The organism is Streptomyces viridiviolaceus (genome assembly GCF_014650995.1).
In the GTDB taxonomy this organism is placed as follows: domain Bacteria; phylum Actinomycetota; class Actinomycetes; order Streptomycetales; family Streptomycetaceae; genus Streptomyces; species Streptomyces viridiviolaceus.
On record NZ_BMWA01000003.1, the window covers coordinates 1 to 228916 of the forward strand.

The 228916-nt window shown below is 72.2% G+C and carries 197 protein-coding genes, 5 tRNA genes, 1 rRNA gene, 1 other RNA gene and 1 riboswitch (1 of these 205 cut by a window edge); of the genes, 114 read left to right on the forward strand and 90 right to left on the reverse strand.

Annotated elements, in window-relative coordinates:
- Positions 1-74 (forward strand): 5S ribosomal RNA (gene rrf, locus IE260_RS43350); the annotation flags it as partial.
- Positions 75-154: 80 nt separating this feature from the next.
- On the opposite strand, the gene IE260_RS04105 is transcribed toward rrf, so the two are convergent.
- From IE260_RS04105 to IE260_RS04125, 5 genes are read right to left on the reverse strand one after another with little or no spacing between them, the layout of a single operon-like run.
- Positions 155-1465 (reverse strand): DUF58 domain-containing protein, encoded by a 1311-nt coding sequence (locus IE260_RS04105; RefSeq protein WP_189869075.1) that lies wholly within the window; start codon positions 1463-1465, stop codon positions 155-157.
- Positions 1465-2454, reverse strand: coding sequence for an AAA family ATPase (locus tag IE260_RS04110; RefSeq protein WP_189869405.1), 990 nt, complete (start codon positions 2452-2454; stop codon positions 1465-1467). Before IE260_RS04110 ends, IE260_RS04105 begins: the two co-directional genes overlap by 1 nt.
- On the reverse strand, positions 2454-3665 hold the full coding sequence (locus IE260_RS04115) for a DUF4350 domain-containing protein (protein WP_189869076.1): 1212 nt from the start codon (positions 3663-3665) through the stop codon (positions 2454-2456). The genes IE260_RS04110 and IE260_RS04115 overlap by 1 nt, the downstream gene beginning before the upstream one ends.
- Positions 3662-4420 (reverse strand): DUF4129 domain-containing protein, encoded by a 759-nt coding sequence (locus IE260_RS04120; protein WP_189869077.1) that lies wholly within the window; start codon positions 4418-4420, stop codon positions 3662-3664. Before IE260_RS04120 ends, IE260_RS04115 begins: the two co-directional genes overlap by 4 nt.
- 4 nt (positions 4421-4424) lie before the next feature.
- Entirely contained in the window at positions 4425-5798 is a 1374-nt protein-coding gene (locus IE260_RS04125) for a proline-rich domain-containing protein (protein ID WP_189869078.1), read from the reverse strand.
- A 140-nt stretch (positions 5799-5938) separates the two neighbouring features.
- Between IE260_RS04125 and mtnA the strand changes: the two genes are divergently transcribed.
- From mtnA to IE260_RS04160, 7 genes are all read left to right on the forward strand, one after another.
- Complete coding sequence (mtnA, locus tag IE260_RS04130) at positions 5939-7081, forward strand: S-methyl-5-thioribose-1-phosphate isomerase (protein ID WP_189869079.1); 1143 nt, start codon at positions 5939-5941, stop codon at positions 7079-7081.
- A 4-nt stretch (positions 7082-7085) separates the two neighbouring features.
- Positions 7086-7775, forward strand: coding sequence for a two-component system response regulator MtrA (mtrA, locus tag IE260_RS04135; RefSeq protein WP_189869080.1), 690 nt, complete (start codon positions 7086-7088; stop codon positions 7773-7775).
- Between the two features lies 1 nt (position 7776).
- Positions 7777-9837, forward strand: coding sequence for an MtrAB system histidine kinase MtrB (gene mtrB, locus IE260_RS04140; protein ID WP_189869081.1), 2061 nt, complete (start codon positions 7777-7779; stop codon positions 9835-9837).
- Entirely contained in the window at positions 9827-11665 is a 1839-nt protein-coding gene (locus IE260_RS04145; protein ID WP_189869082.1) for an LpqB family beta-propeller domain-containing protein, read from the forward strand. Before mtrB ends, IE260_RS04145 begins: the two co-directional genes overlap by 11 nt.
- A 122-nt stretch (positions 11666-11787) precedes the next feature.
- Positions 11788-12738: a ComF family protein gene (locus tag IE260_RS04150; protein WP_189869083.1), complete on the forward strand. Its 951-nt coding sequence runs from the start codon at positions 11788-11790 to the stop codon at positions 12736-12738.
- A gap of 313 nt (positions 12739-13051) precedes the next feature.
- Complete coding sequence (gene hpf / locus IE260_RS04155) at positions 13052-13744, forward strand: ribosome hibernation-promoting factor, HPF/YfiA family (protein WP_189869084.1); 693 nt, start codon at positions 13052-13054, stop codon at positions 13742-13744.
- 215 nt (positions 13745-13959) lie between these two features.
- Positions 13960-14706 carry a response regulator gene (locus IE260_RS04160; protein WP_189869085.1) on the forward strand — a complete coding sequence of 249 codons (747 nt, stop codon included), beginning with the start codon at positions 13960-13962 and terminating at the stop codon, positions 14704-14706.
- A 12-nt stretch (positions 14707-14718) separates the two neighbouring features.
- On the opposite strand, the gene IE260_RS04165 is transcribed toward IE260_RS04160, so the two are convergent.
- Positions 14719-15894, reverse strand: a complete 1176-nt coding sequence (locus tag IE260_RS04165) for a winged helix-turn-helix domain-containing protein (protein ID WP_189869086.1) — start codon at positions 15892-15894, stop codon at positions 14719-14721.
- A 148-nt stretch (positions 15895-16042) separates the two neighbouring features.
- Positions 16043-16630, reverse strand: a complete 588-nt coding sequence (locus tag IE260_RS04170) for a GNAT family N-acetyltransferase (protein WP_189869087.1) — start codon at positions 16628-16630, stop codon at positions 16043-16045.
- A gap of 280 nt (positions 16631-16910) precedes the next feature.
- On the opposite strand from IE260_RS04170, the gene secA reads away from it, so the two are divergent.
- Positions 16911-19727, forward strand: a complete 2817-nt coding sequence (secA, locus tag IE260_RS04175) for a preprotein translocase subunit SecA (protein ID WP_189869088.1) — start codon at positions 16911-16913, stop codon at positions 19725-19727.
- A gap of 127 nt (positions 19728-19854) precedes the next feature.
- On the opposite strand, the gene IE260_RS04180 is transcribed toward secA, so the two are convergent.
- On the reverse strand, positions 19855-20532 hold the full coding sequence (locus tag IE260_RS04180; RefSeq protein WP_373303315.1) for an Rv3235 family protein: 678 nt from the start codon (positions 20530-20532) through the stop codon (positions 19855-19857).
- A gap of 711 nt (positions 20533-21243) precedes the next feature.
- Here IE260_RS04180 and IE260_RS04185 point away from each other — a divergent pair.
- The 4 genes from IE260_RS04185 to IE260_RS04200 all read left to right on the forward strand — a co-directional run bounded on the left by IE260_RS04185 (position 21244) and on the right by IE260_RS04200 (position 29494).
- Positions 21244-21759: a DUF6912 family protein gene (locus tag IE260_RS04185; protein ID WP_189869089.1), complete on the forward strand. Its 516-nt coding sequence runs from the start codon at positions 21244-21246 to the stop codon at positions 21757-21759.
- Between the two features lie 45 nt (positions 21760-21804).
- On the forward strand, positions 21805-22470 hold the full coding sequence (locus IE260_RS04190; RefSeq protein WP_189869090.1) for an HAD family hydrolase: 666 nt from the start codon (positions 21805-21807) through the stop codon (positions 22468-22470).
- A 449-nt stretch (positions 22471-22919) separates the two neighbouring features.
- Positions 22920-27860 (forward strand): NAD-glutamate dehydrogenase, encoded by a 4941-nt coding sequence (locus tag IE260_RS04195; protein WP_189869091.1) that lies wholly within the window; start codon positions 22920-22922, stop codon positions 27858-27860.
- Between the two features lie 128 nt (positions 27861-27988).
- Positions 27989-29494, forward strand: coding sequence for a putative glycosyltransferase family protein (locus IE260_RS04200; RefSeq protein WP_373303310.1), 1506 nt, complete (start codon positions 27989-27991; stop codon positions 29492-29494).
- A gap of 411 nt (positions 29495-29905) precedes the next feature.
- Here the strand turns inward: IE260_RS04200 and IE260_RS04205 are convergent, their stop codons facing one another.
- From IE260_RS04205 to IE260_RS04220, 4 genes are all read right to left on the reverse strand, one after another.
- Positions 29906-31570 carry a glycosyltransferase family 2 protein gene (locus tag IE260_RS04205; RefSeq protein ID WP_189869092.1) on the reverse strand — a complete coding sequence of 555 codons (1665 nt, stop codon included), beginning with the start codon at positions 31568-31570 and terminating at the stop codon, positions 29906-29908.
- Positions 31567-33774 (reverse strand): CDP-glycerol glycerophosphotransferase family protein, encoded by a 2208-nt coding sequence (locus IE260_RS04210; RefSeq protein WP_189869093.1) that lies wholly within the window; start codon positions 33772-33774, stop codon positions 31567-31569. The genes IE260_RS04205 and IE260_RS04210 overlap by 4 nt, the downstream gene beginning before the upstream one ends.
- Positions 33775-33863: 89 nt before the next feature.
- Positions 33864-34739: an ABC transporter ATP-binding protein gene (locus IE260_RS04215; protein ID WP_189869094.1), complete on the reverse strand. Its 876-nt coding sequence runs from the start codon at positions 34737-34739 to the stop codon at positions 33864-33866.
- Complete coding sequence (locus IE260_RS04220; protein WP_189869095.1) at positions 34732-35658, reverse strand: ABC transporter permease; 927 nt, start codon at positions 35656-35658, stop codon at positions 34732-34734. The genes IE260_RS04215 and IE260_RS04220 overlap by 8 nt, the downstream gene beginning before the upstream one ends.
- 187 nt (positions 35659-35845) lie before the next feature.
- On the opposite strand from IE260_RS04220, the gene IE260_RS04225 reads away from it, so the two are divergent.
- Positions 35846-36472: a TetR/AcrR family transcriptional regulator gene (locus IE260_RS04225; protein ID WP_189869096.1), complete on the forward strand. Its 627-nt coding sequence runs from the start codon at positions 35846-35848 to the stop codon at positions 36470-36472.
- A gap of 31 nt (positions 36473-36503) precedes the next feature.
- On the opposite strand, the gene IE260_RS04230 is transcribed toward IE260_RS04225, so the two are convergent.
- From IE260_RS04230 to IE260_RS04240, 3 genes are all read right to left on the reverse strand, one after another.
- A complete protein-coding gene (locus IE260_RS04230; RefSeq protein ID WP_189869097.1) occupies positions 36504-37457 on the reverse strand; it encodes an ADP-ribosylglycohydrolase family protein in 954 nt (317 codons plus the stop codon).
- Between the two features lie 241 nt (positions 37458-37698).
- The gene (gene galE / locus IE260_RS04235) at positions 37699-38679 is read right to left on the reverse strand and encodes a UDP-glucose 4-epimerase GalE (RefSeq protein ID WP_189869098.1); all 981 of its coding nucleotides are present in this window, start codon (positions 38677-38679) and stop codon (positions 37699-37701) included.
- A gap of 70 nt (positions 38680-38749) precedes the next feature.
- Entirely contained in the window at positions 38750-40363 is a 1614-nt protein-coding gene (locus IE260_RS04240) for a glycosyltransferase family A protein (protein WP_189869099.1), read from the reverse strand.
- Between the two features lie 160 nt (positions 40364-40523).
- Between IE260_RS04240 and IE260_RS04245 the strand changes: the two genes are divergently transcribed.
- Complete coding sequence (locus IE260_RS04245) at positions 40524-41990, forward strand: glycosyltransferase family 39 protein (RefSeq protein WP_189869407.1); 1467 nt, start codon at positions 40524-40526, stop codon at positions 41988-41990.
- Between the two features lie 376 nt (positions 41991-42366).
- On the opposite strand, the gene IE260_RS04250 is transcribed toward IE260_RS04245, so the two are convergent.
- Positions 42367-42837 carry a MarR family winged helix-turn-helix transcriptional regulator gene (locus IE260_RS04250; RefSeq protein WP_189869100.1) on the reverse strand — a complete coding sequence of 157 codons (471 nt, stop codon included), beginning with the start codon at positions 42835-42837 and terminating at the stop codon, positions 42367-42369.
- A gap of 120 nt (positions 42838-42957) precedes the next feature.
- Between IE260_RS04250 and IE260_RS04255 the strand changes: the two genes are divergently transcribed.
- Positions 42958-43371: an organic hydroperoxide resistance protein gene (locus tag IE260_RS04255; protein ID WP_189869101.1), complete on the forward strand. Its 414-nt coding sequence runs from the start codon at positions 42958-42960 to the stop codon at positions 43369-43371.
- A gap of 13 nt (positions 43372-43384) precedes the next feature.
- On the opposite strand, the gene IE260_RS04260 is transcribed toward IE260_RS04255, so the two are convergent.
- From IE260_RS04260 to IE260_RS04300, 9 genes are all read right to left on the reverse strand, one after another.
- Positions 43385-44938 carry a hypothetical protein gene (locus IE260_RS04260; RefSeq protein WP_189869102.1) on the reverse strand — a complete coding sequence of 518 codons (1554 nt, stop codon included), beginning with the start codon at positions 44936-44938 and terminating at the stop codon, positions 43385-43387.
- A gap of 94 nt (positions 44939-45032) precedes the next feature.
- Positions 45033-46307 carry a hypothetical protein gene (locus IE260_RS04265; protein WP_189869103.1) on the reverse strand — a complete coding sequence of 425 codons (1275 nt, stop codon included), beginning with the start codon at positions 46305-46307 and terminating at the stop codon, positions 45033-45035.
- Positions 46304-48532, reverse strand: coding sequence for a bifunctional glycosyltransferase/CDP-glycerol:glycerophosphate glycerophosphotransferase (locus IE260_RS04270; RefSeq protein WP_189869104.1), 2229 nt, complete (start codon positions 48530-48532; stop codon positions 46304-46306). Before IE260_RS04270 ends, IE260_RS04265 begins: the two co-directional genes overlap by 4 nt.
- A 7-nt stretch (positions 48533-48539) precedes the next feature.
- Positions 48540-50741: a bifunctional glycosyltransferase family 2 protein/CDP-glycerol:glycerophosphate glycerophosphotransferase gene (locus IE260_RS04275; RefSeq protein ID WP_189869105.1), complete on the reverse strand. Its 2202-nt coding sequence runs from the start codon at positions 50739-50741 to the stop codon at positions 48540-48542.
- Positions 50742-50894: 153 nt separating this feature from the next.
- Positions 50895-53153: a bifunctional glycosyltransferase/CDP-glycerol:glycerophosphate glycerophosphotransferase gene (locus IE260_RS04280; protein ID WP_189869106.1), complete on the reverse strand. Its 2259-nt coding sequence runs from the start codon at positions 53151-53153 to the stop codon at positions 50895-50897.
- Positions 53154-53307: 154 nt separating this feature from the next.
- Positions 53308-54225 carry a carbohydrate ABC transporter permease gene (locus tag IE260_RS04285; RefSeq protein WP_189869107.1) on the reverse strand — a complete coding sequence of 306 codons (918 nt, stop codon included), beginning with the start codon at positions 54223-54225 and terminating at the stop codon, positions 53308-53310.
- A complete protein-coding gene (locus tag IE260_RS04290) occupies positions 54222-55568 on the reverse strand; it encodes a carbohydrate ABC transporter permease (protein ID WP_189869108.1) in 1347 nt (448 codons plus the stop codon). Before IE260_RS04290 ends, IE260_RS04285 begins: the two co-directional genes overlap by 4 nt.
- A 3-nt stretch (positions 55569-55571) precedes the next feature.
- Complete coding sequence (locus IE260_RS04295; RefSeq protein ID WP_189869109.1) at positions 55572-56960, reverse strand: ABC transporter substrate-binding protein; 1389 nt, start codon at positions 56958-56960, stop codon at positions 55572-55574.
- Between the two features lie 416 nt (positions 56961-57376).
- Positions 57377-60946: an FHA domain-containing protein gene (locus IE260_RS04300; protein WP_189869408.1), complete on the reverse strand. Its 3570-nt coding sequence runs from the start codon at positions 60944-60946 to the stop codon at positions 57377-57379.
- A 442-nt stretch (positions 60947-61388) separates the two neighbouring features.
- On the opposite strand from IE260_RS04300, the gene IE260_RS04305 reads away from it, so the two are divergent.
- The 4 genes from IE260_RS04305 to IE260_RS04320 all read left to right on the forward strand — a co-directional run bounded on the left by IE260_RS04305 (position 61389) and on the right by IE260_RS04320 (position 66626).
- Complete coding sequence (locus IE260_RS04305; RefSeq protein WP_189869110.1) at positions 61389-63107, forward strand: serine/threonine-protein kinase; 1719 nt, start codon at positions 61389-61391, stop codon at positions 63105-63107.
- A gap of 131 nt (positions 63108-63238) precedes the next feature.
- On the forward strand, positions 63239-64483 hold the full coding sequence (locus tag IE260_RS04310) for a serine/threonine-protein kinase (protein ID WP_189869111.1): 1245 nt from the start codon (positions 63239-63241) through the stop codon (positions 64481-64483).
- 66 nt (positions 64484-64549) lie between these two features.
- The gene (gene prfB, locus IE260_RS04315; RefSeq protein ID WP_189869112.1) at positions 64550-65656 is read left to right on the forward strand and encodes a peptide chain release factor 2; all 1107 of its coding nucleotides are present in this window, start codon (positions 64550-64552) and stop codon (positions 65654-65656) included.
- A gap of 307 nt (positions 65657-65963) precedes the next feature.
- Positions 65964-66626, forward strand: a complete 663-nt coding sequence (locus tag IE260_RS04320; RefSeq protein ID WP_189869113.1) for a hypothetical protein — start codon at positions 65964-65966, stop codon at positions 66624-66626.
- 123 nt (positions 66627-66749) lie between these two features.
- Here the strand turns inward: IE260_RS04320 and IE260_RS04325 are convergent, their stop codons facing one another.
- Positions 66750-66941 (reverse strand): hypothetical protein, encoded by a 192-nt coding sequence (locus tag IE260_RS04325; RefSeq protein ID WP_067243640.1) that lies wholly within the window; start codon positions 66939-66941, stop codon positions 66750-66752.
- A gap of 235 nt (positions 66942-67176) precedes the next feature.
- Here IE260_RS04325 and ftsE point away from each other — a divergent pair, with 235 nt between their 5' ends.
- The 5 genes from ftsE (at position 67177) to ssrA (ending at position 71178) form a co-directional block, all read left to right on the forward strand.
- Positions 67177-67866 carry a cell division ATP-binding protein FtsE gene (gene ftsE / locus IE260_RS04330; RefSeq protein WP_188184166.1) on the forward strand — a complete coding sequence of 230 codons (690 nt, stop codon included), beginning with the start codon at positions 67177-67179 and terminating at the stop codon, positions 67864-67866.
- Between the two features lie 45 nt (positions 67867-67911).
- A complete protein-coding gene (gene ftsX, locus IE260_RS04335; protein WP_189869114.1) occupies positions 67912-68829 on the forward strand; it encodes a permease-like cell division protein FtsX in 918 nt (305 codons plus the stop codon).
- Between the two features lie 68 nt (positions 68830-68897).
- The gene (locus IE260_RS04340; protein ID WP_189869115.1) at positions 68898-70064 is read left to right on the forward strand and encodes a S41 family peptidase; all 1167 of its coding nucleotides are present in this window, start codon (positions 68898-68900) and stop codon (positions 70062-70064) included.
- A gap of 46 nt (positions 70065-70110) precedes the next feature.
- Entirely contained in the window at positions 70111-70590 is a 480-nt protein-coding gene (gene smpB / locus IE260_RS04345) for an SsrA-binding protein SmpB (protein WP_189869116.1), read from the forward strand.
- A 188-nt stretch (positions 70591-70778) separates the two neighbouring features.
- Positions 70779-71178, forward strand: a transfer-messenger RNA (tmRNA) gene (ssrA, locus tag IE260_RS04350).
- Between the two features lie 48 nt (positions 71179-71226).
- On the opposite strand, the gene IE260_RS04355 is transcribed toward ssrA, so the two are convergent.
- Positions 71227-72531, reverse strand: a complete 1305-nt coding sequence (locus tag IE260_RS04355; protein ID WP_189869117.1) for an MFS transporter — start codon at positions 72529-72531, stop codon at positions 71227-71229.
- Between the two features lie 83 nt (positions 72532-72614).
- Between IE260_RS04355 and IE260_RS04360 the strand changes: the two genes are divergently transcribed.
- The 13 genes from IE260_RS04360 (at position 72615) to IE260_RS04420 (ending at position 89867) form a co-directional block, all read left to right on the forward strand.
- On the forward strand, positions 72615-73583 hold the full coding sequence (locus IE260_RS04360; RefSeq protein ID WP_189869118.1) for a LysR family transcriptional regulator: 969 nt from the start codon (positions 72615-72617) through the stop codon (positions 73581-73583).
- Positions 73584-74062: 479 nt separating this feature from the next.
- A complete protein-coding gene (locus IE260_RS04365; protein WP_189869119.1) occupies positions 74063-75199 on the forward strand; it encodes a hypothetical protein in 1137 nt (378 codons plus the stop codon).
- Positions 75199-77394, forward strand: a complete 2196-nt coding sequence (locus tag IE260_RS04370) for a bifunctional polysaccharide deacetylase/glycosyltransferase family 2 protein (RefSeq protein WP_189869120.1) — start codon at positions 75199-75201, stop codon at positions 77392-77394. The genes IE260_RS04365 and IE260_RS04370 overlap by 1 nt, the downstream gene beginning before the upstream one ends.
- Positions 77391-78734 carry an acyltransferase family protein gene (locus IE260_RS04375; protein ID WP_189869121.1) on the forward strand — a complete coding sequence of 448 codons (1344 nt, stop codon included), beginning with the start codon at positions 77391-77393 and terminating at the stop codon, positions 78732-78734. Before IE260_RS04370 ends, IE260_RS04375 begins: the two co-directional genes overlap by 4 nt.
- A 114-nt stretch (positions 78735-78848) precedes the next feature.
- Entirely contained in the window at positions 78849-79760 is a 912-nt protein-coding gene (locus IE260_RS04380) for a hypothetical protein (RefSeq protein ID WP_189869122.1), read from the forward strand.
- A gap of 162 nt (positions 79761-79922) precedes the next feature.
- Positions 79923-81281: a nitrate/nitrite transporter gene (locus IE260_RS04385; RefSeq protein WP_189869123.1), complete on the forward strand. Its 1359-nt coding sequence runs from the start codon at positions 79923-79925 to the stop codon at positions 81279-81281.
- Positions 81282-81376: 95 nt separating this feature from the next.
- Entirely contained in the window at positions 81377-82528 is a 1152-nt protein-coding gene (locus IE260_RS04390; protein ID WP_189869124.1) for a uroporphyrinogen-III synthase, read from the forward strand.
- Between the two features lie 183 nt (positions 82529-82711).
- Positions 82712-83305, forward strand: coding sequence for a CGNR zinc finger domain-containing protein (locus tag IE260_RS04395; RefSeq protein WP_189869125.1), 594 nt, complete (start codon positions 82712-82714; stop codon positions 83303-83305).
- 170 nt (positions 83306-83475) lie between these two features.
- The gene (locus IE260_RS04400) at positions 83476-83997 is read left to right on the forward strand and encodes a sigma-70 family RNA polymerase sigma factor (RefSeq protein ID WP_037675339.1); all 522 of its coding nucleotides are present in this window, start codon (positions 83476-83478) and stop codon (positions 83995-83997) included.
- A gap of 71 nt (positions 83998-84068) precedes the next feature.
- On the forward strand, positions 84069-84842 hold the full coding sequence (locus tag IE260_RS04405) for a zf-HC2 domain-containing protein (protein ID WP_189869126.1): 774 nt from the start codon (positions 84069-84071) through the stop codon (positions 84840-84842).
- A gap of 250 nt (positions 84843-85092) precedes the next feature.
- Complete coding sequence (locus IE260_RS04410; RefSeq protein WP_189869127.1) at positions 85093-87414, forward strand: HelD family protein; 2322 nt, start codon at positions 85093-85095, stop codon at positions 87412-87414.
- A gap of 402 nt (positions 87415-87816) precedes the next feature.
- On the forward strand, positions 87817-89232 hold the full coding sequence (locus IE260_RS04415) for an NAD-dependent malic enzyme (protein WP_189869128.1): 1416 nt from the start codon (positions 87817-87819) through the stop codon (positions 89230-89232).
- Between the two features lie 353 nt (positions 89233-89585).
- Positions 89586-89867, forward strand: a complete 282-nt coding sequence (locus IE260_RS04420; RefSeq protein ID WP_003990598.1) for an HU family DNA-binding protein — start codon at positions 89586-89588, stop codon at positions 89865-89867.
- A 190-nt stretch (positions 89868-90057) separates the two neighbouring features.
- Here the strand turns inward: IE260_RS04420 and murA are convergent, their stop codons facing one another.
- Positions 90058-91404 carry a UDP-N-acetylglucosamine 1-carboxyvinyltransferase gene (murA, locus tag IE260_RS04425; protein ID WP_189869129.1) on the reverse strand — a complete coding sequence of 449 codons (1347 nt, stop codon included), beginning with the start codon at positions 91402-91404 and terminating at the stop codon, positions 90058-90060.
- A 233-nt stretch (positions 91405-91637) separates the two neighbouring features.
- On the opposite strand from murA, the gene IE260_RS04430 reads away from it, so the two are divergent.
- From IE260_RS04430 to IE260_RS04480, 11 genes are all read left to right on the forward strand, one after another.
- Complete coding sequence (locus IE260_RS04430; protein WP_189869130.1) at positions 91638-92210, forward strand: YqgE/AlgH family protein; 573 nt, start codon at positions 91638-91640, stop codon at positions 92208-92210.
- A 44-nt stretch (positions 92211-92254) separates the two neighbouring features.
- Positions 92255-92539, forward strand: coding sequence for a DUF3039 domain-containing protein (locus tag IE260_RS04435; RefSeq protein WP_188181815.1), 285 nt, complete (start codon positions 92255-92257; stop codon positions 92537-92539).
- A gap of 235 nt (positions 92540-92774) precedes the next feature.
- On the forward strand, positions 92775-94070 hold the full coding sequence (locus IE260_RS04440; protein ID WP_189869131.1) for an extracellular solute-binding protein: 1296 nt from the start codon (positions 92775-92777) through the stop codon (positions 94068-94070).
- On the forward strand, positions 94067-95053 hold the full coding sequence (locus IE260_RS04445) for a carbohydrate ABC transporter permease (protein WP_373303311.1): 987 nt from the start codon (positions 94067-94069) through the stop codon (positions 95051-95053). Before IE260_RS04440 ends, IE260_RS04445 begins: the two co-directional genes overlap by 4 nt.
- Entirely contained in the window at positions 95050-95895 is an 846-nt protein-coding gene (locus IE260_RS04450) for a carbohydrate ABC transporter permease (RefSeq protein ID WP_189869133.1), read from the forward strand. The genes IE260_RS04445 and IE260_RS04450 overlap by 4 nt, the downstream gene beginning before the upstream one ends.
- Positions 95896-95899: 4 nt before the next feature.
- Positions 95900-97510, forward strand: coding sequence for a beta-N-acetylhexosaminidase (locus IE260_RS04455; protein WP_189869134.1), 1611 nt, complete (start codon positions 95900-95902; stop codon positions 97508-97510).
- 233 nt (positions 97511-97743) lie between these two features.
- Positions 97744-98637 (forward strand): FAD binding domain-containing protein, encoded by an 894-nt coding sequence (locus IE260_RS04460; protein ID WP_189869135.1) that lies wholly within the window; start codon positions 97744-97746, stop codon positions 98635-98637.
- The gene (locus tag IE260_RS04465; protein WP_189869136.1) at positions 98634-100457 is read left to right on the forward strand and encodes a (2Fe-2S)-binding protein; all 1824 of its coding nucleotides are present in this window, start codon (positions 98634-98636) and stop codon (positions 100455-100457) included. The genes IE260_RS04460 and IE260_RS04465 overlap by 4 nt, the downstream gene beginning before the upstream one ends.
- Entirely contained in the window at positions 100454-102769 is a 2316-nt protein-coding gene (locus tag IE260_RS04470; protein ID WP_189869137.1) for a xanthine dehydrogenase family protein molybdopterin-binding subunit, read from the forward strand. Before IE260_RS04465 ends, IE260_RS04470 begins: the two co-directional genes overlap by 4 nt.
- Before the next feature lie 7 nt (positions 102770-102776).
- Complete coding sequence (locus tag IE260_RS04475) at positions 102777-103316, forward strand: AAA family ATPase (RefSeq protein WP_189869138.1); 540 nt, start codon at positions 102777-102779, stop codon at positions 103314-103316.
- A gap of 153 nt (positions 103317-103469) precedes the next feature.
- The gene (locus tag IE260_RS04480; RefSeq protein WP_189869139.1) at positions 103470-104654 is read left to right on the forward strand and encodes an SUKH-4 family immunity protein; all 1185 of its coding nucleotides are present in this window, start codon (positions 103470-103472) and stop codon (positions 104652-104654) included.
- 15 nt (positions 104655-104669) lie between these two features.
- On the opposite strand, the gene IE260_RS04485 is transcribed toward IE260_RS04480, so the two are convergent.
- Positions 104670-105047 carry a hypothetical protein gene (locus tag IE260_RS04485; protein WP_189869140.1) on the reverse strand — a complete coding sequence of 126 codons (378 nt, stop codon included), beginning with the start codon at positions 105045-105047 and terminating at the stop codon, positions 104670-104672.
- A gap of 104 nt (positions 105048-105151) precedes the next feature.
- Positions 105152-105226: transfer RNA gene (locus IE260_RS04490), tRNA-Cys, on the reverse strand.
- Between the two features lie 196 nt (positions 105227-105422).
- Here IE260_RS04490 and IE260_RS04495 point away from each other — a divergent pair.
- From IE260_RS04495 to IE260_RS04510, 4 genes are all read left to right on the forward strand, one after another.
- Positions 105423-106898 (forward strand): MFS transporter, encoded by a 1476-nt coding sequence (locus IE260_RS04495; RefSeq protein WP_189869141.1) that lies wholly within the window; start codon positions 105423-105425, stop codon positions 106896-106898.
- Between the two features lie 162 nt (positions 106899-107060).
- Positions 107061-108857, forward strand: a complete 1797-nt coding sequence (locus IE260_RS04500) for a DEAD/DEAH box helicase (RefSeq protein WP_189869142.1) — start codon at positions 107061-107063, stop codon at positions 108855-108857.
- Between the two features lie 301 nt (positions 108858-109158).
- Positions 109159-109800 carry an IclR family transcriptional regulator gene (locus IE260_RS04505; protein WP_189869143.1) on the forward strand — a complete coding sequence of 214 codons (642 nt, stop codon included), beginning with the start codon at positions 109159-109161 and terminating at the stop codon, positions 109798-109800.
- A 75-nt stretch (positions 109801-109875) separates the two neighbouring features.
- A complete protein-coding gene (locus IE260_RS04510; protein WP_189869409.1) occupies positions 109876-110667 on the forward strand; it encodes a S16 family serine protease in 792 nt (263 codons plus the stop codon).
- A gap of 19 nt (positions 110668-110686) precedes the next feature.
- Here IE260_RS04510 and IE260_RS04515 read toward each other — a convergent pair whose 3' ends face one another.
- From IE260_RS04515 to IE260_RS04535, 5 genes are read right to left on the reverse strand one after another with little or no spacing between them, the layout of a single operon-like run.
- A complete protein-coding gene (locus IE260_RS04515; RefSeq protein ID WP_189869144.1) occupies positions 110687-111652 on the reverse strand; it encodes a glycine betaine ABC transporter substrate-binding protein in 966 nt (321 codons plus the stop codon).
- Positions 111649-112509: an ABC transporter permease gene (locus IE260_RS04520; RefSeq protein ID WP_189869145.1), complete on the reverse strand. Its 861-nt coding sequence runs from the start codon at positions 112507-112509 to the stop codon at positions 111649-111651. Before IE260_RS04520 ends, IE260_RS04515 begins: the two co-directional genes overlap by 4 nt.
- Complete coding sequence (locus IE260_RS04525; protein ID WP_189869146.1) at positions 112506-113765, reverse strand: betaine/proline/choline family ABC transporter ATP-binding protein; 1260 nt, start codon at positions 113763-113765, stop codon at positions 112506-112508. Before IE260_RS04525 ends, IE260_RS04520 begins: the two co-directional genes overlap by 4 nt.
- A complete protein-coding gene (locus IE260_RS04530) occupies positions 113758-114405 on the reverse strand; it encodes an ABC transporter permease (protein ID WP_189869147.1) in 648 nt (215 codons plus the stop codon). Before IE260_RS04530 ends, IE260_RS04525 begins: the two co-directional genes overlap by 8 nt.
- A gap of 30 nt (positions 114406-114435) precedes the next feature.
- Positions 114436-114918 carry an Lrp/AsnC family transcriptional regulator gene (locus tag IE260_RS04535; protein ID WP_189869148.1) on the reverse strand — a complete coding sequence of 161 codons (483 nt, stop codon included), beginning with the start codon at positions 114916-114918 and terminating at the stop codon, positions 114436-114438.
- Between the two features lie 123 nt (positions 114919-115041).
- Here IE260_RS04535 and hppD point away from each other — a divergent pair, with 123 nt between their 5' ends.
- On the forward strand, positions 115042-116187 hold the full coding sequence (hppD, locus tag IE260_RS04540; RefSeq protein ID WP_189869149.1) for a 4-hydroxyphenylpyruvate dioxygenase: 1146 nt from the start codon (positions 115042-115044) through the stop codon (positions 116185-116187).
- Between the two features lie 12 nt (positions 116188-116199).
- Here hppD and IE260_RS04545 read toward each other — a convergent pair whose 3' ends face one another.
- On the reverse strand, positions 116200-117648 hold the full coding sequence (locus IE260_RS04545) for a tetratricopeptide repeat protein (protein WP_189869150.1): 1449 nt from the start codon (positions 117646-117648) through the stop codon (positions 116200-116202).
- 92 nt (positions 117649-117740) lie between these two features.
- Here IE260_RS04545 and IE260_RS04550 point away from each other — a divergent pair, with 92 nt between their 5' ends.
- Positions 117741-119180, forward strand: coding sequence for an FAD-binding oxidoreductase (locus tag IE260_RS04550; RefSeq protein WP_189869151.1), 1440 nt, complete (start codon positions 117741-117743; stop codon positions 119178-119180).
- A 13-nt stretch (positions 119181-119193) separates the two neighbouring features.
- Here the strand turns inward: IE260_RS04550 and IE260_RS04555 are convergent, their stop codons facing one another.
- Positions 119194-119607: an SsgA family sporulation/cell division regulator gene (locus IE260_RS04555; RefSeq protein ID WP_189869152.1), complete on the reverse strand. Its 414-nt coding sequence runs from the start codon at positions 119605-119607 to the stop codon at positions 119194-119196.
- A gap of 250 nt (positions 119608-119857) precedes the next feature.
- Here IE260_RS04555 and IE260_RS04560 point away from each other — a divergent pair, with 250 nt between their 5' ends.
- Entirely contained in the window at positions 119858-121513 is a 1656-nt protein-coding gene (locus tag IE260_RS04560) for an RDD family protein (protein ID WP_189869153.1), read from the forward strand.
- A 99-nt stretch (positions 121514-121612) separates the two neighbouring features.
- Positions 121613-122314, forward strand: coding sequence for an RDD family protein (locus IE260_RS04565; protein WP_189869154.1), 702 nt, complete (start codon positions 121613-121615; stop codon positions 122312-122314).
- A gap of 12 nt (positions 122315-122326) precedes the next feature.
- Here IE260_RS04565 and IE260_RS04570 read toward each other — a convergent pair whose 3' ends face one another.
- Positions 122327-122599: a hypothetical protein gene (locus IE260_RS04570; RefSeq protein ID WP_189869155.1), complete on the reverse strand. Its 273-nt coding sequence runs from the start codon at positions 122597-122599 to the stop codon at positions 122327-122329.
- Between the two features lie 405 nt (positions 122600-123004).
- On the opposite strand from IE260_RS04570, the gene IE260_RS04575 reads away from it, so the two are divergent.
- Positions 123005-125356 carry an immune inhibitor A domain-containing protein gene (locus IE260_RS04575; protein WP_189869156.1) on the forward strand — a complete coding sequence of 784 codons (2352 nt, stop codon included), beginning with the start codon at positions 123005-123007 and terminating at the stop codon, positions 125354-125356.
- A 122-nt stretch (positions 125357-125478) separates the two neighbouring features.
- Positions 125479-125820, forward strand: a complete 342-nt coding sequence (locus tag IE260_RS04580) for a hypothetical protein (protein ID WP_189869157.1) — start codon at positions 125479-125481, stop codon at positions 125818-125820.
- A gap of 16 nt (positions 125821-125836) precedes the next feature.
- Here IE260_RS04580 and IE260_RS04585 read toward each other — a convergent pair whose 3' ends face one another.
- Both IE260_RS04585 and IE260_RS04590 read right to left on the reverse strand, forming a co-directional pair.
- The gene (locus tag IE260_RS04585) at positions 125837-126424 is read right to left on the reverse strand and encodes an isochorismatase family protein (RefSeq protein WP_189869158.1); all 588 of its coding nucleotides are present in this window, start codon (positions 126422-126424) and stop codon (positions 125837-125839) included.
- A 313-nt stretch (positions 126425-126737) separates the two neighbouring features.
- A complete protein-coding gene (locus tag IE260_RS04590) occupies positions 126738-128084 on the reverse strand; it encodes a nicotinate phosphoribosyltransferase (RefSeq protein WP_189869159.1) in 1347 nt (448 codons plus the stop codon).
- 180 nt (positions 128085-128264) lie between these two features.
- Here IE260_RS04590 and clpS point away from each other — a divergent pair, with 180 nt between their 5' ends.
- From clpS to IE260_RS04620, 7 genes are all read left to right on the forward strand, one after another.
- Positions 128265-128582, forward strand: a complete 318-nt coding sequence (gene clpS, locus IE260_RS04595) for an ATP-dependent Clp protease adapter ClpS (RefSeq protein WP_188181785.1) — start codon at positions 128265-128267, stop codon at positions 128580-128582.
- Positions 128583-128623: 41 nt separating this feature from the next.
- On the forward strand, positions 128624-129232 hold the full coding sequence (locus IE260_RS04600) for a DUF2017 domain-containing protein (RefSeq protein WP_189869160.1): 609 nt from the start codon (positions 128624-128626) through the stop codon (positions 129230-129232).
- 358 nt (positions 129233-129590) lie between these two features.
- The gene (locus IE260_RS04605; protein ID WP_189869161.1) at positions 129591-131018 is read left to right on the forward strand and encodes an amino acid permease; all 1428 of its coding nucleotides are present in this window, start codon (positions 129591-129593) and stop codon (positions 131016-131018) included.
- Positions 131019-131164: 146 nt separating this feature from the next.
- On the forward strand, positions 131165-131587 hold the full coding sequence (locus IE260_RS04610; protein WP_189869162.1) for a M67 family metallopeptidase: 423 nt from the start codon (positions 131165-131167) through the stop codon (positions 131585-131587).
- 79 nt (positions 131588-131666) lie between these two features.
- Positions 131667-131762, forward strand: a complete 96-nt coding sequence (locus tag IE260_RS42995; protein ID WP_336298799.1) for a putative leader peptide — start codon at positions 131667-131669, stop codon at positions 131760-131762.
- A 98-nt stretch (positions 131763-131860) separates the two neighbouring features.
- Positions 131861-132139, forward strand: a complete 279-nt coding sequence (locus tag IE260_RS04615; RefSeq protein WP_189869163.1) for a MoaD/ThiS family protein — start codon at positions 131861-131863, stop codon at positions 132137-132139.
- A gap of 6 nt (positions 132140-132145) precedes the next feature.
- Positions 132146-133096: a PLP-dependent cysteine synthase family protein gene (locus tag IE260_RS04620; protein ID WP_189869164.1), complete on the forward strand. Its 951-nt coding sequence runs from the start codon at positions 132146-132148 to the stop codon at positions 133094-133096.
- Between the two features lie 10 nt (positions 133097-133106).
- Here the strand turns inward: IE260_RS04620 and IE260_RS04625 are convergent, their stop codons facing one another.
- Complete coding sequence (locus tag IE260_RS04625; protein ID WP_189869165.1) at positions 133107-133562, reverse strand: type II toxin-antitoxin system PemK/MazF family toxin; 456 nt, start codon at positions 133560-133562, stop codon at positions 133107-133109.
- A gap of 204 nt (positions 133563-133766) precedes the next feature.
- Here IE260_RS04625 and IE260_RS04630 point away from each other — a divergent pair, with 204 nt between their 5' ends.
- Positions 133767-134519 (forward strand): MBL fold metallo-hydrolase, encoded by a 753-nt coding sequence (locus IE260_RS04630; RefSeq protein WP_189869166.1) that lies wholly within the window; start codon positions 133767-133769, stop codon positions 134517-134519.
- Positions 134520-134588: 69 nt separating this feature from the next.
- Here the strand turns inward: IE260_RS04630 and IE260_RS04635 are convergent, their stop codons facing one another.
- Both IE260_RS04635 and IE260_RS04640 read right to left on the reverse strand, forming a co-directional pair.
- Positions 134589-135893, reverse strand: a complete 1305-nt coding sequence (locus tag IE260_RS04635; RefSeq protein ID WP_189869167.1) for a PTS transporter subunit EIIC — start codon at positions 135891-135893, stop codon at positions 134589-134591.
- Between the two features lie 190 nt (positions 135894-136083).
- Entirely contained in the window at positions 136084-137379 is a 1296-nt protein-coding gene (locus tag IE260_RS04640) for a PTS transporter subunit EIIC (protein ID WP_189869168.1), read from the reverse strand.
- Between the two features lie 186 nt (positions 137380-137565).
- Between IE260_RS04640 and IE260_RS04645 the strand changes: the two genes are divergently transcribed.
- From IE260_RS04645 to IE260_RS04655, 3 genes are all read left to right on the forward strand, one after another.
- Positions 137566-137799, forward strand: a complete 234-nt coding sequence (locus IE260_RS04645) for a PTS sugar transporter subunit IIB (RefSeq protein ID WP_189869169.1) — start codon at positions 137566-137568, stop codon at positions 137797-137799.
- Positions 137800-137877: 78 nt separating this feature from the next.
- Entirely contained in the window at positions 137878-138615 is a 738-nt protein-coding gene (gene rph / locus IE260_RS04650) for a ribonuclease PH (RefSeq protein ID WP_189869170.1), read from the forward strand.
- A gap of 152 nt (positions 138616-138767) precedes the next feature.
- A complete protein-coding gene (locus tag IE260_RS04655) occupies positions 138768-139178 on the forward strand; it encodes a hypothetical protein (protein ID WP_189869171.1) in 411 nt (136 codons plus the stop codon).
- Positions 139179-139232: 54 nt separating this feature from the next.
- Here IE260_RS04655 and IE260_RS04660 read toward each other — a convergent pair whose 3' ends face one another.
- The 4 genes from IE260_RS04660 to IE260_RS04675 are packed head-to-tail and all read right to left on the reverse strand — an operon-like array spanning position 139233 to position 142745.
- A complete protein-coding gene (locus tag IE260_RS04660; RefSeq protein ID WP_189869172.1) occupies positions 139233-140039 on the reverse strand; it encodes a DUF1707 SHOCT-like domain-containing protein in 807 nt (268 codons plus the stop codon).
- Positions 140040-140072: 33 nt separating this feature from the next.
- The gene (locus IE260_RS04665) at positions 140073-141068 is read right to left on the reverse strand and encodes an ABC transporter ATP-binding protein (protein ID WP_189869173.1); all 996 of its coding nucleotides are present in this window, start codon (positions 141066-141068) and stop codon (positions 140073-140075) included.
- Positions 141069-141073: 5 nt separating this feature from the next.
- The gene (locus IE260_RS04670) at positions 141074-141937 is read right to left on the reverse strand and encodes an ABC transporter permease (protein ID WP_229880441.1); all 864 of its coding nucleotides are present in this window, start codon (positions 141935-141937) and stop codon (positions 141074-141076) included.
- A gap of 1 nt (position 141938) precedes the next feature.
- The gene (locus tag IE260_RS04675; protein ID WP_189869174.1) at positions 141939-142745 is read right to left on the reverse strand and encodes an ABC transporter permease; all 807 of its coding nucleotides are present in this window, start codon (positions 142743-142745) and stop codon (positions 141939-141941) included.
- Positions 142746-142965: 220 nt separating this feature from the next.
- Here IE260_RS04675 and IE260_RS04680 point away from each other — a divergent pair, with 220 nt between their 5' ends.
- Complete coding sequence (locus IE260_RS04680) at positions 142966-145389, forward strand: transglycosylase domain-containing protein (protein WP_189869175.1); 2424 nt, start codon at positions 142966-142968, stop codon at positions 145387-145389.
- A 21-nt stretch (positions 145390-145410) separates the two neighbouring features.
- Here the strand turns inward: IE260_RS04680 and sugE are convergent, their stop codons facing one another.
- The 3 genes from sugE to IE260_RS04695 all read right to left on the reverse strand — a co-directional run bounded on the left by sugE (position 145411) and on the right by IE260_RS04695 (position 146591).
- The gene (sugE, locus tag IE260_RS04685) at positions 145411-145731 is read right to left on the reverse strand and encodes a quaternary ammonium compound efflux SMR transporter SugE (protein WP_189869176.1); all 321 of its coding nucleotides are present in this window, start codon (positions 145729-145731) and stop codon (positions 145411-145413) included.
- Positions 145732-145764: 33 nt separating this feature from the next.
- Positions 145765-145835: riboswitch (guanidine-III (ykkC-III) riboswitch) on the reverse strand.
- Positions 145836-145881: 46 nt separating this feature from the next.
- Positions 145882-146238, reverse strand: a complete 357-nt coding sequence (locus IE260_RS04690; RefSeq protein ID WP_189869177.1) for a GroES family chaperonin — start codon at positions 146236-146238, stop codon at positions 145882-145884.
- Between the two features lie 23 nt (positions 146239-146261).
- Positions 146262-146591 carry a DUF3618 domain-containing protein gene (locus IE260_RS04695; protein WP_189869178.1) on the reverse strand — a complete coding sequence of 110 codons (330 nt, stop codon included), beginning with the start codon at positions 146589-146591 and terminating at the stop codon, positions 146262-146264.
- Positions 146592-146685: 94 nt separating this feature from the next.
- Here IE260_RS04695 and bcp point away from each other — a divergent pair, with 94 nt between their 5' ends.
- Positions 146686-147153 (forward strand): thioredoxin-dependent thiol peroxidase, encoded by a 468-nt coding sequence (gene bcp / locus IE260_RS04700; protein ID WP_189869179.1) that lies wholly within the window; start codon positions 146686-146688, stop codon positions 147151-147153.
- A 42-nt stretch (positions 147154-147195) separates the two neighbouring features.
- Positions 147196-147282: transfer RNA gene (locus IE260_RS04705), tRNA-Leu, on the forward strand.
- A 17-nt stretch (positions 147283-147299) separates the two neighbouring features.
- Here IE260_RS04705 and rdgB read toward each other — a convergent pair.
- Together rdgB and IE260_RS04715 are read right to left on the reverse strand one after the other, a co-directional pair.
- Positions 147300-147902, reverse strand: a complete 603-nt coding sequence (rdgB, locus tag IE260_RS04710; protein ID WP_189869180.1) for an RdgB/HAM1 family non-canonical purine NTP pyrophosphatase — start codon at positions 147900-147902, stop codon at positions 147300-147302.
- Between the two features lie 53 nt (positions 147903-147955).
- Entirely contained in the window at positions 147956-149335 is a 1380-nt protein-coding gene (locus IE260_RS04715) for an SGNH/GDSL hydrolase family protein (RefSeq protein WP_189869181.1), read from the reverse strand.
- Positions 149336-149529: 194 nt separating this feature from the next.
- On the opposite strand from IE260_RS04715, the gene IE260_RS04720 reads away from it, so the two are divergent.
- The 3 genes from IE260_RS04720 to IE260_RS04730 all read left to right on the forward strand — a co-directional run bounded on the left by IE260_RS04720 (position 149530) and on the right by IE260_RS04730 (position 152930).
- The gene (locus IE260_RS04720; RefSeq protein ID WP_189869182.1) at positions 149530-150900 is read left to right on the forward strand and encodes a DUF445 domain-containing protein; all 1371 of its coding nucleotides are present in this window, start codon (positions 149530-149532) and stop codon (positions 150898-150900) included.
- Between the two features lie 73 nt (positions 150901-150973).
- On the forward strand, positions 150974-152521 hold the full coding sequence (locus IE260_RS04725; RefSeq protein WP_189869183.1) for an MFS transporter: 1548 nt from the start codon (positions 150974-150976) through the stop codon (positions 152519-152521).
- Positions 152522-152567: 46 nt separating this feature from the next.
- On the forward strand, positions 152568-152930 hold the full coding sequence (locus tag IE260_RS04730; protein ID WP_189869184.1) for a VOC family protein: 363 nt from the start codon (positions 152568-152570) through the stop codon (positions 152928-152930).
- Between the two features lie 158 nt (positions 152931-153088).
- Here the strand turns inward: IE260_RS04730 and IE260_RS04735 are convergent, their stop codons facing one another.
- Together IE260_RS04735 and IE260_RS04740 are read right to left on the reverse strand one after the other, a co-directional pair.
- A complete protein-coding gene (locus IE260_RS04735; RefSeq protein WP_189869185.1) occupies positions 153089-153391 on the reverse strand; it encodes a hypothetical protein in 303 nt (100 codons plus the stop codon).
- Positions 153392-153482: 91 nt separating this feature from the next.
- The gene (locus tag IE260_RS04740) at positions 153483-153932 is read right to left on the reverse strand and encodes a DNA-binding protein (protein WP_189869186.1); all 450 of its coding nucleotides are present in this window, start codon (positions 153930-153932) and stop codon (positions 153483-153485) included.
- A gap of 148 nt (positions 153933-154080) precedes the next feature.
- On the opposite strand from IE260_RS04740, the gene IE260_RS04745 reads away from it, so the two are divergent.
- The 4 genes from IE260_RS04745 (at position 154081) to IE260_RS04760 (ending at position 156864) form a co-directional block, all read left to right on the forward strand.
- On the forward strand, positions 154081-154965 hold the full coding sequence (locus IE260_RS04745) for an alpha/beta fold hydrolase (protein WP_189869187.1): 885 nt from the start codon (positions 154081-154083) through the stop codon (positions 154963-154965).
- Between the two features lie 119 nt (positions 154966-155084).
- Positions 155085-155558: a carboxymuconolactone decarboxylase family protein gene (locus IE260_RS04750; RefSeq protein WP_189869188.1), complete on the forward strand. Its 474-nt coding sequence runs from the start codon at positions 155085-155087 to the stop codon at positions 155556-155558.
- Positions 155559-155739: 181 nt separating this feature from the next.
- Positions 155740-155925 carry a DUF1272 domain-containing protein gene (locus tag IE260_RS04755; protein WP_189869189.1) on the forward strand — a complete coding sequence of 62 codons (186 nt, stop codon included), beginning with the start codon at positions 155740-155742 and terminating at the stop codon, positions 155923-155925.
- A 111-nt stretch (positions 155926-156036) separates the two neighbouring features.
- Entirely contained in the window at positions 156037-156864 is an 828-nt protein-coding gene (locus IE260_RS04760; RefSeq protein WP_189869190.1) for an SAM-dependent methyltransferase, read from the forward strand.
- Between the two features lie 60 nt (positions 156865-156924).
- On the opposite strand, the gene IE260_RS42530 is transcribed toward IE260_RS04760, so the two are convergent.
- The 3 genes from IE260_RS42530 to IE260_RS04775 form a co-directional block, all read right to left on the reverse strand.
- Entirely contained in the window at positions 156925-157056 is a 132-nt protein-coding gene (locus tag IE260_RS42530) for a hypothetical protein (protein ID WP_268254915.1), read from the reverse strand.
- Positions 157057-157244: 188 nt separating this feature from the next.
- Positions 157245-157445 (reverse strand): DUF397 domain-containing protein, encoded by a 201-nt coding sequence (locus IE260_RS04770; RefSeq protein WP_189869191.1) that lies wholly within the window; start codon positions 157443-157445, stop codon positions 157245-157247.
- A complete protein-coding gene (locus tag IE260_RS04775; protein WP_189869192.1) occupies positions 157445-158290 on the reverse strand; it encodes a helix-turn-helix domain-containing protein in 846 nt (281 codons plus the stop codon). Before IE260_RS04775 ends, IE260_RS04770 begins: the two co-directional genes overlap by 1 nt.
- A gap of 202 nt (positions 158291-158492) precedes the next feature.
- On the opposite strand from IE260_RS04775, the gene IE260_RS04780 reads away from it, so the two are divergent.
- Positions 158493-159155 carry an ATP-binding protein gene (locus IE260_RS04780; protein WP_229880416.1) on the forward strand — a complete coding sequence of 221 codons (663 nt, stop codon included), beginning with the start codon at positions 158493-158495 and terminating at the stop codon, positions 159153-159155.
- A 3-nt stretch (positions 159156-159158) separates the two neighbouring features.
- Here IE260_RS04780 and IE260_RS04785 read toward each other — a convergent pair whose 3' ends face one another.
- Positions 159159-162350: a DEAD/DEAH box helicase gene (locus IE260_RS04785; RefSeq protein ID WP_189869194.1), complete on the reverse strand. Its 3192-nt coding sequence runs from the start codon at positions 162348-162350 to the stop codon at positions 159159-159161.
- A 124-nt stretch (positions 162351-162474) separates the two neighbouring features.
- Here IE260_RS04785 and IE260_RS04790 point away from each other — a divergent pair, with 124 nt between their 5' ends.
- Positions 162475-163536: a YDG/SRA domain-containing protein gene (locus tag IE260_RS04790; protein ID WP_189869195.1), complete on the forward strand. Its 1062-nt coding sequence runs from the start codon at positions 162475-162477 to the stop codon at positions 163534-163536.
- A 30-nt stretch (positions 163537-163566) separates the two neighbouring features.
- Here the strand turns inward: IE260_RS04790 and IE260_RS04795 are convergent, their stop codons facing one another.
- The 3 genes from IE260_RS04795 to IE260_RS04805 form a co-directional block, all read right to left on the reverse strand.
- Positions 163567-164025 carry a DUF3592 domain-containing protein gene (locus tag IE260_RS04795; RefSeq protein ID WP_189869196.1) on the reverse strand — a complete coding sequence of 153 codons (459 nt, stop codon included), beginning with the start codon at positions 164023-164025 and terminating at the stop codon, positions 163567-163569.
- A gap of 50 nt (positions 164026-164075) precedes the next feature.
- Positions 164076-165101: an SEC-C domain-containing protein gene (locus tag IE260_RS04800; protein ID WP_189869197.1), complete on the reverse strand. Its 1026-nt coding sequence runs from the start codon at positions 165099-165101 to the stop codon at positions 164076-164078.
- A gap of 95 nt (positions 165102-165196) precedes the next feature.
- The gene (locus tag IE260_RS04805; protein WP_189869198.1) at positions 165197-166627 is read right to left on the reverse strand and encodes an MFS transporter; all 1431 of its coding nucleotides are present in this window, start codon (positions 166625-166627) and stop codon (positions 165197-165199) included.
- A gap of 115 nt (positions 166628-166742) precedes the next feature.
- Here IE260_RS04805 and IE260_RS04810 point away from each other — a divergent pair, with 115 nt between their 5' ends.
- The 4 genes from IE260_RS04810 to IE260_RS04825 all read left to right on the forward strand — a co-directional run bounded on the left by IE260_RS04810 (position 166743) and on the right by IE260_RS04825 (position 169508).
- Entirely contained in the window at positions 166743-167270 is a 528-nt protein-coding gene (locus tag IE260_RS04810) for a winged helix-turn-helix transcriptional regulator (protein ID WP_189869199.1), read from the forward strand.
- Positions 167271-167358: 88 nt separating this feature from the next.
- Positions 167359-167670 (forward strand): DUF6412 domain-containing protein, encoded by a 312-nt coding sequence (locus IE260_RS04815; protein ID WP_189869200.1) that lies wholly within the window; start codon positions 167359-167361, stop codon positions 167668-167670.
- Positions 167671-167772: 102 nt separating this feature from the next.
- On the forward strand, positions 167773-168486 hold the full coding sequence (locus IE260_RS04820; protein WP_189869201.1) for a YidC/Oxa1 family membrane protein insertase: 714 nt from the start codon (positions 167773-167775) through the stop codon (positions 168484-168486).
- A gap of 164 nt (positions 168487-168650) precedes the next feature.
- Positions 168651-169508 carry a fumarylacetoacetate hydrolase family protein gene (locus IE260_RS04825; protein ID WP_189869202.1) on the forward strand — a complete coding sequence of 286 codons (858 nt, stop codon included), beginning with the start codon at positions 168651-168653 and terminating at the stop codon, positions 169506-169508.
- Between the two features lie 226 nt (positions 169509-169734).
- On the opposite strand, the gene IE260_RS04830 is transcribed toward IE260_RS04825, so the two are convergent.
- From IE260_RS04830 to IE260_RS04840, 3 genes are all read right to left on the reverse strand, one after another.
- Entirely contained in the window at positions 169735-170610 is an 876-nt protein-coding gene (locus tag IE260_RS04830) for an LLM class F420-dependent oxidoreductase (protein WP_189869203.1), read from the reverse strand.
- A 108-nt stretch (positions 170611-170718) separates the two neighbouring features.
- The gene (locus IE260_RS04835; protein WP_189869204.1) at positions 170719-171222 is read right to left on the reverse strand and encodes a heme-degrading domain-containing protein; all 504 of its coding nucleotides are present in this window, start codon (positions 171220-171222) and stop codon (positions 170719-170721) included.
- Positions 171219-172298: a Gfo/Idh/MocA family protein gene (locus IE260_RS04840; RefSeq protein ID WP_189869205.1), complete on the reverse strand. Its 1080-nt coding sequence runs from the start codon at positions 172296-172298 to the stop codon at positions 171219-171221. Before IE260_RS04840 ends, IE260_RS04835 begins: the two co-directional genes overlap by 4 nt.
- Before the next feature lie 209 nt (positions 172299-172507).
- Between IE260_RS04840 and IE260_RS42765 the strand changes: the two genes are divergently transcribed.
- The 13 genes from IE260_RS42765 (at position 172508) to IE260_RS04905 (ending at position 185393) form a co-directional block, all read left to right on the forward strand.
- Positions 172508-173998 (forward strand): ROK family transcriptional regulator, encoded by a 1491-nt coding sequence (locus IE260_RS42765; RefSeq protein WP_189869412.1) that lies wholly within the window; start codon positions 172508-172510, stop codon positions 173996-173998.
- Between the two features lie 130 nt (positions 173999-174128).
- Positions 174129-175286, forward strand: a complete 1158-nt coding sequence (locus IE260_RS42770; protein WP_308434639.1) for a hypothetical protein — start codon at positions 174129-174131, stop codon at positions 175284-175286.
- A 59-nt stretch (positions 175287-175345) separates the two neighbouring features.
- Positions 175346-176101, forward strand: coding sequence for a GntR family transcriptional regulator (locus tag IE260_RS04855; protein WP_189869206.1), 756 nt, complete (start codon positions 175346-175348; stop codon positions 176099-176101).
- Positions 176102-176233: 132 nt separating this feature from the next.
- Positions 176234-177358, forward strand: coding sequence for a TIGR03364 family FAD-dependent oxidoreductase (locus tag IE260_RS04860; RefSeq protein WP_189869207.1), 1125 nt, complete (start codon positions 176234-176236; stop codon positions 177356-177358).
- Positions 177359-177363: 5 nt separating this feature from the next.
- A complete protein-coding gene (locus tag IE260_RS04865) occupies positions 177364-178077 on the forward strand; it encodes an HAD family hydrolase (protein WP_189869208.1) in 714 nt (237 codons plus the stop codon).
- Complete coding sequence (locus tag IE260_RS04870) at positions 178077-179123, forward strand: ABC transporter ATP-binding protein (protein ID WP_189869209.1); 1047 nt, start codon at positions 178077-178079, stop codon at positions 179121-179123. The genes IE260_RS04865 and IE260_RS04870 overlap by 1 nt, the downstream gene beginning before the upstream one ends.
- Positions 179116-180024, forward strand: a complete 909-nt coding sequence (locus IE260_RS04875; RefSeq protein WP_189869210.1) for a 2-aminoethylphosphonate ABC transporter permease subunit — start codon at positions 179116-179118, stop codon at positions 180022-180024. Before IE260_RS04870 ends, IE260_RS04875 begins: the two co-directional genes overlap by 8 nt.
- Positions 180011-180808: an ABC transporter permease gene (locus IE260_RS04880; protein WP_189869211.1), complete on the forward strand. Its 798-nt coding sequence runs from the start codon at positions 180011-180013 to the stop codon at positions 180806-180808. Before IE260_RS04875 ends, IE260_RS04880 begins: the two co-directional genes overlap by 14 nt.
- A gap of 36 nt (positions 180809-180844) precedes the next feature.
- On the forward strand, positions 180845-181897 hold the full coding sequence (locus tag IE260_RS04885; protein WP_189869212.1) for a 2-aminoethylphosphonate ABC transporter substrate-binding protein: 1053 nt from the start codon (positions 180845-180847) through the stop codon (positions 181895-181897).
- 83 nt (positions 181898-181980) lie between these two features.
- On the forward strand, positions 181981-182760 hold the full coding sequence (locus IE260_RS04890; protein WP_189869213.1) for an HAD-IIA family hydrolase: 780 nt from the start codon (positions 181981-181983) through the stop codon (positions 182758-182760).
- Between the two features lie 103 nt (positions 182761-182863).
- A complete protein-coding gene (locus IE260_RS04895) occupies positions 182864-183400 on the forward strand; it encodes a hypothetical protein (protein ID WP_189869214.1) in 537 nt (178 codons plus the stop codon).
- A gap of 2 nt (positions 183401-183402) precedes the next feature.
- The gene (locus IE260_RS04900) at positions 183403-184068 is read left to right on the forward strand and encodes a class F sortase (RefSeq protein ID WP_189869215.1); all 666 of its coding nucleotides are present in this window, start codon (positions 183403-183405) and stop codon (positions 184066-184068) included.
- Between the two features lie 290 nt (positions 184069-184358).
- Positions 184359-185393: a glycoside hydrolase family 6 protein gene (locus tag IE260_RS04905; RefSeq protein WP_189869216.1), complete on the forward strand. Its 1035-nt coding sequence runs from the start codon at positions 184359-184361 to the stop codon at positions 185391-185393.
- An 88-nt stretch (positions 185394-185481) separates the two neighbouring features.
- Here the strand turns inward: IE260_RS04905 and glxA are convergent, their stop codons facing one another.
- From glxA to IE260_RS04920, 3 genes are all read right to left on the reverse strand, one after another.
- Positions 185482-187419: a radical copper oxidase GlxA gene (gene glxA, locus IE260_RS04910; protein ID WP_189869217.1), complete on the reverse strand. Its 1938-nt coding sequence runs from the start codon at positions 187417-187419 to the stop codon at positions 185482-185484.
- Positions 187416-189437: a glycosyltransferase family 2 protein gene (locus tag IE260_RS04915; RefSeq protein ID WP_189869218.1), complete on the reverse strand. Its 2022-nt coding sequence runs from the start codon at positions 189435-189437 to the stop codon at positions 187416-187418. Before IE260_RS04915 ends, glxA begins: the two co-directional genes overlap by 4 nt.
- 394 nt (positions 189438-189831) lie before the next feature.
- Positions 189832-189905: transfer RNA gene (locus IE260_RS04920), tRNA-Lys, on the reverse strand.
- A 187-nt stretch (positions 189906-190092) separates the two neighbouring features.
- Between IE260_RS04920 and IE260_RS04925 the strand changes: the two genes are divergently transcribed.
- The 3 genes from IE260_RS04925 to IE260_RS04935 all read left to right on the forward strand — a co-directional run bounded on the left by IE260_RS04925 (position 190093) and on the right by IE260_RS04935 (position 193010).
- Positions 190093-191070, forward strand: a complete 978-nt coding sequence (locus IE260_RS04925) for a peptidoglycan-binding protein (RefSeq protein WP_189869219.1) — start codon at positions 190093-190095, stop codon at positions 191068-191070.
- A 59-nt stretch (positions 191071-191129) separates the two neighbouring features.
- The gene (locus tag IE260_RS04930; protein ID WP_189869220.1) at positions 191130-192263 is read left to right on the forward strand and encodes an SPFH domain-containing protein; all 1134 of its coding nucleotides are present in this window, start codon (positions 191130-191132) and stop codon (positions 192261-192263) included.
- Positions 192264-192404: 141 nt separating this feature from the next.
- Entirely contained in the window at positions 192405-193010 is a 606-nt protein-coding gene (locus IE260_RS04935) for a lytic polysaccharide monooxygenase auxiliary activity family 9 protein (RefSeq protein WP_189869221.1), read from the forward strand.
- Between the two features lie 56 nt (positions 193011-193066).
- Here the strand turns inward: IE260_RS04935 and IE260_RS04940 are convergent.
- From IE260_RS04940 to ehuB, 6 genes are all read right to left on the reverse strand, one after another.
- Positions 193067-193140 (reverse strand) — tRNA-Lys (locus IE260_RS04940).
- Positions 193141-193242: 102 nt separating this feature from the next.
- On the reverse strand, positions 193243-194001 hold the full coding sequence (locus IE260_RS04945) for an IclR family transcriptional regulator (protein ID WP_189869222.1): 759 nt from the start codon (positions 193999-194001) through the stop codon (positions 193243-193245).
- 198 nt (positions 194002-194199) lie between these two features.
- Complete coding sequence (gene ehuA / locus IE260_RS04950) at positions 194200-194985, reverse strand: ectoine/hydroxyectoine ABC transporter ATP-binding protein EhuA (RefSeq protein WP_189869223.1); 786 nt, start codon at positions 194983-194985, stop codon at positions 194200-194202.
- A complete protein-coding gene (gene ehuD / locus IE260_RS04955) occupies positions 194975-195625 on the reverse strand; it encodes an ectoine/hydroxyectoine ABC transporter permease subunit EhuD (RefSeq protein WP_189869224.1) in 651 nt (216 codons plus the stop codon). The genes ehuA and ehuD overlap by 11 nt, the downstream gene beginning before the upstream one ends.
- A complete protein-coding gene (ehuC, locus tag IE260_RS04960) occupies positions 195622-196326 on the reverse strand; it encodes an ectoine/hydroxyectoine ABC transporter permease subunit EhuC (RefSeq protein WP_189869225.1) in 705 nt (234 codons plus the stop codon). Before ehuC ends, ehuD begins: the two co-directional genes overlap by 4 nt.
- Positions 196323-197246 carry an ectoine/hydroxyectoine ABC transporter substrate-binding protein EhuB gene (gene ehuB / locus IE260_RS04965; RefSeq protein ID WP_189869226.1) on the reverse strand — a complete coding sequence of 308 codons (924 nt, stop codon included), beginning with the start codon at positions 197244-197246 and terminating at the stop codon, positions 196323-196325. Before ehuB ends, ehuC begins: the two co-directional genes overlap by 4 nt.
- A 107-nt stretch (positions 197247-197353) precedes the next feature.
- Between ehuB and IE260_RS04970 the strand changes: the two genes are divergently transcribed.
- Complete coding sequence (locus tag IE260_RS04970) at positions 197354-197848, forward strand: DUF3830 family protein (protein WP_189869227.1); 495 nt, start codon at positions 197354-197356, stop codon at positions 197846-197848.
- Here IE260_RS04970 and IE260_RS04975 read toward each other — a convergent pair.
- On the reverse strand, positions 197829-199226 hold the full coding sequence (locus IE260_RS04975; RefSeq protein WP_189869228.1) for an amidase: 1398 nt from the start codon (positions 199224-199226) through the stop codon (positions 197829-197831). The two genes, IE260_RS04970 and IE260_RS04975, sit on opposite strands and share 20 nt — an antisense overlap.
- A 17-nt stretch (positions 199227-199243) precedes the next feature.
- Positions 199244-200203, reverse strand: a complete 960-nt coding sequence (locus IE260_RS04980; protein ID WP_189869229.1) for a D-2-hydroxyacid dehydrogenase — start codon at positions 200201-200203, stop codon at positions 199244-199246.
- A 228-nt stretch (positions 200204-200431) separates the two neighbouring features.
- On the opposite strand from IE260_RS04980, the gene IE260_RS04985 reads away from it, so the two are divergent.
- Positions 200432-201271 (forward strand): maleate cis-trans isomerase family protein, encoded by an 840-nt coding sequence (locus IE260_RS04985; protein WP_189869230.1) that lies wholly within the window; start codon positions 200432-200434, stop codon positions 201269-201271.
- Positions 201268-201999 carry a maleate cis-trans isomerase family protein gene (locus IE260_RS04990; protein ID WP_189869231.1) on the forward strand — a complete coding sequence of 244 codons (732 nt, stop codon included), beginning with the start codon at positions 201268-201270 and terminating at the stop codon, positions 201997-201999. Before IE260_RS04985 ends, IE260_RS04990 begins: the two co-directional genes overlap by 4 nt.
- 238 nt (positions 202000-202237) lie before the next feature.
- Here IE260_RS04990 and IE260_RS04995 read toward each other — a convergent pair whose 3' ends face one another.
- Positions 202238-203104: a trypsin-like serine protease gene (locus IE260_RS04995; protein WP_229880419.1), complete on the reverse strand. Its 867-nt coding sequence runs from the start codon at positions 203102-203104 to the stop codon at positions 202238-202240.
- Between the two features lie 119 nt (positions 203105-203223).
- Here IE260_RS04995 and IE260_RS05000 point away from each other — a divergent pair, with 119 nt between their 5' ends.
- A complete protein-coding gene (locus IE260_RS05000; RefSeq protein ID WP_189869233.1) occupies positions 203224-204324 on the forward strand; it encodes an LLM class flavin-dependent oxidoreductase in 1101 nt (366 codons plus the stop codon).
- Here IE260_RS05000 and IE260_RS05005 read toward each other — a convergent pair.
- Positions 204300-206156 (reverse strand): putative bifunctional diguanylate cyclase/phosphodiesterase, encoded by a 1857-nt coding sequence (locus IE260_RS05005; protein ID WP_189869234.1) that lies wholly within the window; start codon positions 206154-206156, stop codon positions 204300-204302. The two genes, IE260_RS05000 and IE260_RS05005, sit on opposite strands and share 25 nt — an antisense overlap.
- A 434-nt stretch (positions 206157-206590) precedes the next feature.
- On the opposite strand from IE260_RS05005, the gene IE260_RS05010 reads away from it, so the two are divergent.
- The gene (locus IE260_RS05010; protein WP_373303317.1) at positions 206591-207796 is read left to right on the forward strand and encodes a M6 family metalloprotease domain-containing protein; all 1206 of its coding nucleotides are present in this window, start codon (positions 206591-206593) and stop codon (positions 207794-207796) included.
- A gap of 147 nt (positions 207797-207943) precedes the next feature.
- Here the strand turns inward: IE260_RS05010 and IE260_RS05015 are convergent.
- From IE260_RS05015 to IE260_RS05045, 7 genes are all read right to left on the reverse strand, one after another.
- Positions 207944-208017, reverse strand: a tRNA-Lys gene (locus tag IE260_RS05015).
- Complete coding sequence (locus IE260_RS05020) at positions 208008-208592, reverse strand: bifunctional DNA primase/polymerase (protein WP_189869236.1); 585 nt, start codon at positions 208590-208592, stop codon at positions 208008-208010. Before IE260_RS05020 ends, IE260_RS05015 begins: the two co-directional genes overlap by 10 nt.
- A gap of 111 nt (positions 208593-208703) precedes the next feature.
- Positions 208704-209069: a DUF8844 domain-containing protein gene (locus tag IE260_RS05025; RefSeq protein ID WP_189869237.1), complete on the reverse strand. Its 366-nt coding sequence runs from the start codon at positions 209067-209069 to the stop codon at positions 208704-208706.
- Positions 209070-209236: 167 nt separating this feature from the next.
- On the reverse strand, positions 209237-210616 hold the full coding sequence (locus IE260_RS05030) for an AAA domain-containing protein (RefSeq protein WP_373303312.1): 1380 nt from the start codon (positions 210614-210616) through the stop codon (positions 209237-209239).
- On the reverse strand, positions 210613-212208 hold the full coding sequence (locus IE260_RS05035; RefSeq protein WP_189869238.1) for an amino acid adenylation domain-containing protein: 1596 nt from the start codon (positions 212206-212208) through the stop codon (positions 210613-210615). The genes IE260_RS05030 and IE260_RS05035 overlap by 4 nt, the downstream gene beginning before the upstream one ends.
- Before the next feature lie 37 nt (positions 212209-212245).
- Positions 212246-213430, reverse strand: a complete 1185-nt coding sequence (locus IE260_RS05040; RefSeq protein WP_373303313.1) for a hypothetical protein — start codon at positions 213428-213430, stop codon at positions 212246-212248.
- On the reverse strand, positions 213327-214280 hold the full coding sequence (locus tag IE260_RS05045; protein WP_189869239.1) for a phosphatase PAP2 family protein: 954 nt from the start codon (positions 214278-214280) through the stop codon (positions 213327-213329). Before IE260_RS05045 ends, IE260_RS05040 begins: the two co-directional genes overlap by 104 nt.
- A gap of 191 nt (positions 214281-214471) precedes the next feature.
- On the opposite strand from IE260_RS05045, the gene IE260_RS05050 reads away from it, so the two are divergent.
- Positions 214472-215068 (forward strand): histidine phosphatase family protein, encoded by a 597-nt coding sequence (locus IE260_RS05050; RefSeq protein ID WP_189869240.1) that lies wholly within the window; start codon positions 214472-214474, stop codon positions 215066-215068.
- Positions 215069-215213: 145 nt separating this feature from the next.
- Here IE260_RS05050 and IE260_RS05055 read toward each other — a convergent pair whose 3' ends face one another.
- On the reverse strand, positions 215214-216680 hold the full coding sequence (locus IE260_RS05055) for an NsdA family TPR-like regulatory protein (RefSeq protein ID WP_189869241.1): 1467 nt from the start codon (positions 216678-216680) through the stop codon (positions 215214-215216).
- A gap of 295 nt (positions 216681-216975) precedes the next feature.
- Between IE260_RS05055 and IE260_RS05060 the strand changes: the two genes are divergently transcribed.
- Together IE260_RS05060 and IE260_RS05065 are read left to right on the forward strand one after the other, a co-directional pair.
- On the forward strand, positions 216976-217350 hold the full coding sequence (locus tag IE260_RS05060) for a hypothetical protein (RefSeq protein ID WP_189869416.1): 375 nt from the start codon (positions 216976-216978) through the stop codon (positions 217348-217350).
- A 61-nt stretch (positions 217351-217411) separates the two neighbouring features.
- On the forward strand, positions 217412-218281 hold the full coding sequence (locus tag IE260_RS05065) for a spermidine synthase (protein WP_189869242.1): 870 nt from the start codon (positions 217412-217414) through the stop codon (positions 218279-218281).
- Positions 218282-218290: 9 nt separating this feature from the next.
- On the opposite strand, the gene IE260_RS05070 is transcribed toward IE260_RS05065, so the two are convergent.
- Positions 218291-218821, reverse strand: a complete 531-nt coding sequence (locus tag IE260_RS05070) for a hypothetical protein (protein WP_189869243.1) — start codon at positions 218819-218821, stop codon at positions 218291-218293.
- 109 nt (positions 218822-218930) lie between these two features.
- Here IE260_RS05070 and IE260_RS05075 point away from each other — a divergent pair, with 109 nt between their 5' ends.
- From IE260_RS05075 to IE260_RS05085, 3 genes are all read left to right on the forward strand, one after another.
- Entirely contained in the window at positions 218931-219665 is a 735-nt protein-coding gene (locus tag IE260_RS05075) for a response regulator transcription factor (RefSeq protein ID WP_189869244.1), read from the forward strand.
- On the forward strand, positions 219662-221071 hold the full coding sequence (locus IE260_RS05080; RefSeq protein ID WP_189869245.1) for a sensor histidine kinase: 1410 nt from the start codon (positions 219662-219664) through the stop codon (positions 221069-221071). Before IE260_RS05075 ends, IE260_RS05080 begins: the two co-directional genes overlap by 4 nt.
- 122 nt (positions 221072-221193) lie before the next feature.
- Positions 221194-222663, forward strand: coding sequence for a glycoside hydrolase family 18 protein (locus IE260_RS05085; protein WP_189869417.1), 1470 nt, complete (start codon positions 221194-221196; stop codon positions 222661-222663).
- A gap of 87 nt (positions 222664-222750) precedes the next feature.
- Here IE260_RS05085 and IE260_RS05090 read toward each other — a convergent pair whose 3' ends face one another.
- From IE260_RS05090 to IE260_RS05105, 4 genes are all read right to left on the reverse strand, one after another.
- Complete coding sequence (locus IE260_RS05090; protein ID WP_189869246.1) at positions 222751-224181, reverse strand: GH1 family beta-glucosidase; 1431 nt, start codon at positions 224179-224181, stop codon at positions 222751-222753.
- 115 nt (positions 224182-224296) lie between these two features.
- Entirely contained in the window at positions 224297-225205 is a 909-nt protein-coding gene (locus IE260_RS05095; protein WP_189869247.1) for a carbohydrate ABC transporter permease, read from the reverse strand.
- 12 nt (positions 225206-225217) lie between these two features.
- The gene (locus IE260_RS05100; protein WP_189869418.1) at positions 225218-226231 is read right to left on the reverse strand and encodes a carbohydrate ABC transporter permease; all 1014 of its coding nucleotides are present in this window, start codon (positions 226229-226231) and stop codon (positions 225218-225220) included.
- Between the two features lie 5 nt (positions 226232-226236).
- Positions 226237-227562: an ABC transporter substrate-binding protein gene (locus IE260_RS05105; RefSeq protein ID WP_189869248.1), complete on the reverse strand. Its 1326-nt coding sequence runs from the start codon at positions 227560-227562 to the stop codon at positions 226237-226239.
- A gap of 361 nt (positions 227563-227923) precedes the next feature.
- On the opposite strand from IE260_RS05105, the gene IE260_RS05110 reads away from it, so the two are divergent.
- A protein-coding gene (locus tag IE260_RS05110; protein ID WP_189869249.1) for a LacI family DNA-binding transcriptional regulator crosses the window boundary here: on the forward strand, positions 227924-228916 show its 5' portion. It continues 63 nt past the right edge of the window; the window shows 993 of its 1056 coding nt (coding positions 1-993); its start codon is at positions 227924-227926; the stop codon falls past the right edge of the window.

Consider the following 228916-nt stretch of genomic DNA (forward strand, 5'->3'; position numbering starts at 1 on the left):
ACCCGGAAGCTAAGCCTTACAGCGCCGATGGTACTGCAGGGGGGACCCTGTGGGAGAGTAGGACGCCGCCGAACAATTTTTGGAGAAAACCCCGCACCTTTCGGTGCGGGGTTTTCTGCGTTTTCAGGGGCGGGGCCCCTGGTGGCCCCGCCTTTTACAGACGTCCTGCGGCCTTCAGTTCCAGGTATGCGTCGGACAGGGCGGGGGCCAGTTCGTCCGGTGTTGCGTCGACGACCGTGACGCCGTGCCGGCGGAGTTGTTCCGCGGTGCGGTGGCGTTCTGCTTGTGCCTGTGCGGCTGCGGCAGCGTCGTAGACGGCCTCGGTGGTTCCGCGGGCCTCCGCCATCCGGGACACGTGTGGGTCGGCCACCGATGCCAGCAGCACCGTGTGGCGCTGGGTCAGTTGCGGGAGAACGGGAAGCAGGCCTTCTTCGATCGGGGCTGCGTCGAGTGTCGTGAGCAGCACGATCAGGGAGCGGCGTGGGGCCGTTCGGAGTGCGGTGGCGGTCAGGCCGCGGGCGTCGGTTTCGAGGAGTTCGGGTTCGAGCGTCGCCATGGTGTTGACGAGGGCGGGGAGCATGTCCCCTGCCGTCCGGCCCTGGACGAGGGCGCGTACCCGGCGGTCGTACGCGAGGAGATCGACACGGTCGCCGGCGCGGGATGCCAGGGCGGCCAGGAGGAGGGCCGCGTCCATGGACGCGTCGAGGCGGGGGACGTCGCCGACGCGTCCGGCCGAGGTACGGCCGGTGTCGAGGACGAGCAGGATGTGGCGGTCGCGTTCGGGGCGCCAGGTGCGTACGGCGACGGTGGATTGGCGGGCTGTGGCGCGCCAGTCGATGGAGCGGGTGTCGTCGCCGGGGACGTACTCGCGCAGGCTGTCGAATTCGGTGCCTTCGCCGCGGGTCAGCACGCTGGTGCGGCCGTCCAGTTCGCGGAGACGGGCCAGTCTGGAGGGCAGGTGCTTGCGGCTGGCGAAGGGGGGCAGGACGCGTACCGTCCAGGGGACCTTGTGCGTGCCCTGGCGGGCGAACAGACCGAGGGGGCCGTAGGAGCGGATCGTGACGCGGTCGGCCTGCCGGTCGCCGCGTCGGGTGGGGCGTAGACGGGTCGTCACGCGGCGGCGTTCGCCGGGCGGCACCGTCAGGCGGTGGCGGGACGCCGTGGACTCCGTGCCGGGCTGCCAGCTGCTGGGCGGCCAGGCGTCGCGGAGATGGGCGCGGAGCGGCCGGCCGGACGGGTTGGTGACCGTGAGGGTGACGTCGGCGGTGTCGCCCAGGCGGGCGGAGGTGTCGCCGGAGCGGGACAGGCGCAGGCGGCGTACGGGAGCGGCCAGGGCGAAGTCGCAGGCGCAGGCCGCGGCCAGGGGTGCGTTGACCGCGAGGATGCCGGTCCAGCCGGGGTCCCAGATGCCGACGGGGAGGGAGCCGAGGGCCGCGAGGAGTGCGGCGCGTCCGGTGAGTGCCATCAGCGGGGGACCGGGACGTGGGCGAGGATCGCGTTGATCACGGAGTCGGCGGTCACGCCCTCCATCTCGGCCTCCGGGCGGAGCTGGACGCGGTGGCGGAGCGTGGGGAGGGCCAGGGCCTTCACGTCGTCGGGGGTGACGTAGTCGCGGCCCGTCAGCCAGGCCCAGGCGCGGGAGGTCGCCAGCAGGGCTGTGGCTCCGCGCGGGGAGACGCCGAGGGTGAGGGACGGCGATTCGCGGGTGGCTCGGCAGATGTCGACGACGTAGGCCGTGATCTCCGGGGAGACCGTGGTCTTGGCGACCGCGGCGCGGGCGGCGTCCAGGTCAGCTGCGTTCGCGACGGGGCGTACGCCGGCGGCGCGGAGGTCGCGCGGGTTGAAGCCGGAGGCGTGGCGGGTGAGGACGTCGATCTCGTCCTTGCGGGAGGGGAGGGGGACGGTGAGCTTGAGGAGGAAGCGGTCCAGTTGAGCTTCCGGGAGGGGGTAGGTGCCTTCGTACTCGACAGGGTTCTGGGTCGCCGCGACCAGGAACGGCTCGGGGAGCGGGCGGGGCGTGCCGTCGACCGTGACCTGGCGTTCCTCCATCGCTTCGAGGAGGGACGACTGGGTCTTCGGGGGCGTGCGGTTGATCTCGTCGGCGAGGAGGAGGTTGGTGAAGACCGGGCCGGGCTGGAAGGAGAACTCGGCGGTGCGGGCGTCGTAGACGAGCGAGCCCGTCACGTCGCTCGACATCAGGTCGGGGGTGAACTGGACGCGCTTGGTGTCGAGCTCCAGGGCGGCGGCGAGGGCGCGGACGAGGAGGGTTTTGGCGACTCCCGGGACGCCTTCGAGGAGGACGTGGCCGCGGCACAGGAGGGCGACGACGAGGCCGGTCACGGCGGGATCCTGGCCGACCACGGCCTTGGCGATCTCGGCGCGCAGGGCTTCGAGGGCGGCGCGGGCGTTGCCCGGGTCGCCGGTCTGCCCGGCGTTGTCAGTGGTCGGGTCCATCATGGACGGCGTACCTCTCTTTCGAGGGCGTCGAGTTGGTCGGCGAGGGCGATGAGTGCCGCGTCGTCGCTGGGCGGCGGGCCGAAGAGGAGGGTGTGCAGGGGCTGCCGGTCACCTCGGAGGTGGGCGGACAGCGCGGGGAGCAGGGCCTCGGGCGTGTGTGCCTGGGCCACGGGGACGCCTACGAGGGGGGCGAGGCGGGTGCGGGTGGTGGAGCGAAGAGCGGCGCCCGCGCGGTCGCGGGCGCCCGCCTTGCGGTAGAGGCGGGCGCGGCCTTCCACGGTTTCGGAGGCGCGGACCGCGACGGGGAGTTTTTCCGGCACCAGGGGGCCGAGTCGCCGTGCCCGCCACAGGGCGGCGAGGGCTGCGGCGACGAAGAGCTGCAGGGTGCCCCAGAGCCAGCCGGAGGGGAGCAGGTCGAAGAAGCTGCGTTCGTCGTCCGGGGCGGGGGCGTCGGAGAGCGAGGGGAGGTACCAGACCAGGTGGGGGCGGGAGCCGAGGAGTTGCAGGGCGAGCGAGGCGTTGCCGTGGTCGTCGAGGTGGTTGTTGTAGAGGATGTCGGGTGCGCCGAGGACGACGGTGTCCCCTGCGGGGGTCTCCTCGGCCGGTCCTGCGGAGGTGTCGGGCAGGCGCAGCAGTGTGGCCAGGCGCTGGCTGGGGTAGCAGGCGTCGGCACCGGGGTGGGTGCTGGTGTAGCGGATGCCGCCTGTGTCGGCGGTGCCCGCGCGGCGGGCGGCGGGCAGGTCGCAGTCGGGGGCCAGTGTCGACTCGATGCTGAGTGCGGGGTCGGCCGTGACGCCGGGGGCGAGCTGCTCGACGGAGGTGCTGCCGGGCGCCACGAGGACGGTACGGCCGCCGGAGCCGGCGGTCGCGGAGCGCAGTTCGGTCTGCTGGCGCTGCGTCAGGCGGTCGGGCACGGCGACGAGGAGTGTGGTGTCCTGTCCGGTCGCGGCGCGGGCGTCGGCCAGGGTGGTGACCACGCGCGTGGAGACGCCGCGGTCGGCGAGGAGCTCGGCGACGGCCCGGCTGCCGTAGGGGTCGGCGGAGCGCGGGTCGAGCTCGCCGTGCCGGGCGTCGGAGCGGACGACGGCGATCGCGACGGCTGCGGCGAGCAGCAGGACGAGCGCGAGGGCGATGCCTCGCGCGCGTGTCCACAGCCGGCGTCCTGTGGGCGAGGCCGAGGTGGTGGGGAGCGTGGCCTCGGTGGTCATCCGGCGGCTCCCTGGCGGGTGTTCCGGTCGGCCCTGTCGGCCAGGTGCGGCTTGCTGCGTTCCAGGTCGCTGTCGAGGTCGGCGAGGCGGCGGTACGCCTGCTCGGACCCCGCCCGGCCGCCGTACGTGACGTCGTCGAAGTCCCGGGCCGCGGCGCGCAGCCGGTCCCCGTGGTCGGGCAGGGAGCGGCCCGCCTCCGCGGCCGCCTCGTCGGCGGTGCGGCCGGGGCGGATGTCGAGGAGGGCGCGTTCCTCCAGCGCGCGAACGATGGCGCGCATGCGTTCCTGGACGGCCTGGCTCCAGTGGCCCTGGGCCGCGTGTGCCTCGGCGGCGGCGCGGTGGTCGGCGGCGCTGCGGGGGCGGTCGTCGAACAGGGCGGGGGAGGAGACGGGGCGGCGGCGCGGGGTGCCCAGTCGCCACCAGAGGGCGCCCAGGACCGCCAGTACGGCCACGACGATGACGACCAGGCCGAGGGTTCCTCCCGGCGTCGCGGTGGATGCGGCGCTGAACAGCTTGTCGACCCAGTCCCAGAAGGCGTTGAGGGCGCGCTGGAACCAGCTGGGGTCGTTCTCGTGGTACATGCGCTTGGACAGTTCGCGCCGTGCCGCTTCCCGGGCGGGGTCGCGCGGGATCGTCACCGGCGGTTCGTCGTCGGAGCGCGGAAGCGACAGTACGGAGGTGTCGCCGGCGCGCAGCAGCGTGCGTACGGCCGCGCGTGGCAGCACCTCTGTGAGAACTCCCCCCGCCGGGCTCACCGCATCAGCTCCCCGGGGTGGTGCCGGGGGCGCCGGAGGCGGGGCCCTGGACACCCGCGGCGCGGGCCAGTTCGAGGTCGAGGGCCTCGCGGCGGATGCGCTGGTCGATGTAGAGCAGCACGGTGACGCCCGCGGTGATCGGGAAGGTGATCATGGAGCCGATCACCGAGCCGATGCCGCTGACGACGAGGAACGTCCAGCCGAGGTCGCCGCTGCCGTCGAGGAAGCCGCTGACACCGTCGCCGCTGAGGGCAGCGGCGAGGAAGGTGAAGGGGATGATGATGATCGACGCGACGACGTTCGCGATGATCGTCGCGAGCAGCTGGATGCCGAAGACCCGCCACCAGGAGCCGCGCACCAGCTTGGTGGAGCGGCTCATGGCCTTCTTGATGCCCTGCTTCTCCAGCATCAGCGCGGGGGATGCCAGGGAGAGGCGCACCATGAGCCACACCGTGACGACGGCTGCGGCCATGAAGCCCAGGACGGTCAGGGCCACACCCGCCTCGCCGCCCGCCGTGGCGGAGACGGCGAAGCCGGGCAGCATGCCGACCGTGAGGATGCCGGCGACGATCAGCAGCAGCAGGAGGATCAGGCCGAACAGCTTCGCCACCTGGGGACGGGCGTCCCGCCACGCCTCGCCGGTGGTCACGGGCCTGCCGAGCACGGCACGACTGGTGACGGTGGTCAGCAGGGCGGTGGCCACCACGGTCCCGATCAGGGAGATCAGGAAGATGACGCCCGAGTTGATCGTGGTGTCGGCCAGGGCGTCGCCGAGTTCGCTGAGGGTGGCGTTGGGGTCGTCCAGGGCCTCGCTGCTGGTGTCGTCCAGGACGAAGCCCTGGAGCAGCACGACGACGATCTCCGTGACGACGGCGACGGTCAGCGCGATCCCGAGGACCGTGCGCCAGTAGGTGCGCATGGTGGAGACCGCGCCGTCGAGGATCTCGCCGACGCCGAGCGGGCGCAGTGGGATGACGCCCGGCTTGGCGGCGGGCGGGGGGCCGCCCCAGCCGCTGCCCCAGCCGCCGTATCCACCGGGGGTGCCGTGGCCGCCGTAGCCGCCGCCCTGACCGCCGTAGCCGCCCGGGGCGCCGGGGTGCCCGGGGGGAGGGGTGCCCCAGCCGGAACCGGGCGGTGCGGGAGGCGGGGCCTGGCCGGGGGCGGCAGGACCGGTGGGCGCCGACCACTGGCCGGGGGGCGGCTGCTCCTTGGACCACTTCGTGCCGGGGTTCGCCGGCTCCGCGCCCGGCTGGTCCGCGGGCTGCGCGGGCCGGTCGGTGCCGGGGCGGTCGGCGGGTTCGGTGGGGCCGGACGCGCCGGGCTCCCGCCCGTCGGACGGGGCGGATCCGGGCGAGGCCCAGCCCGGAGTGTCGTTCATCGTCGCTCCTTCACGGTGCCCGACCGCGGTCGCGGCGGCAGGTTGGCAGCCATCGTGCCATGGGGTGGTCGGCTGCGGACCGGGCGCGGTACGGGCTGCGCACCTTCAATTGTCCGTCGGATAGGGGGCAGACTGACCGCATGGCTGATCAGTACGCGCAATTCGGTGAGGACAAGCGGCTGTCAGAGATCCCGGCCCTGCGCTGGGAGGAACCCCCCGAAGGCCCGGTGCTGGTCCTGCTGGACCAGACGAGGCTTCCGGCCGAGGAGGTCGAGCTGGTCTGCACGGACGCGTCCGCGCTGGTGGAGGCGATCCGTTCGCTCGCCGTGCGCGGGGCGCCGCTGCTCGGCATCGCGGGCGCCTACGGTGTCGCGCTCGCGGCCGTGCGGGGCTTCGACGTGGAGGAGGCAGCGACCGCCCTGGCGGGCGCCCGGCCCACCGCGGTGAACCTCGCCGTCGGCGTGCGCCGGGCCCAGGCGGCCCACAGGGACGCACTGGCCAGGACCGGCGACGTCCGGCAGGCCGCGCAGGCCGCGCTGGCCGCCGCGCGGACGCTGCACCGGGAGGACGCCGAGGCCAGTGCCCGCATGGCCGGGCACGGCCTGGCGCTGCTGGACGAGCTGCTGCCCGGCGGAGGGCACCGCGTGCTCACGCACTGCAACTCCGGATCGCTGGTGTCGGGAGGTGAGGGAACGGCGTTCGCGGTGGCGCTCGCCGCGCACCGGGCCGGGCGGCTTCGGCGCCTGTGGGTGGACGAAACGCGTCCGTTGCTGCAAGGTGCTCGCCTGACGGCGTACGAGGCGGCCCGCAACGACATGGCGTACACCTTGCTCACCGACAACGCGGCCGGTTCGCTGTTCGCGGCCGGTGAGGTGGACGCGGTGCTGGTCGGGGCCGACCGCATCGCCGCCGACGGGTCGGTGGCGAACAAGGTGGGGAGCTATCCGCTCGCGGTGCTCGCGCGGTACCACCACGTGCCGTTCATCGTGGTGGCGCCGGTGACGACGGTGGACCCGGACACGCCCGACGGGGCGTCCATCGAGGTCGAACAGCGCCCCGGGTACGAAGTGACCGAGGTCACGGCACCTCAGGTGCCGGTGGCAGGAGCGGGAGGGGGGATTCCGGTGGCGCCCCTGGGGACCCAGGCGTACAACCCGGCGTTCGACGTGACACCGCCGGAGCTGGTGACGGCGATAGTCACCGAGGAGGGCGCGGTCTCGCCCGTGACGGCCGAGGCGCTTGCCGAGCTGTGTGCCAGGTCACGCCAGGTAACGATTAGCTAATGGGATGATGTCGTTTATGAAGGGACGAGTCCTTGTCGTCGACGACGACACCGCACTGGCCGAGATGCTCGGCATTGTGCTGCGTGGTGAGGGTTTTGAGCCGTCTTTCGTAGCCGACGGCGACAAGGCGCTGGCCGCCTTCCGGGAGACCAAGCCCGATCTGGTGCTGCTCGACCTCATGCTGCCCGGACGGGACGGCATCGAGGTCTGCCGCCTGATCAGGGCGGAGTCGGGTGTGCCGATCGTGATGCTGACGGCGAAGAGCGACACCGTCGACGTCGTGGTGGGTCTGGAGTCGGGTGCCGACGACTACATCGTGAAGCCGTTCAAGCCGAAGGAGCTGGTGGCCCGGATCCGGGCGCGGCTCAGGAGGTCCGAGGAGCCGGCTCCGGAGCAGCTCGCCATAGGTGACCTGGTCATCGACGTGGCCGGTCACTCCGTGAAGCGGGACGGGCAGGCGATCGCGCTGACGCCGCTGGAGTTCGACCTGCTGGTCGCACTGGCCCGCAAGCCGTGGCAGGTGTTCACGCGCGAGGTACTGCTGGAGCAGGTCTGGGGCTACCGGCACGCGGCCGACACCCGGCTGGTCAACGTGCACGTGCAGCGGCTGCGCTCCAAGGTCGAGAAGGACCCGGAGAAGCCGGAGATCGTGGTGACCGTTCGTGGTGTCGGATACAAGGCGGGGCCGAGCTGACATGAGCAGGGACAGTGCCGCTTCGGCGCCCGGCCGGTCCGGGGCCCGCGCCGGGCGGCCTGTCGGCCGGGGGCCCGGAGGATCACGCTGGGGGCGTCTGCTGGAGGGCGGGCTGCTGCACGGCGGGGTGCAGGGCAGCCCGGTGCTTCGGCTGTTCATGCGCTGGGTGCGCCGGCCGCTGCTGCCCGTCATGCGGCTGTGGCGGCGCAACATCCAGCTCAAGGTCGTCGTCACCACGCTGCTGATGTCGCTGGGTGTGGTGCTGCTGCTCGGCTTCGTGGTGATCGGGCAGGTGCGCAACGGCCTGCTGGACGCCAAGGTGAAGGCGTCGCAGAGCCAGGCCGTCGGCGGGTTCGCGGTGGCCAAGCAGAAGGCCGAGGAAGCGGCGAGCACGACCGGCGACGAGGGCACCCCGGTGGACGGACGTCCCTCGCAGAACGTCATCCAGTGGATGAGCGACCTGGTCAAGTCGCTCTCCAGCGGTGGCCAGGGAGCCTTCGACGTGGTCACGCTCCCCGTGGGCGGCGACAGCGGCAGCGGACGCGGCCCGCGCGCCTCCGGCCTGGTCGATCCGTCGGCCAGCGTGCCGGAGGACCTGCGGGAGCGGATCGACGGCAGCACGGCGGCGGCCCAGCGCTACACCCGCATCCACTACAACTCCGACAAGGACTCCCAGCCGGCCCTGGTCATCGGCAAGCAGATCAACGACCCGAACGGTGAGCCGTACCAGCTGTACTACCTCTTCCCGCTCACGCAGGAGGAGAAGTCCCTGAGCCTGGTGAAGGGCACGCTGGCGACGGCCGGGGTGTTCGTCGTGGTCCTTCTCGGGGCCATTGCCTGGCTCGTCGTGCGTCAGGTGGTCACGCCCGTGCGGATGGCTGCGAGCATCGCCGAGCGGTTGTCCGCGGGGCGCCTGCAGGAGCGGATGAAGGTCACCGGCGAGGACGACATCGCTCGGCTCGGGGAGGCCTTCAACAAGATGGCGCAGAACCTCCAGCTGAAGATCAACCAGCTGGAGGACCTGTCGCGCATGCAGCGGCGCTTCGTCTCCGACGTGTCGCACGAGCTGCGTACGCCGCTGACGACCGTGCGGATGGCCGCCGACGTCATCCACGACGCGCGCGTGGACTTCGATCCCGTCACCGCGAGGTCGGCGGAGCTGCTCGCCGACCAGCTGGACCGGTTCGAGACGCTGCTCGCGGACCTGCTGGAGATCAGCCGCTTCGACGCGGGCGCGGCGGCGCTGGAGGCGGAGCCGATAGACCTCAGGGAGGTCGTACGGCGGGTCGTCAGCGGCGCCGAGCCGCTCGCCGAGCGCAAGGGCACCCGGATACGCGTGGTGGGCGACCAGCAGCCGGTCGTCGCCGAGGCCGACGCCCGGCGGGTGGAGCGGGTCCTGCGCAATCTCGTCGTCAACGCCGTCGAGCACGGTGAGGGCAGGGACGTGGTCGTCAAGCTGGCCGCGGCCGGCGGCGCGGTCGCCGTGGCGGTGCGCGACTACGGCGTCGGCCTCAAGCCCGGCGAGGCGACCCGGGTCTTCAGCCGTTTCTGGCGGGCGGATCCGGCACGCGCGCGTACCACCGGTGGTACGGGCCTGGGACTGTCGATCGCCCTGGAGGACGCGCGGCTGCACGGCGGCTGGCTGCAGGCCTGGGGCGAGCCGGGCGGCGGCTCGCAGTTCCGGCTGACGCTGCCCAGGACGGCGGACGAGCCGCTGCGGGGCTCGCCGATACCGCTGGAGCCCACGGACTCGCGGCGCAATCGCGGACTCAACGACGCCGGTCTGCCGCACGGCGGGGACCGGGCGGTCACCGTCCCGGCGCAGTCGTCGGTGGGTCACGCACCCCCGGCGCCGGCCCGGGACCCGATTCCGCCGCGGCCGGCCGCCATGGTCCCCACGGCCGACCCGACGGCACTGCCCGGCAACGGCGCGCGCGTGGTGCCGCGGTCCGTTTCGGGCGCCCGGAGGCAGGACGACGCACCCGCGCCGGAGGCGGCGGGCCGCGAGGACGCCGTGACGGACGACTCGAGCAGGCAAGGGGAGGCATTTCGTGGGCGTTGACCGCGAGGGGGGCCGTCGGCGGCGACCGGCGCGCGCGGTGACGTACGCCGCCTGTGGCGTCGTACTGCTGACGGGGTGCGCGTCCATGCCCGACAGCGGGGATCTGCGGGGCGTGGAGTCCACGCCGCGGCAGGATCCGCAGGTGCGGGTGTTCGCGATGCCGCCGCGGGAGGACGCACCGCCCGCGGAGATCGTGCAGGGCTTCCTGGAGGCCCTGACCAGCGACGACCCGCATTATGAGACGGCGCGCAAGTACCTGACCGGCGAGGCCGCGAAGACCTGGCGGCCGGAGCTGTCCACGACCGTCCTCGCGGGCGGGCCGGGTACCGAGTCCGACCACTCGGGCGGCCGCGAGGAGGGCGACGACTACTCGGTGACGCTGACCGGCACCAGGGTCGCCACGGTGGACGCGCAGCAGTCGTACGCGCCCGCGGACGGGGACTACCGCAAGTCGGTGCACCTCTCGCGGGACGGCAAGAGCAGGCAGTGGCGCATCGATGTGCTGCCGCAGGGCGTCGTCATGGGCAAGTCGGACTTCCAGCGCAATTACATGTCCGTCAACAAGTACTACTTCGCCTCGAACACCGCGTCGAAGGCCGAGGCGGGGACGAGCGGGCAGCCGGCGGCCGTCGCCGATCCCGTCTACGTGCGCCGGCGGGTGGATCCGATGACACAGGTGGTGCGTTCCCTGATCAGCGGGCCGACGAGTCTGCTCCGGCCCGTGGTCAGGTCGAGTTTTCCCACCGGTACGGCGCTGGCCAAGGGTGCCTCGCTGACCCCCGACGACAGCAACAAGCTGACGGTGCCCTTGAACGACAGGGCCGCCCGGGTCGACGCCGACCAGTGCGACGAGATCGCAGCCCAGCTGCTGTTCACGCTGCAGAGCCTCTCCCCGGTGCTGGACGAGGTGGAGCTGAGGTCGGGCGGCAGGCAGTTGTGCTCGCTCACCGAGGGCCGGGCGGAGGCGGTCGCGGCGCGTGGCTCGGCGCAGCACCCCGACTACCTGTACTTCGTCGACGACGAGCACCGCCTGGTGCGGATCGCCGCGGGCAGCAACGCCACCAGGGCCGAGCCCGTGCCCGGGGCGCTGGGGGAGGGCGGTACGGCCCTGCGGTCGGTGGCGGTGTCCCGCGACGAGCACACGGCGGCCGGGGTCGGCCTCGACGGCAAGTCGCTGTACGTCGGGTCGCTGGTGTCGGGCGGTTCGCTCGGTGACCCGGTGCTGGTCAGCGGGGGCAAGACGGAGGAGGCCCGGCTGACGGCACCCAGTTGGGACGCGCAGGGCGACTTGTGGATCGCCGACCGCGACCCGGCCGACCCGCGGCTGCTGATGCTGAGCGAGGGCGCGGGCGAGCCGGTCGAGGTGCGGACACCGGGTCTGGACGGACGGGTCCAGGCCGTGCGGGTGGCCGCCGACGGGGTGCGGATCGCGCTGATCGTGGAGAAGGACGACAAGCGGTCGTTGCTCATCGGGCGGATCGAACGGGACGAGAAGGCCACGGAACGGCCGGCCGTCACCGTCGTCGAACTGCGCTCCGCGACCCCCGAGCTGGAGGAGGTCACGGCCATGTCGTGGGCCGGCGACAGCCGGCTCGTGGTGGTCGGACGCGAGCGAGGGGGCGTGCAGCAGATCGGGTACGTCCAGGTCGACGGCTCCACCCCGGAGGCGTCGGTGCCCGCCGCGCTCACCGGGGTGAAGGAGATCGCCGCGTCCGAGGACGACCGGCTGCCGCTGGTGGGGTATTCGGAGGACGCGATCGTGCGGCTGCCGTCCGGGATGCAGTGGCAGAAGGTGACGGAGGGGACGGCGCCGGTCTATCCGGGGTGAGGTGCGCGCCCACACGGGCGTTCACCCGTGTGGGGATGCGCGGTGACCGGCGCGTGGAGTTTTCCACAGGGCGTTGTCCACAGCCCTGGCGGGCCTGTGCGGGCGTTGGCACAGTGGTGGCCATGCGGGGCTGGTGGCAGGACCTCACCGACCTGGTGCTGCCGGCCGAGTGCGGGGGCTGCGGCAGGGCTCGCACGGTGCTCTGCCCGGAGTGCCGTACGGCTCTGAGCGGGGCCGCACCGCGCCGGGTGCGACCGGTGCCGGAGCCGCCCGGACTGCCGGTGGTGCATGCGGCGGCCCGGTACGCGGACGAGGTGCGGGCCGTGCTGCTGGCCCACAAGGAGCGGGGTGTACTGGCCCTCGCCGGGCCGCTCGGCACCGCCTTGGCGGGGGCGGTGCGGGCGGGGCTCCGGGAGGTGTGGACGGGAGGCGCTCGGGTGGGGAACGACGGTACGGGGCCCGCGGGCCGGCTCGGGCCCGTACTGCTCGTGCCCGTGCCCTCCTCGCGGCGGGCGGTGCGGGCGCGCGGCCACGATCCGGCGCGGCGGATCGCCCTCGCGGCGGCGGGTGAGCTGCGGCGGACCGGGACGCCCGCCCGGGTGCTCGCCGTCCTGCGGCAGCGGCACGCCGTGGCCGACCAGTCGGGGCTCGGCGCCCGGCAGCGCATGGACAACCTCACGGGCGCGCTGGCGGTCGCTCCCGGCGGCGCCTCGCTGCTCAGCCGCGGTGGTCCCGTCGTCCTGGTCGACGACCTCATGACGACCGGGGCGTCCCTCACGGAGGCGGCACGTGCCGTGCGGGCGGCGAGGACGGAGGCGATCGTGGACATGGCGCCCCCGTCTGAACCGCCGACGGGGCCGGGCACGTACAACTCGGCGAGAACGGCTGTGTATCCGTCGGCCGTCTGGGAAGGCAGAGAGGAACGGAAGGCAGGAGAAACGCCGGAGGCAGCGGCCCGGGAACCGGAAGGGCCGGGAATGGCGGGGCCCGGAGGCGGTGACGTGATCCGTGAAGTGATCTGCGCGGCCGTCGTCGCGGCATCACCGGACTCTTTCGAAATAAACCGGAACTGACCAAGAACTTATGACGTTGCAGACAATGAGAGGGCCAATTCACCGGAACGGAGGTACGCCGCAGTAGAGGGTGACGACATCCGTCCGGGCGAGATATGTTCGGTTGTGAGGCAAAGCCGCAGGCCACACCTCTCGTATCCGAATGCCGTGCTGCGGGTATTTCCGTCTTCACCCGCACCGGTGGAGTGGAGATCCCGCCCATGGGGGAGGAGGTGGAAGTCACCGAGTCCGGGGTTCCGGCGCTTACCGGAACCGGGTGCAAAAGGGAGATGCTCCGCCGACCGAGCGGAGCGATCCGGGAACGGAGTTCTGCGTGGACATCGTCGTCAAGGGCCGCAAGACCGAGGTGCCCGAGCGGTTCCGCAAGCACGTGGCCGAGAAGCTGAAGCTGGAGAAGATCCAGAGGCTCGATGCCAAGGTGATCAGCCTCGACGTCGAGGTGTCCAAGGAGCCCAACCCCCGACAGGCCGACCGCTGTGACCGAGTGGAGATCACGCTCCGCTCCCGCGGTCCGGTGATCCGGGCGGAGGCAGCGGCGAGCGATCCGTACGCGGCGCTCGACCTGGCGGCGGAAAAGCTCGACGCCCGGCTGCGCAAGCAGCACGACAAGCGCTTCTCGCGACGCGGCGCGCGCAGGATCTCGGCAGCTGAGGTCCCCCACCACGTCCCGGGCGCGGCTACGCTCAACGGGAACGGTGACGTCGCCTCGCAGGAGCAGCAGGCCGGTGTGCCCACCAAGAAGATCGGCTCGCTCGAGGTCCAGGGCGAAGGCCCCCTCGTCGTCCGCGAGAAGACCCACGTGGCGGCACCGATGACCCTCGACCAGGCGCTCTACGAGATGGAGCTGGTCGGGCACGACTTCTATCTGTTCGTCGACTCCGAGACCAAGGAGCCCAGTGTCGTCTACCGGCGGCACGCCTACGACTACGGCGTGATTCACCTCAGTACGGACACGATGGTCACCGATGCGCGCTCTCCCGAGGCGGGCGGTGCGCTCGGCGGCTGACGACGCCGGATGACAGCGGAACCGGTGCCCCTGGAGCGCGTGTGCGCCCCCAGGGGCACCGGTGTGCCACGGTGTGCGACCACTCGGCGGCCCGCTCTGTCACCCCGGTGCCGGCCGGGCATGAAATCATGGCGGCAACGACCCAACCGGTGGGTCGGCGCCTTGGGTTGGCGATGGCTCAGGACCACCGGCCACAGCCTTCAGGGGGAGGAACGATGGCGGACAGCTTCGGACCGATGCGGGACGAGGACGCCGACGGTGGCGTCGTCGGCATGGGCCCGGACGCGGGCTCTGCACGCAAGGAGCCGATCAGAGTCCTGGTCGTGGACGACCACGCCCTGTTCCGCCGTGGCCTGGAGATCGTGCTCGCGGCCGAGGAGGACATCCAGGTCGTGGGGGAGGCCGGTGACGGTGCCGAGGCCGTGGAGAAGGCCGCCGACCTGCTGCCGGACATCGTCCTGATGGATGTCCGGATGCCCAAACGGGGCGGCATCGAGGCGTGCACCTCCATCAAGGAGGTGGCTCCCAGCGCGAAGATCATCATGCTGACGATCAGCGACGAGGAGGCCGACCTCTACGACGCGATCAAGGCGGGCGCGACCGGATATCTCCTCAAGGAGATCTCGACCGACGAGGTGGCCACCGCCATCCGCGCGGTGGCCGACGGGCAGTCGCAGATCAGCCCTTCCATGGCGTCCAAGCTGCTCACCGAGTTCAAGTCGATGATCCAGCGGACCGACGAACGCCGGCTCGTCCCCGCCCCGCGGCTCACGGACCGCGAGCTGGAGGTCCTCAAACTCGTCGCCACGGGAATGAACAACCGGGACATCGCCAAGGAACTGTTCATTTCCGAGAACACCGTGAAGAACCACGTGCGCAACATCCTGGAGAAGCTGCAGCTGCACTCCAGGATGGAGGCCGTGGTGTACGCGATGCGGGAGAAGATCCTCGAAATCCGGTGACGGCCGCGAGGGTCAGCCGAGCAGCCGGGCCAGCTCCTTCGCGAGGGGCTCACGCAGCTCCGGCGCGTCGACCCGCTCCACGCGTACGTCCGTGCAGTCCACCCAGGTCGCCGCCTCGGTCAGGGCCTGGGCCACCGCCGGCACCGCCCTCGGGCCGTCCAGTGTGACCTGCTTGGCCACCAGGGTGCGTCCCTCGCGCGCCGGGTCGACCCGGCCGACCAGCCGGCCGCCGGCCAGGACCGGCATCGCGAAGTAGCCGTACACCCGCTTCTGCTTGGGGACGTAAGCCTCCAGGCGGTGGCTGAAGCCGAAGATCCGCTCAGTGCGCGCCCGCTCCCAGATGAGGGAGTCGAAGGGGGACAGCAGCGTCGTGCGGTGCCGTCCGCGCGGGGGCGTCCGAAGGGCCGCCGGGTCCGCCCAGGCCGGTCTGCCCCAGCCCTCCACCACCACCGGGACCAGGCCCGAATCGGCGATCACGGCGTCGACCTGCTCGCCCTTGAGCCGGTGGTAGTCGGCGATGTCCGCGCGCGTGCCGATGCCCAGGGACTGCCCGGCCAGGCGGACGAGGCGGCGCAGACACTCGGTGTCGTCCAGGTCGTCGTGCAGCAGTTCCTGAGGTACCGCGCGCTCGGCCAGGTCGTACACGCGCTTCCAGCCGCGGCGTTCGACGCACACCACCTCGCCGTACATCAGCGCCCGCTCGACGGCGATCTTCGTGCCCGACCAGTCCCACCACTCGCTGGTCTTCTTGGCGCCCCCCAGCTCCGTCGCCGTGAGGGGGCCTTCGGAGCGGAGCTGCTTGACGATCTGGTCGTACGTGCCGTCGGGGAGGGGGTGGTTCCAGTGCGGGCGGTTGCGGTAGGCGCGGCGGCGGAAGGCGAAGTGGGGCCACTCCTCGATCGGGAGGATGCAGGCGGCGTGCGACCAGTACTCGAAGGCGTGCGTGTCCTTCCAGTAGGCGTTCTCGATCGTCTTGCGGCCCACCGCGCCCAGACGGGCGTACGGGATGAGTTCGTGGGAGCGGGCGAGGACCGAGATGGTGTCGAGCTGCACCGCTCCCAGGTGGCGGAGGACGCCGCGGACGCCTGCGCGGCGGTCGGGGGCGCCGAGGAAGCCCTGGGCCCGCAGGGCTATGCGGCGGGCTTCGTCCGCCGAGAGTTCCGTCGCGTGGCGCGGGAGGGTCGTCATAGGTCCGCACGATAGGGGGTGGGTCTGACAGTCGGGGTGGGTGCGGTGTGGGTTCGCGGGGCCCGGCGCCGACGGGGTGGCGCCGCGCCCACCCGTGCCGGCCCCCGAGAGGGACCCTCACGCTCCGGGGAGGCCCGACTGCCCGCAGCTACGGCGTCGGCATGGGCCGGGAACGCGCCGGCAGGTACGGGGCCGTCGACGGGAGGGACAGGTCCGACGGGAGGAGGGAGCCGACCCAGCAGTCGCGGCGTACGCCCTTGTTGCTGATCGCGGAGCGCAAGGTGCCCTCCATGGTGAAGCCGGCGCGTTGCGCCACCGCGCGGGAGGCCGTGTTGCCGACCTCGGCGCGCCATTCCACGCGGTCGATCGCCAGGCGGGTGAAGGCCCAGCGGGACACGGCGACGGCGGCCTCGGTGATGTACCCGTGCCCGCGGTGCTCCCTGGTGCCCCAGAAACCGATCTCACCCACCCCCAGGGTGATCATCGTGATGCCGAGCATGCCCACCAGGTCGCCGGTGGGGAGGAAGAGTCCGAAGGTGAACGCCGAGTCGTTCGCCCAGCCGTCGGGGACCATCTGTCCGGTGAAGCTCCGCGCGTGTTCCGGCAGGTACGGCGAAGGGATCGTGGTCCAGCGCTGGATCTCGGGGTCCTGGCAGGCGGCGTGGACGGCTTCGGTGTCGCCGGGGCCGACCGCCCGCAGGACGAGCCGGTCGGTGGTGAGTGTGAGGGGGTCCATCGGCTGATTCTGCTGGGAGACGGGTGAAGGCCGCCAATCTTTTGCCGTGCGTGCACGGGTGATCACAATTCGCGAGAATCGTCGGCGGATGCGGCACCATCCACCGGCCTCGGACGTTGTCCTCAGTGAAAGCAGACCGGAAGCAGGAAGAAACGGCACGCGGTTCCCCGCCACGGCAGGCCTCCCGGGGCGGCGGGGTCCTCGCATACGATGGCCGTTGCTCAGTCAGTGAAACGGAAACCGACCGTCCCAGGCCCGACCGGCAAGGAGACCAACCCCCGTGTCCGTCCTCTCGAAGATCATGCGTGCAGGCGAAGGCAAGATCCTGCGCAAGCTGCACCGCATCGCGGACCAGGTCAACTCCATCGAAGAGGACTTCGTCGACCTCTCCGACGCCGAGCTGCGGGCCCTCACCGATGAGTACAAGCAGCGGTACGCCGACGGTGAGAGCCTGGACGACCTGCTGCCCGAGGCCTTCGCCACCGTGCGCGAGGCCGCCAAGCGCGTCCTCGGCCAGCGTCACTACGACGTGCAGCTGATGGGCGGCGCGGCGCTCCACCTGGGCTACGTGGCCGAGATGAAGACCGGTGAGGGCAAGACCCTCGTCGGCACCCTGCCCGCCTATCTGAACGCCCTCTCCGGCGACGGCGTCCACATCGTCACGGTCAACGACTACCTGGCCGAGCGCGACTCCGAGATGATGGGCCGCGTCCACAAGTTCCTGGGCCTGAGCGTCGGCTGCATCCTCGCCAACATGACGCCGGCCCAGCGCCGCGAGATGTACGGCTGCGACATCACCTACGGCACGAACAACGAGTTCGGCTTCGACTACCTGCGCGACAACATGGCGTGGTCCAAGGAGGAACTCGTCCAGCGCGGCCACAACTTCGCCATCGTCGACGAGGTCGACTCCATCCTCATCGACGAGGCCCGTACGCCGCTGATCATCTCGGGTCCGGCCGACCAGGCCACCAAGTGGTACGCCGACTTCGCCAAGCTGGTCACCCGCCTCAAGCGCGGCGAGCAGGGCAACCCGCTCAAGGGCATCGAGGAGACCGGCGACTACGACGTCGACGAGAAGAAGCGCACGGTCGCCATCCACGAGACGGGCGTCAGCAAGGTCGAGGACTGGCTGGGCATCGACAACCTCTACGAGTCGGTGAACACCCCGCTGGTCGGCTACCTGAACAACGCCATCAAGGCCAAGGAGCTCTTCAAGAAGGACAAGGACTACGTCGTCATCGACGGCGAAGTCATGATCGTCGACGAGCACACCGGCCGTATCCTCGCCGGCCGCCGCTACAACGAGGGCATGCACCAGGCGATCGAGGCGAAGGAAGGGGTGGACATCAAGGACGAGAACCAGACCCTCGCCACGATCACCCTGCAGAACTTCTTCCGCCTCTACAACAAGCTCTCCGGCATGACCGGTACGGCGATGACCGAGGCCGCCGAGTTCCACCAGATCTACAAGCTCGGCGTGGTCCCGATCCCGACCAACAAGCCGATGATCCGCAAGGACCAGTCGGACCTGATCTACCGCACCGAGGTCGCCAAGTTCGAGGCGGTCGTCGACGACATCGTCGAGAAGCACGAGAAGGGTCAGCCGATCCTGGTCGGCACCACCTCGGTCGAGAAGTCCGAGTACCTCTCGCAGCAGCTCAGCAAGCGCGGCGTCCAGCACGAGGTGCTGAACGCCAAGCAGCACGACCGTGAGGCGACGATCGTCGCCCAGGCCGGCCGCAAGGGCTCCGTGACGGTGGCCACGAACATGGCCGGCCGCGGTACGGACATCAAGCTCGGCGGCAACCCCGAGGACCTCGCCGAGGCGGAGTTGCGCCAGCGCGGCCTCGACCCCGAGGAGCACATCGAGGAGTGGGCCGCGGCCCTGCCCGCCGCCCTGGAGCGGGCCGAGCAGGCGGTCAAGGCGGAGAAGGACGAGGTCGAGAAGCTCGGCGGCCTCTACGTGCTGGGGACCGAGCGGCACGAGTCGCGGCGTATCGACAACCAGCTGCGCGGCCGCAGCGGCCGCCAGGGCGACCCGGGCGAGTCCCGCTTCTACCTGTCGCTGGGCGACGACCTGATGCGGCTGTTCAAGGCGCAGATGGTCGAGCGCGTGATGTCGATGGCGAACGTCCCGGACGACGTGCCGATCGAGAACAAGATGGTCACGCGCGCGATCGCGTCCGCCCAGTCGCAGGTCGAGACCCAGAACTTCGAGACCCGCAAGAACGTCCTGAAGTACGACGAGGTCCTCAACCGGCAGCGCGAGGTCATCTACGGCGAGCGGCGCCGGGTCCTGGAGGGCGAGGACCTGCACGAGCAGGTGCAGCACTTCATGGACGACACGATCGACGCCTATGTCCAGGCGGAGACCGGCGAGGGCTTCCCGGAGGACTGGGACCTCGACCGTCTGTGGGGTGCCTTCAAGCAGCTCTACCCGGTGAAGGTCACCATCGAGGAGCTGGAGGAGGCGGCCGGCGACCGGGCCGGCCTGACCGCGGAGTTCATCAGCGAGTCCATCAAGGACGACATCCACGAGCAGTACGCGGCGCGCGAGACGCAGCTCGGCTCCGAGATCATGCGGGAGCTGGAGCGCCGGGTCGTGCTGTCGGTCCTGGACCGCAAGTGGCGCGAGCACCTCTACGAGATGGACTACCTCCAGGAGGGCATCGGCCTGCGCGCGATGGCGCAGAAGGACCCGCTGGTCGAGTACCAGCGCGAGGGCTTCGACATGTTCCAGGCCATGATGGACGGCATCAAGGAGGAGTCCGTCGGCTACCTGTTCAACCTGGAGGTCCAGGTCGAGCAGCAGGTCGAGGAGGTCCCCGTCGAGGAGGCGGCGCCCTCGCTGGAGAAGGCGCCGCAGGACGCGGTGCCGGCGCAGGCGGGCGCGCGCCCGGAGATCCGTGCCAAGGGGCTCGACGCCCCGCAGCGCAGGGACCTGCACTTCTCCGCGCCGACCGTGGACGGTGAGGGTGGCGTCGTCGAGGGCGAATTCACCACCGACGGGGAGCCGGTGCGGTCCGAGACCGACGGCCTGACGCGCGCGGAGCGCCGCAAGCAGGCCAAGGGCGGGCGGCGTCGCAAGAAGTGACGGTGCCTGCGGCGCCGTGGCGGTAAAGGGGCCTGCGGCGCCGTGGTGGTGCAAGGGCCGGTCACCCTCGGGGTGCCCGGCCCTTCGTCATGCCCGTGGGCCGGTGATCCGTCCCTCGCCGTGGGGGTCAGTCGTCGTCCGCCGTGCGCGGCCTGCGGGGGCCGCCCAGCTCGACCGCCGTGCAGCGCCAGCGGAGGTCCTGGCCACGTTCCAGCCGGAAGGCCATGGCGCGCAGCTGGTCGCCCGCGCCGATGCGGGCGAAGACCTCCAGGGCACCCGGGCGGGGTTCGAAGTAGCCGATGTCGCGGACGACGGGGAGGGCGCCTCGGGTGCGCAGGGGGCCGCGTTCGGCGAGCCGGGCCAGTTCGTCGTAGGCGCGCCCCGCGGTGTGCCGGAGCATCGAGTGGACGGGACGCCGGCCGCTGAGCACTCCGAGGAGGCGCTCGGCGAAGAGGTCCGTGGGTCGGGGCTGGGGGACGGGCGGGACGGGGCGACGGGGCGTCTGGGCAGGCACGACGGGGGCGACTGCGGGCGCGGCCCGGCGCGTCGCCGGCGTGCCCGGCGCTGGCCGTGAGGCCGGCGCGGTCCTGCCCGGCCCGGTCGCCGGCGAGCGGGTGTCCGCGGGCCTCGTCGCGGCCCGGCGCGACCTGCCGGGTGAGCCTGGCGGGCGGCCACCGGGCGCACCGGTCCGGGAGGTGCTCCCACCGGGCCTACGGGGCGGAAGGCCGCCGGGGGCGTGGGACGGAGCCTCGGCCGGGGTGTGCGGCGGTACGGCCACCGGCGTGCGGGACACGGCGCCTTCCAGCGCACGTGGTGCCGTGGCGGACGGCGAGGGGGCCGTCTCGGAGGGTGTGCGCGGGGTCGGGCCATGTGGGGTGTGCGGTGGTGTGGCCGAGGGTGTGAGTGGCGTGGTGCTGGACGGTGTGCTGTGTGCGGTGTCGTACGGGCTGTGAGGGGCCGTCTCGGAGGGTGTGTGCGGGGTCGGGTCATGTGGGGTGTGCGGTGGTGCGGCCGAGGGTGTGAGGGGCGTGGTGCTGGACGGTGTGCCGTGTGCGGTGTCGTACGGGCTGTGAGGGGCCGTCTCCGACGGTGTGCGCGGTGACCTGGCGGACGGTGACGGTGTGGGGGTGTCCGGGGCCTGGTGGGGCTTCTGGGTGGGGTTCGGGTTGGGTGGGCGGGTGCTCGGGCGGAGCTGGGCCCTGGTCATGACCTTGTGCATGTGACTCCCCGTTCGGCGGCCCGGGAATACCGGGCAGTAACTTGTTGGTCGGGGATCTTGTACGGGGACCTCGCGGGCGGCGGCAAGGACGCGGGCGGGCGAGTCGCGGCGGTGGGGAGGTTCACCTATCCGAGTGAGGAAGGGGGCGCGGAAGCCCGGTACGGAGCGGGCGCACCGGGTGAGTTCCGGGGCCCGAGGTGGACGGGTCCGGCGTCATGGGCGGGAACCCGAAAGGGGACGCCCGCACGTATCCTGAAGGCTCTCCCAGCGGAGCCCCGACCACGAAAGCGGCCAGCCATGCGCGTCTACGTCCCCCTGACCCTCTCCGGTCTCGCCGAGGCGCACAGGACGGGAGAGCTGGGGGCCGGACCGCTCGTCGCGTACGCCGTGACGCCGGCGCTGCGCGAGTGGTACCTCTCGGACGACGTCGAGGAACTGGAGTACGCGGCCCTGGGCCGCGCCGCGCTGGCCTCACTGCGGCTGCTCGCGGCCGACGCCGGGGCGGCACGGCGCAGGGTCGTGGTCGCGGCCGACGTACCCGACGGCACGGCCTCGGCCGACCCCGACCGGGGACTCGACCCGGCCGCCCTCGGCGAGGTCCGGGTCACCGGGGCCGTGCCGCTGGCCAAGGCCGCCGCGGTGCATGTCGACGCCGCCGACGCGGAGGCGGACGTGGCCGCCGCGGCCGGGGCGCTCGCTGCGGCGGACGCCGGGGACGACGAGGCCCAGTTCGTGGTGGACGGGGCCGAGGACCACGAGCTGCTCTGGTACGCGACGCAGGAGATCCCGAACCTGGTGGGGCTCGGCGACTGACTCCGTCCGCCTTGACTGTCGGTGGCGGCGGGTACTTTTTCTGGCATGGGGATGCAGACTGACGCGCACATCGTCTGGGACTGGAACGGGACGCTGTTCCACGACAATGACGCGATCATCGGAGCGACGAACGCGGCCTTCGCCGAACTGGGACTGAAGCCGATCACGCTCGAGCAGTACCGGGCGCTGTACTGCGTCCCGGTGCCGAAGTTCTACGAGCGCCTGATGGGTCGGCTGCCCACCGACGCGGAGTGGGAGGTCATGGACGAGACCTTCCACCGCTACTACACCGAGCACCGTGTGCGGTGCGGGCTGACCGAGGGCGTGGCGGAGCTGCTCGCCGGGTGGAGCTCGGCCGGGCGCAGCCAGTCCATCCTCAGCATGTACGGCCACGAGGATCTGGTCCCTCTGGTCAGGGGCTTCGGCATCGAGGCGCACTTCATACGCGTCGACGGGCGCACCGGGCCCTCCGGCGGCAGCAAGGCCGAGCACATGGTCCGCCACCTCGCCGCGCTCGCCGGCGTGCAGCCCGCCCGTACGGTGGTGATCGGGGACGCCGCCGACGACGCGGTGGCCGCGCGGCACGTGGGGGCGCAGGCCGTGCTCTACACCGGGGGCTCCCACGGCCGGGCCAGCCTGGAGGGGGCCGGTGTGCCGGTGGTGGACACGTTGGCGGAAGCCGTCGCGGAGGCGGAGCGGCTGGCTGCCTGAGCGGATGGCCACCGCCGGCCGCGTCTCTGTGCAGAACGTCAAACTTCCACCCCCGGATTTGTACACATACGGCTCATGACGGGCCCCCCGCAAGGAGCGATAGCCTTGTGGCGTGATCAGCGCGATAGCTCGCGGGGGCATCGTCGCCCCTGCCCTGCGCCCGGTGTGCACGGACGACATCCGTGACCGGGCGGCGGTCGCTGGTCTTCGCGGGCGGGCCGGGTCACCGGAGGTGGCCGGGACGACGCGCACTCCCCGGACGGTGCTGCCGAGACCGGCATCACATGCGGCGGGCGCGTCGAGAATGGCTGATATGCCCCCGCTCCTCTCCCCTTGCGGCATAGCGTCGGACCAGACCGGACACCCCGCGTCTCGGCGTCACGTCGGAAGCCGGGAGACCGTACTTCCTTCTACGTCACGCAACGGCGCGCGACAGGAGCCAGAGGACAATGCAGACCAAGCTGGACGAAGCCAAGGCCGAGCTGCTCGAAAGGGCTGCCCGGGTAGCTGAGAACAGCCCGGTCGGGGGGCACCTACCGACTGGGACGACGGACGAGGGCACCCCGGGCACCCCGGACTACGCATCCGTGTTCGCGTTCCTCCGGCGTTACTACCGGCACACCGCCCCGGAGGACCTCACCGACCGCGACCCGGTCGACGTCTTCGGAGCGGCCGTCTCGCACTACCGGCTGGCGGAGAACCGCCCGCAGGGCACGGCCAACGTGCGGGTGCACACCCCGACGGTGGAGGAGAACGGCTGGACGTGCAGCCACTCCGTCGTCGAGGTCGTCACCGACGACATGCCCTTCCTCGTCGACTCCGTGACCAACGAGCTGACCCGGCAGGGACGCGGCATCCACGTCGTCGTCCACCCGCAGATCGTGGTGCGGCGCGATGTCGCCGGCAAGCTCGTCGAGGTGCTCGCCACCCCGCCCACCGACGACCTCCCGCACGACGCGCACATCGAGTCCTGGATCCACGTCGAGATCGACCGTGAGACCGACCGCGGTGACCTGAAGCAGATCACTGCCGACCTGCTGCGCGTGCTGTCCGACGTCCGCGAGACCGTCGAGGACTGGACCAAGATGCGGGAGGCGGCCGTCCGTATCGCGGAGGAGCTGCCCGCCGAGCCCGCCCCCGGCGACCTGCGCCCGCAGGAGGTCGAGGAGGCCCGCGAGCTGCTGCGCTGGCTGGCCGACGACCACTTCACCTTCCTCGGTTACCGGGAGTATCAGCTGCGTGGCGACGACTCGCTCGCCGCCGTCCCCGGCACCGGTCTCGGCATCCTGCGCGCCGACCCGCACCACGCCGGTGAGGACAGCCACCCCGTCAGCCCGTCCTTCGAGCGGCTGCCCGCCGATGCCCGTGCCAAGGCACGCGAGCACCGGCTGCTGGTGCTGACCAAGGCCAACAGCCGGGCGACCGTGCACCGGCCGTCGTACCTGGACTACATCGGCGTCAAGAAGTTCGACGAGAACGGCAACGTCGTCGGTGAGCGGCGCTTCCTCGGCCTGTTCTCCTCCGCCGCCTACACCGAGTCCGTCCGCCGGGTGCCGGTCATCCGGCGCAAGGTGGAGGAGGTGCTGGAGCAGGCCGGCTTCTCGCCCCACAGCCACGACGGGCGGGACCTGCTGCAGATCCTGGAGACGTACCCGCGCGACGAGCTGTTCCAGACGCCGGTGGACGAGCTGCAGGCCATCGTGACCTCCGTCCTCTACCTCCAGGAGCGGCGGCGGCTCCGTCTCTACCTGCGCCAGGACGAGTACGGGCGCTACTACTCGGCGCTCGTCTACCTCCCGCGGGACCGCTACACCACCGGTGTCCGGCTGCGGATCATCGACATCCTGAAGGAGGAGCTCGGCGGCACCAGCGTCGACTTCACGGCCTGGAACACCGAGTCGATCCTGTCCCGGCTGCACTTCGTCGTCCGGGTCCCGCAGGGCACCGAGCTGCCGCAGCTGTCCGACGCCGACAAGGAGCGCATCGAGGCCCGCCTGGTCGAGGCCGCCCGCTCCTGGTCCGACGGGTTCGCCGAGGCGCTCAACGCCGAGGTGGGCGAGGAGCGGTCCGCGGAGCTGCTGCGCCAGTACGGGGACGCCTTCCCCGAGGGCTACAAGGCCGACCACGGGCCGCGCTCCGCGGTCGCCGACCTCGGCCACCTCGAGCGGCTCGACGAGGACCGGACGTTCGCGCTGAGCCTGTACGAGCCGGTGGGCGCCGCGCCCGAGGAGCGCCGTTTCAAGATCTACCAGAAGGGCGGCTCGGTCTCCCTGTCCGCCGTGCTGCCGGTGCTCAGCCGGCTCGGCGTCGAGGTCACCGACGAGCGGCCGTACGAGCTGCGCTGCTCCGACCGTACGACGGCCTGGATCTACGACTTCGGCCTGCGCATGCCCAGGTCGGCCACCGGCAACGGCGACCACCTGGTCGGCGACGCCCGCGAGCGGTTCCAGGACGCCTTCGCCGCGACCTGGACCGGCAAGGCGGAGAACGACGGCTTCAACGCCCTCGTGCTCAGCGCCGGGCTGACCTGGCGGCAGGCGATGGTGCTGCGCGCGTACGCCAAGTACCTGCGGCAGGCGGGCTCGACGTTCAGCCAGGACTACATGGAGGACACCCTCCGCAACAACGTCCACACCACGCGCCTCCTCGTCTCCCTGTTCGAGGCGCGGATGTCGCCGGACCGGCAGCGCGCCGGACGGGAGATCGTCGACGCCCTGCTCGAAGAGGTCGACGCGGCTCTCGACCAGGTCGCGAGCCTCGACGAGGACCGCATCCTGCGTTCCTTCCTCACGGTCATCAAGGCGACGCTGCGGACCAACTTCTTCCAGGAGGCGAGCGGCGGCAGGCCGCACGACTACGTCTCCATGAAGTTCGACCCGCAGGCCATCCCCGACCTGCCGGCGCCGCGTCCGGCGTTCGAGATCTGGGTGTACTCGCCGCGCGTCGAAGGCGTGCACCTGCGCTTCGGCAAGGTCGCGCGCGGCGGCCTGCGCTGGTCGGACCGCCGGGAGGACTTCCGCACGGAGATCCTCGGCCTGGTCAAGGCGCAGATGGTGAAGAACACCGTCATCGTGCCGGTCGGCGCCAAGGGCGGCTTCGTCGCCAAGCAGCTCCCCGACCCGAGCGTCGACCGCGACGCCTGGATGGCCGAGGGCATCGCCAGCTACAAGACGTTCATCTCGGCGCTGCTCGACATCACCGACAACATGGTGGCCGGCGAGGTCGTGCCGCCGGCGGACGTCGTCCGGCACGACGAGGACGACACCTACCTCGTCGTCGCCGCCGACAAGGGCACCGCGACCTTCTCCGACATCGCCAACGAGGTCGCCCAGAAGTACAACTTCTGGCTCGGCGACGCCTTCGCCTCCGGCGGCTCGGCCGGTTACGACCACAAGGGCATGGGCATCACCGCCCGCGGTGCCTGGGAGTCCGTCAAGCGGCACTTCCGGGAGCTGGGCGTGGACACCCAGAGCCAGGACTTCACGGTCGTCGGCATCGGCGACATGTCCGGTGACGTGTTCGGCAACGGCATGCTGCTCAGCGAGCACATCCGCCTGGTCGCCGCCTTCGACCACCGGCACATCTTCATCGACCCGACCCCCGACGCGGCCACCTCCTACGCCGAGCGCCGCCGCCTGTTCGAGCTGCCGCGCTCCTCGTGGGCCGACTACGACACCGGGCTGCTGTCGGCCGGCGGCGGGGTCTTCCCGCGCACGGCCAAGGCGATCCCGGTCAACGCGCACATCCGGGAGGCCCTCGGCATCGAGGAGAAGGTCTCCAAGATGACCCCGGCCGACCTGATGAAGGCGATCCTGAAGTCGCCGGTGGACCTGCTGTGGAACGGCGGCATCGGCACGTACGTCAAGGCGTCCACCGAGTCCAACGCCGACGTCGGCGACAAGGCCAACGACGCCATCCGCGTCGACGGCGCCGACCTCCGGGTCAAGGTCGTCGGCGAGGGCGGCAACCTGGGTCTGACCCAGCTCGGCCGGATCGAGTTCGCCCGCCACGGCGGCAAGATCAACACGGACGCCATCGACAACAGCGCGGGCGTGGACACCTCCGACCACGAGGTGAACATCAAGATCCTGCTCAACGGTCTGGTCGCGGACGGCGACATGACCGTCAAGCAGCGCAACAAGCTGCTCGCGCAGATGACCGACGAGGTCGGCGCGCTGGTCCTGCGCAACAACTACGCGCAGAACACGGCGATCGCCAACGCGCTGGCCCAGTCCAAGGACATGCTCCACGCCCAGCAGCGCTTCATGCGCCACCTGGTCCGTGAGGGCCACCTCAACAGGGCCCTGGAGTTCCTGCCCACCGACCGCCAGATCCGCGAGCGGCTCGGCGCCGGCCACGGCCTGACCGGCCCGGAGACGGCCGTGCTGCTGGCCTACACGAAGATCACGGTCGCCGAGGAGCTGCTGCAGACGTCGCTGCCCGACGACCCGTACCTGCGCGGGCTGCTGCACGCCTACTTCCCGACGGCGCTGCGCGAGCAGTTCCTGGACCGGATCGACGGCCACCCGCTGCGCCGCGAGATCACCACGACGGTGCTGGTCAACGACACGGTCAACACGGGCGGTACGACGTACCTGCACCGCCTGCGCGAGGAGACCGGCGCGTCGCTGGAGGAGATCGTGCGGGCGCAGACCGCGGCCCGGGCGATCTTCCGCTCCTCTCCGGTGTGGGACGCGGTGGAGGCCCTGGACAACAAGGTCGACGCCGCCGTCCAGACCCGGATCCGGCTGCACTCGCGCCGCCTGGTCGAGCGCGGCACGCGCTGGCTGCTCAACAACCGGCCGCAGCCGCTCCAGCTGGCCGAGACGGTGGAGTTCTTCGCCGACCGGGTCGAGCAGGTGTGGTCGCAGCTGCCGAAGCTGCTGCGCGGCGCGGACGCGGAGTGGTACCAGCACATCCACGACGAGCTGACCGGTGCCGGGGTCCCGGAGGAGCTGGCCACCCGAGTGGCCGGGTTCTCCTCCGCCTTCCCGACGCTCGACATCGTCTCGGTGGCCGACCGCATGGGCAAGGAGCCGCTGGACGTCGCCGAGGTCTACTACGACCTCGCCGACCGGCTGACCATCACCCAGCTGATGGACCGCATCAGCGACCTGCCCCGCACCGACCGCTGGCAGTCCATGGCCCGCGCGGCGATCCGCGAGGACCTGTACGCGGCGCACGCGGCGCTCACGGCCGACGTCCTGGCGGCGGGCAACGGCAGCTCGACGCCGGAGCAGCGCTTCGAGGTCTGGGACCAGAAGAACGCGGCGATCCTCGGCCGGGCGCGTACGACGCTGGAGGAGATCCAGAGTTCGGAGTCCTTCGACCTCGCCAACCTGTCGGTGGCGATGCGGACGATGCGGACGCTGCTGCGGACGCACTCGTGACGTCGTGACGTTCCGAACGCCGTAGCCGCGTGAGGTGCCCCGGGTCGTGACGGCCCGGGGCACCTTGCTGTTCGGACATACCGGGCGATGGAGCGTCTTTAGTGGGACATTCCGGATAAAGTGACCGGGTGACTGGGCGTTCCGGAGCGACGCGCGACACGCTGCCGGGCGGGGCGGCCGTACCCCGGGCGGTCGCCGGACTCGTCCTCCTGCTGCTGCTCCTGGTGGTCGTCCGGCTGCCGTGGGCCGGTGACCTCGGCATACACGCGGCCACCGTCGAACGCCTGCGGCACAGCCTCCTCGACCCCGGCAACCCGCTGGTCGACGCGGACACGCCGAGCCCGTACTACTCGCCGTGGATGCTGCTGCTCGGCTGCGTCGCGCGGGTGACGGGCTTCTCGGTCTTCGTCGTGCTGAGGATCGGGGCGCTGGTGGCGCTGGGGCTGCTGGTGACCGGCGTGTGGCGGTACGTCCGCACGCTGAGCGCCCATCGGGCCGCGCCCGCGTCGGCCCTGCTCTGCCTGGTGCTGCTGTGGGGCACGGTCCCGTTCAACTGGAGCGGCCTCCTCGGCCTCAACTCGCTCGCGCTGACGGTGGCGTACCCGAGCGTGTTCGCCCTCGCTCTCGCCTTCCACCTCTGGGCGTGGCTGGCGCGTGCGGCGCGCGGCGGACCGGCCGGGTGGCGCACGTGGCTCGCGCTCGGGGGGCTGTGGGCGGCGATCCTGCTGTGCCACCAGTTCTCCGGGGTCGTCGCCTCGCTGGGCGCCCTCGCCACGGTGCTCGGGGCGCGGTGCGGACGGGCCGTGTGGGGACGGACGGCCGCGGGGGTCGCGCTCGGGGTGGTCGTGTTGTGGATCTGGCCGTACTACGACTTCTTCGCGCTGCTCGGTGCCCAGGACGGGCTGGAGTCCGTGCACCGGCCCCTGTACCGGGAGCTGCCCGGGCGGCTCTGGCTGGTGCTGCTGGGGGTCGCGGCGCTGGTGCCGCGGTGGCTGCGTGACCGGCGGGATCCGCTCGTGCTGTTCTTCGTGCTGGGGGCGCTGGTGTTCGCGGCGGGCGGGATGACCGGGCACTGGTCGTGGGGGCGGGTACTGCCCGCCGTGGTGATCCCGGCGCAGCTCGCGGTGGCGCTCGAGGTGGCGGGGGCGGTGGAGTCCCGGGGGCGGCGGGTGGTGCGGGCCGGCTGGGTGTGCGCGCTGGCCGGGGCGCTGGCGCTGGGGGCGTGGACGCAGGCGGGGACGCTGGGGTACGTCGTCGAGCGCGGGGTGCTGCCGCAGGCGGTCGCGGCCAGGTACCGGGCGCCTTGGGCGGGGTACCACTGGATCACGCCGTGGGTCGGGTACGGGGACGTCGTCATGGCGCGGAGGCTTCCGTCGCGGCAGATTCCGGCGTACGGGGCGTACACCGTGGCTCCCGGGTATCCCGACTTCTTCCTGGCGGACGAGGGGGCTCGCGAGGCGGCGGTGCGGCGGTTCTTCGCGGAGGGGACGAGGGCGGGGGAGCGGCAGGGGATCGTGCGGGAGTACGGGGTGCGGTGGGTGGTGGACCGGGGGGAGGAGCTGCGGGGGGCCGAGGGGTTGCGTGAGGTGGCTCGGGGGCCGGGTGGGCAGGTGTTGTACGCGGTGGTGGGGTGAGTGGGGGTGCTGCTGCGGCGAGTGGTCGCCGGTGGCACCGGCGCCGGGGTTGCGGCTGAGTGGGCGCGCGGCCCGGCGCTGCGGGGTGCCGCCTGCGCCCACCCGTGCCGCCCCAGCGGCACGACCGCCCGCAGGCTGCGGCGTGGGTGCCCACGGGCTGCGGTGTGGCTGCCCACGGGCTGCGGTGTGGCTGCCCACGCCCACGGGCTGCGTGCGGTGCGGGCAGCGCGGCACGACTGCCCGCAGGCTGCGGCGTGGCTGCCCACGGGCTGCGGTGTGGCTGCCCACGGGCTGCGGTGGCTGCCCACGCCCACGGGCTGCGTGCGGTGCGGGCAGCGCGGCACGACTGTCCGCAGGCTTCGCCCACCTGTGCCGCCCCAGCGGCACGGCTGCCCGCAGGCTGCGGCGTGGCTAGCGCAGGATGCCTGCTGCCAGGCGGGCCGCTCGCCTCACGCGGGGTGTGGCGAGGCGGCGGGCGAGGGGGCGCAGTACCCGGGCCGTCGCCCCCAGCGGTTGCCAGCGGATCTGGAGGCGGTCGGGGTTGTGGCCCTCCGGTTCGACGGTGACGCGGTGCGGGGCGGTGCCGGCGCGGTAGGGAACGCGGGCGGTGAGGCGAGGGAAGGACACGGGGGCCAGCAACAGGCCGGTGTGCGTCCGGCCCTGGTGACGGAGGCGGAGCACGGGATGGCGTACGCCCTCGAAGCCGTGGACGGGGAGGCGGGCGGCGGCCAGGTCCAGGTGGACGCGGCCCTCGAAGACGCCGGGCCGGACCGGGGACAGGCGGAAGGGCACGGTGAGACGGCGTCGGCCCGGGGTCAGGAGCAGGGTCGCCCGCTGGGGACCGACCGGGAGGCGCAGGGCCGGGTCGTAGGTGCGCACGGTCAGGTCGATCGAGGCGCCGGGGCCCGGCGTGATCTCGGTGATCTCGTGGCGGAGCAGGGCGCTGAAGAACGGACGGGTGTCCAGCTCCAGGTCGGTGACGTCGAGTTCGCCGCGGGCGGGACCGGCGGCGGGGATCCGGTCGCCCCAGTACGTGCGGGCCTCGGCGTCCGTCGTCACCTGACGCGGCGCCACACCGTGGCCGAGGCCGCGCGCCGCCGTGCGGACGTCGGACAGGCGGCGGTCGCGGACCAGCTGGATCACGACCCGCTCGTCGCGCGGCAGCCGGGCGAAGGCGCCCGGGGACAGCGTGTCGAGGTACGGGTTCACGATGTCCGCGAAGGAGGCGAGCCACTCGTCGTCACGGTGGGGCAGGTCGCCCGCGTACATGCGGAAGTCGTGCTTGAGGAACTTGTAGTCCTTGTCCTCGCGCAGCGACTCGTGCCCGCTCTCGGCCAGGAAGGCGTCGATGAGGCCCTGGACGTGGACACGGTCGCGGACGTTGGTCAGCTTGTGCCGCTGGTTGGAGATGGACGCCGTGTCCGAGGCGGCGTACGGCGCCACGTACCAGCGGTAGACCGGATCCGGGACGATGGTGAAGGTCTTCGCCAGGCAGTACGCCTGCGCCGAGAACAACTGGTCCTCGTAGTGGATGCCCTCGGGGAAGCGCAGGTCGTGCCGGTCGAGGAAGGCGCGGGCGTACATCTTGCTGGTCGCGAGGTGCTCGAAGAACAGCCGCGGGTCGGCCTCGACGCCGTCCAGGGTGCGGCGCTCGCGCACGAGGTGCGGCATCCACGTGGAGCGGCGTCCGCTGTCCACGCGTATCCGCTGCACCGCGCCCATCGCGAAGTCGATGTCGCGTTCGCGGTGGGCGGCGAGCAGCACCTCGACGGCGTTCTCGGGGAGTTCGTCGTCGCTGTCCAGGAACATCAGGTACGGGGCCCGCGCCACCTCCAGGGCCCGGTTGCGCGGTGCGCTGCAGCCGCCGCTGTTCTCGTCCAGGCGGAGGTACACGATCCGGGGGTCCTGTGCCGCCAGCAGCCGGGCGACGGCCGGGGTGTCGTCCGTGGAGTGGTCGTCGCTGATGACGATCTCGACGTCGGCGTGGGTCTGGCGGCGGACGGAGGCCACGGCGCGGGGGAGGCGCTCGGCGTCGTTGTAGACGATGACCGTGACGGTGACGTCGGGGGTGTTCATGACGAGGTGGCCTCCTCGGGGCTCGGGGCCGGCGTGCGCTCCTCGATCGGGAGCACCGGCGGCAGCGACTGCTCGTCCTCGCCGAGGAAGACCCGGCGTACGACGCGCTCGGCGGCGCGTCCGTCGTCGTACTCGCAGAACCGGCGCCGGAAGGCGGCCCGCGCCTTGGTCGCGCGCTCGTCGCGCCACGCGTCCGTGGTGAGGATCTCCGTCAGTTCCTGCTGGTCGCGGGCGACCGGGCCGGGTGCCTCGGCCATCAGGTCGAAGTAGACGCCGCGGGTGGTGCGGTAGGTCTCCCAGTCGTCGGCGTGGACGACGATGGGCCGGTCGAGGTTGGCGTAGTCGAACATGATCGACGAGTAGTCGGTGACCAGGGCGTCGGCGGCGAGGCACAGGTCCTCGACCGGGTCGTAGGCGGAGACGTCGAGGATCCGGCCGGTGCGGCGCAGGCCGGTCAGGGGAGAGACGGCGCCCTCGTAGAAGTAGTGGCCGCGCACCAGCAGGATCGTTTCCTCGCCGAGGTGGTCGGCGAGGGCGGCGAGGTCGAGGCGCGGGGTCCAGCCGGCCTCGTAGTCACGGTGGGTCGGTGCGTACAGGACGGCCCTGCGGTCCGGATCGATGCCGAGCCGGGCACGGGCGGCCCGGACGGCGTCGGCGCCGGCCGTGTAGTAGACGTCGTTGCGCGGATAACCGTGGTCGAGGGAGACGTAGTGGGAGGGGTACGCCCGCTGCCACATCCGGGTGGAGTGGCTGTTGGCGGAGACGCTGTAGTCCCACTTGTCGACGCGCTCCAGCAGGGCGCCGAAGTCCAGCCCCCGGGCGGCGGCCGGGTACGGCATCTGGTCCAGGCCCATGCGTTTGAGCGGGGTGCCGTGGTGGGTCTGGACGTGGACCGCGTCCGGGCGCTTGACCACCGCACCCGGGAAGTTGACGTTGTTGACCAGGTACGCGGCGCTCGCCAGCACCTCCCAGTAGCGGCGGGTGCCCGGGACGACGTGGTCGGTGCCGGGCGGCAGCAGGGCCGCGTTGTCCGCGGTCACCACCCACACCGGGCGGATCCACGGGGCGAGTTCCGCGAGCTTGGCGGCGATCGCGGCGGGGTTGCAGGCCACGCCCCGGTCCCAGTACGCCGAGAACACCGCGAGGCCGGGATCGACCGGCCGGCTCAGCGCCCGGCGGTAACGGTGGTCGCGGAGCTTGACGCCCACCCGCCGCCCCTGGGTCCTGACGGCCTTGCGCACCGTGCGGCGCGTGCGGTTGGCGGCCTGCAGGGCGCGGTACTTGGCGTAGGCCCCCTCCTCGAGCAGCGACCGGCGCACGCCTTCGAGGCCGGCCGGGTGCCGGTGGCCCTCGGGGCGCCGGCGCAGTGCGGCCAGGGAGGCCCGCCGGAAGAATTCCCGCGCGACCTCCTCCGGCATCCCGGCACGGGCGAAGGTGCGCAGGCAGTCGCGGACCATGAGGTCGTACAGCACGGCGTGGACCGCCGGCCGGTCGCGGGCGAGGCCGAGGAGGGTCTCCCAGCCGTCGACGAGGGCGTAGCGCTGTTCCGGGGTGGCCGGTGGCAGGCTCTCGGGGCGCAGCCGGCGGTCCTCGTGGGCCGGGTGGGGCAGACAGGCCACGCGGTCGGCGAGCAGCAGGGCCGCGCGGGCGGTGAACGGCTCGTCGTCCGCGCTGAGGTACCGCTCGTGGGACCGCCAGAAGTCGGTGCGCACGACGCGGTTGCCCAGCAGCGGCGTCAGTTTCAGCAGTGACGCGTGGTCGTCGAGCGCGAGGTCGGCGCTGCCCGCGCGGGCGAGGAGGGGGCCGTCGGCGGAGGGCAGGCCGGTGGCACGCCAGGTGCTGCGGACGTGGTCGAACAGCAGGACGTCCACCGTGTCGGGGAGGTCGGCGGTGTGCTCGGCGAGCGTGCGCGGGGCACCGGCCGGCAGCCCGTCCTTGGCGTGCACGAAGTGCAGCCAGCGGCCCTTTGCCCGTGCCGCCCCCGCCGCCCGTGCCGCGGCGTCGCCCGTGCCGTCCGGCAGCGACAGGACCTGGAACGCGGGGGTGTGCCGGGCGGCCGTCTCCCCGGCCCAGTCGCCGACCGCGGCGACGACCACCTCGGTGCCGGTGAGGGGGTGGGCGGCCAGGGAGTCGAGGAGTCCCGTCAGGTGGTCCTGGACGTTCGGACCGTGGACGACGACGCTGAGTTCCGGTGTCTCGGGCATCGCGGGACTCCTTCGCCTTCGTCGCTCTCGGCGCACCTTTCCGGTCATATTGGCACCAAAACGACAGGAGGGTTAACCGCAGTTGCGCCTCACGAGGGAAGGGGCGCCTTCGCCTTGGGCTCGGGCTTGGGCGCGGGCTTCGGCTTCGGTGCCGGCCGGGCGGCCTTGTCCGGACCGCCGGTGAACTTCTCGTACTCCCTGAGGACCTCCTCCGTCGGTCCGTCCATGCGCAGCTCGCCGCGCTCCAGCCACAGCACCCGGTCGCAGGTGTCGCGGATCGACTTGTTGCTGTGGCTGACCAGGAACACCGTGCCCGCGTGCTTGCGCAGCTCCCGGATGCGCTCCTCGGAGCGCTTCTGGAAGGAGCGGTCGCCGGTGGCCAGGGCCTCGTCGACGAGGAGGACGTCGTGGTCCTTGGCGGCGGCGATGGAGAAGCGCAGCCGGGCCGCCATGCCGGACGAGTACGTGCGCATCGGCAGCGTGATGAAGTCGCCCTTGTCGTTGATGCCGGAGAAGTCGACGATCTCCTGGTAGCGCGCCTTGATCTGCGCCCGGGACATGCCCATGGCCAGGCCGCCGAGGTGGACGTTGCGCTCGCCGGTGAGGTCGTTCATCAGGGCGGCGTTGACGCCGAGCAGGGAGGGCTGGCCGTCCGTGTAGATGTGGCCGTTCTCCACCGGGAGCAGGCCGGCGACCGCCTTGAGCAGGGTCGACTTGCCCGAGCCGTTGGTGCCGATCAGGCCGATGGCCTCGCCGCGGTACGCCACGAAGGACACGTTCTTCACGGCGTGCACCCGGCGTACGCCCGCCGCCTTCTCGGCCTTCTTCCCGCGCAGGATGCGGTTGAGGGCGGCGGTCGCCGAGCCGCGTCCGGCGCCGGTGCCGTTGACCCGGTAGACGATGTCGACGCCGTCGGCGACGACGGTGGGGACCCGCTCGTCCGTCGGGTTGGTGTTGTCAGCCACGGCCGTACGTCTCCTCAGCCTTCCAGAAGTAGATGAAGCCGCCGATCCCGGCGACCAGGGCCCAGCCCACGGCCATCGCCCACACGTGGTCCGGCAGCATGCCGCCGCCGAAGCTGTCGATCAGGGCGAAGCGCATCAGGTCGATGTAGACGACGGCCGGGTTGACCTGGAGGAGGGGACCGACCCACGACGGCAGGCCGCTGTCGGGCCCGGTCATGTGGTGGATGCTGAACATCACGCCCGAGCCGTACATCCAGGTGCGCAGCAGGAACGGCATCAGCTGCGCCATGTCGGGGATCTTGGAGCCCACCCGGGCCATGACCAGCGACACGCCGGCGTTGAACACGAACTGCAGGACGAGGGCCGGGACCGCCAGCACCCAGGACGCGGCGGGCGGCACGCCGAAGGCGAGCAGGATCACGACCAGGGCGGCCATCGAGAACATCAGCTGCTGCAGCTGCTGGAGGCAGAAGGAGACCGGCAGCGCGGCCCGCGGGAAGTGCAGGGCCCGCACGAGGCCGAGGTTGCCGGAGATGGCTCGGGTGCCCGCCATGATCGAGCTCTGCGTGAACGTCCACACGAACACGCCGGTGACCAGGAACGGGACGTAGTCCTCCACGCCCCGCTTGGTGTTCATCAGCACGCCGAAGATGAAGTAGTACACCGCCGCGTTCAGCAACGGCGTCATCACCTGCCACACCTGGCCCAGCTTGGCCTGGCTGTACTGGGCGGTGAGCTTGGCGGTGGCGAAGGCGCCGATGAAGTGCCGGCGCGCCCACAACTGGCGGACGTAGTCGGGCAGGGAGGGACGGGCGCCGCTGACCGAGAGGCCGTGGCGGGCGGCGAGGGCCGCGAGGTCGTCTTCGCCGGCGGCCGGGGCCGAAGTCGTCGGGGGCGGTGTGTGGAGGACCTGGCTCACATCCGCTGCTTTCGCTCGGGGGAGGGGGGTGGCGCCGGAGGGGTGGCGCCCGGACGCCCGGCGTTTCCCTGTGTGACTCCGCACGTTCACTTACGTCGGGACGGCACCGTATCGTCGCAACGTGAGACTAGGCCGTTCCGACGTCGGAACGCAACCGTTTCGTCGTGACGCCCTATGCTTGGCTCGCATGACGACCAACGCCGACGAGCCGCAGCCGCGCCCGCGCCGCCGGGCCCCCGCCGGGGCGGCCGTGCTCCGCGAGGACGTGACGGAAGCCATCCGTGCGGCCGTCTTCGAGGAACTCGCGGCCGTCGGCTACGCGCGGATGTCCATCGAGGGCATCGCGCGCCGTGCGGGCGTCGGCAAGACGGCCGTGTACCGGCGCTGGCGCTCCAAGCTGCACCTGGTGCTCGACATCGTCTCGGCGCTCGCCGTGCAGGGCCTGCCCGCGCCCGACACCGGCTCCCTTCAGGGCGACCTGCGGCTGCTGTACGAGGTGACCTCCCGCGCCCTGCGCCACCCCGTGGCCTCGCAGATCATCCCCGACCTGCAGGCGGAGGCCGCCCGCAATCCCGACATCGCCGAGGCCATGCAGAAGGCCCTGCGGGAGGGCCAGGACGGCGTCGCCAGCAGGATCCTGGCCGCGGCGGCGGAACGCGGCGAGGTCCGCGCCGGCCTCGACACCGACCTCGCCCTGGACCTGATCTCCGGCCCGCTCTACTGGCGCTCGGTGGTGATCCGCAGCCCGAAGCTGCCCAAGGGCTACCTGGACGCGCTGGCACGGGCCACGGCGGAGGGACTGAAGGCGCTGTGACGCCGGACCGACCTCACCGGGCGGCTGACGCTCAGCCGCACAGCCGCCCGGCGAGACCGGCCAGGTCACCGGCGCGCAGCACCCGCCCGCCGAATCCCGGCAGCGGTACGTGCAGCGGCCCGGTCCAGCGCTCGGGCACCGCCGCGATGCCGTACACGGCTCCGGCCAGCCCGCCGGTGACGGCGGCCACCGTGTCGGTGTCGCCGCCGAGGTCGATCGCGGCGCGCACGGCGTCCTCGTAGGAGGAGGTCGTGCGCAGTGCCCAGACGGCGGAGCCGAGGCAGGGCCAGACGGCCCCGTTGAACTCGGTCGCCAGGTCGGGGTGCCAGTCGGCGGCGAGGACGGCGGCGTAGCGCCCGCGGTGGTCCGGGTGGAGCGCGTCGAGGGTGCCGGGGACGGCGGCGAGGGGGTCGCCGCCGGACAGGGCGACGCGCACCAGCTCGTGGAAGACGGCCGTGCCCTCCCAGGCCGCCCGGTCGCCGTGGGTCAGCGCGGCGAGGCGTCGGGCGGCGTCCATGGTGGCGTCCCGGCCCCGGCTCGCGAAGTGGACGGCGGCCGGCGCCGCCCGCATCAGGGCGCCGTTGCCCGCACCCCGCCCGTTGACCTGGAAGTGCAGTGCGGCGGCCGTGTCCCAGGGGTCGCCGGAGCCGAGCACGGCCTCCGTCTGGAGACCGATGTCCTTCGGGCCGGCGGCGGCCCAGCGCCGGAACCGCCGGAAGACGTCCCGAGGGTCGAGCCGCCCGCACTCCAGCAGGGACTCCGCGATCAGGACCGCCATCTGCGTGTCGTCGGTGGCCTCGCCGGGGTCCCAGCCGCCGCCCCCGCACATCTCGCCGCCCCGCCCCGGCTCCGGGAAACGGGCGGAGAAGGCACCCTCCGGACCGAACTCGAAGGGCGCGCCCAGGGCGTCGCCGACGGCGGATCCCACGACGGCACCGAGGGCGCGCTCGGCACGGGACGGGGGCGTGGGGACGGGAGCGGTCATCCGCGCAGCGTACGGCGTCCCCGGCGGTCCGGGCCGGGGAACGGGCGGTGCTGTGAACGCAGGCGAGCGGGGCCGGGTGCGCCCGGCCGGCGGAGGCGGCGGGGCGCACCCTTCGGGGGAGGCGGCGACCGACGACGGCCGCCGCCGGGGCAACCTCACGCCGAGAGGATCCGCCGCGGAGGCCCGCGTCTGCCGTCACACGGTGCGGCGGACGCGGGGCCGGCCGCGGGCACGGCGCAGCTCAGTCGCGGGCCGCCCCCGGATGCAGTCGGACCCAGCCCGCCCACGCCGACGTGATCATGTCCTGGACGTCGTACTTGGCCTTCCAGCCCAGTTCGACGGCGGCGCGGTCCGCCGAGGCGACGACACGGGCCGGGTCGCCGGGGCGGCGCGGGGTGACCGTCGGCGGGCGGTCGTAACCGGTGAGGGCGTTGATGCGGTCGATCATCTCCCGGACGGAGACGCCCTCACCGCGGCCGATGTTCAGGGTGAGGTCGCGGCCCGGGGACGCCTGGAGCGCGCGGGCCGCCGCCACGTGGGCCTCCGCCAGGTCCACCACGTGGATGTAGTCGCGGACGCAGGTGCCGTCCGGGGTGTCGTAGTCGTCGCCGAAGATGCGCGGGGCCGCGTTCTCGGTCAGCTTCTCGAAGACCATCGGGACGAGGTTGTACACGCCGGTGTCCGCGAGCTCGGGGCTGCCCGCGCCCGCCACGTTGAAGTAGCGCAGCGACGCCGTGGACAGGCCCGAGGCCCGGCCGGTCGCCCTGACCAGCCACTCACCGGCGAGCTTGGTCTCGCCGTACGGCGACAGGGGCGCGCACGGCGTCTCCTCCGTCACCAGCTCGACGTCCGGCATGCCGTACACGGCCGCGGAGGACGAGAACACGAACGACGGCACCTCCTCCGCCGTCACCGCCTCCAGCAGGACGCGCAGGCCCTCGACGTTCTCCCGGTAGTAGTGCAGCGGCAGGTCCACGGACTCGCCGACCTGCTTCTTCGCCGCGAGGTGCACGACACCGGTGACGTCGTGGTCGGCGAGGGCACGTGCGACCCGTTCGCCGTCCAGGACCGAGCCCACCACCAGGGGCACGCCGTCGGGCACGCGCTCGGCGATGCCGGTGGACAGGTCGTCGTACACCACCGCCTGCTCGCCCGCCTCGGTCATCGCCCGTACGACATGCGATCCGATGTAGCCGGCGCCGCCGGTGATCAGCCAGGTCATGTGCGGCCGTCCCCTCGTCAGTGGCCCCTCGGTGCTTCGGAGCCCCGGTGACCATGGTCCCTCATCCGGCTCAGTGAATCAGGCGCCGGACCCTGCCGCGTACCACCGCCCATGCTCCTCGCGCGCCGGGCGCCAGCCGCAGCGCCAGTGCGCCGGAGTGCGTGGCGTACGGCTGCGCGAGCAGGACGCCGTGCCGGGCGCTCGGCAGAGCGCGGCGGCGCAGCAGTCCCGGGCCCGCGTACGCGTGCGCCGTGACCTCGCGGCTCGCGCCGTCCCGGAAGCGCACGCGCAGGTGCAGGTCCCAGGTGCCGGCGCCGAGTGCGGCCATGCCCGCCAGGTCCACGTCCGCCTCGGCCGACCAGGCCCCGCCGGTCGTCACCGGGACGAGCGCGGCGGTGCGGCACGCCTGCGCGCGCCCGTCCTCCCGCCGCCGCCACTCGGCCCGCACCGACTCCGGTCCGGCCTCGGCCAGCCGGCCGTACAACTCGTGCAGGCGCAGCCGCAGGCGGGTGCCGCGCGTGCGTGGCCGCAGCGCCGCGTCGACGGCCAGCGGAAGGGCGTGCACGGGCCGGGTCAGCAGCGGCTCCAGGGTGACCCCGGGCAGGTCGGCCGACCAGACGGGCGTGCCGTCGGCGGCGCGGGCGTACGGCGGGCCGAGACGCGCCGGGCGGGCCGCCAGCTCCCGCAGCCGGGGCAGGTCGCGCGGCTCCGGGGAGGCCAGCACGACCCTGCCGAGGAGCCGGCCCGGCGCGCCCGGGTCGCGGGCCCAGTCGGCGGCGTCGTACTCCGCGAGGTACGCCCGCGTGTGCGCCCACCACGCACGCCGGTAGTGCGCGTCCCGCAGCCCCAGCTCGCGCACGTACATCCGCAGCTCGTGGTCCAGGAACTTGTCCCGCGCCGCCCGCGCCGCCTCCTTCTGCCCGGCACCCAGCAGGGTGTCGTGGGCGAGCCGGCACGCCTCGGTGCGCGCCCGCCAGTTGTCGATGCCGGCCCGGTCCAGCGAGATCGACAGCCGCTCGGCGGACCGGCGCACGTGCCACACGTAGACCCGGTCCGGGACGAGGGCGATGCGCGGGCCGGCGGCCAGGACGCGCGCGGTGAAGACGATGTCCTCGTAGGGGAAGCGTCCCTCGGGGAACCGGATGCCGTGGTCGCGCAGGAAGCCGGTGCGGTAGAGCTTGCCGACGCACAGCGTGTCGTGGACCAGCCGGGGGAGCAGCGCGGGGTGCTCGACGGCCGTGCGCGTCGCGTGGAGCGACGCCTCCCACGGCACCTCGCGCCCCGAGGGCAGCTCACGGCGCACGCACAACCCGCTCGCGACCTGCGCGCCCTCCTCGGCCGCCGCCGTCAGCAGCGCCTGTGCCGCGCCCGGCGGCAGTACGTCGTCGCTGTCCAGGAACATCACGTACGGCGAGGTCACCGCGTCCAGGCCGGCGTTGCGCGGGGTGCCGCAGCCGCCGCTGTTGGCGGGGCGCCGGACCAGCGTCAGGCGCGGCTCCGACGCGGCCAGGCGGGCGAGCAGTTCCGCACTGCCGTCCGTCGAGCAGTCGTCGACGGCGACGACCTCGCGGACGGCCGGCCCCTGCGCCAGCGCCGAGCCGACGGCGTCCAAGACGTGTGCGGAGTCGTCGTACCCGATGACGACGATGCCGACCTGCGCGGCCTGGGGGAGGTGAGGACTCATCACGGCGGATCGTAAGCCGTACGAATGCCATATGGGTGCGGTTACGCGCAAATCAGCCCTTAAGGGATGCTGAACCCACAAAATCAGGGCCGTGGTGAGCGGGAACGCGGGGCAGAGCGGCCGGACGCACGCCGTGGCCGTGGCGGTTCCCACGGCCGTCATGCTCGCGATCGGGCTGTGGGGAGTGAACCGCGGCGGCATGTGGCGCGACGAGGCGGTCACCTTCCAGGTCGCGCGGCGCACGGTGCCGCAGATCTGGCGGCTGCTGCACGGCGTGGACGCGGTGCACGGCCTGTACTACCTGCTCATGCACGCCGTCCTCGCCGTCGACCCCGTGCCCGGCGAGGTCGTCCTCCGGCTGCCGTCGGTGTGCGGCGCCGCGGCGACCGCGGGTCTGGTCGCTGCGCTCGGCGCGCGGCTGGCCCGGCCGCGGGTCGGGCTGTGGGCCGGCCTGCTCTACGCGGTCACGCCGATGGCCGGTCACTACGCCCAGGAGGGCCGCTCCTACGCGCTGGTCGCGGCCGGTGCGGCGGGGGCGACGCTGCTGCTGGTGCGGCTGCTGGACGGGGCCGCCCGTGCCTGGTGGCCCTACGGCCTCGTGGTCGCCGTGACCTGTCTGCTGCACGAGCTGGCGGTGCTGGTGCTGTGCGCGCACGCGGTGACGCTGGCGCTGGCCCGGGCGGGGCGGGCGGTGTGGTGGCGCTGGTGCCGGGCGGTGGGCGCGGTGGGGGTGGTCCTGGCGCCGCTGGTGATCGTCTCGCAGGGTCAGGCGGCGCAGGTGGGGTGGCTGCCGGTGCCCGGCTGGGGGAGCGCCGAGCGGGTGCTGCGGAGCTTTGCGGCGGGGCCCACGGGGCCGGTGTTCTGGGGGTGCGTGGTGCTTGTGCTCCTCGGGCTGGGCCGCCGGCGGCTGTCCGTGGTCGCGGGGCCGTTGATGGTGGTGCCGCCCGCGGTGCTGATGGGCGTCTCGCAGGTGCGGCCGGTCTACGACGACCGGTATGTGCTGTACGCGCTGGCGGGGGCGCCGTTGCTGGTGGCGGTCGGCGGGGACCGGCTGGCGGGCGTGATGGGGCGCGGGCTCCGGTGGCCCGGTGGCCGGCGTGTGCCGCGCGTCCGCCCCGTCGCCCTCGCCGGGGTCGCCGCCGTCGCCGTGGCCTTCCTCCAGCACCTGCCCCTGCACCGCGTCGACCGCACGCCCGCGACTCGCGCCGACAACCTCGCCGGCGTCTCCGTCCTCGCCGCACGCGAGATCCGCGCCGGTGACCCGGTGCTGTTCCTGCCGTCCATCGCGCGGCGCGCGGCGCTGGCGTATCCGGCCGCCTTCGCGGGGGCGCGGGACCTGGCGCTGCGGGAGTCCGGACCCCGGTCCGGCACGCTGTACGGCCGCGAGGCCGGGCCGGTCGAGCTGCGGCGCAGGCTGGCGGGCGCGGACCGGGTGTGGGTCGTCGTGGAGCCGTACGCCCTGGGCGGGGGCGGGCGTCCGTCCGACGCGTCCGACCGGGTCAAGCTCGCGGTCGTGCAGGAGCACTTCGCCCTCCGCGAGGAGCACACACGCCCCGGCGCCAACGCCGGCGCCACCCTCCGGCTCTACGTCCGCGTCCGCGCGGCGGAGTCCGGGCCATGCCGCTGACGCGGGTGGGGGGTGCCCGGCGGCCGCGCGGTGTGGGACGTCGACTTTCTCAGTGCCGCCCGGGTGCCTCGCGATCGCACGCTCGGCCCCCGCTCGCGGCGTGGGCGAGCACCCGGGTCCGGCCAGGACGGCGTTCGCACTGGATGCCGTGGGACCCGCCCTCCGGCCGGGCCATGCCGTTGACGCGGGTGGGGGGTGCCCGGCGGCCGTGCGGTGTGGGACGTCGACTCTCCCGGTGCCGCCCGGGTGCCTCGCGATCGCACGCTCGGCCCCCGCTCGCGGCGTGGGCGAGCACCCGGGTCCGGCCAGGACGGCGTTCGCACTGGATGCCGTGGGACCCGCCCCCCGGCCGGACGGCGCGACGGCGCCGACGGCCCTAGTCCCGCCCGGCCGTCTCCGTCAGGTCCGCCCCGTCCAGCGCCGTGGTGAGCCGTTCGAGCCGGGAGCGCAGGTCCTGGAGCTCGGCGAGGTCGAAGCCGGTCGCGGTGGCTATCCGGCGCGGCACCTCGACGGCCCGCTCGCGCAGCGCGGTGCCCTCCTCGGTCAGCCGCACCTGCACCGACCGCTCGTCGCGCGCGCTGCGCTCCCGCCGGACCAGGCCGGCCGCCTCCAGCCGCTTGAGCAGCGGCGACAGGGTGCCGGAGTCGAGGCGCAGATGCTCGCCGAGCTTCTTCACGGGCAGCTCGCCGTGCTCCCAGAGCACCAGCATCACCAGGTACTGCGGGTAGGTGAGGCCGAGGTCCTTGAGGATCACGCGGTAGACACCGCCGAAGGCGCGGGAAGCGGCGTTGAGGGAGAAGCAGATCTGCTGGTCGAGGCGGAGCCAGTCCGCTGCGGGCAAGGTCATGCCCCCAGGGTAGCGTTTGTCCGCCATTTAGTTGTGCACAACTTAGTTGTGTGCTCTACTTGTGATCACAGGGCGGCCCCGGTCGCCACGACACGACCCTGATGAGAGGGATGGTCTTCCATGGACGCGCTCTACACCGCCGCCGCCACCGCCACCCACGGCCGCGACGGCCGTGCCGTCAGCTCCGACGGCAAGCTGGACCTCGCGCTCGCCGCCCCGGTGGAGATGGGCGGCAACGGGCAGGGCACCAACCCGGAGCAGCTCTTCGCCGCCGGGTACGCCGCCTGCTTCGGCAGCGCCCTCGGTCTCGTCGGCCGGCAGGCGAAGGTCGACGTCAGTGACGCCGCGGTGACCGCCGAGGTCGGCCTCGGCAAGCAGGGCGAGGGCTACGGGCTCGCCGTGACCCTCCGGGTCGAGCTGCCCGAGGGCGTGGACGAGGCGACCGGCCGCAAGCTGGTCGAGCAGGCCCACCAGGTCTGCCCCTACTCCAACGCCACCCGCGGCAACATCCCGGTCGAGCTGGTCGTCGAGTAACACCCCGTACCCCTCAGCCGACCCGCGCCAGCACCTCGCCCGTCCGCTCGCTCCACGCCACCACCACGGCCTCCTCGGGCACCGGATGCCAGCGCGTCAGCAGCAGCCAGCGCACGTGGTAGCGGCGGACGACGGCGGCGCGCTCGGCGCGGGTCGAGCCGGGGGCGAGGTAGGCCTCGACGTCGGCCACGCGCCGTCTGCGCTCCCGCTCGTCCAGGGACGGGTCCGGCCAGGCGGGCGCGGCGAGGTTCGGCCCGTAGCCGGCGATCGAGTGGCCGGCGTAGTAGCCGTCGCTGATCACCACCTCGCCGGGCCCGATGTGCCGCGCCGCCCATGCGTACGTCGGCCACCTCGGCGGCTGCTCGAAGCCGACCGGGTCCAGCGCCCGCGGCACGACCGCCCCGGCATGGACCGTGAGGAACCCCAGCAGGGCCCCCGCGGTCGCCGTCCGGCCCAGCGCCCGCCGCCACCGCCGCCACGGCCGGGGCGCCGCCAGCTCCACCGCCAGCGCGAACTGCAACGGCACCAGCGTGAGCCCCAGGATGCGGCCGTAGGTGTAGTGGCCGCTGACCCAGCCGTACGCCACCACCGCACAGTCCAGCGCGAACATCAGCACCAACGGGTCGCGCGCCGAGCGGCGCCGGCGCAGCCACAGCGCCGGCAGCCCGAGCAGCGCCAGCCAGAACTCCCCGGGCAGACGCAGGTACAGGACGCGGTGCATCCCGTCCACGCTGTCGTCCCCGACCAGCGCGAACACGTCGAAGTACGGCCACAGGGCCGCCGCCGCCAGTGCCGTCGTGGCGGTCAGTGCCCAGCGGCCGGCGACCGCCCGCCGCCACCCCCGCTGCCACCCGGCGACCAGCGCCACCGCCCCCAGCACCGCCGCCACCGACGTGATCGGATGGACCAGCAGGATCAGGCCGTAGAGGACGCCCAGCCCCGCGTACCCGGCGAATCCGCGCAGCCCGCTCGGGCCCACGTACCGCACCCGGCGGGTGTCCCGTGCCCGCGCCCCGGTCAGCGCCCAGGCCCAGAAGGTGAGCCCGATCGCGAACGCCGACGGGTAGCCGAGGTTGCCCGTCATCGACATCAGCCCGAGGTAACCACTCCACCAGGCCCGCTCGGTGCCCCACAGCAGGGTCATCGCGCCCAGGGCCAGTACCGGTGCCCACGGCCGGGGCGTCAGCACCCGCACGAAGGCGCCGAGGCCCGTCAGCAGCACCAGCAGGTTCAGCGGCCCGGAGAGCCGCACCACCTCCCAGCCGCCCAGCCCCGTCAGCCGGGCGGACACCCCCTGCGCCAGGGCGTACGGCGAGTAGTAGGCGCTGCCCGCGCCCGGCAGGTCGGCCATCGGATGGCGCGGACGGAGGAGGTCGTCCTTCAGGCGCTCGACGACCGCCGCGTGCTGACCCGCGTCGCAGCACAGGGGAACCGCCCAGTGCGCCAGGAGCATCAGCAGCCAGAACAGGAAGCCGAAGACCTGGAACGGGGTGGGGCGCCAGAAGCGGCCGCCGCGCAGCGCCGTCGCGCCGCGCACGGACCGCCGGACGAGGACTCCGGCGCTCACGGGAGGATCGAAGAGGGGGGCATTCGGGACATTTGCCGTATGTTCCCGTCGGGGTCAACGGCGTGACCTCATCTCACCTCATCGGGTGAGAACGTCACCTCACCGACTGCGCCCGATCGGCCTGTCCCTGCGCCGGCAGCGACACCCGGGCCCGCACCACCGGTTCCAGCAGCAGCGGCAGCCCGACCACCGGCAGCAGCCAGGCCAGCACGATCAGCCGCTCGCCCCAGATGTTGATGTCCGGGTGCCCGGCCTGGGTGAGGATCCCGGTGAACGCCGCGGCGACCAGGAACACACCGAACGCCGGCCGCCGCAGCGCGCCCCACGCACCGGCGGCCAGGGCGGCCAGGAACAGCGGCTCCCACAGCTGTCTGCGCAGCCACTCCACCCAGAAGTTGCCCTGCAGCTGCCAGAACTCCCGCCACGGACGCTCCCGGTCGGGCCGGGCGAAGTGGCCCGTGAGCAGGTCCTGCAGGCTGTCGGACTCGGACGGGTAGTGCAGCAGCCGGGCGAGCAGCATCGTGCCGAGCGCGGCGGCCAGCCCCACCCCGGTGAGCGCCAGGGCGTCCCGGCCCGGCGGCCGGCCGCGCCGGTGCCGCGCCAGCACGGTCACCGCGCCCGCCCCCGCCAGACACAGCCCGAGGAACAGCGCCTGGGAGTGCTTGACGGCGAACAGCGCGACCAGCGCCCCCGCGACCAGCGCCAGGCCCGTCCGCTCACGCCGCCCCCGCAGCACCAGCGCACAGCCCCACACCGCCGCCAGGGTCAGCGCCATCAGCAGTCCCTCGGTCATCGGACGCATGGCGGTCGTGCCGCACGGCAGCACGTAGTACAGCGCCTGCCCGGTCAGCGCGAGCGGCACCGGCACGGACAGCGTGCGCAGGACCAGGAACGCGAGGACACCGCCCGCGACCGTCACGACGACACCCGCCGCCCACAGCCCCCACGTGACGCCGAACAGGGAGATGAACGGCACCAGGAACGCCGGATACCCGGGCCGCGCCTCGAAGATCCGCATGAAGCGTTCCGTCATGTACGGCACGGTGTGCCCGCCGGTCTGCCCGGCCTCCAGCCGCGGTTCCACCTGCCGCCACTCCGCCACCCGGCATGCGTCCGTCACCCGCTCGGTGGGGTCGGGCCGGTGGAAGCGCACCACGTCCACGCTCTGGTCGCGCCGCGCTTTCGACGCGGCGCTCAGGCACACGTAGTCGATCGTGGCCGCCGCCGCATCCCGCTTGCTCTCACCCCGCAGGCTCAGGGCGTACGACAGGTAGTTCTTCGTGTCGGGGGTGTCCCGGCCGGTGACGTTCGCCAGCTGGAGCACGGCGAACACCGCGGCCAGGACCAGCACCCAGGTACGCGGCCTCACGAGGACGTGAGCAGGTCGCGGTCGGCCGGTGCGGGGCGGCGGCGCGGAACCGGCACGGGCGTGGGCATCGGCTCGCCCAGCATCAGCGTCCGCACCACCCGCTCGGCGGCCCGGCCGTCGTCGAACTCGCAGAACCGGTCCCGGAAGGCGGACCGCAGCCGCGCCGCCTCCTCGTCCCGCCACGCCCCGGACGCCAGCAGCCAGGCCAGCTCCCGGTAGGAGCGCGCCACATGGCCGGGCGCCTCGGCGGTGATGTCGAAGTAGGCGCCGCGGCTCGCCGCGTACGCGCCCCAGTCGTCGGCGTGGATCAGGATCGGCCGGTCCAGGTTGGCGTAGTCGAACATCAGGGCGGAGTAGTCGGTGATCAGCAGGTCGGAGGCGAGCATCACCTCCTCGACGTGCGGCTCGTCCGTCGCGTCGACCACCACGCCCCGCCGGTGCAGCTCGGCCAGGCCCATGCCGCGCGCCGGGCCGGTGGCCAGCGAGGGGTGCAGGCGGACCACCAGGGTGTGCCCGTCGCCGAGGTCCGCGGCGAGGCGGGCCGGGTCGATCCGCTCGACGTGCCCGCCCCGCCGGTAGTCGCGGCGGGTCGGCGCGTACAGCACGACCCGGTGGTCGTCCGGGATGCCGTGCCGGTGCCGGAAGCCGGCCCCGTCCTCCGGCCGCGCGCCGACCAGGACGTCGTTGCGGGGGCTGCCGGTCCTCAGCGAGGTGAAGTGGCAGGGATAGGCCCGCTCCCACACCAGCTCCGAGTACCGGTTGGCGACCAGGCTGTAGTCCCAGCGGTCGGCACGGCGCAGCATCTGCGGCACGTCGAGGCCGAGCCGGGCACCGGGCTTGTCCAGCAGATCGGCGCCCATGTACTTGAGCGGTGTGCCCTGATGGGTGTGGATGTGGACGCTGCCGGGGCGCTTGGCCACCGCACCCGGCCAGTTGACGTTGTTGACGAAGTAGGTGGCCCGCTCGGTCACCCGGCGGTAGCGGGAGCTGCCGAGGACCACATGGTCCGTCCCCGGCGGCAGCAGGGCCGTGTCCGCCGCGTACTCCTCGTCGCGCACCACCCACACCCCGCGCAGCCGCGGGGCGATCTCCTGCGCCTTGCGGTAGACCGCCGCGGGGTCGCCGAGCACACCGCGGTGCGAGAACGCCGAGTACACGACGAGGTCCGGGTCCAGCGGGCGGCGGGTGTGCACCGCGGTCCGGACGCGCCCCAGGCGCCCGGCGACCGCCCCGCGCGCCCGCTGGGCCCGCCGCCCCAGCTCGCGGCCGGCCCGCCCGGTCTGCCGCCGCAGCTGGTAGGCCGCGTAGCCGTGCTCCAGCACCCGCAGTCCGGCCGGGACCTGGGCACCCTCCGGCCGCCGCGCGCGGAACATCTCGGCGGTGCGCCGGAAGAACTCGGCCTTGTCGGACGGGGGCAGCCGGTCCGGCTTGGCGAGGATGTCCAGGCAGTGCTCGCCCATCTTGGCGTGCAGGAACGGACGCCACCGGGCCAGCTCCGGGCGGGCGTCGAGATACGCGAAGACCCGCTCGTACTGCTGGTGGATGTCGAAGTGCTTGCGGCTGGTGGTGGACAGGATGTTGCCCTGGCGGCGCTGCCGGTAGTTCAGGCAGATGCGGTCCAGTGTGGCGATCCGTCCGGCGCTGAACATCACCGGGAACGTCCACGGCGTGTCCTCGTAGTAGCCCGGCGGGAAGGTGAAGCCCTCGCGCTCGACGAAGTCGCGCCGGTAGACCTTGTTCCAGACCACCATCAGCAGGTCGAGGATCTCCGGGTGCTCGGCGGCGGTGAACGTGCCGTCGCCGGCCTCGGCGAGCACTCGCGCCAGGACGTTGCGGCGGGTCCCGCCCCACCAGTAGGTGCGCGCGTAGTCGAAGACCAGCACGTCCGGGTCGCCGGTCTCCGCGAGCCGGTCGGTCATCGCGCGCAGGGCGCCCGGTGTGAGGGTGTCGTCGCTGTCGAGGAAGAACAGGTAGTCGCCGGTGGCGTGCGGCATCCCGGCGTTGCGGGCCCGTCCGAGGCCGACGTTCTCCTCCAGGTGCAGCACGCGCACCCGCTCGTCACGGGCCGCGTACTCGTCGAGGATCGCGCCGCAGCCGTCCGGGGAGCAGTCGTCGACGGCGATGACCTCGATGTCCCGGTAGGACTGGTCCAGGACCGAGTCCAGGCACTCGCGCAGGAAGCCCTGCACCTTGAAACAGGGGATGATGACGGAGAAGCGGGGCACTTCGGGTTCAGCTCCTTACGAGGGTGGCGGCGGGGGCCGGGACGCGCTCCGCGAGCGGGGTCACGGGTGGGATCGCCTCCGGCGGCTCGCCGAGCAGCACCCGGCGCACCACGCGCTCGGCGGCCCGGCCGTCGTCGAACTCGCAGAAGCGCTCCCGGAAGGCCGCCCGCAGCGCCGCGGACTCGGCGCCCGCGTAACTGCCGTCCCGGAAGACGCGCGCCAGTTCCTCCGGCGTCCGCGCCACCGGGCCGGGCGGCGCCGCCATCAGGTCGAAGTAGACGCCGCGCGTCTCCCGGTAGACCTCCCAGTCGTCGGCGTACACCACGATCGGCCGGTCGAGGTTGGCGTAGTCGAACATGATCGAGGAGTAGTCGGTGACCAGCGCGTCGGCGGCCAGGCACACGTCCTCCGAGGAGCGGTGCGCGGTGACGTCGATGATCCGTCCGCTGCTCCTCGCGCCGCCCCGGTCGTAGAAGTAGTGGGCGCGCAGCAGCACCACCACGTCCTCGCCGGCCGCCTCGCAGAACGCCTCCAGGTCCAGGGCGCCGGTGTCGAAGCCGGTCTCGTGGTCCCGGTGGGTGGGCGCGTACAGCACGGCCGTCTTCCCCTCCGGAACGCCCAGTTCACGCCTCACGCGGGCGACGTCGTCGGCGGTCGCCGTGTAGTAGACGTCGTTGCGCGGATAGCCGTACTCCAGGTGCTCGTAGGAGCCGGGGAAGGCGCGCTCCCACATCTGCGTGGAGTGGCGGTTGGAGGAGAGGTTGTAGTCCCAGCGGTCCACGCGGCCCAGCAGCTTGGCGAAGCTGCCGCTCGCCGCGGCCACCACCGGGTACGTCGACTGGTCCACGCCCATCGTCTTCAGCGGCGTGCCGTGCTGGGTCTGCAGGTGCACGCTGCCCGGCCGCTTGACCACGCCCTCGGCGAAGTTGGCGTTGTTGACCAGGTACGTGGCGCGGGCCAGCACCTCCCAGTAGCGCCGGCTGCCGATGACGGCGTGGTCGACGTCCTTCGGCACGGTGTGTGCCTGGCCCGGCTCGACCAGGAACACCGCGCGCAGATGCGGGGCGAGTTCGTGGGCCTTGGCGTGGATCGCGGCCGGGTTGCAGGCGTAGCCGCGGCCCCAGTACGCGCAGTAGACGGCCAGGTCGGGGTCCAGCGGCCGGCGCAGGTGACGCCGGTAGAGCAGGCGGGTGCGCAGCCCGTGGGGGCGGGGCAGGGACTGGAGCGTCCTGGCCGCCGTCCGGTTGGCGGCGCGCAGCGCGCGGAACCCCGCGTACGACCCGGACGCCAGCAGCCGGTGCTGCACGCCCAGCCGGCCGCCCGGCGGACGGAAACCGGCCGGGCGGTGGTGCCGGTAGAGGCTGCTCGCCCGGCGGAAGAAGGCACGGCGGCCTCCGGTCAGCCGCCGCGGATGGGTGGCCGTCTTCAGGATCGCCGCGAACAGCTGCTCGAACAGCGGCCCGCGTCGCTCGGCCGGCAGCTCCCGCTCGGCGGCGTGCTCGAGCGCCCGCTCGGCCTGGTCCAGCAGTTCCGCGTGGTGATCGCCCGGCAGGTTCAGCCGGTTGCCCTGCCGCCGCACCAGATGCCGTACGACGACGGAGCGCAGCACCGCCATGCGCTCGGCGCCCGCCGCGGCCATGGCACCGAAACCGACGTCCGTGAAGTGGCCCTCGGGGAAGGCGAGTCGCCGCTCGGCGAGGAAGGAACGCCGGTAGGCCGCACTCCACGCCGGCAGCTGCACGCCCGTGAGGTGCACGGCCCGGTCGGGCGAGAAGGCGCCGTCCGGGGCCTTGGCCAGCAGCGGCGCGGGCGGGTTGGTCGGCTCGCCCTCCCACCAGGGGGCGCGTTCGTGCTCGAAGTACAGCACGTCCACGTCGCCGGTCCGGGCGAGCCGCGCGTCCAGGGCCGCCAGCGCGCCCGGGACGAGTACGTCGTCACCGTCGAGGAACAGCAGGTATGCGCCGGTCGCCGCCCGCACCCCGGTGTTGCGTGCCCCGGCCAGCCCGGCCGACGGCGGCGAGTGCACGGGCGCCACCCGGGAGTCCCGGTCGGCGCGGGCGGCGGCGACCTCGGCCGCCGCGCAGTCCGGTGCGTCGCAGACCGGGATCAGCTCGAAGTCGCCGAAGGACTGCGTGAGGACCGAGTCCAGCGCCTGGGACAGCCGGCCCGCGACCCCGTGGGACGGAACGATGATGCTGAAGCGGGGCATACTGCTCTTTCTCTTGTTCTCCTGGTCCGACGGGAGACCCCCGTGTTCAGGCCGGCCGGCCCGGCCGCCCGGTCGGCCGCCAGGTGGACGGCCGGGTCGGGGTGGGCCGCGACGAGCTGCGGGGCATGCGAACTCCCAGTGGGCAAACGGCGATCAGAGGCTGTCGGTGACGGTGCGGGGACCGGCGGGTTGCGGAACGGTGGCGAGCGGAGTGCGCGCGAGGGACGCGGCGGCGGACGGCGCGGGACGCCGTTCGGAGAGGGGCACGACCGGCGGGAGGTCCCTCTCGCCGAGGACGACGCGGCGGACGACGCGCTCGGCGGCGCGTCCGTCGTCGTACGGGCAGAACCGTTCCCGGAACGCCGCCCGCAGCTGGGCGGAGCGTGAGCCGCGCCAGTGACCGGAGGCGAAGATGTCGATCAGCTCGTCCTCGCTGTACGCCGTCGCGCCCGGCGGGAACGAACGCAGGTCGAAGTAGGTCCCGCGGACCGCCTCGAACACCTCCTGGTCCTCGGCGTGGATCACGATCGGCCGGTCGAGGCCCGCGTAGTCGAACATCAGCGAGGAGTAGTCGGTGATCAGGGCGTCCGAGGCCAGGCACAGCGACTCGACGCTCGTGTGGTCGCTGACGTCGAGGACGCGGCCCCGGGACTCGGCGAGCGGGCCGCCGTGCCGGTGGTGGGCGCGGGCGAGCACCATGAAACGGGGGCCCAGGCGGGTGACGACGCGCTCCAGGTCCAGGAGGGCGCGCTGGGTGCGGCGGTGGTCGCGGTGGGTGGGCGCGTACAGGATCGCGACCGTGCCCTCGGGGATGCCGAGCGTCTCGCGCAGCCGGGCCACGTCGGTGGCCGTCGCCCGCTGGAAGACGTCGGTGCGCGGCTGGCCGTACTCCAGCGTGGTGTAGGACCCCGGGTGGACGCGCTCCCAGGTCAGCGTGGAGTGCTGGTTGGCGGACAGGACGTAGTCCCAGGCTGCGACGTCGCGCAGGAGCCGGGCGAAGTCGGTGCCGCGGGCGGCGGCCGGGCGCTCCTGGAGGTCCAGGCCCATGTGCTTGAGCGGGGTGCCCGCCTGCGTCTGGACCAGGATCTGGCCGCGGCGCTTGACCAGCCGGCCGTCGATGGCGCCGCTCGCGACCAGGTACCGGGAGCGGGCCAGCGCGGTCCAGTACGCGGCCGTGCCCGGGGTCAGCCGGCGCGGCCCGGGCGGCACCGTGTGGTGGTGCTGGGGATCGGCGACCCACGCCGTGCGCACATGCGGGGCGAAGGAGCGGAACGCCTGCTCCAGCGCCCCCGGGTTGCCGCCGTGGCCCAGGCCACCGTGCTCGGCGAAGACGGCACGGTCGGCGCGCACGGGCAGGCTGCGCTGGATCCGGTAGTGCAGCCGGAGCACGGCCGTCCGCACGCCGCGCAGCACCCGCGCGGTGCGCTTGGCGCCCCTGCGGCGCAGGGCCGACGCCAGCCGCAGGGCCTCGTAGGTGCGGCGCAGGCCCAGGCGGATCAGGGCGTGGCGCAGCCGGACGGGCAGCGGGGCGGGGGCGCCGGGGACGCGGTAGCGGCGGCAGTGGACGCGGGCCCGGCGCAGGAACTCGGCGCGCAGGTGCCGCGGGAGGCGGTCGGGCCGGCCGAACACCGTCGCCAGGTGGTCGGCCATGCGGCGGAACAGCACCGGCCGCCAGCGGTCCAGCTCCGGGTCCGACTCCAGGTGGGCGAAGACCCGGTCGTACTGCGCGAAGACGTCGAGGTGCCGCTCGCTCGGCGTGCCCAGGATGCTGCCCCGCCGCTGCCGGTAGTGCACGCAGACCCGGTCCAGGGTCGCGATCGACTCCGCCGCCATCAGCACCGGGTACGTCCACGGCGTGTCCTCGTAGTAGCCGGGCGGAAAGACGAAGCCCGCGCGCTCGACGAACTCGCGCCGGCAGGTCTTGTTCCAGGCCACCATCAGCAGTTCCAGCAGCTCCGGACGGTCGGTCAGCCGGAACGGTGCCGGGCCCCGCTCGGTGAGGTGCGCGGCGGCCCGGTTGCGGACCGCCTCGCCCGTCCAGTGGGTGCGCGCGTAGTCGTAGACCAGGACGTCGGGCTCGCCGGTCTCCTTCAGCCGGTCGGCGACGGCCTGCAGCGCGCCCGGGGTGAGAGTGTCGTCGCCGTCGAGGAACACGAGGTAGTCGCCGGTGGCCCGCTCCATCCCGGCGTTGCGGGCCGGGCCCAGGCCCTGGTTCTCGGGCAGGTGCACGGGCCGTACGCGCGGATCGCGTGCGGCGAACTCGTCGATGACCGTGCCGCAGGCGTCCGGCGAGCAGTCGTCGACGGCGATCAGTTCGAGATCGGCGTACGACTGGGACAGCACCGATTCCAGGCACTCGTGCAGATACGCCTGAACCTGGTACGCGGGGACGATGACACTGAACCTGGGCACGGGGACATCCATGGGTCGGCGCGGGCGTTCTGCCCGGCAACGGCCGATGGAGTGACTTGGTTACGTTCGCTACGGCATTCGGGGGACCGGGCGGACGGACGCGCGAAGGGGCGGGCCGGCACCGGCCCGCCCCTCAACCGCGTTCTGTGGACGACTACTTGACGGCGCCCGCCATCACTCCGGAGACGAACTGCCGCTGGAACGCGAAGAACACGGCCAGCGGGATCACCATGGAGATGAACGCGCCGGGCGCCAGCACGTCGATGTTGTTGCCGAACTGGCGCACCTGCGTCTGCAGCGCGACCGTGATCGGCTGGCTCCCGGAGTCCGAGAAGATCAGCGCGACCAGCATGTCGTTCCACACCCACAGGAACTGGAAGATGCCGAGGCTCGCGATCGCGGGACCGCCGAGAGGCATCACGACCCGGGCGAACAGCCGCAGTTCACCTGCTCCGTCGAGCCTGGCCGCCTCCAGCAGCTCCCGCGGGATCTCCGCGAAGAAGTTCCGCAGCAGGAACACCGCGAACGGCAGGCCGAAGCCGACGTGGAAGAGGATCACGCCCAGGAACGAACCGAACAGGCCGATCTCGCCGAAGAGTTCGGCGATCGGGATCAGCGCCACCTGCACCGGCACCACCAGCAGCCCGACCACACCCAGGAACCACCAGTCCCGCCCCGGGAACTCCATCCACGCGAACGCGTACCCGGCGAGGGAGCCGATCACGACGACGAGGACCGTCGCCGGGACCGTGATCAGTACGGTGTTGACCAGGGAGGAGGTGATGTCACCGTTCTTCAGCAGCTCCTCGTAGGCGTCGAAGGTGAGCTGGGAGGGCTGGGTGAAGACCTCCCACCAGCCGCTCGCCGCCAGGTCCCGGGGCGTGCGCAGCGAGGACAGCAGCAGACCGATCGTGGGAACGAGCCAGAACAGGCCCACGACGATCAGGAACACCCTGACCAGGCCGCCGCTGACGCCCTCGGCGAGCCGCGAGCCCAGCGACCGCTTGCCCTTGGCGGTGCCGGCGGGGGGCCGCCGAGCCGCCCCGGTGGGGGAACCCGCGTCCGCGGTCATCGCCGCACCTCCCGCCTGAGCCTGCGGATGTTGAACCACATCACCGGGATGACCAGCAGGAGCAGGAACACCGAGATGGCGCTGGCGACGCCCGGCTGGTCCTCGGAGAAGCCCTTGCGGTACAGCTCCAGGGCGAGCACGTTCGCGTCGTCCTGGGAGGAGCCGGGGGCGATGATGAAGACCAGGTCGAAGATCTTCAGAACGTTGATCATCAGGGTGACGGTGACCACCGCGAGGACCGGGGCGAGGAGGGGGACCGTGACCCTTCTGAACACCTGCCACTCGTTGGCGCCGTCGACGCGCGCCGCCTCCAGCAGCTCCCGTGGGACGCCCGCCAGACCGGCCGCGATCAGCACCATGGCGAAGCCCGCCCACATCCACACGTACGAGCCGATGATCGCCGGCGTGACGAGCGACGGGCCGAGCCAGTCCAGGCCGTTGTACGGCTCCTTGAAGTTGTCGGCGGGGAGTCTGAGCTGTGCCCCGTCGGCCGCGGCGGGCAGCGTGAACGTGCCGTCGCCGGCGGCCGTGGTGGACGCCACGACCTTGCCGTCCTTGACCGCCTCGATCTTCATGCCGGCGTAGCCCAGTTCGGAGGCGTCGACACCGCCGAGCTTCCCGACGCCCTTGCCGCGGGTGAAATCCTGCCAGGCGGTACCGGTGATCCGGCCGTCCTCCGGCCGCGCGGCCACCGCGTTCTTCGCGTCGTCCGGCATCTGGTCGGGGGCCACGCCGACCAGGGGCAGGGTGACGACCTGGCCGGTACGGACGGGCTCCTTGGTGATGAACGCGCCCCCTCCGGCGGGCCGGAGCGGCGACTCGCGCCCCGGATGCGCCTTCGGGAACGCCGAGGACTGCGCGAAGGTGTCGTGGACACCGACCCACACCGCGTTCGCGACGCCCTTGTCCGGGTCCTGGTCGTACACCAGGCGGAAGATGATGCCGGCGGCCAGCATCGAGATCGCCATCGGCATGAAGACGACCAGCTTGAACGCCGTGCCCCAGCGCACCCGTTCGGTCAGCACCGCGAAGACCAGCCCGAGCGCGGTGGCGACCGTCGGCGCGAACACCACCCAGATGACGTTGTTCTTCAGGGCGGTGCGGATGCCGTCGTCCGTGAACAGGGCCTGGTAGTTGTCGAATCCGGCGAAGCCGTCGCCGGACTGGTCGTAGAAGCTGCGGACGAGCGAGTACCCGATCGGGTAGACCACGAGCGCGCCGAGCAGCACGAAGGCGGGCAGCAGGAACAGGGCCGCCACGGTCCTGCGGGTGCCGGTCACGCTCTTGCGCGACTTGGGTGCGGCGGGGGCCGGCGAGGCCCCCGTCGCGCTGGCCGACGTCATCCGTCAGCCCCCGTAGGCGGCGGCCGCGTCCGCCTCCAGCTTCGCCTGCGTGCCCGCGATGTCCTTCGGGTTCTTCAGGAAGTCCTGCAGGGCCTTCCACTCGCCCTTGCCGGGCGTGCCGCCGAACGCCTGCGGGGCCTGGTCGGACATGTCGAAGCGGAAGTCGTCGCCGGCCGCGAGCAGTGCCTCGGCCATCTTGCGCTGCACGTCGTTCGGGTACGCCGACGCGTCCACGTTCTTGTTCGGCGAGAGGTAACCGCCCAGCTTCGCGTGGACCGTCGCCGCGTCCGGCGAGGCCAGGAAGGTGGCCAGGGCCTGCGCCGCCTTCGAGTCCTCCAGGATGACGGCCGCGTCGCCGCCGGAGACCACCGGCGCGGTGCCGCCCACGGCCGGGAACGGGAACACCTTGGCGTCCGTGCCGACCTTCGCCTTGGTCTCACCGATGTTGACCTGCACGAAGTCGCCCTCGTAGACCATGCCGGCCTTGGGCTGGTCGCCGCCGGTGAAGGTCTGCGTCACCGAGGCCGGGAACTCCGTCTGGAGCGCGCCCTTCGCGCCGCCCGCGATGTAGTCCTTCTTGCCCCAGATCTCCGCGAGCGTGGTCAGGGCCTCCTTCACGGACGGGTCCGTCCACTTGATCTCGTGCTTGGCCAGCTGGTCGTACTTCTCCGGGCCCGCCTGCGAGAGGTAGATGTTCTCGAACCAGTCGGTGAGGGTCCAGCCGTCCGCGCCGCCGACGGAGAACGGCGTGACCCCGGAGTCGTAGACGGTCTGCGCGGTGGTCAGCAGTTCGTCCCAGGTCTTCGGCTCCGAGGCGCCCGCGTTCTCGAAGACCTGCGCGTTGTACCAGATCAGCGACTTGTTGGCGGCCTTGTAGTAGACGCCGTAACTCTTGCCGTCGACCTTGCCGATGTCCTGCCAGCCCTGCGAGTAGTTCTCGGCCAGCTCCTTGGTGGCCTCGGCGCCCAGCGGCTTGGCCCAGCCCTTGTCGACGGCCTGCTTGATGGCGCCGGGCTGCGGGAGCATCGCCACGTCCGGCGGCTGCCCGCCCGCGATCTTGGAACCGAGGAAGTTGATGATCGGGTCCTGCGCGGGCACGAAGGTCACCTTGGCGCCGGTGCGCTTCTCGAACTCGGCGAGGACCTGCTTGAAGTTCTTCTGCTCGGCGCCGGTCCAGACGGCGGCGACCTCCAGGGTCTCGCCGTCCAGCTTCGGGAGGGTGACGGAGGCCGCCGTCTCCTTGTCGCCGCTGCCCCGGCTGCCGCTGTCGTCCTTGTCGTCGTCGCCACCGCACGCGGTGAGCGAGAGCGCGAGCGCTCCCGCCGCGACGGCGGCCGCGACCCTGAGCGACGCGGCCCTGCGTGTCCGGATGGTGCTGATCGTGCTGCGCATCACTGCCCCGTTCTTCGTTCCTCGTCGAACGTTCGGCGCTGTCCCGTGCGGTCTGGTGTACGCCAGGGGGGTGGGGGCGGCAAGAGCGCGTCCCGTGTAAAGCTGAAGATCGTGACCGCGTCGTGACTCGTCGGAGCCTGCGGGCGTGTCGCGGGCCGCGCGGAGCCTGCGGGCGGTCGCGTGCCGCGCCGCGTGACCGCGGGCGGTCGTGCCTCCCCCCGTGCCTGAACGGCCTGGGAGTACCCCCAGGGCGGCACGGGTGGGCGACGGGGGTCCCCCCGGCTCGAGCGAAGCCGAGAGCGGGGGAGGCATCCCGGTGGCGCCGGGCTGCGCGACTCATTTCCGGCCCGCACCGACGCCGGGCAACCCGTCGGCGCCGACCAGGCAACCGACCCTGCCCGAACCCACGCCGCGCACTACAGCAGCGACGGCACCTCCGCCGCCGCGACCTCCCGCGCCGCCCGGTCCAACGCGCTGGCCAGCAACGCCAGATCGGTCGGCCCGTTCCCCAACTCCCGCACGGGCCGCCGGGCCGGCGGGTCCCCCATCCGGTGCCACTCCAGCGGCACCACCGTGGGCCGCAGGGTCGCCGTCCGCGGGATGCGCCCCGTGACCCGGCCCGCCTGGAACACCACGGACCGGCCCTCCGCGCCGGCCAGCCGCCCCCGGCCGGGCGCCGGTTCGTCCGGACCCGGCGCCGGCGCGTCGAGCGTGACCCGCAGCGCGGCCCGGCGGGCCGGTTCAGTCTGGGCCGTGCGGCCCCCGGGGCCGGTGGCGGCCACCAGGTGCACGCCGAGCCGCTCGCCCTCCCGCGCGACGGCCTCCAGTGCCCGCATCACCGAACCCGCGGCGGGCCGTCCGGGTGATCCCAGCGGGGGAGTGACGAGCGCGTCCAGGTCGTCCACGACCACGACCAGCCGGGGCAGCGGCGGCGCGGCCTCGGCCCGGCGCCGGGCCGCTCCCGGCCGCAGCCGCAGGGTGGAACTCGGCGGGGCCTCGAGGTCCCCGGCGTCGGGCCCGGAGGCCTCCGCCGCCGGGGCCGACGTACCGCGTGAGACCGCCGTGCGCTGGGGGACCAGCCGGCCGGAGACCTCGCGCCCGGTGTGCCACTCGGCGAAGTCCGACCGGCCGACCAGCTCGGCGCGCCGCTTCAGCTCGGCGCTCAGCGACTGCGCGAACTCCCGCATGCGCACCGGATCGTTGGCGGTCAGGTGGGTGGTGACGTGCGGCACGTCCGTGCACACGCGCAGGCCCTCGCCGTGGCCGCCGCCCGCGCCCACGCTGTCCCGGCCGTCCATCAGGACGATGCCGAGGCGGTCGGGGCGCTCGGCGGAGGCGAGCGAGGCGACGACCGCGCGCAGCAGCTCCGTACGGCCGCTGCCGGGCGGCCCCTCGATCAACAGGTGCGGTCCCTCGGCGGCGAGGTCCACCGCGACCGGGCCGCGGGGCCCGGCGCCCAGCACGGCGTGCGCGCGTCCGCCGAGCGCCTCGGCGTCGTCGGCCGCGTCCGCCCAGCGGGCCATCAGGGACGCCGGTGTGGCGCGGGCCAGGCCCAGTTCGTCGAGGAGCCGGGCCGCCTGGGGCAGCGGCGCCGACACGCGTGCGTGCCGCTCGCCCGCCTGGCCGTCCGTGCGCAGCGGCGCCATCGCGCGGGCGAACCGCTCCGCCCACGCCGGTGAGACGGCGTCCACGGTGCCGAGGGTGCCGTGGCCGACCGGGCCGGGGGACCCTCCCGAGCGCGCGACGCGCAGCAGCCGCAGGGCCGTCGCCACGTCCCCGCTGAGCAGCGCGACGGCACCGCACTCGCCGAACACCGGCGACACCGCGCAGGCCGCCTCGTACGTCTCCGCCACCGGTGACACCGGGGAGGCGGCCGGTGTCTCGGCGAGGCACACCACGTGGATGCCGGCGCGTGGGCCCTCCAGGGCCAGCCTCGCCACCGCCTCGCGCACGTCGGCTCCGCCGGGGTCCCCGTCGACGACGAGGACGGTGTACGGCCCCGCGAAGGCGTCGGCCGGGTCGGCCCCGTCGTCCGCCCGTGCCCAGGAGGGCCGCCGAGCCTCCCGGTCCGTCGTCTCCCGGCCGGACGCGCCCCGCCCGTCCGGGCCGGGCGGCATCTCGTGGGCCGAGGCCGTGGGCTGCGCCGGTATCGCGCGGGCGGGCGCCGGCGGGTGTGCCCCGGCCCTCGCGTCGGCCAGGTGGTCCTCCAGCCTGCGCAGGAGTTCGTGGGTGCGGGCGCCGGCCTGCTCCCGGTCGTAGGCGAGCAGCAGCCGGCAGTCCTGGCCGTGCCCCGGACGCACGTGCGGCAGCCAGCCCAGCCAGGACCATTCGGCGGTCCGCTCGGCGAGCGGGCGGGAGCGGTCCGCGCTGAGCAGGACGATCTCCAGCGCCGCGGGGGAGTGCAGCGCGGCGAGCTGGGCCAGCACAGCGCGGGCCAGGCCGGACAGCCGCGCGCGGGGGCCGGCCAGGCCGAGCGCCCCGACCTCGCGCAGCCCGGCGGTCACCGGTACCGCGGGCAGTGGGGCCGAGCCGCCGGGCGCCACCCGGTCGGCCGTGCCCAGCCGCACGGTGAGCGCCTCGGGGTGTCCCGGCGCGCGCTCCCACAGCCGGGCGCCGGGGCCCAGCGCCGTCAGCAGCAGGGCGGCGGGGTCCGGCCAGGTCTCCGGCGCCGGGGAGCCGCCGGCCGGGGCGGGTGCCGCGGCGTCGGCCGTCTCCTCGTCGTACGCCCCGGACCCGGCTGTGTCCTGTGCTGCGCGCCCGCTCGCCAGCCGCCGGGCCCATGCGCCGAGCCCTCCGCGCCTGCGCACGCCCTGCGGCACGTCGGTGCCCCGCAGCGGGGTGCCCTTGCGCGTGGTGCCGCCGGGGGCACCGGCCTGCGTGGCCCCGCCGAACGTGCCCGTGCCGCTGTGGGTGGCGTCCGTGCCGGGGGCCGGCCGGGGTGCTCCTTCGAGGGACGTCGCGCGCCGCGCGTCCGCCGGGGGGACCGCGCCACCGCTCTCGATGCGCGGTGCTCCGCTCTGACCGGGCACCAGGGGCCGTCCGGTCGCCGGGTTCCGGGGGGCTGCCGGGACCTGCGGGGCCAGTGGGCCCTGTGCCGTCCAGGGGCCCTGTCCGGCCCCCGGGCCCTGACCGGGCACCCGTTCCTGATCGCGCGCAGGAGCCCGGCCCGGTGCCGGGGGCGGCGCCGTCTGCCCCGGGGCTTCCGGCGCCGGGCCGACGCCGTGGCCCGCCGTGCCGTACGCGCGGTGCGTGCGCTCGGCGGGATGCTCCGCCCCGTCGGCCACGCGCGCGTGGGTGACCTCGTCGCCGTCGGAGTCCGCGGCGCTCAGGCGCACGTGCCCCTCCCCGTCCGGCGTCGTCTCCAGCCGCGCCCCCGCCCCCTGGGCCGGGACCAGCCGCAGCGCCGACTCCCCGATGCGCAGCAGCGCCCCCGGCACGAAGCGGACCGGGCGCGTGCCCACGGGGGCGCCGTCCAGCATGGTGCCGTTGGTGGAGCCGAGGTCGGCGACCGAGACGCGGCCGTCGGCGCCGACGGTCACGGCGCAGTGGATCCGGGAGACGTCCGGGTCGTCGAGCGCGACGTCGGCGTCGGCGGAGCGGCCGAGCTGGATCTGCCCGCCGTGCAGCAGGTGGACCCCGCCCGCGTCGGGCCCGGCGACCACGTGGAGCTGGGCGGTGGCGTCGGCCGGCTCGGTGTGCGGGTCGGGCTCGCCGGGGGCGCCCAGGCAGAGCACGGCGCCGTCGATCAGCGGGGGCTCGCCCAGGGTGCAGCGCTGGGCGTCCAGCCGCTGCGCGCCGGCGTAGAGCACGACCGGGCCGGTGCCCTGGGCGTCGGCGCCGGGGACCGCCGCGGCCAGCGCGGAGGCGACCGCGGCCAGGGCCGTGCCGGCGGGCGCCGTGACCAGCACGTCGCAGCTCGCGGCCCGGGCCCGCGCCGGCACGGCGAACGGGCCCAGCGGGTCTACGACGGTCAGCCGGATCTGCATCGCCGTCAGCGGTCCCTTCGCGCGGGCGCCCGCGCATCGGGGACGAAGCCACTCTCCGCGGTCCCCCACCGCGGACTTCCCCCACCGCCACACGAGCACGTCGGCCAGTACTGGAGGCATCCTCGCACCTGCCACCGACAACGTGCCCGCCGCCCGCCGCCGAATGATCTTGATTGGTCGCCTCTGCCCGCAAAAGTGCCTGGCCGGTGCCCCCTGAATGATCGAATGGCGCCCGCTTGAGATCGGTCACGTTCGGGCCCGGCAACCAACGGACCGGGTCGAGCGTCTTTCCTTCGAACATGTACCGGAACCGGACGTAAGACGCACCGGTGGACCAACGGGAACCACAGGAAGAGGACAGCCGGTGCCGCGCCCGGCGGCACTACAGTGGGTCGGAAACAGTGGGTCGGAACAAGCCAGCAAGCAACAGGGAGCGCATGACGTGCGGCCGGTAGGCAGCAAGTACCTCCTCGAGGAGCCGCTCGGTCGCGGCGCCACGGGGACCGTCTGGCGAGCCCGCCAGCGGGAGACCGCGGGGGCCGAGGCGGCCGTGCCCGGACAGCCAGGCGAGACCGTCGCGATCAAGGTCCTCAAGGAGGAGCTCGCGAACGACGCCGACGTCGTGATGCGCTTCCTGCGGGAGCGTTCCGTCCTGCTCCGGCTGACCCACCCCAACATCGTCCGGGTCCGCGACCTGGTCGTCGAAGGTGATCTGCTGGCGCTGGTCATGGACCTCGTCGACGGCCCCGACCTGCACCGCTACCTGCGCGAGAACGGTCCCTTCAGCCCCGTCGCCGCCGCGCTGCTCACCGCCCAGATCGCCGACGCGCTGGCCGCCAGCCACGCCGACGGCGTCGTCCACCGCGACCTGAAGCCGGCCAACGTCCTGCTCAAGCAGGACGGCGGCGAGATGCACCCGATGCTCACCGACTTCGGCATCGCCCGCCTCGCCGACTCACCCGGCCTCACCCGCACCCACGAGTTCGTCGGCACGCCCGCGTACGTGGCGCCGGAGTCCGCCGAGGGCCGCCCGCAGACCTCCGCCGTCGACATCTACGGCGCCGGCATCCTGCTCTACGAGCTGGTCACCGGCCGTCCGCCGTTCTCCGGCGGCTCCGCGCTGGAGGTCCTGCACCAGCACCTGAGCGCCGAACCGCGCCGGCCCTCCACCGTCCCCGACCCGCTGTGGACGGTCATAGAGCGCTGCCTGCGCAAGAACCCCGACGAGCGGCCCAGCGCCGAGAACCTGGCGCGCGGCCTGCGCGTCGTCGCCGAGGGCATCGGCGTGCACGCGAACAGCGCGCAGATCGGCGCCGCCGAGAACGTCGGAGCGCTCCTCGCCCCCGACCCGGCCCCCGCCCCGGTGCCGGGCGCCCCCGGTGCCGCCGACCCGACGCAGGTCCTGCCGCAGAACCCGGGCGGCGCCTACGACCCCAACGCCGCGACCAGCGTCATGCCGCAGACCGGCAACCCCGCGGGCGCCGCCGACCCCACCGCCGTCCTGCCGAACCGCGGCGCCGCCGACCCGACCGCCGTCATGCCGCCGGTGCCCCCGGGGCAGCCGGGCGGGCCGGGGCAGGGCGGGCAGCCCGGCGGCCCCGAGGACCCGCACCCCTGGCAGAACCAGCTGCGCGCCGCCCGCGACCGCAACGAGCAGACGCAGGTCCAGTACCTCGACCCGAACGAGGACCCGCTGCGCCGCCGCCCCCAGCGCCAGGTCGCCCGGCCGCAGCGGCAGCCCGGGCCCGCGCCGCGCGCCCCCCAGCAGCCGCCGCAGGGCTACGGCTATCCGCAGCAGCCCCAGCCGCAGCGGTACGCCAATCCGCAGCCCCAGCAGCCCCAGCAGCCCCAGCAGCCCCAGCAACCCCAGCGGTACGCCCCGCCGCCCGCGCCCGAGCCCCAGCGGCCCAGGCGCGAGCCCCGGCCGCCCCGCCAGCGCAGCGCCAACCCGATGCGCATCCCCGGCCTCGGCTGCCTCAAGGGATGCCTCTTCACGATCGTCATCCTGTTCGTGGCCGGCTGGCTGATCTGGGAGCTGAGCCCGCTGCAGGACTGGATCGGCACCGGCAAGGGTTACTGGGACCAGCTCAGCGACTGGTTCGACACCGTGACCGGATGGATCGGGGACCTGGGCGGCGGCGGGAGCTCGGGCGGCAACTGACCCCCGACGGGCCGCGCTCCCCCCGAGTCTGGAGATTTGTCGACAACTGGCGGGGGATTTCCGCCTCCACGGTGAAGGTCGGCTCCGCGGACGCGTAGTTTTGTCGGCAACACGCGTCGGTAGGAGCAGTCTTGGCACGGAAGATCGGCAGCCGGTACACCGCCCACCAGATCCTCGGACGGGGCAGCGCCGGCACGGTGTGGCTGGGCGAGGGGCCCGAGGGCCCCGTCGCGATCAAGCTGCTGCGCGAGGACCTGGCGTCCGACCAGGAGCTCGTCGGCCGCTTCGTGCAGGAGCGGACCGCCCTGCTCGGCCTCGAACACCCGCACGTCGTCTCCGTGCGCGACCTCGTGGTCGACGGGAACGACCTGGCTCTGGTCATGGACCTGGTGCGCGGCACGGACCTGCGCACCCGCCTGGACCGGGAGCGCCGCCTCGCGCCCGAGGCCGCGGTGGCCGTCGTCGCCGACATCGCGGACGGGCTGGCCGCCGCGCATGCCGCCGGAGTGGTGCACCGCGACGTCAAGCCGGAGAACGTGCTGCTGGACATGCAGGGCCCGCTCGGCCCCGGCGGCTCGCACCGCGCCCTGCTGACGGACTTCGGTGTGGCCAAACTCATCGACACCCCGCGGCGCACCCGCACGACGAAGATCATCGGCACCCCCGACTACCTCGCCCCGGAGATCGTCGAGGGCCTGCCGCCCCGGGCCGCGGTCGACATCTACGCGCTGGCCACGGTCCTGTACGAGCTGCTGGCCGGCTTCACGCCGTTCGGCGGCGGCCACCCGGGCGCCGTGCTGCGCCGCCATGTGACCGAGACGGTCGTCCCCCTCCCCGGCATCCCGGACGAGCTGTGGCAGCTGATCGTGCAGTGCCTGGCCAAGGCGCCGGCCTCGCGGCTGCGCGCCTCGGAGCTGGGCGCCCGGCTGCGCGAGCTGCTGCCGATGCTGGCGGGCATGCCGCCGCTGGACGTGGACGAGCCCGACGCGGAGCAGGCGGAGGACACCACCGAGGAGCCGGCCGCCTCACCCGCGCCCGCCGGGGAGCCGGTACGGCGCCGCGGGGCGGTCCCCCTGGTGCCGGGCGCCAAGCCGGCCGACTCCAACCGCGACACGCACACCTCCATGCGGGTACCGGCCCCCGACGAGCTGGCGGGCGGTGCCCGCGGCACCGCCCGCGCCCCCCGCGCCTCCGGCGCGCCACGCCCGGGCTCGGCCAGGAACCGGGCCGCCGCGCGGCGCCGCCGGCTGGCCCTCGGCGCGGGCGCGGTCGCCCTCGTGGCGGCGATCGGCGTCGGTACCTGGCTGGCCACGGGCGGTGACGAAGCCGGCGCGGATCCGCAGGACACCAGGAACTCGGCACCGGCGTCGCCGTGAGGTGCGGCACCCCTCCGACGCCGTGACCCGGCGTGGAGCGCTTGGCAGAGCCGTTACGCTGGATGCGTGGCAGTCGTCGATGTATCCGAAGAGCTGAAGTCCCTCTCCTCGACCATGGAGTCGATCGAGGCCGTTCTGGACCTCGACAGGATGAGGGCAGACATCGCCGTGCTCGAGGAGCAGGCGGCCGCGCCGTCCCTGTGGGACAACCCGGACGAGGCGCAGAAGATCACCAGCAAGCTCTCCCACCTCCAGGCGGAGGTGCGGAAGGCCGAGGGCCTGCGCGGCCGGATCGACGATCTCGCCGTGCTCTTCGAGATGGCCGAGGAGGAGGACGACCCGGACACCCGTGCCGAGGCCGAGTCCGAGCTCGAGTCCGTCAAGAAGGCGCTGGACGAGATGGAGGTCCGCACGCTGCTCTCGGGTGAGTACGACGCCCGTGAGGCGCTCGTCAACATCCGCGCCGAGGCGGGTGGCGTGGACGCCGCCGACTTCGCCGAGAAGCTCCAGCGCATGTACCTGCGCTGGGCCGAGCAGCGCGGCTACAAGACCGAGGTCTACGAGACGTCGTACGCCGAAGAGGCCGGCATCAAGTCGACCACCTTCGCCGTCCAGGTGCCCTACGCCTACGGCACCCTCTCCGTCGAGCAGGGCACGCACCGGCTCGTGCGCATCTCGCCCTTCGACAACCAGGGCCGCCGCCAGACGTCCTTCGCGGGCGTCGAGGTGCTGCCCGTCGTCGAGCAGTCCGACCACGTCGACATCGACGAGTCCGACCTGCGGATCGACGTCTACCGGTCCTCCGGCCCGGGCGGCCAGGGCGTGAACACCACCGACTCCGCGGTGCGCATCACGCACATCCCCACCGGCATCGTCGTCTCCTGCCAGAACGAGCGGTCCCAGATCCAGAACAAGGCCACCGCGATGAACGTTCTGCAGGCCAAGCTGCTGGAGCGGCGCCGCCAGGAGGAGCAGGCCAAGATGGACGCCCTCAAGGGCGACGGCGGCAACTCCTGGGGCAACCAGATGCGTTCCTACGTGCTGCACCCGTACCAGATGGTCAAGGACCTGCGCACGGAGCACGAAGTGGGCAACCCCGAGGCCGTGTTCAACGGCGAGATCGACGGTTTCCTGGAGGCCGGAATTCGCTGGCGCAAGCAGCAGGCGAAGTAACGTCGGGCGGAAACGCCGCTTTGTCGACAAGGCAACTGCCGCCTCCGGGGCGGCAGTTGCCTTTCGTCTGCCGGTGATGTCCGGCTTCTACAGCACACTCACACCCATTGTGTCCGGCATACCCCCCTGTACTCGGACATCGCGTACGCAATGACCTTGACGTTGCTTTGAAAAATGGGAAGGGTGAGGCGCGGCATGCGTATTTCTGGGGCGCATGTGAACCGGGGGGCTTCACTGCAGCTACCTCCGTCGATCACGGCCCCGAGCGCCGCCTCACTGACGAACAGCTACTGGGGGTAGCAACCATATGACCAAGAAGACGCGGATCCGTGTCGCCCGCATAGCGGCCGGTGCCGTGATCGCGGCCGGAGCCTCGCTGACCGCCGCGGGCGCCGCCTCGGCCCTCGACCTGGGCGTGAGCGCCGAGGTCGGCGGCGTCGGCGTGGGCGTCGGCGTGGGCCTCGACGGCGACGACCCGGAGACCCCGCCGACGACCATCCCCAGCGAGGAGCCGCCCACCGAGGAGCCTCCCACGGAGGAGCCGCCCACCGAGGAGCCCCCGACCGAGGAGCCTCCGACGGAGGAGCCGCCCACCGAGGAGCCCCCCACCGAGGAGCCGCCCACCGAGCAGCCCACCGAGCCGACGGACCCCACCGAGGAGCCGACCGAGCCGGCCGACCCCACGGAGGCCCCGGGCAACGGCAACGGCGGCGGCAACGGCGGCAACAACGCCGACCCCGACGGCGGCTCCAACCCCTCCACCCAGGAGCAGGGCTCCTCGGCCCTGACCGACACCGGTGAGGAGGCCCCGGCCTCCGACGCGGCCGCCCAGGGCGGCGGCGAGGAGCTCGCCGAGACCGGTGCCGCGGAGACCACGTTCCTGCTGGTCGGCGCCGCCACGATGATCGCCGGCGGCATCGGCTTCCGCATGCTGCCCCGCATGATGAACGGCCGCGGCGCCGCCGCCTGACGGTAGCCGCCCGCGTACGGGGCGTACGTGACGTACGCCCGACGCATGCGGAGGGGCCCGGAGCCGGCACGCTCCGGGCCCCTCCCGCGTCTCTGACGCCCCTGTCGGGGCTTCCCGCGAGGTCTAGGCGGTCTGGTGGGCCAGCAGCGCCACCGCCGCGACCAGGACCGCCAGCAGCGCGATCAGCGCCATCGGGTTCAGGCCCGAGAGGAAGTTCTCCTGTTGCAGTCGCTCGCGGTTCGCCCGGCACACGGGGCACCGGCCCTCACTGACGGGCGCCGCGCAGTTCGCGCACACCAACCGGTCGTACGTCATGCGCTCGCCCTCCTTGCAACCGGTTCTCGTCGTACAACGCTCGCGCCACCGCGAACGTTCCCCTTCCACTGTGCCAGGTTCCGTGGGCCGCTGCGCGCCCTCCCGAGGGGACCGGGGTCCGCCCCGGTGGGGACAAAACGCGCAAGTATCACGCAACCCCGACCGGTGACTGCGGGCCGCTCCCCGCTTCGCGTATGGTCACGCTCATCTACCCCCGGCGACCCGTGGTGCATCCGTGATCCGATTCGACAACGTCTCCAAGGTCTACCCCAAGCAGAACCGTCCAGCCCTCAGGGATGTCTCCCTGGAGGTCGAGAAGGGCGAGTTCGTCTTCCTCGTGGGGTCCTCCGGCTCCGGAAAGTCCACTTTCCTGCGGCTGATCCTCCGCGAGGAGCGGTGCAGCCACGGCCAGGTGCACGTCCTGGGCAAGGACCTCGCCCGCCTGTCCAACTGGAAGGTGCCGCAGATGCGCCGCCAGTTGGGGACCGTATTCCAGGACTTCCGGCTCCTGCCGAACAAGACGGTGGCGGAGAACGTCGCCTTCGCGCAGGAGGTCATCGGCAAGTCCCGCGGCGAGATCCGCAAGTCCGTGCCGCAGGTGCTCGACCTCGTCGGGCTCGGCGGCAAGGAGGACCGCATGCCGGGCGAGCTGTCCGGCGGTGAGCAGCAGCGCGTCGCCATCGCGCGCGCCTTCGTCAACCGGCCCAAGCTGCTGATCGCCGACGAGCCCACGGGCAACCTCGACCCGCAGACCTCCGTCGGCATCATGAAGCTGCTCGACCGCATCAACCGCACGGGCACCACCGTGGTGATGGCCACGCACGACCAGAACATCGTGGACCAGATGCGCAAGCGCGTCATCGAGCTGGAGCAGGGCCGTCTCGTCCGCGACCAGGCACGCGGCGTCTACGGCTACCAGCACTGAGACCGCAGATCGCACGGTAACCACGGAAAGGCTTAATCAGACGCCATGCGCGCCCAGTTCGTGCTTTCGGAGATCGGTGTCGGTCTTCGCCGCAACCTGACGATGACCTTCGCGGTCATCGTCTCCGTCGCCCTGTCCCTGGCCCTGTTCGGCGGTTCGCTGCTGATGAGCGACCAGGTGAACACCATGAAGGGCTACTGGTACGACAAGGTCAACGTCTCCGTCTTCCTCTGCAACAAGAGCGACGCCGAGTCCGACCCCAACTGCGCCAAGGGCGCGGTGACCGAGGACCAGAAGAAGCAGATCCTCGCGGACCTCGAGGAGATGTCGGTCGTCGAGAAGGTGACGCACGAGTCGCAGGACGAGGCGTACAAGCACTACAAGGAGCAGTTCGGCGACTCCCCGCTGGCCAGCTCCCTCACGCCGGACCAGATGCAGGAGTCGTACCGGATCAAGCTGAAGGACCCGGAGAAGTACCAGGTCATCGCGACCGCCTTCGACGGCCGGGACGGCGTGCAGTCCGTACAGGACCAGAAGGGCATCCTCGACAACCTCTTCGGCCTGCTCAACGGCATGAACTGGGCCGCGCGCGCGATCATGGCGCTGATGCTGGTCGTCGCGCTGATGCTGATCGTCAACACCGTGCGCGTCTCGGCGTTCAGCCGTCGGCGCGAGACCGGCATCATGCGCCTGGTCGGCGCCTCCGGCTTCTACATCCAGGCACCGTTCATCATGGAGGCGGCCGTCGCCGGGCTCATCGGCGGTGGTGTCGCCTGCGCCTTCCTGGTCATCGCGCGGTACTTCATCATCGATCACGGACTGGCCCTGTCCGAGAAGCTGAATCTGATCAACTTCATCGGCTGGGACGCCGTACTGACGAAGCTGCCGCTCATCCTGGCCACCAGCCTGCTGATGCCCGCGTTGGCGGCGTTCTTCGCGTTGCGCAAGTACTTGAAGGTGTGACGCACGCCAAGAGGGCCGAACGGTCAAGCGACCGTTCGGCCCTCTTGCGTTGTCCTACACTCACCGTCATGTCAGGTCGTGACCCGTTCTGTCAGCCCCGCCGCGTCCGCCACGGTGCCGCCCTGACCTTGGTGTTCGCGAGCGTGCTCGTCACCGGCGCCGCCACCGGCTCGTTCCCCGAGGCCGAGCGGAAGTCCGCGCCGGACACGGCCCGTTCGGCCGCACCCGCCGGTCACCACCAGGAGGTGGCCCGGGCGGCCGCCGAGGCGATGGCCGCCGGCAAGTCCCCCGTGGAGGCCGCGGAACGGGCCGTCAGCCGCAGCGGAGACCGGTGGGGCGCCGTCTACTCCCCCGGGGAGTACGAGGAGTTGGAGGAGTCCCTCGACGGCCAGTACACCGGCGTCGGACTGTCGGCGCGCCGCGAGCGCGACGGCGGCATCGAGATCACCAAGGTGCGGTCCGGGTCGCCCGCGGCCGACGCCGGGATCCGCGCGGGCGACCGGCTGCGTGCCGTCGACGGCCGGCAGGTCGACGGGCGTCCCGTCACCGAGGTCGTCTCCTTGCTGCGAGGCGACGCCATGGACCGGCCCGCCGGCACCACCGTCCGGCTCGGCCTGGAGCGCGGCACGCGCGCCTGGACCGAGACCGTGCGCCGGGCCCGGCTGACCACGGACCCGGTGAGCGTGCGCGGCACGGCCGCCGGCGACACCGTCATCAAGGTCGCCTCCTTCACCAAGGGCGTCGGCGACCAGGTCCGCACCGCCGTGGGCCGGGTCCCGGCCGACGCCGGGGTCGTGCTCGACCTGCGCGGCAACTCCGGGGGCCTGGTCACCGAGGCCGTCACCGCCGCCTCCGCCTTCCTCGACGGCGGCCTGGTCGCCACGTACGACGTCGACGGCGACCAGCGGGCCCTGCACGCCGAACCCGGCGGCGACACCACCAGACCCCTGGTCGCGCTCGTCGACGGCGGCACGATGAGCGCGGCCGAGCTCCTCACCGGCGCCCTGCAGGACCGCGGACGGGCGGTCGTCGTGGGCTCCCGCACCTTCGGCAAGGGCTCCGTCCAGATGCCGAGCCCGCTGCCCGACGGCTCGGTCGCCGAACTGACCGTCGGCCACTACCGCACCCCCTCCGGCCGCGGCGTCGACGGCACGGGCATCGCACCCGACCTGGAGGTCGACCCCGCGGACCCGGCCGCCCTGGAGCGGGCGGAGACGGTGCTGAGCGGGTTGTAAACGGCTTTCCGCCAACCCCCTCCGTAGTGCGAAAATGGTCGGCACTATGGCTAAGGAAAAAGGGCGCAAGCTGATCGCGCAGAACAAGAAGGCGCGGCACGACTACCAGATCCTCGACACCTACGAGGCCGGCCTGGTCCTCACCGGGACCGAGGTGAAGTCGCTGCGCCAGGGCCGGGCCTCGCTGGCCGACGGCTTCATCCAGATGGACGGGCACGAGGCGTGGCTCTACAACGTGCACGTGCCGGAGTACAGCCAGGGCACCTGGACCAACCACAGCGCGCGCCGCAAGCGGAAGCTGCTGCTGCACCGCGTGGAGATCGACAAGCTGGAGTCGAAGTCCCAGGAGACCGGTCACACGATCGTGCCCCTCGCGCTGTACTTCAAGGACGGCCGGGCCAAGGTCGAGATCGCGCTGGCGCGCGGCAAGAAGGAGTACGACAAGCGCCAGACCCTGCGCGAGAAGCAGGACCGGCGCGAGGCGGAGCGGGCGATCTCGGCGATCCGGCGCAAGCAGCGGGCGTGACGGCGGTCCGTTCCCGCGGCCGGGAATGTCCGGGCGCCGGACCGCGTTGAAACCCCTGGCCGGCCGGCGGGCCACCCCCGGGTGACCCCTGGGAATACGCTGGCACGGACGTGCGTTGGTCACGTACGATGGCATCTGCACCGCACAGCAGGTGCGCTCCCTCTCCGGAGGGCTTGAAAAATCAACATGGGGATGATCGGTTTCGACAGCGGATGTCGAAGCAGGGGAAGCGTGTCGAGGAAGCGGCCATGATCTCGTAAACCACAGGCCGAAAAAAATAATCGCCAACACCAAGCGCGATTCCTCCCAGCAGGCCTTCGCCCTCGCTGCCTGATCTCAGGTAGCAGAGCGAGCCTCCTACTAAGGGAGTGTCAGCCCGGGGCTGTTCCCGACCCGGATCCTGGCATCAGCTAGGGGACTAAACCTTGATCCCGGTCACGGGGTGAAGAGGGAAACCAAACAGTGACTGAGCCCGTCGGAGACTTGTCCGCGTGATCTCCGGGGCCGAGAAAAGCGAAGCGGACTGCACACGGAGAAGCCCTGGTTCCACACCGTTGGACGCGGGTTCGATTCCCGCCATCTCCACAATTCCCATGTGGGCGAAGGCCCCGTCGCTCCAGCGCGACGGGGCCTTCGTCATGCCCTGTCCTGCCCTGCCCGGTCGCCGGTGAGGGGCAGCAGGGCGAGCAGCAGCGCCGCCGCCGCGGCCGTGACCGGCACTCCGTAACCGGCCGTGGCCGACACATGCTCCACCGTCCAGCCCCCGGCCGCGCTGCCGCAGGCGATGCCGCCGAGCAGGCCCGTCACCGCGAGGGTCATGCCCTCGTTCAGGCGCCCCGCGGGGGTGCGCCGCTGGACCAGCGTCATGGTGGTGACCATGGTCGGGGCGGTCGCCATCCCGGCGACCAGCAGCGTGACCGCCAGGAGCGGCAGCGAGCCGGTGAGCGAGGCCGCCAGCAGCGGCAGCGTCAGCAGGGCCGTCATCGCGGCTACGCACCACGGCAGGCGGTCCTCGGCGGATCCGGCGGGCTTCAGCGCGCCGTACAGCAGCCCCGCCGCGCACGAACCGGCCGCCTGCAGGGCGAGCACCACACCGGCTGCCGTGCGGTGGCCCTGTGCGTCCGCGAATGCGATGGTGACCACTTCCATGGCCCCGAACACCCCGCCCATCGCCAGGCACACGGCCAGCAGCGGCGGGATGCCGGGGGCACGGAAGGGGGCCTTCGCGGGCGGGCGCGGCTGCGCGGGCGGCTCGGTGGAACGCTGGGCGGTGAACAGCAGCATGCCGGTCACCAGCAGCACCACGCCGACGAGTGTGCCCGCCTCCGGGAAGAACGTCGCGCTCAGGAAGGCCGCCAGCACCGGCCCGAGCATGAAGCACAGTTCGTCCGCGGCCTGCTCGAACGAGTTCGCCGTGTGCAGCGCGTCGGCGTCGCCCTTCAGCAGGTGGGCCCAGCGGGCGCGGGCCATCCCGCCGGTGTTGGGCGTGGTGGCGGTGGCGGCGTACGCGGCGAACAGGGTCCAGTCGGGGGCGCCGTGGCGCACGCACAGCAGCAGGGCGAGCGAGCCGAGGGCGGCGACCAGCGCGGCGGGCAGGGCCACCCTGGCCTGGCCGTGGCGGTCGACGAGCCGCGCGGTCCACGGGGCGACCAGCGCGGTCGCCGCCAGGCCCGTCGCGGTGACGGCGCCGGCGAGGGCGTAGGAGTCGCGTGTGCCGGCGATCATCACGACGGCGCTCACGCTGAACATGCCCATGGGCAGACGGGCGGTGAGATTGCCGATCGTGAACGCACGGGCGCCCGGGACGGAGAGAAGGCGGCGGTACGGGCCGGGTGGCCGGCGCCGGGTGCGCGGGCGGAAGTCGGCCATGACGAGCGAGTCGGCGGTGACGGTGGGCAACGGGGCCTGCCCGGGCGGGCGGCGCGGGGTCGTCGGCGGCATGCGTCCACCGTCGCCCGCGGTCTGTCAAGGGGTCCAACACCTTCTCCGCACCCATTCACGCACCCCTGTTGTAAATTCCCCGGATGCCCGCACCGAGCCACCTCGACCCACGCCTCCTGCGCGCCTTCGTCACCGTCGCCGAGGAGCTGCACTTCACGCGCGCCGCGGCCCGCCTGTACGTCGCCCAGCAGGCGCTCAGCCGGGACGTGCGGCGCCTGGAACGGGAGCTGGGTGCCGAGCTGTTCGTCCGCACCACCCGGCAGGTCACGCCGACGGCCGACGCCGAGCGGCTGCTGCCGTACGCGCGCCGGGTGCTGCAGGCGCAGGACGACCTGCTCGCCGCCTTCGGACAGTCCCGTCCGCTGCTGGTGGACCTCAACTCCTCGGGACTGGCCACCGGGCGCCGGGTCCTGGAACTGGCCCGCCGGCTGGCCCCCGACCAGGAACTGATGGCCCGCTACGAGAGCGGCCTGACGGGAGCCGCCGCCGAACTGCTCGCGGGCCGCCTCGACGCCTCGTTCGGCCGGTTCGCGGGCCTGGCCCCGGCGCTGCGGGCAGGGCTCGGCCACCAGCCGGTCCGCTACGAACGCATGGCCGTCGTCCTGCCCGAGGACCACCCGCTGGCCGGCCTGGCGGAAGTGCCGCTCGCCGCGCTGGCGGGCGAGACCGTGTACGCCGGGGCCGGCAATCCGCGGACACCGGAGTGGACCGACCTCGCGCATCGCCTGTTCGAGGGACGGGGCATCGAAGTGGCGCCACCCGCTCCGCTGGCCGTGGGGCACGAGGAGTTCCGGCGGATCATGGACAAGACCCGCAACCCGATCCTCGCAGTGGTGGACTTTCCGGCCATGCCGTCGACCGTGTTGCGCCCGCTGGTCGATCCCGTCCCGCTGTCGCCCGTGTCACTGGTCTGGCGAAAGGGGCTGGTGCACCCCGCATTTGACGCACTTCGCCGGGCCGCGGCCCGACTCGCGGTCGAGGAAGGGTGGCTGGTGAGACCCGCCGACGGATGGATTCCGGCCACTGACGCCGCTGTGATGTCGGTCCGTTAACCGACACCCGGGAACCACACATCCTCCGCGTGCGCTACATTCTTGGCCTGAGCACGGTGTGGTACAGGGGGCGCTCGAACCTGGTGGGGGCCGGTTCGGCCGACGGGTGCTCGGAGTCGTATGCGCACCCGGAACTGTCCCGTGGGGGGAAGTGCGTGCGCGTGGATAAATGGCAGAAAGACGCCCAACCGGAGTGGCCCGTGAGCGGATCCGGGACTCGTGGTCTCCCCGAGCCGAACCAGGACGAGGACGCCACGCAGGCGATTCCGGGGCCCAGGGCGTTCCCCGGGCCGACCGGGCCCCCTGCGGCCGGCCCGTCCGCGCAGCCCGGTGCGTTCCCGGGGCGCGGCACGTTCCCCGGCCCCCGGGCGTTTCCGGACACTCGCGCAGCGGACGTCCGCCGGCCTGCCGCGGATGCCGCGCAGACGGAGATGCTGCGGAACGGCCCGCGGCCTGCCGCGGATGCCGCGCAGACGGAGATGCTGCGGAACGGTCCCTGGCCTTCCCCGGATGTCGCGCAGACGGAGATCCTGCGGAACGGTCGCCGGCCTTCACCTGACGCCGCCGAGACCCAGGTCCTGCCCGCCCGCGGGCGCCCCGACGCCGGTGCGCCCGACGTCCTCGGCGCGCGAATACGCCGGCAGCGCATAGCGCAGGACCAGGACCGGACGGGCCGGGGCCGTACGGACCGCGCCGGAGCGGACCCGGTCCCCGACCCGACGGACGTGCTCCCCTCGGCGGCCCGGACCCGCGCCTTCCCGACGCCCGGCCCCGCCACCACCGTCCTGAGCGACCCCTGGCAGGAGGCCCAGGACGCGCCGGACGCCCCGCACGCGCGGGGCACCGGCGGGTCCGACCACACCCACGACCCGCACGAGGTCACCGTCCAGCTCGACGCCGTCCAGCTCGGCGACGGGATGCTGCGGCAGGCCAAGAGCGGCCCGGGCAACGGCCCGGAGGGCTCCGACGGGCCGGTCTTCGTCGACGCGTCGGGCCGCCGCAGCCGCCGCTTCCGCCGTCTCGGCATCGCCGTCGGCATCGTCTGCGCCATCTACGCCGTCGTCATGGTCTCCACGCTCCTGTCCGGCAACTCCAACGCACCCTGGCTCCCCGTACCGGGCCAACAGGAGGGCAAGCCGGCCGGCCAGGTCGACACCACGCCGCTGCCCACACAGTCGGCACAGCCCTCCACCAGCGGCAGCGCCGCCCCGCGGACGTCCCCCTCGGCCGACGGCGGCGTGACCTCGGCGCCCGGCGTCGACGCCCCCGCACCCGGCGCCTCCGACGCCGCCGGGCAGCCGGGCACCGGCACCGGCCCGGCGCCGTCCGCGTCCCAGACCGCACCCGAGCCGGGAGGCGGCGCGACCGACCCCGACCCGACGCAGTCGGCGCCCACGTCGCCGGACCCCGGCACCGTCGCCCCGAGCACCCCGTCGGGCGGGGGCGAGCCCTCGACCGATCCGACCGGCACCACCGACCCGGGCGGCGGTGACACCGGCGAGCCCGGTGGCACGGCCGTCAACGGCGCCGGCGCGCAGTCCCCCGTGGCCGCGGGACCGCTCACCGACCCGGCCGCGCCCACCTCCCCTTCCCTGTCCCCGGAGTACACCCTCTGATGGCATCCCGCACCCGCCGTCACGGGGCCGCGAACGGAGCCCGTGACGGCTCCCGGCGGCGCCGCCTGCCTCTGCGCCTGCTGCTGCCGGTGCTCGTCCTCGTCGCCCTGATGGCGATGCTCATGCTGCGCGGGTACGTGCACAGCGAGATCCTCGCCGACCACCGCGTCCAGCCGCCCGCCGCCACCGACCGGGTGCCGCAGAAGATCCTGGAGGGCGGCCCGGTCATCGACACGCGCGGCGGCCGCACCGAGGGCCTGAGCGTGCCCGACCACCGCCTCGTCCTGACCTTCGACGACGGCCCGGACCCGACCTGGACCCCGAGGGTGCTGGACGTGCTGAAGAAGCACGACGCCCACGCGGTCTTCTTCGTCACCGGCACCATGGCCTCCCGCTACCCGGACCTCGTCAAGCGCATGGTCGACGAGGGCCACGAGGTCGGTCTGCACACCTTCAACCACCCCGACCTCTCCTTCCAGTCCAAGAAGCGCATCGACTGGGAGCTGTCGCAGAACCAGCTGGCGATCACCGGCGCGGCCGGCATCCGCACCTCGCTGTTCCGCCCGCCGTACTCCTCCTTCTCCGACGCCATGGACAACAAGTCCTGGCCGGTCACCGAGTACATCGGCAGCCGCGGCTACATCACCGTCGTCAACAACACCGACAGCGAGGACTGGAAGAAGCCCGGCGTCGACGAGATCATCCGCCGCGCCACGCCCGAGGGCGGCAAGGGCGCCATCGTCCTGATGCACGACTCCGGCGGCGACCGCCACCAGACCGTGCAGGCGCTGGACAGGTTCCTGCCCGACCTGAAGCAGAAGGGCTACGAGTTCGACAACCTCACCGAGGCCCTGGACGCGCCCAGCGCGCACAGCGAGGTGACCGGCGCCGAACTGTGGAAGGGCAAGGCGTGGATCTTCCTGGTCCAGGCCAGCGAGAAGATCACCGACGGCCTGGTGGTGGGTCTCGCGGTCATCGGCACCCTGGTCATCGGCCGCTTCGTCCTGATGCTGCTGCTCTCGGGGATCCACGCCCGCCGGGTCCGCCGCAAGGGCTTCCGCTGGGGCCCGCCGGTCACCGAACCGGTGACGGTGCTGGTCCCGGCGTACAACGAGGCCAAGTGCATCGAGAACACCGTCCGTTCCCTGATGGCCAGCGACCACCCGGTCGAGGTCATCGTGATCGACGACGGCTCCAGCGACGGCACCGCCCGGATCGTCGAGGCCATGGGCCTGCCCAACGTGAGGGTGATCCGCCAGCTCAACGCGGGCAAGCCGGCGGCGCTCAACCGGGGCCTCGCGAACGCCCGCCACGACATCGTCGTCATGATGGACGGCGACACCGTCTTCGAACCCTCCACCGTCCGCGAACTCGTCCAGCCCTTCGGCGACCCGAAGGTCGGCGCCGTGGCGGGCAACGCGAAGGTCGGCAACAAGGACAGCCTCATCGGCGCCTGGCAGCACATCGAGTACGTGATGGGCTTCAACCTGGACCGCCGCATGTACGACGTCCTGCGCTGCATGCCGACCATCCCGGGCGCGGTGGGCGCCTTCCGCCGCTCCGCCCTCGCACCCATCGGCGGCATGAGCGACGACACCCTCGCCGAGGACACCGACGTCACCATGGCGCTGCACCGCGCCGGCTGGCGCGTGGTCTACGCCGAGAACGCCCGCGCCTGGACCGAGGCCCCCGAGTCCGTCCAGCAGCTGTGGTCCCAGCGCTACCGCTGGTCCTACGGCACCATGCAGGCCATCTGGAAGCACCGCCGCGCCGTCATCGAACGCGGCCCCTCCGGCCGCTTCGGCCGCGTCGGCCTGCCCTTCGTCTCCCTGTTCATGGTCGTGGCCCCGCTGCTGGCCCCGCTGATCGACGTCTTCCTGCTCTACGGCATCGTGTTCGGGCCGACGGAGAAGACGATCGTGGCGTGGCTGGGCGTCCTGGCGATCCAGGCGTTCTGCGCGGCGTACGCCTTCCGCCTCGACCGCGAACGCATGACCCACCTGATCTCGCTGCCCCTGCAGCAGATCCTCTACCGCCAGCTCATGTACGTCGTGCTGCTCCAGTCCTGGATCACCGCGCTCACCGGCGGCCGCCTGCGCTGGCAGAAACTGCGGCGCACCGGTGTCGTCGAGGCGCCGGGCGGCGGCTCGGTGCCGAGCCAGCGGAGCAGCGATGATCGGAGGCCCGTGGCATGACCCACGGATACCCGACCGGAACGGGGGCCGGCCCGGAGCCGGCTCCCAGCCCCTACGGAATCACCCCGCAGCAGCCGAACGGCATCCCCGGGATGCCCTACGGCGTCCCGCAGCAGCGCACGGCGGAGCCCGCGCCCGCGGCCGAGCCCGTCACCGCCCCCGCCCCCGCCCCCGGGAAGCCGGGCCGCGACCGGTACCTCGACCTGCTGCGCTCGCTGGCCCTGGTCCGCGTGGTCGTCTACCACCTCTTCGGCTGGGCCTGGCTGACGGTGCTGTTCCCGTCCATGGGCGTGATGTTCGCGCTGGCGGGCTCACTGATGGCGCGGTCCCTGAACCGTTCGGCGATGAGCGTGATCCGCGGCCGGGTCCGCAGGCTGCTGCCGCCCCTGTGGGCGTTCAGCGCGGTCGTGCTGGCGCTGATGTTCGCGAACGGCTGGAACCCGCTGAAGGACCCGAACCTGGACGGCACCTGGGGCCTGGCCTCGCTGTTCAACTACATCGTCCCGATCGGCGCCCCGCCCTTCCCCTGGCACATCGGCTCCAAGTCGGGACTGCTGGAGGACACCTGGGCGGTGCAGGCGGCGGGTGTGCTGTGGTACCTGCGCGCCTACCTGTGGTTCGTCGTCGCCTCCCCGCTGCTGCTGTGGGCGTTCCGCCGGGCACCCTGGCCGACGCTCCTCGCTCCGCTGGGCCTGACGGCGATCGTCGGCACGGGCCTGGTGACCATCCCCGGCGAGACGGGCAACGCCGTCACCGACTTCGCGGTCTACGGCAGCTGCTGGGTCCTGGGCTTCGCCCACAACGACGGCATGCTGAAGAAGATCCCCCGGTACGTCGCCGTCTCCGGCGCGTCGCTGGTGATGGCCTTCGGCCTGTGGTGGGCCTCGAACCATCTGGGCCCCGACGGCTGGGACCTGAACGACATTCCGCTGGCCCAGGCCACCTGGTCGTTCGGCTTCGTCGTCATCCTCCTCCAGTACTCGCCGTCGTGGCAGGAACTCCCCGGCCGCCTGGCCAAGTGGGACAGGCTGGTGACCCTGTCCAACAACCGGGCGGTCACCATCTACCTGTGGCACAACCTGCTGATCATGGCGACGGTCCCGATCATCGACCTGGCCTACAAGCTTCCGTTCATGCAGAGCGAGCGCGCGGTCGGTGCCCTCGACAGCGCGTACACGATCTGGATGTTCGCCCTGGTCTGGCCGCTGATCGGCCTGATGGTGATGGCCGTCGGCTGGGTCGAGGACCTGGCCGCGAAGCGCAAGCCCAGACTGTGGCCGAACGGCGTGAAACGCTCCGCCGGCACGCAGCCCAGGTCCCGGGCGGCCCACCGGGGCTGACAGGTCAAGTGGCGGTCGAGCGGGACCGGGTGCGATGCCCGCTCGGCCGTACGCCCGTGCGAGACTGCCCCGGTTGCGCAGGTGAACAGGGCGGCCCGTGGGGAGCAGGTGCGGATGAGCAAGCGGCAGATGCAGAAGATGCTGCGGCTGATGGCGAGCGGTGAGCCGGTCGAGCTGACCAGTCCGATGGCGTCCGTGAAGAAGCTGGCCCGACTCGCCTTCGTGGCCCAGCAGTTCGGGTACGAGTACGCCGACGTCCGGCAGGGCGGCGGGACCAACGGCTCGCTCACGATGCTGATCGTGCCCGACACCGGCCCGCAGGCACGCGCCCGGGCCGCGCAGAACTGGGCGCAGTACCCGAACGCCGCCGACGGTGTCTCGCTGCCGCCGCTCGTGCCGGACGCCTTCGAACTCCTCAAGGCCCGGATCAACTTCGACCTCACCGGCAAGCACGCCGAGAAGCGGATGGGGTACGCGGCGCTCGGCGTCACCGTCGGGTGCGTGATCCTCGCCTACCGCGCGGGCGGCCGGTCCGAGGATTTCGTCATGGCGGCGATCGTCTGGCTGGTGGTCATGGCGCTCCTCGGCGTGGGATTCCTCGTCACGCGCAAGCGCAACGCCAAGTTCGCCGCCCGGCTGCAGGCCGCCGGGTACACGCCCGTGGCGGACGAGACGGGACGGGTGCGGTACCTGGCGCCCGGGGCGCAGCTGCCCGGGCACGGGAATCCGTTCGGGGGCGGGGGTGCCGTGGCCGGACCGCCGTACGGCCATCCGGCGCCGGGCGTGCCCGGGGGACCCGGTGTCCCCGCCGGTTACGGACAGCCCGCCCCCGGCCCGTACGCCCAGCAGCCGTATCCGCCGCAGCAACCGGTCCAGCCCCAGCAGCCGTACCCGCCGCAGGCCCCCGGCCCCTACGCCCAGCAGCCGTACACCCAGCCGCAGCCCCAGTCGCCGTACCCGCCGCAGGCGCCCGGCCCCTACGCCCAGCAGAACCCGCACTGGCACCCCCAGCCCCCGCAGGGCTGACCCCGGCGGCCGGCGGCGACCTCTCACCCCGCCCCCGCGCGGGGTGAGAGCAACGTTCCCTTCCGGTCATCCACAACCCAACAGACCGGAAACGCGCCCTTCCTACCTTCGGTGCTCGACCACTCACAGCAACAGCCGAGCCCGGAGCACCGTGGAGGCGTCATGACAGTCCCTGGCGGCCGCTGGATCCAGCACTGGGATCCGGAGGACGAGACCTTCTGGAAGAAGACGGGGGAGCGGGTCGCCCGCCGGAACCTGTTCTTCTCCGTGCTATCCGAGCACATCGGTTTCTCGGTCTGGACGATGTGGTCCGTGCTGGTGCTGTTCATGGGCCCGGAGTACGGGCTGACACCGGCCGACAAGTTCCTGCTGACGTCCGTGGTCACCCTGGTCGGGGCCGTCGTGCGGGTGCCCTACACCTTCGCGGTCGCGATCTTCGGTGGGCGGAACTGGACGATCGTCTCCGCAGGGCTGCTCCTCGTCCCGACCGTCGCGGCCTTCGTGGTCATGGAGCCGGGGACGTCCTACTCGACCTTCCTCCTCGTCGGCCTGCTGGCCGGCATCGGCGGCGGCAACTTCGCCTCCTCCATGACCAACATCAACGCCTTCTTCCCGCTGCGGAAGAAGGGCTGGGCGCTCGGACTCAACGCCGGCGGCGGCAACATCGGCGTGCCGGTCATCCAGCTCGTCGCGCTCGCGATCATCGGCGCGAGCGGCGGTCCGCGGGTGCTGCTGGGCATCTACGTCCCGCTCATCCTGGTGGCCGCCGTGCTCGCCGCCTGCTTCATGGACAACCTCACGTCCGTGAGGAACGACACCGGGGCCGCCAAGGACGCCGCCAGGGACGCCCACACCTGGATCATGTCCGTGCTCTACATCGGCACGTTCGGCTCGTTCATCGGCTACAGCTTCGCCTTCGGGCAGGTGCTGCAGACCCAGTTCGGGCGGACCCCGCTGCAGGCGGCCTACCTCACCTTCATCGGCCCGCTGCTCGGCTCGCTGATCCGGCCGCTGGGCGGGCGGCTCGCCGACCGGTACGGCGGCGCGCGGATCACGCTGTGGAACTTCGTCGCCATGGCGGCGGCAACCGCCGTACTCGTCGCGGCGAGCATGGCGAAGTCGCTCGCCCTGTTCGTGGCCGTCTTCGTCGTCCTGTTCGTGCTCAGCGGGCTCGGCAACGGTTCGACGTTCAAGATGATCCCCGGCATCTTCCAGAACAAGGCCCTCGCGCGGGGACTGACGGGCGAGGAGGCCGTGGCGTACGGGCGTCGTCTCTCCGGCGCCTCCATGGGCCTGATCGGCGCGGTCGGCGCGCTGGGCGGCGTCGCCATCAACCTCGCCTTCCGGCAGTCCTTCCTCTCCGTCGGCTCGGGCACCGGCGCGTTCGTCGCCTTCCTCGCCTATTACGCCGTCTGCTTCGGGGTCACCTGGGCGGTATACCTTCGCCGCCCGGCCGCCCCGGCCGTCCGCGCGCAGGCCGACACGGAGAAGAAGTCCGAGCCCAGCTACGCCGAGGTGTGACGTAACACTGGTGACATGAAGCCGAACCGAGCCCGTCACGCACCGTTGACAGGCTCCTGGGCAGGTACGGGACAGCCGAGCGCGGGACGAGAGCCATGGACGACGAACGACAGCCACCGGAACACGGCCCTCTCGCCGGATTCACCGTGGGGGTGACCGCCGCACGCCGGGCGGACGAGCTGGGCGCGCTGCTCCAGCGGCGCGGCGCCGCAGTCCTGCACGCCCCGGCGCTGCGGATCGTGCCGCTCGCCGACGACAGCGAACTGCTGGCGGCGACCAAGCAGCTGATCGATCAGGCGCCGGACGTCGTGGTGGCCACCACCGCCATCGGCTTCCGGGGCTGGGTCGAGGCCGCCGAGGGCTGGGGGCTGGGCCAGGCCCTGCTCGAGCGGCTCGGTGAGGTGGAGCTGCTGGCCCGCGGCCCCAAGGTCAAGGGTGCCGTCCGGGCGGCCGGGCTGACGGAGCAGTGGTCGCCGTCGTCGGAGTCCATGGCCGAGGTGCTGGACCGGCTCCTGGAGCAGGGCGTCGACGGCCGCCGGGTCGCCGTACAGCTGCACGGCGAGCCGCTGCCGGGCTTCGTGGAGGCGCTGCGGGCGGGCGGGGCGGAGGTCGTCGGGGTTCCCGTGTACCGGTGGCTGCCGCCGGAGGACATCGGCCCGGTCGACCGGCTGCTGGACGCCACGGTCGCCCGCGGCGTGGACGCCCTGACCTTCACCAGCGCCCCGGCCGCCGCGTCCCTGCTGTCCCGGGCCGAGGAGCGGGGCCAACTGCCCGAGCTGCTCGCCGCGCTCGCCCACGACGTGCTGCCGGCCTGCGTCGGCCCGGTCACCGCGGTGCCGCTCCAGGCACACGGCGTCGACACGGTCCAGCCCGAGCGGTTCCGGCTCGGCCCGCTCGTGCAACTGCTGTGCCAGGAGCTTCCGGCGCGGGCGCGGGCGCTGCCGCTCGCGGGACACCAGGTGGAGATCCGCGGGCACGCGGTGCTGGTCGACGGCGAGCTCAAGCCGGTGCCGCCCACCGGGATGGCCCTGCTGCGGACGCTGGCCCGGAGGCCGGGCTGGGTCGTGCCCCGCGCGGAGCTGCTGCGGGCGCTGCCGGGAGCCGGGCGCGACGAGCACGCCGTGGAGACGGCGATGGCACGGCTGCGCACCGCCCTCGGCACGCCCAAGCTGATCCAGACGGTGGTGAAGCGGGGGTACCGCCTGGCCCTGGACCCGGCCGCGGACAGCAAGTACGCGGACGCGTGACCCTCCGGCACACCGCCGAACCTTCCGCCGAGCGCGGGGGCCGTTCGAGGGGTTACGGGGGCGGAAGCGGGCAGGCACTGTAGAGGGAGTTCTTCCGAAGCGCTCCAGGAGCGCCGCGGAGGCGCTCCACCTGCTCCCCTCCCGGCCCGCCCCACCGGGCAACCCCTAGGCGGTGACAGGCACATGGCACTGGGCACGGCCACGGCCCCGTACGAGCTGCGGTTCGACACCGGACGGGTCTGTCTGGACCTCCTCGCCACCACCCACCCCGTGGAACGGCTCGGCTCCGTCGAGGTGCTGCGGGCCTGGATCACCGGATCCGGGCTCGTCCCACCGGGCACCCCGCTGGCCCACGCCGACCTCTCCTGGCTGGTCGGCTTCCGCGAACTGCGCCTGCAGACCGCGAGGTTGGTGCGTGCCCGGCCGGCCCCCGGCGCCCCGCCGTACGACCGCGCGCTCGCCCGCGTCAACGACCTCGCCCGCGGCGCGCCCCCGGCCCCGCGCGCGGTGCGCGGCGAGGACGGCGTCCTGGTACGGGAGTTGACCGGACCGCCCCTGTGCGTGGAACTGCTCGGCGCGGTCGCCCGGGACGCCGTGGACCTGCTCACCGATCCCGAGGCACGGGCGAGCCTGCGCCAGTGCGAGGGCGACAACTGCCCCATCGTGTACGTGGACACGTCCCGGGGACGCCGCAGGCGCTGGTGTTCCAGTGAGATCTGCGGGAACCGCGAGCGGGTCGCCCGGCACCGCCGCCGCGCCGCCGTGTCCCGCGCGTAGGCCCTTTCGGCGCCGCCGAAGAAATCTGTCCCCTTGCTTTGAACGCCCCGCGCCCCGCATCCGTACCGGATGGGCGAGCGACCGACTGGGGGAACCCCCGGACATCGGAGGTGGGCGTGCGCAAGGATCCCGTCGTGGCCAGTGAAGGTGGAGCGAGGGCCCGACATCGCATGTCCCAGCCCTCGGAGCCCGACGAGGAGCTGATGCGTGCCCTGTACCGCGAGCACGCCGGACCTCTGCTGGCGTACGTGCTGCGGCTGGTCGCGGGGGACCGGCAACGCGCCGAGGACGTCGTCCAGGAGACGCTCATCCGTGCCTGGAAGAACGCCGGTCAGCTCAATCGTGCGACCGGATCGGTACGCCCCTGGCTGGTGACGGTCGCCCGGCGCATCGTCATCGACGGCCACCGCAGCCGGCAGGCCCGGCCGCAGGAGGTCGATCCGTCGCCGCTGGAGGTCATCCCCGCGGAGGACGAGATCGACAAGGCGCTGTGGCTGATGACGCTGTCGGACGCGCTCGACGACCTGACCCCGGCCCACCGGGAGGTACTCGTCGAGACGTACTTCAAAGGGCGTACCGTCAATGAGGCGGCGCAGACCCTGGGCATACCGAGCGGCACCGTCCGCTCGCGGGTGTTCTACGCCCTGCGTTCGATGAAGCTGGCACTGGAGGAGCGGGGGGTGACGGCGTGATGAGCGGGTACGGGGGATTTCAGGGATTCGGCGAGGGATTCGGCTCGGGTGGTTCGGGTAATTCTGCCCCCATGCAGGGATCATCGGTGCCGAACGAACACGAGACCGTCGGCGCCTACGCCCTCGGGATTCTCGACGACGCCGAAGCAACCGCTTTCGAGGCGCACCTCGCGGGCTGCGAGTGGTGTGCCCAGCAGCTCGACGAGCTGGCCGGGATGGAGCCGATGCTGGCCGCGCTCGCGGACCTGCCGGGCGCCGGCACGCCCGCGATCGCCGAGTCGCTGACCGTGAAGCCCAGCCCGCGGCTGGCGGAGAAGCTCGTCGACGAGGTCGCCGAGCGTCGCGCCCGCAAACGGCGCCGCAACTTCTACCTGGTGGGCACCGCGGCGGCCCTGATCATCGGCGGCCCGTTCGCCGCGGTGGCGACGACCGGCGGCGGTGACGACGGCGGCGGCCGGAAGACCGAGGCGCAGCAGACCGCCGGCCCCGCCGAGTCCGCGTTCGCGGCCATGCCCGACCGGGTCACGGCGACCGACCCGGCCACCAAGGTCAGCGCGACCGTGGCCCTGGAGAAGAAGGCCTGGGGCACCCACGCGGTCCTGGAGCTGAAGAACGTCAAGGGCCCGGAGAAGTGCTCGCTGATCGCCGTCGGCAAGAACGGCGAACGCGAGACGGTCACCTCCTGGGCGGTCCCGGACTGGGGGTACGGCATTCCGGGAGCCACCACCGACCGGGCCAAGGAACCGCTCTACGTGCACGGCGGTGCCGCCTTCGAGCCCAACCAGATCGACCACTTCGAGGTCATGACCTTCGACGGGAAGCGTCTGGTGGAGGTCGACGCGTAGGCCGGGCGATCCCGCCCGACCCCGCGGACACGGTCTCCCGCGGGGTCGGGTCCGCCCCCGCACGGGTGGCGACCATGCCTGCCGGGGCGTCGCGCGCGGCGGCGGAAACCGGGCGTGCGGTGCCCGGTGGGCCCCGGCGACCCGGGGGACGCCCCTGCGGCTGGGGCGGGTCCCGCCGGACGGCCCCGTAGCCTCTCGGGCCCCCTTGGCGTACGGTTGACGGCTGCCCAGCACGTCAGAAGGGGGCCCGGTGGCCGCACAGGCTCAACAGGATTCAGCGGTCGACTCGGTTCACGGCGCCGCGACGGATGCCGTACACGACTCCGTACGGGACCGAGAGATCAGCGTGGAACAGGCACACCTGGACCGGGTGTACCGCCGGCTGGAGGAGAAGATCCACGAGGCCGAGTTCCTCATGAACGACGCGGCCCAGCGCGGCCAGGTCGGCACGCCCGGCGCGCTGGCCGAGCGCGACGCGCAGGTCTTCCGCGCCGGCGTCCACCTCAACCGCCTGAACAACGAGTTCGAGGACTTCCTCTTCGGCCGCATCGACCTGCTCCTCGGCAAGGACGGCAAGAAGGGCCCCGACGGCGCCTACACCGCCGTGGAGCCGGCCGAGGGCGCCGTACGGGCCGACAACACCGCCGACATCGCCGAGACCCTGCACATCGGCCGCATCGGCGTCCTGGACGAGGACTACGCCCCGCTGGTCATCGACTGGCGGGCCCCCGCCGCCGCCCCCTTCTACCGCTCCACCCCGGTCGAGCCGGGCCGGGTCGTCCGCCGCCGGGTCATCCGCTCCAAGGGCCGGCGCGTCCTCGGCGTCGAGGACGACCTGATGCGGCCCGAGATCTCGGCGTACCTGGACGGTGCCGAGCTGCCCGTCATCGGCGACGGAGCCCTGATGGCGGCCCTCGGCCAGGCCCGCACCCACACCATGCGGGACATCGTGGCCTCCATCCAGGCCGAGCAGGACCTGGTGATCCGCGCCCCCGCCGCCTCCGTGACGTACGTGGAGGGCGGCCCGGGCACCGGCAAGACGGCCGTCGCCCTGCACCGGGCGGCGTACCTGCTCTACCAGGACCGGCGCCGGTACGCGGGCGGCATCCTCATCGTCTCCCCGACCCCGCTGCTGGTGGCGTACACCGAGGGCGTGCTGCCCTCCCTCGGCGAGGAGGGCCAGGTCGCCATCCGCGCCATCGGCTCACTGGTCGACGGCGCCGAGGCGACGCTGTACGACTCCCCGTCCACCGCCCGCGCCAAGGGCTCGTCCCGCATGCTCAAGGTGCTGCGCAAGGCCGCGCGCGGAGCGCTGGAGTCGAACGGTTCGCCGCAGCGGCTGCGGGTCGTCGCCTTCGGCCGCCGCCTCGAACTGGAGGCCGAGGAGCTGGAGGCCGTCCGGCGCGCCGCCCTCGGCGGGACGGCCCCGGTGAACCTGCTGCGTCCGCGCGCCCGCAAGCTGCTCCTGGACGCCCTGTGGGAGAAGTCGGGCGCCGCCGGCCGCCACACCGACCCGGAGCTGGCCGCCGAGCTGCGCTCCTCCTTCGACGAGGACGTCAGCTCCGAGGACTCCTTCACCGGCTTCCTCGACGCCTGGTGGCCCGAGCTGACCCCGCGGGGGGTGCTGGCGGCCATGGCGGACGAGCGGCGGCTGGGCCGCTGGGCGCGGCGGGTCCTCAATCCCGGCGAGGTCCGCAAGGTGGCCCGTTCGCTCCGGCGCGACGGCCACTCGGTGCACGACATCGCCCTGCTCGACGAGCTCCAGGCCGTCCTCGGCGCCCCGGCCCGCCCCCGCAGGAAGCGTGAGCTCGATCCGCTGGAGCAGCTCACGGGCCTCGAGGAGCTGATGCCGCAGCGCGAGGAGACCCAGCGGGAGCGGGCCGAGCGGCTGGCCCAGGAGCGCACCGAGTACGCCCACGTCATCGTCGACGAGGCGCAGGACCTGACGCCCATGCAGTGGCGGATGGTCGGCCGTCGCGGCCGGCACGCCACCTGGACGGTCGTCGGCGACCCCGCCCAGTCCTCCTGGTCCGACCCGGACGAGGCGGCGGCGGCCCGCGACGAGGCCCTGGGCACCCGCCCGCGCCGCCGCTTCGAGCTCACGGTGAACTACCGCAACCCGGCCGAGATCGCCGAGCTGGCGGCCCGGGTGCTCGCGCTCGCCATGCCGGGTTCGCAGTCGCCGACGGCCGTGCGCTCCACCGGCGTGGAGCCCCGCTTCACCGTCGTACGGGACTCCCTGGCCGACACCGTCAGGGCCGAGGCCGCCCGGCTGCTGGACCTCGTCGACGGCACGGTCGGCGTCGTCGTCGCGATGAACCGCCGCGAGGAGGCCCGGCGCTGGCTCGCCGGGCTCGGAGACCGGGTGGTGGCGCTGGGCAGCCTGGAGGCGAAGGGCCTGGAGTACGACGCCACGGTCGTGGTCTCCCCGGCCGAGATCGCGGACGAGTCGCCCGCCGGGCTCCGCGTGCTGTACGTCGCGCTGACCCGCGCCACCCAGCAGCTGACGGTCGTCTCCAGCGAGCGGGACGAGCCGGACGCCGCCGGGGTGCCGGACCTGTTGCGCGACTGACGCCACCGGGACACACGTGAGGCCCGCGCCGTCTCCGGCGCGGGCCTCACGCGATGTTCAAGTGGCACCGACCCGCCATGCTCGCCTCGCGGCAAGTGGTCGCTCGTAGCGACGAAGGTTGGGCCCGGGGGCTTGGATCGGGCCGGTGCCACATCCAAGGTAACAAACGATCCCCGCAAGACAATTCCCGTCCCGAGGGTTCCTTCTCCGGGTGAGGTTCACCTCTTCCGTCCGCCCCCAACTTCTCGTATGGTGGAAGTCGTTTTCCGAAATCGATGGCTTCCGGTTGTACGGGCCGCGAACAAAACGTTCGCAACCCGGGGCGGCTACCGCGTACTCGGCGGTAGGTGCGACGATCGGACGGCACGACCAGCGACACGGTGAAAGCAGAGGAAGTCGGCCATGGCAACGGCGCCCAGCGTCTCCTACTCGATGACCATCAGGTTGGAGGTGCCCGCGAGCGGAACGGCCGTCTCGCAGCTCACCACCGCCGTGGAGTCCTCCGGAGGCTCGGTGACCGGCCTCGACGTCACGGCGTCCGGCCACGAGAAACTCCGTATCGACGTCACCATCGCGGCCAGCTCCACCGCCCACGCCGACGAGATCGTGGAGCAGCTGCGCGGCATCGAGGGCGTCACGCTGGGCAAGGTCTCCGACCGTACCTTCCTCATGCACCTCGGCGGCAAGATCGAGATGGCGTCGAAGCACCCCATCCGCAACCGTGACGACCTGTCGATGGTCTACACGCCGGGCGTGGCCCGCGTCTGCATGGCGATCGCGGAGAACCCCGAGGACGCCCGCCGCCTGACCATCAAGCGCAACTCCGTTGCGGTCGTGACGGACGGCTCGGCGGTGCTGGGCCTGGGCAACATCGGCCCGAAGGCCGCGCTGCCCGTCATGGAGGGCAAGGCGGCCCTGTTCAAGCGCTTCGCCGGCATCGACGCCTGGCCGATCTGCCTCGACACCCAGGACACCGACGCGATCGTCGAGATCGTCAAGGCCATCGCCCCGGGCTTCGCCGGCATCAACCTGGAGGACATCTCCGCCCCCCGCTGCTTCGAGATCGAGGCGCGGCTGCGCGAGGCCCTCGACATCCCCGTCTTCCACGACGACCAGCACGGCACGGCGATCGTCGTCCTCGCCTCCCTGACCAACGCCCTGCGGGTGGTCGGCAAGGGCATCGAGAACGTCCGCGTCGTCATGTCCGGCGCCGGCGCGGCCGGTACGGCCATCCTCAAGCTGCTGCTCGCCGCGGGCGTGAAGAACGCCGTCGTCGCCGACATCCACGGCGTGGTGCACGCCGGCCGCGCGGACCTGGTCGACGCCGCCCCCGGGTCGGCGCTGCGCTGGATCGCCGACAACACCAACCCCGAGGGCCTGACCGGCACGCTGAAGGAGGCGGTGCAGGGCGCCGACGTCTTCATCGGCGTCTCCGCCCCCAACGTCCTGGACGGCCAGGACGTCGCCGCCATGGCCGAGGGCGCGATCGTGTTCGCGCTTGCGAACCCGGACCCCGAGGTGGACCCGGCGATCGCCCGTCAGACGGCGGCCGTCGTGGCCACCGGCCGCTCCGACTTCCCGAACCAGATCAACAACGTGCTGGTGTTCCCGGGTGTGTTCCGCGGCCTGCTGGACGCCCAGTCCCGTACGGTCAACACCGAGATGATGCTGGCCGCCGCGCAGGCGCTCGCGGACGTGGTGACCGAGGACGAGCTGAACCCGAACTACATCATCCCCAGCGTCTTCAACGACAAGGTCGCCGGTGCCGTCGCCGGCGCCGTGCGGGAGGCCGCGAAGGCGGCCGGGGCGGATTCGTAGACGTCCCACCCGAGTGGTGGCGGCCCGCCGCCGTGGCTGTGAGGATCGCCACGGCGGGCCGCCGTACCGGCGCGTCGCGGGACAACGGGCTCCGGGTCGCCCTCTAGGGTTGCGCCAGGCCCACGCCCTCTCATCGTGTGACTCCCAAGGGTGTTCTCACGACTCCTGCGGGTGCCGGATTGGCTTTACCGCCGCAGGTGGAGGCAGGATGCCTCCCTGGGCGCGAGGGTCCGGCGACGGACCCGGGTCCGGGGACTGTCCGAGGACCCTGGCAGCATCGGCTTCGCTGTGCCCATCATGCGGCTCCGCCGCGTGGCACGCCTCAACGGCAAGAAGAACACGGGAGTAACAAAATGAACCGCAGTGAGCTGGTGGCCGCGCTGGCCGACCGCGCCGAGGTGACCCGCAAGGACGCCGACGCCGTGCTGGCCGCGTTCGCCGACGTCGTCGGCGACATCGTCTCCAAGGGCGACGAGAAGGTCACCATCCCCGGCTTCCTGACCTTCGAGCGCACCCACCGTGCCGCTCGCACCGCCCGCAACCCGCAGACCGGCGAGCCGATCCAGATCCCGGCCGGCTACAGCGTGAAGGTCTCCGCGGGCTCCAAGCTCAAGGAAGCGGCCAAGGGCAAGTAAGCGCGCCCGAGCGCCGTCAGGGCCCCGCGCCGTGGGTGGCTGCGGGGCCCCCCTCGTGGCCGGCCGCGCCCATGCGGCGGAGCCGCAGATCGACACGGCCCGCGCCCCTCGGGGGCGCTGCACCGAACGCCGATGGGGCGGTCACCCGGGTCAGGGTGACCGCCCCATCGGCGTGCGGGCAAGCCGCTGTCTAGCCCAGCGCCTTGCCCGGCAGCTCCACCTTCGCCCCGAGCTGCACGAGCTTCTCCATGAAGTTCTCGTAGCCCCGGTTGATCAGGTCGATGCCGTGCACCCGGGACGTGCCCTGGGCGGCGAGGGCGGCGATGAGGTAGGAGAAGCCGCCGCGCAGGTCGGGGATGACCAGGTCGGCGCCCTCCAGCTTGGTCGGGCCGGAGACGACCGCCGAGTGGAGGAAGTTGCGCTGGCCGAAGCGGCAGTCGGAGCCGCCGAGGCACTCGCGGTAGAGCTGGATGTGAGCGCCCATCTGGTTGAGCGCCGAGGTGAAGCCGAGGCGGGACTCGTAGACCGTCTCGTGGACGATGGACAGGCCCGTGGCCTGCGTCAGGGCGACCACCAGGGGCTGCTGCCAGTCCGTCTGGAAGCCGGGGTGGACGTCCGTCTCCAGGGCGATGGACTTGAGCTGACCGCCCGGGTGCCAGAAGCGGATGCCCTCGTCGTCGATCTCGAAGGCGCCGCCCACCTTCCGGTAGGTGTTCAGGAACGTCATCATCGAGCGCTGCTGGGCGCCGCGGACGTAGATGTTCCCCTCGGTCGCCAGCGCCGCGGACGCCCAGGAGGCGGCCTCCAGGCGGTCGGAGAGGGCGCGGTGGGTGTAGCCGCCGAGCTGGTCGACGCCGGTGATGCGGATCGTGCGGTCGGTGTCCATCGCGATGATCGCGCCCATTTTCTGCAGAACGCAGATCAGGTCCTCGATCTCGGGCTCGACGGCCGCGTTGGACAGCTCCGTGACGCCCTCGGCCAGCACGGCCGTCAGCAGCACCTGCTCGGTCGCGCCGACGGACGGGTACGGCAGCCGGATCTTCGTGCCGCGCAGCCGTTGCGGCGCCTCCAGGTACTGGCCGTCCGCCCGCTTCTCGATGCGCGCGCCGAACTGCCGCAGCACGTCGAAGTGGAAGTCGATGGGCCGGCCGCCGATGTCGCAGCCGCCCAGGCCCGGGATGAAGGCGTGCCCGAGGCGGTGCAGCAGCGGGCCGCAGAACAGGATCGGGATGCGCGACGAGCCCGCGTGGGCATCGATGTCAGCGACGTTCGCGCTCTCCACGTGGGTCGGGTCGAGCACCAGCTCGCCAGGCTCCTCGCCCGGACGGACCGTCACCCCGTGCAGTTGCAGCAGTCCGCGTACGACCCGCACGTCGCGGATGTCCGGCACGTTGCGCAGCCGGCTCGGCGCACTGCCCAGCAGAGCGGCGACCATGGCCTTCGGCACGAGGTTCTTCGCACCGCGGACCCGGATCTCGCCCTCCAGCGGGGTTCCGCCGTGGACAAGCAGTACGTCATCAGCGCCGTTGACGGTCATGAATCTCGCGTTCCGTGGGGTGGGGCAGGGGCCAGAAGGGACAGGGTAATCGCCCTCCACCCCGGTTCTGTAAGCCGTAGGAGGGCCCAGCGGTGTCATAGGTGTGTCACAACACGAACGGTTCCCCGGTGGGCACATGCGGTCACGACGGCGGGCGCGCGTGGTGCCCGTGTTCACCCCCATGCCCCCGATTGCCTCCCCATGGAAAGGGAAGATGCGGGATCATGTCTGGCATGACCGAGGTGTCCTCGCTCACAGGGCGGCTGCTCGTGGCAACGCCCGCCCTGGCGGACCCGAACTTCGACCGTGCGGTGGTGCTCCTTCTCGACCACGACGAGGAGGGCTCCCTCGGTGTCGTCCTCAACCGCCCGACGCCGGTCGGCGTGGGCGACATCCTGGAGGGCTGGGCGGACCTCGCCGGCGAACCCGGCGTCGTCTTCCAGGGCGGTCCCGTGTCGCTGGACTCGGCCCTCGGCGTCGCCGTCGTCCCGGGTGAGGCGGACGGCGAAGCCGCGCCGCTGGGCTGGCGCCGGGTGCACGGCGCGATCGGTCTGGTGGACCTGGAGGCCCCTCCCGAGCTGCTGGCCTCCGCGGTGGGCTCCCTGCGGATCTTCGCCGGGTACGCGGGCTGGGGCCCCGGCCAGCTGGAGGACGAGCTGGTGGAGGGCGCCTGGTACGTGGTCGAGTCCGAACCCGGCGACGTCTCCTCGCCGGCCCCCGAGAGACTCTGGCGGGAAGTGCTGCGCCGTCAGCGCAGCGAGCTGGCGATGGTGGCGACCTACCCGGACGACCCGTCGCTCAACTGACGGGTGTGAGCTTCAGTACTCCGGCTTTCAGTACCCTGGCAGGCATGAGCACTCTCGAGCCCGAGCGCGGGACTGGTACGGGGACCCTCGTAGAGCCGACGCCGCAGGTGTCCCACGGCGACGGCGACCACGAGCGCTTCGCCCACTACGTCCAGAAGGACAAGATCATGGCGAGCGCCCTCGACGGCACCCCCGTCGTGGCGCTGTGCGGCAAGGTCTGGGTACCGGGCCGCGACCCGAAGAAGTACCCCGTGTGTCCCATGTGCAAGGAGATCTACGAGTCCATGGGCGCCGGCGGCGACCAGGGCAAGGGCGGCGACAAGAAGTAACGGCCCTTCCCCCACGAGGTGTGTGAGGCCTCCGGGCGTGTTTCGGCGCGCTCGGGGGCCTTTGTGCTGTCCGGGGTGGTTTCGCGACGTCCGGCGTTGCACAGGGTGCGTCGCGCGGTCACAGAGTGGTTGAGACCTCTTGTCGACGTGTTCCTGTTGTCCCTAGCCTCCGACGTGTTGTGCAGAGCAAAACCGTCATTGCGTATGTTGCAACACTCCCTCGGAGGACCGCTCCATGAAGCTCCCCGTCCGACTGGCCGTGCTGTTCACCGCCATGGCCGCCGCCACCGCCTGCGCCCCCCAGACGTCCGGCAACTCCTCCTCCGGCAAGGACGAGAAGACCGGCACCCTGAGGGTCTGGCTCTTCCAGGAGGTCAACAACAAGCCGAAGGAACAGGTCGTCGACGCCGTCCTGGCCGACTTCAGGAAGGCCCACGCGGACACCAGGGTCACCGTCGAGTACATCCCCGTCGAGACCCGCGCCCAGCGGATCAAGGCGGCCTTCAACGACCCCGCAAGCGCCCCCGACGTGATCGAGTACGGCAACACCGACACCGCCGGCTACGTGAAGGACGGCGGCCTGGAGGACGTCACCGAGGAGTTCGGCGCCTGGGACGAGGCCAAGGACGCCGACCCGACCGCCCGGCAGTCGGTCACCGTGGACGGCAAGGTCTACGGGGCGCCGTACTTCGTCGGCGTGCGGGCCCTGTACTACCGGACGGACGTCTTCGAGGAGCTGGACCTCGAAGTGCCCAGGAGCATGGACGAGCTGGCGTCCACCGCGAAGAAGGTGCGGGCCGCGAGGCCCGACCTGTACGGCATCGCGGTCGGCGGTGCCTACACCTACGGCGCCATGCCGTTCATCTGGGCCAACGGCGGCGCACTGGCCACCGGCAAGTCGGGCTCGTACGCCTCCGCGATCGACAGCGCGGCGGCCCAGAAGGGCATCAAGGCGTACACCTCGCTCTTCGGCGACGACAACTGCCCCGCCGCCAAGTGCGCCGGCATGGGCGGCAACGACACCGTCACCGCCTTCGCCTCGGGCAAGGCGGCCATGGCGATCGGCGGCGACTTCAGCCACCAGGCCGTGGAGGCCGGGAAGGCCAAGGGCAAGTACGCCGTCGTGCCCCTGCCGGGGGTGAAACCCGGCTCGATCGCACCGGCCTTCGCGGGCGGCAACAACATCGGCGTCCTGAAGAGCACCTCGCACCGCACCCTCGCCGTCGACCTGATGAAGCGGCTGGCGTCGAAGGAGACCCAGGGGGAGCTGTTCGACGCGATGGGCTTCCTGCCGACCTTCACCGACGTGCGCCGGCAGGCCGCCGCGAAGGAGCCGTTCGTGAAGCCCTTCGTCGACACCCTTGCCGCGGGCACCGAGTTCGTGCCGGCCTCCCCCGCCTGGGCGCAGATCGACTCCTCGCTGGTACTGCCGACCATGTTCCAGGAGGTCGTCAGCGGCAAGAAGGACGTGGGCGCCGCCGCCGGGGACGCGGCGCGGAAGATGAACGAGGCGTTCGGCTCCGCCGGATGACCGCGCCTGCCCGCTCGGTGAGTGTGGGCCGTTCGCGGCCGGGGGCGGGGCCTGGCCGGTCGCGCCCACGCGGCGGTGGCCGCATGCCCGGCACGGCCCCGCGCCCCGGGGGTCGCTCCGGTGCCCCATGGCTGTATCTCGCCCCCGCTCTGGTCGTCCTCGGCGGACTGCTCGTCTACCCGATCTACCAGCTCGGCCTGATCTCCTTCCTGGAGTACACCCAGGCGCAGGTCAGCGGTGGGGAGCCCACCACCTTCCAGGGGTTCGGCAACTACGCCGAGCTGTTCGGGGACGGGGAGTTCTGGCGGGTGCTGCTGGCCACCGTCGTCTTCGCCGCGGCCTGTGTCGTCTCCACGCTGGCCGTCGGGTGCGCGCTCGCCGTGCTGCTCACGCGGGTGCGGGCCGTGCCGCGGCTCGCGCTGATGCTCGCCGCGCTCGGCGCGTGGGCGACCCCGGCGGTCACCGGGTCGACGGTCTGGCTGCTGCTGTTCGACCCGGACTTCGGGCCCGTGAACCGGATGCTGGGGCTCGGCGACCACTCCTGGACGTACGGGCGCTACAGCGCCTTCCTCCTCGTCCTGCTCGAAGTGGTCTGGTGCTCCTTCCCGTTCGTGATGGTGACGGTCTACGCCGGCATCCGCGCCGTCCCCGCCGAGGTCCTGGAGGCCGCGGCCCTGGACGGTGCCTCGCAGTGGCGGATCTGGCGCTCGGTGCTCGCGCCGATGCTCCGGCCGATCCTGGTCGTCGTCACCATCCAGTCGGTCATCTGGGACTTCAAGGTCTTCACCCAGATCTACGTCATGACGAACGGCGGCGGCATCGCCGGCCAGAACCTCGTCCTGAACGTCTACGCCTACCAGAAGGCGTTCGCGTCCTCGCAGTACAGCCTCGGCTCGGCGATCGGCGTCGTGATGCTGCTGATCCTGCTCGCCGTGACCCTGGTGTACCTGCGGCTGCTGCGCCGCCAGGGGGAGGAACTGTGAATCTTCCGCGCGCGCGTGTGCGGCGTCCGTGGCGATCTGCGGCCGAGATCTCGGCACTGCTGATCGCGGTGGTGGTGGCCTTCCCGCTGTACTGGATGGTGCTGAGCGCCTTCAGGCCGGCCGGGGAGATCGAGTCGTCCGAGCCGCGGCCGTGGACGCTGTCGCCGTCGCTGGATTCCTTCCGGAGGGTCTTCGAACAGCAGGAATTCGGCCGCTACTTTCTCAACAGCCTGCTCGTGGCGAGCGCCGTCGTGGTCGCCTCCGCGCTGATCGCGTTTCTCGCGGCGACCGCCGTGACGCGATTCCGGTTCCGCTTCCGGACCACCCTGCTGATCATGTTCCTGGTGGCCCAGATGGTGCCGGTGGAAGCTCTCACGATCCCGTTGTTCTTCCTCATGCGGGACTTCGGCCAGCTGAACACGCTGGGTTCGCTGATCCTGCCCCACATCGCCTTCTCGCTGCCGTTCGCGATCTGGATGCTGCGGGGCTTCGTGAAAGCCGTTCCCGAGGCCCTGGAGGAGGCCGCGTACATCGACGGGGCGAGCCGTGCGCGATTCCTCTGGCGGATCCTTTTCCCGCTGGTCTTCCCGGGCCTCGTGGCCACCAGCGTGTTTTCCTTCATCTCGGCCTGGAACGACTTCCTGTTCGCCAAGTCGTTCATCATCAGCGACACCTCCCAGTCGACCCTGCCGATGGCCCTGCTGGTCTTCTACAAGCCGGACGACCCCGACTGGGGCGGGGTGATGGCGGCGTCCACGGTGATGACGATTCCCGTGCTGATCTTCTTCGTGCTCGTACAACGACGACTCGTCTCCGGCCTCGGCGGAGCGGTTAAGGACTGACGTGATGGACCTGATTCCCCGGCCCGGTCGGGCGACGACCCGCGAGGGCGGTTTCTTCGAACTGGGCCCGGACACCAAGGTGCTGGCGGGCGAGGGCACGGAGGCGGCCGACCGCTGGCTGCGTGCCACGCTGGGCGCGGCCACCGGCCTGCCGCTCGCGCCCGGGTCGGGGGAGGACGACGTCCTCCGCCTGTCCCTCGACGGCGAACTGGACGCCGAGGGCTACCGCCTCGCCGTCGTGCCGAGCGGCGTGCACCTCGCCGGCGGCGGACCGGCCGGCCTCTTCTGGGGGGCCCAGACCCTTCGGCAACTGCTCGGCCCGGACGCCTTCCGGCGGGCGCCGATCCCCGGCCGCCAGTGGCGGTTGCCGCTCACCGAGGTCGAGGACGCGCCCCGGTTCCGCTGGCGCGGCCTGATGCTCGACGTCGCCCGGCACTTCATGCCCAAGGACGGCGTGCTGCGTTACCTGGACCTGATGGCCGCGCACAAACTCAACGTCCTGCACTTCCACCTGACCGACGACCAGGGCTGGCGCGTCGAGATCGAGCGGTACCCGAAGCTGACCGGGACCGGCTCATGGCGCGCGCGCACCAAATTCGGTCACCGTGCCTCGCCGCTGTGGGAGGAGAAGCCGCACGGCGGTCACTACACCCAGGACGACATCCGGGAGATCGTCGCCTACGCCGCCGAACGGCACATCACCGTCGTCCCCGAAATCGACCTGCCCGGACACTCGCAGGCCGCCATCGCCGCGTATCCGGAACTCGGCAACACCGATGTCGTGGACACCGCCGGGCTCACCGTCTGGGACACCTGGGGCATCTCCCCGAACGTCCTCGCGCCCACCGACCGCACCCTGCGCTTCTACGAGGGCGTGTTCGAGGAACTCCTCGGTCTTTTCCCCTCGGAGTTCATCCACGTCGGCGGCGACGAATGCCCCAAGGAACAGTGGCGGCAGTCACCCGCGGCGCAGGCGCGCATCAAGGAACTCGGACTCGCCGACGAGGACGAACTCCAGTCCTGGTTCATCAAGCACTTCGACCGGTGGCTGACCGCGCGCGGTCGCAGGCTCATCGGCTGGGACGAGATCCTGGAGGGTGGCCTGGCCGCGGGCGCCGCCGTGTCCTCCTGGCGCGGCTACGCGGGCGGGGTCGCCGCCGCGCGGGCGGGACACGACGTGGTCATGTGCCCCGAGCAGCAGGTGTACCTGGACCACCGTCAGGACGCGGGCCCGGACGAGCCCGTGCCGATCGGGTACGTGCGCACCCTTGAGGACGTCTACCGGTTCGAGCCGGTTCCGCCGGAGTTGACGCCGGAGGAGGCCGGGCACGTCCTGGGCCCGCAGGCCAACGTGTGGACCGAGGTGATGGAGAGCCCGGCGCGCGTCGACTACCAGGTCTTCCCCAGGCTCGCCGCCTTCGCCGAGGTCGCGTGGAGCGACCTTCCCGCCCCTGCGGAACGGGACTTCGCCGGCTTCGAGCGCCGGATGGCGGCCCACTACCGGCGCCTTGACGCCCTGGGCGTCGCCTACCGGCCGCCCGGCGGCCCGCTGCCCTGGCAGAGGCGGCCCGGAGTGCTCGGCCGGCCGATCGACGGCCGGCCGCCGAACAAGTAAGAAAAACGCCTCGAAGTGTCACGGAAGAGTGGCAATTCGTGCGCACCGTCGATCATCGGAGATCCCGTGCGAAAACGGGCCATCTCGCTGATGAGGTGGGCGAACGCCTCCTAGCGGACCCCCGCGTTCGGGCCCTGCGAAGATGTGCCAGAGTTGCCACGTCCGGCCTGTCAGCACGTACCGTACGGCAACACAGGTGGGACCAGGTGGGACAGCGGGAAGGGGCAGTCGGTTTGACCACGCACGCACCGCAGGCGGCGCAGGCCGTCACGCTGCCCACGACACTGGACGAGGCCGTGGCGGCCCTCACCGCCATGCCGGCCGCCGTTCCCGTGGCCGGCGGGACCGACCTGATGGCCGCCGTCAACTCCGGACAGCTCAGGCCCGCCGCGCTGGTCGGCCTCGGCAGGATCAGCGAGATCCGCGGCTGGCAGTACCAGGACGGCCACGCCCTGCTCGGTGCCGGACTCACGCACGCGCGCATGGGCCGTCCCGACTTCGCCGCCCTGATCCCGGCGCTCGCCGCCTCCGCGCGCGCCGCGGGTCCGCCGCAGATCCGCAACGCCGGCACCCTGGGCGGCAACATCGCCTCGGCCGCCCCCACGGGGGACGCGCTGCCCGTACTGGCCGCCCTGGAGGCGACGCTGATCATCGCGGGCCCGGGCGGGGCCCGCCGCGAGATGCCCGTGTCGCACCTGCTGGCCGGTATGGAGATGCTCCGTGCGGGCGAACTCATCGGCTACGTGCGCGTGCCGCTGCTGCACGCGCCGCAGGTCTTCCTGAAGGCGACCGGACGCACCGGGCCGGGCCGTGCCATGGCATCGGTGGCCCTGGTCCTCGACCCCGCCCGGCGCGGGGTGCGGTGCGCCGTCGGCGCCATCGCGCCGATGCCGCTCAGGCCCCTGGAGGCCGAGCAGTGGGTCGGCCGGCTCATCGACTGGGACAACAACCGTGCGATCGTGCCCGAGGCCCTGAGCGCCTTCGGGGAGTACGTCGCCGCGGCCTGCATCCCCGACGCGGCGCCGGCCGAGGACGGCTCCGTACCGCAGCTCCCGCCCGCCGTACTGCACCTGCGGCGCACCGTCGCCGCGCTGGCCCGACGAGCACTGGGGAGGGCGCTGTCGTGACCGACGACCAGCACGGACAGGGCATGCCCCAGGGCGGCGGACGCTGGGACCCGCTGCCCCAGGGCGACTACGACGACGGCGCCACCGCCTTCGTGCAGCTCCCCGAGGGGGGCGTCGACGCGCTGCTGGACGCCTACGAGAGCCCGCTCGCCGCGCCCGGCCACGGCTATGTGCCGCCGCAGATAACGGTCACGCCCGCCACGACCGCCGGCACCGACCCGGCGGCCACCGGCAGCTGGGTGATGCCCTCCGCACCCGTCGACGGCACGCAGTGGCAGAGCGCCCCGGACGCGGGAGACCAGTACGCCGGCCAGCACTACACCGGGCACCAGCAGGAGGACCCGTACGGTGCGGCCGCGCAGCACGAGGCGGACGCCGGGCACGGCGACCGCTTCGCGTACCACCCGCAGCCGACCGGGCAGTGGGACTTCGGCGAGGCGACGACCGCGGAGGACGCGGCGCCCGCGCCCGGCCACGACGTGACCGGACAGTGGTCCATCCCCGTCGCCGGTGGGGATCTCCCGGACGAATCGGGCGAGTTCACCACGTCGTCCCTGGTCGAGCAGTGGGGCGGCACCCCGCCGGCCACCCTCCCCGGCGGCGCTCCCGCGCCCTGGGCGACCCAGGTGGCGGGACAGCCGTGGGGGGAGCGGACGCCGGAACCCGCCGAGCAGGACGGTGACCGGCCGGCCGGGCCGGCGGCCGTACCCGGCTCCGAGCCCGTGCCCGGTTCGTCCGACACCCCGTACGCGGAATCCGTCGTGGAAGCCCCGGCCCCGGCCCCGGTGTCCGGCGAGACGGTGACCCACGACGCGCACGAGGCCGTAGAGGCCCCTGAGGGCCCCGCTGAGCCCCCCGCGGACCCGGCCCCCGACACGGCGACGGAATCCGCACCACAGGCCGCCGAAGGCCCCGTGACGGCCCCGGCCCCCGAGCCCGGACCGGCACCGGACGCGCCGGCCGGGCCGACCCCGGACCCGGAAAACGAACCGGAACCGGCGCCCGCCCACGGATCCGCATCCGCCACTGTGCGCGAGCCCGCCCCGGCGACCGAGCACGGGCCCGAGGCCGCCACGTCCGACGAACCGGCCGCCCCCGAGGCCGCCGAGCCGGCGGAGCCCGCCGGGCCCCCCGCCCCCGACGAGCCGGCGCCCGCCGGCCCGCACGAGGAGCACCCCCTCGCCTCGTACGTGCTCCGCGTCAACGGCGCCGACCGGCCCGTCACCGAAGCCTGGATCGGCGAGTCGCTGCTGTACGTGCTGCGTGAGCGGCTCGGCCTCGCGGGCGCCAAGGACGGCTGCTCGCAGGGCGAGTGCGGCGCCTGCAACGTGCAGGTCGACGGACGGCTCGTCGCCTCCTGCCTGGTCCCGGCCGTCACCGCGGCCGGCAGCGAGGTCCGCACCGTCGAGGGCCTGGCCGTCGACGGGCAGCCCTCCGACGTGCAGCGGGCGCTCGCCCGGTGCGGGGCGGTGCAGTGCGGGTTCTGCGTGCCCGGCATGGCGATGACCGTGCACAACCTCCTGGAGGGCAACCCGGCGCCGACCGAGCTGGAGGCCCGCCAGGCCCTGTGCGGCAACCTGTGCCGGTGCTCCGGCTACCGGGGCGTCCTGGAGGCGGTCCAGGAGGTCGTCGCCGAGCGCGAGGCGCAGGCCGCCGCGGAGTCGCCCCAGGCGGACGCCGAGGAGCCCCGCATCCCGCACCAGGCGGGACCCGGCGCCGGCGGCGTCAACCCGGCGGCGTTCGACACGCCCGGACCGCCCGGACCGCAGTCCCCGGGACCGCACGACCGGCCCTACGGCCAGGACGGAGGCCACGCGTGAGCAACGAAGCAGCCACCGCGGAGGCCGCAGGGACCGCGGAGGCGCCCCCCGCCCCCGAACAGATCCCGCACGGCCTCGGCGCGTCCCTGCCGCCCGCCGACGCCCGCGCCAAGACGGAGGGCACCTTCCCGTACGCCGCCGACCTGTGGGCCGAGGGCCTGCTGTGGGCGGCGGTGCTGCGCTCGCCGCACCCGCACGCGCGCATCGTGTCCATCGACACCTCCCACGCGCGCGAGATGCCCGGCGTACGCGCCGTCGTCACCCACGAGGACGTGACCGGAGCGCCGCTGCACGGACGCGGCAGGGCCGACCGGCCGGTGTTCGCCTCCGAGGTCGTGCGCCATCACGGCGAGCCCATCGCCGCCGTCGCCGCCGACCACCCGGACACGGCCCGGATGGCCGCCGCCGCCGTCATCGTCGAGTACGAGGTGCTCGACCCGGTGCTCGACCCGGAGCAGGCGTTCGAGGCCGAGCCGCTGCACCCGGACGGCAACCTGATCCGGCACATCCCGCTCCGGCACGGCGACCCGGAGGCGGCCGGCGAGATCGTCGTCGAGGGCCTGTACCGCATCGGCCGTCAGGACCCGGCCCCCATCGGCGCCGAGGCGGGCCTCGCGGTGCCGCGGCCCGACGGCGGCGTGGAGCTGTACCTCGCCTCCACCGACCCGCACACCGACCGAGACGCGGCAGCCGCCTGCTACGGCCTGGAACCCGAACGGGTGAAGATCGTCGTCACCGGCGTGCCCGGCGCCACCGCCGACCGCGAGGACCAGGGCTTCCAGCTCCCGCTCGGCCTGCTCGCGCTGAAGACCGGCTGCCCGGTGAAGCTGACCGCCACGCGCGAGGAGTCCTTCCTCGGCCACGCCCACCGCCACCCCACCCTCCTGCGCTACCGCCACCACGCGGACGCCGAGGGCCGCCTGGTCAAGGTCGAGGCGCAGATCCTGCTCGACGCGGGCGCGTACGCCGACACCTCCTCCGACGCGCTGGCCGCGGCCGTGTCCTTCGCCTGCGGCCCGTACGTCGTCCCGAACGCCTTCATCGAGGGCTGGGCCGTCCGCACCAACAACCCGCCCTCCGGCCACGTGCGCGGCGAGGGCGCCATGCAGGTCTGCGCCGCCTACGAGGCGCAGATGGACAAGATCGCCAAGAAGCTCGGCCTGGACCCGGCCGAGGTGCGGCTGCGCAACGTGATGGCCACCGGGGACGTGCTGCCCACCGGCCAGACGGTCACCTGCCCGGCCCCGGTCGCCGAACTCCTCCAGGCCGTACGCGACTTCCCGCTGCCCGCGCTGCCCAAGGACACGCCCGAGGACGAGTGGCTGCTGCCCGGCGGCCCCGAGGGCGCGGGCGAACCGGGCGCGGTGCGCCGGGGCGTGGGCTACGGCCTGGGCATGGTGCACATGCTCGGCGCGGAGGGCGCGGACGAGGTGTCCACGGCCACCGTGAAGGTCCAGGACGGCGTGGCGACGGTGCTGTGCGCGGCCGTCGAGACCGGCCAGGGCTTCACCACGCTCGCGCGGCAGATCGTGCAGGAGACGCTCGGCATCGACGAGGTGCACGTGGCGCCGGTCGACACCGACCAGCCCCCGGCGGGCGCGGGCTGCCGCGGCCGCCACACCTGGGTGTCGGGCGGAGCGGTGGAACGCGCGGCCAAGATGGTCCGCACCCAGCTCCTGCAGCCCCTGGCGCACAAGTTCGGCATGTCCACGGAGCTCCTCCAGATCACCGACGGCAAGATCACCTCCTACGACGGGGTGCTGTCGACCACGGTCACCGAGGCGATGGACGGCAAGGAGCTGTGGGCCACCGCCCAGTGCCGCCCGCACCCGACCGAACCGCTCGACGCCTCCGGCCAGGGCGACGCCTTCGTCGGCATGTCCTTCTGCGCGATCCGCGCGGTGGTGGACGTCGACATCGAGATCGGTTCCGTACGGGTCGTGGAACTGGCCGTCGCCCAGGACGTGGGCCGGGTGCTGAACCCCGCCCAGCTGGCCGCCCGGATCGAGGCGGGCGTCACCCAGGGCGTGGGTATCGCGCTCACCGAGAACCTCCGCACCCCGCGCGGCCTGGTCCGCCACCCGGACCTGACCGGCTACGCCCTGCCGACGGCCCTCGACGCGCCGGACATCCGGATCGTCAAACTGGTCGAGGAACGCGACGTGGTCGCCCCCTTCGGCGCGAAGGCGGTCAGCGCGGTGCCGGTGGTGGCCTCCCCGGCGGCCGTCGCCTCCGCCGTACGCGCCGCGACGGGACGCGCCGTGAACCGCCTTCCGATCCGCCCGCAGGCCGCGGTGGTCACCGGCCAGTGAGCCGCTGATGGAGGGCGTCGTCCTGGTCACCGGAGTGATGGCGGCCGGGAAGTCGACGGTCGCACAGGCCCTGGCCGAGCGGCTGCCGAGGGCCGCGCACGTCCGCGGCGACGTGTTCCGGCGGATGATCGTGTCCGGGCGCCAGGAGTACGTCCCCGGCGCCGGCGGCGAGAGCGAGGCGCAACTGCGGCTGCGGTACCGGCTGTCGGCGTCGACGGCGGACGCGTACGCGGAGGCCGGGTTCACGGCCGTGGTGCAGGACGTGGTGCTCGGCCCGGACCTGGCCGCGTACGTACGGCTGGTCCGCACGCGCCCGCTGCACGTGGTCGTCCTGGCCCCGGCCCCCGAGGCGGTGGCCGCACGCGAGGCGCGGCGCGCCAAGACCGGCTACGGGGCCGGCTGGACGGTCGGAGCGCTGGACCGCGCCCTGCGCGAGTCGACGCCGCGCCTCGGCCTGTGGCTGGACACCTCGGAACTGACGGTGGCGCAGACGGTGGAGGCGATCCTCGCGGAGGCGCAACGCGCGAGGGTGCGCCGACGTCCTTGAGGACGGGGCGTTGTCAGTGGCGGGCCGTAGTGTGGTGGGCAGTGGGACGGCTGCGGACGACGGCGGGGCCACGGGCGGACGACACCTCGCCCCGGGACCGGCACGACCGCCGGATCCTGCCCAGGGGGACGGAACTTCATGCACGGGGGAACCATGAGCGCGACCGGCACCGCGGACACCGCGGTGATCACGCTGACCGAGGAGGAACTGGGCCCGTACGTCACGCACGCGTCGTCGCGTCGCCGGCTGACGGGCCCCGGACTGCCCGCGACGGCCGGCCTGCTGACCTGCGCGTCACTGCGCCGGGACGGCCTGCGCCGGCTGGCGGACGCCACCGGGGACTCCGACGGCCGGCTGGCCGGCCACCTGCGCGACCAGCTGGTCATCGGGGAGCTGCTGGCCCACGACGGCGCGGTGACGGAGCCGGTGCTGCTGGACGGCGCGACGGGCGAGGTCTCGACGACGTGCGTCTTCGAGGACCGGCCCGAGCTCATGGACCGCGACCCGCTCGCCCCCTCGCTGGACGCGCTGGTGCGCTTCGCGACCGCGGTGGACGAACTGGCGGGGCTGCGCGGCCGGTTCGCCTCCTACGCCGGCCGGCGCGGGCCGCGGGCGGCGGCGGAGGCGTCGCGTCAGCTGCTCGCGGTCTTCGAAGAGGGCGTGGCGGGCGGTGAGATGGCGCCGCTGTGGCGGATGTCGGCCCTGATCCGCCCGCTGGCCCTGGTGGCGGGCCCCGGCAGCCGCTCCGGCCTGACCCTGGACCTTCCCGCCCGCCTCCTCGACGAGGAGTTCGGCGCCGGGGAGATCGTGCGCTTCGAGGACGTCGACTTCCCGGCCGCGCTCACGCACGAGCCGACCCGCCGCTTCCTGCGGGAGGTGGGGCTGCCGGAGGACGGCTGGTGGTTCACCCTCGACACGGACGTGCCGCTGCCGACCCTGGCGGAGCACTGGGCGGACGACGCCCGGTCCAGGCACCTCCCGGCCGAGAGGGACCGCCTGATCCGCCTCGGGTACCTCATGGAGGACACCAGCCTGGTCGTCGACGGCGGCACGGGCGCGGTCCTGTGCTGGAGCGAGGCCGATACCGCCCTGCGTCCGCTCAACGCCGACCTGTCCACGCTGGCGTTCACGCTCTGGCTGATCCACCGGGAGAAGTCCCTCGACGCGGAGCACGAGCTGTCCGACGCGTACGAGCAGCTGGCCGACACCATGATCCGCACCCTGGCCGCCGTGGACCCGATCGCCTGCGACCCGTCCCGCACGACCCCGACGGACGACGGCTGGCGCTACTGGCCGGGGATGTTCGAGGACTACGCGGGCGGCGGGCTGTACGCCTAGAGGGGACGCCGAACATCAGTTCGGCATCGTGATGCACGCGGGTTCGGACCAGTCGCTGGAGCCGTTCTGGACCTCGGTGTCGATCGACACCCGGAAGCATTTCCGCTCACCCGGCGAGATGTCTTCCCACACGAACGTGTTGCTGGAAGCGGGAACGAACTCTTCGGTGACGCCGTCGCTGACCCCGTAGTTGTGAAGAAGGTACGCGTCGGAGTGCGGCCACGTGATTTCCACGCCGGTCATGGGGACGACCCTGACACCGACGGGGTCAGGGGGAGGTGGAGGAGGAGGCAGTGGGGCCGCGCCGGCCTGCGGCGCTGCTGCCGCACGACCGACACCAGCCAGAGCGATCACCGCGCCGAGGGCGGCCAGTCGTCGCTTCACCTGATTCATGGGGCCTCCTGTACCTCATAGGCAACCCCACTGACATCGTCCTCCTCGTCGCCTTCCTGCGCATGTGGAGGATTCCGCCCCGATGCTGTGCGTGTTCAGTTCTCTGGAGGCCGTGGCGGGATTCGAACCCACGTAACTCGCTTTGCAGGCGAGCCCCTCAACCACTCGGGCACACGGCCGTGTTCCGGACTTCCTGGCTCGACCGTAGGGCGGGCCGGGGGACGGGATCAAGGAATGCGGGGCTGCTGCAACGGGACTGCCACACGCCGTTCATGAACCGGAGGGACCGCGGCGGCGGTCGTACGACCAAGGTCCCGGTCCCGCACCGCCTCCGGACAGGGGCCAAACAGGTCAGTGGCCCTTACCCTGGCGACCATGACCGCCCCTGAACCGCGCGACACCGACGTCGCCGACACCGCCGACCCCCGCCCGACCGCCGGCCCCGACGGGACGGTCGCGCCCGCCGAGACCGTGCTGAGCCGCACCTACCGGGCGCTGAGCGTCGGCATCGTCTCCGTCGTCGTGCTGATCGCCTTCGAGGCGACGGCGGTGGGGACGGCGATGCCGGTCGCGGCGCGGGAGCTGGACGGGGTGTCGCTGTACGCGTTCGCGTTCTCGGGGTACTTCACGACGAGCCTGTTCGGGATGGTGCTCTCCGGCCAGTGGTCCGACCGGCGGGGTCCGCTGGCGCCGCTGACCTCGGGGATCGCCGCCTTCGCGGCCGGGCTGGTGCTGTCCGGGACGGCCGGGGCGATGTGGCTGTTCATCCTCGGGCGGGCGGTGCAGGGACTCGGCGGCGGGCTGGTGATCGTCGCGCTGTACGTCGTCGTCGGCCGGGCCTACCCCGAGCGGCTGCGCCCGGCGATCATGGCGGCGTTCGCGGCCGGCTGGATCGTCCCCTCGGTCGTCGGCCCGCTGGCCTCCGGCGCGGTGACCGAGCACCTCGGCTGGCGCTGGGTCTTCCTCGGCATCCCGGTGCTGGTCGCCCTGCCGCTCGCGCTCGCGCTGCCGCAGATACGCAGCCGCGCCGCCGGCCCGGTGCAGGGGACGGACGCCCAGGAGGAGCCGGCCTCCTTCGACCGGCGCCGCATCCGTCTCGCCCTCGCCATCTCCCTGGGCGCCGGACTGCTCCAGTACGCCGCGCAGGACCTGCGCTGGATGTCCCTGCTGCCCGGCGCGGCGGGCCTGGCGCTGCTCGTCCCGGCCGTCCTCGGCCTGCTTCCGCGCGGCACCTACCGGGCGGCGCGCGGCCTGCCCTCCGTCGTGCTGCTGCGCGGTGTCGCGGCGGGGTCCTTCATCGCCGCCGAGTCCTTCGTCCCGCTGATGCTGGTCACCCAGCGGGGGCTGAGCCCCACGCTCGCCGGGTTCTCGCTGGCGGCGGGCGGGGCGACCTGGGCGCTGGGTTCGTGGGTGCAGTCCCGGCCGCGCACGGAGCCGTACCGGGACCGCCTGATGACCCTCGGGATGATCCTGGTGGCGGCGGCCATCGCCGCCGCGCCGAGCGTGCTGATCGAGGCCGTGCCCGCCTGGACGGTGGCCGTCGCCTGGGGCTTCGGCTGCTTCGGGATGGGCCTGGTGATCTCCTCCACCAGCGTGCTGCTGCTCCGCCTCTCCGCCCCGGAGGAGGCCGGCACCAACTCCGCCGCGCTCCAGATCTCCGACGGCCTGTCCAACGTCCTGCTGCTGGCGGCCGGGGGAGCCGCCTTCGCCGCGCTCGGCGGCGGCACGGTGAGCCACGCGGCCACCGAGGCGACCGGTTCCCACCCGGCGGCCTTCGCGGCGGTGTTCCTGCCGATGGCGGGGGTGGCGCTGGCGGGCGCCTGGGTCACGACGCGGCTGCGGGAGCGGTGAGCCGGGAGGCCGCACTGATGGCCGCGGGGCCGCCGCGGCGGTTGTGACGTCGGTCCCACCCGGGCGTGACGCGGCCCGGTCCCGGCGCCGGTCGCGTCGGGCCGCCGGTAGGGTGGCCCGGTTGTCATACGTGGCCGAGCCGTTCTACCCCCTTCGGAGACCGTGACTACCACCGCCAGCTCCAGCACCTCGCACCACCTGTCCCCGGCCTTCCCCGGCCGCGCCCCGTGGGGTACCGCCAGCAAGCTGCGGGCCTGGCAGCAGGGCGCGATGGAGAAGTACATCCAGGAGCAGCCCCGGGACTTCCTGGCGGTCGCCACCCCCGGCGCCGGAAAGACGACCTTCGCCCTGACGCTCGCCTCCTGGCTGCTGCACCACCACGTCGTGCAGCAGGTCACCGTGGTGGCCCCGACCGAGCACCTGAAGAAGCAGTGGGCGGAGGCGGCGGCCCGGATAGGCATCAAGCTGGACCCGGAGTACAGCGCGGGCCCGCTGAGCCGCGAGTACCACGGTGTCGCCGTCACCTACGCGGGCGTCGGCGTGCGCCCCATGCTGCACCGCAACCGCGTCGAGCAGCGCAAGACCCTCGTCATCCTCGACGAGATCCACCACGCCGGCGACAGCAAGTCCTGGGGCGAGGCGTGCCTCGAGGCGTTCGAGCCGGCGACGCGACGGCTGGCGCTGACCGGTACGCCGTTCCGCTCCGACACCAATCCCATCCCCTTCGTCACGTACGAGGAGGGCAACGACGGCATCCGGCGCTCCGCCGCCGACTACACGTACGGGTACGGCTCCGCGCTCGCCGACAACGTCGTCCGGCCGGTCATCTTCCTCTCCTACAGCGGCAACATGCGCTGGCGCACCAAGGCCGGCGACGAGATCGCGGCCCGGCTCGGCGAGCCGATGACGAAGGACGCGATCAGCCAGGCGTGGCGCACCGCCCTCGACCCGCGCGGCGAGTGGATGCCCTCGGTGCTGCGCGCCGCCGACCAGCGGCTCACCGAGGTCCGCAAGGCCATCCCGGACGCCGGTGCCCTGGTCATCGCCTCCGACCAGGACTCGGCCCGCGCCTATGCCAAGCTGATCCGTGAGATCACCGGCAGCAAGGCCACCGTCGTCCTCTCCGACGACACCGGCGCGTCGAAGCGGATCGACGACTTCAGCGCCGGCGACGACCGCTGGATGGTCGCCGTCCGCATGGTGTCCGAGGGCGTCGACGTGCCCCGCCTCGCGGTCGGGGTGTATGCCACGACCATCTCCACGCCGCTGTTCTTCGCCCAGGCCGTCGGGCGCTTCGTACGGTCCCGGCGGCGCGGCGAGACCGCCTCCGTCTTCCTGCCGACCGTGCCCGACCTGCTCACCTTCGCCCACGAGATGGAGCGCGAGCGCGACCACGTCCTCGACAAGCCCAAGAAGGAGGGCGAGGAGGATCCGTACGCCGAGTCCGAGAAGGAGATGGAGGAGGCGAACCGGGAGCAGGACGAGGACACCGGCGAGCAGGACATGCTGCCCTTCGAGGCGCTGGAGTCCGACGCCGTCTTCGACCGGGTCATGTACAACGGCGCCGAGTTCGGCATGCAGGCCCACCCGGGCAGCGAGGAGGAGCAGGACTACCTCGGCATTCCGGGGCTGCTGGAACCCGATCAGGTGCAGCTCCTGCTGCAGAAGCGGCAGGCCCGGCAGATCGCGCACAGCCGCAAGAAGCCCGACGAGCAGGCCGACCTGCTCGAACTGCCCGCCGAGCGGCGCCCGGTCGTCTCGCACAAGGAGCTGATGGAGCTGCGCCGGCAGCTCAACACCATGGTCGGCGCCTACGTCCACCAGAGCGGCAAGCCGCACGGCGTCATCCACACCGAGCTGCGCCGCGTGTGCGGCGGCCCGCCCAGCGCCGAGGCCACCGCCGGGCAGCTGCGCCAGCGCATCGCCAAGGTGCAGGAGTGGGCGACGCGCATGAAGTGACGCGCAGCCAGGAGGGGGCTGTGCGTGTGCCTTACGTATCGGGACAAACACAGGTAGTTCATACCGGCCATTGACCGGATTCTGGACGGAGCCTTCCGCTGAGCGAACCGGCTCGCTACTGTCCCGCTACGCACACGCCCCGTGGCAGCGCCGCCGCGGAGCGCAGCCGTGAAGCGACTGGGCCCGGGCACAAGGCCGGGCCGTCAGCCGATCGGCGGCCTCTGAAGCGCGTCACTGACGGGACTCGGTGACGCATCCGCCGCGAGGGGGCCGCCGACCTCACCACTAAGGAGTGGGCGTCGTGACCGCGGAGACCTCCCAGACGCTCGACCGGGGACTGCGCGTCCTCAAGCTGCTGGCCGATACGGACCACGGGCTGACCGTCACCGAGCTTTCCCACAAACTGGGCGTGAACCGGACCGTCGTGTACCGGTTGCTGGCGACCCTGGAGCAGCACGCACTCGTACGCCGTGACCTGGGCGGACGCGCCCGCGTCGGACTCGGTGTGCTGGGCCTGGGCCGCCAGGTGCATCCGCTGGTCCGCGAGGCGGCGATGCCGGCCCTGCGATCGCTGGCCGAGGACATAGGGGCGACGGCCCACCTGACCCTGGTGGACGGCGCCGAGGCACTGGCCGTGGCCGTGGTCGAGCCGACGTGGACCGACTACCACGTGGCCTACCGGGCCGGGTTCCGGCATCCGCTGGACCGGGGGGCCGCGGGCAAGGCCATCCTCTCCGCCCGGCAGCAGCCCTCCGCCGACCCGGGCTACACCCTCACCCACAGCGAGCTGGAGGCCGGGGCCAGCGGGGCGGCCGCTCCGCTGCTCGGGGTGACGGGCGTCGAGGGCAGCGTGGGCGTGGTGATGCTGGCCGACGTGGTGCCGGAGCGGGTGGGGGCGCGGGTGGTCGACGCGGCCCGGGAGGTGGCGGAGGCGTTGCGGTGACGCCGGCCGCCCGCGCGCACGGCGCCGGTGCTGGGCGCCGCCCGCGGCCGGCGGCCACGTTAGATTGACCCCGTGCTGCTCTCTCGTCTCACACGTCCCCAGTCCCTGGCCGTCTGCGCCCTCCCCGTCGTGGCCCTGCTCGCCACCGCGGTGTTCGCGCCGCTGCCGTTCTCCGTGGCGCAGCCCGGCGGTACGGCGAACGTGCTCGGGGAGTACCGGGGCACCCCGGTGATCACGATCTCGGGCGCGCCGACCCGCGAGACCGAGGGGCAACTGCGTATGACGACGATCGTGGCGACCGGCCCCGAGGCGCACGTCTCGCTCGGCGACGTGCTCGACGGCTGGTTCGACACCGACCGGGCGGTCATGCCGCGCGACGCGGTCTACCCGCGCGGCGACGACGTCCAGGAGATCGAGCGGTACAACGAGGAGCAGATGAAGGAGTCGCAGGACGCGGCGACCACGGCCGCGCTGGACCATCTGCGACTCGACGAGGCGGACGTCGACGTGAAGCTGCGCCTCGCCGACGTCGGCGGGCCGAGCGCCGGGCTGCTGTTCTCCCTCGGCATCATCGACAAGCTCCAGGGCGACGGCAGCGGCGGCGACCTCACCGGCGGCCGGGTCGTCGCCGGCACGGGCACCATCTCCACCGGCGGCAAGGTCGGCGCGGTCGGGGGCGTGCCGCTGAAGACGCAGGCCGCCCGACGGGACGGGGCGAGCGTCTTCCTCGTGCCGGAGGCGGAGTGCTCGCAGGCGCAGGCGGAACTGCCGAAGGGGCTCCGGCTCGTCCCGGTCACCACTTTGGACGGGGCGGTCGACGCGCTCCGGGCGCTGGCGAGCGGCAAGGGCGAGGTCCCCAGCTGCTGACGCCGGGGCCCCGGCGGCCTCAGCCCTCCGTCACGAACCCCTTCTCCGTCATCCAGTCCAGCGCCACCTGGTGCGGATCCTCCCCGTCGACGTCGACCCGCGCGTTCAGGTCCTGTGCCACGGTGTTGTTCAGCGCCTTGGTGACGGGAGCGAGGACGGAGGCGATCGCGGGCCACTTCTTCAGGGTGGCGGTCCTGATCATGGGCGCCGCGTTGTAGTTCGGGAAGAACTTCCTGTCGTCCTCCATCACCACCAGGTTCATCGACTTGATCCGCCCGTCGGTGGTGAACACCTCGCCGTAGGTGCAGGCGCCCTTCGCCGTCTGGGTGTAGATGATCCCGGTGTCCATCTGCGTGATGTTCCGGGCCGGCAGGTCCATGCCGTACGCCTTCTCCATGCCCGGCAGTCCGTCCGCCCGGTTGGCGAACTCGCCCTCGACGCAGAGCGTCACCGCGCCCGGGTCGGTCTTGGCCAGCCGGGCGACCTCGGACAGGGTCTTCGTGCCGTACTTGTTGAAGTTCGCCTGGTTCATGGCCAGGGCGTAGGTGTTGTTCAGCGTCGACGGCGGCAGCCAGGAGATGCCCTTCTTCAGGTCCGCGTCCCGCACCGCCTGCCACTGCCGCTGCGGGTCGGGGATGGGCCTGCTGTTGCCCTGGTAGGTGATCCAGGCGGTGCCGGTGTACTCGTACGTGGCGTCGGCGTCGCCGTTCTCGATGGCCGCCCGGGTGCCGACGGAGCCCTGGATGCCGGTGCGGTCGAGGACCTCGGCGCCGGCCGCCTCGAAGGCGATGCCCATGATCGCGCCGAGGATCAGCTGCTCGGTGAACTCCTTGGAGACGACCGTGAGATCGGCGCCCGCGAGCGGCTCGCCCCGGCCGATCGTGCCCGGTGCCACATCGTCGGCCATCGGGGAGCCGCTGGTCAGGCCGCAGCCGGAGGCCGCGATCAGTGCCGCCGCCAGGAGCAGGCAGGTGCGCCGGCTCACGTGCCCACCTCCAGGCCCCGCGGACGCAGCAGCACCTCGGCGAGCGAGGCCAGCCAGTCCACCAGCAGGGCGAGGGCGACGGTGAGGATGGAGCCGAGCAGCAGCACCGGCATCCGCTGGCTGGTGATGCCGGTGGTGATCAGCACGCCCAGGCCGCCGCCTCCGCCGAAGGTCGCCAGGGTCGCCGTACCGACGTTCAGGACGAGGGCCGTGCGCACGCCGGCCAGGATGAGGGGGACGGCCAGGGGCAGTTCCACGCGGGTGAGCACGCCGAGCGGGGACATGCCGATGCCGCGGGCCGCCTCCAGCAGCGACGGGTCGTTCGCCCTCAGGCCGGCGATGGTGTTGGAGAGCACCGGCAGGATGGCGTAGACGATGATGCCGATCAGGGCGGACCTGCGGCCGATGCCCAGCCAGATCACCAGCAGCGCCAGCAGGCCGATCGCCGGGGTCGCCTGGCCCATGTTGGCGAAGGCCATCGCCACCGGGGTGGCCTTACGGAACGCCCTGCGGGTGAGCAGGATGCCCAGCGGGATGGCGATGATCAGCACGAAGAACGTGGAGATCACCGTCAGCTGGACGTGCTGCCACAACGCCTTGGTGACCTGGCCGCCCGACAGGGCGTTCTCGCTGAGCGCGTCCAGGTCGGCCTGCCGGAACCACAGCCAGGTGGCCAGCAGCAGGGCCACGACCAGGGCGGGCAGGACGGTCAGCTTCTGCCAGGTGATCCGCCGTCTCGGTGCGGCCGGCGTCGGCGGGCGCGGCTCGGGCTCGGGTTCTGCCTCGCCGTCGTCCCGGAAGGGGAGACCCCTGACCTCGTGCTCGCCCTCTGGCCGCCGGCCGGAAGAGGTGCTCACGCCTTCGTTCCCTCCTCTCCGAAGCCGCCGGAGCCCTCCTGCTCGGACTGCGTCCGGTCGGCGCGTGCCTCCTCCAGGTCGTGCCGGTGCTCCAGAGCGTCGAGCCGGTCGGCCTCCAGCAGCTCGTGCACCGAGTTCATCAGCGTCTCCATGTCGACGACGCCCTCGTACCGTCCGTGCCGGCCGGTGACGGCGACCCGGCCCGCGTTGTCGGTCAGCACCGCCTCCAGCGCGTCCCGCAGCGTCCCGTCCCGGGTCACGGTGTCGTGCACCAGCGTCCCGGCGCGGGCGAGGGACCCCTTGGCCCGCATCAGGTCGCCGCGCCTGAGCCACTTGTACGGCCGTCCGCGCCTGTCCAGCAGCAGGATCTCGTTGCCGCCGGCGGCCCGCAGCCGGTCGATGATGTGCTGGAGCGGGTCGTCGACGGTGACCGTCGGCCAGTCGGTGATCTCCACGTCCCCCACGCGGGTGAGGTTGAGCCGCTTCAGCGCCGCCCCGGCGCCGACGAAGCCGGAGACGAAGTCGTCCGCCGGGTTGGTGAGGATGGCCTCCGGGGTGTCGAACTGCGCGATGTGGGAGCGTTCGCGCAGCACGGCGATCCGGTCGCCCAGCTTGATCGCCTCGTCGAAGTCGTGGGTGACGAAGACGATCGTCTTGTGCAGCTCGTGCTGCAGCCGGATCAGCTCGTCCTGGAGGTGGTCCCGGGTGATCGGGTCCACCGCGCCGAACGGCTCGTCCATCAGCAGCACCGGCGGATCGGCCGCCAGCGCCCGCGCCACGCCCACCCGCTGCTGCTGGCCGCCGGAGAGCTGGCGCGGATAGCGGTCGCGGAACTCCCCGGGGTCGAGACCCACCAGGTCGAGCATCTCCTCCACCCGCGACCGGATCCGCGGCTTCGGCCAGCCGACCATCTTCGGTACCAGGCCGATGTTCTGGGCGACCGTCATGTGCGGGAACAGGCCGGAGGACTGGATGGCGTAGCCGACCTTGCGGCGCAGCCTCACCGGGTCGATGTCGGTGACGTCCTCGCCGCCGATGCGGATGCGTCCGCCGGTCGGCTCGATCAACCGGTTGATCATCTTCAGTGTGGTGGACTTCCCGCAGCCGGAGGGGCCGACGAAGACGACCGTCTCGCCCGCCCCGATCTCCATGGAGACGCCGTCGACGGCCGGCTGCGGGTTCCCGGGGTAGCGCTTGGTCAGGTTCTCCAGCTCGATCGTCGCCCCCGTCGCGGCGGCGGAGGTCGACTCAGGCACGGATCCCCCTGGGGATGGTGAGCCGTCCGAGCAGGACGTACGCGGCGTCGAACAGCAGCGCCAGGACGATGATCCCGAGCGTGCCGGCCAGCACCTGGTTGAGGGCGTTCTTGCTGCCCAGCGAGGCGATCCCGCGGAAGATCTCGTTGCCGAGGCCCGGCCCGGAGGCGTAGGCGGCGATGGCGGCGATGCCCATCAGCATCTGCGTCGAGACCCGGATGCCGGTGAGGATCGGCGGCCACGCGAGCGGCAGTTCGACCCTCAGCAGCCGGGCCGGGCGCGACATGCCGATGCCCTTGGCCGCGTCGACCAGGGCCGGATCGACGCCGCGCAGCCCGACGATCGCGTTGCGTACGACGGGCAGCAGCCCGTACAGGGTCAGGGCGGTCACCGTCGGCGGCACGCCCAGCCCGACGATCGGGATGAGCAGGCCGATCATGGCCAGCGACGGGATGGTGAGGATGGTGGACGTGGTGACGGTCGCCAGGTTGCCGGCCCACTCGCTGCGGTAGGTGACGACGCCGATCAGCACCCCGAGCGCGGTCGCCACGACCATGCACTGGAACACGGCGCTCGCGTGCTGGTAGGCGTCCGTGAGCAACTGCTGGTGACGGCTGCTCAGGAACTCCCAGAAGTTCACCGCCGCTCACCTCCGGGTCGGGGGCCGGTCTCACTCACGTCCGTCGCGGTTGTCGGCCGCCTGTTCCACCAGCGGGATGATCCGCAGCGGAACGGGGTTCTCCATGACGATCGCCGTGGCGGCCCGGACGATTCCATCAAAGCCGACAACCCGGTCGATCACCCGCTGAAGATCGGCATTCGAGCGAGCCACCAGCCGGCACAGCATGTCCCCGGTGCCGGTGGTGGTGTGCAGCTCCAGCACCTCCGGGACCGTCGCCAAGTGCGCCCGTACGTCGGCTCCTTGACCCTGCCGGATCTGCAGCGTCGCGAACGCCGTGACGGGGTAGCCGAGCGCCGCCGGATCCACCTGCGGTCCGAAGCCGCGGATGACGCCGTTCGACTGAAGCCGGTCCAGACGCGCCTGCACGGTGCCGCGCGCCACCCCCAGCCGCCGGGACATCTCCAGCACCCCGATCCGCGGCTCCCGCGCCAGCAGCACGATGATCCGCCCGTCCAGATGATCGATCGCCATGCCCGCCCTCCCGGCTGGTCATCCTGTACAGATCGCCCGCCCCCACCGGCGTCACACTGGGCAGATTGCCCAGTGAACACGCAAACTATTGCGCACCTTGCAGGCGCGGGAGACGCTGCGGCTATGACGCAGACCACACACCACGCTCCCGACACCGCCCGGCAGGCCGACCCCTTCCCGGTCAAGGGAATGGACGCGGTCGTCTTCGCCGTGGGCAACGCCAAGCAGGCGGCGCACTACTACTCCACCGCCTTCGGCATGCGGCTGGTCGCCTACTCCGGACCGGAGAACGGCAGCCGCGAGACCGCGAGCTACGTCCTGGAGAACGGCTCCGCCCGCTTCGTCCTCACCTCGGTGATCAAGCCCTCCACCGACTGGGGCCGCTTCCTCGCCCAGCACGTGGCCGAGCACGGCGACGGCGTCATCGACCTCGCCATCGAGGTCCCCGACGCGCGGGCCGCGTACGCCTACGCCGTCGAGCACGGCGCGACCTCCGTCGCCGAGCCGTACGAGGTCAAGGACGAGCACGGCACGGTCGTCCTCGCCGCGATCGCCACCTACGGCGAGACCCGCCACACCCTGGTCGAGCGCACCGGCTACGACGGCCCCTACCTGCCCGGCTACGTCGCCGCCGCCCCGATGGTCGAGCCCCCCGCCCAGCGCACCTTCCAGGCCGTCGACCACTGCGTCGGCAACGTGGAACTCGGCCGCATGAACGAGTGGGTCGGCTTCTACAACAAGGTCATGGGCTTCACGAACATGAAGGAGTTCGTGGGCGACGACATCGCCACCGAGTACAGCGCGCTGATGTCCAAGGTCGTCGCCGACGGCACGCTCAAGGTCAAGTTCCCGATCAACGAGCCGGCCGTCGCCAAGAAGAAGTCCCAGATCGACGAGTACCTGGAGTTCTACGGCGGCGCGGGCGTCCAGCACATCGCCCTGAACACGAACGACATCGTGCAGACCGTCCGCACGATGAAGGCGGCCGGCGTCCAGTTCCTGGACACGCCCGACTCCTACTACGACACCCTCGGCGAGTGGGTCGGCGACACCCGCGTGCCCGTGGAGACCCTGCGCGAACTGAAGATCCTCGCCGACCGCGACGAGGACGGCTACCTGCTGCAGATCTTCACCAAGCCGGTCCAGGACCGCCCGACCGTCTTCTTCGAGATCATCGAACGGCACGGCTCGATGGGCTTCGGCAAGGGCAACTTCAAGGCCCTGTTCGAGGCGATCGAGCGGGAGCAGGCCAAGCGCGGCAACCTCTGAGGTTCTGCCCGGCTACCACACGGGCGGGCCCTCCACCGAGGGCTCGCCCAGCTGCGCCAGCGCCCGCTGCGCGGCCGGCGCCTGCAGCGGCGAGAAGTACGGATTGATCCGCAGCGCCTCCCCGATGTGCCGCCGCGCGCGCCCGTGATGCCCCAGCTCCCGCTCGATCATGCCCCGGTGGAAGACGTACTCCGCGCTGCGCACACCGCCTCCGTGCTTGGCGTCGGTGGCGATCTCCGCGTACCGCATCGCCTCCTCGGGCTCCCCGGCCCGGTACAGCGCCCAGCCCAGCGCGTCGGCCACCGCGATCCCCGGCTGCCGCTCCCACTCGGCCCGCAGCCGCCGCACCGCCGCCCGCGCTTCTCCGTGGTCCGCCTCGAACCGGCCGAGCACCAGCTCCTCGTCCGCCCCGGCCGCCGTCGCCCTGCGCACCCGCTCCCGGAGCAGGCCGTACTGCTCCCGCGCCTGCCGCTCCTCGCCCATCGACTCGTACAGCTCGCCCAGCTCCAGCGCGTACTCGGGCCGGGGCGCCTTGGCGAGCGCCGTCCGGTACGCCTCCACCGCCCGGCCCGTCCGGCCCAGCGCCGCCAGCGCCCGCCCCAGCCCGGCCTGCGCGGCCCGCTGGTCGGGATCGGTGCGCAGCGCCTCCTGGAAGTGCCGCAGCGCCCCCTCCCGGTCCCCGCGCTCGAACGCCAGCCGCCCGGCCTGCTCCAGATAGGCGGCCCGCTCCGCCGGGGCCTCGGCGCCCGCCACCGCGTCGGAGATCTGGGCCGCCGCGTCCTCCCGCCAGCCCCGGTCCCGGTAGACGGCCGCGGCCCGCGCCCGCACCGCCGGCTGCCCGGTACGCAGCTTCGTCAGCTCGTCCAGCGTCTGCGTCACGGCCTCCTGATCGCCGAGCCCGGAATAGGCGTCGAGCAGCACCGCGTGCGTCGTCCACCGCCTCGGCTCCAGTTCACGCGCGTTCTCCGCCCACTCCTGTGCCGCGGGGAAGTCCCGCCGTGCGACCGCCAGCGCCGCCAGCCCCTCCAGCGCGGCGGCGCTGGGTTCGTCCCCCACCTTCAGCGACGTGTTCAGCGCCTTCTCGGCCTTCGGGTAGTACGCGGGATCGGCCGTGCGCCGTGCCCGTTCCGCATAGGCCGTCCCCAGCACCGCCCACGCCGGAGCGTCCAGCGGATGCTCCCGCAGGTGCCTCTCCCGCTCGCCGATCAGCGCCGCCAGGTCGGGCAGCGCGGCCGGCACCCCGGCGGTGACCGTGCCGCGCGCCTGCGCCTTGGGCCCCGGAGCGGGTGCGGGCGGGCGCGCGGGGGCGGGCGGGACAGCCCCGTCCCGCTCCCGCGGCAGCAGCACCAGCACCCCGCCGAGCACGGCGCAACCCGTGACCGAGGCGATCACCAGCCGGCGCCTGCGACGGGCGCGTCGCTTCTGCGGGGGCTCCGGGGCGCTCGACCTGTGGTTCTCCATGGCGCCAACTGTGCGTCAGTATGATGACCACACCCGGGTAGGTGAAGGGTGCCGTCCGCGGGGTTCACACCGATGGCCCCGGGTGCGAGCCTGTGATCATGAGCCGTATCGAAGCGCCTCGCGACGAAGACGACGAAGCCACCGCGACGGCAGGCGGCCCCGCCGACCGGCTGCTCGTCGACCGACTGCTCGGCGGCCTGCCCGCCGAAGCCGTCCTCACCGACCCCGACGTCACGGCCTCCTACGCCAACGACATGGCGAGCTTCTGCCCGGCCGGCGCCCCCGCGGTGGTCGTCCTGCCGCGCACCGTGGAAGAAGTCCAGCACGTCATGCGCACCGCCACCGAGCTGCGCGTCCCGGTCGTCCCGCAGGGCGCCCGCACCGGCCTGTCCGGCGCGGCCAACGCCTCCGACGGCTGCATCGTGCTGTCCCTGACCAAGATGGACCGCATCCTGGAGATCAACCCGGTCGACCGCGTCGCCGTCGTCGAACCGGGCGTCGTCAACGCCGCGCTCTCCCGCGCGGTGGGCGAGCACGGCCTGTACTACCCTCCCGACCCCTCCAGCTGGGAGATGTGCACCATCGGCGGCAACATCGGCACCGCCTCCGGCGGGCTGTGCTGCGTGAAGTACGGGGTGACCGCCGAGTACGTCCTCGGCCTCGACGTCGTCCTGGCCGACGGCCGCCTGATGTCCACCGGCCGCCGCACGGCGAAGGGCGTCGCCGGGTACGACCTCACCCGCCTGTTCGTCGGCTCCGAGGGCTCCCTCGGCATCGTCGTGCGCGCCGTCCTGGCCCTGCGGCCCAAGCCGCCCGAGCAGCTCGTGCTGGCCGCCGAGTTCGCCTCCGCGGCCGCCGCCTGCGACGCCGTGTGCCGGATCATGGAGGGCGGACACGTCCCGTCCCTCCTCGAACTGATGGACCGTACGACGGTCAAGGCGGTCAACGACCTGGCCCGCATGGGCCTGCCGGAGACCACCGAGGCCCTCCTGCTCGCCGCCTTCGACACTCCAGCCCCGGCCGCCGACCTCGCCGCCGTCGGTGCGCTGTGCGAGGCCGCCGGCGCCACCCAGGTCGTCCCCGCCGACGACGCGGCCGAGTCCGAACTGCTCCTCCAGGCCCGGCGCCTGTCGCTCACCGCCCTCGAAGCCGTCAAGGGCACCACGATGATCGACGACGTGTGCGTGCCCCGCTCCCGGCTCGGCGACATGCTGGAGGGCATCGAGCGCATCGCCGAGAAGTACCGCCTCACCATCGGCGTCTGCGCCCACGCGGGCGACGGCAACACCCACCCGACGGTCTGCTTCGACGCCTCGGACCCCGACGAGTCCCGGCGCGCCCGCGAGTCCTTCGACGAGATCATGGGCCTCGGCCTGGAACTGGGCGGCACGATCACGGGCGAGCACGGCGTGGGCGTGCTGAAGAAGGAGTGGCTGGCGCGGGAGATCGGCCCCGTGGGCCTGGAGATGCAGCGGGCCGTCAAGCAGGTCTTCGACCCGCTCGGCATCCTCAACCCGGGCAAGCTGTTCTGACCCGCCCCGCGCCTCACCGGGCGAGCAGCTCGGCCAGCCCGTCGTCGATGCCCAGCTGCCCGCCCTCGGTCCCCGGCGGGACCGCCCGCAGCGTCCGCTCCAGCCAGGCCGACACCTGCGCCGTCGGCGCCTGGAGCAGGGCGTCCCCGTCGGGGCTGCTCAGCGCCATCAGCACGACGCTGCGCCCGTCCGCCTTCGACGGCCACACCCGCACGTCGCCGTGCCCGCACGCCCGGAACACCCCCTCCACCAGCAGATCACGGGCGAACGTCCAGTACACGGGGTGGACGGAGTCGATGTGGAAGGTGACGTGGACCGCGTAGGGGTCGTCGGTGAGGTAGCCGAGCCGGGCCGGGACGGGAACGCTGCGCTCGGGCGACAGGATGAGCTCCAGCTCCAGCTCGCGCTCCACGACGGTGTGCTGCATGGCGTGTGTCCTCTCTCGTACGGATCCGCTCGGGCCGCCGGAAGCGGGCCCGCACGAGTGAGAGCGGCTGGAGCCGGAAGCGTTACGCGGGTTCGCGGAACTTTTCTCCCTACCTCCCGCGGGTGTGAAGGTCCGGGCACGAGGATGCCCGGAAAGGGGCGGGTACGGCGGGACTGGCGGTGCGGGTTGCGCGGGTCTGATAGATGTGGAGGCCCCCATAAGACCCCCGAGCAGATACGGGACGACGGACATGAGCGCCCCAACCCCGGCCCCCGGTGACGACAGGCCCCGCGAAGGGTATTACCCGGACCCGTCCATTCCTGGATATGTCCGGTACTGGAACGGAGCCTCCTGGGTACCGGGCACCAGCCGGCCGGCGCCCAAGGACGGCGAGCCGCTCGCCCCGCCCCCGGGCGTCCGCCCCGCGCAGCCCTCCGTCGAGGAGACCGGCCCGCACTTCTTCGACGAGGACCCGGTCGACGCGCCCGCCGCCCCGTCCCAGCACGGCAGCCGTCCGGAACCCGCCTCGGCCTGGGGTGCGGACCGCTCCCGCCAGTCCGGCTTCGCCGACGACCGCAACCACCGCGTCTCCTGGCCGGCCCCCCAGGGCACGGACCCGAGGGTCCCGCACGCGCCGGGTGCCGGCACCGCGGGTGCTCCCGGTGGCGCCACCGACGCCGGGCCCGCTCACGCCGGTGGTGGCGCCGCCCACGCGGGGTCCGGCGGCGAGGCCGCGGACGGCGGTTCCGCCGGTGCGGGTTCCGCTGCCCCGGGGACCGCGGTCGGACGGCCCGCCGATGCCGGCGGCCGTTCGGACGGAACCTGGCCCGAGGCCGCCGGGTCCGCCGACGCCCCGCCCGCCGACGGCCGTTCGGACGGATCGGCGGAGGCCGACGCCGGCGGCACCTTCGTGTTCCGCCGTCCGACCGCCCCGTCCCGGCCGGCGCCCGCCCCCGACGAGGGCACCATGACCTTCCGCGCGGTCTCCCCGCGCGCCGCTCAGCCCGGCAAGTCCGCCTCGCCCGCCGCCGGCGGCCCCGGTTTCGGCGCCGGAAAGGCCGCCGCCGCCCGGGCCACCGCCGCGCAGGCGGGGAGCGGAGCGCAGGCGGCACCCCCGGCCGCCGCGGCCCCCGTGCCCCCCGCTGCCTCCACCGCGCCCGCGACCTCCCCCTCCGCACCGGCCTCGCCCTCCGGCCCGCAGCAGCCGCAGCAGCAGGCCCCCGTCGGCCCCACCGTCCCCCACCAGGCCGCCGCTGCGCAGCCCGCCGCCTCCGCCCCGCTCACCAGCGGCCCCGGCGGCGGCCAGTCCTCGTGGGCCCAGCAGGTGCACCGGCTCGCCGGGGCCGGCGGGGACGAGCAGCCCGTGGCGCCGTGGAAACCGCCGGTCGAGGACCCGTTCCAGGCCGCCGCCAGACGGCAGGCCGCCGCCCGCCCCGCGGGGCTCGGCAAGCGGTTGGCCGCCCGGCTGATCGACACCGTCGTCCTCGCGGCCGTCACCTCGGTCGCCGCCGTGCCCCTCGGCACCAAGGCGATCGACCACGTCAACGACAAGATCGACGCGGCCGAACTCTCCGGCGAGACCGTCACCGTCTGGCTGCTCGACGGCACGACGGCCACCTGCCTCGGTATCGTCCTGGCCGTCCTGCTGCTCTTCGGCGTCGCCTACGAGGCGCTGCCCACCGCCAAGTGGGGCCGCACCCTCGGCAAGCGGCTGCTCGGCCTGGAGGTGCGGGACATCGAGGCCCACGAGCCCCCGGGCTTCGGCGCGGCCCTGCGCCGCTGGCTGGTCTACAGCGTCCCCGGACTCCTCGTCGTCGGGGTCGTCGGCGTCCTGTGGTGCCTGTTCGACCGGCCGTGGCGCCAGTGCTGGCACGACAAGGCCGCACGTACGTTCGTGGCGGGCTGACCCAAGCCGGCGCCTTTCCGCGTACGGGCGAGCCGATGCCGTACTCCGGACGGCCGCTCGCCGGATGCGTCGTAGGGGGGTTCGCGGTCGACTCGGGCCATGAGCAGCGAACCGCCCCCCGGCTCCGGTCAGCAGCCGCCGGAAGACGACCCGTTCAGGAAGCAGCCCCCGCCGCCCGGAACCGGCCCGGGCGCGGGCGGCGCGGGCTCGCCGTACGACACTCCGCCCCCCTACGGCGGCGGAGAGCCCCCGCCCGGCGGACAGCCCCCGCCCGGTGGCGGCCCGTACGGCGGCGGTCCCTACGGCGGTGACCCGTACGGCGGCGGCTCCTACCCCACCGACCCGCTGGCCGGCATGCCCCCGCTGGCCGACAGCGGCCGACGCACCCTGGCGCGGATCATCGACATGATCCTCGTGGGCATCGTGGTCTGGTTGCTCAGCTGGGCCTTCAACGTCCAGTACTACGACGTGGACGGCGAACAGGTCGAGGTCGGCAAGTCGTTCGGGCAGTCCGTGATCGCCGCCGTGCTCTACATCGCCTACGACACCTTCTTCACGGCCAGGACCGGGCAGACCCTCGGCAAGAAGTGGCTGGGCATGCGGGTGGCCGACCTGGACAACGGCGCCACGCCCTCCGTGCAGACCTCGCTCATCCGCGCGGCGGTGCTGTGGATCCCGTTCGCGTTCTGCTGCGCCTGCGTGTGGACGGTGATCTCGGGCGGCTGGAGCTTCTTCGACAAGCCCTACAAGCAGGGCCTGCACGACAAGGCCGCCAAGACGGTGGTGGTCAGCACGCGTTGACGTGACGAGCGGTCAGGCCGCTCGTCCGCGCACCGGCTCGCCGGCGCCCGCGGAGACCGGGGTCGGCGCCGGCTCCTCGGCGGTGGCGGGGCGGCCGGCCGCGACCGTGCGCGCGCGGGACTGCGGGGCCGTCATGGCGACCAGCAGACCGAGGGCGAGCGCCACGACGGCGACGACGGCGATCCCCGCCCCCGAACTCGTACGTGACAGCAGCAGCATGGCGAGTGTCGAGAAGATCACGGTGCACGAACCGTAGGCGAACTGGGCGGCAGTCGGACGGGGCATGGCAATCGTGTCCTCGGAAGGCAATCTGGGGGTGAGGCGGGCTGTCGGCCTGGCTTTCCGCCGGCTTCCGGGCGTTCTGCCAGTCGACTCTAATCGGCTCTGTGCCCTGGTGGAACAAATAGTAAGCGTGAGCTAACCAACAGTGCCGATGCACGGGGGGCGCACGGAGTCATGCCGTCCCCGAAGTGGACGGTCTCACGCGCCTGCGGCCGTCGGGCCGAGTGTCCGCAAAGCGAACTGCCGCTCCGCATAGTGCCATTGACCTGTTCAAGTCAAGGTCTGTCTTTTCTCCCGAACCTCTAGTCAAATGACGTCACTTGACTACACGCGTTGATCACGGGTGCGCGGACCTTGCACGACCTTGACCCCTCCTTCCGCGCGCGTGGACGCGGGGGAGGAACTCAAGTGACCAGCAGATCCTGGACGTTCAGGACGGCGGCGACGGCGGTCGCGCTCGCCGCCGCCACCGCCACGCTCTCCGCCGCCACCGTGGCGCAGGCCGACTCGCCGGCCCGTCCGGCCGCCGCCGAGGGGCACGACCCCCACCCGGCCAAGGGCATGGACTCGCACGACCTCGAAGGGCCGCTCAGCAAGACCCGGGAGGCGCAGCGTCAAGAGGCGCTGAACCAGGTCATATCCGGCCAGGCCACGGTCAAGGACCGCGAGGGTTCGAAGGTCGTCCAGCTCAAGAGCAAGAAGGGCGACAGCAAGTACGTCGAACTGGGCCGGGAGAAGACCGACAAGATCTTCACCATCCTGGTCGAGTTCGGCGACCGGATCGACAGCCGCTACGGCGGCACCCCCGGCCCGCTGCACAACCGGATAGCCGAGCCGGACCGCACGAAGGACAACTCCACCGCCTGGCAGGCGGACTACGACCGGAAGCACTACGAGGACCTCTACTTCGGCACCGGCGAGAACACCGAGTCGGTCAAGAAGTACTACGAGAAGCAGTCCTCGGGCCGCTACTCCGTCGACGGCGAGGTCTCCGACTGGGTCAAGGTCCCCTACAACGAGGCCCGTTACGGCAACAACGCCTGCGGCTCCACCAACTGCCCGAGCGTGTGGAACGTCGTCAGCGACGGCCTGAACGCCTGGGTCGCCGACCAGAAGGCGGCCGGCCGAACCGACGCCGAGATCCAGGCGGACGTCGCGAAGTTCGACGAGTGGGACCGCTACGACTTCGACGGCGACGGCGACTTCAACGAGCCCGACGGCTACATCGACCACTTCCAGATCGTGCACGCCGGCGAGGACGAGTCCGCGGGCGGCGGCGCCGAGGGCACCGACGCGATCTGGGCCCACCGCTGGTACGCCTTCGGCACCGACGCCGGCGCCACCGGCCCCGAGCAGAACAAGCTGGGCGGCGCGCAGATCGGCTCCACCGGCATCTGGGTCGGCGACTACACCATCCAGCCGGAGAACGGCGGCCTCGGCGTCTTCGCCCACGAGTACGGCCACGACCTCGGCCTGCCGGACCACTACGACACGGCCGGCGGCGACAACTCCACCGGCTTCTGGACGCTGATGTCCTCCGGCTCCTGGCTCGGCACCGGCCGCAACGAGATCGGCGACCTGCCGGGCGACATGAACGCCTGGGACAAGCTCCAGCTCGGCTGGCTGAACTACGACACGGCCAAGGCCGGGGTCAACTCCTGGCACAAGCTCGGTCTCGCCGAGTACAACACCAAGCACAAGCAGGGGCTGGTCGTCCAGCTCCCGGAGAAGGCGGTCACCACCGAGATCGTCACTCCCGCCCAGGGGCAGACCCAGTGGTGGAGCGGCAGCGGTGACAACCTCAAGAACACGCTGACCCGCAGCGTCGACCTCACCGGCAAGCAGTCGGCCGCCCTCACGCTCGACGGCTGGTACGACATCGAGGCCAACTACGACTACCTCTACGCCGAGGTGTCCACCGACGGCGGCGCCAACTGGACCGCCCTGGACGGCACGTTCGACGGGCAGCCGATCCCGCGCGACGGCAGCGACAAGCCGGCTCTGACCGGCACGGTCGAGTCCTACGGCAAGCTCGCGTACCCGCTCGACGCCTACGCCGGCCGGAAGATCGACCTGCGCTTCCGCTACCAGACGGACGGCGGCGTGGCCCAGAAGGGCTTCGCGGCCGACGGGATCACGGTGACGGCGGACGGCGCGGCGCTCTTCTCCGACGACGCCGAGACCGCGGACGCCGCCTGGACGGCCACCGGCTTCTCCCGCGTCGGCGCCTCCTTCACCAAGGACTACGCGCAGTACTACATCGCCGAGAACCGGCAGTACGTGTCGTACGACAAGACGCTGAAGACCGGCCCGTACAACTTCGGCTTCGCGTCCCGCCCGGACTGGGTGGAGCACTACCCGTACCAGAACGGCCTGCTGATCTGGAAGTGGGACACCTCCCAGGCGGACAACAACACCAGCCAGCACCCGGGCACCGGTCTGGTCCTGCCCGTCGACTCGCACCCCACCGCGCTGAAGTGGTCCGACGGCACGCTGATGCGCAACCGCATCCAGGCCTACGACTCGCCGTTCAGCCTCTACCGGACGGACGGCATCACGCTGCACAAGGCGGACGCGGCGACCCGTATCCCGTCCTCACGGGGCGTGTCGGTCTTCAACGACCACACCAGCGACTACTACGACGAGTCCAACCCCACCGGCGGCGTCGAGGTCACTGACACCAACACCAAGATCGAGATCGACAAGGAGGCCCGCGACGGCTCCACGATCGAGCTCGAGGTCGGCCCCGCGGTGAAGTAAACCCGGTTTCACCTGGTCAGAGCATGATCGGCGGTGACCCTCTGGCGGGTCGCCGCCGATCCGTGTTTAGGTGCGTCCTGTGGCTCTCTTATTGACACCGGCTGACACGGGGGTGTGACCGCATGGCCGCAGGAGGTTTCTGCAAGCTGCCGAACGGCACGGTGGTCGTGGCGCTGAACCTGCCCAGCCCCGCCGCCGACGGCCCCGGCAGTGTGCGTGTGCTCGTCCACGCCCGGAACCGCGCGCGTGCCCTGACCAGGCTGCGCAATCTGGGGCTGCGAGCGGTCTACCTGCGGGGCAACACGGCCCCGCCGACCCCGGACGAGATCACGGCCGTCCTGCACCATCCCGACGGCCTGATATGGCGCACGGCGCCGGCCGGCGGGGTCCTGGGCCAGGACCTCGTGCAGGAGCTGTGGCACCCGATCCGGGCGCTGCTCGGGCGCCCGGCGGCGCAGACCTGAGCGGCGGCGGGGAGGGCTACTGGACGACCGGCTTGCCGGACAGCTCCACGCCCGCCTGCCGCAGCTCCTCCAGCGCCCGCTCGGTGGTCTGGGCGGCCACCCCGGCGGTCAGGTCGAGCAGGACGTGCGTGCGGAAGCCCTCCTTGGCGGCGTCCAGGGCGGTGGCCCGCACACAGTGGTCCGTGGCGATGCCGACGACGTCGACCTCGTCGACCTCCCGGGCCCGCAGCCAGTCGGCGAGCTTCGTCCCGTTCTCGTCGGTGCCCTCGAAGCCGCTGTAGGCCGCCGCGTACGCCCCCTTGTCGAAGACGGCGTCTATCGCGCCGGAGGCGACGGCGGGCGCGAAGTTCGGGTGGAAGCCCACGCCCTCGGTTCCGGCGACGCAGTGCGCGGGCCAGGAGTGGACGTAGTCGGGGTTGTCGGCGAAGTGGCCGCCGGGCGCGATGTGGTGGTCGCGGGTGGCCACGACGTGGCGGTAGCCGGCGGGCGCCTGGCCGATCAGCTCGGTGATGGCGGCGGCCACGTCGGCACCGCCGGCCACCGCGAGGCTGCCCCCCTCGCAGAAGTCGTTCTGCACGTCTACGACGATCAAGGCGCGGCGCATGGTCGGAGTCCTTCGACTGGGTCGACTACGGGGCTGGGAAGAGGGTGGGGAGCAAGGGGCACGGGACCGGGCGGTGAACCTCCGAGCCCATGGACGTCGGGGGCGGATCGGGAGGGCCCACCGCGGGCCGTGTCGCGTCGCACCAGCTGCGGGGACTGTCTCGGGTCTCCCCGTGGCGTCGCGACGCCCGGCACGCACTCTCGCCGCACCGGACAGCCTCCGACGTGGCTCCGCCACGACGGAGGCCGCCCGGCACACCGAGAGCACGCACCGAACGCCGCTCCTTCCTCCACGGGGAAACCCCGGACAGTCCCTAGCTACCCGACCCCCCGTGCACGTACTCCGTCGGAATGACAGGTTCCCCTCGGGAGAGCTGCGTGGCGGACAGCGGCAGGCCGGCCCGGGCGGCGGAGTGCCGGTCGCGGGCGACGTCCAGCGGCTCGCGGGCGACGACCTCGCCGCCCTTGACCAGCTCGACCAGCAGCTGCCGGTCGGCGAGGTCGCGGGGCACCGGTCCGGTGCCGACCACCTCGGCCTCGGCGACGCCGTACTCGTCCAGCCGGCGGGCGGCCCACTTGCGGCCGCCGATCGAGGTCTTGCCGCCGGTGGACTTCTTGGCGACCGGCACCAGCGGCGCCTCGGGGCCGGCGGACTCGGCGCGGGCGACCAGCTTGTAGACCATCGAGGCCGTCGGGTGACCGGACCCGGTCACCAGCTGGGTCCCCACGCCGTACGCGTCCACGGGCGCCGCCGCGAGGGAGGCGATGGCGTACTCGTCCAGGTCCGAGGTCACGACGATCTTCGTGTCGGTGGCGCCCAGCTCGTCCAGCTGCTGCCGCACCCGGTGGGCGACCAGCAGCAGGTCGCCGGAGTCGATGCGCACGGCGCCCAGCTCGGGACCGGCGATGTCCACGGCCGTACGGACGGCCTCGGCGACGTCGTAGGTGTCCACGAGCAGCGTGGTGCCCCGGCCGAGGGAGTGCACCTGGGCGCGGAAGGCGTCCCGCTCGCTGTCGTGCAGCAGGGTGAAGGCGTGGGCGGAGGTGCCCACGGTGGGGATGTTGTAGCGGAAGCCGGCGGCCAGGTCGGAGGTGGTCGCGAAGCCGCCGACGTACGCGGCGCGGGCGGCGGCCACCGCGGCCAGCTCGTGGGTGCGGCGTGCGCCCATCTCGATCAGCGGCCGGTCCCCGGCGGCGGAGGCCATGCGGGAGGCGGCGGCCGCGATCGCCGAGTCGTGGTTGAGGATCGACAGGATCACGGTCTCCAGCAGCACGCACTCGCCGAAGGACCCCTCGACCCGCATGATCGGCGAGCCCGGGAAGTACACCTCGCCCTCGGGGTAGCCCCAGATGTCACCGCGGAAGCGGTAGTCGGCGAGCCACTGCAGGGTGTCCTCGTCGACGATGCCCCTCTCGCGCAGGAAGCGCAGGACGCCCGCGTCGAAGCGGAAGTTCTCCACGGCGTCGAGCACGCGCCCGGTGCCCGCCACGACGCCGTAGCGGCGCCCGTCGGGCAGTCGCCTGGTGAAGACCTCGAACACGCTCCGCCGCCCGGCCGTGCCCGCCTCGAGAGCCGCCCGGAGCATGGTCAGCTCGTACTGGTCCGTGAAGAGCGCCGTCGAGGGAACGTCCACCGGCAGCCCAAGGTCCGCTACGTCCACCAAACTCTCCTAGTCGTGACTCTCCGGGTGCCCCCGTGTCGGCCGGGGGCCCGGGGGGCGTCCCCCGGTGTGTGCAGCATGACTAGGGATGGTACCCCCATTTCGTCAGTCTGACGATTTATGGGCCGCTTCCCTTGGAGGGCGGGCCGGTTTGTGCGACCGCCCCCCTCCGGTGGCAGCATGGGTGGTGTGACGTCACCCGCGCCCCTAGAGATCGAACGCACCGAGTCGGCGGAGGAGACCTTCGCCGTCCCCGAGCCCGACGTCCCGTGGGTCACGATCGTCCACAACGACCCGGTCAACCTCATGAGCTACGTGACGTACGTCTTCCAGACGTACTTCGGCTACTCCAAGGACAAGGCCACCAAGCTCATGCTCGACGTCCACCACAAGGGCCGGGCGGTCGTCTCCAGCGGCAGCCGCGAGGAGATGGAACGCGACGTGCAGGCCATGCACGGCTACGGCCTGTGGGCCACCCTCCAGCAGGACCGGAAATGACCCACGCCCGCCCGCAGGACGGAAGTAGCTGAATCGCCTCCATGCCAGGACACTTCGAACCGCTCCCCGGCGGCGGCGCGGCCGTCGCCCTCGACGACGTCGAGATCTCCATCATCCGGTCGCTGGCCGTGCAGCTCCTGGAGCTGATCGGCCCCGGCCCCGCCGAGGACGCGCAGGGCGACCCGCTCGCCGAGCTCTTCGCCGAGGGCCCGAGCGAGCCGCCCTCCGACCCGGTGCTCCGGCGCCTGTTCCCGGACGCCTACGGCGATCCGCAGAAGGCCCCGGAGGTGGGGGAGGCGGAGGAGCAGCGGGCGTACTCCGCCGAGTTCCGCCGCTACACCGAGAACGACCTGCGGGCCGGCAAGCGCGAGAACGCGCTCGCGGTGATCCGCGCCCTGGACGCCCTGGCCTCGGCGGCGTCGGGCGAGGGCGGGGCGGTGCTGAAGCTGTCGACGGAGGAGTCCCGGCGGTGGCTGGGCGCCCTCAACGACCTGCGCCTGGCGATCGGCTCCCGGCTGGACATCGTCGCCGAGGAGGACACCGACCTGCTCTACCGGCTCCCGGACGAGGATCCGCGCAAGCCGATGGTGATGGCGTACCTGTGGCTGGGCGGGCTCCAGGAGACGCTTGTATCCACCCTCATGCCCTGACGCTCCTTACGGTCTGACCGGCGCAGTTTGGGTGTCCGCTCAGCGGACCCTCAAATCCGGATAACGATCCCGTCAAAGTGGCGCCCCTCTTTGTACCCCTATGTGCTCTTTGTCCGCTTCTGCCTGTGTGGTACGTCACAGTGCACTCCTGTGATCAGTGCTGTGACCGTGGTAAATCTTCACGACCGCCCGGCGAACACCACCCGAATGTTCGGCCGGGTGCGCCACCGAGCCGGCGGACCGCCGGCCAGGCACGAGCGGGGCGCGAGGCCCGCTCAGCTCCATCATCCGGGGGGATCGAGACCCGATCCGCGGCCGACGAAAGGCCCGGGTCGGCATGGAGAAAGGCGCACCACACATGACCTCTGCGCAGGTCGACACGGAGAAAGCCCCCGAGGAGGGGTACGAGCGAGGGCTCGGCAGCCGCCAGGTCCAGATGATCGCGATCGGCGGCGCCATCGGCGTCGGCCTCTTCCTGGGCGCCGGAGCCAACATCGCCAAGGCCGGCCCCAGCATCATCCTCATGTACGCCCTCGCCGGCGTGATCATCTTCTTCATCATGCGGGCGCTCGGCGAGCTCCTGCTCTACCGCCCGGTGTCCGGCTCCTTCGCCGAGTACTCGCGCGAGTTCCTCGGCCCCTTCTTCGGTTACTTCACCGGCTGGACGTACTGGCTGATGTGGGTGGTCACCGGCATGGCGGAGCTCACCGCCGCCGCCATCTACATCCACTACTGGTTCCCGGAGATCCCGCAGTGGGTCTCGGCCCTGGTCTTCCTGATCGTGCTGTTCCTGGCCAACCTGATCTCGGTGAAGCTGTTCGGCGAGATCGAGTTCTGGTTCTCGATGGTCAAGGTCACCGCCATCATCGGCATGATCGTCATCGGCCTCGGCGTGCTCACCCTCGGCTTCAGCCAGGCCGGCGACACCGCCACCGTCTCCAACCTGTGGGCCTTCGACGGCTTCTTCCCCAAGGGCATCGGCTCCTCCCTGATGACCCTCCAGGGCGTGATGTTCGCCTACCTCGCCGTCGAGCTGGTCGGCGTCACCGCCGGCGAGTCGGAGAACCCGGAGAAGACCCTCCCCAAGGCGATCAACACCCTGCCCTGGCGCATCGCCCTGTTCTACGTCGGTGCCCTCACCGTCATCCTGGCCGTGGTCAAGTGGACCGAGTTCGCCGAGGGCGTCAGCCCCTTCGTGAAGGCCTTCACGGTCATCGGCATCCCGGCCGGCGCCGGCATCGTCAACTTCGTCGTGCTCACCGCCGCCCTGTCGTCCTGCAACTCCGGCATGTACTCCACGGGCCGCATGCTGCGCACCCTCGCGGACAACGGCGAGGCCCCCAAGGTCTTCAACCGGCTGTCGTCGACGAAGACCCCGGCCATCGGCATCGGCGTCTCGGTCGTCTTCATGGGCATCGGCGTGGTCCTGAACTACATCGTCCCGGAGAAGGCCTTCGGCTACGTCACCTCGGTCGCCACCGCGGCCGGCATCTGGACCTGGCTGATGATCCTGATCAGCCACGTCCTCTACCGCCGCCAGGTCGTCGCGGGCCGGCTGCCCTCCTCCTCCTTCCCGGCGCCGGGCGGCTCGGTGTGCTCCTACATCGCCATCGCCTTCCTGCTGTTCGTCACCGGCCTGATCGCGTACGACGCCGACTCCCGCGTCTGTCTGTACGTCATGGCCGGCTGGGCCGTCGCCCTGGGCATCGGCTGGGCCGTGCTCAAGAACCGCAACCCGCAGATCGCCGAGCGCCACGGCGAGCCCGAGTTCGAGAAGGTCGGCTGACCAGCGCGTTCGCGCGCACGACGGACGTCCCGTCGCAAGGGGTGCTCGTGGCGCCCCGATGCGGCTGCCGCTCAGGATGTCCGGCATGTGGGCCGTTCCGTACCGCTCATCGGTACGGAACGGCCCGTCTGCTTATGCTGGCCGACATGCTGACCATCACCCAGGCCCTGTACGACCAGATCGTCGCCCACGCGCGCGAGGACCACCCCGACGAGGCGTGCGGCGTGGTCGCCGGCCCCGTGGGGGAGGGCCGCCCCGAGCGGTTCATCCCGATGCTGAACGCCGCCCGCTCGCCCACCTTCTACGAGTTCGACTCGCAGGACCTGCTCAAGCTCTACCGCGAGATGGACGACCGCGACGAGGAGCCGGTGATCATCTACCACTCCCACACGGCGACCGAGGCCTACCCCTCCCGCACCGACATCTCCTACGCCAACGAGCCCGGCGCCCACTACGTCCTGGTCTCCACGGCGGACACCGACGGCGCCGGAGACTTCCAGTTCCGCTCGTTCCGCATCGTGGAGGGCGAGGTGACGGAGGAGGAGGTCAAGGTGGTCGAGGCGTACTGATCTCACAGCACGGATGAAATGCGTCCGAAGGGTGAGATCACATTCCGGAAGCGGGACCGGGAATCGATACGATGAGCCCATGGTTCTTCTCGACGTGAGCGACAGGGCGCCGGGCACGCTGCTCGTGGCGCGTCTGCACGTCGACCTGTGCAGGCTGAACAGCGCCATCTGTTGATATCCGCTGCCGCCGTACGGCCGTGAGCCGCGGCGGGCCGCAGCGTGCCGCCGCGCGCCCCTCGAACCTACGACACCTTCCGACAGGAGCCCTGAGCCATGGCCATCGAGGTCCGCATCCCGACCATCCTCCGCCAGTACACCGACGGCCAGAAGGCGGTGGAGGGCACCGGGGACACCCTCGCCGAGCTCTTCGCCGACCTCGAGACCCGGCACACGGGCATCCAGGCCCGCATCGTGGACGGAGAGCAGCTGCGCCGCTTCGTCAACGTCTATCTGAACGACGAGGACGTCCGCTTCCTCGACGGCATCGAGACCAAGCTGACCGACGGCGACAGCATCACGATCCTGCCGGCCGTCGCCGGCGGTATGGCCTGATCGGCGATGCGCTACGACTCCCCGCTGGCCGCGGTGGGCAACACCCCCCTGGTGCGCCTGCCGCGGCTGTCGCCGTCCGACGACGTCCGCATCTGGGCCAAGCTGGAGGACCGCAACCCGACCGGCTCGATCAAGGACCGCCCGGCCCTGCACATGATCGAGCAGGCGGAGAAGGACGGCCGCCTCACCCCGGGCTGCACCATCCTCGAGCCGACCAGCGGCAACACCGGCATCTCGCTCGCCATGGCCGCCAAGCTCAAGGGCTACCGCATGGTGTGCGTCATGCCCGAGAACACCTCGCAGGAGCGCCGCGACCTGCTCGGCATGTGGGGCGCGGAGATCATCTCCTCCCCGGCCGCGGGCGGCTCCAACACCGCCGTACGGGTCGCGAAGGAACTCTCCGCCGAGCACCCGGACTGGGTGATGCTCTACCAGTACGGCAACCCGGACAACGCGGGCGCCCACTACGCGACCACCGGCCCGGAGATCCTCGCCGACCTGCCGTCGGTCACCCACTTCGTGGCCGGCCTCGGCACCACGGGCACCCTGATGGGCGTCGGCCGCTACCTGCGCGAGCACAAGCCGGACGTGAGGATCGTGGCCGCCGAACCGCGCTACGACGACCTCGTCTACGGCCTGCGCAACCTCGACGAGGGCTTCGTGCCCGAGCTGTACGACGCCTCCGTCCTCACCACCCGCTTCTCGGTCGGCTCCGCCGACGCGGTCACCCGCACCCGGGAACTGCTCCAGCAGGAGGGGATCTTCGCGGGCGTCTCCACCGGCGCCGCCCTGCACGCCGCGATCGGCGTCGGCAAGAAGGCGGTCAAGGCGGGCGAGAGCGCGGACATCGTCTTCGTCGTGGCCGACGGCGGCTGGAAGTACCTCTCCACCGGCGTCTACACCGCGGCCACCACCGAAGAGGCCATCGAGACCCTCCACGGTCAGCTCTGGGCCTGAGCCCCAGGAATCACGTCGCCAGGTGACGGACCTGGTCCCACAGGGCCGGGTCCACCACACCCACCCGGCGCCGGAAGTCCCGCACCGGTACCTCGCGCAGCTCGTCCGTCTCCAGGAAGCTCGTGCGCCCCCGCGCGTCCCCGACGGATCCCGGCGGCAGCGGGATCACCCCGGCCCGTTCGTCCCGGTAGCGGCTGGTGATCTTCGCGACCGTCACGCGTCGCCGCCGCACCGCGATCACCAGGCACGGCCGGTCCTTCGCGCCCCGGGCGTCCTCGTACGGCACGTTCGCCCACCAGATCTCCGCCGGCCGCGGCCGGGCCGCCCGCCCGCCGGGCCCCGCCGGACGCCCCGGCGGCCTCAGCCGGCCCCCCGGCCGCGCCCCGCGGCCCCAGCCGTCGACCACCACGGCGACGAGCGCGAGCAGTACCACCGCCGCGAGCGCGAGCCACCAGGACGTGTCCATACCCACGACGTTACCGGCGCGTGCCGCCTCCGCGCGCCCCCACAGCGGCCCCGAGCGCCCCACTTCCAGCCGAACCGGTGACACCACAGGTGAGTTCGCCCACAACGGCCCCTGGCGGAGGAGCGACCAAAGGTTTTGCGCCTTACGCTCGACGAACCGCACGACCCTCGTCTCTCCACACCCGCCAGCGGAGGTTTCTGCTTCATGAAGCTCACCGTCGTCGGCTGCTCGGGGTCGTTCCCGTCCGCGGAATCGGCCTGCTCGAGCTACCTCGTCGAGGCCGACGGCTTCCGGCTGCTTCTCGACATGGGCAACGGAGCCCTGGGCGAGCTGCAGCGCCACTGCGGTCTCTACGACCTCGACGCGATCTTCCTCAGCCATCTGCACGCCGACCACTGCATCGACATGCTCGGCTACTTCGTGGCCCGCTACTACCGCCACGAGGGCGGCCGCTGCGCCCCCCTCCCGGTCTTCGGGCCCGAGGGCACCGAGCACCGGCTCACCACCGCCTACGCGGACACCCCCTCCGCCTCGTCCATGAGCGAGGTCTTCGACTTCCACACGGTCAAGCCGGGCACCTTCGAGATCGGCCCGTTCACCGTGCACACCGAGCGCGTCGCCCACCCCGTGGAGGCCTACGCCATCCGCGTCGAGCACGGCGGCAGGTCGCTGACGTACTCCGGCGACACCGGTGTCACCGCCACGCTGGACGAACTCGCCCGGGACACCGACCTGTTCCTGTGCGAGGCGGCCTTCACGCACGGCAAGGAGAACATCCCGGACCTGCATCTCAACGGCCGCGAGGCGGGCGAGTCCGCCGCCCGCGCCGCCGCCCGCCGCCTGATCCTCACCCACATCCCCCCGTGGACCGACCCCCGGGTCAACCTGACCGACGCGCAGGCGGTCTACGACGGGCCGGTGGAGCTGGCGGCGCCAGGAGTGTCGTACGAGATCTGACCCGTACGTGCGCGAAGGCCCCGGAACCTCGACGGTTCCGGGGCCTTCGTCATGCCGTGCGACGGGGACTCACGCCTTCGTGAGGTCCTCGACCTCCTCCTCGGGCTCGCGGCCCGGGGTCGGCAGGTTGAACTTGGTGATCGCGAAGCGGAAGACCACGTAGTAGATCACCGCGAACACCAGGCCGATCGGGATGATCAGCCATGGCTTGGTGGCCAGGTTCCAGTTCAGCGCGTAGTCGATGAAGCCCGCGGAGAACGTGAATCCCGCGTGGACGCCGAACGCCCAGGTGATGGCCAGCGACAGGGCGGTCAGGACGGCGTGGATCGCGTACAGCACCGGCGCGATGAACATGAACGCGAACTCGATGGGCTCGGTCACACCGGTGACGAAGGAGGTCAGTGCCAGCGAGACCATCATGCCCAGCACGGCCTTGCGGCGCTCGGGACGGGCGGCGTGCGCGATGGCGATCGCGGCGGCCGGCAGACCGAACATCATGATCGGGAAGAAGCCCGACATGAACTGGCCGGCGTCCGGGTCGCCGGCGAAGAACCGGTTCAGGTCGCCGTGGACGACCTCGCCCGCGGCGTTGGTGAAGTCGCCGATCTGGAACCACGAGACGGTGTTGACGAACTGGTGCATGCCGATGGGGATCAGCGCGCGGTTGATCAGGCCGAACAGGCCGGCACCGAGGGAACCGAGGCCGGTGATCCACTCGCCGAGGTCGGTGATGACGTCGCCGATGGGCTGCCAGCCCACCACGACCAGCACACCGAGGGCGGTGCCCACGAACGCCATGATGATCGGGACCAGGCGGCGGCCGTTGAAGAAGCCCAGCCAGTCGACGAGCCTGGTGCGGTGGAACCGCTGCCAGATCACGGCCGAGAGCAGGCCGAGGACGATGCCGCCCAGCACGCCCGGGTTCTGGTAGGAGGCCGCGGTGACCTCGGAGCCGTTCTGCCACACACCGCTGAGGCCGGTCCCGATGAACTTGGCGCCCTCCGGCACACCGTCCTCGATCGGGAACTGGTGGATCACCGAGTAGTAGGTGAGGAAGCCGACCACGGCGGCGAGCGCGGTGGAGCCGTCCGCCTTCTTGGCGAAGCCGATGGCCACGCCTATGCAGAACAGCAGGGGCAGGCCAAGCGAGGCGTCCAGCAGTGCGCCGCCGGCGCCGGCGAACACCTTGGCCACCTTGTCCCAGCCCAGGCCGTCCGCGCCGAACACGTCGGGCTGGCCGAGGCGGAGCAGGATGCCCGCCGCAGGCAGGACGGCGATCGGGAGCTGGAGGCTGCGGCCGACCTTCTGCAGGCCCTGGAACAGGCCCGATCCCCGCTTCTTCGCGGGGGCCGCCTTGTCGGTGGCGGTGCTCATAAGTCCTCCATCGGTGATGGTCTACACCACTAGTGGTGTAGACCTGTTGTAGCACGATGAAGGCTGCGTAAGGAACCCGTGATTCCGCGACCGGGGCGCTACGCGCCGTGCCGGTCGGCGGCGTGCCGAAGGCCCCCGGACCGGGCGTCCGGGGGCCTTCGCGAGACCACCCTCAAAGGGTACGTGAGGGCTACACCTTGGTGACGTCCTCGACCTCGTCCTCCGGCTCCCGTCCCGGCGTCTTCAGGTCGAACTTCGTGATCGCGAACCGGAACACGGCGTAGTACACGGCCGCGAAGCACAGGCCGATCGGAATGATCAGCCACGGCTTGGTCGCCAGGTTCCAGTTGATGACGTAGTCGATCAGGCCCGCGGAGAAGCTGAAGCCGTCCTTGACGCCCAGCCCCCACGTCACCGCCATCGACGCACCCGTCAGCACCGCGTGCACCGCGTACAGCGCCGGCGCGATGAAGAGGAACGAGTACTCCAGCGGCTCGGTGATCCCCGTCACGAACGACGTCAGCGCCACCGACAGCATCAGGCCGCCGACCTCCTTGCGGCGGTGCGGCTTCGCGCAGTGCGTGATGGCCAGCGCCGCCGCCGGCAGCGCGAACATCATGATCGGGAAGAAGCCCGAGGTGAACTGGCCCGCGTCCGGGTCGCCCTGCAGGAACATGTTGATGTCGCCGTGCACCACCGTGCCGTCCGGCTTGGTGTAGCTGCCGAACTGGAACCAGATCGGCACGTTCAGGAACTGGTGCAGCCCGATCACCAGCAGCGCACGGTTCGTCAGGCCGAACACGCCCGCACCCCAGGCGCCCAGCCCCGTCAGCCAGTCGCTGAAGCTCTCCAGCGCGTCCCCGACCGGCGGCCAGACCCACAGGCACAGCGCCGCGAACAGGATCGCCACGAACGCCATGATGATCGGCACCAGCCGGCGGCCGTTGAAGAAGCCGAGCCAGTCCACCAGCCTGGTCCGGTGGAACCGCCGCCAGAAGTAGGCCGCCATCAGCCCCATCACGATGCCGCCGAAGACACCCGGGTTCTGATAGGTGAAGGCCGTCACCGTCTGCGAACCGTCGGTCAGTTGGCACCCGACCTTCGGCACCGCCTTCGAACCCTCCGGGCAGTCCTCCGGGAACTGCCGCAGCACGTTGAAGTAGACAAGGAAGCCCGCCACCGCCGCCAGCGCCGTCGAACCGTCGGCCTTCTTGGCCATCCCGATGGCCACACCCACGCAGAACAGCAGCGGCAGCCCCAGCGAACTGTCGAGCAGCGCCCCGCCCGCACCCGCCATCACCTTGGAGACGTTCGTCCAGCCCAGTCCGTCGTCCCCGAACATGTCGGGCTGGCCCAGCCGGTTGAGGATGCCCGCGGCGGGCAGGACCGCGATGGGCAGCTGGAGGCTCCGGCCCATCTTCTGCAGACCCTGGAAGAGGTTGTTCCAGCGGGCACGAGCGGGGCTGACCGCACTGTCGGCACTCATCCGGTCTCCATCCGGTCCCCTGGCGCGGGAGGCGGTTTGGCGACCGTCCGCACGGTGGTGTAGACCAGTTGGCGGACGGTTCCGCTGTCGTGACGCCATCATTCGGTACGTACCGCATGACCGCTCGCGAAGATGGGCCAACTGTGGGTTACTGCGACAAAGCGGTTCGGATCAGGGAGAAGGAACATGGCCAGCAAGGCTGAGAAGATCGTCGCCGGGCTCGGCGGCATCGACAACATCGACGAGATCGAGGGCTGCATCACCCGCCTCCGCACCGAGGTCAACGACCCCGCACTGGTCGACGAGACCGCCCTGAAGGCCGCTGGCGCCCACGGCGTCGTCAAGATGGGCACCGCCATCCAGGTCGTCATCGGCACCGACGCCGACCCGATCGCCGCGGAAATCGAAGACATGATGTGAACCACCGGTTCACCGCCGAGGGGCCCCTCACCCACCGCGGGAGGGGCCCCTTCCGCATGGACGGCTAGGCTCACACGCATGTCACGAATCGACGGCCGCACCCCCCAGCAGCTCCGCCCCGTCACCATCGAACGCGGCTGGAGCAAGCACGCCGAAGGCTCCGTCCTCGTCTCCTTCGGCGACACCAAGGTCCTGTGCACCGCCTCCGTCACCGAAGGCGTCCCCCGCTGGCGCAAGGGAAGCGGCGAAGGCTGGGTCACCGCCGAGTACGCCATGCTGCCCCGCGCCACCAACACCCGCGGCGACCGCGAGTCCGTCAAGGGCAGGATCGGCGGCCGCACCCACGAGATCAGCCGCCTCATCGGCCGCTCCCTGCGCGCGGTCATCGACTACAAGGCGCTCGGCGAGAACACCGTCGTCCTCGACTGCGACGTCCTCCAGGCCGACGGCGGCACCCGCACCGCGGCGATCACGGGCGCCTACGTGGCGCTGGCCGACGCCATCGCCTGGGCCCAGGGCAAGAAGCTGATCAAGCCCGGCCGCAAGCCCCTCACCGGCACCGTCTCCGCCGTCTCCGTCGGCATCATCGGCGGCACACCGATGCTGGACCTGCGCTACGAGGAGGACGTGCGCGCCGACACCGACATGAACGTCGTCTGCACCGGCGACGGACGCTTCGTCGAGGTCCAGGGCACCGCCGAGGCCGAACCGTTCGCCCGCGACGAGCTCAACGCCCTGCTCGACCTCGCCGCCGCAGGCTGCACCGAACTGGCGGCCCTGCAGCGCAAGGCGCTTGATACGGTCCTCGAAAAGTAAAGACCACACCAAGAGAACCCGGCCCGGGCACGCAACTCCACCGCCCGTGACCGCGTCACTAGCAGTACGGGCGTACGGCCTCACCACCGTACGCCCGGCGCCGCCACACACACGGGCCGCCCGGCCCGGTCATTAGGGGAGGACCGAGACCCATGGCCGCGACCCGCCGCCGCAGCACCCGTCGCCGCACCGCCATAGCCGCCGCAGCCCTGGCGACCGTCGCGCTGACGGCCGGCCTGACCACCGGCTGCGACGCCGTGGACAAGGCACTGGACTGCGTCCAGACCGCCGACGCCATCGCCGACAGCGTCACCGAACTCCAGCAGGCCGTGGAAGCCGCGTCCAACGACCCGACGCAGCTCGAGGAGTCCCTCGACTCCATCGACAAGAACCTCGACAAGATCGGCGACCAGACCGACGACACCGACGTCGGCAAGGCCGTCGACGACCTCGGCACGGCCGTCGACAACATCCGCACGGCCGTCGACAACGGCGACACCACCCCGGACCTCAGCCCCCTCACCGACGCGGCGGGCGAACTGACCAAGGTCTGCACGCCGTAGGCAGGCGGCGCAGCGCCCGGACCGGCCGTCCACCGTGCCGGTCCCGGCCTCCGCTCAGTCCTCGCCCCGCCTGCGCCGCTCCCGCTCCTCGCGGCGTTCCTCGCGGCGTTCGTGCATCAGGTCCCGGTGCCCGTCCAGCATCCTGCGGTGGGCCTCCTCCACATCGTCCCGGAACGAGGTGTGCAGCTCCTTCAGCGCCGCCTTGCGGTCCAGCTTCTCCTGCCGGCGCTCCTCCTTGACCCGCAGCTTCTCCGCCCGCGTCAGCTTGCGGACCACACCGACCCCGCCCCAGAACGCGAAGCCCGTGATGATCACGCGCGGGGCGCCCGGCTCGCCGATGACGCCCTCCTCGCGCTGGTCGAAGCCGCCCATGACGCCGATGCCGCGCACCACCACCTCGACACCGGGCGGCACGATCACGTTCATCCCGCCCATGATGGCCACGCAGTTGATCACGACCTCGCGGTCCGCGAAGCGCGCCTCGCGCAGATCGATGTCCCCGCCGCCCCAGAAGGCGAAGGAGTTGAACCGCTTCGGCACCGTCCAGCGCCCCTTGCGCTGGAACCCGGACATCACGGCGACCGCCCACGACGACGAGCCCTCGCCACCGGTGATCCGGTCCGCCCAAGCCCCGGTCACCTCCGGCTCCTTGGTCATCGACACCCGGGGCGCCGCGCCGACCGGCAGATCCCGGGTGATCGGCGCCAGCTCACCGTACGTACGGGCCCGGTACGTGGCGTCCAGCCGTTCCTCGAACTCGGACATGTCCAGGCGCCCTTCGGCAAGGGCGTCCCGCAGGACCTCGGCGACTCGTTCACGGTCGGCGTCGGATGCGCGGAGTTCCGGGGCGTCGTCGGTCATGCACAGCAGCCTACGAGTTCGCGGCGCCGGGCACTACGCGCTCGCGCGTTCCGCGTAGATCTTGGCGATGACCGCCTCGATGTCGGGCTCCCGCACCGACAGGTCGACCAGCGGATACCGGGCCGCGATCCCCGCCACCAGCCCCGCCGCCGACGCCGACGCGGGGAACGCCAGCCACTGCCGCGGCCCCTCCACCCGCACCACGCGCGCCGGTTCGGGCGCCTCGATCGGCGGCAGCTCCCGCTCCAGGTCCACCACCAGCGTCCGCTCGCTCTCGCCCGCCTCGTGCAGCCCGGCGAGCGGGCCGTCGTACATCAGCCGCCCGTGGTCGATGACCATCACGCGGGAGCACAACTGCTCGATGTCCTGCAGGTCGTGCGTGGTCAGCAGCACCGTGGTGCCCCGCTCGGCGTTCAACTCCCGCAGAAATCCCCGCACCTTGGCCTTCGAGACCACGTCCAGGCCGATCGTCGGCTCGTCCAGGTACAGCACGTCCGGGTCGTGCAGCAGCGCCGCCGCGATGTCGCCGCGCATCCGCTGCCCCAGCGACAACTGCCGCACCGGCACGTCCAGAAGCGCCTCCAGTTGCAGCAGTTCCACACACCGGTCGAGGTTCTCCCGGTAACGGGCGTCCGGGATGCGGTACATGCGGTGCATCAGCCGGTAGGAGTCGATCAGCGGCAGGTCCCACCACAGCGTCGTACGCTGCCCGAACACCACCCCGATGCGGTGCGCGAGCCGGGTCCGCTCCCGGGCCGGATCGATCCCGGCGACGCGCAGCCGGCCGCCGCTCGGGGTCAGGATGCCGGTGAGCATCTTGATCGTCGTCGACTTGCCGGCCCCGTTCGGACCGATGTAACCGACCATCTCGCCGCGCGCCACCGTGAACGACAACCCGTCCACGGCCCGCACCCGCCGCCGCTCCCGCTTGAGGAAGCCCGTCCTCCTGCGCACCTCGAAGACCTTCTCGACCCCGTCGAGTTCGATGAAGCCCCCGGCCCCGCCCGGCTCCGCACGATCGTTGTCCACCTCGGCTAACTCCCTGTACTCCGGTACGAACGAAGCCCCGCCCGCCACGCCAGACCGGCGAGCGCGCAGCACGCCACCGCGACCGCCGGCGGCGCGAACGCCACCCACGCCGGCAGGTCCAGCGGATAGGGCCGCTCCAGCACATGACTCGCCGGCAGCCAGTTCACGAAGGCCAGCGGCACCACGAACGTCACCCCCCGCACCAGCTCCCGCGCGAACACCGTCGGCGGGTACTGCAGCAGCGTCGTACCGCCGTAGGTGAAGGCGTTGGACACCTCCGAGGCGTCCTGCGCCACGAACTGGAAGGCCGCCGCCGCCACGAACACCGCGCCGAAGATCCCGGCGCCGCTGACCAGCATCACCGGCATCAACAGCAGCTTCGCCGGCGTCCAGTCGATGTCCACGGTGGCCAGCGCGTAGCCGAGGACCAGCGCTCCCTGCGTGACCCGGCCCAGCCTGCGCAGCCCGAAACGGTCCGCGGCCACCTGCGCCAGCACCGGCGCCGGACGCACCAGCAGTGTGTCCAGCGTGCCGTCGCGCACCCGGCGCCCCAGCCGGTCCATCGAACCGATCGCCAGGTCGGCCAGCCCGAACGAGACGCTGGTCAGCCCGTACAGGAACGCGACCTCGCCCAGCGCGTAGCCGCCGAGCGCGTCGACACGCGAGAACATCAGCAAAATCGCCACGAAGTCCAGCGCGGTCGTCGCGAAGTTCCCGAGCGTGGTCAGCACGAACGAGGTCCGGTAGGCCATCGTCGACCGGATCCACATCGCGACGATCAGCCGGTAGGCACGCAGCCCCTCGGCGACCCGGCCACCCCGCTCCACCCTCCCCGCGGTCACCTCGGCCGCATCGGCGGCATCGACCACCTCAGCCACCCTGCACCACCACCCGCCGCGTCGCCGCCGACTGCACCAGCCGCCCGACCGCCAGCAGCACCAGCGCCCAGCCCGCCTGGAACACGAACGTGCCCAGCGGATCGGCCTCGCCCAGCAGCACGTCCGCGGGCGCCTGCAGCATCGACGACCACGGCAGGGCCCGCACGACCTCACCGAGCGCCCCCGGGAAGACGTTCAGCGGCAGCAGCATCCCCGAACAGAAGAACCCCGCGAGCCACGCCATCTGCGTCACCCCCGTGCCGTCCATCAGCCAGAACGCCGAGAGCGCCACCAGGTACCGCAGCCCGAAGCTCACCATCGCCGCCAGCAGCACCGCGACCAGGAACGCCGCCCACGCGGACGCCTCCCGCGGCAGCGCCACCGGGAAGAAAACCGCCCCGAACGCGAACGGCACCAGACCCCGGCCCAGCACCTGGAACAGCGCCCGGCCCAGATCCGCCGCCAGCCACCACAGCTGCAGATCCGCCGGCCGGTACAGGTCGACCGCGATGTCACCCGTACGGATGCGCTCCATCAGCTCGTCCTCGAAACCACCGCCCCCGATCGCCAGCGCCGCGAGCAGCGCCTGCCCCAGCCACACATAGGTGACGGCCTGCGCCTGGTCGTACCCGCCGAGCTGCGGTTTCGCGTCCCACAGAGCCAGATAGGTGTAGACGAGGATCAGCCCGAAGACCGTGTTCGTGAACACCCCGGCCGCCGTCGCCGCCCGATACGTCGCGTACCGTCTGAATCCCCCCGCCGCGACGGCCGCGTACAACCGTCCCGAGCCCACACCCACGGCCCTCCTCGTCCGCCCGGCACCGAAGCGCAGGAGCCTAGTGCGCCCGAGACGCGCCATGCCACGGAATTTCACGGCGCGATGCGGAATTTCACGGGTGTGCCGCTGACCGGGAACGGAACGCGTGATGCGAGAGTCTTCATCTGGGGGCGCAGAAGCGCACAAGGCAGTACAGGCCGTACGAGTCCCGTACGACGCGAAACAGGAGTCCGTGCACGACATGAGCGACGAGCCGCAGCCGCAGCAGCCGAACCGGGGCTGGGCGCCGGGAGAGCCACAGGCGGCAGGCACCCCGGGGGACGGGCGGCCGAAGAAGCCCAAGCGGCCCAGGCGCACCGGATGGCGCCGGCTGATCCCGACCTGGCGCGTGGTGCTGAGCACCTGCGTCCTCGCCGTCCTGCTGCTGGTCGGCGGCTTCTTCCTCGGCTACTCGCTGGTCCACATCCCGCCGGCCAACGCGCTCGCCACCAAGGAGAGCAACGTCTACCTGTACGCCGACGGCAGCGTCCTCGCCCGCGACGGCGAGGTCAACCGGGAGAGCGTCGACCTCGCCCGGATCTCCAAGGACGCCCAGCACGCCGTCCTGGCCGCCGAGGACCGCGACTTCTACACCGAGTCCGCCATCGACCCGGGGGCGATGGTCCGGGCCGCCTGGAACACCGCGACCGGCAAGGGCAAGCAGTCCGGCTCCACGATCACCCAGCAGTACGTCAAGAACTACTACCTGGCCCAGGAGCAGACCGTCACCCGCAAGGTGAAGGAGTTCTTCATCTCGATCAAGCTCGACCGGGAGAAGAGCAAGGACGAGATCCTGGAGGGCTACCTCAACACCAGCTTCTTCGGCCGCAACGCCTACGGCATCCAGGCCGCCGCCCAGGCCTACTACGGCGTCGACGCCACCGAGCTCACCGCCGCCCAGGGCGCGTACCTCGCCTCCCTGCTGAACGCGCCCAGCGAGTACGACGTCGTCGCCCACCCCGAGAACAAGCCCGCCGCCCAGGCCCGCTGGAACTACGTCCTGGACGGCATGGTCAAGAAGGGCTGGCTCGCCCAGTCCGAACGGGCCGGCCTGACGTTCCCCATGCCGAAGGAGACCACCGTCTCCACCGGCATGTCCGGACAGCGCGGCTACGTCGTCCGCATCGTCAAGGACTACCTGATCAAGAACAAGATCGTCGCCGAGGACGAGCTCGACCGGGGCGGCTACCGCATCACCACCACCCTGCAGAAGGACAAGCAGGACGCCTTCGTCAAGGCCGTCGACGACAAGCTCATGTCCCAGCTGGACCAGAAGAACCGCAAGGTCGACACCTACGTCCGCGCCGGCGGCGCCTCCGTCGACCCCAAGACCGGCAAGGTCGTCGCGATGTACAACGGCATCGACTACGTCAAGCAGTACACGCCCAACGCCACCCGCCGCGACTTCCAGGTCGGCTCGACCTTCAAGCCGTTCGTGTTCACCTCGGCCGTGGAGAACCACTCCCAGACCCAGGACGGCCGCATGATCAACCCGAACACGATCTACGACGGCACCAGCGAACGCCCCGTCCAGGGCTGGACCGGCACCGTCTACGCCCCGGAGAACGAGGACCACCACGACTACGGCGACATCCCCGTCCGCGAGGCCACCGACAAGTCCGTGAACGCCGTGTACGCGCAGATGGCCGTCGACGTCGGCCCCGACCGGGTCAAGCAGACCGCCATCGACCTCGGACTGCCCGCCGACACCCCCGAGATGCCGGAAGGCCCCGCCATCGCCCTCGGCACGGCCACGGCCAGCGCCCTGGACATGGCCGAGGCCTACGCCACGCTCGCCAACCACGGCAGGCACGGCACGTACACGCTGGTGGAGAAGGTCACCAAGGACGGCAACGAGGTCGTGGAGCTGCCGGAACGGCAGGAGCGGCAGGCCGTCAGCCGCGAGGCCGCCGACACCACCACCGCCGTCCTGCGCGGCGTCGTCCAGAACGGCACCGCCACCGCCGCCCAGGCCGCCGGCCGCCCGGCCGCCGGCAAGACCGGCACCGCCGAGGAGGACACCGCCGCCTGGTTCGCCGGCTACACCCCCGACCTCGCCACGGTCGTCGCCGTCATGGGCCAGGACCCCGTCACCGCCGCCCACAAGTCGCTGTACGGCGCGATGGGCCTGTCCCGCATCAACGGCGGCGGCGCGCCCGCCGAGATCTGGGCGCAGTACACCCGGGACGCCCTCGAGGGCGAACCCGTCACCGACTTCGACCTCCAGCTCCAGGCCGGCGCCAACGCCTCCCAGGCCCCGTCCGCCGGCGCCTCCGACGACACGGGCACCGGCGACAACCGCGACGAGGACGACACCGACCGGGACGGCACCACCGGCGGCGAGGACACAGCAACCGCCACCCCGGGACAGACCGGCGGCGCAAGCACCGAGCCGGGCGACACGGCCGGCGGCGACACGGGCGGCGACACCGCGACCGGCGGCCCGGCCACGGGCGGCGCCAGCACCGAGCCCGGCCCCGGCGGCGGCGACGGCGGCGGCGGCGGGGACACCTCGTCCGACGGCGGCACGACGGAGGGCGGCGACACCAGCGGCGCGGGCGGCGGCGGCACGGACACCGGGACGACGGCCGGCGGCGGAATCCCGATCGCGCCCCGCCTCCAGTGAGGCCCGCGACGGGCCCGTGGATCAGTGACCCGAGGTCGCCTTCAGACCCACCACGGCGACCAGCAGCAGACAGATGAAGAAGATCCGGGCGGCGGTCGCCGGCTCACCCAGCACCACCATGCCGAGCACCGCCGCACCGGCCGCACCGATCCCCACCCACACGCCGTAGGCGGTACCGATGGGCAGCGTCCGGGCGGCGTACGACAGCAGCACCATGCTCGCGACGATCCCGGCACCGGTGAGCAGACTCGGCACGAGCCGCGTGAAACCGTCGGTGTACTTCATCCCGATCGACCAGCCGACCTCCAGCAGACCGGCGACGACGAGCAGAACCCACGCCATGACAGGCACCTCCGCGTGAACGAACGAAACGGTGGTGCGTCGTCTTTTCCTTGAACCCGGTACGGCGCGTCTCGTCGGGTGCCTCCAAGGTAGCAAAGGAAGCACAAAGGGGCTGGTGACGCCGGTCACCAGCCCCTCTTCGTCGTTGCCCTACAGATACAGCCCGGTCGAGTCCTCCGACCCCTCGAAGCGGTCCGCGGCCACGGCGTGCAGATCACGCTCGCGCATGAGCACGTACGCGACACCGCGCACCTCGACCTCCGCACGGTCCTCCGGATCGAACAGAACCCGGTCACCCGGCTCCACGGTCCGTACGTTCTGCCCCACCGCGACGACCTCGGCCCAGGCCAGCCGTCGGCCGACCGCCGCCGTGGCGGGGATCAGGATGCCGCCCCCGGAACGCCGCTCGCCCTCGCTGGTGTCCTGCCGCACGAGTACACGGTCGTGCAGCATGCGGATGGGCAGCTTGTCGTGCTGGGTGCTGTGGTCGTTTCTCTTGGCGCTCACGCCCTGAACCTACCTGCCTCGTCTCAGCCCTTGCGCCGCCGGGTACCGAGGGCGAGCAGCCCCACCACCCCGACGACCACGAGAGCCACCGGCACGACCCGCTCGAGCCGAGGGGCGCCCCCCTCGTCGACGAACCGCGACTTCACATCGCTGACCACACGGTTGACCTCGACGTACGCCCGCCCGAGGGTGTGATCGATGTTCGAGGCGACCTTGGCCTTCGCGTCACCAATGATCGTCTTGGGGTGCACCCGCACCCCGATCTCGTCCAGCGTCTCGGCCAGCACCTCGCGGCGGCGCCTGATGTCCGCCTCGATCTGCGCCGGGGTTCTCGTGTCCGACGTGTCCGCCACCGTACGGCCTCCGATGTGAAGCTGATGCTGTTCGGGACAGTCTGTCAGCTCCACGCCGGGCCGCACCGTCAGGACCCCCGGTTACGCTAGATCGATGAGCGAGCGACTCCAGCCCGGGGACGTGGCCCCCGCCTTCACCCTCCCGGACGCCGACGGCAACGAGGTGTCCCTGTCCGACCACAAGGGCCGCAAGGTCATCGTCTACTTCTACCCGGCGGCCCTCACCCCCGGCTGCACGAAGCAGGCGTGCGACTTCACCGACAACCTCGAGCTCCTGGCCGGCGCCGGCTACGACGTCATCGGCATCTCCCCCGACAAGCCGGAGAAGCTGGCCAAGTTCCGCGAGACCGAATCCCTGAAGGTCACCCTGCTCGCCGACCCGGAGAAGAAGGTCCTCGACGCCTACGGCGCCTTCGGCGAGAAGAAGAACTACGGCAGGACCTACATGGGCGTCATCCGCTCCACGGTGATCGTGGACAAGGACGGCAAGGTCGAACGCGCCCTGTACAACGTCCGCGCGACGGGCCACGTCGCCAAGATCATCAAGGACCTCGGCATCTGACGGCGCCGCCCGGCCAGTAGCATGGCCGGGCAGCAGCCTCGGGCGGCCGTGGTGGAATTGGCAGTCACGCTGGGTTTAGGTCCCAGTGGGGTAACTCCCGTGAGGGTTCGAGTCCCTCCGGCCGCACCAGTCTTCTTCTCGATGGCTCAGCCCAGCAGCTCCCGCACCACCGGCACCAGCGCCCGGAACGCCTTGCCGCGGTGGCTGATCGCGTTCTTCTCCTCCGCCGTCAGTTCCGCGCAGGTGCGGGTCTCGCCGTCCGGCTGGAGGATCGGGTCGTAACCGAAGCCGCCCGTGCCGGCGGGTTCGTGGCGCAGCACACCCCTCAGTTGGCCCTCGACCACGCGCTCGGTGCCGTCGGGCAGCGCGAGCGCCGCCGCGCAGGCGAAGTGGGCGCCCCGGTGTTCCTCCGCGATGTCGGCGATCTGGGCCAGGAGCAGGTCCAGGTTGGCCTTGTCGTCGCCGTGGCGGCCGGCCCAGCGGGCGGAGAAGATGCCGGGGGCGCCGTTCATGACGTCGACGCAGAGGCCGGAGTCGTCGGCGACCGCCGGGAGGCCGGTGGCCCGGGCGAGGGCGTGGGCCTTGAGGAGGGCGTTCTCGGCGAAGGTGACGCCGGTTTCCTTGACGTCGGGGATGTCGGGGTAGGCGTCGGCGCCGACGAGTTCGTGGGGCAGCCCGGCGTCGGCGAGGATCGCCCTGAGTTCGGTGATCTTTCCGGCGTTGCGGGTGGCGAGGATCAAGCGGGTCATGGGGTCCAGTATTCCGGGGACGGCAGGCGGCCTGGGCACCCCGTCGCCGCCGTTCACAGTCGGGCCGGTGCCGCGCCCTTCAGCGCGTCCAGGTCGATGGCCTCGGCCATCCGGGCGTAGCCCTTGTCGCTGGGGTGCAGGTTGTCGCCGCAGTCGTAGTCGGAGCGGAGCCGGCGCGGGTCGTACGGGTCGCGCAGGGCCTTGTCGAAGTCGACGACGGCGTCGAAGACGCGGCCGGCGCGGATCTCGGCGTTGACTTCCTGGCGCATGGTCTCGCGGGCGTCGGTGTAGCCGCGGGTGCCGCCGAAGGGCGTCACGGTGGCCCCGACGACTTTGAGTCCGCGGGCGTGTGCCTGGTCGACCAGGGTGCGCAGGCCGTCGAGGATGGAGTCCCGGTCGGCGAGTTCGGGGCTGTGGAGGATGTCGTTGACGCCGAGGCAGATGATGACGACCTTGGCGTTCGTGCGGCCGAGCACGTCGCGTTCGAAGCGGATGAGGCCGCTCTGGTTGTCGGCGGGCCGTCCGCGGCCGCTGGTGAGGATGCGGTTGCCGCTGATGCCTTGGTTGACGACGCTGTAGCGGGGTGCGTCCCGTCCGTCCTCGGCGGCGTCGCGCAGGCGTGCGGCGAGGAAGTCGGTCCAGCGGTGGTTGGCGTTCATGGTGGAGCCGAAGCCGTCGGTGATCGAGTCGCCGATGGCGACGGCGGTCCCGGCCGCCTCGTGGCTCAGCAGGTCCAGTGCGGTCAGGTAGCGCCAGTACGGGGTCTGCCGGGTGTAGGCGGCGGCGGTGGTGTCCTGGGTGCGGTCGCCGACGGCGACGTAGCTGGTCTGCCGGGCGTGCGGGTGGTAGGTGACCGGGCCGGAGCGGGTGGGGGAGTAGGTGGTGACCAGGACGTCGGCGCCGTGCGGGACGGTGATGCGGGTGGCGTCGCTCGTCGCGTGTCCGCCCGCCGGGATGACGACGCGGGGGCTGCCGCCGAAGGTGAGCCGGCGCATGCTGTGGGCGGCCGCGGCGGCGGTGCCGGTGCCGTCGGACAGGGCGATGGAGGCGTGTGTGATGGTCAGGGGCGACTGGCCGTAGAGGTTGGACAGGGTGATCCGGGCACTCGTACCGCCGACGCCGGTGTGGACGACGTTGCGCACGGAGCGGCCCGCCATGCCGGTCGTCTCGGTGCCCGGTTCCGCGGCTGCCGGGGAGGTGGACCAGGCGCCGACCCAGGTGCCGGTGGAGGCGGGTGCGGCGTCGTTGTGCGGCTGGCGGCTGCCGGCGAGCGGTGTGTGGCCCTTGGCACCGTCGTCGGCCGCCACTCCGGCGTATATGGCGGCGGACACGGCCACGATCAGTGCGACGATCGCGGCCAGCAGGGCGCGGTGCTTGGCGGCGGGTACCCCCGCGGGGGAATCCCCCGCACCCGCGTCATGACCCCTGGTCATGCTGTGCTGTTCTCCTCGGGCGAGGGGAGCCCGAGGCTCCGGTCCGATGGCCCCATGATGCGTCACGGGCCGGGGAAAGACCGCGGGACCCCCGGGCATTCCCCCGTCCGGACAGACGCCGGGAACTTGTGTTCCGTTCCAGGAGTCGGTCAGGAAGGGACAATGTGTGAGGGATCGTCGAACGGGTGGAGCGGATGGAACGGACGAAAGCGGAGATTCAGGACATCCCTGAAGGGGGTGTCGCAGGTACCGGTGACGCGGTCGGGCGGGCCGCCCGCCCCGGCACCGTGACGAACCGCGCGATGACGGCCTTCAGCCCGGCCGACGAGGAGAAGCGGCGCGGGGTGCGCCGCATGAAGCTCACCGCGACCGGGCTGCTGCTCTTCGTGGCCCTGGTGTACGTCCTCGCCAAGTGGGCCTCCCACCAGGGCGCCGGCCCCTGGGCGGGCTATGTCGCCGCGGCGGCCGAGGCCGGCATGGTCGGCGCGCTCGCCGACTGGTTCGCGGTCACCGCCCTCTTCCGCCATCCGCTCGGCCTGCCCATCCCGCACACCGCGATCATCCCGACCAAGAAGGACCAGCTCGGCGTGTCGCTCGGCGAGTTCGTCGGCGAGAACTTCCTCTCCGAGGACGTCGTACGGCAGCGGCTGCGCGCCGTCGGCATAGGCAGCCGGCTCGGTGCCTGGCTCGCCGTGCCGGAACACGCCGACCGGGTGACGGCGGAGCTGTCCGCCGCCCTGCGGGGCGCCCTCACCGTGCTGCGCGACTCCGACGTGCAGGCGGTGGTTGGCGAGGCGATCACGCGCCGGGCCGACGCGGCGGAGATCGCCCCGGGCATCGGCAAGATGCTGGACAAGGTGGTCGCCGACGGGGGCCACAGACGGGTCGTCGACCTGGTCGTCTCCCGTGCCCACGACTGGCTGGTGCTGCACGGCGACTCCGTGATGGACGCCGTGCAGGGCGGGGCGCCCGGCTGGACGCCCCGGTTCGTTGACCGCAAGGTCGGCGAGCGGGTCTACAAGGAGCTGCTGCGCTTCGTCACCGAGATGCGCGACATGCCCGCGCACCCGGCGCGCGGCGCCCTGGACCGTTTCCTCGCCGACTTCGCCTCCGACCTGCAGTCCGACACCGACACCCGGGCGCGGGTGGAGCGGCTGAAGACCGAGGTGCTGGGCCGCGGCGAGGTCCAGGACCTGATCGCCTCCGCCTGGACGGCCGTACGGTCCATGATCGTCGCGGCGGCCGAGGACGAGCGCAGCGAGCTGCGGCTGCGGGTACGTGCCTCGCTGCTGTCGCTGGGCGCCCGCATGGCCTCCGACGCCAAGGTGCAGGGCAAGGTCGACAGCTGGGTCGAGGGCGCCGCGGTGTACGTCGTCACCACCTACCGGCGGGAGATCACCTCGCTGATCACCGACACCGTGGCGGGCTGGGACGCCGAGCACACCACGAAGAAGATCGAGGCGCACATCGGCCGGGACCTGCAGTTCATCCGTATCAACGGCACGGTGGTCGGCTCCCTGGCCGGGCTGCTGATCTACACCGTCTCCCGCATTCTGGGAGCGTGACGGGGGATCCGGCAGGGCTTGCTCCCGCGGGTTCCGGGCACATGGGTGGGGGTCGCCAACGGAGAGGGAGCCCATGGCAGCGGAATCGTCGTCGCCGGCCTCTGTGCCGGCCTCCACAGGAACCGTCACCACCGCCGTTCCGGCCCGCCTGGACCGCCTGCCGTGGTCGCGGTGGCACTGGATGATCGTGATCGGCCTCGGCACCGTCTGGATCCTGGACGGTCTGGAAGTCACGATCGTCGGCAACGTCGCCGGTCGCATCGCCGAGGACGGCAGCGGCCTGGACATCAGCTCCGCGCAGATCACCGGTACGGCGGCGGCCCTGTATGTGGCGGGCGCCTGCTCGGGGGCCCTGTTCTTCGGCCGGCTGACCGACCGCTACGGCCGCAAGAAGCTGTTCATGGTGACGCTGGCGGTCTATCTCGCGGCGACCGCGCTGACCGCCGTGTCCTTCGAGTCCTGGTGGTTCTTCCTCTTCCGGTTCCTCACGGGCTTCGGCATCGGCGGTGAGTACGCCGCCATCAACTCGGCGATCGACGAGCTGATCCCCTCGCAGTACCGGGGCCGGGTCGACCTCATCATCAACGGCAGCTACTGGCTGGGCGCCATCGGCGGTTCCCTGCTGTCGATCCTGATGCTGGACACGGCGATCTTCCCCAAGGACCTCGGCTGGCGGCTCAGCTTCGCCATGGGCGTGGTCCTCGGCCTGGTCATCCTGCTGGTCCGCCGGCACGTCCCGGAGAGCCCGCGCTGGCAGTTCATCCACGGCTACGGCGACGAGGCCGATCGGCTCGTGACCTCCGTCGAACGGGAGATCGAGCAGGAGAAGGGCGAGAAGCTGCCGCCGCCGGCCGGCGAGATCACCATCCACCAGCGCAAAAGCATCGGTTTCGGCCTGATCGCCAGGACGGTCTTCGCCCGCTACCCGCGCCGCGCGTTCCTCGGCCTGTCGCTCTTCATCGGCCAGGCGTTCCTCTACAACGCCATCACCTTCGGCTTCGGCGCGATCCTCATCACGTTCTTCGACGTGCCGACCGGCCACACCGGCTACTACTTCGCCGTCATCGCCGCGGGCAACTTCCTGGGCCCGCTGCTGCTCGGCAAGCTGTTCGACACGGTCGGCCGCCGGATCATGATCTCGTCCACGTACCTGCTCTCGGGCCTCCTGCTCTTCGGCACGGCCTGGCTGTTCGGCCGCGGCTCCCTGACGGCCACGACCATGACGGCGTGCTGGTGCGTGGTGCTGTTCTTCGCGTCGGCAGGGGCGTCCAGCGCGTACCTCACGGTCTCCGAGGTCTTCCCGATGGAGACCCGCGCGATGGCCATCGCCTTCTTCTACGCCCTCGGCACCGCCGCCGGCGGCATCAGCGGTCCGTTGCTGTTCGCCGACCTCACCGAGTCCGGCGTGGTCGGCGACACGGTCCTCGCCTTCCAGATCGGGGCCGCCCTGATGTGCGCGGCCGGCCTGGTGGCGGCGTTCCTGGCGGTGAAGGCGGAGCGGCGTTCGCTGGAGGACATCGCCCGGCCGCTGTCGGCGGCGGAGGCGCAGACGGGGGGCAAGGTGTCGCCGCGATCCCCGGGGTCGCCCGGAGCGCCGGGGTCGGGTGCGGCGACGGCGTAGGGTCGGGACGTACCGCCCGACCGGCCCACCGTGAGGAGCGCACCCGATGACCGTCCGCAGGATCGTGCCCAACATCCAGGTCGAGTCCGAGGAGCAGCTGGGCGCCGGCCACGACTTCTACGGCCTGCTCGGTTTCGAGGAGGTCATGAACCTGGGCTGGGTGACGACCCTGGCCTCCCCGGCGAACCCCACCGCCCAGGTCAGCTTCCTCACCGAGGAACGCACCGCGCCCGTCGTCCCCGACCTGAGCGTGGAGGTCGAGGACGTCGACGCCGTGTACGCGCGGGTGGTGGCCTCGGGCGCCGAGGTCGTACGGGAGCTGCGGGACGAGGAGTGGGGCGTTCGGCGGTTCTTCGTACGGGATCCGGGCGGCAGGGTGGTCAACGTCCTGAGCCACCGCCCGGCCTGAGTCCGTCCGGCGGACGGCTGGTCGCACCGGCCGTGCCGAATCGCCGCCGTCCTGCTCGCCGGTCTGCCCGGCGGCGCCCCGGTGCCGACCGCTCGCAGGCGGCCGGGGACGTCCGGCTGCCCGGCCGGGGTCGGCCGCCGGGCCGGATCCGGCCGGGATCAGCCGCGCCGGTCGGCGACGGCCCAGGAGGCGAGGGCCACGGCCCCCGCGACGCCGAACACCGCCGGCCAGGCGCCCACCTTCTTCGCGAGCGGGTGCGACCCGGCGAAGGCGGCGACGTACGCGGCGGTCAGCGCCCCCGCGGTCCTCCCGCCGGCCCGCTCCCGCCACTGCTGCGCGGCAGCGGCCCCGGCGACGGCGAGGACGGCCCCGCCGAGCTGCCGCTTCTTCGTCCAGCGGGCCACGCCGTACCCGCCGACGAGACCGGTCGCGGCCACCACCGAGCTGGGAACCTTCGCCATGCCTGCCTCCTGCTGCCTGCTGTCGGGCGACTTCTCCGCCCGAGGCTAATCCTCCCCCGGCACGCCGCACGCGCCGGGGTGAGCGGCCGGACTACCCCGCCGCGTCGGTGTCGACCCGGCCGGCCAGTCGCTCGTAGCGCTGGCGAGCGGCCTGGGGCGTGCCGAGGCCCAGCCCGAACGCGACCTCGTGCCAGGTCATGCCGCGCCCCCGCGCCATCTGCAGGAGTCCGGCCTCCAGCTCGTCCATCTCCCCGCGGACCAGCGGGACGAGGCTCAGCGCGGCCGTGATGTCGGCGCGGTCCACCTCGGGCTCGCCGTCCGCCAACTGCGCGGCACCGCTGAGCAGGAACGACACCAGCCTGACGGCCTCGTGCGGCGCGAGCATCGACGGATGGACCTGGCGGCGGCGCTGCTCGTCGGTGGCCGCGTGGCGTTCGGCGATGCGGAAGAGGGAGGCGTACACGCGCTGGGCGCGGGCCTCGTCGGGGGAGGGGGGCGTGAAGGGGTCGGCGGGGTGCTCGGATCCGGATGCTGACGACATGGACCCAGAGTCCGGCTTCCACACTTCGTTGTCAACGCTTTATTTTGAACGGGATGTTCACTGCCCCGTTCGGCCGAACCTCGCACCCCGGACCCGCGTTGGCCGGGTACCAGCTGAGTAGGACGACGTCGAAGGGAAGGCGAAGGCGATGAGCATCGAGGTCCCCGGCGCGGCGCGGGAGGGCCGCACCGCGTCGGTCGTGGTGGACGGCGCCCGCGTGGCCTGCTGGGAATGGGGGCCGTCCGACGCGGAGCCGGTCCTGCTCCTGCACGGCTACCCGGCCAACCACCACTGCTGGCGCCACCAGATCCCGCCCCTGGCACGCCGGTACCGGGTCATCGCCCCCGACCTCCTCGGCTGGGGCGAGTCCGACCGTCCCCTGCACCTGTCCTTCGACTACGACACGGAGGTCGCCCGCGTCGGCCGGCTGCTCGACGCGCTGGACATCGAAGACGCCGTGAACCTGGTCGGCCACGACTACGGAGGCTTCCTCTCCCTGGGCTTCACGCAGACCCACCCCGACCGCGTACGCCGCCTGGCCGTCCTCAACAGCCGCGCGCAGTCGACGTTCGCCCGCCCCTGGTACACCGTCTTCAGCCTGATCAGCCTGGCCGGACGCACCCCCGTCCTCAGCGCGCCGGCGACTCGCCTCCCCTTGGCCGCCATCCACCGCCGTGCCCTGATGCCGCTCGTCCGCGACGGCCACCTCGACGCCGCGCTCCTGGCCGACTACGTCGACTGGATGGACACGGCGCGGGGCCGCCGCTGGCTGGTCCACTACTTCGGCGACTACCGCACCGCGCCCCGTCCCGAACTGCGCCGGCGCCTCGGCGAGATCACCTGCCCCACCGCGATCATCTGGGGCCGCGCGGACACGTACCTGCGCCCGGCCGTCGCGACCGAGCTGGCCGAGACCGTCCCGGACGCCGAACTGACGATGCTGGACGACGCCGGGCACTGGGTGATGGACGAACGCCCGGACGACGTGACGGCCGCGCTGGAACGGCTCCTCGCCCGCCCCGCCGTCGGGTGACGCAGGTCACACTCCGGGGCTCCGTCGGGGTGTCACATTCCCCACCGCCCGGTCCGTCGTAGCTGTGTAACGACGAACCGGAACCACCGACGCACCTCACGGAGCGCGAGGAGATCACGATGGAAGCTCGTCTCAACGTCTTCGGCAACCCGCTCGCCATGAAGGTCCTGCGGCACGTCAACTCGGCGGGCAAGGTCCTGTCGGACTCGACGCTGCCGGCCGCGACCCAGGAGCTGGTGAAGATCCGCGCCAGCCAGATCAACGGCTGCGGCTTCTGCACCGACATGCACACCAAGGACGCCGCCAAGGCAGGCGAGACCTCCGTGCGCCTGAACCTGATCGCGGCATGGCGGGAGGCCACGGTCTTCACCGACGCCGAGCGCGCCGCCCTGGAACTGACCGAGCAGGGCACCCGCATCGCCGACGCCGCCGGCGGCGTGACCGACGCGGCATGGGCCGACGCGGCCAAGTACTACGACGAGGACCAGCTCGTCGCCCTGGTCTCGCTGATCGCCCTGATCAACGTCTACAACCGGGTCAACGTCATGGTCCAGCAGCCGGCGGGCGGCTACGAGCCGGGCATGTTCGACTGACCGGCTGTCCCGGCCACGCGCCGTACAGGGCGCCGTGAGGGCACACCGCCGCGGGGCGGTCGGGCCGTCACGGCGCCCGGCCTGGCAGGATCTTGCGCACACCTGCCCCGACCGGCACTGCCGGGCCCGGAGCTCCGGGCCGAGAATGGGCTCCCGACCACCTGAACCCGCCGGGGGAACCATGGCCTTGGAGATGCGTGACCGCTGCGAACGGTGCGAAACCGCGCGACTGCCGCTGGACGCACCCGCCCGCATCTGCTCGTACGAGTGCACGTTCTGCGTGCCGTGCGGTGACGCCCTGCGGAACACGTGCCCCAACTGCGGCGGCGAACTCGTGACCCGCCCCCGCCGCGCGCCGAGCCGCTGACGGCGCCCGTCCGTCCGGACAGACGGGTCGGTTCCTACTCATGCGGCGCGGACAACCGCGGCACTAGGTTGGTGCACTGATCGCCCTCACCAACTCGCAGGAGGCCCTGCCGTGTCGGACTTCAGCCCCCAGCTTGCCGCGAGCGAGGAGATACGGGCCCGGATCGACACCTCCACGCCCCACTCGGCCCGCTTCTGGAACTACTTCGTCGGCGGCAAGGACCACTACGAGGTCGACCGGCAGATCGGGGACCAGATCAAGGAGATCTTCCCCGGCCTCGTCGACGTGGCGCTCACCAGCCGCCACTTCCTGGGACGCGCCGTCCGTCACCTGGCCGGGGAGCCGGGCCTCCGGCAGTTCCTCGACATCGGCACCGGACTGCCCACCGCCGACAACACCCACCAGGTGGCGCAGCGCGTCGCTCCCGACGCCCGGATCGTGTACGTCGACAACGACCCGATCGTGCTGGCCCACGCGGGAGCCCTGCTCACCAGCACCCCCGAGGGCCGCACCGCCTACCTGGACGCCGATCTCTACGATCCCGACGCCGTCCTGGAAGCCGCCGCCGCAACCCTCGACTTCTCCCAGCCGATCGCCCTGATCATCCTCAACACCCTCGGCCACGTAGCCGACCACGACCAGGCCCGCGACCTGGTACGCCGCCTCATGGCGGGCCTCCCGTCGGGCAGCCACCTGGTGATCAGCGACAGCACCGCCACCAGCGAGGGCATGATCGCCGCGTCGGCGGCCTACAACGCCAGCGGCGCGACGCCGTACTACGTACGCGGCGTCGAGGAGATCGCCGGGTTCTTCGACGGGCTGGAGCTGCTCGATCCGGGGGTGGTCCGGGTGCCGGATTGGCGGCCGGATCCGGAGGGGCCGGGTAGCGCGGGTGCCGCGTCCGTGGACGCCTACTGCGGGGTGGGGCGCAAGCGCTGAGGCGGGGCTGGGCCGGGCAGGACGCGCTCGACTCAGGGCCGATGACCGGCAGGCGCGCGGTTACGGCTGCGATGCCGCCGCCCACTGATCCCGGGCCTCCTGCTTCAGTCGCGCCGTCAGGTCGATGCCTTCCTGGACGGCGATGTCGAAGTCGGGGTCCTGGTGCAGGCGGAGCCTGCCCCGGTAGTCCACGATCACTGTGGCTACGGCCCTGAGATCTGCGTCCGACGAGGCCTCCAGCGCGTGCTGCAGATCAGCCTCGAAGGCCTCACGGTCACCGGGGAACCCGTGCCCGCACCGGAGAGCGGCTCTGATATCGCCGATGGTCGTCAACGGCAAGGGAGCGGGAACGCCGATCGCTGGATGTTGTCCGCCCACGATCACCTGTTCCGGTGGTCCGTATGCAAGGCGTCGATGAAGCGCCGCCAAGTGTTGGTTCGCACGGCAAGGACGGGTCCGCCCACACACTTCGAGTCGCGTATCAATGCGCCTTGCGCTACGTACGCGCACTCCACGCACTCGGTTCCGCTGCCACCGCTGTACGAGGACTTGAACCAGTGGTGGTCTGACGCTGGCGTCATCACAGCTCCTTGCTGACCCTGTCAATGAGTTCGGTCGAGGACTCGAGGTCGAGCGCCTGGGCGCTGAGGTACTCGAACGCCAACCTATAGCGTTGCAGTTCCTGCGGCTTTTCCATGAACAGCCCGCCGCCGAGAAGATCCACGTACACCACGTCCAAGTCGGGAGCCTGCCCACGAAGGATGGCGAAGCTGCCGACGGCTGCCGCATGGGCGCCCCTGGCGAACGGGAGGATTTGGACGGTGACGTGTGGCCGCTGGGACATCGCGAGCAGGTGCTTGAGCTGTTCCTGCATGACCTCTTGGCCGCCGACACGCCTCCGGATCGCGGCCTCATCAATCACACACCAGATGTGTGGCGGTTCGTCGCGGTCCAGTAGCTCCTGCCGCTTCATGCGAATGTCCACCATGTGCTGTACCTCGTCCTCCCCGCACTGCACTTCCGAAGCCCGATGTACGGCCTCGGCGTATGCGCGTGTCTGGAGAAGTCCGGGAACGTACATGCAAGCGTAGTGGTCCTCGCGTACGGCCTCGTCTTCCAAGGTGAGCATGAGGTTCATGGACTCGGGGATGGGGTCGGCGAGGGATCGCCACCATCCTTGGATCTTGGCGCCCTTGGCTAGCTCAACCAATGCAAGGCGTTCCTCGTCCGTCGCTCCGTACTCACGGCACAGGGCGTCGACGGCTGGCCACTTGACGGTGCCTTCTTTCGTTTCGTAGCGGCTGAGGGTTGCCTTCGAGATGCCGACTCGGGCACCCGCCTCCTCTAGCGTCAGCCCTTTCAGTTCACGAAGTCGGCGCAGGTCAGCGCCCAACTGTCGCCTTCGTGTGGTGGGTCCAACTGCCATGACTCAAGCCCTTCTTGTCTGACGGCTGATCCTCGCCGCCCCGCGGGAAGAACGACAAGGCGGTGTGCGCTGGGGGCGCGTACGGCGGTGCTGCGCTCCAGCAGGGGGCCTATGAGAGTTCCATTTTGAGAGTTTCAGTGCAACTCTCCGTATGGGACAGCATTCAGGGTGTAACCATCGTGTCCCAGGTAGGAGTAGCAGCGTGGACGAAGCAGCCAACATCCCCCTCGCATCGTGGGGATTCCCGTTCCTTGCCGAGCCGGAAGAGGTCTCAGTGCTGCGCGGTCTTATGCGAACCCGGCTGAGTGCCTGGGGTCTGCAGGAGCTCAGCGATTCGGCTCAACTGTGCGTCAGCGAGCTCGTTTCCAATGTGATCGCGCACGTCGGTCCTGGTACCCCCGCCAACCTCATGGTCTCCCTGAGAGGCACCCGCCTCCGCATCGAGCTGCGTGACCCGGGCGCTCGAGCACTTCCCACGCTTGTGGACGCGAGTGACGACGCGGAGAGCGGACGAGGTATGGCGCTCGTTGATGCCCTGACCGAACGCTGGGGGGTTGAACTGCACGGAGATAGCAAGGTGACGTGGTGCGAGCTCGTCACCGCACCGGTCACTTCGGAGGGGCATGCGGGCGGTGCGCGAGTAACGCGAGCCGCGAGGGTTCTCAGTTCGTACGGTGATGGAGAGCTCTTCGGCACGCCTCGGCGAAGTCGGTTGGGCGCGATGGCGGCAGAAGCAGCCGCCATCGACGTCATCTCCGACCTGCTGCACTGGCTGCAGGTTCACGGCCATGACACGGACGAGATTCTGGACCGCGCGCAGACGCACTTCGAAGCCGAGTTGGACGCGACCCGCGTCTCCGGCTAAAGGTCAGCCCGCCGCTACCGCCTTGGCGTAGGACAGCACATCCGCCGGGAGCTCGTGCTTCAACTTCCAGGTGATAGCCATTGGCCTGCTGCCCTCGTGGCTCTGGTACTCAGCAGGGCCCAGAAGCATCCACGGCTGAGCACCGCCTATGTCGGTGGTCTTGTAGCGGCGGACAAACAGCAGTACCTGGCTGCCCCGAGCGGCGTGTTGCTGATACCTCAGCCCCGTCGGGGAGGTCTCGGAGGTCTGGTTCTGGGACTCCCAGTGGAACTGGGTCTCGCTCAGTGCGAAGTCGTGGTAGCGGGTCTGAGGGGAGAAGTCCTTCTCATCCTTCTCCAGGGTGATGAGGAGCGCGTCCGTCGCGATCGACTCGCACCACTTCACGCCCTCACGGAAGTCACCGGGCATGAAGCCTCCGATGTCCGCCTGACCGAGTGCAGGGAGGATCTCTTCGCGACTGTAGGAGGCATGCACGGTCAGGGGGATACCCCGGTCGCCGGCCGCATCGAGGAGTGGAATCGGTACGTGCTCGGTATGGGCGAGGTTGTAGGCCAGCACTTGACGCAGTTCGCTACGGAAGGCCGGGTGCTTCCGGAGAACGGCAAGCCCCGCGTCGTAGCTGGCAAAGCCCTTCCTCGTGAAACCGCCCAGCGGCCATAGCTGGAAGAACAGCATGCGGGCGTATGCCTTCCCCTGCTCGTCGAGGTCGCTGTACGGGGCGGCATCGTCTTCGAGTATGCGCGTGTACGCATCCACACGCAGGGGGTCGTCGACATGCAGGAACGCAGGTACTCGCTTGAGGAGGGCGGCCTCGCCTTCAGGTGCCTCGCGGTCCATCAGGCCGGAGCGGCGGAGCAACCCCGTCCAGGAGTTCCCGTTCCCCCGGTACACCTCCTTGATGTCTCGGCCGCTTTCCTCCAGGTAGCGGCTGAGGAGGGGTTCCCCATAGTCGGCCACCTCACGGGTCAGCGTGGTCACGTTGACGCTGAGCTGGTCCTTGATGTTGGCAATGATGGTGTGCTTTGCCTTCTCCTCCAGCACGATCTCGCAGCCGGAGGGGAGCTTCGGGAAGTCATGCTCGATGTGGTCCAGCAGCCGCTTACGCGTCAGGTTCGTGAGGGCGCGGAACTGGTTCTCGAAACGGAACTCCTTACGGTGCTGGCCGATGAAGTCCAGGACGGTCAACACAGCCTTATTGCCGGAGCGCCGAAGTCCACGACCGAGCTGCTGGAGGAACACAGTCGCGCTTGACGTCGGACGGAGTAGAAGCAGGGTGTCCACATCGGGGACATCGACGCCCTCGTTGAAGAGGTCGACTGAGAAGACCACCTGGAGTGCCCCAGACCTCAGGTCCGCGAGCGCCTCCCGGCGCTGATCGGCCGGCGTCTCCCCGGATACCGCGACGGCGTTGAAGCCAGCCGAGCGGAAGGACTCTGCCATGAAGTGCGCATGAGCGACGGAGACACAGAATCCCAACGCCCGCATGCGGGTCGGATCGCTCACCTTTTCTTCGACGGCCTTGACGACGAGGCCAGCGCGGACCTTGTTGCCCGTCAGGACGTTGCTGAGCGAGCTCACGTCGTACGCTCCGCGCTTCCACTCCACGGCGCTCAGGTCAGTGGTGTCACTGATGCCGAAGTAGTGGAAGGGGCACAAGAGCTTGTTGTCCAGCGCCTCCCACAGGCGCATCTCGGCGGCGATGCGGCCGTCGAAGAACTCGTCCTGAACGTTCTTTCCGTCCATGCGCTCTGGCGTGGCAGTCAGGCCGAGCAGTTCCAGCGGCTGGAAGTGATCGATGATCTTCCGGTAAGTCGGTGAGGTTCCGTGGTGGAACTCGTCGATCACGATGACGTCGAAATGGTCGGGGTCGAGACGATCAAGCGCTCGTGCGTTGAGCGACTGAACGCTCGCGAAGACATGGGTCCAGCGCTCCGGGATCTCACCGCTGTGCAGGGACTCCCCGAAGTTCGCATCGAGCAAGATGTCCTGATAGGTCCGCAAGGACTGCTGCAATATCTCCTTTCGGTGAGCCACGAACAGGAGGCGCAGATCGCGACCGTATCTCTGGCAGAGCTGCTTGTAGTCAAGTGCAGCCATGACGGTCTTGCCCGTGCCGGTTGCCGCTACCAAGAGGTTCCGGTGTCGCTCGTGGACTTTGCGCTCGACGTCGAGGCGCTCGAGCATGTCACGCTGATAGGGGTACGGCCGTACCTCGAGGCCGGACAGCGTAATGGTCCGGTCGGCTGACGGTGTTCCGCCAGCCACTGCCAGCGCGTCTTGAAGACGACCGCCATCGGCGTCGGGATCGTACGTCTCGAAGGATGGGTCATTCCAGTACGACTCGAACGTCGCTTCAAACTTCCGCATCACGTCGGGCGTGGCAACGGAGGACAAGCGCACGTTCCACTCCAGGCCATCAAGGAGAGCAGCCTTGGACAGGTTTGAGCTACCGACGTACGCGGTGTCGTAACCGCTCTCCCGCCGGAACAGCCATGCCTTGGCGTGGAGCCGCGTCGAACGCGTTTCGTAGTTCACCTTGACCTCGGCTCCGAAGTCTTCGACCAAGCGGTCCAACGCTCTCCGCTCGGTGGCGCCGATGTACGTCGTGGTCAAGACCCTTATCGGCACTCCCCGCTCGTACGCTGCCCGCAAGGACCGCTCGATGACCCGAAGCCCGTGCCACTTGACGAAGGCGCACAGAAGGTCCACGCGGTCGGCTGTAGCGAGCTCTGCGCGCAGTTCGAATCCGAGGCTTGGGTCCTCGGGAGAGTTGGTGAGGAGCGCGGTATCCGAGAGTGGGATGCCAGGGCGTACGGCGAAGACCCCGGGTGCCTCCTGCCGCGTGATGGCTAGGAGCTGCTGGGGGCCGTCTGCGATGAGGTCAACCCACTGTTGGGCGCCCTTCAGTGTGCCGATGGACTCCAAGATGTGGTTGGCCGCGTGCACGCGCTCTTCAGCGGGCAGGTTTTGCAGAACGCGGCGCACGGTGCGCGAGACGTGCCGCGCAAGCACGTGAGGGACCGACTCGGACCCCACCCTTTCGCTCATCGGATGCCAGCCAAGCTGGGAGAGCTCCTGCAGCTTCTGCTCGAAACGGAGCGTGATCAGTTGCTCGTACAGACCCGCGGCAGGTTGGGGCAGATCCTCCAGCTCAGACACACCTACTCCTTGATCACGCCGGACAACTCGGCTCATGTGTAACAGAGAGCTCTGACAATCCGGGCCGAGATCGTTCGATGTTGCTTGCCTGCCGGTCTCAACTTGGCTTCAGTGAGCAGAAGTTCAATGAGATCGATCACGTTCGTTCCAGTATGGCTAGATGGGAATCAAACGAATCATCGGGCACGTAGAAGGTGTGCCCGTAGGCATGGTCTTCCACCGGCGGTTAGACGTGCAGCGTGCCCAACTGCATCAGACGAACCAGCGTGGCATCTCCTGGCTACGGGACGAGGACGGCAGCAAGGTCGGCGATGCGATAGTCCTGCACGGCGGCTATGTGGACGACGAGGACGACTGGGAGCAGATCCGATACACGGGCGCTTCGGAGGGAAAGGACAAGGACTCCACCGGCAGGTTGCTTCGCAGCCAGTCGTGGTCCTACACGGACAATGCTGCTCTCCGGCTCAGCTATGAGCGGGGGTACCCCATCCGCGTGATCCGAGGGTACGAGGGGGATCCGCGGTACTCGCCGTCCGACTCCTACAGGTACGACGGCCTGTACGAGATCACGGATGTACGCACGACTACCTCCAAGTACCCGGCTCCTGACGGGTCACCGATTGACATCTGCCAGTTTGACCTGCGGCGCTTGCCCGACCCGGAGCAGGTGCAGACCCCGGTCGAACGTCATGTCATCGAAGTGCTGGAAGAGCTCGATGACGAGCAAGATGAGCAAGGTGATGGGCAGCATGAAAGCGAAGAGCCGCCTGTCGAGCAGTGGGACGCAGAGAAGTTCCCGCGCTCGCGCAGCATGCGGGTGCGCCGCCTGATTAGGGATACAGCTGCCGCGCAACGAATCAAGCAGCTCTATGAGGGGCAGTGCCAGCTGTGCGGCCTTCGTCTGAGGGGGCCGGACGGTAATCCGTACTGCGAGGGTGCCCACATACGACCCCTGGGGAAGCCCCACCATGGGCCCGACGTCGAGCCCAACATCCTGTGCCTTTGCCCTAACTGCCATGTGCGACTCGACATCGGTGCGATCGCAGTGAATGCAGAAGACTGGTCCGTCATCGTGCGGTCAGACCTCTCCGGCGCGAGGCTCTTGCCGAAGCTCACTGTGAGGGACGGCCACCGAGTCCATCCGGAGTACCTCCAGTACCACCGGAGGTACTGGGAGCAGAAAGCTGCGGTCAAGGTGCTTAAGGATGACATCGGGGAGTGAGTCTCCGCGCTGTCTCGTTCGGTTGCGACCTCACAAGAACGCCCACACCCCCATAGCCACCCCGAACAGCACAAAAAACACCCCCCACGTCATATTCGCCCCCGCCGAATACGACACCATCCCCGGCCGCCCGTCCTTCGTGTGGGCGACCACCACCCGGCGCGGGTCTCTCGGGTCGTACCGCAGGACGACCGGGACGCCGGCGCTCAGGGGGTGGGACTCGTGGTTGAGGGGGGTGCGGCGGTAGGTCTGGGTGGGTGGGGCGTCGGGGCGGTCGACAGGTGGGGCCTTGTAGCGGACCTGCGGGGGATGGATCGTGGGGCCCTCGCGGCGGGCGCTGCGGGCCACCTCGCCCCTGGTGCGGACGCCCCGGACGCCGAGGCGGTGCAGGGCCCGGCGCCGGCCCAGGGCGAGGCGCAGGATCGAGATGCCCAACGCCACCGCGCCCGCCGCCGTGATGAGCGTGATCGTGAGCCACGGCTGGTCCACGTGGCCTCCCCCCAGGAGCCGACGTCAGCTATCGGACTGGACGGACGCCGTCACCCTTCGGTTCCGTGGCACTCCCCGTACGCTCGTCCCGAGCCGCACCAGCATGCCGCCGAGCGGTCCGGTGGCCACGCCGCCGCCCGCCCCCGGGCCGCCAGCGTCGTCGCGTACTGCGGCAGCAGTGTCGCGTCGGCCGGGGAGGAGCCCTCCGAGGCGGCGAAGGCCTCGTACGACGGGACCGTGCCCGTGACGATGCCCAGGTTCGGGGTGCCCGAGGACGCGAGTTCGCGCAGGGCCGCCTCTATCGTCGCCAGGTGGGTCTCGTAGGACGAGTACTCCTCCGCCAGGGTCGGGTACGCCTCCGTCAGTTCCGTCAGCTCGGCGGCCGGCCAGTGGAGCATCGCCACCGGGAACGGGCGGGACAGCGCCTCCCGGTACGCGCCCAGTTCGGCGCGCAGGCGGAAGATCTCCGCCTCCAGCTCGGCCGGGTTGTCCGAGCCGAGGGACCAGACGCGTTTCGGGTCGTGGAGCTCGTCCAGGGAGACCGGCATGGAGTGGAGGCCGTCGGCCAGGGTGTCCCACTCGTCGTGGGCGAGGCCCAGCATCCTGCGGACCCGGTGGCGGCCGAAGAGGAGGGGGTGGGTGGAGTACGGGGGTTCCGTCACGCCCGTCAGGAGGAGGCGGGCGCCCTCCGTGAACGTCTCGTGCGCCTGCTCCAGCTCGTCGTGGGACTCGAGGGCCTCCGCGACGATGACCCAGGGGGCCGGGTCGCGGGGGGACGCCGTGCGGACGCCCTCGATGATGGCCCGGGCCTCCGCCTCGTGGCCGTACTCCCACAGGTTCGACGCCTTCAGGGCGCGCACCAGGGACGGGTTCTCCAGGCCCTGGGCGCCCCCGGACGAGGACAGCAGGCGGTCGTACAGCTTGGTCGCGGCGGGGCGGTCGCCGGACAGTTCCAGGTGGGCGGCGGCCTGCAGCAGCAGGGCCTCGGCGTCCTCGGGGTAGAGGCCGGCGGTCCGCTCCAGACGGGCCGCTTCGGCGGTGTGGTCGACGTTCTCGGCAGGCGTGTCGGGGCGCATGGGGGACACCGTACTGCCGCCGGGTGACGGAGGTCAGGTACCGGCAGGCCAGGGCCGGTGGGACGGGCTTCCGGGCACTGCGGCCTCCCGGAACGTCACCGTGCGGGCAGGCCGCGCTCCCGCAGCACCCCCACGAGCACCGCCGCCGCCACCGCCAGCCCCGCCGACACCGCCATCGCCAGGTCCGCGCCCCGGCCCGGCGCCCCCGCCGACGTCGCGAGGGCGATCGTCAGGGCGACCCCGGCGCACGAGCCGATGTAGCGGAAGGTCTGCTGGGCTCCCGAGCCCATCGCCGCCCGGGCCGCCGGCACCGACTCCACCGCCAGCAGCGGCAGCGCGGCGTTGAGCAGGCCGCTGCCCACTCCGGCCAGGACCAGGCCGGGCAGCAGGCGGGCCCAGGAGCCCGCGTCGACGGCGCCGAGCATCGCCAGGGCGCCGGCCGCGTGCAGGGCGAAGCCGATGGCCAGCTGGTGGCGCGGCGAGACGCGGTGGGCGAGGCGGCGGGCCTGGAGGGCCACCGCGAAGGACAGGCCGGACCAGAGCAGGAACAGCCACGCCGTGTCCATCGCGGACAGGCCCAGCGCCTGCTGGAGCAGCGTCGGCAGGAAGCTGAACAGGCCGATCACCGCCAGGCCCGTGAACAGACCGCCCGCGGAGGAGGCCAGGAACGGCGGCCGGCGCAGCAGGGAGAGCTCGATCATCGGGGCGGCCGTGCGGCGCTCCACCAGCACGAACAGAGCGGTCAGCACGGCGGCCGCCGCCAGCAGCAGGCCCACCGGAGCCCGCAGCCAGCCGTCCCGGCCCAGCGTCAGCGCCGCCACCAGCGCGACCAGCGCCAGTCCGAACGTCACCGCTCCGGTGAGGTCCGGCCGGCCTCCCCTCGGCGAGCGCGACTCCGACAGGGTGCGTGCGCCCAGTCCCGCCGCGATCAGCGCGGCGGCGCCCAGGACGCCGTAGGACACCCGCCAGCTCGGGATCGCGCCGACGAGGAGCGGGCCCGCGGCGATGCCGCCGCTGACGAAAGCGCCCCACACCCCGGTGGCGCGCAGTCGGCCGCCCGGTGTGGGGAAGGCGTGGACGAGCAGGCCGAGGCTGCTGGCCAGCAGTGCCGCGCTCGCCGCGCCCTGGGCGACGCGGAACAGGGTGAACAGCCACGTCGTGGTCGCGAACGCGCCGAGGACGGTGGTGATGCCGAGGGCCAGGGTGCCGGAGACGAAGATCCGGCGGCGCCCGTAGTCGTCGGCCAGGCTGCCGGCGACCAGAAGCAGCGCGGCGAGGCCGAGCGGGGTGCCGTTCAGCAGCCAGGCCTGGGCGGACAGCGGGGTGTGCAGGTCGGCGGCCGTGGCGGGGAGCGTGACCATCGGCGCTGTGTACGTCATCAGGGCCACGGCGGTGGCGGCGCTGGTCAGGGCGAGGGTGGCGCCGGGGCGCGGGGGCGAGTCGCGGGCGGTGTCCGTCCGCGACGAGGTGTCGGGGGTGGTTGCCGAGGTGTCGGTGGTGGTGGGGTCCGTGCCGGTGCCCGTCATGTGCTGTCAGCCCTCCCATTGCAGGTTCGTTCATTGAACTGCAGTCGTGGACAAACGTAGCACCGTCAGTTCGGTCATTGAACCTACCTGGCGTAAAACGGCTACAGTGGAGGCCATGGCACTGGGCAAGGACTACGCGACGCAGGAGTGCTCGATCGCCCGGGCGCTCGAGGTCGTCGGCGAGCGGTGGACGCTGCTGGTCGTCCGAGACGCGCTCTACGGGGTGCGGCGCTACAACGACTTCCTCGTCCACCTCGGCATCCCGCGCGCCGTCCTGGCGAGCCGCCTCCAGACGCTCACCGCCGAGGGGGTGCTGGAAAAGCGCCGGTACCAGCAGTCGCCGCCCCGGGACGAGTACGTCGTCACCGACCGCGGCATCGCGCTCTGGCCCACCCTGCGGGCACTGGGGCTGTGGGGCCGCGAGCACTACTCCGCCGCCCCGCTGCGGATCTTCCGGCACGCCGCCTGCGGCACGGAGCTCGGGGCGTACGGCGAATGCCCCGCCTGCGGGACCGTCGTGCCCGTCGCCGACGTCGAGATGCTGCCGGGACCCGGACTCGATCCCGACCCCGCGGACCCGGTCAGCCGGGCGCTGCTGCGGCCCAAGCGGCTGCTGGAGCCGATCGAGACCGAATCGGCCTGAGCCGAAGGGCGGTCCCGGCCGAGCCGGGTTCCTGTATAACGAAAGGACGAACGGCGAACAGGTGCGTGCACGAGAGGGGGAGCCGCCGATGAACCGCGGTCGGGCACACCTGCGCCTCGTCCTCGCGCTGCTGTTCCTCTTCCTCCCGGTCGCCCTCGTCGACGCCGGCAGCCTCTCCGCCACCGTCGCGCTCGCCGCGACGGCCGCGGCCGGTTCCGCGCTCGCCGTCTGCGCGCTCGTCGCCTCGCGCTGCGCGCCCGCCGTGCCGCCCACCCGGGTGCGCACCGCCATCCGCGACCGTGACCGCCGTACGGCCTTCCTGCCGCAACGCGACCCCGACGCCGCGGGCCGCCGACGGCCCCGAGCACCCGGACACGCCCTCCCGGCGACCGCCGCGTAGGGCACTGGGCACCGCAGTTCCCCGACCCCGCGCGGGTCGTGTCGTCATGCCGCACACCCTCATCACCCGGCACGACGAGACCCCCGGAGGGCTCACTCACCCATGTCCGTTTTCGCCGACCTGGTCGCAAACCTCGCCGACCTGCTCCAGCCGCTGTTCGGCGCCGGCGCCGCGGCCGCCGCCATCGTCCTGTTCACGGCCCTCGTACGACTCCTCCTCCATCCCCTCTCCCGGGCCGCCGCCCGCGGGCAGAAGGCGCGCGCCGCGTTGCAGCCGAGGATCGACGAGCTGCGCCGCAAGCACGCGCGGAATCCCGAGAAGCTCCAGCGGGCCGTGCTGGAGCTGCACACCGAGGAGAAGGTGTCGCCGCTGTCCGGCTGCCTGCCCAGCCTGTGCCAGCTGCCCGCGTTCTTCCTGCTCTACCACCTCTTCTCCAGCTCCGAGATCGGCGGGCGGGCCAACGAGCTGCTCTCGCACCGGCTGTTCGCCGCCCCGCTCGGCGGACGGTGGGCCGATGCCCTCGGCGACGGCGGGATGCTCGGGGGCGCCGGGCTCGTGTACGTCGGGCTGTTCGCGTTCGTGGCCGCGGTCGCCGCCTTCGGCTACCGGCTCACCAAGCGGTCGACGGCCGCTCGGCCGGTGCTGCCGAGCGGGGACGGGGAGCAGGTGCCGGGGCTGGGCGCGGTCACCAAGGTCATGCCGTTCATGTCCTTCTTCACGCTCGTCACCGTGGCCGTGGTGCCGCTGGCGGCGGCGCTGTACGTGGTGACCAGTACGACGTGGAGCGCGGTGGAACGGGCCGTCCTGTACCGGTGAGCGGGGTCGGGTCCGCCGCCTGCCTACGGTCCAGTACGTGAACGGGGTATTGCGGAGTGGACCGGGACCTTGGAGGATCGACCAGTCCTCCGATGGTTGCGCCACTGCCGCATCAGATCGCACCTCATCGGGCGGGCTGCCCACGATCGAGGGAGTTGGGGATCATGAAGCTGTTGCGAGTCGGTACGGCGGGGTCGGAGCGTCCCGCTCTGCTCGACGCCGACGGGACCCTGCGAGACCTGTCGGGCGTGGTGACGGACATCGACGGAGCGCTCCTCGCCGACGACAGCGCGCTCGGCCGGATACGGGCCGCCGCCGACGCCGGTGAGCTGCCCGCCCTGGACGGCACGGGGCTGCGCGTCGGACCGCCCGTCGGGCGCATCGGCAAGATCGTGTGCATCGGCCTCAACTACCACGACCACGCCCGCGAGACCGGTGCCGAGCCGCCGGCCGAGCCCGTCGTCTTCTTCAAGGCGCCGGACACGGTGGTCGGGCCCGACGACACCGTGCTGGTACCGCGCGGGTCCGTGAAGACCGACTGGGAGGTGGAGCTGGCGGTCGTGATCGGGCGCACGGCCCGCTACCTGGAGTCGGCGGAGGAGGGGCTCGCGTGCGTCGCGGGATACGCGGTCGCGCACGACGTCTCCGAGCGGGAGTTCCAGATCGAACGCGGCGGAACCTGGGACAAGGGCAAGAACTGCGAGACGTTCAACCCATTGGGGCCGTGGCTGGTGACCGCCGACGAGGTGCCCGACCCGCAGCGCCTCTCGCTCCGGCTGTGGGTGAACGGCGAGCTGAAACAGGACGGGACGACCGCGGAGCAGATCTTCCCGGTGGGGGAGGTCGTGCGCTACGTCAGCCAGTTCATGGTCCTGCGCCCCGGTGACGTCATCAACACCGGGACACCGGCGGGGGTGGCGATGGGGCAGCCCGAACCGAAGCCGTACCTGCGGGCCGGGGACGTGGTGGAGCTGGAGATCGAGGGGCTGGGGCGGCAGCGGCAGGAGCTGAAGGACGCCTAGGAGGCGGGAGAGCGGGAGAGCGGGGCGTTCGGGCGGCTGCCGCCCGTCGGAGCCGCGGCGAGTGACGGCGCGCGGAGCGGGCCGGCCGCGGACTCCGCCGCTCCGCCCGCATACCGCCCGGCGGTGACGGGCGGCGGTCGCGGCCCTGCCGCGCAAGGCACGTTGCGCGGCACGGTCGCGACCCCTGCAACGATGCGCCGTGCGGGACGGCGTCGGCCGGTGCGGCTCAGCCCAGCAGCGCGGCCAGCCTCCGCCAGCCCTCCCTCGGCAGGGCGTCGGACGGGCCGTCCTCCACCACCTGTAGGGCCACGTGGTCGGCGCCCGCCTCCCGGAAGGCGGTGATGCGGCGGCGGACGGTGTCCTCGTCGCCCCAGGCGAACACGGCGTCGATCAGGCGGTCGCTGCCGCCGTCCGCGATGTCGGCCTCGGTGAAGCCGAGACGGAGGAAGTTGTTGGTGTAGTTCGGGAACTCCAGGTACCGCGCGAGGTAGGCGCGGGCGGTCGCACGGGCCCGGGCCGGGTCGGACTCCAGGACGACCTTGAACTCCGGGGCCAGCAACGGCCCGGCGCCGAGGGCCTCGCGTGCCTGCGCGGTGTGCTCGGGCGTCACCAGGTACGGGATGGCGCCCGCCGCCCGGTCACGGGACAGCTCCAGCATCTTCGGGCCGAGGGCGGCCAGCACCCGGCGGCCGGCCGGCACCCCCGCCCGGTCCAGGTCGTCCAGGTAGCCGACCATCGTCGAGTACGGGCGGCTGTACTCCTTCACGCGCGGGCCGTGGCTCACGCCGAGCCCGAGCACGAAGCGGCCGGGGTGGGTCACCTCCAGCTCGGCGAAGCGCGCCGCGGTGGCGGACGCCTCGTAGTCCCAGATGCTCTGGATACTGGTGCCGACGACGATCCGCGAGGTCGCCTCGACGAGCGGCGCGGCGTGCCGGGCGGCGCTGTTGCCGCCCAGCCAGACCGCGCCGAACCCGAGTTGCTCCAACTCGGCGACGGCCTCGGCCCGTTCGCCGCTGCGCTCCGCGTCCTCGGAGCGCAGCTGCGCGCTCCAGATGCCGTACCGTCCGACCGATTCCTTCAGGGAAGCCGTCGCGTCGCTCATCGGTTCCGATCCCTCCGCTGGGGCGTCGTGGGTGCCGAGCCGATCACTCGTACTCCACGTGCCAACGGGGGGAGGTCCGTTGATCATTCCCGGCGCCGGTCCTCCGGGTCACAGGTCCAGGAACCGCTCCAGCGCCTCCACCACGAGCCGGTGGTCCTGCAGCTGCGGCAGTCCGGAGACCGTGACCGCGCCGATCACGCCGACGTCCGCCACGATGACGGGGAAGGACCCGCCGTGTGCCGCATAGGTGTCGGGGTCGAGGCGAGAGGACTCCTCGAACGTCGTACCCTTGGCCCGGAAACGGGCGCCCACCAGGTACGACGCGGAGCCGTACCGCTCCACCACCCGGCGCTTGCGGGCGATCCAGGCGTCGTTGTCCGGGGTGGAGCCGGGCAGGGCCGCGTGGAAGAGCTGCTGGCCGGCGCGGTGGATGTCGATGGCGACGGGCGCCTGGCGCTCCCGGGCCAGCTCGACCAGGAGGGAGCCCAGCGCCCAGGCGTCGTCGTGGGTGAACCGGCGGAAGACAAGGCGGCGTTCCTGCGCCTCCAGCTCCTCCACGGTCGGGGTCGGTTCGGGGGTGACCTTCGGGGCCGGCTCGCTGCGGTGCGTCACAGGGTCACCGCCACTCCGTCGCGGGCCGAGCGGCGGGCCGCCTCCAGCACGTCCAGGGCGGCTGCCGCCTCCCGGGCGCTCACCGGATTGGGGCCGCCCTCCAGCAGGGCCCCGGCGACCGCCGCGTAGTAGGCGGGGTAGTCACCGGCGAGCGTCGGCTCCACGCGTCCGCCGCCGGTCACCGGGGACTCGCCGGCGCCCACACGGCCCCACAGCGACTCGTCCTCCTCGCCCCAGCCGGGGCCGGGCCGCTTGCCCTCGCGCAGCGCCGCCTCCTGCGGGTCCAGGCCGTACTTGACGTAGCCCGCCTGCGAGCCGAGCACCCGGAAGCGGGGGCCGAGCTGGGCGGTGGTCGCCGAGACGTAGAGGTGGGAGCGGACGCCACTGGCGTGCGTGATGGCGATGAACGTGTCGTCGTCCGTCTCCGCGCCCGCGCGGCGGACGTCCGCCTCGGCGTACACACCGGTCGCGGGGCCGAAGAGGACGAGGGCCTGGTCGACGACATGGCTGCCGAGGTCGTAGAGCAGACCTCCGATCTCTGCCGGGTCGCCGGACTCCCGCCAGCCGCCCTTCGGCTTCGGCCGCCAGCGCTCGAACCGGGACTCGAACCGCCACACGTCGCCCAGCGCGCCCTCGGACACGAGCTTGCGCAGGGTCAGGAAGTCGTTGTCCCAGCGGCGGTTCTGGAAGACGGAGAGCAGCAGACCGCGCTCCTCGGCCAGCGCCGCCAGCTCGCGCGCCTCGGCCGCGGTGCCCGCGATCGGCTTGTCCACGACGACCGGCAGGCCGGCCTCCAGGGCCCTCGTCGCGAGCGGGACGTGCGTCTTGTTCGGCGACGCGACGACGATCAGGTCCAGGTCGGCGGCCCGGTCGAACAGCTCGTCGGGGGTGGCGACGGTCGTGACGTCCGGGAACTCGGCGCGGGCCTGCTGCTGCCGCTCGGGGTTGGAGGTGACCACCGTGTCCAGGGTCAGTCCCTCGGTGGCGGCGATCAGCGGGGCGTGGAAGACGGAACCCGCGAGGCCGTAGCCGACGAGGCCGACGCGCAGCGGGGTGCCGGGGGGAGTACCAGTCATGGGTCCACTTTCGCAACGCTGTTGCCAAAGTGCAAGCGCCGAGGACAATGGGTGGCGTGAACAGGTCGAACGGTGGCGGTACGGGCGCGCGGCGCGGCGGCGGGCGGGGCACTGCGGCGGGCAGCGGGCCGGGGGTCGCGGAGGGCGGCACGCGGAAGGCCCCGGACGGCACCACCCGTCCGCTCCAGGGCGCGGGCGGCGGGGCCAACCTGCTCGCCCTGCGCACCCACAACACCGCCCTCGTGCTCGACCTGCTGCGTACGGCCGGCGCGGAGGGCATCAGCCGGCTCGAACTCGCCGAGCGGACCGGGCTCACCCCGCAGGCGGTCAGCAAGATCACGGCTCGGCTGCGGGAGGACGGGCTCGCCGCCGAGGCGGGGCGCCGCGCGTCCACGGGTGGCAAGCCGCGCACGGTACTGCGCCTGGTCCCGGAGGCGGGGCACGCGCTCGGTGTGCATCTGGACCGGGACGAGCTGCGGGCGGTGCTGGTCGACCTCAAGGGCACCGTGGTGGGGGAGCGGCGGACCCCGCTGGACCTGGGGGCGGGCGCGGAGGCCGTGGTCGCGGGGGTGGCGCGGGAGGCGGAGGGGCTGGTGGCGGAGGTGCTCCGACCGCCGGGCGGGCCCGGTTCCGGCACGGCTCGGCGGTTGCCGGGCGGACGCCCTTCCGGTGCCGGTCACCAGGCGTCGGACCAGTCCGGTCCCGGGGACGATCGCCGGGCGGCGGGCGGGCCTTTTCCGGGTGCCGGTCACCTGGCGTCGGACGGGTGTGCTCGGGGTGCCGGTCACCTGGCGTCGGACGGGTCTGCGCAGGATGCCGGTCACCGGGCGTCGGACGGGTCTGTTCCGGGTGCCGGTCACGGGTCGACGGGCGGATTCGTTCCCGGGGCCGGTCACCAGGCGTCGGACCCGTCCGTTCCCGGGGTCGATCGCAGGGCGTCGGACCCGTCCGTTCCCGGCACCGCGCATCAGTCGTCGGTCGGCTCGGCTCCCGGCGTCCCCGCCCTGCCGCCGGACGGTCCCCTTGCCTGGGCCCCCACCCTCCTCGGCCTCGGGGTCGCCCTCCCGGGCCCTCTGGACCACGTCCGGGGCGTACTGCACCGGGTCACCGGCTTCCCCGAGTGGGACGGCTTCCCGCTGCGGGACGCGCTGGCGCGGCGGCTCGGGGTGCCGGTCGTCGTCGACAAGGACACCAACGCGGCGGCGCTCGGGCTCACGGTCGCCGGCGAGGGCGGTTCCTTCGCCTACCTGCACCTCGGTACCGGCCTCGGCGCCGGCCTCGTGATCGGCGGCAGCGTGCACCGGGGCGCCCGGACCGGCGCCGGCGAGTTCGGGCACCAGGTCGTCCAGCTGGACGGGCCGCCCTGCACCTGCGGCGCCCGCGGCTGCATCGAGGCCCTGTGCCTGGGTGCCGTCGCCCGCGGCGACCTCGCCGAGGCGGCCCGGGTGCTGGGCGCGGGGGCGGCCAACCTGGCCGGGCTGCTCGACATCGACCTCGTCCTGCTCGGCGGCCGTACCGTCGCCGCCGCGCCCGACGCCTTCGTCCACGGGGTCGGCGCGGTCCTGGACGCCCGCGCCCGACGCGAGGGCGGGCACGAGGGTGCCGTACCGGTACGGATCGCGCCCGGGGGGACGCGCGGGGTCGCGGAGGGCGCCGCCCAGCTGCTGCTGGCGCCGCTGTTCGGGCGGGGGGACGGCTGACCCGTACTCCCGGCCCGGTGTCGCGGCGCAAGGCGGGTGCGCCGAACGAAGGCACCGCCGCGGCCGTTCGGGGTGCGCTCCCCGAACGGCGGTCCCGTGGGCCGGAACCCTCCGCCACGCTCATGTGTTCATGCGACTGTTCACGCCCGCGTCCCCCTGTCTGGCGGCAGCAGCAGCCCTCCTCGCCGCGTCCGCGCCCGCCGTCCCGGCGCCGGCCGAGTCCGTCGTCCCCGCGTCCGCTGCGGCGCCTGCCGTGCTCCCGTCCGTCGTCCCGGCGTCGGCCGCGTTTGCCGTCCCCGCGTCTGCTGCGGTCCGTGCCGTGCTCCCGTCCGCCGCCCCGGCGCCGGCCTCGCCCGCCGTCCCTGCGCCGACGGCGCCCGTCGTCCCCGCTTCGGCCGCGCCGGTCGTCCCGGCGTCGGCCGCGTTTGCCGTCCCCGCGTCTGCTGCGGTCCCTGCCGCGTTCCCGTCCGCCGCCCCCGTACCCGCCGCCCCCGCGTCGGAGGCGCTCCCGTCCGCCGACCCCGCGTCCGCCGTGCCCGCGTCGGCCGCCTCCGTAGCGGCCGTCCCCGTGGCGGCCTCCGCCTCCGCCCCGGCGTCCCCCCGGGCCGCCCCCCTGCCCGCCTGCGCAACCCCCGACGACAGCACCTTCCCCCTCACCACCCGCATCCACGGCGGCCCCGCCGCCTACGCACCCGGTGGCGGCCACGGCACCTGGTACCTGGACCTCACCAACACCACCTCCCGCACCTGCGAGGGCGTCCATCCGGTCGTCGTCCTCGTCGACGCCGAACGCGCCCTGAAGCCGTCCCAGCCCCGACTGGAGTTCTACGACGGCGCCCGCCGGCACCCCGTCGCCCTGGAGGCGACCGACGAGGACGAGCTGATCGGCGCCTTCGACGGCGAGGACGCCGGCTTCGCCGGCTTCACCGTCGGCCCCGGACGGACCCTCGGCGTGAAGGTGCGGCTCGCGTTCGCCGCGGACACCGTGCCCAACGAGGTGACCGTCAAGGCGGCCGTCGTCCAGCGCCGCGGCGGCGACGGGGACTGGATCGGCCAGTCGGACGACTACCGCTTCCGGGTCGAGGGCGGCGATTCCGCCGCCGCCCGGACCTCCGAGCCGATGACGCCCTCCGTCGCCGCCACCCCCGACGGCACGGGCGCCGGGTTCCCGTTCGCCGACGAACTCGCCGGCACCGGCTTCGGCCGCATCGGCACGGCCCTGGCCGCCGTCGTGCTGCTGCTCGGCGCCGGAAGCGCGGCCGTACTGCTGGGCCGCAGACGCCGCTGAGGCGGCCGGACCCCGGGGGGCCCAAGGAGGCGGCGGGTGCCGTCTGCGACGATCCCTGCGTGGACTACCCGAACGACCAGGCCCCCGGCGCCCCCGTCCGCTCCGGGATCCCGGAGCACGGCCGTGTGCCGAAGTACTACGCCGTGAAGGCGCGGATCGCCCGACTCGTCGACGAACTGGGGGAGGGCAGCGCCATCCCCACCGAACGCGATCTCTCCGAGCGGTACGAGGTCGCCCGCGAGACCGTCCGGCAGGCCCTGCGCGAACTGGTGCTGGAGGGCAGGCTGCGCCGGCAGGGGCGCGGCACGGTGGTCGCGGGCCCCAAGCTGGAGCAGCCGCTGTCCCTGGCCAGCTACACCGAGGGCGTCCGGCGCCAGGGACGCACCCCCGGCCGCACGCTCGTCACCCTCGACCGCTTCCCCTGCCCCGAGGCGCTCGCCGCGGAGACCGGCCTCACGCGCGGTGAGCCCGTGTGGCACCTGGAGCGCGTGCTGCTCGCCGACGACGAGCGGGTCGGCCTGGAGAGCACGTACGTCGCGGTGGCCCGGGTGCCCCGCCTGGACGCCGACTTCGACCCCGACTCGTCCTTCTACGCCTTCCTCCACCGCCAGGGCATCGCCTTCGGCGACGCCGACGAACGCATCGAGACCGTGCTCGCCACCCCGCGCGAGGCCCTGCTCATCGGGACCCCGCCGGCCCTGCCGATGCTGCTCATCCACCGCGTCTCCCGGGACACCGACGGCCGCCCGCTGGAGCGGGTGCGCACGCTCTACCGGGGCGACCGGTTCTCGTTCACCACCCACCTGCGCGGCTGAAAAACGCCTGCACCCACCCACCTTTTATTGTCACGAAAAGATAACGGGTCTAGCCCAAACGTGATGCCCAGTTCACGCTCTCGTTGTCAGCCGGATTCCTCCGGTTCCCCGATGCCAAGGAGCGTGGCGGTCGTGAGAGTGATAGTCGTCGGAGCCGGCGTGGTGGGCACCATGCACGCCTGGCACGCAGTGGAACGCGGCCACGAGGTCGTACAGATCGAACGCGAGAAGGAGGCCCGCGGCGCTTCGCTGCGCAATTTCGGCCAGATCTGGGTGAGTGGCCGCGCGGGCGGCGAGGAGCTGGAGACCGCGCTGCGGGCGCGGGAGCTGTGGGAGGAGATCGGCGGCCGGATCCCGGCCCTGGGCTTCCGCCCCAACGGCTCCCTGACCCCGGTCCGCGGCGACCTCGAACGCGCCGTCGCCGAGGCCGCCGTGGCCCGCCCGGACGCCGCCGCCCGCGGCTACAAGCTGCTCACGCCCGGTGAGGCCCGCACCCTCAACCCCGCCCTGCGCGGCGAGTTCGACGCCGCCCTGTACTGCGAGCGGGACGCGGCCGTCGAACCGCGCACCGCCCAGCTCGCCCTGCGCGCCGAACTGCACAGGTCCCCGAACTACACGTTCCTGCCCGGCCGCGAGGTCCGGGACGTGATCGGGGAGAACGCCGTACGCGACGACCACGGCGACACCCACACCGGCGACGTCGTCGTCCTGTGCACCGGCGCCTGGCTCGGCGGCCTCGTCCGCGAACTGGCCGGACCGGACCTGCCCGTGCGCCGCGTCCGCCTGCAGATGATGCAGACCGACCCCCTCGGCGAGCCGCTGACCACCTCGGTCGCCGACGCCGACAGCTTCCGCTACTACCCCGCGTACCGCTCGCCCGCCCTGGACGAGCTGAACGCCCGGCAGCCGCAGCCGGCCACGGCCGCGGAGCACGCCATGCAGCTGCTGATGGTCCAGCGCGCCGACGGCGGACTGACCATCGGCGACACCCACGAGTACGAGCACCCCTTCGCCTTCGACACCCTCGAGGACCCCTACGAGCACCTGACCGGCGTCGTCGAGTCCCTCCTCGGCCGGCCGCTGCCGAGGATCCGGCGCCGCTGGGCCGGCGTGTACGCGCAGTGCACCGACCCGAGCCGGGTCGTGCACCGCCAGCGGGTCCGCGACGGCGTGTGGCTGGTCACCGGGCCCGGCGGGCGCGGCATGACCTGCTCGCCCGCGATAGCCGAAACCACCGCGAACGAACTGGGCTGGTGAAACCCATGACCTCCCCGACCCCCTCCCAGGCCCCCGAAGACATCCGTCTCGTCGTCCTCGACATGGCCGGCACCACCGTCGCCGACGGCGGCCTCGTCGAACGCGCCTTCGACACCGCCGCCCGCGAACTGGGCGTCGAACCCGGCACCCCCGACCACGCCGGGAAGCTCGACTACGTCCGCGCCACGATGGGCGAATCCAAGATCTCCGTGTTCCGGCACCTCTTCGGCGACGAGGAGCGCGCCCGGCGGGCCAACGCCGCCTTCGAGAAGGCGTACGGCGAACTCGTCGACGGCGGCCTGATCGCCCCCGTCCCCGGGGCCCGCGAGACGATCGAGGAACTCCTCGCCGGCGGCCGGACCGTCGTCCTGACCACCGGCTTCGCCCGCGTCACCCAGGACGCCATCCTCGACGCGCTGGGCTGGCGGGACCTGGTGCCGCTCACCCTGTGCCCCGCCGACGCCGGCGGGCGCGGGCGGCCGTACCCGGACATGGTGCTGGAGGCGTTCCTGCGCACGAAGGCCGCCGACGGCGTCACGCAGGTCGCCGTCGTCGGGGACACCTCCTACGACGTGCTCAGCGGCGTACGGGCCGGCGCCGGGCTGGTCGCCGGGGTGCGCACCGGAGCCCACCGCGACGACGCCTTCCGCGAGGCCGGCGCCGGCCACGTCCTGGACTCCGTCGCCGATCTGCCGGCCCTCCTGCGAGGAGCCGGCTGATGGGTATCCGCTTCGACGCGGTCACCGTCGCCTACGACGGCAACGTCGTGCTCGACGCCCTGGACCTCACCGTCGCACCCGGCGAGGTCATGGCGCTGCTCGGGCCGTCCGGATCCGGCAAGACCACCGCCCTGCGGGCGGTCGCCGGGTTCGTACGGCCCGCCTCCGGGCGGGTCTTCCTCGGCGACCGCGACGTCACCGACCTGCCGCCGCACCGGCGCGGCATCGGCATGGTCGTCCAGCAGTACGCCCTGTTCCCGCACATGCGCGTCGAGGACAACGTCGCCTTCGGCCTGAAGGCCCGCAAGGTCCCCAGGGCCGAGATCCGCACCCGCGTCGCCGAGGCGCTGGAGATGACCGGCATGGGCGCCTACGCCCGCCGCCACCCGCGTGAGCTGTCCGGAGGACAGCAGCAGCGCGTGGCCATCGCCCGCGCCCTCGCGATCCGCCCGGACGTCCTCCTCCTCGACGAGCCGCTGTCCGCGCTCGACGCCCAGCTGCGCTCCGGCATGCTCGCCGAGCTCGCCCGGCTGCACCGCGAGCTGCCCGACGTGTCGATCCTCTACGTCACCCACGACCAGGTCGAGGCGCTCACCCTCGCCGACCGGATCGCGGTGATGGACAAGGCGAAGCTGCGCGCATGCGGGACGCCGAGGGAGCTGTACCGGGCGCCCACGGACGAGTTCACGGCGTCGTTCGTGGGCGGCGCGAATCTCCTGCCGGTGACCGTGGGGGCGACCGGGGTCCGCCTGGGGGAGGCGGAGCTGAAGGCCGACACGGCGGGCGCGGCCGTCGGCGCACGGGCGACACTGTGCGTCCGACCGCACCTGGTCGGTCTCGGTGAAGGGCCCAACCGGCTCACGGGCACGCTCTCGGAGATCCAGTGGCGCGGTGCCACGCACCGGCTGTACGTCGAGGTGGACGGCCACCGGGTCATGGCCGACCTGCGCGAGCTGCGCGATCCGCCGGGGCTCGGTGACGAGGTGACGCTGCACTTCGCGCCGGACGACGCGGTACTGCTGCCCGCAGGGGTGGGCCATGACTGAGGCCGTGCGGGAAGTACGGGCCGTCCGTGGCCGGCCGGGCGCGCCCGGCGGCAGCCGGAGACCGAGCACGGCCCCGCGCCCCTCCGCGACGCGGCTGCTGTGGGCCCTTCCTCCCGTGGCGCTGCTCGCCCTCGTCTTCCTCTACCCCCTCGCCCTCGTCGTCCAGCAGTCCTTCCAGCCCGACACCGGCGGCACCTCCGTGCAGCCGTACGCCGACGTCTTCGCCTCGGAGGCGTTCCGCGAGGCACTGTGGACCACGGTGTGGCTGGCCCTGGGCTCGACCGCCGGATGCCTGGTGCTCGGCTTCGCGCTGGCGCTGGTCATCGCCTTCGTGCCGTTCCCCGGAGCGCGGGCGGTGTCGCGGTTCATCGACGTCTTCCTGTCCTTCCCGTCCTTCCTGATCACGCTGGCACTGCTGTTCATCTACGGCACGGTCGGCATGGCCAACGGACTGTGGACGGACGTCACCGGAGCCGCCGAGGGACCCTTCCAGTTCCTCACCACGCCCTGGGGCGTGCTGCTCGCCGAGATCACGTACTTCACGCCGTTCGTGATGCGCCCGCTGCTCGCCGCGTTCTCGCAGCTCGACACCGCGCAGCTGGAGGCGGCCAGTTCACTCGGCGCCCGGGCGCCGAGGATCATCCGGCAGGTCGTCCTGCCCGAGGCGCTGCCCGCCCTCGCGGCCGGCGGCAGCCTCGTCCTCGTCCTGTGCCTCAACGAGTTCGGCATCGTGCTCTTCACCGGCGCCAAGGGCGTCACGACCCTGCCGATGCTCGTCTACGGCAAGGCGATCCTGGAGTCCGACTACCCGGGCGCCTGCGTGGTCGCCGTCGTCAACGTCCTGATCTCCGTGGGCCTCTACGGCCTCTACCGGGTGGTGAGCCGCCGTGCTGGTGCATAGCCGCAAGGCCAAGTGGGCCGTGTGGGCGCTCTTCCTGCTCCTCTTCGTGCCCCTCTTCGCCCTTCCGCTCCTCGTCGTGCTCGGCGCCTCCTTCGCCACGAACTGGTCGAGCGTGCTGCCGTCGGGCCTGACGGCAGCCAACTACCAGGCGGCCACCCGCGGCGAGGCCCTCCAGGCGCTCACCACCAGCCTGGTCACCGCCGTCACCGCGAGCCTGCTCGCACTGGCCGCCGGCACCTGGGCCGCGCTCGCCGCCGCCGCGTTGGGGAAACGGCACCGGAAGGTGATGGACGCCCTGTTCGTGCTGCCGGTCGCCGTGCCCTCCGTCGTCGTGGGCCTCGCGATCCTGGTCGCCTTCTCCCAGCCGCCGATGCTCCTCAACGGCACCCGCTGGATCGTGATCATCGCCCACACGGTCCTGGTCACCGCCTTCGCCCACCAGTCGGTGTCCGCCGCGATCACCCGCCTCGATCCGGCCTACGAGCAGGCCGCCGCCTCCCTCGGCGCCCGCCCCGCCCACGTCCTGTTCCGGGTCAAGCTGCCCCTGCTGCTGCCGTCCCTCACCGCGGCGGCCGGCCTCTGCTTCGCCCTGTCCATGGGCGAGCTGAGCGCCACGATGATGCTCTACCCGCCCGACTGGACCCCGCTGCCGGTCCTGATCTACGCCTCCACCGACCGTGGCGCCCTCTTCACCGGCTCCGCGATCGCCGTGGTCCTGATGGCGGCCACCCTGCTGGTGCTGTTCGCCGTCTCGCGGATCCGCACCAGGGCCTCGTACCGCTGACCCACCCGTCACCCCGTGCAAGGAGTTCACCTCGCCATGCCCAAGAACGCCCGCAAGCCGCTCGCCGCCCTCTGCGTCCTCGCCCTCCCCCTCACCGCCTGCGGCGGCAACTCCGCCGCCTCCGACGAGAACGTCGTCACCGTCTACAGCGCCGACGGCCTCAAGGGCGAGAACGGCGACGGCTGGTACGACCAGGTCTTCAAGGACTTCGAGAAGGAGACCGGCATCAAGGTCGAGTACGTCGAGGGCGGATCCGGCGAGATGGTCCAGCGTGCCGCCCGCGAGAAGCGCAACCCGCAGGCCGACGTCCTCGTCACCCTCCCGCCGTTCATCCAGCAGGCCGACACCAAGGGCCTGCTGCAGAAGTACGCCCCCGAGGGCGCCGACCAGGTCAGCGGCGCCGACAAGGCCGCGAACGGCACCTGGACCGCCGTCGTCAACAACTACTTCGGCTTCATCCACAACAAGAAGGAGCTGAAGCAGGCCCCCGCCACCTGGGAGGACCTGCTCGACGGCACGTACAGGAACAAGCTCCAGTACTCCACCCCCGGCGTCGCCGGCGACGGCACCGCCGTCCTCATCAAGGCCATGCACGACTTCGGCGGCGAGAAGCCGGCCATGGAGTACCTGAAGAAGCTCCAGGCCAACAACGTCGGCCCGTCCGCCTCCACCGGCAAGCTCGCACCCAAGGTCGACAAGGGTGAACTGCTCGTCGCCAACGGCGACGTCCAGATGAACTACGCCCAGTCCAAGTCCATGCCGAACCTCGGCATCTGGTTCCCGGCCCGCGAGGGCGGCAGGCCCACCACCTTCGCCCTGCCGTACGCGGCCGGCCTGGTCACCAAGGCCCCGCACGGCGAGAACGGCAAGAAGCTCCTCGACCACCTGCTCAGCCGGAAGGCGCAGACGCAGGTCAGCGAGATCGGTGGCGGTTTCGCGGCCCGTCAGGACGTCAAGGCCACCGACGCCGACGCCATCGCCCTCGACAAGCTGATGAACGGCGTGGAGATCTTCGAGCCCGACTGGAACGACATCGAGAAGAACCTCACGTCGTACGTCGACGCCTGGAAGGAGGCGACCGGAAGCTGACCCGCACCGGGCCGTTCCGCCAAGATCCGGCTCTGTTTAGGCTGGGGCGCACGCAGGACCGCGTACGGCAGGAGATCCCGCACATGGCAGACCGCAAGCCCATCGAGTCGTGGCTCACCGACATGGACGGGGTGCTCATCCACGAGGGCGTACCGATTCCCGGAGCCGACGCCTTCATCAAGAAGCTGCGTGAGTCCGGCAAGCCCTTCCTGGTCCTCACCAACAACTCCATCTACACCCCGCGCGACCTGCACGCCCGGCTGCGCCGCATGGGCCTGGAGGTGCCGGTCGAGTCCATCTGGACCTCGGCGCTGGCCACCGCCAAGTTCCTGGACGACCAGCGGCCCGGCGGCTCGGCGTACGTCATCGGCGAGGCCGGCCTGACCACGGCCCTGCACGACATCGGATACATCCTCACCGACCACGACCCCGACTACGTGGTCCTCGGAGAGACCCGCACCTACTCCTTCGAGGCCATGACCAAGGCGGTGCGGCTGATCAACGCAGGCGCTCGCTTCATCTGCACCAACCCCGACGAGACCGGGCCCTCCACCGAGGGCCCGCTCCCGGCGACCGGTGCGGTGGCCGCGCTGATCACCAAGGCGACCGGCAAGCAGCCCTACTTCGCGGGCAAGCCCAACCCGCTGATGATGCGCACCGGGCTCAACGCGATCGGCGCCCACTCCGAGTCCAGCGCGATGATCGGCGACCGCATGGACACCGACGTGCTGGCCGGCATCGAGGCCGGGATGCAGACGTTCCTCGTGCTCACCGGCCTGACCCGGCCCGAGCAGGTCGAGGACTTCCCTTACCGCCCGTCCAAGGTCGTGGACTCCATCGCGGACCTCGTCGACCGCGTCTGAAACCTCCGGACCGCCGTCGTAACCCGTTCGGAGCAGTCCGACCCCCGCACCGGATGCGGGGGCCGGACCGGCGGGGGAGCCTCCAGGTAACTGGAGGTACACGATGGGCCCACTGAAAGTCACTCTCTGTGCCGGAGCCGTGCTCGCCGCGGTCCTCGGCCCGCCGGCGCACGCGGTGGACGGAGGCGGTGTCTCGGTGACTCCGTCCTCGCCCGCACCCGGCACCTACGTCACGCTCCGCGTGGCCGACTGCACCGGGAGCACGGCCGTCGCCGGATCGGCGGCGTTCACCGGCGACGTACGGCTCGCGCCGTCCGGCCCGGACAGCGCCTTCGTCGGATCCGGCCGGGTCCGCCCCACCACGCAGCCCGGTGCGTACGCCGTGCGGGTCAGGTGCGGCACGGCCGACCGCACGGGCACCGTCACGGTCGGCGAGAAGGCACCCCGGCCGGGCGCGCCGGCCTCTCCGGTGGCCCCCGTGGCGGCGGGCGGCGGCGGAGCCGCGCGGCTGGCCGCCACGGACGCCCGCGCCGAGACCCCCGGCACCGCGCACACGGTGATCGGCCTGGTTCTCGCGGGGGTCGCGGCGGTGGCCGTCGCACTGCGCAGCGCCCGCCGCCGGAGCCGCGGAACGGACTGACCATGTCCGAACAGGAACGCTCCGCCGGATCCGGCCGGCTGGTGACCGGCATCGCCTGGGTGGTGCTGCTGCTCGGCCTGTGGCTGTGGGGCCGCGAGGCCACCGACGTACGCGAGGGCGTATCCCGGCCGGCCACCGGCGACATGGCGGCGGCCGGCCGGCCCCCGGACGTGCAACTGCCGCCCGCCCGCCGGCCCCTCGGCGAGGCGCTGCCGCAGCGCCTCGACATCCCCGAACTCGGCGTCCAGGCCCCGGTCGTGGCCCGCGGCCTCGACGACGAGGGCGCGGTGGAACCGCCGCCCTTCGACCAGCCCGGCACCGTCGGCTGGTACGCGGCGGGGGTGACGCCGGGGGCGGCCGGCACCGCGCTGATGGTGGGACACGTCGACACCGAGACCCGGCCCGCCGTCTTCCACCGGATCAGCACCCTGGAGCCCGGCGAGACGATCCGGGTGGTCCGCGACGACGGCGGGGTCGCCGAGTTCACCGTCGACGACATCCAGGTCCTCACCCGCGACGGCTTCGACGCCCGGCAGGCGTACGGCCCGCGCAGCCCGGGACGGGCCGAACTGCGGCTCATCACCTGCGGGGGCGCCTTCGACGAGGCGAGCGACAGCTACACGGCCAACGTGGTCGTCTCGGCCTACCTCACGGGCACCGGCCCGTAGCGGGTGTCACCTCGCCCGGCCGGCGGCGCCTTCCCCCGAAGCCGCCGACCGGGCTGGTCCTGGACCGCGCGCACGGGCCGCGGGAGCGACCCGGCGAACTGCGCGAGAGGCTGGGTGGCCGCGGTGGTGGACGACGGCCGGGGGCGGGGCCGTCCGACAGCACTCCGGAACGTGTGAGCGCCCCGGCCCAGAGGCCCGTCGCCGCGACGGACAGGGTGGCCGGGGACCTCGTGGGTGCCACAGGCGTATGTCAGGATTGAACCCTGGAACAGTGCACCCAGGGGGGTCGGATGTACGGCAGCAGGGGGGCCGGAACTTTTGCCGGGACGCGGGCGTCCGCGGTGGTGCTGGGGGCGGCACTGCTGATCGCGGGATGTTCCTCGTCCGGGGACGGAGGGGACGAGGGCGACGACGCGGGGCCCCGGATCACTCAGCAGCCCAAGGAGGCGGACCCGTTCTGGGTCAATCCGGACGGCAACGCGGCCAAGGCGCTGGCGGACCTGGAGAAGGCCGGCAAGAAGGAGCAGGCCGAACAGATCCGCGAGATAGCCCAGCAGCCGACCGGTGAGTGGATCAGCCCGGAGAACCCGGAGGAGCAGGCCCGCGGCTTCACCGAGGCCGCCGACAAGGCCGGGCGCACCGCGCTGCTCGTCCTCTACAACATCCCGCACCGCGACTGCGGTCAGTACTCGGGCGGCGGCGCCGCCGACGGCAACGCCTACCGCGCCTTCGTCGACAGCGTGGCCAAGGGCATCGGCGACCGCTCCGCCACGGTGATCCTCGAACCGGACGCCGTGCTGCACCTGGTCGACGGCTGCACCCCGGAGGAGTTCCACGAGGAGCGCTACGACCTCCTCAAGGGCGCCGTCGCCAAGCTCACGTCCCTGAAGAACACCAAGGTCTACCTGGACGCGGGCAACGCCGGCTGGGGTCATCCCGACCAGATCTTCGAACCGCTGAAGTGGGCGGGCATCGACCAGGCCGACGGCTTCTCGGTCAACGTCTCGAACTTCTACACCACCGAGGACTCCATCGCCTACGGCAAGCAGCTCTCGGCCAAGGTGGGCGGCAAGCACTTCGTCATCGACACCAGCCGCAACGGCAACGGCCCCTACACCGAGGGCGACCCGGGCGAGCGCTGGTGCAACCCGCCGGGCCGCGCCCTCGGCGAGACGCCGACCACCAAGACGGCGGACCCACTGGTCGACGCCTACCTGTGGGTCAAGCGGCCCGGAGAGTCGGACGGCGAATGCAAGGGCGGCCCGAAGGCGGGCCAGTGGTGGTCCGACTACGCCCTGAAACTGGCCCAGGCGTCAGGTACCTAGGGGCGCGGGGCCGTGACATATGCGGCTCCGCCGCGGGAGCGCGACAAGCCACAGCGCTCCCGCGCCCGAACAAGCACCCGCGGGAGCGCTACGGCACCCTGACCCACTGCGCCTTCGAAGGCGTCCCGTCCCCGTCGGTGACGAACAGCATGTACCACCCGGACTGGACCAGGTTCTTGTTCTCCGGCACGGTCACCGTGAGCTGGTCGCCGGACACCTTGTAGTCCAGCGCGATCGACCGCTGGTCGACGTCCGTCACGTGCGTCGAGGCACTCGGCCGGATCAGCCGCACCTTCTTCACCGTCGAGGCCACCCGGGAGGTGAACGTCCCCGACTCGCCGCGCTCGATGGTCTGCGGGCCGCCGGACAGGTCCGGCCGCGAGTCCCGGTACAGGTACGGCGGCGTGTAGATCTCGATGCGCTGCTCGAACTTGCCCGGCTTGGTGTTGGCCTTGTCGCCGTAGAGCGAGTCGGAGCCGAAGAACATCAGGCGTCCGTCGGGCAGCAGGATCGAGCCCGAGTGGTAGTTGCGGCCCACCAGCGGGTCGGCGACGCGCTGGAACTCGTTCGTCTCCGGGTGGTACAGCCGCGCCTGGAGGATGTTGGAGGCGCTGCGCCCCCGGTAGTCCTCGGAGCCGCCCGAGACCAGCACGCTGTCGTCGGGCAGGATCGAGGCCTGCGGGTAGCGTGTGCCCTTCTCCAGCGAGGGGCCGTCCGTGAACTTCGGCTCGTCGGCCTTGAGATCGACGAGCCGGGTCTTCTCACTGGCCAGCCTGGACTCGCCGACCCCGCCGCCGCCGATCACCATGTACTTCTCGTCCTGCGCGGGCGGCAGCAGCACCGTGCCGGAGGTCTCCAGCATGTTGGGGTCGCTCATCCCGGGGACCTTGGTGAACTTGTTGGTCTCCACGTCCCAGATGCCCGGGTCGCGGCCCACGTCGTCGGGGCCGTAGCCGGCGTTGGAACCCGAGTAGAAGACCTTGCCGTTCTGCATCAGGAACAGCGCCGGGTACGTCGGGAACTGGCGGACCTTGTCGGTGTAGGTCCACTTCTTGGTCTCCGGGTCGTAGATCTCGTTCTTGCCCGGGACCAGCTGGCCGATGTCGTCGAGGCCGGAGACGCTGAGGATCCTGCCGTCGCTCAGGGTGGTGAGCGTCGGGTACCAGCGGGCCTCGTGCATCGGGTCGACCTTGATGTACTTCTCGGCGACCGGGTCGAACTCGTAGGCGTCCCGGATGCCCTGGAAGTCCTTCTTGTCGAGGGCGAGCTTCTCCGCGATGCCGTAGGTGTTGCGCGCGTCGGCGCCCTCGAGGCCCTCGACGCGGTAGTTGTCCTGCGTACCCGTCTCGTACTTGGCGCCGCTGCGCTGCGCCTCGACGTAGATCCGGCCGAGGCCGGGGTCGTTGCGCAGGAACTTGCCGGTCGCCTTGTCGAAGACCTTCTCGGCGCGCGGCACCAGCACCGGGTCCTTGGAGACGAACGTCTTGCCGTTCTCCTTGCCGGTGAACCTGGTGCCGGCCGGCAGCGTGATCGGCTTGTCCGGGTTCTCGTTGTGGACGACCATCAGGCCACCGGCCTTGGTGACGTCACCCTTGAGCTTCTCGTACCGCTTGGTGCCGCCCGCGATCAGCAGGTTGCCGTTGGCGAGCTGGGTGTGGCCGGTGCAGAACAGGTCGGTGGGCGTCGGCACCTTCTTGATGGTCCCCTTGACGGGGTCCCAGATCCGGGTGTCGAACTGCTTCGCGTCGAAGTTGTCCTGGTTGTTGCCCGACCCCGCGACGAGCAGCACCTTGCCGGTGCGCAGCAGCGCCGCGTGGATGGTGTTCTGCCGGTACTTCTCGGGAAACTCGATGATCTCCCACTTGCCGTTCTCGGCCTTGTACTCCGGTCTGTTGATCTTGTACTGGTGGTATTTCTCGGTCCCGAAGCGGTAGAGCCACGGCCCGTTCATCCCGGCCAGCGCGACTACCACCGCCGTGCCTATCGCGAAGCGACGGGCCCGGCGGCGGCCGGCACGGTCCTTCATTCCTTACGTCCCCCAAGTCCACCAAGGGCGATCTGCATGGTCTGGTCGCTGCCCCCGTCGGAGGCGGCCCAGCTGGGCTTCTGCTGCGGCGCGTGCGGTCCGTGGGACCCGTGGGGCCCGTGCGAACCGGCCTGCGTCGGCATCGGCTGCGGCTGGTAGGGCCCCGCGGGCGCCGCATCCTCGGACCGGTCCTGCGGCTCCGCGGGAGCCGCCGCGACGGGCTTCTTCCTCGCCTCCCGCAGTGAGTGGCGCCACGCGAAGATCGGCGAGGCGGTGATCAGCAGCGCGAACGACGCCCAGATGATCATCGCAGGGTGGGAATGGCCGTAGACGAAGCCGGCGGCGATGGAGGCGCCGAAGATGACGATGAAGTACCAGTGGTACCGGAACGTGCCGAACAGCGTGTCCGGGCTGGCCGAGTCGCCCTTGGGCGTGACCACGAACTTGCTCTTGCGGCGCAGCACGGAGTCGATCAGCGCCTTCGCGTACAGCGGCGCGGACAGCGCGGACATGATCATGCCGGCCACACCGCCGGAGCCCTCCGGCTCGTGCGGCGAGACGTTGTGGCGGCGGTTCCAGATGTACAGGCCGATCTGCAGTGCGGAGGCGTTGCCGTAGAGCATCAGCCAGACCGCCGGATCGATGTTCACACCCGAGGCGCCCAGGCCCAGGAACAGCGCGCAACTCAGCGCCGCGAGGATCCAGTTGAGCGCGGACATCGGGTAGAAGATGATCATCATCGTGTAGTTGAAGAGCTTGCTCGGCGGCAGCGAGTACCAGCCCTTCCAGTACTGCTTGAGGATCGTCTCGTACGTCCCTCGGGACCAGCGCATCTGCTGGGTGAAGAAGTCCGTCCAGGCGTTCGGGCCCTCGCCGACCGCGAGCACGTCCGGGGTGTAGACGGAGCGCCACTTCCGGCCCGTGGCCGGGTTCCTGTGACGGTGGATCTCGAACCCGGTCGCCATGTCCTCGGTGATCGAGTCGTACAGTCCGCCGATCTGCTTCAGCGCCTTGATGCGCACGGCGTTGGAGGTGCCCACGAACATCGGCGCGCCGTAGCGGTTGCCCGCGCGCTGGATCAGGGCGTGGAAGAGGAACTGCTGCGACTCGGCGGCCTTGGTGATCGGGTTGTCGTAGTTGCCGTACACCTGCGGGCCGATGACGAAGCCGACGTCCGGGTCGCGGAAGAAGCCGAGCATCCGCTCCAGGTAGTTGGGCAGCGGCACGTGGTCGGTGTCGACGGAGGCGAAGAAGTCGTAGTCGTCGCCGTGCGCCTCCAGCCAGGCGTTGTAGTTGCCGTGCTTGGTCTTGGCGCGGTGCGGGCCCTTGGGCCGGTTCCACTTGGCGACGCCCTTGCGGGAGAAGTGGTGCACGCCGAGGCGCTCGCAGACCGCCTTCACCTCGGGGTCGTCGCCCTCGTCGAGGAGCCAGACGTGCATCAGACCGCGGTGGCGGATCTTGACGGCCGCCTCCAGGGTCTTCGTCACCATCTCCAGCGGCTCCTTGCCGGGCACGAAGGAGGTGAGGAAGGCGACCCGGGTGCCGGTCTCGGGCACGACCGGGATCGGGTCGCGGGCGACCAGCGTGGCGTGCGCGTTCGACAGCACGTTCAGGCAGCGGAACAGCTCGATCAGACCGATCGAGACCAGCATCACGACGTCGAGTGCGGGCAGCCAGTCGAAGGCCGGGTAGTCGCGCTCGGTCCAGTGCTCGGGCTGGAGCAGCCAGACCAGCAGCACCACCGACAGCAGCGGGGCCGCGGCCAGCATCAGGGCGACCCGTATGCGGTGCGGCTCCTGCGAGATCAGCGAGCGGTACTGGACCGTGTACGGCTTGTTCGGATCCGGCTGGGTGAGGGGGCCCGCCAGCCGGCTGTAGTGCTCGTAGTCGTATCTCGGCAGGGTCTTCTTGATCCGGCGGAACGTGCCCGTGTGGCCGGTCCGGCCGGCGGGCACCCTGAGCCGGGTGGTCTGGGACGGGTCGAAGTCCTGCCCGGCGCCCGTCGGCGTCGACGTCATGAGTCATCCCCCCACACGCGGCGCGCCGCGTGCTTCGTCGCTTCCTTCGCCTGCTTCCGATCCCCCTCGACCGTCACAGGCGTGTCTGTGGTGGGTCGCTGTCACCACGCCATCCACACCCTATAGACATGGAACGGCGACCATCCGGTTGCATGATGCCCCCCTCGGCATCGGATCACGAACGGGGCCCCTCTCCCCGTAGCACCGGCAACCGGCTCTTGCCCCCCAACCGGACCAGGGTTCTACGGGGTTCCTCATGATCGCAAGATGCGAAACGAGGTGTTTACCGGTCATACGCGCTCATTGGGGCACGTGTGAGGAGCCTGTGGAGCCGGCGTGGACCCGGCCGAACGGCGGAAGGCCCCTCGCTCGTGCGAGGGGCCTTCCGTGTCGGTGCGCCGCCAGGGACTCGAACCCCGGACCCGCTGATTAAGAGTCAGCTGCTCTAACCAACTGAGCTAGCGGCGCCTGCTGACCTGCACAACTCTACCCGACGCCGGAGGGTGCTCCCGACCACGGGCTCCGCCGGCCGTCCGGATCCGGTGGAGGCTGTTACGTCATTCGATACGTCAGTATGCATACCGCGACGTCAGTTGAGAAACGCACGGGCAGCCGCCGCCGCGGACATTTCCACGTGGAGTGTGAGGGGAATCGCATGGAGACTCCGGTTTTCGAGGAACTCGATCCCGTGAGCGACTGCGACTGCCCCGGTTGCCGTCACCGGCGTCCCGCCCTGCCGCACTCCCGGGCCGGCCTCGCCGCCCCGGCCCACCGGGCTCTGATCGTGGCGACGGCGGCCGCCACGGCGCTCGCCACCGGCCCGGCGGCAGTGGTGCACGCCGCTGCCCACGCACCCGACCGGCCGGGCGTTCCCACAGGTGACGAGCCGGGCACTCCCCAGGGCGCCCCGGCTCCGCTGCACGGCCCCGCGGGCAGGCCGACGGGACCGGCCGCCGGGACCGATCTCCCGGGGATCACCCGTGCGGAGATCATCGACCGGGCCAGGGAATGGGTCGCCGCGAAGGTGCCCTACAGCATGACGGCCTACTGGTCCGACGGTTACCGGCAGGACTGCTCGGGTTATGTGTCGATGGCCTGGAAGCTGCCCGGGAACGAATGGACGGGAAGCCTGGGCCGGTACGCGGACCGCATTTCCAAGGAGGAGCTCCAGCCCGGCGACATCCTCCTCTTCCACAATCCGGCCGACCCCCGGAGGGGATCCCACGTGGTGATTTTCGGCGGCTGGACGGACCACACGCACACCTCCTACACGGCCTACGAGCAGACCCGCCCGCGCACCCGCAAGAAGACCACCCCCTACGCCTACTCGGGCAATTCGGGCAAATTCCTTCCCTACCGCTACAAGGGCCTGGCCGCGAGCGCCGCGGGCGGCGTGCCCCGCTACCCGGGCCGCGCGATGTTCCGGCCGGGTGCCGACAACGCGCACGTCACCCAGCTCGGCGAACAACTGGTGAGGAAAGGATTCGGCAGGCACTACACCACCGGACCGGGTCCGCGCTGGGGCGAGGGCGACCGGCGCGGCGTCGAGGCGTTCCAGCGCGCCCAGGGCTGGCGCGGCGGCGCGGCGGACGGCTACCCCGGACCGGAGACCTGGCGGCGGCTCTTCTCGTGACCGTCCCCCGAGGTCGATCACCCGTTCATGACGCATCTGGCGCGGAGGCTGGAGCACGCATGAGTACGACTTCTTCAACGACCACGTCACCCACCCCCGAGCCCGGCGGACCCGTGGAGGGCGCGTTCCGGAGCGCCCGGCTCATCCAGAACGAGTCCACCACCGAGATCCCCGTCCACCTGCTGTTCCGCGACGACCCCGTCCCGGTGCCGGTGCCGGCCCCGCCCGCGCCCGTCGGCCGCCGGCGGGGTGCGGGGGAGGAGCCACGCCTGCGGCGCCCCGTCGCCGCGAAGCCGAAGCCGCTGCCGGAGGTCGACCCGGAGCTGACCGAGCGGCGGGCCGGGGTGGTGCCCGGGGCGGTGGGCGTACTCGCCGGGGCCTGCGGAGTGGCCGGCTGTGCGCTCACCTCCTGGTGGGCGGGGGTGACGCCCTCGCTCGCGGACGACGTGCTGGGGCTGCCGGCGTCCGCGGGGGCCGGGCTCGGGCCCGCGCAGTGGGCGGCGTACGCGGGATCCCTGGCCCTGGCGCTGTTCGGCTTCGGCGGGCTGGCCCGCGGCCGGACCGGCCGGGCCTGGGTGCTCGGGCTGTTCGGCCGCTACCGGGGGACCGTCCGGCGCACCGGCCTGATGTGGGTCAACCCGCTGCTGCTGCGCCGCCGGGTCGACGTCCGGCTGCGGCACTGGCGCAGCGAGCCGATGCCGGCGGCCGACGGCAACGGGGTCGCGCTCAGGGCGGTGACGCTGGTGGTGTGGCGGGTGCGGGACACCGCGCGGGCCACCCTCGGCATCGAGGACCACGAGACGTATCTGCGCGAGTGCGTCGAGGCGGCGCTGGCCCGGGTGCCGGTCGACCCGCCCGGCGCCGCACGGGGTGCCGCGGACGCGAGCGGGGACGCGCTGACCCGGCTGGTGGCCGCGGACGTGACGCCGGTCGGCCTGGAGGTCTTCTCGGTGCGGCCGGTCCGGGTCGAGTACGCCCCCGAGGTCGCTGCCGCGATGCACCGCCGCCGTATCGCGGCGCTGGACGCCCGGCAGCGGGCGAGCGTGCTCACCTCGGTGGTGGACTCGGTGGAGGACACGGTGACCCGGCTGACCACGCGCGGGCTCGTCGAGCTCGACGACTACGACCGCAAGGTGCTGGTGCGGGACCTGACGGTGGCGTTCTGCGCGGGGCGCGGGGATCTGGGGCCCTGACGGACCCGTGTCCGGGGCCGGACGAGGCCTCGGATCGGTTCTTCGATTGGTATGGACATGTTCAACTAACGGCAATAGTCTGAGACTTGGTCTAGACCTGCAAGGCTCACTGAACCTCCCCCACGTCCCAGGAGCAGCAGCATGCGCACAAGGACCAAGTTGTACGCCGCCGCGGTGGGCATGGCGACCACCGGAGCCCTCGTGCTCTCCTCCGGCGGTGCCAGCGGCCACGGCTACACCGACCTGCCGGTCAGCCGGCAGAAGGTGTGCCAGAACGGCACCGTCAGCAACTGTGGTGCCATCCAGTGGGAGCCGCAGAGCGTCGAGGGCCCGAAGGGCTTCCCGGCGGCCGGACCGGCCGACGGGCGGATCTGTTCCGCGGGCAACACCGGGTTCGCCCAGCTCGACGCCCCGAAGACGCCGTCGGGCCAGGCCTGGCCGACGACCAGGGTGACCGGCGGGCAGAGCTACAGCTTCCGCTGGCAGTTCACCGCCCGGCACGCCACGACCGACTTCAAGTACTACGTGACCAAGCCGGGCTGGAACCAGAACCACAACCTGGCCCGGTCCGACCTCAACCTCACGCCGTTCCTGACGGTGCCGTACGGCGGCCAGCAGCCGCCGGCCACGCTCTCCCACAGCGGCACGCTGCCGTCCGGGCTGAGCGGCCACCACGTGATCCTCGCGGTGTGGACGGTCGCCGACACGGGCAACGCGTTCTACGCCTGCTCGGACGTCACCTTCTGACCGGCCGGCCGGACAACGGAAGGAGCCCCTCGCAGCTGCGAGGGGCTCCTTTTCCGTGCGCCGCCAGGGACTCGAACCCCGGACCCGCTGATTAAGAGTCAGCTGCTCTAACCAACTGAGCTAGCGGCGCATGACTCCCGCCGTCCGCTTCCCGCGGCCGGCGACAAAGAAAATACTACCTGGTCCGCGGGAGTGCTCCCGACCACCCGGGCGCCGGCCGGGGCGGGCCGCCCTAGATGGCCAGCGACAGCAGCACCGGCGCCGCGTTCCGGTTCAGGGCGTCCGCCGCCCGGCGCAGCCGGTGGGCGTGCTCCACCGGGAGCGACAGCGCCAGGCAGCCCACGGCAGACCCGGCCGTGATCGGTACGGCCGCGCACACCGTGCCGACCGCGTACTCCTGGAGGTCGAGGACCGGCACCGTGGGCGGCTGGGACTCCAGGCGGGACAGCAGCAGCTTGTCGCTGGTGATCGTGCGGGAGGTCAGGCGGGCCATCTTGTGCCGGGCGAGGTGATCGCGGCGGCCCGCGTGGTCCAGCTGCGTGAGCAGGCTCTTGCCGACCGCGGTGGCGTGGGCCGAGAAACGGAAGTCGACCCACTCGTTGACCTTGGGAGCGGCCGGGCTGTCGGCGTACTGGGTGACGCTGACCTCGCCGTCCACGTACCGGCTGATGTAGACGGCGGCGCCGACCGAGTCGCGCAGCCGGTCCAGGGTGCGCTGCAGCTTCTCGCGCAGTGCCTGCTCGCGGCCGTGGGCCGAGCCCAGGCGGGCGAGCGCCTCGCCCGTGACGTACGCCCCGTCGGCGACCTGCTCGACGTACCCCTCGCGGCGCAGCATCCGCAGGAGCGGGGTCAGACGCTCCCGGCCCAGACCCGTCTGGCGGGCGAGCTCGGTGTCGGTGATTCCGGTGCTGTGTCGCGCCACCGTCTCCAGGACGCGCAGGGCGTGCTGGGCCGAGTGGTGCGGCGCGGTCGGCTTGTGCTGCAGCGCCACGGTGGTCTCCCCCTGCGCTCGCTGATAGGGCCGTAATCCGGACAGCGGATCCCCTTCACGATAGCCGCGAAAAAGCCTGCCGCGAGGGGGCGTTGACGAGATTGCGGTGTCCTCAACTGCGGTGTCGGCACTCTGGCATATGCCCACGTCAGGCCCCAGCGCCCCGACCTCGTACGTTGGGGCCCGCACGCGGCGTAGTCAGAGGACAGCGCTGAGAAATTCCCGCGTCCGGTCGTGCTCCGGCTCGCTGAAGATCTTCTCCGGCGCACCGGCCTCGATGACCCGTCCCGAGTCGAACATCAGGACCTGGTCCGAGATGTCCCGGGCGAAGTTCATCTCGTGGGTCACGCAGAGCATGGTGATGTCGGTGCTGCGCGCGATGTCCCGCAGCAGGTCGAGCACGCCCGCGACCAGTTCCGGGTCCAGTGCGGAGGTCACCTCGTCGAGGAGGAGCACCTTCGGCCGCATCGCCAGCGCCCGGGCGATCGCGACCCGCTGCTGCTGGCCGCCGGAGAGCTGGGCCGGGTGGGCGTCGCACTTGTCGGCGAGGCCCACCATGTCCAGCAGCTCCTTGGCCCGCTCCACCGCCTCGTCCTTGGACAGGCCGAGCACGGTCACCGGCGCCTCGGTGATGTTGCGCAGGACGGTCATGTTCGGGAACAGGTTGAACTGCTGGAACACCATCCCGATCTGCTTGCGCACCTCGCGGCGCTGCTTCTCGTTCGCCGGGAACAGCTGCTGCCCGTCCACGGTGATCGTGCCCTCGTCGGGCTTGAGCAGGGTCATCAGCAGCCGCAGGATCGTGGTCTTGCCCGACCCGGACGGCCCGATCAGGGTGACGTGCTTGCCGGCCGCGACCGAGAAGTCGAGGTGGTCGAGGACGGTGTTGTCCCCGAACCGCTTGGTGACCTGCTCCAGGCGGATCAGCTCGCCGGCCGGCTTCTCGGGGCTCTTCCCGGGGTTGGGGAGGGTGTCAGTGGACAAGGCGTCGCTCCAGGGCTCGCAGGGCAAGGGAGGCCAGGTAGGAGATGACGATGAAGGCCACGCCGATCACCGTCAGCGGCTCGGTGAACTGGAAGTTCTGCTGGGAGAACAGCCGCGCCTCACCGAGCATCTCCAGCACCGTGATCGCCATCAGCAGCGGCGTGTCCTTCAGCATGGAGATCACGTAGTTGCCGAGGGCGGGCACCACCCGGCGGACGGCCTGCGGCAGGATCACCGCGGCCCACGTCCGCCGCAGTGGCAGGTTCAGCGCCGTCGCGGCCTCCCACTGGCCGACCGGCACCGCCTCGATGCCGGCCCGGTAGACCTGCATCGTGTACGTCGAGTAGTGCAGCCCGATACCGATGACGCCCGTGGTCAGCGCCGAGAACGTCACGTTCCACTCGGGCAGCACATAGAAGAGGAAGAACAGCTGCACCAGCAGCGGGGTGTTGCGGACGAACTCCGTGACGACCCCGACCGGCCAGGTCACCCAACGGGTCGGCACCCGCATCAGCAGCGCCCACACCAGACCGAGGGCGAACGAGATCAGCGAGCCGAGCACCAGGATCTTCAGGGTGACCAGCAGTCCGTCCCAGAAGTGCGGCATGAACTCGGACACCGCGTTCCAGTCCCACTTCACCGGGCACCCCCGATCCCGGCCGGCTCGGGCGTGACCGTCTCGCGCCGGGGCGCCGACTTTCCGACGCCCGCCTTCAGCTTCTTCTCCAGTCCGCGCATCACCCGCGTGAGCAGGAAGGCGATCACGAAGTAGATCAGCAGGATGTACGTGTAGATCTCCGCGCTCTCCTGGAGCGCGAGGCGCACCAGGTTGCCGCTGAAGGCGAGATCGCCCATGCCCATGATCGACACCAGCGCGGTGCCCTTGAGCAGCTCGACCAGCAGGTTGGAGAAGGGCGGGATCATCTCCGGCACCGCCTGCGGCAGCAGGATCAGCCGCATCCGCTGCCAGGGCGTGAAGCTCAGCGCGATGCCGCCCTCCTTCTGCGCCGGATCGACGGCGACGAGCGCACCGCGCACGATCTCCGCGCCGTACGCCCCGTAGGTCAGCCCCAGCGCCAGCGTGCCCGCCCACAGCGGCACCAGCTGCCAGCCGAAGGCCGGGGGCAGCACGAAGAACACCCAGAAGATCATCACCAGCGCGGAGGTGCCGCGGAACACCTCGGTGTAGAAGCCCGCGAGGAAGCGGACGATCCACAGCCGGTGCGTGCGCGCGACGCCGACGACGAACGAGACCGCCGTCGCCAGCAGCGCACCGAGGACGAGTAGCTGGATCGTGACCCAGACGCCCTGGAGTACGAGTTCCCACAGTCCCGATGTCATCCGCCGCACAGCTCCTTCGCGGTCAGATCGGTCATCTCGGCCTCGGTGAACCCGAAGGGCCCCAGGATGCGGAGCAGTTCCCCGCTCTCCTTCAGCTTCGCCAGCTCGGCGTTGAAGGCGTCCCGCAGCTTGGTCTCGGTCGGCCGGAAGGCGAAGCCGCCCCCGTCGACGTGCGGTTCACCGTCCACGATCGGCTTGAACGGCTCGGTCACCTCGGCCTTGGCGGACTTCTTCACCACCTCGCGGGTGGTCAGCGCCGTGCCGGCGAACACGTCCACGCGCCCGGCCTCGACGGCGTTCAGGCCGGCCACCTGGTCGGGCACGATCAGGATGTCGCCCTCCTTGTACCCGGCCTCCACCGCGTACTGGATCTCGGCGTATCCGGTGCCGGTCGCGAACCTGGCCTTCTTCTCCACGACGTCCTGGTAGTTGCGCAGCCCCATCGGATTGCCCTTGCGGACGATGAAGGAGTCGAGCATCTGGTAGTCCGGGTCGGAGAAGATGACCTGCTCGCAGCGCTCGGGGTTGATGTACATCCCCGCGGCCACGACGTCGAACTGCTGCGAGGCCAGGCCCGGGATGAGGGAGCCGAACTCCGTCGGTACCGGCTGCACCCGGTCCACCCCGAGCCGCTTGAAGATCACCTTCGCCAGTTCCGGCGCCTCGCCGGTCAGCTCACCGTCCTTGCTGATGTACCCGAAGGGGATCTCGCCCGCGATGCCGAGCCGGGCGACGCCCTGCGCCCGGAGCCGGTCGAGCAGGTCGCCGCCTTCCACGTTCGAAGCGGACGCCACGCGCGAGCAGCCGGCGGCTCCCAGCGCGCCGAGCGCCGCGACCCCCGCGAGCAGCGACCGGCGTGTGGGCCCGGACGGGCGGTGGACGGATATTCCCCGCAGGGGGGTTCTGTGTGGTGGAGCCATGGGCGCGCGGCTACCCGAAGGCATGCAAGTTATGCGGGTCTTTTTCAGTCCGGCACGACGGCCCTGCGCCCTTGACCGCGGCCGCGCCGCGCACTGCCATGGAGGGCATGGCCGATCGCTACATCGAAGTCTCGCTGGTCAAACGCGCCGTCACGTGCACGGCCCAACTGCTGGACGACCGGGCCCCGATCACCTGCGCCGCCGTCTGGGACGCGCTCCCGCTCGCCGGCGACGTGTATCACGCCAAATACGCCCGGAACGAGATCTACGCCCTGTTTCCGCCCTTCGCGACGAATGAACCGCCGCTGGAGAATCCGACGGTCACTCCCATTCCCGGCGACCTGTGCTATTTCGCCTTCTCCGGCGCGGAGTTGGGGACCAAGGCGTACGGCTACGACCGCGAGGTCCGCGCGGGCACGACCCTGGTCGACCTGGCACTGTTCTACGAGCGCAACAACCTGCTGCTCAACGGAGATGTCGGCTGGGTGCCCGGCATCGTCTGGGGCCAGGTCGTGGAGGGACTGGACGCCATGGCTCAGGCCTGCAACGACCTGTGGCGGTCGGGGGCGGAGGGAGAGACGCTCAGCTTCCGCCGGGCGTGAGGGCGCCTCCCGCTTCGTACAGTGCGTGCGCGGCCCGCAGGACGAGATCGTCCCGGTGCCGGGCCGCCACGAGCTGCAGCCCGACCGGCAGTCCGTCCCCGTCGGTCCCGACCGGCACGGACGCCGCCGGCTGCTGGGTCAGGTTGAACGGGTACGTGAACGGCGTCCACCCCGTCCACCGCCGGTGCCCGGAGCCCTTCGGCACCTCGGCACCCGCCTCGAACGCGGTGATCGGCAACGTCGGCGTGACCAGCAGGTCGTACGACTCGTGGAAGCTGCCCATCCGGCGCCCCAGCTCCATGCGGACGTCCACCGCGGCCAGATAGTCCAGCGCCGAGTACCGCGCCCCGGCCGCGCAGATCTCCCGCAGCCCCGGGTCGAGCACCGCCCGCTGCCGCGGACCGAGCCGCTGCACCACGCGCGCCGCCCCGCTGAACCACAGCGTGTGGAAGGCGTCCACCGGTTCGGCGAAGTCCGGGTCGGCCTCCGTGACGTAGGCGCCCAGCTCCGCCAGCCGCTCCACCGCCCGCCGCACCGCCGTCGCCACCGCCGGACGCACAGCCACCTGCCCGCCGAGCGACGGCGAGTACGCCACCCGCAGCCCCCGCACCCCCTCGGCGAGGGCGTCGGTGTACGACCCCGGCGCCGGACCCAGCGCCGACCAGTCGCGGGCGTCCGGCACGCCGATCACGTCCAGCAGCAGCGCCGCGTCCGCCGCGTCGCGCGTCATCGGGCCCACGTGCGACAGGGTGCCGAAGGCGCTCGCCGGATACAGCGGGACCCTGCCGTACGTCGGTTTCAGGCCGAAGATCCCGCAGAAGGAGGCCGGGATCCGTACGCTGCCGCCGCCGTCTGTGCCGAGCGCCAGCGGTCCCGCACCGAGCGCCACGGCCGCCGCCGCGCCCCCGCTCGACCCGCCGGCGGTGCGCGCGGGGTCGTAGGGGTTGCGGGTCACGCCGGACAGCGGCGAGTCGGTCACGCCCTTCCAGCCGTACTCGGGCGTCGTCGTCTTGCCCAGGAAGACGGCGCCGTGCTCGCGCAGCCGGGCCACGGACGGGGCGTCCTCGTCCCAGGGGCCGTCCGGGGAGACGGCCCGGGAGCCGCGCAGGGTCGGACACCCGCGCATCAGGAGTATGTCCTTCACCGTCACCGGCACCCCGTCGAGCAGCCCGCACGGCTCGCCGCGCCGCCACCGTTCCGCCGACTCGCGGGCCCGCAGCGTCGCCTCCTCGGCGGTGAGCCGGACGAACGCGTTCACCTGGGGCTGGATCCGCTCGGCCCGCTCCAGCGCGGCCCGGGTCACCTCCACGGGACTGAACTCGCCCTTGCGGTAGCCGTCGACGAGCCGCACTGCGGTCAGCTCGGTGAGGTCGGTCATGCACCCTCCCAGGGGCGTCAGTGTCCGGGTACGTATCCGCGCTTCTTGTCGACCACGTTCGGCAGCGGCCGCCCCGCCGCCCAGTCCTCGTACATCTTCACGAACTGGGCGCCCAGTTCGTCCCGCCAGCCGACCGTGTCGCCGCTCATGTGCGGGGAGACGATCAGGCCCGGGAGCTGCCACAGCGGGCTCGCGGCCGTGAGCGGTTCGGCCTCGAACACGTCCAGGGCGGCGCCCGCGATCCAGTGCCGGGACAGCGCCTCGGCGAGCGCGTCCTCGTCCACGAGCTGTCCGCGTCCGACGTTGACGAACCGGGCGGAGGGCTGCATCACGCCGAACCGGCGGGCGTCGAACATGCCGCGCGTGTCCTCGGTCAGCGGTGCGGCGGCCACCACCCAGTCGGCGCGGGCCAGCAGCCGGTCCAGGTCCTCGGGGCCGTGGACACCGGTGCGCGGCGTACGCCCGACCAGCGCGGTGGTGATGCCGAGGGCCCCGAGCGTGCGCGTGATCGCCCGTCCGATCGGCCCCGACCCGACGACGACGGCGCGGCTGCCGCCCACCCGCTGCGACTCCCGGTGCCGCCAGGTCCGCTCCCGCTGGAACTCCAGTGTCCGCGGCAGGTCCTTGGCCATCGCCAGGACGAGGGCGGCGACGTACTCGGCGATCGGCTCGTCGAAGACACCGCGCGCGTTGGTGACCACCGTGTCCGAGGCGGCGAGTTCCGGACACATCAGGTGGTCCACGCCGGCGCTCGCGGTGTGCACCCAGCGCGGACGCGGCCCGTCGCCGGGCCAGGCCGCGCGCACGGCGTGCGAGGTGAAGTCCCACACCAGCAGGACGTCGGCGTGCGGCAGCCGCTCGGCGAGGTCCGACTCGTCCGCGTACTCGATCCGGGCACGTCCGGTCAGCCGGCCGAGGCGGGGGCGGGGCTCGGCGTCGAGGACGAGGAGCGTGGGGGAGAGGCCGGGGGTGGTCATCGGCAGGGGTTTCTCCGGGGCAGAAGGGGCTGGGGGCGGTCCGGCAGGGCCCGCTGCGGGGTGACCGGCCGGAAGTCGGGGCGGGCGCCGTCGAGGGACCGACCAGCTGTTCACCCGGCGGTGACGTGGGCGGATTGACCACGCTCGCACCGGAACCTACCGTCGTCAACACGGCCGTCCGTACGGTGCGTTGTCCTCCCCTCTCTCAGCGTGAGGCCGGTGCCTGCCATGGACATCTCCTTTCTGGGTGGTCCCGCCCCGCAGCGCGGGATCGGTGTCGTCGCCCCCTTCGACTTCGCGCTGGACCGCGAGCTGTGGCGCTGGGTGCCCGACGAGGTATCCCTGCACATGACAAGAACGCCGTACGTGCCGGTCGAGGTCAGCCTGGACCTGGCCCGACTGGTCAGCGAACACGAGACGCTGGAGGAAGCCACCCGGACTTTGAACGCCATCGCCCCCGAGGTCGTCGCCTACGCCTGCACCTCGGGCAGCTTCGTCGGCGGTGTCGCCGGCGAGCGGGCGATGTGCGCGGCGATGACCCGCGCGGGCGCGACCCCGGCCGTGACCACCTCGGGGGCGCTGCTGGAGGCCCTGGCCGAGCTGGGCGTGGGCCGGGTGGCGCTGGTGACGCCGTACACGGTCTCCGTCACCCGGTCCCTGGAGGAGTACGTCGCCCAGGGAGGTGTCACCGTCACCGGCCGCGCCTTCATGGGCCTGACCCGGCACATCTGGAAGGTCCCTTACCGCGAGGTGGCCGAGATGGCACGCCGGGCGGTACGGCGCCAGGGGGACGCGGACGCCCTGTTCATCTCCTGCACCAACCTTCCGACCTACGACGTCATCCCCCAGCTGGAGGCCGAGCTGCGCATCCCGGTGATCTCGGCCAACCAAGTGACGATGTGGGCGGCGCTGCGCCGACTGGGTACCCGTGCTGTGGGGCCGTATCAGGCGCTGATCGACCCGGCGGCACGGCCCGGTCCCGTGATGCCGGAGGTTCCGGAGGTTCCGGGAGCACCCGGCGTTCCGGGACTGCCCGAAGACGAGCAGCAGCAGGAAGGGTGGACATGACAGCACTGGGATTCCTGTACCCGGGCCACTCCGGCGAGGACGACTACCCACGCATCGAGCAGCTCCTGGGCAGCGACATCCGGGTGGACCTGGTGCACACCGACATCGGTGAGGACGCCCACCGCGTCGACGCCCTGCGCGAGATGGGCTCGCCGCAGCGGCTCGCGGCGGGCGTCGAGGAACTGCGGCACGCCGGCGCCGACGCCGTGGTGTGGGCGTGCACCAGCGGCAGTTTCGTGCACGGCTGGGAGGGTGCCCAGAAACAGGTGCGCACGCTGGCGGGTGCGGCGGGCATGCCCGCCTCCTCGACCTCCTTCGCCTTCGTCCACGCGATCCGGGAACTGCAGGTACGCCGGGTCGCCATCGGGGCGACATATCCCGAGGACGTGGCCCAGCTCTTCGCGGACTTCCTGCGCGCGGCCGGTCTGGAGGTCGTCGGCGTCCGCAGCTCGGGCATCGTCACGGCGGCCGAGGTCGGCACGTGGGGCGAGCCGGAGGTCCTGGCGCTGGCCCGCGCGGCCGATCACCCGGAGGCGGAGGCGGTCCTCCTGCCCGACACGGCACTGCACACGGCGGCGTACATCCCGGCGCTGGAGAAGGAGCTGGCCAAGCCGGTCCTGACGGCGAACCAGGTCACGGTCTGGGAGGCGCTGCGCCTGGCGGACCGCCGGGTGCACGCCCCCGAACTGGGAGCGCTGTTCACGCGGGAGCCGATCGTACAGGTGTGAGGGCGCGGGGCACGGAAGAACCCCGGTTCCACGGATGCGGAACCGGGGTTCTGGTCGAGCGCCGGGCAGGCCTTGCACCTGCATCTCCCCGCAGGAAGCGGGACGTCTTTCCTTGGACCACCAACGCACTGCCATTCGCCGGGAGTTGCTCCCCGGACCGGGCAGATTGATCATACCGCAGCAGTGGCCCCGAGCGCACGTCGCGCTTCGGGGCCGCCTGCTGCGGCGACCTGACCGATCAGCCCAGCGGCAACGGCGTCGGGCCCACCGGGCCGGCGCCCACGACCCGGAGGGTGTCGGCGTGCTGGAGCGTGAAGCGCTCCCAGCCGGCCACGCTGGTCGAGCGGGCTCGCAGCAGGCCGGTGTCCTCGCCGGTGTAGTTCGCCTCGGCGACGACGTACTTGCCGTTGGCCGACGCCCGCAGGGCGTACTGACCGCCCTGCGGAACCAGCGTGAACTGCTCCCAGCTGCCGGTGACGGACGCGGAGCGGGCCCGCAGCATCGCCTCGTGGGCGCCGGTCCGGTTCAGCTCGGTGGAGACGAACAGGCCGTTGGCCGCGGAGCGGAGCGCCACGGTCGTGCCGCCGTCGCGGGTGTGGAGCGTGAACTGCTCCCAGCCCGCGACCGCGTCGGCGCGCGCCTGCAGCCTGCCCGCGTCGTCACCGGTGGCGTTCAGCTCGGCGGAGACGTACCCGCCGGTCGCCTGCGCCTTCAGGGACCAGCGGGCCACCCGGGTGCCGATCCAGTCCGTGATGTCGTCCAGACGGGTCTCGACGGCGGCGCGGCGGGTCTCGTCGGAACCGAAGCATCCGCCCTGCCAGGAACGGCTGCTGACGGCGACCAGCTCGTCGCCCCCGGCGCCGGCCCGGACCGCCGGACCGCCCGCGTCGCCCATGCAGACCGAGGCGTCCTCGCTGTCGATGTCCAGTTCCGCTCCCCGGGTGCCGGTCACGGTGAACGACCCGGCATGCAGCCGGTCGGGCACCCACCCGTCCGCGGTGCGGCCGTAGCCCGCCACGGACAGCTCCTCGCCGTCGACGGGGGCCTGCGAGCCGAGCGCGACGGGCGTGATGCCCCACACCGGCGAGGACAGCCTCGCCAGCACGAGGTCCCGGTCGGGGCGGGGGACCAGCGCGGCACGCAAAGCCCGCGGCCAGGAATAACCACCCCCCGCCCCCTGTTGATCCCGGGGCGAACGAGACCCGAACGAGGAGGCATCCCACCATGTCCACAGACGCGACGGAGGAGATCCGGGGCACAGCCCACGGCACCGCACCCGTACCCCTGTCCGTCCTGGACCTGGTCACCGTGGGTGCCGGCCGTACCGCCACCGACGCGCTGCGCACCAGCGTCGAGATCGCCCGCCTCGCGGAGTCCCGCGCCTTCCACCGGTACTGGGTCGCCGAGCACCACTCCATGCCCGGCGTCGCCTCCTCCTCGCCGGCCGTGATCCTCGCCCACCTCGCCGCCCACACCGACCGCATCCGGCTCGGCTCGGGCGGCGTGATGCTGCCGAACCACGCGCCCCTCGTCATCGCCGAGCAGTTCGGGACGCTGGAGGCCATGGCTCCGGGCCGGGTCGACCTCGGTCTCGGCCGCGCGCCCGGCACGGACGGGGCCACCGCCGCCGCCCTGCGGCGCACCGACCGGCCGGGCGAGGGCGCCGACGACTTCCCGCAGCAGCTCATGGAGCTGATCCGGTTCCTGGACGACGACTTCCCCGACGGCCACCCCTACCGGCGCATCCACGCCGTCCCCGGCCCGGTCCAGGCCACCTCCCCGGGCGGCGTGCAGTCCCCGCACCGCCCGCCGGTCTGGCTGCTGGGCTCCTCCGGGTTCAGTGCCCGGCTGGCCGGCACCCTCGGCCTGCCCTTCGCCTTCGCCCACCACTTCTCGGCGCAGAACACCATTCCGGCGCTGGACCTGTACCGGGAGTCGTTCCGGCCGTCCGCCGTCCTCGACGCGCCCTACGCCCTCATCGGGGTCTCCGCGCTCGCGACCGACGACGAGAAGGAGGCCCGCCGCCAGGTGCTGGCCGCCGCGCTGAACATGGTCCGGCTGCGCACCGGGCGCCCGGGGCTCGTGCCGACGCCCGAGGAGGCGGAGGCCTACGACTTCAGCCCGATGGAGCGGGAGTTCGTCGACTCATGGAACTCCAACGTCATCCACGGGACCGCCGACGAGGTCCGGGCCGGACTCGACGACCTGCAGAAGCGGACGGGCGCCGACGAGTTGATGCTCACCGCCAACGCCCACGGCGGCGACGTGCGCCTGCGCTCCTACGAACTGATCGCCGACGCCTACGGGTTGCCCACGCCGGCCTGAATCCCGGCCCCGGGGCTGCCCAGCAGCTCGGAGATGCGGTCCGGTGACACCGGACGGGAGTAGAGCCAGCCCTGCCCGGTGTCGCAGCCGATGCGGCGCAGCCGGGTGGCCTGGTCCGAGGTCTCCACGCACTCCGCGGTGACGGTGAGGCCGAGCCGGTGGGCGAGCTGGACCATCGCCTCGACGATGACCTCGTCCGCCGGGTTCGCCACGTCGGCGGCGGCGTCCCGCTCGGTGTCCCGGCCCTCGTACTGGAAGCCCCGTACGAAGGCCCCGTCCAGTTTCAGCACCGACACCGGCAGACGGCTCAGGTAGGCGAGGTTGGAGTAGCCGGTGCCGAAGTCGTCGATGGCGATGTGCACACCCATGTCGCTGAGCGCCTTCAGGGCCTGGATCGGGCGGCCCGCCGAGCCCATCACGGCGGACTCCGTCAGCTCCAGCTGCAGCAGGTGCGGCGCGAGACCCGTCTCGGCCAGGGTCTGTGCCACGTCGGCCACCAGGTCGGAGTCCCACACCTGGCGGACCGCCACGTTGACGCTGACGAAGATCGGCGGCTCCTCCGGATGGTCCAGCTGCCAGCGGCGGGCCTGGCGGCAGGCGGTGCGCAGGATCCAGCGGCCCAGGGGAACGATCGAACCGTCCTCCTCCGCCAGTGCGATGAACCGATTCGGCGCAAGTACGCCGAACTGAGGATGATTCCAGCGGATCAACGCCTCGACGCCCCGCACCCGGCCGTCCTCCATGCCCACCAGCGGCTGGTACTCGAGCGCGAACTCGCCGCGGTCGATGGCCGGGCGGAGCGTGGAGGCGAGGGCCTGGCGGGTCATGCGGTGCGCGTTGCGCTCGGGATCGAAGAGCGTCCAGCGGGCCCTGCCGTCGGCCTTGGCCCAGTACAGGGTCGTGTCGGCCGCCTGCATCAGCGCGGTGGGCGTGGTCCCGGCGGTGTGGCGCTCGACGACGCCGACGGAGGCGGTGACCGAGAGGCGGCGGCCGGAGAGCTCGAACGGGGCCTGGAGGGCGGCCAGGACGGACTCGGCGAGTTCGGCGAGCTGGTCGGTGCCCGTGGAGTCCTCCACCATCAGGGCGAACTCGTCGCCGCCGAGCCTGGCCACCAGCGGGGCCCCGGCCCGGGTGTGACCGGCCTCCTCCGCGCAGCGCGTGAGCCGTTCGGCCACGGCGGCCAGCAGTCGGTCGCCGACGCTGTGGCCGAGGGTGTCGTTGACGGCCTTGAAACCGTCCAGGTCCAGGTAGCACAGGCCGATCCGCCCGGTGCCGCCGCGGCCGTGCGACTCCGGCTCCAGCGCGGCCGTCAGCCGCTCGAAGAACAGGGCACGGTTGGGCAGCCGGGTCACCGGGTCGTGCATCTGCAGATGGCGCAGCCGCGCCTGCAGTTCGCGCCGGGCGCTGATGTCGGCGACGGACAGCAGCAGCCCGGGCGTGTCCCCGGCCAGCGGTGCCAAGGTGACCTGGGTCCACAGGGACTGTCCGTCGGCCCGCTTCAGGCGCCGGGTGCAGCGCAGCCGGGGCCGGTGGCCGCGCAGCACCTCGCGGTACGCGTGCCAGGTACCGGCGTCGGAGGCGAGGTCCACCAGGTCGGCCGCGGGGCAGCCGGCCAGCGCGCCGGGGTCGGTGCCGAGCAGCGTGCCCAGCGTGTCGTTGGCGCTGACGACCAGGCCCTCGGAGTCCACGACGGCCATGGCGAGCGGGGCGGCCGTGAACACCGAGCGATAGGTCGGGGGCTCCGTACGAGGAGCCAGGTCGATGTCACTGTCTGTGACGGCGGACCGGTCGAGGTCTGCCGCGGGCGCCGGCCCTTCGGACGTTCCGCTCACCGCTCGCTCCCGCAGTGCCTCGATCTCTGTCCGTGCAGGAAAGTGTGCCGATCATAGAGGCTGGCCCCGGCCCCTTCCAGCCGCTGTGCCGCTTTCCGGGCCCGACAGCACCTCTGGCAGATCGTTTCTGCCCGCCCTTGGACGGCTTCTTCACGCCCCCGACCAGTTGTGACGTTCCGTGAGTGGTTCGAGGGCGACGGCTGCGGCGGAATTTCGTGCGGCTCACCCGTCCGGTGCAGGCGAACAGGGCGAAGCACACAAAACCTGCACAAGCTGGGTGCGGTGTCCCGCGAACCGCCCCGGAGGTCCCAGTGCCGCGCCAGCTCCCGTTGAGGAGACTCCCCCGTGAGGCCCTCAAGGGGCTCGGCGCGGGCCGCCGGGCGGCGGGGTCGGCCTGGACGAGACTGCGCAGCACGACGGCGCTGTGCACCACGATGTCGGCGCTCGCCGCGACCTCCCTGGTGACCGCGCCCTCGGTCGCCGAGCCGTTCTCCCCGGCGCCCTGCGCGCTGCAGCGGTCCGAGGCGCACCACTCCGAGGGCGTGGGCACCTGGAACGCCGCCTATCCGCGGCCGTCCCGCGAGCTGGACGCGGTGATGGTGTTCCTGTCCTTCCCGGACTCCCGGCCCCTGACCACCCCGGAGGAGCTGGCCGCCGACCACTTCCCGGCCACCACGCGCTTCTTCCAGCGCGCCTCCTACGGCAGGTTCACCCTGCGTCCGCACCCGCTCGGGCACTGGATCCGCATGCCGCGGCCGTCGACGGCGTACGTCATGCAGCGCGACTGGAGCCCCGGGCACCGGTCCGCCTACCTGCGCGACGCGCTCGCCGCGGTCGACGAGGACGTGGACTTCTCCCGTTACGACGTCGTCTACTTCGTCGCCGACCCCGACGCGCCCGGCGTGGACTCCGACGCCACGAAGGTCGTCAACCTGGAGACCCCGCTGCGGGCCGACGGCACCGACATCCGGCGCGTCGTCACGGTGTTCGAGAACCATCCGCCGGACCGGCTGGTCCTGGCCCACGAGACCGGGCACGTCTTCGACCTGCCCGACCTGTACCACCGGCCCGTCGACGGCAAGGGCGACTGGGACACCCATGTGGGCGACTGGGACCTGATGGGCAGCCAGTTCGGGCTGGCGCCCGACCTGTTCGGCTGGCACAGGTGGAAGCTGGGCTGGCTCCAGCCCCGCCAGGTCGCCTGTGTGCGGGGCACCGGGCCGACGCGGCTGACGCTGGAGCCGCTGGGGGCGGGGCCGGGGGTGGAGGTGAGGGGCGCCGCCGGGGCGCCGGCCTTCGGCCTGGGCCGGGGTACCAAGCTGGCGGTGGTGCGCACGGGGGCCGACAGTGCGCTCGCCTTCGAGGCGCGGGGGCCGGTCGGCAACGACGCCGCCGCCTGCCGGTCAGGGGTGCTGGTGTACCGGGTGCGCAGCGGGGAGGAGTCGGGGGGCGGGCCGATCGAGGTGGTCGACGCCCACCCGGACACCGAGGCCTGCTGGGAGAACTCGGTCTACCCGCCGCTCGCCGACGCGCCGGTGGCCCTCGGCGAGAGCTTCACGGTGCCGGGGGAGGGCACACGGGTGGAGGTGGAGGGGCGGACGCCCTCGGGCGCGTGGACGGTGAAGATCACGCCGGGGTGAGGGGGGGATGCACACCGCCGGTCGCGGCGGCCGACTGTGAAGGGGTACGGGCGGCGGAGCCCCCACCACGCGCGGCGGAGTCGCGCAGACACGACGAACGCGAGTCATGATCGCGCTTGCTGCGATCATGACTCGCGTTCATCATTGTGCGCCGCCAGGGACTCGAACCCCGGACCCGCTGATTAAGAGTCAGCTGCTCTAACCAACTGAGCTAGCGGCGCCTGCTGACGTCGTAGACCTTAGCACCCTGATCGGCGGGACGAGAAATCGATATCCGCACCGCCGCCCGGGCCGCCCGCACGACCGCCCACAGCAGGATCTCCGGGCCGGGCAGCCAGGGCCGGCGGGTGTCCGGTGCGACCAGCCAGCGGGAACCGGAGCGGTCGGGTGCCCCCACGAGGGCCGGGACGGTCACCGCGTCCCCCGTGCCGTGGCACAGCAACGGCGGGGCCGCGCCGGTGCGGCCGCCCTCCCGGCCGCGGGCGCTCCACTCCTCCCACTCCAGCAGCGAGGGCAGGCGCTGGGCCGTGCCCGGCGCGGCGAACAGCAGCATCCGGCCCCGGAACTCGGCGACCGGGCCCGAACCCGGGCCCTCGGCCCACAGCCGGTCCAGCATGCGACGCCCGAACATGGCGGGAGCGCTCACCACGTCGAACGCGGAACCGCAGGGCAGGACGACCGGAGCCTCGGGCCGCTCCTGCCAGTGGGTGAGCGTGCTGCGCGGGTACGTGCCCGCCGAGGCCAGCCAGGCGGCGCCGTCCGGGGTGACGTCCGAGACGTTCGGTGTGCTGCTCATGCCACCAACACTTACCGGGCGTGAGTACTCCGTCCCCCGGGGTTACGGGAAACCGGGACAGGATGCGGAGGCAAGGGGTATCTTGCCCGCCTGGCATATGCCACGCGGTGGTCACACCGGGTCGGCGTCCCCCGGGCCCTCGCCGCCGCGCATCAGGCCCTGCCCGAACTCCACCATCCGCTTGGCGTAGTCCTCGGTCCATTCGGCCCGCTCGGCGATGTCCGCGGTCGTCAGCCGGTCGAACCGGCGCGGATCGGCCAGCTGGGCCGCCGCCATCGCCTGGAACTCCATGGCCCGGTCCGCCGCCGCCCGGAACGCCTGCGTCAGCTCGGTCGCCCGGTCCAGCAGGGTCCGGGGATCGTCGATCGACTCCAGGTCGAAGAAGTGCTCCGGATCGGCGGCCGCCTCCGCGGGCTCGAACAGCAGGGGCGCGGGGCGTAGCCGCGGTTCGTTCCGACGCGGCGTGGGCTCCGCCATGTCTGCTCCTCCTCGTACGTCGCGCATGACCCTCCCCGCAAGCGGGGGCACCCCGGTGGAGTGGGCCACCGTCCATTGTCCCGCGCCCACGCAAGTGGGCCTCACGCCCGCACACACGCTCCCCACGCCCCCGGGCGCCCCCCATCGCCCCGCGTGCGGGGGCGTGGTCAGGGCCGCCAGGTCACGCGGTGTTCCGCCAGGTGGGCCAGGACCGCGTGGTTGGCCTCCCAGCCGTCGGGGAACTTCACGGCCGTGCCCAACTGGACCGGCTCCGTCGACGGATAGTCGTCGAGGAGGTCGCCCACGCCCGCCCGGCACACCACGATGCACGCGTGCCGGTGCCGGGAGGCCAGCACGCACAGGCGGCCCGTCTCCAGGTGGAACGCGGTGGCGTCGGGGCGGCCGGAGAGCGGGTGGAGGACGACCGTCACGTCGTACTCGCGGCCCTGCAGCCGGTTCGCCGTGTCGACGGTCACCTCGGTCACCCCGAGGTCGGCCAGCGCGGCCCGCACCGCCGCCGCCTGGTCCCGGTGCGCCGTGCCGACGGCGATGCGGCCGGCGGTCAGCGGCACCGGGTCGGGGGAGCGCTCGGAGGCCGCCGCGCCGCCCCGGTCGAGGAGGCGGCGGACCACCGTCGCCACCGCGCGCACCGCCTCCGGGTCCGTGCGCGGGGTGTGCCGCGCGGGCAGCTCCAGCAGGCCCCAGCCCGATGCCGCCGCCTCGTCGAGCACGCGGTCCGGACCCGACCCGTCGGACGGGACGGCGAAGGCGAGGCGCCGGTCGCCGTGGTCCGTGCCGCTGCGGAACGGCGTGTACGGGTAGAACGCGTCCGAGACCAGCGGCGCGGCCGAGGCCGGGAGCCGCCACGACACCGGCAGCCGGTGCTGCGGCAGGCCCGGATTGTGAGCCAGGAGGGTGGTCACGGCGGAGGCCGAGGGGTCGTACGACAGGCCCGCCCACTGCTCGCTGCCCACGATCGCGAACGGGTCCAGCTGCCCGGGGTCGCCCACGAACAGCGCCCGCTCGAACAGCCCGGCCACGGCCAGCAGGGAGTCGGAGCGCATCTGGTACGCCTCGTCGACGATCGCGTGCCGCCACGGCTCGTCCACCGTGACGTGCGCCCACTTCGCGGCCGTGGACAGCACGACGGGCAGTCCGCCGAGGTCGGCCGCCTTCGCCGACGTGCGGACGCTCGGCAGGTCGTCCAGCGCCTTGTCGTAGGGGTCGGCGTCGCTGCTGTGCAGCCGGCCCACCGGCAGCTCGGGGTTCTTCTCGGCGAGCCGCAGCACCAGGTCGTCGACCTGGGCGTTGGTCTGCGCGACGACCATCAGCGGGCGGCCGGCCTCGGCCAGCTCCAGCGCCGCCCGCACCACCAGCGTGGACTTGCCGGCGCCGGGCGGGGAGTCCACGACGACTCCGCGCTCGGCGCCGTCGAGGGTGTCGCGGAGGATCGCGGCGGTCGCGCGGGCGGCCTCCGCGGCCGGGTCGAAGGCGGGTTCCGCCCGGTCCACGGGCCCCGCGAGGGCGGTCACGGCCTCGGCGGTCACAGGATGTCCTCCTCCGTCTGGGCGTCGGCGGCCTCGGGTACGGCGGCCGCCTCACCGGGCGGGCCGCCGTGCGTCCACGGCGTCTGCTCCGGATCGGGCAGCCTGGCCCCGCCCCGCTGCTCGTGCTCGAACAGCGTGAAGCAGACCAGGTCGCCCTTCTCGGGCACCGACCCGGCCTCGGGCTCCTTGCCGCGGCCCATCTTGTCGACGATCCGCAGGACGAGCACGCCCTCGGCCTCCTGCCCGGCGAACTCGGCCGCCTGCGGTCTGCCGCCCAGCGACCGGTACACCTTGACCCGGTCGCCCAGGTGCGGCCGGTCCTCCGTGCGCACGGTGACCAGGGGGCGCGGGCTGGGCCGCTTGCCCTCGCTGTACGTCATGACCACGTCCGTGACCTCGCCCGCGAACGCCTCGCCGGCCAGCCGCCGCCCGGCCATCACCAGGGGATCGTCCAGGGCCTCCTGCGCCTCCAGGCGGGCCTGCTCGCGCTCGCGCGTGGCGAGCTTGTTCGCCGCCGTCACCGCGTCGTCGCGGCGCGGCTGCGGGGGCTCGCCGGACAGGATGCGGTCGCGGTGTCCGGTGAACGACCAGCGGTCGCGCGTCCACCGGTCCTCGACGTGCGCCCCCGCGGGCAGCTCCCGCAGCAGATCCAGGCCCCGCCAGACCGCGTCCCAGGTGGGACGCGTGCGGCTCTCGACCAGTGCGCGGATCTCCCGCTCCGCCGCGGTGAGGGCACCGAGCCGCTCGTCGGCCGCCTGCCCGTCCTCGGCGGCGGCGAGCGCGGTGCGGGCACGGTCGTAGCGCTCGATGGCGGGAGCGAGCAGCTTGTTGTCGAACGCCGGATCGGTGGCCGGCCCCGCGGGCGGGCACAGCAGCTGGCCGTCCGCGTCCCGCGCGAGTTCGGCGCGCAGCGCGGCCTCGGCCCCGGACGCCCCCCCGGGCGGGTCGATCCAGGCGAGCAGCGCGCCCAGGTGCTGGTCCTCCAGCGTGGACTGCCCCGTCGCCCAGTGCCGGCCCAGCAGGTCGGTCATGGCGAGCAGCAGCGAGGAGCCGGGGACCCGCGCCCGCTCCCCGTAGTGGGTCAGCCACCGGCCGAGCAGCGGCACCCTCGGCGGCGCCGGGTGCGGGGCCTCCGGGTCCTGCTCCGCGGTCCGCCGGAACCGCATGGACCGGCCCAGCAGGCGCACGAAGTCGACGCCCGCGCGGCTCGGCACGATCAGCTGCGCGGCGTCCGCGCACAGGTCGACCTCGACCTTGACCCGCTTGCCGGTCTCCGGGTCGGTCTCGGTGCGCTCGGCCGCCTCGACGGCGTCGGCGTACGCCTCGATGTGCGGCAGCACGACATCGGCGAGCTCGGCCAGGAAGGCGAACCGCAGATCGCGGTCGCGGGGCTGCGGGACGACCAGCAGGTGCGGCGCGTCCCGGTCGGTGCCGGCCAACGCGCCGAGCGGGGCGCCGGCCTCGCCCGCGGTGGTGAGCGGCACGAACACCAGCGGCCGGTCGGACAGATGCCGGTGCCGGACCGTGGCGGCCGACTGGGCGCGGCCGGTGCGCACGGCCTCCAGCCGGGCGAGTGTGGTGATCAGCGACACCGGGCGGCCCCCTCGGGACGGTTCTGCCGGACAGCGGTCACAGTGCCCCGCCTCCCGCCGTCGCCAGCGCCTCCGCCCGCAGGGCCGCCGCCCTGCGCAGCGCCGCCACCGCCGGGTCGGCCGGGTCGCCGGCCTCGCCGCGGGCCGCCGCCAGGACGTCCTCCACCGTGGACAGCCCGCCCAGCTCGGCGCGCACCGGGCGGCCGAGGGAGGTCACCGCGCCGGCCTCGCGGGACCGGGCGCGGCAGTGGAAGGCCAGCTCGCAGGCGGACAGGCACTCCGGCGCGTACGTCGCCGGGACCGCCTCGACCGCGGCCGTCAGCTCGTCGGCGGGCAGGTCGGGGGAGAAGCACACGCCCTCGGGAAGGGCGTCGGCGATGTCCTCGATGCGGGTGAGGCGGGCCAGCTGGCGGTCGGTCACCGCGCGCTGCTTGCGGACGTCCACGGCGGACGCGGTGGGCAGGTTGGAGAAGTCCTTCGGGCAGACGAGGAGGATCCGGTGGCGCACGCGCGGTGACGGGCTCAGGCGCGCGGCCACCTGCTCCAGGGCCAGCACGTACACCGCGGCCTGCCGCGCGGCGGCGCCCACCTTCGCCGGGTCCGCCGAGCCGTCCAGCATCGGGAAGGACTTGATCTCGACGACCGTCCAGCTGCCGTCCGGGTGCACGACCACCGCGTCCGGCTCCAGGAACGCGGGGGAGCCGGCGACGTCGAGCGCGAGCATCGGGTGGTCCAGCAGGGTCCAGGTGCCGGGCGCCTCGGTGGCCTCCCGCAGCGCCAGCGACGTCCGTGCCGCGCGCCCCTCGGGGCCGGTCGCGGACAGGGCGGGCACCTGGGCCCCGGCGGGCGGCTCGGCACTCCGGTCCAGCTTGTCGTGCACGAGCCGCAGCAGCTCGGCGCCGCCGTCCGCCTTGACCCGCGCCTCGAACGCGTTGCCCCGCATGAACGCGAACTGCGACTGCCCGAAGACGGCCGGCGAGCCCAGCGCGCTCGCCAGCGACGCCTTGTCCACCCCGGCGCCGTCGAGGATCGCACGCCGTCTGCACCCGGGGTTGGCGGCGAGGGCCGCGAGTGCGCGCGCGTCCAGCGACTTGGCCGGTACGTCTCGACCGCGCAGCTCAGCGAGCCGGTGCCGGAGCGCCGTCCCCCGCGTCCGTGGGTGAGGCGTCCGGTTCGGCTCCTGCCCCGAACCGCTGGTCGCGCTGCCGTGGAATTCGCTCACCCGCGGAAGTCTGGCATCCGCCACTGACAATCGAGGAACGCGCGTCGTCGGAGACCGGTGCGACCGGCGTGAAACGGGCCGTGAGCCGTGCCCGCGCCCGGTCCGCGCCCCGCATCACGTACGGCGTCAGCAGCAGTCCGGCACCCATCACGGCCGCGCCCGCGACCGCGTCCAGGAAGTAGTGGTTGGCGGTGCCCATCACCACGATCGTGGTCACCAGCGGGTAGACGACGCCGGCAGCCTTGGCCGCACGCGTACCGCCGTGGCGCCACAGCATCACGCCGCACCACAGCGCCCAGCCCACGTGCAGGCTCGGCATGGCCGCGTACTGGTTGGTCATCCCGCCCAGGCCCCGGGGGGCGCTCGCCTCCCCGCCCCACCAGCCGTACGAGCTGTAGTACGCCATCGTGTCGACGAACCCGTGGCCCGGGTCCAGCAGGCGCGGCGGACAGGTCGGCAGCAGGGTGAAGCCGATGAGACCTATGAACGTGGACGTCATCAGCCAGGTGCGGGCGGCCCGGTAGCGCACCGTGCGGGACCGGAAGATCCAGACCAGGATCGCGGGCGTGACCACGTAGTGCAGCGACGCGTACCAGAAGTCGGCCGGCACGCCGAGCCAGGGCTCGCGGGTGAAGACGCGGTTGAGCGGGTGCTCCGCGTTGAGGTGCAGCACCTTCTCGATGCGCAGGATCGCCAGGCCGTGGTCGACGGCGTCCGAGACGTCGCCGCGCACCAGGAGACGGCCCGCCGAGTAGCAGGCGTACACCAGGACGATCAGCGGCAGCTCGGTCCACCAGCGCAGCCGAGTCTTCGGGACCGCCTCGGTGCCCGGTGTCTCGGTGTGCGGCATCCGATCGCCCTCCCCCTTCGTCCCCGCGCGCCCCCGTCGGGCCGGGCGTGTCACTCTACGGCGTACTCCTGCGCTCCTCCCGGAGCGCCCCCGGCCCTGATAGACGCGGGGATCGCCCCGTGGGTTGCCCCTGTGCCCCGTGCGCGATGATGGAGGCGTTCCGCCTGACATTTCTCCCCGAAAGGCCCCTCATGGCACCGCGCATCCTGCTGGCCCGGCACGGACAGACGGAGTGGTCGCTGTCCGGCAGACACACCGGCAGGACCGACGTGCCGCTCCTGGAGGAGGGCCGCCGGGGCGCGAAGCTGCTCGGCGAGCGCCTGCACCGGGCACCGCTGGACGGTCTGGCCGGCGTCGAGGTGCGCACCAGCCCGCTCTCCCGCGCGCGTGAGACCTGCGAACTCGCGGGCTTCGGCGAGCGCGCCCGCACCTGGGACACCCTGATGGAGTGGGACTACGGGGCGTACGAGGGCATGACCCCGGCCGAGATACAGGCCGTCCGGCCCGGCTGGCTGATCTGGCGGGACGGGGTGCCCGGCGGCGAGAGCCTCGCGGACCTGACCGCGCGCGCGGACGAGGTGGTCGCGTGGGCCCGCGAGGCGGACCGTGACGTCCTGGTCTTCGCGCACGGGCACATCCTGCGGTCGATCGGCGCGCGGTGGCTGGGGCTGGGGCTGGACTTCGCGGCCCGGATACGGCTGAACCCCACGTCGCTGTCGGTGCTGGGGTGGGCCTACGGGGAGCCGGCGATCGAGAGCTGGAACGACGTGGGGCACCTGGCCGGCTGACGTCCGCCGCCGTGGCCGCGGGCGGTCGTGCCTCCCCGGTGCCCGAACGGCCTGGGAGGCGCCCCGCAGCGGTACCCCGTGGGCGTCGGGCCGCGCGCCCCGCCCGCCCGCACGGACGCGGGGCCCGCCACCGCCCGCGGCCGCGTCACACCGTCCGCGGCAGCGACGCGTGGCGTTCCAGGAACGCCGACACCCCCGACGCCCGCCGGTGCGGCAGCAGTACCCGTGCCGTGCCCGCCAGCATCGTGCGGATCCGCGAGGACTGGACCTCGTCCAGCAGGTCCAGCACCCGCATCCCCGCCGTCGCCGCCTCGTCGGGCCGGCCGCCGCGGGCCAGGTCGTCCGCCAGCTCGGCCGAGTACAGCGCGATGTTCCGGGTGAAGTGCGGGTCCTGCAGCTCGGCCGCCCGCCGGGCGTGCCGCGCCGCCCGCGGCCAGTCGCCCAGCGTCGACCAGCACTGCGCCTCCAGCGCCTCCAGCTCGGCCTCCCCGTAGAAGCTCATCCACTCGGGGTCGGCGTCCGAGGGGCCCCGCTCGAAGAGGGTCTGCGCCCGGGTCAGCGCCTGCTCGCAGCCGACGCGGTCGGCGAGCCCGGCCCAGCCGCCCGCCTCGCGCAGGGCGAGCAGGGAGGTCAGCCGCGGGGAGCCGAGGGGGCGGGCGGCGCGCTGTGCGGCCTGGGCCGCCCGCACCGCCTCGCGGGGCCGGCCGGCGTCGCGGGCGAGGAACGCGGTGTTGCAGAAGGCGTGCGCCTCCAGGCCCGGGTCCCCGGTCATCCGGGCGGTGGCGAGGGCCTCCGCGTAGTGGGAGCGCGCGTCGTCGAAGCGGCCGGAGTCGTGTGCCAGCCAGCCCACGGAGATCGCCAGCTCACCGGCGCCCGAATAGAGCCGGTCCGCCGTGGCCTGCCGCGACGCGCCGGCGTCCAGCAGCGCGTACGCGGCGCGCAGCGGGGCCGCCGCGCGTCGGTAGAGGCCGTCGGCGCCGTGCCGGTCGTCGAGCAGCCGGATCCGGCGGACGGCTTCCTCGAGGGCGCCCGCGTCGCTCGCCCCGGCGCGGCGCACGGGGCGCTGGGCCGCCGCGGCGTCGAGGGCGAGCCCCAGGGGGCCCAGCGAGGCGGCGGCCACCGTGGCGCCGCCGGTCATGAATGCGCGACGCAGCACGTCGCTCTCCTCGTGGTTGTGGTGCGTGTCGTACGGGTCCTGCGGGTCGTGCGGGTGGTGCGGGTCCTGCGTCTCGTACGGCTCGCCGGTCCCATAGGTCTCACCGCCGACGAGCGGTGAACGGCCGGGGTGCGCCGGGAGCGCGTCCTCGGCGGCGCGCGCTCGGCGTCCGCGCACGGACGAGCGGGGCGCGAACCCCAGGTCGGTGAGCGTGCGGCCGGGGAACATGTGCAGGAACACCCGTTCGTACGCGTAGTTGGGGCAGCGGATCTCGCCCGCCTCCACCCGGCCGACGTAACGCGCGTCACAGCTGACCCGCTCACCGATCTCGCGGGCGGCCCGGCGGACCGCCGCCGCGAACTCGGCCGGTGAGCGCCGGCCGCGCAACTGCCGGAAGGCGAGATTCGGCTGCGGTGGCCGGTCGGGCTGGGCGGAGGTCACCGTTGACGACGCCATGGCCGGGTCCTCTCGTGCGAACCGTCGAACCATGCCGGAGCCAGAACGAGTTGTACGGATTCTTCCGTGTGTCGTCCTGTTTCCGGCGGGCAAGAACGTACCTGCTGTGACGGACCCGCCACGCGGTGTTTGGCTACAAACCGGATATCTCATCCACGATCTGCCATGAAGTGCCATCCTTTGCGGCGCACTTGCGCCGTAGCCGTTGACGGCCCTCCGCGTTGAACCGGTCGGACCGGGAGGCCCCCGACTCCCGACCGCTCGTCCAAGGAGGGGTTCCGTGGTGGAGGCCGGGATGGAGACCAGCCGGATCAACGATCCTTGCATCGCCTGTGACGTCGTCACCGTGCCGACCCGGCAGGGTCTGGAGGCGGTCGACATCCTCAGACGGGGAGCGGGTGAGGCGGTGGGTCCCGTACTCCACGACGACGGCTGCGGCACCCTGGGCTTCCTGGTGCCGCCGGGGACGGCCGCCGCGTGGGACGTTCCCGGGAGCACGTGCACCGGGACCGACGGCCGTGGGCTCGACCTGAACCCCCAGCCCCCGGTGGAGGGCTCGGACTGGCTGCTGCCGCCCGGGGAGGCGGACCTGGCGACGGACCCGGCCGTGCTGCGGGACGCGCTGGGGGAGGCCGCCCGGCTGATCGAGGCGGCCGACAACTGCCGCTGAGCGCGTGCGCCCGAAAACCGGCCCGGGCGCAGGCGCCGGTGGAGCGGCCGATAATGGCCGGATGGGAAAGTCGAGGAACGCCCGGCGCGGGCGCGCGGTCGCGGCAGCCGTCGTCGAGGAGGTCGACGGCGGGCTCGCCGAGCTGATCCCCGACCGGGAGCGTGCGCGGGGCTGGACGCTGCTGATCGACGGTGCCCCGCAGTCGCACGTCGACCTCGACGACCCGGCGTACCTGTCGTTCGAGTACCAGCGCCGCCTCGGACACGTCATCGACCTGGTCGCCCCCTCGGGCAAGCCCGTCCACGCCGTGCACCTGGGCGGCGGCGCCCTCACGCTCGCCCGGTACGTCGCCGCCACCCGGCCCCGCTCCACCCAGCAGGTCGTCGAGCGGGACGCCGGCCTCGTCCAACTGGTCCGCCGCGAACTGCCGCTGGACCCCGGCGCCCGGATCCGGGTGCGCTCCGTGGACGCCCGTGCCGGGCTGGCCAAGGTGCCCGACGGCTGGGCGCACCTGATCATCGCGGACGTCTTCAGCGGCGCCCGCACCCCGGCCCACCTGACGTCCACCGAGTTCCTCGACGAGGTGCGGCGCGCCCTCGGCCCCGGCGGCGTCTTCGCCGCCAACCTCGCCGACGGTCCGCCGCTGGCCCACCTGCGGGGCCAGATCGCCACCGCGGCGCACCGCTTCCCCGAGCTCGCCCTGATCGCCGACCCGGCCGTGCTGCGCGGCAAACGCTTCGGCAACGCGGTCCTCGTCGCCTCCGACCTCCCGCTTCCGGTCGCCGAACTCACCCGCCGTGCCGCGTCCGACCCGCACCCGGGCCGTGTGGAGCACGGAAGGGCGCTGACCGACTTCACGGGAGGGGCCGTGCCCGTGACGGACGCCGCGGCGGTGGCGTCGCCGGCACCGCCACCGTCCGTGTTCACCTGAGCCGGGGCGTCAGTAGCTCCCGATCTCCACCCGCGGCGGGCCGTCGTGCCAGGTGCAGAACACCGACACCCGGTCCGCGCCCGAGGTGAACTCCACCCGGATCCACGTCTCCGTCTTCCACACCTGCATCGACCAGCCCGCGCCCGGCGTGGCCGACACCAGGGACGCGGACGACGGCCCCAGGTCGAAGACCGCCCGCCCGCCGTCGGTGTCGTAACTCCTGACCCGGCCGGAGCCGGTGGGGGAGGGGCTCGGTGCGGGGGGAGCGGTGGCCGTCGCCGTCCGCGACGGCGAGGGGCTCGGCTCGCGGGGCACCCGGCTCGGCGTCGGCGACGGACTCGCCGTCGGCGACGGCCGTCCGGTCGACGACGCCGCCGGCTCCTGCTCCCGGGCGCTCACGTCGGCCGCCGTGATGGGCAGGGCGCGGGGCGGGTCGTACGCCGTGCCCGCCATCACCGTGTGCACGCCCCACCACGACAGCGTGACCGCCGCGCCGGTGGCGAGCAGCCAGGCCAGTACGTGTACGAGTCCTCTGCGCATCGCGGCCATACTGCCTCATGAGCCCCGGGAGTGTCGCCCGCGCGGGAGCCGGGGCGGAGTTGTCCACAGGCCCGTACCGGCCCGGCCCGCATGGCGTACGGTGCGGCGCATGGCAAGTGTGCTCGTGGTCGAGGACGACCAGTTCGTACGCTCGGCGCTCATCCGGCACCTGACCGACGCCGCGCACACCGTGCGCAGCGTCGGCACGGCACTGGAGGCGCTGCGCGAGGTCGCGCATCTCCGTTTCGACGTGGTGATCCTGGACCTCGGCCTGCCCGACCTCGACGGCTCCGAGGCCCTGAAGATGCTGCGCGGCATCACCGACGTACCGGTGATCATCGCCACGGCCCGGGACGACGAGGCGGAGATCGTCCGGCTGCTGAACGCCGGGGCGGACGACTACCTCACCAAGCCCTTCTCGGTCGAGCACCTGTCGGCGCGGATGGCGGCCGTACTGCGCCGGGCCCGGACCGGCGGCGGTCAGGCACCGCCCTCGACCGTCGTCCGGGTCGGCGGACTGACCGTCGACCCCCTGCGCCGCCAGGCCGAACTGGACGGCGTGCGACTGGACCTGACGCGCCGGGAGTTCGACCTGCTCGCTTTCCTCGCCCGGCGGCCCGGCGTCGTCGTCCCCCGCAGGGAGCTGCTCGCCGAGGTGTGGCAGCAGTCCTACGGCGACGACCAGACCATCGACGTCCATCTGTCCTGGCTGCGGCGGAAACTGGGCGAGACCGCGGCCCGGCCCCGCTATCTGCACACCCTGCGCGGCGTCGGGGTGAAGCTCGAACCCCCCGTGGATGCCCCCGGCTTCCCCGACTCTCCCGGCGCGGAGCCGTCGCGATGAGGTGGGCGCTGGTCAAGGTGTCGCTGGCGGTCACCGCGATGGTCGTGGTCGCCTTCGCCGTCCCGCTCGGACTCGTGATCCGCGAGATGGCCCGGGACCGCGCCTTCGCGGGCGCCGAGCGGGAGGCCGCCGCCGTCGCCCCGGCGCTGTCCATCACCACCGACCGCGACCAGCTGGCGCGGGTCGTCGCCTCCGCCGGTTCGGACGCCGGGATGGCCGTGCACATACCGGCCTCCGGCGCCCAGGGCGCCGGAGTCGACATCGGCCGGCAGCGCGCCACCGACGAGGACATCGCCGCCGTGCGCGAGCTGGGGCGGGCCTCCACCACGGAGGTGTCCGGCGGCTCGACGCTGCTCCAGCCGGTCGCGCTCAGCTCCGGCGAGATCGCCGTCGTCGAGGTGTACGTCCCCGAGTCCGAGGTCACCAACGGGGTGGGCACGGCCTGGGCGGTGCTCGCCGCCGTCGGCGCCGCGCTGATCGTCGGATCGGTCGCGGTCGCCGACCGGCTCGGCGTACGGATGGTGCGGCCCGCCCAGCGCCTGGTCGAGGGCGCGCACGAACTGGGGGAGGGCAAGCTGGGCGCCCGGGTGCCCGAGGAGGGGCCCACCGAACTGCGCCTCGCGGCGGTCGCGTTCAACTCCATGGCCGACCAGGTCGTGCAACTCCTCGCCAACGAGCGGGAACTGGCGGCCGACCTCTCCCACCGGCTCCGTACGCCGCTGACCGTGCTCCGGCTCAACGCGGCCTCGCTCGGCGACGGACCGGCCGCCGACCAGACCAGGGCCGCGGTCGAACAGCTGGAGCGCGAGGTCGACACGATCATCCGGACCGCGCGGGACGCCAAGCCGCAGACGGCCGCGGCCGGCCCCGGCGCCGGGTGCGACGCGGCCGAGGTGGTCCGCGAGCGGATGGCGTTCTGGTCCGCGCTCGCCGAGGACGAGGGCCGCAAGTGGCGGGTCGCCGGCGCCGACCGGCCGGTGCGCATACCCGTGGCCCGCGCCGACCTGGCCGCGGCCCTCGACGCCCTGCTCGGCAACGTCTTCCGGCACACCCAGGAGGGCACGGCCTTCGCGGTCGACGTGCACAACGGCGAGGACGCGGTGATCGTGCTGGTGTCGGACGCGGGCCCCGGCATACCCGACCCGGAGGCGGCGATGGCGCGCGGCCGGGGCTCAGGCAGCGACGGGTCGACCGGGCTCGGCCTGGACATCGTGCGCCGGCTCGCGGAGTCGACGGGCGGTGACGTACGGATCGGCTCCTCCGTCCTCGGCGGGACCGAGGTACGGATCTGGATCCAGCTGGACGGGCGGGCCGCACCCGTGCGGCGCGGGCACCGCGGGGCCGTGCGCCGCCGTCGGCAACCCCGGCCGGCCTCGACCTTTAATCGGTCCCGATCCCTTCCTTAAGCGCACCCTAAGATCGCCAACCGCCGCCCGCATCAGGCGCTTTGCCCGATTCCGCATCGCTAGCGTGCTGCCGCGTCCCACCCACCTCGGGTCCCCCAGGAAGCAGCGAAGGCAGGCACGTGATGCGTACGCACCGGCGCAGGATCAGTGGCAGGAACAAGGCGATCGGCGGTCTCGTCGCCGCGGCCGTGGCCGGCGGCGGCGCGCTGCTGTTCACCGGGACCGCCCAGGCCGCCGGAGTCGGGGCGGCCTACACGAGGACCAGCGACTGGTCCACGGGCTACACCGCGCAGTACGTCGTCACCAACAACGGCGGGCAGGCGAAGAAGGACTGGACGCTGGAGTTCGACCTGCCCGCGGGATCCCGGCTCGGCTCACTGTGGAACGCCGAGTCCGGTGTCAGCGGGCAGCACGTCACCGTGACCCCGCCGAAGTGGGACACCGACGGACTGGCGCCCGGCGAGTCCGTCACCGTCGGCTTCGTCGTGAACGGCACCGCGAACCCCACCGGCTGCACCGTCGACGACGTCGAGTGCTCGGCGGACGACGGCGCCGTCCCCGAGCCCAGCGGCCGCCCGACGCAGTCCCCGGCTCCGACGCCGACGGCCTCGGCACCGGACACGCCGGCCCCGACCGCCACGGCCACCACCCCGGCGCCCACCGCCACACCGTCGCAATCCCCCGGCAGCGGCACGGCGACCGGCGCCGGCTTCGCCCCGTACGTCGACACCTCCCTCTACCCGGCCTTCGACCTGGTCGGGAACGCCGAGGCCACCGGCGTGAAGAACTACGTCCTCGCCTTCGTCACCGACGGCGGCGGCTGCACCCCGAAGTGGGGCGGCGTCACCGATCTCGCGAGCGACGCCGTGGCGTCCCAGATCGGCGCCCTGCGCGCGCAGGGAGGCGACGTCCGCGTCTCCTTCGGCGGCGCGGCCGGCTCGGAGCTGGCGACGACGTGCTCCTCGGCCGACGCGCTGGCCGCGGCCTACGGCAAGGTCGTGGACGCCTACGACCTCACCAAGGTCGACTTCGACGTCGAAGGCGGCGCGCTGCCCGACAAGACGGCCAACACCCGCCGCGCCCAGGCCATAGCCGAGCTGCAGAAGCAGCACCCCGGCCTGGACGTCTCCTTCACCCTCCCGGTCATGCCCGAGGGCCTGACCCAGGCCGGCGTCGACCTGCTCGCCGACGCCGAGGCGGGCGGCGTGCGCATCGGCACCGTCAACATCATGGCGATGGACTACGGCCCCGCGTACAGCGGCGACATGGGCACCTACGCCGAGCAGGCCGCCACCGCCACCCAGGCGCAGATCAAGAGCGTCCTCGGGCTCTCCGACAGCGCGGCCTGGAAGACGGTCGCCGTCACCCCGATGATCGGCGTCAACGACGTCGTGTCCGAGGTCTTCCGGGTCGACGACGCCGCCCAGCTGGTGAAGTTCGCCGAGAGCAAGGGCCTGGGCCGGCTGTCGATGTGGTCCGCGACCCGCGACCAGCAGTGCCCGGGCGGCGCCAAGCCGCAGGCGGACCCCACCTGCAGCTCGATCGTCCAGGAGAAGTCGGCCTTCTCGAAGGCGTTCGCCGCCTACAACTAGCCCTTCACCCCGTACGCCCGGGGCGCGGCACCCCCGTCGGATGCCGCGCCCCTCCCCGCCCCCGGTTCCCTCGTCGGCGGTGGCCCTCTACTCGACCGGGGGCAGCGTCCCGGTGCGCGCCGCCCGGGCGTACCAGTGGGCACTCGACTTCGGTGTGCGCTCCTGGGAGGCGTAGTCGACGTGGACCGCGCCGAAACGCTTCCCGTAGCCGTACGCCCACTCGAAGTTGTCCATCAGGGACCACAGGTAGTAGCCGCGGACGTCCGCGCCGTCGGCGATGGCCCGGCGGACCGCCGAGAGGTGACCGTGCAGGTAGGCCACGCGCTCGGGGTCGTGGACGCTCCCGTCGGCCTCGGGCTTGTCGTCGTAGGCGGCGCCGTTCTCGGTGATGTACAGCGGCAGGCCCGGTGCCTCACGGGTGTAGCGCATGATCAGGTCGTGCAGACCGGTCGGGTCGACCGTCCAGCCCATCTCCGTGCGCTCGCCCGGTGTCTGCAGGAACGCCACGTCCTCCGAGGCGGGCCACGGCGAGTGGTCGCTCTCCCCGTGGCCGTCGGCACGCGGCCCGGGCAACTCCCCGGTCGCGGAGGCGACCAGCGTCGGCGTGTAGTAGTTGAGTCCCAGCGCGTCCAGCGGCTGGTGGATCGCCGCCAGGTCGCCGTCGCGCACGTACGACCAGTCGGTGACCGGTGCCGTCGCCTCGAACAGCGACTCCGGGTAGGCGCCGTGCAGGATCGGGCCGTGGAAGATCCCGCCGGACAGGTCGTCGATCTTCCGGGCCGCCGCCAGGTCCGCCGGCTGCTGCGACAGCGGCCGCACGACCGAGGTGTTGAGGCTGAGCCCCACCGAGTTGCGGGCAGGCATCACCGACCGCAGGGCCACCGTCCCCAGGCCGTGCGCCAGGTTGAGGTGGTGCGCGGCCCGCAGCGCGGCCGCCGGATCGGTGCGGCCGGGGGCGTGCACCCCCGAGGCGTACCCCAGGAAGGCGCTGCACCAGGGCTCGTTGAGCGTGATCCACTGCTCCACGCGGTCGCCGAGCGCCTCACCGACCATCTGGGCGTACTCGGCGAAGCGGTACGCGGTGTCCCGCTCGGGCCAGCCGCCCGCGTCCTCCAGCTCCTGCGGCAGGTCCCAGTGGTAGAGGGTGACGGCCGGCTTGATCCCCGCGCCGAGCAGTTCGTCGACCAGCCGGCGGTAGAAGTCCAGGCCGCGCTGGACGGCGGGACCGCGGCCGGTCGGCTGCACCCGGGGCCAGGAGACGGAGAAACGGTAGGCGTTCAGACCCAGCTCCGCCATCAGCGCCACGTCGTCGCGGTACCGGTGGTAGTGGTCGACAGCGATGTCACCGGTGTCGCCGCCGGCCGTCTTCCCCGGCGTGTGGCTGAAGGTGTCCCAGATCGAGGGGGTACGGCCGTCCTCCCGTACCGCGCCCTCGATCTGGTACGCCGAGGTAGCGGCGCCCCAGAGGAAGGCGGGGGGGAAGGTCACCGGGGTCACCGGTGCAGCGGACTCAGGCATGGAAGCGCTCCCATAGCGGGTTGTAGCGGGTCGTGGAAGACCGACGACCTAAGCGAGGAAGAGGGGATGGGGGAGAAGCGGGGCCGGAGCGTCGGTGGCCCGGCCCCGGAGGATGTCAGCCCTTGACGGCCCCCTGCATGATGCCGCCCACGATCTGCTTGCCGAAGACCGCGAAGACCAGCAGCAGCGGCAGCGTGCCGAGCAGCGCGCCCGCCATGATCAGGGACTGGTCGGGGGTGTAGCCGCGGCCCAGGCCCGCCACCGCGACCTGCACGGTCGGGTTGCCGTTCTGCGTCAGCACCAGGAACGGCCACAGGAAGTCGTTCCACGTCTGCACGAACATCAGCATGCCCAGCACGGCCATAGCGGGCCGCGCCGCCGGGAACACGACGTGCCACACCACCCGCCAGCTGCTCGCGCCGTCGACGCGCGCGGCCTCGATGATCTCGTCCGGCAGCGCCTGCAACAGGTACTGCCGCATGAAGAACACCCCGAACGCGCTGACCAGCGACGGGAAGATCACCGCCTGGAGCTGGTCGGTCCAGTCGAGCTTGGCGACCATCATGTACAGCGGGATGATGCTGAGCTGCGGCGGCACCATCATCGTGCCGACCACGATCAGCATCATCGCGTTGCGCCCCTTGAACCGCAGCTTGGCGAAGGCGAACCCCGCGATCGTCGACAGGAAGACGATGGTGAGCGCCGAGACACCGGCCACGATGGTGGTGTTGAGGAACGCCTCGCCGAGGTTGGCGTCCTTCCAGGCGATCTCCAGCTTGTCGAAGAGGTTGGAGCCGAACCACAGGGGCGGCGGGGTCTGGGCGAGGCGCTGGTTGTCGCGGGAGGCGGCGATCGCCGTCCACACCAGGGGGAACAGCGAGCCGATGGTGAACAGCGCCAGGATGATGTACGCGATCGGCCCGGCGTGCATCTGCCCGCCGGCGCGGGCCGCCTTGGGGCGCCGCGTCCGCCGGGGCGGCTCGGGCACCGGCCCGGCCGGGGGTTTCGTCAGGGTCGTCGTCACGGCCGGTTCTCCTTAACTACTGGCGCGCAGCCGGCGCGAGATGACGTAGTTGACGATCCCGATCACGATGAGGATCAGGAACATCGTCCAGGCGATCGCGGAGGCACGGCCCAGGTGCTGGTTGACCCAGCCCTGCTCGTACAGGTACAGGCCGAGCGTCTGGAACTGGTGCTGGGAACCGCCGGAGGCCCCCTTGTTGGCGTCGAACAGCAGCGGCTCGCCGAACAGCTGCGAGGCGCCGATGGTCGACACGACGACCGTGAACAGGATCGTCGGACGCAGCGAGGGCAGCGTGACGTGGATGAACTGCCGCCACCGGTTGGCGCCGTCCAGCGCCGCCGACTCGTACAGGTCCTGCGGGATCGCCTGCATCGCGGCCAGGTAGATCAGCGCGTTGTAGCCGGTCCAGCGCCAGATCACGATGGAGGAGACCGCGAACTGCGACGCCCAGTGGTCGTTCTGCCAGTCGATGTTGTCGATGCCGACGAAGCCCAGCGCCCAGTTGATCATCCCGTAGTCGCGGCCGAAGAGCAGTACGAAGACCAGGGACGCGGCGGCGATCGACGTGGCGTACGGGGCCAGCATGACGACCCGGTAGAAGGTCGAGCCCCGCAGCTTGTAGTTGAGGATGTGCGCGAGGCCCATCGCCATCAGCAGCTGCGGCACCGTGGAGATGATGCCGATCGTCAGCGTGTTCTTCGCGGCGTTCCAGAAGAAGTCGTCGTCGAAGATGCGGGTGTAGTTGCGCAGGCCCACCCACGACATGTCGGTCGGCGCCGTCAGCTCCACCTGGTGCAGCGAGGCCCAGCCGGTGTAGACCAGCGGGAACAGGCCGAACGCCAGGAACAGCAGGAAGAACGGCGAGATGAACGCGTACGGGCTCCAGCGCATGTCCCGCTGCCAGCGGCGGGAGAGCCGGGCCCGCTTCTTCGCCGCCTCGGCGGACGCCCCTTCGGCCGGGGGGCGGCCCGGGGCCGCGCCCCCCTCCTTCGTGGGGGACGCGGCGGTGTCGTGCCTGGTCACCATTCCGGTCACTGGTCCAGGTTGTTGTCGATGGTCTTGGTGGCCGTCTCCCAGGCCTCCTTGGGCGACTTGCCCTGGGTGACGAGGATGACGCCGTTGTCGGTCAGACCCTGCTGGATGATCTGGTCCTTCGGGCCGATCACCTGGGTCGGGATGGCCTCGGCCGCCTTGGCGAAGATCTCACCGATCGGCGAGTCACCCGTCATCTCGTTCTTCGCCCCCGTCACCTGGGGCATGGAGTACGCCCCCGGTGCGCTCGGGAAGCTGCCCTGCACGGCGAACAGCTTGGCCTGCTGCTCCGGCGCGGTCAGCCAGGCGGCCAGCTTCTGGGCCTCTTCCACGTTCTTGCCGCTCTTGGGGACGCCCAGGAAGGTACCGCCCCAGTTGCCGGCCTTGGGCGCGGCGGCCACGTCCCACTTGCCGGCGGCCTCCGGCTGGGACTTGCCCTTGATGGTGCCGATCATCCACGGCGGGCAGACGACGGTGGCGAACTTGCTGTTGGCGATGGTCTGGTCCCAGGCCGGCTGGAACTGCGTCTGCGACTGGACCAGTCCCTCCTCGGCGGCCTTCGCGGTCAGGTCGAAGGCGGCCTTGACAGCGGGGTTCGTCTTGTAGACGACCTCGCCGGAGGAGTCGTAGAACTTCTCCGACTCACTGCTGAGGACGGCGTTGATCAGACCGCCGGGGGAGTCCATGAAGTAGGTGCCCTTGGGGGCCTTCTTCTTGTACTGCTCACCGGCCTCGACGAGCTTGTCCCAGTCGCCCGCCCACAGCTTGCCGACCTCCTCGCGGTCGGTCGGCAGGCCCGCCTTCTCGAACAGGTCCTTGCGGTAGCAGATGGCCATCGGGCCGATGTCGGTGCCGAGGCCGACGGTCTTGCCGTCCTTGGTGGTGGCCTGCTGCCACTTCCAGTCCAGCCAGTCGCTCTTCTTCACGCCCGAGACCTTGGACATGTCCACGAACTTGTCCGCCTGGGTGCCCACGACCTCGGCGATGTTGCCGACTTCGATGGCCTGGATGTCCTGCAGGCCGCTGTTGGTCGTGAGGTGGTTGACGAGAGCGGGGTAGTAGTTCTCGTTCCGCTCGGTGACGTTCTCCTCGATGTTGATGTCGGGGTTGAGCTTCTCGTACTCCTCGTAGAGGCCGGCCTCTTTGAAGCCCATGGTGCCGAACAGTCCCAGGGTGATCGTGGTCTTGCCGCTGCTGTCGCCCGACGACGAGCCGGAGTCGTCACCGCCGTCGTCGGCACAGCCGGCCAGCAGCCCGGCGCCCAGCGACGCGACGGCCGCGAGGGCCAGCGCCCTGCGGGCGGTTCCTGTGCGTGCTGCTCGCATTGCGTCCTCCTGTTGCCCTGACGTACGACCCCCCGGCCAACTGCACTGTTGGGCCCGTTACTTCGTGTTCGTTCTACGCTGCGGCTCGGGCGGGGAACGTGCGGGATGTGTATGTGCCAGGTAGTGTGGGAGCGCTCCCACAAGTGATGTGTTGAAGAGTCGTCGGTCCGGGCGGGGGTGTCAAGGGAGCAGACGCGACCAAGTGCGTTCAGTTATCGGCCTGTTAACTGGAGGCCGGGAAGCTCGCGGAGATCGTCCGCCGCGCAGTGGGCGGCGGCCCGTGGCCGGTCGTCACATCGGACCGGCCTGTTAAATTCCAGGCCAGCCGCAGAGTGCGGGGTGTCGACGGGAGGCGGAGCCGATGGCAAGCCACGGAGCGCGTGGGCGGAGCGGTGGCCGGCCCACCCTCGAAGAGGTGGCGGCACGCGCGGGCGTCGGCCGGGGGACGGTCTCCCGGGTGATCAACGGCTCGCCCCGGGTCAGCGACGCGACCCGGGCGGCCGTCGAGGCGGCGGTCGCGGAACTCGGTTACGTCCCGAACACCGCGGCCCGTGCCCTGGCCGCCAACCGCACCGACGCGATCGCCCTGGTCGTGCCGGAGCCGGAGACCCGGTTCTTCAACGAGCCGTACTTCTCGGACATGCTCAAGGGCGTCGGCTCCGAGCTGTCCGACACCGAGATGCAGCTGCTCCTGATCTTCGCGGGCAGCGACCGGGAGCGGCAGCGGCTCGCCCAGTACCTGGCCGCGCACCGGGTGGACGGCGTCCTGCTGGTCTCGGTGCACGCCGACGACCCGCTGCCCGACCTGCTGACCCAGCTGGAGATCCCCGCGGTGATCAGCGGCCCCCGCTCGGCCACGGAGACACTGGCGTCGGTGGACTCGGACAACTACGGCGGTGCCCGCTCGGCCGTCGAGCACCTGCTGTCCCGGGGCCGCGGGCGCATCGCCCACATCACCGGCCGCCTCGACGTCTACGGCGCCCAGCGGCGCGTCGACGGCTACCGTGACGCCCTGCGTGACGCGGGCCACGCCGCCGACGACCGGCTGATCGAGGCGGGCGACTTCACCGAGGAGGGGGGCCGCCGGGCGATGGCGGAGCTGCTGCACCGCTGCCCCGACGTGGACGCCGTCTTCGCCGCCTCGGACGTGACCGCGGCGGGCGCCCGGCAGGTCCTGCGCGAGAAGGGCCGGCGCATCCCGGACGACGTGGCACTGGTCGGCTACGACGACTCGGCCATCGCCCGCCACATGGACCCGCCGCTGACCAGCGTCCGCCAGCCCATCGAGGAGATGGGCCGCGCGATGATCGACCTGCTGCTGACGGAGATCGCCGACCGGCGCCCGGCGGCGTCC

Excerpts from the sequence above, each read along its gene's own strand:
- IE260_RS04990 (WP_189869231.1), top strand. The coding sequence starts at position 201,268 with ATGACAGCACTGGGATTCCTGTACCCGGGCCACTCCGGCGAGGACGAC.
- IE260_RS04440 (WP_189869131.1), top strand. The coding sequence starts at position 92,775 with ATGAAGCTCCCCGTCCGACTGGCCGTGCTGTTCACCGCCATGGCCGCC.
- IE260_RS05090 (WP_189869246.1), bottom strand. The coding sequence starts at position 224,181 with ATGCCTGAGTCCGCTGCACCGGTGACCCCGGTGACCTTCCCCCCCGCC.
- rph (WP_189869170.1), top strand. The coding sequence starts at position 137,878 with ATGTCACGAATCGACGGCCGCACCCCCCAGCAGCTCCGCCCCGTCACC.
- IE260_RS04360 (WP_189869118.1), top strand. The coding sequence starts at position 72,615 with ATGCCCGCACCGAGCCACCTCGACCCACGCCTCCTGCGCGCCTTCGTC.
- IE260_RS04480 (WP_189869139.1), top strand. The coding sequence starts at position 103,470 with ATGAGCGCGACCGGCACCGCGGACACCGCGGTGATCACGCTGACCGAG.
- IE260_RS04570 (WP_189869155.1), bottom strand. The coding sequence starts at position 122,599 with ATGCCCCGTCCGACTGCCGCCCAGTTCGCCTACGGTTCGTGCACCGTG.
- IE260_RS04485 (WP_189869140.1), bottom strand. The coding sequence starts at position 105,047 with ATGAATCAGGTGAAGCGACGACTGGCCGCCCTCGGCGCGGTGATCGCT.
- IE260_RS04290 (WP_189869108.1), bottom strand. The coding sequence starts at position 55,568 with ATGACGTCGGCCAGCGCGACGGGGGCCTCGCCGGCCCCCGCCGCACCC.
- IE260_RS04170 (WP_189869087.1), bottom strand. The coding sequence starts at position 16,630 with ATGGACCCCCTCACACTCACCACCGACCGGCTCGTCCTGCGGGCGGTC.
- IE260_RS04735 (WP_189869185.1), bottom strand. The coding sequence starts at position 153,391 with ATGGCGAAGGTTCCCAGCTCGGTGGTGGCCGCGACCGGTCTCGTCGGC.
- IE260_RS04715 (WP_189869181.1), bottom strand. The coding sequence starts at position 149,335 with ATGACCAGGGGTCATGACGCGGGTGCGGGGGATTCCCCCGCGGGGGTA.
- IE260_RS04365 (WP_189869119.1), top strand. The coding sequence starts at position 74,063 with ATGCTGCGGAACGGTCCCTGGCCTTCCCCGGATGTCGCGCAGACGGAG.
- IE260_RS04645 (WP_189869169.1), top strand. The coding sequence starts at position 137,566 with ATGGCCAGCAAGGCTGAGAAGATCGTCGCCGGGCTCGGCGGCATCGAC.
- murA (WP_189869129.1), bottom strand. The coding sequence starts at position 91,404 with ATGACCGTCAACGGCGCTGATGACGTACTGCTTGTCCACGGCGGAACC.
- IE260_RS42770 (WP_308434639.1), top strand. The coding sequence starts at position 174,129 with ATGCGACTGTTCACGCCCGCGTCCCCCTGTCTGGCGGCAGCAGCAGCC.
- IE260_RS04150 (WP_189869083.1), top strand. The coding sequence starts at position 11,788 with ATGCGGGGCTGGTGGCAGGACCTCACCGACCTGGTGCTGCCGGCCGAG.
- IE260_RS04985 (WP_189869230.1), top strand. The coding sequence starts at position 200,432 with ATGGACATCTCCTTTCTGGGTGGTCCCGCCCCGCAGCGCGGGATCGGT.
- IE260_RS04800 (WP_189869197.1), bottom strand. The coding sequence starts at position 165,101 with ATGCGCCCCGACACGCCTGCCGAGAACGTCGACCACACCGCCGAAGCG.
- IE260_RS04560 (WP_189869153.1), top strand. The coding sequence starts at position 119,858 with ATGAGCGCCCCAACCCCGGCCCCCGGTGACGACAGGCCCCGCGAAGGG.
- sugE (WP_189869176.1), bottom strand. The coding sequence starts at position 145,731 with ATGGCGTGGGTTCTGCTCGTCGTCGCCGGTCTGCTGGAGGTCGGCTGG.
- IE260_RS04295 (WP_189869109.1), bottom strand. The coding sequence starts at position 56,960 with ATGCGCAGCACGATCAGCACCATCCGGACACGCAGGGCCGCGTCGCTC.
- IE260_RS04775 (WP_189869192.1), bottom strand. The coding sequence starts at position 158,290 with ATGGCAGTTGGACCCACCACACGAAGGCGACAGTTGGGCGCTGACCTG.
- IE260_RS04455 (WP_189869134.1), top strand. The coding sequence starts at position 95,900 with ATGGACCTGATTCCCCGGCCCGGTCGGGCGACGACCCGCGAGGGCGGT.
- mtnA (WP_189869079.1), top strand. The coding sequence starts at position 5,939 with ATGGCTGATCAGTACGCGCAATTCGGTGAGGACAAGCGGCTGTCAGAG.
- IE260_RS04970 (WP_189869227.1), top strand. The coding sequence starts at position 197,354 with ATGGCCGATCGCTACATCGAAGTCTCGCTGGTCAAACGCGCCGTCACG.
- IE260_RS04900 (WP_189869215.1), top strand. The coding sequence starts at position 183,403 with ATGTCCGAACAGGAACGCTCCGCCGGATCCGGCCGGCTGGTGACCGGC.
- IE260_RS04755 (WP_189869189.1), top strand. The coding sequence starts at position 155,740 with ATGGCCTTGGAGATGCGTGACCGCTGCGAACGGTGCGAAACCGCGCGA.
- IE260_RS04790 (WP_189869195.1), top strand. The coding sequence starts at position 162,475 with ATGGGAATCAAACGAATCATCGGGCACGTAGAAGGTGTGCCCGTAGGC.
- smpB (WP_189869116.1), top strand. The coding sequence starts at position 70,111 with ATGGCTAAGGAAAAAGGGCGCAAGCTGATCGCGCAGAACAAGAAGGCG.
- mtrA (WP_189869080.1), top strand. The coding sequence starts at position 7,086 with ATGATGTCGTTTATGAAGGGACGAGTCCTTGTCGTCGACGACGACACC.
- IE260_RS04395 (WP_189869125.1), top strand. The coding sequence starts at position 82,712 with ATGGCACTGGGCACGGCCACGGCCCCGTACGAGCTGCGGTTCGACACC.
- IE260_RS04825 (WP_189869202.1), top strand. The coding sequence starts at position 168,651 with ATGAAGCTGTTGCGAGTCGGTACGGCGGGGTCGGAGCGTCCCGCTCTG.
- IE260_RS04390 (WP_189869124.1), top strand. The coding sequence starts at position 81,377 with ATGGACGACGAACGACAGCCACCGGAACACGGCCCTCTCGCCGGATTC.
- IE260_RS04725 (WP_189869183.1), top strand. The coding sequence starts at position 150,974 with ATGGCAGCGGAATCGTCGTCGCCGGCCTCTGTGCCGGCCTCCACAGGA.
- IE260_RS04535 (WP_189869148.1), bottom strand. The coding sequence starts at position 114,918 with ATGGCGATCGATCATCTGGACGGGCGGATCATCGTGCTGCTGGCGCGG.
- IE260_RS04370 (WP_189869120.1), top strand. The coding sequence starts at position 75,199 with ATGGCATCCCGCACCCGCCGTCACGGGGCCGCGAACGGAGCCCGTGAC.
- IE260_RS05025 (WP_189869237.1), bottom strand. The coding sequence starts at position 209,069 with ATGGCGGAGCCCACGCCGCGTCGGAACGAACCGCGGCTACGCCCCGCG.
- IE260_RS04375 (WP_189869121.1), top strand. The coding sequence starts at position 77,391 with ATGACCCACGGATACCCGACCGGAACGGGGGCCGGCCCGGAGCCGGCT.
- IE260_RS05060 (WP_189869416.1), top strand. The coding sequence starts at position 216,976 with ATGGAGACCAGCCGGATCAACGATCCTTGCATCGCCTGTGACGTCGTC.
- IE260_RS04495 (WP_189869141.1), top strand. The coding sequence starts at position 105,423 with ATGACCGCCCCTGAACCGCGCGACACCGACGTCGCCGACACCGCCGAC.
- IE260_RS04580 (WP_189869157.1), top strand. The coding sequence starts at position 125,479 with ATGGCCGCAGGAGGTTTCTGCAAGCTGCCGAACGGCACGGTGGTCGTG.
- IE260_RS04600 (WP_189869160.1), top strand. The coding sequence starts at position 128,624 with ATGCCAGGACACTTCGAACCGCTCCCCGGCGGCGGCGCGGCCGTCGCC.
- IE260_RS04625 (WP_189869165.1), bottom strand. The coding sequence starts at position 133,562 with ATGGACACGTCCTGGTGGCTCGCGCTCGCGGCGGTGGTACTGCTCGCG.
- hppD (WP_189869149.1), top strand. The coding sequence starts at position 115,042 with ATGACGCAGACCACACACCACGCTCCCGACACCGCCCGGCAGGCCGAC.
- ehuB (WP_189869226.1), bottom strand. The coding sequence starts at position 197,246 with ATGGCTCCACCACACAGAACCCCCCTGCGGGGAATATCCGTCCACCGC.
- IE260_RS04915 (WP_189869218.1), bottom strand. The coding sequence starts at position 189,437 with ATGACGTCGACGCCGACGGGCGCCGGGCAGGACTTCGACCCGTCCCAG.
- IE260_RS04890 (WP_189869213.1), top strand. The coding sequence starts at position 181,981 with ATGGCAGACCGCAAGCCCATCGAGTCGTGGCTCACCGACATGGACGGG.
- IE260_RS04225 (WP_189869096.1), top strand. The coding sequence starts at position 35,846 with ATGACGACCAACGCCGACGAGCCGCAGCCGCGCCCGCGCCGCCGGGCC.
- IE260_RS04115 (WP_189869076.1), bottom strand. The coding sequence starts at position 3,665 with ATGACCACCGAGGCCACGCTCCCCACCACCTCGGCCTCGCCCACAGGA.
- IE260_RS05070 (WP_189869243.1), bottom strand. The coding sequence starts at position 218,821 with ATGCGCAGAGGACTCGTACACGTACTGGCCTGGCTGCTCGCCACCGGC.
- IE260_RS05055 (WP_189869241.1), bottom strand. The coding sequence starts at position 216,680 with ATGGCGTCGTCAACGGTGACCTCCGCCCAGCCCGACCGGCCACCGCAG.
- IE260_RS04870 (WP_189869209.1), top strand. The coding sequence starts at position 178,077 with ATGGGTATCCGCTTCGACGCGGTCACCGTCGCCTACGACGGCAACGTC.
- IE260_RS04865 (WP_189869208.1), top strand. The coding sequence starts at position 177,364 with ATGACCTCCCCGACCCCCTCCCAGGCCCCCGAAGACATCCGTCTCGTC.
- IE260_RS04255 (WP_189869101.1), top strand. The coding sequence starts at position 42,958 with ATGGACGCGCTCTACACCGCCGCCGCCACCGCCACCCACGGCCGCGAC.
- IE260_RS05020 (WP_189869236.1), bottom strand. The coding sequence starts at position 208,592 with ATGAGCAGCACACCGAACGTCTCGGACGTCACCCCGGACGGCGCCGCC.
- IE260_RS04640 (WP_189869168.1), bottom strand. The coding sequence starts at position 137,379 with ATGAGTGCCGACAGTGCGGTCAGCCCCGCTCGTGCCCGCTGGAACAAC.
- IE260_RS04605 (WP_189869161.1), top strand. The coding sequence starts at position 129,591 with ATGACCTCTGCGCAGGTCGACACGGAGAAAGCCCCCGAGGAGGGGTAC.
- IE260_RS04555 (WP_189869152.1), bottom strand. The coding sequence starts at position 119,607 with ATGCAGCACACCGTCGTGGAGCGCGAGCTGGAGCTGGAGCTCATCCTG.
- IE260_RS04745 (WP_189869187.1), top strand. The coding sequence starts at position 154,081 with ATGAGCATCGAGGTCCCCGGCGCGGCGCGGGAGGGCCGCACCGCGTCG.
- IE260_RS05080 (WP_189869245.1), top strand. The coding sequence starts at position 219,662 with ATGAGGTGGGCGCTGGTCAAGGTGTCGCTGGCGGTCACCGCGATGGTC.
- IE260_RS04160 (WP_189869085.1), top strand. The coding sequence starts at position 13,960 with ATGGCGGACAGCTTCGGACCGATGCGGGACGAGGACGCCGACGGTGGC.
- IE260_RS04720 (WP_189869182.1), top strand. The coding sequence starts at position 149,530 with ATGGAACGGACGAAAGCGGAGATTCAGGACATCCCTGAAGGGGGTGTC.
- clpS (WP_188181785.1), top strand. The coding sequence starts at position 128,265 with ATGGGTGGTGTGACGTCACCCGCGCCCCTAGAGATCGAACGCACCGAG.
- IE260_RS04205 (WP_189869092.1), bottom strand. The coding sequence starts at position 31,570 with ATGAACACCCCCGACGTCACCGTCACGGTCATCGTCTACAACGACGCC.
- IE260_RS04275 (WP_189869105.1), bottom strand. The coding sequence starts at position 50,741 with ATGCCCCGCTTCAGCATCATCGTTCCGTCCCACGGGGTCGCGGGCCGG.
- IE260_RS04875 (WP_189869210.1), top strand. The coding sequence starts at position 179,116 with ATGACTGAGGCCGTGCGGGAAGTACGGGCCGTCCGTGGCCGGCCGGGC.
- IE260_RS04415 (WP_189869128.1), top strand. The coding sequence starts at position 87,817 with ATGGCAACGGCGCCCAGCGTCTCCTACTCGATGACCATCAGGTTGGAG.
- IE260_RS04300 (WP_189869408.1), bottom strand. The coding sequence starts at position 60,946 with ATGCAGATCCGGCTGACCGTCGTAGACCCGCTGGGCCCGTTCGCCGTG.
- IE260_RS04585 (WP_189869158.1), bottom strand. The coding sequence starts at position 126,424 with ATGCGCCGCGCCTTGATCGTCGTAGACGTGCAGAACGACTTCTGCGAG.
- IE260_RS04830 (WP_189869203.1), bottom strand. The coding sequence starts at position 170,610 with ATGAGCGACGCGACGGCTTCCCTGAAGGAATCGGTCGGACGGTACGGC.
- IE260_RS04545 (WP_189869150.1), bottom strand. The coding sequence starts at position 117,648 with ATGGAGAACCACAGGTCGAGCGCCCCGGAGCCCCCGCAGAAGCGACGC.
- IE260_RS04980 (WP_189869229.1), bottom strand. The coding sequence starts at position 200,203 with ATGACCACCCCCGGCCTCTCCCCCACGCTCCTCGTCCTCGACGCCGAG.
- IE260_RS04210 (WP_189869093.1), bottom strand. The coding sequence starts at position 33,774 with ATGCCCGAGACACCGGAACTCAGCGTCGTCGTCCACGGTCCGAACGTC.
- IE260_RS04810 (WP_189869199.1), top strand. The coding sequence starts at position 166,743 with ATGGCACTGGGCAAGGACTACGCGACGCAGGAGTGCTCGATCGCCCGG.
- IE260_RS04250 (WP_189869100.1), bottom strand. The coding sequence starts at position 42,837 with ATGACCTTGCCCGCAGCGGACTGGCTCCGCCTCGACCAGCAGATCTGC.
- IE260_RS04975 (WP_189869228.1), bottom strand. The coding sequence starts at position 199,226 with ATGACCGACCTCACCGAGCTGACCGCAGTGCGGCTCGTCGACGGCTAC.
- IE260_RS04815 (WP_189869200.1), top strand. The coding sequence starts at position 167,359 with ATGAACCGCGGTCGGGCACACCTGCGCCTCGTCCTCGCGCTGCTGTTC.
- IE260_RS04475 (WP_189869138.1), top strand. The coding sequence starts at position 102,777 with ATGGAGGGCGTCGTCCTGGTCACCGGAGTGATGGCGGCCGGGAAGTCG.
- IE260_RS04660 (WP_189869172.1), bottom strand. The coding sequence starts at position 140,039 with ATGACCGACGACGCCCCGGAACTCCGCGCATCCGACGCCGACCGTGAA.
- IE260_RS04740 (WP_189869186.1), bottom strand. The coding sequence starts at position 153,932 with ATGTCGTCAGCATCCGGATCCGAGCACCCCGCCGACCCCTTCACGCCC.
- IE260_RS04435 (WP_188181815.1), top strand. The coding sequence starts at position 92,255 with ATGAGCACTCTCGAGCCCGAGCGCGGGACTGGTACGGGGACCCTCGTA.
- IE260_RS04925 (WP_189869219.1), top strand. The coding sequence starts at position 190,093 with ATGGAGACTCCGGTTTTCGAGGAACTCGATCCCGTGAGCGACTGCGAC.
- mtrB (WP_189869081.1), top strand. The coding sequence starts at position 7,777 with ATGAGCAGGGACAGTGCCGCTTCGGCGCCCGGCCGGTCCGGGGCCCGC.
- IE260_RS04125 (WP_189869078.1), bottom strand. The coding sequence starts at position 5,798 with ATGAACGACACTCCGGGCTGGGCCTCGCCCGGATCCGCCCCGTCCGAC.
- IE260_RS04935 (WP_189869221.1), top strand. The coding sequence starts at position 192,405 with ATGCGCACAAGGACCAAGTTGTACGCCGCCGCGGTGGGCATGGCGACC.
- IE260_RS05065 (WP_189869242.1), top strand. The coding sequence starts at position 217,412 with ATGGGAAAGTCGAGGAACGCCCGGCGCGGGCGCGCGGTCGCGGCAGCC.
- IE260_RS04430 (WP_189869130.1), top strand. The coding sequence starts at position 91,638 with ATGACCGAGGTGTCCTCGCTCACAGGGCGGCTGCTCGTGGCAACGCCC.
- rdgB (WP_189869180.1), bottom strand. The coding sequence starts at position 147,902 with ATGACCCGCTTGATCCTCGCCACCCGCAACGCCGGAAAGATCACCGAA.
- bcp (WP_189869179.1), top strand. The coding sequence starts at position 146,686 with ATGAGCGAGCGACTCCAGCCCGGGGACGTGGCCCCCGCCTTCACCCTC.
- IE260_RS04230 (WP_189869097.1), bottom strand. The coding sequence starts at position 37,457 with ATGACCGCTCCCGTCCCCACGCCCCCGTCCCGTGCCGAGCGCGCCCTC.
- IE260_RS04245 (WP_189869407.1), top strand. The coding sequence starts at position 40,524 with ATGCTCGCGATCGGGCTGTGGGGAGTGAACCGCGGCGGCATGTGGCGC.
- glxA (WP_189869217.1), bottom strand. The coding sequence starts at position 187,419 with ATGAAGGACCGTGCCGGCCGCCGCCGGGCCCGTCGCTTCGCGATAGGC.
- IE260_RS04405 (WP_189869126.1), top strand. The coding sequence starts at position 84,069 with ATGCAGGGATCATCGGTGCCGAACGAACACGAGACCGTCGGCGCCTAC.
- IE260_RS04320 (WP_189869113.1), top strand. The coding sequence starts at position 65,964 with ATGACCAAGAAGACGCGGATCCGTGTCGCCCGCATAGCGGCCGGTGCC.
- IE260_RS04190 (WP_189869090.1), top strand. The coding sequence starts at position 21,805 with ATGGGGATGCAGACTGACGCGCACATCGTCTGGGACTGGAACGGGACG.
- IE260_RS04615 (WP_189869163.1), top strand. The coding sequence starts at position 131,861 with ATGGCCATCGAGGTCCGCATCCCGACCATCCTCCGCCAGTACACCGAC.
- IE260_RS05085 (WP_189869417.1), top strand. The coding sequence starts at position 221,194 with ATGCGTACGCACCGGCGCAGGATCAGTGGCAGGAACAAGGCGATCGGC.
- ehuC (WP_189869225.1), bottom strand. The coding sequence starts at position 196,326 with ATGACATCGGGACTGTGGGAACTCGTACTCCAGGGCGTCTGGGTCACG.
- IE260_RS05045 (WP_189869239.1), bottom strand. The coding sequence starts at position 214,280 with ATGCCGCACACCGAGACACCGGGCACCGAGGCGGTCCCGAAGACTCGG.
- IE260_RS05000 (WP_189869233.1), top strand. The coding sequence starts at position 203,224 with ATGTCCACAGACGCGACGGAGGAGATCCGGGGCACAGCCCACGGCACC.
- IE260_RS04730 (WP_189869184.1), top strand. The coding sequence starts at position 152,568 with ATGACCGTCCGCAGGATCGTGCCCAACATCCAGGTCGAGTCCGAGGAG.
- IE260_RS04840 (WP_189869205.1), bottom strand. The coding sequence starts at position 172,298 with ATGACTGGTACTCCCCCCGGCACCCCGCTGCGCGTCGGCCTCGTCGGC.
- IE260_RS04610 (WP_189869162.1), top strand. The coding sequence starts at position 131,165 with ATGCTGACCATCACCCAGGCCCTGTACGACCAGATCGTCGCCCACGCG.
- IE260_RS04340 (WP_189869115.1), top strand. The coding sequence starts at position 68,898 with ATGTCAGGTCGTGACCCGTTCTGTCAGCCCCGCCGCGTCCGCCACGGT.
- IE260_RS04285 (WP_189869107.1), bottom strand. The coding sequence starts at position 54,225 with ATGACCGCGGACGCGGGTTCCCCCACCGGGGCGGCTCGGCGGCCCCCC.
- IE260_RS05010 (WP_373303317.1), top strand. The coding sequence starts at position 206,591 with ATGTCGGCGCTCGCCGCGACCTCCCTGGTGACCGCGCCCTCGGTCGCC.
- IE260_RS04620 (WP_189869164.1), top strand. The coding sequence starts at position 132,146 with ATGCGCTACGACTCCCCGCTGGCCGCGGTGGGCAACACCCCCCTGGTG.
- IE260_RS04655 (WP_189869171.1), top strand. The coding sequence starts at position 138,768 with ATGGCCGCGACCCGCCGCCGCAGCACCCGTCGCCGCACCGCCATAGCC.
- IE260_RS05100 (WP_189869418.1), bottom strand. The coding sequence starts at position 226,231 with ATGGTGACCAGGCACGACACCGCCGCGTCCCCCACGAAGGAGGGGGGC.
- IE260_RS04110 (WP_189869405.1), bottom strand. The coding sequence starts at position 2,454 with ATGGACCCGACCACTGACAACGCCGGGCAGACCGGCGACCCGGGCAAC.
- IE260_RS04185 (WP_189869089.1), top strand. The coding sequence starts at position 21,244 with ATGCGCGTCTACGTCCCCCTGACCCTCTCCGGTCTCGCCGAGGCGCAC.
- IE260_RS04240 (WP_189869099.1), bottom strand. The coding sequence starts at position 40,363 with ATGAGTCCTCACCTCCCCCAGGCCGCGCAGGTCGGCATCGTCGTCATC.
- IE260_RS04885 (WP_189869212.1), top strand. The coding sequence starts at position 180,845 with ATGCCCAAGAACGCCCGCAAGCCGCTCGCCGCCCTCTGCGTCCTCGCC.
- IE260_RS05050 (WP_189869240.1), top strand. The coding sequence starts at position 214,472 with ATGGCACCGCGCATCCTGCTGGCCCGGCACGGACAGACGGAGTGGTCG.
- IE260_RS04195 (WP_189869091.1), top strand. The coding sequence starts at position 22,920 with ATGCAGACCAAGCTGGACGAAGCCAAGGCCGAGCTGCTCGAAAGGGCT.
- IE260_RS04400 (WP_037675339.1), top strand. The coding sequence starts at position 83,476 with ATGTCCCAGCCCTCGGAGCCCGACGAGGAGCTGATGCGTGCCCTGTAC.
- IE260_RS05075 (WP_189869244.1), top strand. The coding sequence starts at position 218,931 with ATGGCAAGTGTGCTCGTGGTCGAGGACGACCAGTTCGTACGCTCGGCG.
- IE260_RS04445 (WP_373303311.1), top strand. The coding sequence starts at position 94,067 with ATGACCGCGCCTGCCCGCTCGGTGAGTGTGGGCCGTTCGCGGCCGGGG.
- IE260_RS04905 (WP_189869216.1), top strand. The coding sequence starts at position 184,359 with ATGTACGGCAGCAGGGGGGCCGGAACTTTTGCCGGGACGCGGGCGTCC.
- IE260_RS04770 (WP_189869191.1), bottom strand. The coding sequence starts at position 157,445 with ATGACGCCAGCGTCAGACCACCACTGGTTCAAGTCCTCGTACAGCGGT.
- IE260_RS04785 (WP_189869194.1), bottom strand. The coding sequence starts at position 162,350 with ATGAGCCGAGTTGTCCGGCGTGATCAAGGAGTAGGTGTGTCTGAGCTG.
- IE260_RS04105 (WP_189869075.1), bottom strand. The coding sequence starts at position 1,465 with ATGGCACTCACCGGACGCGCCGCACTCCTCGCGGCCCTCGGCTCCCTC.
- IE260_RS04820 (WP_189869201.1), top strand. The coding sequence starts at position 167,773 with ATGTCCGTTTTCGCCGACCTGGTCGCAAACCTCGCCGACCTGCTCCAG.
- galE (WP_189869098.1), bottom strand. The coding sequence starts at position 38,679 with ATGACCTGGCTGATCACCGGCGGCGCCGGCTACATCGGATCGCATGTC.
- IE260_RS04385 (WP_189869123.1), top strand. The coding sequence starts at position 79,923 with ATGACAGTCCCTGGCGGCCGCTGGATCCAGCACTGGGATCCGGAGGAC.
- IE260_RS04630 (WP_189869166.1), top strand. The coding sequence starts at position 133,767 with ATGAAGCTCACCGTCGTCGGCTGCTCGGGGTCGTTCCCGTCCGCGGAA.
- IE260_RS04420 (WP_003990598.1), top strand. The coding sequence starts at position 89,586 with ATGAACCGCAGTGAGCTGGTGGCCGCGCTGGCCGACCGCGCCGAGGTG.
- IE260_RS04680 (WP_189869175.1), top strand. The coding sequence starts at position 142,966 with ATGAGCGACGAGCCGCAGCCGCAGCAGCCGAACCGGGGCTGGGCGCCG.
- IE260_RS04930 (WP_189869220.1), top strand. The coding sequence starts at position 191,130 with ATGAGTACGACTTCTTCAACGACCACGTCACCCACCCCCGAGCCCGGC.
- IE260_RS04750 (WP_189869188.1), top strand. The coding sequence starts at position 155,085 with ATGGAAGCTCGTCTCAACGTCTTCGGCAACCCGCTCGCCATGAAGGTC.
- IE260_RS04805 (WP_189869198.1), bottom strand. The coding sequence starts at position 166,627 with ATGACGGGCACCGGCACGGACCCCACCACCACCGACACCTCGGCAACC.
- IE260_RS04355 (WP_189869117.1), bottom strand. The coding sequence starts at position 72,531 with ATGCCGCCGACGACCCCGCGCCGCCCGCCCGGGCAGGCCCCGTTGCCC.
- IE260_RS42995 (WP_336298799.1), top strand. The coding sequence starts at position 131,667 with ATGGTTCTTCTCGACGTGAGCGACAGGGCGCCGGGCACGCTGCTCGTG.
- ftsX (WP_189869114.1), top strand. The coding sequence starts at position 67,912 with ATGCGCGCCCAGTTCGTGCTTTCGGAGATCGGTGTCGGTCTTCGCCGC.
- IE260_RS04325 (WP_067243640.1), bottom strand. The coding sequence starts at position 66,941 with ATGACGTACGACCGGTTGGTGTGCGCGAACTGCGCGGCGCCCGTCAGT.
- IE260_RS04565 (WP_189869154.1), top strand. The coding sequence starts at position 121,613 with ATGAGCAGCGAACCGCCCCCCGGCTCCGGTCAGCAGCCGCCGGAAGAC.
- IE260_RS04165 (WP_189869086.1), bottom strand. The coding sequence starts at position 15,894 with ATGACGACCCTCCCGCGCCACGCGACGGAACTCTCGGCGGACGAAGCC.
- IE260_RS04635 (WP_189869167.1), bottom strand. The coding sequence starts at position 135,893 with ATGAGCACCGCCACCGACAAGGCGGCCCCCGCGAAGAAGCGGGGATCG.
- IE260_RS04895 (WP_189869214.1), top strand. The coding sequence starts at position 182,864 with ATGGGCCCACTGAAAGTCACTCTCTGTGCCGGAGCCGTGCTCGCCGCG.
- IE260_RS04380 (WP_189869122.1), top strand. The coding sequence starts at position 78,849 with ATGAGCAAGCGGCAGATGCAGAAGATGCTGCGGCTGATGGCGAGCGGT.
- IE260_RS05105 (WP_189869248.1), bottom strand. The coding sequence starts at position 227,562 with ATGCGAGCAGCACGCACAGGAACCGCCCGCAGGGCGCTGGCCCTCGCG.